The following is a 226,187-nucleotide window of genomic DNA, read 5'->3' as shown; positions in this document are numbered from 1 at the left end:
GGCGGTGTACACACCGTCCACCTTGGTCGCCTTCAAAACCACCTCGGCGCCGATTTCGGCACCCCGCAGCGCTGCCGCGGTGTCGGTGGTGAAGAAGGGATTGCCGGTACCGGCGGCGAACACCACCACCTTGCCCTCTTCCAGGTATTGCAGGGCCTTGGGGCGCACATAGGGCTCGACAACCTGCTCGATGGCGATCGCCGACATCACGCGCGCCGTCAGTCCCTGCTTGTCCATGGCGTCGGCCAATGCCAGCGCGTTCATGACCGTGGCCAGCATGCCCATGTAATCGGCGGTGGCGCGGTCCATGCCGACCGAGCCGCCAGCCACGCCGCGGAAGATGTTTCCGCCACCGATTACCACGGCCACCTGCACACCCATGCGGGTGACCTCAGCGATCTCCTCCACCATCCGGACGATGGTGGCACGGTTGATGCCGAAGGCATCGTCCCCCATGAGCGCCTCGCCAGACAACTTGAGCAAAATGCGCTTGTGGGCTGGTGCAGCGATGGACATGGGGACTTCTCCGTGGGGCAATGGAATGGCGGGTGAGGTGGCGAGGGGGTCTGCGATCAAGCGGCAGACTTGGCGGCTGCCACCTGGGCGGCCACTTCGGCAGCGAAGTCGTCCACCTTCTTCTCGATGCCTTCGCCGACCACATACAGCGTGAACGCCTTGACCGTGGTGTTGGCGCCCTTGAGCATCTGGCCCACGGACTGCTTGCCGTCGGCAGCCTTCACGAAGACCTGGTCGAACAGCGACACCTCCTTGAGGTACTTCTGCACGCCGCCTTCAATGCGCTTGCTGACGATTTCGTCGGACTGCACGGCCTTGCCCTCGGTTTCCGCCTTGGCCTTGTCTTCCGCGGCCTTGGCAGCGGCGACCGAGCGTTCCTTCTCGATCAGGTCGGCAGGCACGTCGGCGCTGGTCAGCGCGACGGGCTTCATGGCAGCGATGTGCATGGCCACGTCCTTGGCAGCGGTTTCGTCGCCTTCGAACTCGACCACCACGCCGATGCGGGTGCCGTGCAGGTAAGAGGCCAGCTTGTTGCCGGAGAAGTGCTTGAAGCGGCGGAACGACATGTTCTCGCCGATCTTGCCGATCAGGCCCTTGCGCACTTCTTCCAGGGTGGGGCCGAAGCCGTCCTGGCTGTAAGGCAGGGCACCCAGGGCTTCCACGTTGGCGGGATTGTGCTTGGCCACCAGTTCGGCAGCGGCCTTGGCCAGCGCGAGGAAGCTGTCGTTCTTGCTCACGAAGTCGGTTTCGCTGTTCACTTCGATCAGCCCGCCGGTCGTGCCGTCGATGTAGCTGGCGACCACGCCTTCCGCGGTGATGCGGGCAGCGGCCTTGCCGGCCTTGGTTCCCAGCTTCACGCGCAGCAGCTCTTCCGCCTTGGCCAGGTCGCCTTCGGCTTCCGTCAGGGCCTTCTTGCATTCCATCATGGGGGCATCGGTCTTTGCGCGCAGTTCGGCGACCATGCTTGCGGTAATTGCAGCCATCTTTTTCTCCAGTCTCAGTTCAGTTCGTTACAGCATTCGGGCTAAAAAAAAGGGGGCTAACCAGGAGCCCCGCTTTCATTCGCGACAGGTCGCGCGGCCGGGAATCAGGCAGCGGTTTCTTCCACTTCCACGAATTCGTCAGAGCCTTCGGCAGCCACGGCCTTGACCACGTCGTTCACGGCATTGGCACGGCCTTCGATGATCGCGTCGGCGATACCGCGGGCATACAGTGCCACGGCCTTGGCCGAGTCGTCGTTGCCGGGGATCACGTAGTCGATGCCTTCGGGGGAGTGGTTGGAGTCCACCACGCCGATCAGCGGAATGCCCAGCTTCTTGGCTTCAGCCACGGCGATCTTGTGGAAGCCCACGTCGATGATGAAGATGGCATCGGGCAGTGCATTCATTTCCTGGATGCCGCCGATGTCCTTTTCCAGCTTTTCCATTTCGCGGGTGAAGGTGAGCTGTTCCTTCTTGCTCATGGCGTCGAGGCCGCCTTCTTGCTGGGCCTTCATGTCCTTCAGGCGCTTGATGGAGGTCTTGACCGTCTTGAAGTTGGTCAGCATGCCGCCCAGCCAGCGCTGGTCGACATAGGGCACACCGGCGCGCTGCGCTTCGGTGGCGAGGATTTCGCGGGCTTGGCGCTTCGTGCCGACCATCAGGATGGTGCCGCGGTTGGCGGTGAGCTGCTTGGCGAACTTTTGGGCGTCCTGGAAGAGCGGGAGCGACTTTTCCAGGTTGATGATGTGGATCTTGTTGCGATGGCCGAAGATGTACGGGGCCATCTTGGGGTTCCAGAAACGGGTTTGGTGACCGAAGTGGACACCGGCTTCCAGCATTTCGCGCATGGTGACGGACATGAGAATTTCTCCGAAGGTTGGGTCTAAAATCCAGCCCCAATAACTGCCGGCTTGCAAGAAGAAGGCAGCACCTTGAAAGGGCTGGTTTGCGATTTGTCTTGCCAAGTTGTCGGCCACGCACTGCGCAGCCACCAGCAAAACCCAAAGATTCTAGCATGGCAGATTGACCGAGCCCAAACGGACCCTTGCGCCACCGGCGCGGCCGGCGCCGGCAGGGCCCGCCTGGAAACAGGCCCTTGGAAAACACAAAAACAGTAGCAGCCAGCGCAGTGTCCATTAGCGCTGGTGCCTGAAAGAGCTCAGAAACCAAATGCACATCGCCATCGTGGGCGCCGGGATCGTCGGCGTCACCACTGCTTACGAACTGACGTGCGACGGCCACGAGGTTTCGGTTTTCGAACAACGCAGCGCCGCGGCGGAGGAATCGAGCTTCGCCAATGCCGGCCTCTCCTCGCCCGCCCTCCTCATTCCCCTAACGGCCCCGGGCATCGGCGGCCCGCAAAGCACCCGGCTCTGGGGACGCCATGCGGCGGTGCGGCTCGCCAAGGGGGTGACGGCATCCGAGCTGCGATGGCTCTGGCGGTGGCGCAAGGCTGGCCGCTCGCCGGCCCTTCCGATGGCCCTTTCCGCACTGGAGCAACTGGGCCGCTACAGCCAGGCGCGCATGCGGTGGGTGTCGGAGCAGCTGCAGGTGGACGCGGAAACCGGCCGCGGCGCGCTGGTCCTGCTGCGCACGGTCGAAGACCTGGCGCACGTGCAGCCGGCCCTGCAACTGCTGCGGGACGCGGGCATGGTCATCCACGACGTGGATGCCGAGACCGCCCGCCAGATCGAGCCGGGCCTGTCCCCCGACACCCCCCTGATCGGCGCCCTGCACATTCCCGATGGCGAGTCCAGCAACTGCCGCCTCTTCGCCCAGATGCTGCGCTATGCCGCGCAGGAGCGCGGGGCGCAGTTCCATTTCAATGCCCAGGTCACCGGGCTGGATGCGGCGCCCGCGGGTCTGCGGATCGCCGGCGAGACGCTGCCGCGCCGGTTCGATGCCGTCGTCGTCTGCGCCGGCGTGGCGGCGGCGGCGCTGTTGCGCCCCTTGGGTGCCGAGCTGCCGATGGCCGCGCTCCACGGCTACTCGATCAGCGCCCCGGTGCGCGAAGACTCCCATGCCCCGCAAGGATCGGTCGTGGACCCGCTCCACCGGGTGACGATCACGCGCCAGGGCCAACGCGTGCGCATCGCGGGTGGCACCGAACTCGGCCGGGGCGATGGCGCGCACCATGCGCCCACGCTGCAAACGCTGTACCAGGCCATCTCCGGCTGGTTTCCCGGCGGGGTGCAGGTTTCATCCGGCCAGGTGCAGGTGTGGCGTGGTGCCCGCCCCACCCTGCCGGACGGTGCCCCGGTCGTGGGTCCGAGCGGCCTGCCGGGGGTGTGGGTCAACGCCGGCCACGGCGGATGTGGCTATGCTCTCGCCAGTGGCAGCGCGCGGGCCCTGGCCGACCTGATGGCCCAACGCGCGCCCGAGGTGGATCTGCAGCACTTCGCGCTGCGCCGCTTCTGAGCCGGACCCGACGCCATGTGCTCAGAGCCGCCCGCAGCAACAGCGCCGAAGCCCGCCCTTCGCCGGATCACGGCCGATCGGCCCCATCCCCTGTTCGACACGCCGGCCACCCGCCGGATCGAACAGGCCCTGGCAGCGCAATGCCCCCCACACACCCTGATGCAACGGGCCGGTTGGGCGGTGGCCCGGCTGGCCCAGGCCGTCGCCCCGCACGCACGCAATGCATGGGTGGTCTGCGGCGCGGGCAACAACGGCGGCGACGGCCTGGAAGCGGCGCTCCACCTGCACCGGGCGGGGCGCATCGCCACGGTGACCTGGCTGGGCAGGCCGGACACGGTGCCGCCCGATGCGCTCGCGTCCTATCGGCGCGCTGCGGCCGCGGGTGTCGTTTTTTCCGATGGCCCGCCGCCGGGCATGGGGCCCGATGACGTGTGCGTGGACGCGCTGCTGGGCATCGGCCTGGCGGGCAGCGGCAAGCCCCGTGCGGCCGACCCGCGCATCCAGCACCTGCTGGCCCAACTGCATGCCACGCCCGCCCCGGTGCTGTGCGTGGATACGCCCTCCGGCCTGTCGGGCGACACGGGCCAGTTCGCGGCCGGACTGGCGCCGCCGCCGGGCGCCGCAGCGTCGCCACGGCACACCCTGGCCCTGCTCACCTTGAAGCCCGGGCTGTTCACGGGGAACGGGCGCGACGCGGCCGGACAGGTCTGGTTCGACGACCTGGGCTGTGGCGCGACGGACGTGGCGCCCTGCGCCTGGCTGGCTGCAGCGCCACCGCCCGCCCACCGCGCGCATGCCAGCCACAAAGGCAGCTATGGCGATGTAGCGGTGGTGGGCGGAGAAGGGCTGCGGGCCCGGGGCATGGGCATGGCGGGCGCAGCGCTGTTGGCGGCATCGGCGGCGCTGCACGCGGGCGCCGGGCGGGTGATGGTGGCCCTGCTGGACGGGGGCGACCTGTCCCTCGACCCCATGCAGCCGGAATGCATGTTCCGGCGCTTCGACGCGCTGCACCTGGAGCAAGGCACCGTGGTCTGCGGATGCGGCGGGGGCGAGGCCATCCGGGCGGTGCTGCCGAAGGTCCTGGCCGAGGCGCGCCGCCTGGTGCTGGATGCGGATGCGCTCAATGCCGTGGCCGGCGACCCGTGCTTGGCGAAGGCGCTGCGCGATCGCGCGGCGCAGCCGGGCCGGCACACCGTGCTCACGCCCCACCCGCTGGAAGCGGCCCGGCTCCTGGCGGTGGACACGCCCGGCGTGCAGGCCGACCGGCTGGCCGCGGCCTCCCGGCTGGCGGAGCAATTCGGCTGCGCCGTGGTGCTCAAGGGCTCGGGCAGCGTGATCGCTGCCCCGGGGCAAACGCCCCGCATCAATCCGACCGGCAACGCACGCCTGGCAACGGGCGGCACGGGGGATGTGCTGGCGGGACTGGTGGGTGCGCGGCTGGCCCCGGCGTCCGACGTGCCGAACGCCGCCTTCGATGCGGCCATGGCAGCCTGCTGGATGCACGGCGAGGCGGCGGACCAATGGCCTGACGGCACCGCCTTGACGGCGTCGGCACTCGCCCGGCGGCTGACGCCCGGGTGAATTCCGCCCGAAACGGTTGATTTGCGTCAACGGATCGCAACCAACCGTAACTGTCGTCGCAACAGCCTTCCAAAAGGCGTTGTCTGACAGACCGGGCCAGAACGCAAGCGGTTTAATGCGTTCACCCCACCCGCCGTGCAGGCCCCCACCCCTCTTGAAGGACATCTGTCATGAAACGCAAAATCCACTCCGGAACCCGCGCTTTCGCAGCCTTTACGGTGACAGTGCTTCTCGCGGTGGCCGCCACCGCCATGACGCTGGTGCCGGACGAGGCGGTGCAGGCCGCCGACTCGCTGGTGAATCTGCCGGGGAACCTCGAACAGATTCTTCCCGCGGAATCGTTCCTCAACTGAGTCCGGCATCCCGGCACGGCGCGGACCGGGGCAGTCCCCTGGACCTCCGCGCCACCCCCTCCCCCTTGAGTTTCTGCATCAGCTGCATCAGCGCTTTTCAGCGCTGAGCCCCTGTTCCAACACCGACAACCGCCTGCGGGCGGCGGCAGCGGCGGGCCCATCGCCCCTTTGATCGGCACGCTGCGCCGCCAGGGTCAGCCAAGCCAGCAACGGCCGTCGCCACCCCTGCGCAGAGGCGGCCTCCACGGCGGAGTCGACCACCTGCGGCGTTTCCCGGCCGGTTTTCACCCACACCCCCGCGGCCACCAGGCGCGACAGCGGATCGGCCAGGCCGGCTTGCGCAGCCGGGCCGGCCGCCCAGGCGCTGCGCTGCGGCTCGGGCAGGTGGGCGGCGGCGGTGCTGTCGATGGTGCCGGCCAGATAATCGGCATAGGCCTGGTCCTGCGGCGCGGCGTCGGCGCGCAGGGCGTCGAAGGCCGTGCACGGCTCCACCACCAGACTGGCGACCTGGGCGGCGCAGCGCATGAGTTCCACGCGTGCCAGCAGGTCGGGCCGCCCCGTGCGGGCCACTTCCGCCCGGGCCCGGGCCCATTCCAGCTGCGCGATGCGGGGCTCGCCCGACAGGTATGCCTCGGTGGCCTTGCGGGCCGCGCCGTGGGCATTCATCTGCCATTCCGGCGTGGGCGGCTTGGCCGAGCAGGCCCAAAGGGCCAGGCAGGGGAGCAGCGCGGCGGCACGCAGCACCGATGTGCGCAGCGGGGAAGACAGCAGGGGTTTCATGGCAGCTTGAGTTCCGTGTCGCGCGCAAACGGCCACTTGCGCTGGATGTCGTTGACCAGGCCCTCCACCTTGCGCAGGTTGCTCTCCACTTCGGCCCGCAAGGTGCCCAGGTCCGTGGTGGCTTCGCGCGCGTTGGCGCCGATGGCCTGGGCTTCGGCCAGCACGGCATCGACCCTTTTCAGGCTCTGGCGCGTGTCGGCCAACAGGCCGTTGAGCTGCACCACCGTGGCCCGCACCTCGGGCACGAGCCCCGGGTCGCCCGCCGCTCCGAACACCTGCCGGTCGGCCTTGGCGGCCATGCCGTCGATGCGCGACAGCAGCTGGTTGGTGCGGTCCAGCGTGGCGGTGATCTTTTTGGCGTCCGCTTCACTGCCCATGAGCACGTTGAGCGCGCCGCCCGGCGCATTCAGCCGCTCGGTCAGCGTGCGCACGTTGGACAGCGTGCCGCCCAGCGCGGCATCCTGGGCCGTCATCGCCTGCAGGTTGGACAGCAGTTCGCGCGCCGAGGCCATGAGCTGCGGGATCTCGGCCGTGGCATCGCCGCGCAGCACCGGGCGCTCGGCGCCGTCGGCCAGCAGCGGGTCGGTGAGGATGCCGCTGTAGGCCTTGATGGTGGTGCCGCCCACGATGCCGCGCACCAGCGTGAAGACACTGGACTCGCGCAGCCAGTGCGCGTCCTTGCGCGGCACGTCGATCAGGATGCGCACGTTGCCGTCAGGCGACAGCTCGATGCCGCGCACGCGGCCGATCGGGAAGCCCGAAAACGTCATGTCCATGCCGACCACCACGCCCTCGGAGTCGTCAGCCGTGAGCACCAGGCGCTGCGTGGGCTCGAAGACGCCCCGCGCATACAGCAGGTAGAACGCCGAGCCCACGATGAGCGCCAGCGTGAACAGGAGCAGCGCCGCGGCCTTGCGCTCCAGGTTCGCCACCGGGCGCTGCGCTTCGAGCAGCGCCTCGCTGGCGGCATCGTCCGCTTCGTGGGAAGGGGGCCGCTCAGCCATGGCGCGCACCGCCGTGGGCCCGCGGGCCAAAAGCGCCCGCAGGGAAGGTGTCTGGGTCGGGCATGAAAACGTTTCCTCGGTGAGGCCACGGAGCGCAGCGCGGGCCATGGCCGGTGTCGTTCGTCATATGGGTCACGGAACGAGTTAGTAGTAATTGCCCAGCAGGGACGCGACTTCGATCAGCAGCAGCACGGCGAACATGCGCGCGAGCCCGCCCAGTTCGGAGCCATGGCGGCCCCGGCCGTCGCCGTTTTCGTAGAGCCCCGCCGCCATGGGAATGAGGGCCACGGCCAGGCTGAAGAACAGGGTCTTGAGCACGAACACCAGCGTGACGGCCGGCGTGAACACCTGGCCGAACATGCGCGTGTAGCTCGGCAGCCCTGCGGTGTTGAGCCCATACACCCCGAAATAGGCCATGGCGAGCGCGACCACGCACGACAGCGCCGCGAGCGTGATGCTGGCGTAGATGCCGGCCACCACCCGGGGCAGCAGCTCCACGCGGATCGGGTCGGCGCCGTGCCGGCGCAGGCTGTCCAGGCGGCCGGCCTGGCGCATGAGGGCGAGCTGGGTGCCGTTGGGGATGGTGGTGCGCATGGCGACGAAGAGCGCGGCGGTGAGCGGGATCAGCTCCAGCACCAGCACGCGGATGACCATCTCCAGCGCGTAGCGCGACAGGCCGTAGCTCAGCGCCGTGACGACGACGATGCGGGTGATGACCAGGCTGACCAGCGCCGCCAGCACCGTGAAGCCCAGCAGGATGGGCGCCGTGTCCTGGTACATGTGCCGCGCGAGCCGCCAGCGCGTGGCGCGCCCGTAGCTGGACGGCGAGAGCATGAGCACCAGCGCCACCGACCCGAGGTGCACGATGCGCCACCAGGCCACCGCCCAGCCCCGCGCGCCACGCCAGATGCGGTCGATCAGCGAGGGGGACGGCAGGCCGGCGATCATGCGGGCATCATAGTGGATGGGCCGACGGCGATGCGTAACAAAATTGGCCTCCAGCGCATATTCCACTAGGGCGTTCCGCTATCAATTTCATTGCAATGCGGGTGGTGACCGGGGGTGACGCGGCCTGGCGTCACACGTGCCGTTTGGCCATCGGCGCGGGCGGCGGCACGGTTTCGGCATCGGCGCGGGCGTGCAGCGCCTCGATCACGCGGCAGCGGCCGGCATCGGTGCCGTCGCAGCGGCCGCGCAGCGACAGCAGCTCTTCCTCCAGCGTGCGCAGCTCCTGCAGCCGGGTGCGCACATGCTGCAGGTGCTCGTCCAGGGTGTCGCAGGCCGCGTGGTCGGCCGCTGCGCCGCTGTGGTCCAGCGCCAGCAGGGTGCGCACCTCGTCCAGCGACATGTCCATGGCCCGGCACAGCCGGATGAAGCGCAGGCGGTGCACCTCGTCCGCGCTGTACAGGCGGTAGCGGTTATCGGCGCGGGCCTGCTGGGGCAGCAGGCCTTCCTTCTCGTAATAGCGGATGTTGGCGGCCGGCACGCCCGACAGGCGGGCGGCATCTCCGATACGGTGGCAGGGGCTTTGGGCAGACATGGCTTGACCTTCGAGCGGCTTCAAGGTTTTCAATCATGGCACGGCGGCATCGCGCGCGCCCCGACACACCAGGAAAACCATGACAAAACACAGCCACGACCTTTCCCCTGCCGGCCACGATGGCCATGGCCACGCGGGGCACGGCCACGGCCCGACGCCGGCCCCGGCCTCCGCCGCCGCCGCCCGGCCGGCCACCGCACCCCGCATCGACGTGTCCTGCTGCGGTGGCGGGTGCTCTAGCACCGCGCCCCAGGCCGGCGCGAAGGCGGCAGCCGCTCCGGCGGGCGAAGCGCACGGCGACCACGGCCATGCCTCCGAAGGCGACCACGACGGGCACGACCACGGCGCCCTGCCCGGCTGGGGCCGCCTCGCCGCCGCCCTGGTGGCGGCCACCGGCGCCGAGCTGCTGCACCTGCTGGGGCCGGACACCACGCCGTGGCGCGTGGCGGGCATGGGCGTCGCCGCGGCGGCCATCCTGCTGGCGGGGCTGGGCATCTACCGCAGCGGCCTGCGCTCGCTGATGCGGGGCCAGTTGGGCATCAGCGCGCTGATGGCGGTGGCCGTGACCGGCGCGTTCCTGATCGGCCAGTGGCCCGAAGCCGCCATGGTGATGGCGCTGTACGCCCTGGCCGAGCGCATCGAGGACCGCGCCGTGGGCCGCGCCCGCGACGCCATCGGCGCCCTGCTGGCGCTCAGCCCCGACCAGGCCGACGTGCGCGGCCCGGACGGCCAGTGGCGCACGGTGCCCGCCGCCGACGTGGCCGTGGACAGCACCGTGCGCATCCGCCCCGGGGGCCGCGTGCCGCTGGACGGCGTGGTGACCACCGGCCGCAGCGCGGTCGACGAATCCAGTGTGACGGGCGAGAGCCTGGCCGTGGACAAGGCCCCGGGCGATCCGGTATATGCCGGCACGCTCAATGCCCAGTCGGAACTGGAGTTCCGCGTGACGGCCGCGGCCGGCCAGACCACGCTGGACCGCATCATCCGCGCCGTGGAGCAGGCCCAGGGCGCCCGAGCGCCCACCCAGCGCTTCGTGGACCGCTTCGCCGCCGTGTACACGCCCGCGGTGTTCGCCATGGCCGTCGCCGTGGCCATCGGCGCCCCGCTGCTGTTCGGCTGGATCTGGCTGGATGCGATCTACCGCGCGCTGGTGCTGCTGGTGATCGCCTGCCCCTGCGCGCTGGTGCTGGCCACGCCCGTCACCGTGGTGAGCGGCCTGGCCGCCGGGGCCCGGCGCGGCATTCTCATCAAGGGCGGCAACTGGCTGGAGCTGGCCCGCGGCGTGCGCGCCGTGGCCTTCGACAAGACCGGCACCGTGACCGCCGGGCGCCCGGTGCTGGTGGGCCGCGATTCCTTCGGCAGCGATGGCGCCCAGGATGTGGCGGCGGCACTCGCCGGGCGCTCGGACCACCCCGTCTCGAAGGCCATCGCGGCCGGGCTGGGCACCCCCGCCGGCCTTCCCGAGGTGGAGGATTTCACCGCCCTGCCCGGGCGCGGCGTGCAGGCGCGCATCGCCGGCGCCACCTGGCTGCTGGGCAACCGCCGGCTGGCCCAGGAAAAGGGCCTGTGGACCGACGCCGTGGAGGCCGCCGCCGCCGCGCACGAGGCTCAGGGGCGCAGCGTCACGCTGCTGGCCGACGGCCAGGCCGTGCGGGCGCTGTTCGCCGTGGCCGACACGCTGCGCCCAAAGTCTGCGCAGGCCGTGGCGGACCTGCGCGCGCTGGGCATCGTGCCGGTGATGCTCACCGGCGACCACGCCGCAGCGGCCCAGGCCGCCGCGCGCGAGGCCGGCATCGACGAAGTGCAGGCGGGCCTGCTGCCCGAGCAGAAGCTGTCGGCCATCGCCGCGCTGCAGCAAAAGCACGGCATGACGGCCATGGCGGGTGACGGGATCAACGACGCGCCAGCCCTGGCCAAGGCCGACATCGGCTTCGCCATGGGCGGCGCCGGCACCGACGTGGCGATGGAGACGGCCGACGTGGTCATCATGAACGACGACCTGCGCCGCGTGGCCGAGACCGTGCGCCTGTCGCGCCGCACGCATGCCGTGCTGATGCAGAACATCGTGCTGGCACTGGGCATCAAGGCGGTGTTCTTCGGCCTGGCGCTGGCCGGGCACGCCACCATGTGGATGGCCGTGTTCGCGGACATGGGCGCCAGCTTGCTGGTGGTGGCGAACGGCCTGCGCATGCTGCGCAGCGAATCGCTATCAAAACAATAGCACCCGGCACAATCGAAACCCCGGCACAGGCCCGTTTTCGCTGGATTTCCTTGGCGCAGCCCGCCGGCCCGGGGAGGGGCCGGTCCGCGGCCTTCCCGGGCGGACGGCGCGCTGGCGGCACGGCCGGCCCGGATTTCGCTCTTTGAAGGTCGCGCTTCGCACATTCGCGTGCGGGCGCAGGCGCAGCGTGGGGTAATCATGGGTTCGACACCTCCTAGAATCCGCCCACCTTCTTCAACGGCGCCAGACCGCGAGCCCTTCAAGAGGCCCCGTTCCCCGGCCACGCCGCCCCCTCTTCCCGCATGAGCACCTCCGCCCCGCCCACCCCGACATCCCCGCCCACCATGGTTCCCCACACCGCCACCGAAGACACCGCCGCCCTGTTTACGGGCGTGCTGCTCATTTCGGTGGGCGTGGGCTTTTTCGGCAGCGCCGGCCTGCTCACGGGCGGCACGGCGGGGTTGGCCTTTCTGTTGCACTACGCGACCGACATGGGCTTCGGCAAGCTCTTCTTCCTGCTCAACCTGCCGTTCTACTGGCTGGCCTGGCGCAAGATGGGGCGCAGCTTCACCCTGAAGACCTTCGTGGCCGTGGTGCTGCTGTCGGTGCTGACCGAGGCCCAGCCGGGCCTGATGGAATTCGTCGCGCTGCAGCCGCTCTATGCCGCGGTGGCGGGCGGGCTCATCACGGGCACGGGCTTTCTGGTGCTGTTCCGCCACCGGTGCAGCCTGGGCGGCATGGGCATCCTGGCGCTGTACCTGCAGGACCGCTACGGCTGGCGCGCGGGCAAGGTCCAGATGGCGGTGGACTGCTGCATCGTGCTGCTGGCGCTGTTCACGGTGGACCCCATGCGCGTGCTCTGGTCCATTGCGGGCGCCGTGGCGCTCAACCTGGTCGTGGCGATGAACCACCGCCCGGGCCGCTACATGGCCATGTAGCCGGCGCAGGCTCCGCCCGGAACTCCCGCAACGCGGGGCTATCATTCCCGGCTATGCGCCGCGGCATGTTCCTCTTTCTCATCGTGCTCATGGCCCTTCGGGGCCTGGCGGGCAATGCCATGGCGGCCGGCATGCTGCCGGCGGTGGGCACGGTGGTGCATGCGGCCCATGCAGCGGCCGAACCGCGATCCGGCACGTCCCCGGCGCACACCCTGCACACCGCAGCGCCCTCCGATGCCGCGGCGCTGCCGCCCTGCCATGGCGAGGCCACCGCCCCGTCGGCCGGGGCCGCGCAGGCGCCCCACGGTGGCGCCGACGATGCGTCCCCCCATACCAGCCAACACGCCCATGACGGCGGTTGCTCGGCCTGCGGCATCTGCCACTCGGCCATGCTGACGCCCCCGCTGGCGGACCCCGCGCGCACCGCGCTGCCCCGCGCGCCCCTGCCCCTGGCAGAGCGCCGCTTTGCCAGCGCCCTGGCCGCGCAGGCCATCAAGCCACCCATTTCCTGAGCCCCGACGCCCGAAGTGCGTCCGCGACCCGCACCCGCCACCGGCGGCGCGCGGATCGGCGGCCGCTGGTTTCGCCCTTGCTCAGGAGATCGCCGTGCGCGCCCCCTCGTCCCTTTCCGTTCGTTCTTCGCTCCTGCGCGGTGCCCTGGCCGCCGCCGCGCTCTTGCCGCCATGGCCGGCCCTGGCCCAGGCCCCCGGGCCGGTAGCCGACCCGCTGGCACCTGCCGGTGCGCTGGTCCACCGCAGCGTATTCACCACTGCCGCGCCGCCCGTCGAAACCGGCACGGAGGCCTGGCGCGATGCGCAGGCCGCCGTGGCGGCCACGCCGCGCGGCCATGCCGACATCGTGGCGTGGGAAGCCCGCCAGGCCGCGCCCTCGGCGGCATCGGCAACGCCGACAGCAGGCCACGGTGCGCACCACCACCCACCCTCCGCCCGCCTGCCCGCACGGGGGACGTCATGACCGCGCCCCGCACCGCCGCCTGGGGCGCGCTGGCCGCCGCCCTGCTGCTGGCCGGCTGCGCCAGCGTGTCGCCCGACGGCCTGCGCAGCCAGGTGCAGACGCTGGCCGATGGCCGCAGCGCCGGCGTGGCCGCGCCCGCGCTGCCCTCCGCCGACCCCGCGGCGCGCGCGCGGGCCGACGCGGCCATCGTGCAGTGGCTGGCCGGGCCGCTCGCCGCCGACGACGCTGTGCGCATCGCCCTGCTGCGCAACCCGGGCCTGCAGGCGCGGCTGGCGGCCCTGGGCGTGGCCGATGCGCAGCGCGTGCAGGCCCTGACCCTGCCCAACCCCACGCTCACGCTGGGGCGCTTTCGCAGCGGGCACGAGCGCGAGATCGAGCGCACGCTGGGCCTGGGCCTGATCGACCTCGTCACCCTGCCCTGGCGCACGCGCTGGCAGGGCCAGCAGATGGAGCAGGCCACGCTGGACGCCGCGCAGGACGTGGTGCGCCTGGCCTTCGACACGCGGCGCGCCTGGCTGCGCGCCGTGGCGGCCGAGCAGGTGGCCGCCACGCAGGAGCGCATGCACGAGGCGGCCGACGCCGGTGCCGAACTGGCGCGCCGCATGGCCCGCGTCGGCAACTGGAGCCGGCTGCAGCAGGCCCGCGAACAGGCGCTGTGGGCCGACAGCGCCGCCCAGCTGGCCCGCGCGCGGCTGGACGCCGCCACCGAGCGCGAGCAGCTGTCGCGGCTGATGGGCTTGTGGGGACCGGCTGCGCACTACACGCTGCCCGACCGGCTGCCCAACCTGCCGGTAGAGCCCGAGGCCAGCGAAGGCATCGAGGCCCGGGCCCTGCGCGAACGGCTGGACGTGCGCGCCGCGCGGCTGGAGCTGGACCGCGTGGCCGACACCGAAGGCTTTGCCGGCGTGGCACCCTGGGCCGGCGGGATCGGCTTGGCCTACACCCGCAACACCACGACCGAGCAGGACACCGGCCACGCCGACGTCAAGCGCGGCTGGGAGGTGGAACTGGCCGTGCCCCTGTTCGACTGGGGCGGCGCCGCACGCTCCCAGGCCCGGGGCCGCACGCTGCAGAGCGCGGCGCAGCTGCAGGACGTGGCCCTGCGCGCCCGCAGCGAGGCGCGCACCGCCTGGCTGGGCTACCGCACCGCCTACGACCTAGCGCGCCAGCAGCGCGACGCGGTCGTGCCGCTGCGCCGCTTCATCAGCGAGGAAACCACCCTGCGCTACAACGGCATGCTCGCCAGCGTCTGGCAGATGCTCGCCGAGGCCCGCGCCAGCAGCCAGGCCGTGGCCAATGCGCTGCAGGCCCAGCGCGACTTCTGGCTCGCCGAGGCCGACCTGCAACGGGCCCTGGCCGGCACCTCGGGCGGTGCGTCCAGCGCCGTCGCATCCACCGCCCTGCCCGGTGCCGCCGCCGGCCGCGCCGCCAACCCCGAATCCCAAGGCCACTGACATGAAACGCCGCCACTTCTTCTCCGGCGCCGCCACTGCCGTGGCCGCCGCCTCCGTGGGCCGCGCCGCCCTGGCCGCGCTGCCCGAAATCCCCCAGCACGGATCGGCCGACACCGCCGTGCCGCCCGCGCCGCCCACTGGGCGCCCGTTCCGCCCCGTGGTCACCCTGAACGGCTGGAGCCTGCCCTGGCGCATGAACGCCGGCGTGAAGGAATTCCACCTGGTCGCCGAGCCCGTGGTGCGCGAGTTCGCACCCGGCTTCGTGGCCCACCTGTGGGGCTACAACGGGCAGAGCCCAGGGCCCACGATCGAGGTGGTCGAGGGCGACCGCGTGCGCATCTTCGTCACCAACCGCCTGCCCGAGCACACCAGCGTGCACTGGCACGGCCAGCGCCTGCCCAACGGGATGGACGGCGTCTCGGGCCTGAACCAGCCAGCGATTCCCGCGGGCAAGACTTTCGTGTACGAGTTCACCGCGCGGCGCCCGGGCACCTTCATGTACCACCCGCATGCCGACGAGATGACGCAGATGGCCATGGGGCTGATGGGCCTGTGGATCACCCATCCGCGGCTGGATGCGCGCGGGCGCCACCCGCTCATCGCCACGGCCGACCGCGACTACGCCTTCCTGCTCAACGCCTTCGCCGTGGAGGCCGGCACGCGCACGCCGCGCGTGAACGAGATGACCGACTTCAACATCTGGGCCTGGAACAGCCGCGTGTTCCCGGGCATCAGCCCGCTGGTCGCGCGGCGCGGCGAGCGGGTGCGGGTGCGCGTGGGCAACCTCACCATGACCAACCACCCCATCCACATCCACGGCCACGAATTCGAAGTGACCGGCACCGACGGCGGCGCGGTGCCCCCCGGCGCCCGCTGGCCCGAGGTGACCACCGACATCGCGGTGGGCCAGATGCGGCAGATCGAGTTCGTCGCCGACGAGCCCGGCGACTGGGCCGTGCACTGCCACAAGAGCCACCACACCATGGGCGCCATGGGCCACGACGTGCCCACCATGATCGGCGTGGACCACCGGGGGCTGGTGGCCAAGATCCAGAAGATCGTGCCCGACTACATGGTGATGGGCGAGCGCGGCATGGCCGACATGGGCGCCATGGAAATGCCGCTGCCCGAGAACACGCTGCCCATGATGACCGGGACCGGCCCCTACGGCCCGCTGGAGATGGGCGGCATGTTCAGCGTGCTCAAGGTGCGCGAGCACCTGGCCGCCGGCGACTGGCGCGACCCGGGCGACTACGTGCAGCCACCCGGCACCCAGGCCTGGGAATGGCAGGGCGCCGCGGCGGACCTGCCCCCCGCGCCGGCAGCCCCCGCCGCTTCCACAGCGCCGCAGGCCGGGGCCGCCACCGTGCGCAAACCGGGCCCCGGCGGCACCGGCCACGCCCATTGACCGGCCATGCAGGCAACCTCATATGCTATTAATTTAATAGCAATATACCCTAGAAGAATATGAACTGGAGCCGTTTTTTACTTGAAACCCGGGTGGACACCCCCACCCACCGAAAGGACCCTGCCATGCCCCTGACCCCTCCCGCCGCTGGCGCCGCCCGGCCCCCACTGGCCGCGCGCCGCCGCGCCCTGCACGGCATCGCCGCCTGGGGCGCTGCCGCCGCCCTGCCCTGGCCGGCCTTCGCGGCGGGCCCGCAACCCATTGCCATCGAAGTCTGGAAGGACCCCAGCTGCGGCTGCTGCCAGGACTGGGTGGACCACATGCAGGCCAACGGCTTTCGCGCCACGGTGCATGAGACCGGCAACGCCGCCGTGCGCAGCCGCCTGGGCCTGCCGCAAAAGCTGGGCTCGTGCCACACGGCACTCGTCGGCGGCTACCTGATCGAGGGCCATGTGCCGGCCGCGGACGTGCAGCGCCTGCTGCGCGAAAAGCCCAAGGCCCTGGGCTTGGCCGTGCCCGGCATGCCGGTGGGCTCGCCGGGCATGGACGGCGCGATCTACGGCGGGCGCAAGGACGCCTACGACGTGCTGCTGGTGGCACACGGCGGTGCCAGCACCCGCGTTTTCAGCCACTACCCGCCATCCAAGGATCCCGCATGACCCGCCGCCCCTCCACCCCGGGCCGTGCCGCCCTTTCCCCTTTCATCGCCTTCATCGCCTCCATCGCCTTCTTTGCCCTGGCGGGCGTGGCCCCCGCGCAAGCGTCATCGCACGGCCAGGCCGGGCACGATGGACATGCCGGCCACACCGCCGCGGCAGCCGCCCCGTCCGATGCGGCGTCCACCACGGACACCGCCACCGCGGTGGACGCCGAACTGTCCCAGGGCGAGGTCGTGCGCTGGGACCCGTCGGCCGCCCGGCTCACGCTGCGCCACGGCGAACTGAAGAACCTCGCCATGCCGCCCATGACCATGGTGTTCCGCCTGCAGGACCCGGCGCCGGACCTGCCGCTCGCGCCCGGCACGCCGGTGCGCTTCCATGCCGAGAGCCAGCGCGGAGCGCTCGTCATCACTCGCATCGAGGCGGCCCGCTGAAGGCCGCCGGCGCGGCGCCATAATCGCCGCCCATATGACCGCAGCAACCCGTTCGGCCAGCGACGCTGGCAGCATTACCCGCGTGGCGGGCATCGAGGTCGGCCACTACACCGACGCCCGCCGCCCCACGGGCTGCACTGCCATCCTCGCGCGCGAGGGCGCCGTAGGCGGCGTCGACGTGCGCGGCGCCGCGCCGGGCACGCGCGAAACCGACCTGCTCGCGCCCTCCAACCTGGTCGAGAAGGTGCATGCCGTCGTGCTCGCGGGCGGCAGCGCCTGGGGCCTGGAGGCCGCCACCGGCGCCGTGCGCTGGCTGGAGGAGCGCGGCGTGGGCCTGGACGTGGCCGTGGGCCGCCTGCCCATCGTGCCGGCGGCCGTGCTGTTCGACCTGCTGGTGGGCGACATGCGCATCCGCCCCGACGCCGCGGCCGGCTATGCCGCCTGCGCCGCCGCGTCGCGCGACGATCCGGCCGAAGGCAACGTGGGCGCGGGCACCGGGGCCGCGGTGGGCAAGCTCTTCGGCATCGGGCGCGCGATGAAGGGCGGCATCGGCACGGCCTCGGTGTCGCTGGACGGCATCACCGTGGGCGCGCTCATCGCCTGCAACGCCGTGGGCGACGTGATCGACCCGCACACCGCCCGGCCCGTGGCCGGCGCACGCTCGGAAGACGGCCAGCGGCTGATGGACACGCGGCGCGCGCTGCTGGGCGGCGTGCCGCCCGAGCCCGTGCTGCCCGGCACCAACACCACCATCGGCGTGATCGCCACCGACGCGGTGCTGACCAAGGCCCAGGCCCACCGCCTGGCGGTGTCGGGCCACGACGGGTTGGCGCGCAGCATCAACCCCGTACACACCCAATTGGACGGCGACACGCTATTCACCCTGGCCACCGGCGCCACGGGCCGCCACGCGGGCATGCTGGTGCTGACCACCATGGCGGCCGAGGCCGTGGCCCGCGCCACGCTGCGCGCCGTGCAGGCCGCGCAGTCCCTCACCACCCACGAAGGCCTGTACCTGCCGAGCGCGGCGGACCTCGGCCGATGAACGCCTTCGCCGCTCGCTCCCGCACCGTCACGCGACGGGTGCACACGGCGCTGCTGAACCTGCGCGACCTGATCCTGTCGGCCGGTCCGCTCGCCTTCCTGGCGGTGGGGCTGCTGGTGCTGGCCTACTGGTGGCTGCAGCCCGCGCCCCCGAAGCGTGTCACCCTGGCCACCGGGCCCGCGCAGAGCGCCTATGCGGACTTCGGCCAGCGCTACCAGAAGGCGCTGGCGGCCGACGGCATCGAGGTCGTCCTGCGCGAGACGGAAGGCTCGTCCGCCAACCTGCAGTTGCTGCGCAGCGGCGAGGCCGACCTGGCCTTCGTGCAGGGCGGCACCGGCGAACTGCGGCCCGAAGACGCCGACGCCCTGGAATCGCTGGGCAGCCTGTTCGTGGAACCGGTGTGGATCTTCTACCGCACCGAGGCCGCGCGCCGCGTGGTCAAAAGCGGCCGGCTCGACAGCCTGGCGCAGCTGCGCGGCCTGCGCGTGAACGTGGGCACCGCGGGCAGCGGCGTGCCCACGCTGATGGAAAAGCTGCTGGAGGCCAACCGCATGGAGCCCCGCGCGCTGCGGCTGTCCGAGCTGGGGCAGACGCCGGCCACGGTGGAATTCCTCGCGGGCCGGCTCGATGCGCTGGTGTTCGCCTCGGCGCCGCAGTCGCTCATGGTGCAGATGCTGCTGCAGACGCCGGGCGTGCGGCTCATGGACTTTCCGCAGCACGAGGCCTACGGGCGGCGCTTTCCGTTCCTCACGCCCGTCACGCTGCCCCGCGGCGTGGTGGACCTGGCCGGCAACGTGCCGCATGCCGATGTGCGGCTGGTGGCCTCCACCACGTCGCTGCTGGCGCGCGAGGGCACGCACCCGACGCTGCTGCAGCTGTTCGCGCAGAACGCGCAGTCCCTGCACGGCAGCGCCGGCTGGTTCAACCGGGCTCGCGAGTTTCCGAGCACCCGCCATAGCGAGCTGCCCATCGCCGCCGAGGGCGAGCGCGCCATCAACGAGCCCGCGCCGCTGCTGCAGCGCTACCTGCCCTTCTGGATGGCCAACCTGATCGAGCGCATGTGGCTGGTGCTGGGCATCCTGCTGGCCGCCATGCTGCCGATGTCGCGCGTGGTGCCGCCGCTCTACCAGTTCCGCGTGCGCTCGCGCGTGTTCCGCTGGTACGGTCGCCTGCGCGAGATCGAGGACGAAATGGACGCCGGACAATCCGCGCCCCAGGCGCTGCACGAGGCCCTGGACCGGCTGGAGGCGCAAGTGGAAAAGGTGAGCGTGCCGCTGTCGTATGCCGACGAGCTGTACGCGCTGCGCAACCACATCCAACTGGTGCGCAAGAAGCTGCGCGCGGCGCCGGGCGGCGCGCCGGCTAGCGCGGCCTGACGGGCTTGCCGGCGCCCTTGCCGCGCTGCGCGCGGCCGTGGGCAGCCGCCACCGCGGGCGGTGGGCCGGGCAGCACCCGCAACGCCCCTTCGGCCATCAGCTTGTCGCGCATGCGGCGCGTCATCGACTGCGTGCTGCCGTCGGCCGCGGTGAACAGGAACAGCGTGTGGTGCGGACTCGACCAGGTCAGTTGCGTGTGCACGGCGCGCTGGTTGGAGATCAGCTCGACCCAGCTGCCCAAAGGAAAGTCGTTGGTGGCCTCGGCGCCGCTGGCGGCGGCATCGCCGCCCTCGTCGGCCACGCCGGGTTCGTGCAGCGAGCCATAGAGCGATTCCGGCGGCACGATGGTCTCCATGCCGTCCGGCTCCTCGGCGGACGCACCGGCCGGCTGCAAGGCCAGGCTGGCGGCACGCTCCATCGCGGCCTGGTGCAGGCCGGCGATGCGCTCGAGCACGGCGCCTGCCATGGCCTCGGCATGGCCCACGCTGTCCAGGCCCTGGCGCACGGTGCCGAGCATGCGCGTGACGGTGCGGCCCAGCCGCTCGGGCTCGGCCGCAGCCACCTCGGGCTGGGCGATCCAGAACAGCTCGGGCACCAGGGCGAGGTAGCCGCCGGGGTCGCCATCGGCACTGCCGGGGTCGTCCATCTGCGCGAGCGCCACCACGTCGGCCCAGGGGCCGGCGGCGAAATCGAGAATGTCTCGGGGCACCTGGTCCGCCCCCGCCAGCGCGCGGATGTCGGCCGCGATGCGCTTGGACAGGGCCTCGCGCTGCTGCACGCGCAGGGCGGCCTGCCGCTCGGCCTCCTGGGCCTCGCGCAACTGGCGCTCCTGCGACGCCCAGGCCGATTCGAGCGCCGTCAGCACCGTGGCGAAGGTGTCGGCGTCCTGGCTTTCGCTGGTGGCCAGGTGGCTCACCGCCTCGTCCACGAGCCGCATGAAGCGGTCGAAACGGGGGTCGGCATCGGATTCGAAGTCCAGCGCGCGCTGCGTCAGCTCGTCCAGCAGACGGCGCGCGGGGTGCTTTTCGTCGGTGAAGAACCGCCGGTCGTGCCGCACCAGCTGCTTGATGGCGGGCCGCAGGTTCTGCACGGCCCGCTGGATGGGCGGGGGCAACCGCTGGTCCTGCGCGATGTTGTCCATCATGCGGCTCACCACCTCGGTGGCCGTGCGCGATGGCGAGGGCGGCGCGGGGGCGGCGACCGTCGCCGGGGCCGCGACGGCCGCAGCGCCGCTCCAGGCCCCCAGCGCCGCGGGCTGGCTGCCGGCCAGCCGGCCCACGAGGCGCTCCAGCTGGGCGATGTCTTCCATCGCCTCGGCGGCCGCCGCGGAGCTGGGCGCGAAGTAGTCCGAGCCCCCAGCGCCCATCTGCGAGCTGGCAGGGCCTCCGCCGCGGGCCTCGGTCCAGGCGGCCGGCTGTGAGGGCACGCCGCCGAACGCGGCGACGGGCGCCATGCCGTAGGCGAAGGCATCGCCGGAACTGGCGAGCATCTGGCGCAGCATGCCCACGGTCAGCAGGGCTTCCTCGGCCTCGGCGGCGAGCGGCATGCCCAGCGAGGCCGGGCCGCCACCCACGCCCATACCACCGGGCATGCCGTACTGGCTGGGGTATGCGCTGGGATGAGGCGCGCCGTAGCTGCTCACGGGGCCGCCGTAGCCGCCGCCGTGGCTGCTGGGATACGCGCCGCCGTAGCCGGTGGCACGCCCCGCTGATTGGCCCGCCTGCCCCGCCACCGCGTAGCCCACCGGGGCGATGCCGTTGTCGCGAAGGCTCTGGGCGGCGGTTTTGTAGACGGAGACGAGTTCGTCGCCCAGCACCTTGCGCATGTGGGCCATCCACACCTGGCGGACCTCGGCGGACACGCCCGTTTCGCCCACCACCTGCTGCAGGGCGCGGATGTAGTTCTCGGGGCGCAGGGGATTGCGCTCGGGCTGCACGCGCTGCAGGCCCTGCGCGGAGCTGACCAGGGTGTTGAGCTCGGCCAGCGTGGCCTCGGTGGCGTGCACCGCGATCTGCTGGGCCCGCGACAGCTCGACCTGGGCCAGCACCTCGGACTCGTCCATGAGCGACAGCTCGCCGAAGTCCATGCCCGTTTCGTCGCCCGGACGGGCGCGCGGGTTGGAGGGGCCCTCGGCGAACACCTCCAGCAAGGCCATGGGGTAGGCCTTGGCCAGGGCGTCCTCGTGCTGCTTGATCAGCCGCAGCGCATCGGCCAGCAGCGTGCGCTGCTGGATGTTGCGCTCGGTGGACTCATCGCTGGCCAGCGCCCCCTGGGTCACGCTGGTCAGCCGTCCCATCAACGCCTCGCCCTGCCGCACCGCGTTGACGACGCAGGCACGAAAGACCGTTCTGGACCGGGACGCGGGCAGGGACATGGTGGCGGGCGAGGAAAAGCGGCAGCAGCGACGATCCTAACGGGTTGTTGCTTACTTGAGTGCCTTGTAACGCATGCGCTTGGGCTTTGCGCCCTCTTCGCCCAGGCGTTTTTTCTTGTCGGCTTCGTATTCCTGATAGTTTCCGTCAAAGAACACCCACTGGCTGTCGCCTTCCGCGGCCAGGATGTGCGTGGCGATCCGGTCCAGGAACCAGCGGTCATGGCTGATCACCAGCACGGTGCCGGCGTATTCCAGCAGCGCGTCTTCCAGGGCGCGGAGGGTTTCCACGTCCAGGTCGTTGGAGGGCTCGTCCAGCAGCAGGACGTTGCCGCCCGCGATCAGCGTCTTGGCCAGGTGCAGGCGCCCACGTTCGCCGCCCGAGAGGCTGCCGACCTTCTTTTGCTGGTCCGAGCCGTTGAAGTTGAAGCGGCCCGCATAGGCGCGGCTGGCCATCTGGAACTTGCCGACGTTCAGGATGTCCAGGCCGCCGGAGATGTCTTCCCACACGGTCTTGTCGTTGCCCAGCTCGTCGCGGTGCTGGTCCACGAACGCCATCTTGACGGTGGAGCCCACCACCACCTGGCCGCTGTCCGGCTGCTCGCGGCCGGCCAGCAGCTTGAACAGCGTGGACTTGCCGGCGCCGTTGGGGCCGATGATGCCCACGATGGCGCCCGGGGGAACGCTGAAGCTCAGGTCGTCGATCAGCACGCGGTCGCCGAAGGACTTGCTGACGTTATGGAACTCGAACACCTGCTGGCCCAGGCGCTCGGCCACGGGGATGAAGATTTCCTGCGTTTCGTTGCGGCGCTGGTATTCGAAATCGCTCAGCTCCTCGAAGCGGGCCAGGCGCGACTTGCTCTTGGCCTGGCGGGCCTTGGGGTTCTGGCGCGACCATTCCAGCTCTTTCTTCAGGGCCTTCGCGTGGGCCTCTTCGCTCTTTTGCTCCTGCGCCAGGCGGTCGCCCTTTTGCTCCAGCCAGGTGCTGTAGTTGCCCTTCCATGGAATGCCGCGGCCGCGGTCCAGTTCCAGGATCCATTCGGCGGCGTTGTCGAGGAAGTAGCGATCGTGGGTGATGGCCACGACGGTGCCGGAAAAGCGCTTGAGGAACACTTCCAGCCACTCGACCGACTCGGCATCCAAGTGGTTGGTGGGCTCGTCGAGCAGCAGCATGTCGGGCTTGGACAGCAGCAGGCGGCACAGGGCCACGCGGCGCTTTTCGCCACCGGACAGCAGGCCAATCTTGGCGTCCCAGGCGGGCAGGCGCAGGGCGTCGGCGGCGATCTCCAGCTGGTGCTCGGAGTCGGTGCCGGCCGTGGCGATGATCGCCTCCAGCTGGGCCTGCTCGGCCGCCAGGGCGTCGAAGTCGGCGTCTTCGGCGCCGTAGGCCACATAGACCTCCTCCAGGCGCGCCTTGGCCGCGAACACCGCGCCCATCGACTCTTCCACGCTCTCGCGCACGGTGTGCTCGGGATTGAGCTTGGGCTCCTGCTCCAGGTAGCCGATGGTCAGGCCCGGCATCGGAATGGCTTCGCCTTCGATTTCCTTGTCCACGCCGGCCATGATCTTGAGCAGCGTGGATTTGCCCGAGCCGTTCAGGCCGAGCACGCCAATCTTGGCGCCTGGGAAGAACGACAGGGAGATGTCTTTCAAGATCTGCCGCTTCGGCGGCACGGTCTTGCTGACGCGGTTCATCGAATACACGTATTGGGCCATTGGCTTTCTTTCCTTAAATGGGGGCTGCGCTGCCGGGGGTGCACGAGCGGCCGGGGAGGCCTGCCGGAAAAGCGCGTTCAGGCGGATTATCGGATGCTTTGGCGCCGGCGCTTTCGGCAACCCCGCAACGCGGTGCCCGCGCGCGACAGTTTGCCCCAGGGGCGGCCCGCCCGCGCCGCCTGCGTAAAGCCCCGGCCGCCGGCGGGCATCTCGTGCCACAATAGCGCCCAGCCACCGGCTCCAGTGATCGGTGGCCTCAGCAACCTGCTGGGGACGACGAAGCCGCCATGCGGTGTTCTGGCTCCCATTCGTGAATCCCATCTGCCTTGACTGGCCGCAGCCCCGACATGGGTCCTGCGACAGGCCGATGCCCCCAGCGCCCGGACAGGGCGTTTCCTTGAATGAACTTTGACGAACTGAATCTGGCCCCAGCCATTCTGAAGGCCGTGCACGAACAGGGTTACGAAACCCCGACCCCCATCCAGGCACAGGCCATCCCTGCCGTGCTCGAGGGCCACGATCTGCTCGCCGGCGCACAGACCGGCACCGGCAAGACCGCCGCCTTCACCCTGCCCATGCTGCACCGCCTCTCGCAAGGCACGGCCCCCAAGAGCAAGTTCGGCGGCAAGGGCGTTCGCGCCCTGGTGCTCACGCCCACGCGCGAACTCGCCGCCCAGGTCGAGGAATCCGTGCGCGACTACGGCAAGTACGTCGACATCTCGTCCACCGTCGTCTTCGGCGGCGTGGGCATGAACCCGCAGATCGACCGCATCAAGCGCGGCGTGGACGTGCTGGTCGCCACCCCCGGCCGCCTGCTGGACCTGCAGCAGCAGGGCTTCCTGGACCTGTCCACGGTCGAGATCCTGGTGCTGGACGAAGCCGACCGCATGCTGGACATGGGTTTCATCCACGACGTGAAGAAGATTCTCGCCCTGGTGCCCAAGGACAAGCAGAGCCTGCTGTTCTCCGCCACGTTCAGCGACGAGATCCGCGAGCTGGCCAACACGCTGCTCAAGAACCCGCAGAGCATCCAGGTCACGCCGCGCAACACCACGGTGCAGCGCATCACGCAGGTGATCCACCCCGTGGGCCGCGGCAAGAAGAAGCAGGTGCTGCTGCACATCATCCAGGAGCACGACTGGAGCCAGGTGCTGGTGTTCACCCGCACCAAGTTCGGCGCCAACAACGTGGCCGAGTTCCTCACCAAGAACGGCGTCAACGCCATGGCGCTGCACGGCAACAAGAGCCAGAGCGCCCGCACGCAGGCCCTGGCCGGCTTCAAGAGCGGCGACATCCGTGCGCTGGTGGCCACCGACATCGCGGCCCGCGGCATCGACATCGATGAGCTGCCGCACGTCGTCAACTACGAAATCCCCAACGTGTCGGAAGACTACGTGCACCGCATCGGCCGCACCGGCCGCGCGGGCGCCAGCGGCCAGGCCGTGAGCCTGGTCTGCATGGACGAAGAGGGTTTCATGATGGAGATCGAGCGCTTCACCAAGCAGGATATCCCGGTCCAGATCCTCGACGGCTTCGGCCCCGAGCCTGGCGAGAAGGCCGAGCCCATCGCCATGGGCCGCCAGACCATCTGGGGCGGCGCGGGCAAGCCCCCGAGCCGCGAAGTCATGCATGCCGCCGCCAAGGCCGCCCGCAGTGAAATGATGGACCGCATCCGCACCAACAAGGCCACGCAGGGCGGTGGCGGCGGCGACCGGAGCGGCAAGCCCGCAGGCGGCGGCGCACGCTCCGGCGGCGGCCCCCGCGCCGCGGCCGGCGAAGGCGGCGGCAACGGCGCTCCCCGCGGGCGCGGCGGAAACGGTCCGCGTGCCGGCGGCCCTGGCGGCAATCCCCGCGGTCCCGGCGCGCAGGCGGCCGGACGTGGCGGCCGCGGCCCCGGCGGCGGCAATGCCGGTGCTGGCGGCTACGGCGGTGGCAACGGCGGCGGTGGTGGCGGTGGCAACCGCTTCGACGACGGCCAGCCACGCCGTGAGAACGCGCACCTGGGTACCCAGACGGGCGGCCATCTCGGCGCCCCCCGCCATGCCGGTGCCGGCGGCGGCCAGCCCGACCCCATGCGCACGAGCGTGGACAGCATGGCCGGCTCCGGCCGCCGCGGTGGCGGTGGCTACCGCAGCGGTGGCGGCGGTGGTGGTGGCGGCTACGGCGGTGGCGGCAACCGCGGTAATTCCGGTGGCGGCTCGCGTGGCGGCCCCCGGGGTGGTGGCGGTGGCGGCTACGGCCGCTGAAGCACCGGCCCCGCCCGTGCACGGCCGCAGCCGGCCCGCGCCCCGATCCTGAGGAACGCATGCGCCCTGCCGATCCCGCGCGGCCCATGGACACCTTGCTGGTGTCCACCTGCAATACCCTGAACCTCGCCCTGCCCGGGCGGGTGTTCTATCCCAACCAGGACGCCTACACCCAGGCCGAATTCGAACGCAAGGTCGATTGGCTCGGCGGGCGCCTGCGCGCGCTGAATGCCGATGTGCTGGCCGTGCAGGAGGTGTGGGACGAACAGGCGCTGCAGACGGCCATCGGCCGCAGCGGCCTGCGCTACGACTTCGTGAGCGTGCCCGGCGCCGAGAACACCGGCGCCTCGCACGGCGCCCAGGGCACGCCGCGCGTGGGCATCGCCACGCGGCTGCGGCGTCGAATCGCTGCGCTCGATAGCGGAGTTTCCGCCCGCGCTGGCGGTCGATGTTCCGGGCCTGGGAACGCACCACCGGTTCGAACGCCCGCCGCTGCTGGCCACCCTGCGCATGAAGCACGGCCAGACGGTGAACGTGGTCACGGCGCACCTCAAATCCAAACGCCCCAAGTTCCTGCTCGACGCCCTCGGGCAGCCGCTGGAGGACCGCGACGACCGCAAGGTCGCGGCCCTGGCTTCGCTGCGCCCCCTCATCATGCGCGGCGTGGAGGCGGCGGCGCTGCGCTGCCTGGTCGTGGACCTGCTGCAGCGCACCGACGTGCCGCTGGTGCTGCTGGGCGACTTCAACGACACGCCCGACAGCGTGACCACGCAGCTCATCTGCGCGACCACCGAAGTCGCCTACGACCGCAGCGCGCGCGACGTGGCCCTGTACAACGCCTACGAAGTGCAGGGCGACGCCGCCCTGAAAAAGGACGTGGCCTACTCGCACATCCACCAAGGCATGCCCGCGGTGCTGGACCAGATCCTGGTCAGCGAGGAGTTCGTGCCCAACGCCCGGTCGGGCGCGAACACCGGCGACGTGCGGCGGGTCGATTACTTCAACGACCACCTGCACGAGGGGCGCGACCGCACGCGCTCCGACCACGGCTTCGTCCGCGCCTTGCTGCGCCTGCCGATGCCCGCCCCCGCGCCCACGAGGCCCACGCCCCCCGCCGTGCCACCTGCGGCCTGACCGGCGCCCGCCGCGCGCAGCCCGGCCGCGCCGCCGCGGGCCCTGCGCGAAAACCCGGCAGAGCCGCGTGTTTGGCCGACAGGCCCGGTCTGCAACGCCGGGTAACATCGGCGCAGCCCCATCGCAGCCCCCATTGCAGCCCCCTTGGCCGGACCCACAGACCATGAAACAGCCCATTCCCCACCGACGTGCCCTTTCATCGCCTCCCCTGGCCAGCCCTGCCGGCGCGGAGCCTTGGAAAGCGCGCACCTTGTGGACTTGCAGCACGGTCCTCGCCTCGGCCCTGCTGGCGGCATGCAGCAGCACCCCGCTGCCGCCCTGGCCCTCCTCCGCGCCGCCCCAGGCCACGGTGCCCGCGGCGCCCCGCCCTCAGACCGCGCGCGTGGTGCCGCCGCCACTGGGCACGCAGCGCGCCGAGGTCGTCACCTCGCCGGTGCTGTCCACCCCCATCATTCCCAGCGCGGAGCCCGCGCCCGGCGCCACGCCGCCCGCTGCGGCCGCGCCACCGGCCGACCTGCCCTACAGCGCGGCGGTCGCCGCCCGCTTCCCCGCGCCGGCCGTGCACTACGACACCCCCGGCCTGGCCGACGGGCGCCGTGCCTTCACCACCAATGCCGAGGCCGCCCAGTGGCTGCGGCAGCTCGCCGCCACCCCGCAGGGCGCCACCAAGGCCACGGTGCTGGACCTGGGCATGTCCCAGCGCGGCACGCCCCTGCAGGCCCTGGTGCTCACGCACGCGCCCAACACCGACGTGGCCAGCCTGGATGCGAGCGGCAAGCCCACGGTGCTGCTCATCGGGCAGCAGCACGGCGACGAGCCCGCCGGCGGCGAAGCCCTGCTGGTGATGGCGCGCGAACTCTCGCAGGGCCTGCTGGAGCCGCTGCTGGACCGCATCAACGTGGTCGTGGTGCCGCGCGCCAACCCGGACGGCGCCGAGGCCGGCACCCGCGCCACGGCCAACGGCACGGACATGAACCGCGACCACCTGCTGCTGAACACGCCCGAGGCCCAGGCCCTGGCGCGGCTCACGCGGGACTACCGTCCCATCGCCGTGCTCGATGCGCACGAATACACCGTCGCCGGCCGCTTCCTGGAGAAGTTCGGCGCCATCCAGAAGTACGACGCGCTGCTGCAGTACGCCACCACAGCCAACGTGCCCGAGTTCCTCACCAAGGCGGCGCGCGAGTGGTACCACCAGCCCATGGCAGCCGCGCTGCAGGGCCAGGGCTTGACCAGCGAGTGGTACTACACCACCTCCACCGATCCGCAGGACCGCCGCGTGTCGATGGGCGGCACGCAGCCCGACACGGGCCGCAACGTGAACGGCCTCAAGAACGCGGTCAGCCTGCTGGTGGAAACGCGCGGCGTGGGCATCGGGCGCCTGGACATCCAACGTCGCGTGCACGCCCAGGTGACCGCGCTGTCCAGCGCGCTGCGCAGCACGGCCGAGCGGGCCGGCAACCTGGAGCAGGTGCGCTCGTTCGTGGTGCGCGACACCGCGGCGCAGGCCTGCCGCGGCCAGGTCGCCATCGAGGCGGGGCCGACCGCCACGCAGCGCGACCTCGTCATGCTCGACCCCGCGACGGGCGCGGACCGCACCGTGCGCGTGGACTGGAACTCGTCGCTCGAATTGCGCACCGTTGCATCGCGCCCCCGGCCCTGCGGCTACTGGCTCTCGCCCACGGCGGGCCAGGCGGCCGAGCGGCTCAAGCTGCTCGGGCTGCAGGTCATGCGCGTGGCCGAGCCGGGTTCGCTCCTGAGCGACAGCTACCAGGAAACCGGCCGCGAGGAGGGCGTGCGCCAGGACGTGCGCGGCACCATCGCCGGCCAGCAGGACATCACCCGCGTGCGCGTGACCACCGTGCGCACCGCCATCGACGTGCCCGAAGGCAGCTACTACGTGCCGCTGAACCAGCCCCTGGCCAACCTGGCCGTCGCCGCGCTGGAGCCCGACACGCAGAACAGCTACTTCGCCAACCACCTGATCCCGGCGCTGGGCGACACGGCCCGGGTCATGGCCACGCCGTCGCTGGTGTTCGAAGAGGCCGACTGAAGCCGGGGAAAGACAGGCGCGGGGCCAGCGCCACGGCGCCGGCCAGCCTGCAGACGACCTGCCGGACAGACGGACCGACGGACAGACGGGATGGGGCGCGCCAATGCCCCTGCATATTGCTGCAAAAATAGTAGCAATATGCCCTAGTCAATCATGCCTTGGAGCCCGATTCGGCTCAAACCGAAGCGTGCCGCTCCTCCAGCGCACCCGGCGCCGTCGCCTCGGCCTGGCGCTCGCCGGCGCGGCCCAGGACATGCGAGGTCATCGCCGCGGCCAGCGCCTCCTCGCCGAGGAACACCTTGGCCACGCCCTCTTCCTGCTCCAGTAGCCGAGCCTCGGCCTCGTTGTGGCTGCGGACCACGGTTTCGATCTCCGGGTTGAGCGTGCGCGCCGTCGCGATGATCTGGCGCACGTCCAGCGTGTTCGGCGTGGCGATCACCAGCATGTGCGCCCGGGCGATGTGCGCCTGGATCAGCACGGCCGGCTCCACCGCGTCGCCGTAGACCGCCGCCATGCCGCCGTTGCGCAACGTCTCCACCAGGTCGCGGTTCTGCTCGGCCACGACGAAGGGAATGTCGCTCTCCGACAGCGCCGCCGCGATGCGCCGCCCCACGCGGCCGTAGCCGACCAGCACCACCTGGCGCGCGAGGTACCGGCGGTGCGTGCTCAGGGGCAGCTCCGCCAGCGGGTCGTCGCGCTGCTCCAGCCGGCGCGCCAGGGCCGAGCGGGCGCGCAGCCACTCCTGCAGCGGGGCGATGGCATGGAACAGCAGCGGGTTGACCGCGATCGAGATGAGCGCACCGGCCAGCACCAGGCTGGCCCCTTCCGGCGGCAGCAGCCCCAGCGAGGCGCCCAGGCCCACCAGGATGAACGAGAACTCGCCGATCTGCGCGAGGCTGGCCGACACCGTGAGCGCCGTGTTCAGCGGGTAGCGGAAGGCCAGCACCAGGGCCGCCGCCGCGAGCGTCTTGCCCAAAATGATGATGGCCACCACGGCCAGCACCTGGAAGGGGCGCTCCACCAGCACCCACGGGTTGAACAGCATGCCCACGGACACGAAGAACAGCACCGCGAACGCATCGCGCAGCGGCAGCGACTCCTGGGCGGCGCGGTGGCTGAACTCCGACTCGCGCATCACCATGCCGGCGAAGAACGCCCCCAGCGCGAACGACACGCCGAAGAGCGCGGCGGAGCCGAAGGCGATGCCCACCGCCGCCGCCACCACGCACAGCGTGAACAGCTCGCGCGAGCCGGTGCGCGCCACCTGCCAGAGGATCCACGGGAACACCCGCCGCCCCACCACCAGCATCAGCGCGACGAAGCCGCCCACCTGCGCGATGGTCCAGCCCAGCGTCTTCCACAGCTCGCCCGTGCTGCCCGCCCCGGCAGTGCCGTTCAGCCACTGCGCCAGCGGTGGCAGCAGCACCAGGACCAGCACCATGGCCAGGTCCTCCACCACCAGCCACCCGACGGCGATGCGGCCGGTGTACGAATCCAGGATGCCCAGCGTCTCCAGCGCCCGCAAGAGCACCACCGTGCTGGCCACCGACAGGGCCAGGCCGAACACCAGTGCCCCGCCCACGCCCCAGCCCCACCACAGCGCCAGGCCCATGCCCAGCAGCGTGGCCACCGCCATCTGCACCAGCGCCCCGGGCACGGCGATCTTTCGCACCGCCAGCAGGTCGCCCAGCGAAAAATGCAGCCCCACGCCGAACATCAGCAGCATCACCCCGATCTCCGCCAACTGGCTGGCCATCTCGCCATCGGCCACGAAACCCGGGGTGAAGGGGCCGATCACCACGCCCGCGAGCAGATAGCCCACCAGGGCCGGCAGGCGGATCCGGGTCGCGATGAAGCCCAGCACGAGCGCCAGACCCAGCGCCGCGGCAATGGTGTTGATGAGTGAGAGGCTGTGCGGCATGGGGTGATTGGGGAGCGGGCGCACCCGATGGGCGCCTGCCCTTGCGTTATACCCGCAAGCCCCCGGTTGCCGCAAAACGCCAAGGGCCAAAAAGACCGGGGAGGCCCCGGCAGGCAGGTATCATTCACGCCTCGCACGGACCCGCCTGCCATCGTCCCGATGTGCCACACGGCGTCTGGCCCGTGCTGCAGGGCCTGAAGGCCCCGCGTCTTTTTTCTTTTTCCGTCTGCCCGTAGCTCAACCGGATAGAGCAATTGCCTTCTAAGCAATAGGTCGGGGGTTCGAGTCCCTCCGGGCAGGCCATTGATAGGCTTTCAGATGATCTCAGATAGCCTCATCATCAGCACATTCCCAAGGGTAGTCTGAGTGCCTTTTGTCTCGGGTCATCCCATTTGACCTCTGGACATACCACCAGTTTGCCGGTATTTTTGACGGTATCTCGACGCCTTGTCACACCAGATACCGTCAAACCGACTCCGACATGCCGCTGACCGACACCTTCGTGAAGACCATCAAGCCAACGCTAGGCAAGGCTGCAGGGTCAAAGCATGCCGATGGCTATGGGCTGTATCTGCACGTCAAGGACTCGGGCAAGTACTGGCGCATGGACTACCGCTTCGCCGGGAAGCGCAAGACGCTGGCGCTGGGCGTCTACCCCTCCGTCACGCTCGCCCAGGCCCGGAGGCGACGAGAGGAAGCACGCCAGCAGCTCGCAGACAGCATCGACCCTGGCGTCGTCAAGCAAGCCCAGAAAGTGGCACTGGCCACATCGGCTGAAAACACCTTTGAAGCCGTCGCACGGGAGTTTCACGGCGTCAAGAAGAGCGGATGGAGCGACACCTACGCCGAGAAGTGGCTGCGGCTCATGACAAAGGATCTGTTCCCGTCCGTGGGCCGCATGCTCCTGCCGGACATCACCGCGCCCATGTTGCTGGCACAGCTGCGGAGAGTGGAAAAACGCGGCGCAAAGGAGTCTGCCCACACCCTGCGCCAGACCGCCGGCCAGGTGTTTCGCTACGGCATCCAGACCGGGCGCTGCGAGCGCAACCCTGTTGCGGATCTGCAGGGCGCACTGCAACCCATCACCGTCAAACACATGGCCGCCGTGTTGGAACCCGCCAAGGCTGGTGAACTGCTCCGCGCCTTCGACACCTATGCAGGTCAGCCCACCACGAAGGCCGCACTGCAGTTGTCCGCCCTCCTCTTCCAACGCCCCGGCAACATACGGCAGATGGAGTGGGCGTGGATCAACTTTGACCGCGCCATGCTGGTGATCCCGTCCATGAGCATGAAGCGCACAAAGATGCAGAAGCTCAATGGCCGCCCGCACCTCGTGCCACTGGCGCCGCAAGCCCTGGAAGTTCTGCAGGCACTGCAGCCGCTCACTGGCCGCAGCAAATACGTATTCCCCAGCCTGCTGACGGGCGAGCGCCCCATGAGTGAGAACACGGTGAACACCGCCCTGCGCCGGCTTGGCTACACGGGGGATGAGATGACAGCCCATGGTTTCCGCGCAATGGCTCGAACCCTGTTGATCGAACAGCTCCCGGGCATGCATGCCGATGTGATCGAGGCCCAACTGGCCCACGGCAAGAGCGGTCCGCTGGGAGCGGCATACGACCGGGCCGAGTACATGGAGCAGCGGCGCCAGCTCATGCGCACCTGGGCGGACTACCTCGACACGCTGCGCAGGGGTGCCGATGTCATCCAATTCAAAAGCGGGGCGAAATAATGGCTGCATGGGCGATTTTCTGCGCGACCACTATGGGATAACCGATGCTCAAGCTGTATACCGTCCCTGAAGCGCTCGCTGAGCTGACAACCTCGACCGGCAGGCCGTGGACCGAATCAATGCTGTTTGATACGGCGTTGCGGCTCAACCTCACCCTGCGCGCGGCGCCGCCCCGATCTACCACTGTTTCACGGTGGCGATTCGTCATAGGTGAGGGATTGGTCACGAAAGCGCGCGGCCTTCCTTGGACCCTGGCCATGCTTTACCCGCAAAACATCGCAGAGGTTTGGCAGACCGGTGAGACAGAGGTTATGCACTCGGCTCAGCAGCCTATGGAAGAAGGTGATCTGCTGTGGTTCGAGACTGCGGTTGTGGTGCAGCGGCAGGACGTGCGTGTACCTGCTGTTGCAGTAGAGGCGATGCAGCAGTGCTTCGGGAAAGAGCCGGCAGCTACGCCTGCCAGAAGCGAGCAGAAGATGGGCCAGAGAGAGCGGAATGCTTACTTGCGACTGGTCGGCGCCATGTTGGAGTTACTGAAGAGCCCACGCCCCGGACGAGACGATGACACGTCGATCATTCGGGAACTGGTCGATAACTACGGTGACACGGACGGCATCAGCGAAAGCAGTCTGGCTCGCAAGTTCGCCGAGGCAAAGCGCTTGCTCCAAAGGTAGTTACGGACTGCAATTGCAGTCCAACTGACTGTAGTTGCGATGACCAATACAGTCTTAAGAAAGACAGTCACTCCATTCCCGCATTCGATTCAACGCGGGTCAAATGGAGCGATCAAATGGCATCACATGCCCAGTCTTACCGCCCCAAGCAAGCCGCTGAGCTGCTGGGCATCGGAACAGCAACCCTCTGGCGCTGGATCAAGTCCCGGCCCGACTTCCCACAGCCCATCCGCCTCTCGGCTCGCTGCACCGTCATTCCTGGCGATGCGCTGATTGCTTGGCGCGATTCCCAGGCCGGAAAGTGAGGCGCGACATGTCTTGCGTAATCTCACATCGTCGCTATACTCCATTCGTCACGTCAAAAAAAGGCGTGATCGGGATTGGTCTCCCGAAGAAGTCCTGCGACGAAAGCCGCAGTTTCCCCGCAGGGTCTGCGGCTTTGTCATTCGTGCCCCCATTTTTTGGCGGCTCGACAGGCGGGCGCAAGCCCGGCCGGTTCCGCAAGGACTTCCCGGTAGACCAACCTGTCGAGCTGCCGCCCCTGATTGGTCTCAGGAGCGACGGTTTTTGCAAACCGAAGTCCTTGGAGGCCACTCATGGCTGATACCGTCTGCACGCGCACGTCTGCGCAAACCACCACCTCTCACTCCGTCGTCCAGGGGCTTTCCCTGACAAACCCGCGCTGCGCTGAAGTCCTCAACGCTCTGCCCGGCATGCAGCAAGCCCCCGTGACGGAACGTGTCAGCACCTCCCTGATCGTGCTGACCCTGCGCCCCGATGGCGCGAAGTTCAACGGCAACCGCATCACCCGAGCCCAGGAAGCGGGCTTCGACTGGCTGAAAGACGATGCGACCTTCATCGGCTACGCCTCTCCCGATACCGGCCGCGAGATTGCCCGGTTCGTGACCAACAAGAGCGATGAGGCATTCGGCGCGCTGCGCGAGATTCAGCTTCGCATCGATCCTGCCGTGTGTGAGTGGCAATGGAATGCTGGCCAGATCCTGATGGGCAAGCTACAGCGTTACGCTGTGCTGGTGGGCGGGCACATCTGCGACGGCCTGGGCCAACGGATTGCCGATACCGAGCTGAGCAGCATCGCGGCGCACATCGATGCAGTCATGAAAAAGCGCCGCGATGCTGACCAGCGAGCGCGGACGGTGACGCTGCCCAGCGGCGAGCAGCGCGAGCTGTCCGAGCTGTCGTTTTCGTATGGCGTGGTGCGGGAGGCAGGCTCCAAGAAGAAGACCTGGCGTAGCGTGCTTTTCGACGTGCCGGCGCTGCCCTACTATGAAGGACGGGCGCTGGGTATGCAGATGGCGGGAGAGGTGGTGCAGTTCTACCGCAAGCACAGGACGGAGAAGCTGCGCCTTGATGTGATGCTCCACGAGGCACTGCAGCGCTGCAACGGGGGCTTCGGAAACTATGACAAAGCCACCCAGTCCAACGTGGCCGCCGGCTTCATCGACGCCCTCACGACGATGATCGAGCTGGGCGCGCGGCAGATGAATCCGAAGTGGCTGGAGGCGCAGATTGTGCAGAACCAGCAGCGGCATGAGACCTGGTGCCAGGAACGCGACGAGCGCAAGGCAGAGTTCGCCGAACGCATGCGTCAGGCCCGAGCCGCCAAGCGCGCAGCGCGGGAGGTGAACCATGGGGTTTGAACGCTCCCACCTGCCCGACCCGCAGGCTTTCTACGAGGAGCGGGGGCTCAAGCTGGAAGGCCGGGGCAAATGGCGCACTACCGCCTGCACGTTTCACGGCGGCAGCGATTCTATGCGCGTGAACCTCGACAGTGGGGCTTTCGTGTGCATGGCCGGCTGCGGCGCCCGTGGTGGCGACGTGCTGGCGTACCACATGGCCATGGCCGGCCTGGAGTTCATCCAGGCGGCCAAGGAGCTGGGCGCCTGGATCGAGGATGGCAAGCCTGCACCCACGGCGTCGGCGCCGTTCACCCCGCGCCAGGCGCTGGAGGTGCTGCTGCGCGAAGTCAACCTGGTCGCCACGGCTGCGGGCAACGTGGCGCAAGGGGTAGTGCTGTCGCAGGACGATCGTTCCCGGCTCATGCAGGCCGCAGGCCGCGTGCTTCGGATTGCGGAGGTGTATGCATGAACGCCCGAACCGAGGCGGCCTTCGCCGCCGTGGATGCCGACATTGAGCGGCACCCGCCCACGTTCCCACCGCTGGACGAGTGGCGAGAGGTCGCGCCGCCGATGTCGCCGGGCGCCCAGGTGGTGCTCACCTGCGGAAGCGATCTGCGGCCCGAGCCCATCCGCTGGCTGTGGCCGCTCTGGCTGGCACTCGGCAAGCTGCACATCCTGGCCGGTGCACCTGGCCAGGGGAAAACCACGCTGGCCCTGACCATGGCTGCCACGGTGACCATTGGCGGGCGCTGGCCCGACAAGAGCGCGTGCGAGGCCGGCAACATCCTGATCTGGAGCGGAGAGGATGACGCTGCCGACACACTGCTGCCCCGCCTGCTGGCGGCAGGGGCTGAGCCGGCCCGGTGCCACTTCATCGATGGCCTGCGCACCGAATCCGGTGAGGTGGTGCCGTTCGACCCCGCCCGCGACCTGCAGGGGCTGCTGCAGGAGATCGAGCGCATCGGCGGCATCCGCCTGCTGGTGATCGACCCGGTGGTGTCTGCCGTGACGGGCGACAGCCACAAGAACACCGAGGTGCGCCGAGCGCTGCAGCCGCTGGTGAACCTGGCCGCCGCCTGCGACTGCGCGGTGCTGGGCATCACCCACTTTGCCAAGGGCGGTCAAGGCACCGACCCGGCGCAGCGCGTGGTGGGCAGCGTCGCCTTCACCGCCGTTGCCCGCGTGGTGCTGGTGGCCGCCAAGGTGAAAGACGAGCAAGGGGAGGATGCCCGCATCCTGGCCCGTGGCAAGTCCAACATCGGCCCGGACAATGGCGGGTTCGCCTACCACCTGGAGCAGTGCGAGCCGCTGCCCGACATTCAGGCGTCGCGCATTGCGTGGGGCAAGGCGGTGGAAGGCAGCGCGCGGGATCTGCTGACCGACCCGAACGAAGAGCAGGACGGTGAAGCGCAGGACGTCGCCGGGTTTCTTCGGAGCCTGCTTGCCGATGGGCCGATGACCGCCAAGGCAATCTTCAAAGATGCTGACGGAGCCGGATATTCCCGCGATCAGATCAAGCGTGCCTCGATCAAGCTGGGCATTGAAAAGCGCAAGACAGGCATGGATGGGGGCTGGCAATGGGCGCTCTCCTCTGCCGAAGAGAGCACGAAGGGTGTGAAGGGAGCAAGTTTTGAAAACACGCACTCTTCGCACTCTTCTGCGCTCCCTTCGGGCGAAGGTGGCGCGAAGGTGGCAGAAGATTGCACGTTTCCAGAAACCGCCACCTTCGCCACCTTTGGGGGAAAACCGCCACCTTCGGGCGAAGAGCGCACGAAGGGCGCACGTTTTGAAAACGCGCTCCCTTCACACTCTTCACACCCTTCGGCGCTCCCTTCGGAAGAAGCTGACACATCCGCGCTGCGTCCCAGGGAGGTCCTATGACCGCTCAATCCATCCTCGCCGAGCTGCTGGCCTGCGGCATCGATCTGGAATGCACGCCTGACGGCACCACACTGACCGTGCCCGCTGGCGTGCTGACACCAGCCCAGCGCGCCCAGGTCTTGCAGCACAAGCCCGAGCTGATCCGCCTGGTGCTGGAGTCGTCCCAGCTCACATCCGACCTGATGCGCGCAGCCATGCACGTCTGCGACCGCTGGAAGGACTCCCCAGCCGCCCGCGAGCAGATGCGCCGCGACGTGCTGAGCACCCCCCTGCACCTGCGCGCCGACCTGCTGCAGCACCTGCGCGGCCAGTACCCCGGCAGCAACGCGTCCAACTCCAACCCAACTCCGAACTGAATCCATGAACACGAACCAATCCATCACACCCTGCAGCGCTGACTTCGGCCCCAAGTGCGCCGCCTTGCTGCGCGCGAACTCCGAAGTGCTCAGCGAGATGCTGCAAACCCTGCCTCAGGCCCGGCTCGATGCGCTTGATGCACTGCTCGCCGGCGGTGGCCGCATCGGTATCGAGACGGTCGTTGACCGCACCGGAGCCAACCGTATCAGCTTGATCGGCCTGGAGGCCGAAGGCGCCCGTCTCGTCCTGGCCACCGTTACGCAGCCGCACGCCCATGGCAGTCACTGATACCGATCTGAATGAGCGCATCGCACGCACCACCGCGTGCTTTCTGCGAGCCGCGGCCGATCGTGCGATGTTCATCACCGCCGACAGCCGCGTGAACGAAGCTGACGCCGGGGAGCTGATCGGCTATGCACCTGGCAGCCTGCGCAACATGCGGTCGGCAGGCGGCGGCCCGGCCTACTTCAATCGGCCACTGGGGGGCTATTCCAAGAGCTACCGGCTGGAAGATCTGGCCGCCTGGGTGGAGCGCTCGCGGGAAGAGACCCTGTAGCGCGATTCGCCTGCAGGTCGAACGTCGATACCGGCATTGACCCGCACCGGCCCGCACGCTGTCGGATTGGAGAAAGGGGGCTGTCCTCAGACCATTGGTCTTTCACTCAGAAAGACTACCAATGTCCCTCCGTCAAGATCTCCCCATCATCCCTCGCACCCTCCTGCAGTCCGGTGTGCATGCATCTGTCCGGGCCGCAATGCCCGACGCACCCCGTGCGGTTGTCGAAGCCATCGAGGCCGTGGGCGCTCAGGTGAAAGAGCACCGCAGCGGCATCGACAACCGGCTCGATGGTCTCCAAGCCAACCTCCAGCAAATGGAACAGGTGATGGCCAAGCTGGAGACGAACGGCGTGGGTCCGGGTTCGATGCGTCCCCCGCAGGCTGTCAGCGCTCAGGTGCTAGTGTCCTGTCCCGTTAATTCGCAGGCACGATAGCTGCATGGTTTCGGGCCATCCTTGAGGTGCCGCCATGCCCAATGCAACGACCCGAACAGAAATTGCGCTTAGTGAAGTGGAGCGCGCGGAACTGACGTCCATGGCGCGATCACGTTCGCTGCCAGCGGCGTTGTCGCTCAGGGCGCGCATCGTGCTGACTTGCGAAGGCACAGATAAAGCCAGCACCGCGGTTGCGCAGGCTCTGGGGATCAGTCGTAGCACTGTCACCAAGTGGCGCGGGCGCTATGCGCGCCATCGCATTGCAGGGCTTTACGACGAGTTGCGCCCGGGTCGCCCCCGCACGGTAGATGACGAGCGTGTTGCTGAGTTGATTACCAAGACGTTGCACACCAAGCCTGCTGATGGGGGTACCCACTGGAGCACCCGCACGCTGGCCGCCGATACGGGCATCAGCAAGAGCACGGTGGCGCGCTATCTGCAGACCTTCAACCTCAAGCCGCACCGGGCCGACAGCTTCAAGCTGTCGACCGATCCGCTGTTCATCGAGAAGCTGCGCGACGTTGTGGGGCTGTACCTGAACCCACCTGACAACGCGCTGGTGCTGTGCGTGGACGAGAAGAGCCAATGCCAAGCTTTGGAGCGTACGCAGCCGATGCTGCCAATGGGGTTTGGCTATGTCGAAGGTGTCACGCACGACTACGTGCGCCACGGCACCACCACCTTGTTCGCGGCCCTGAACGTGATGAATGGCCAAGTGATCGCGCAGTGCCGGCCCCGGCATCGTCATCAAGAGTTCCTTGCCTTCCTGCGCGCCATCGACAAGGCAGTGCCCGACGAACTGGATGTGCACTGCATAGCTGATAACTACGCCAGCCACAAGCATCCAAAGGTGCGCGCTTGGTTGGCCGAGCGGCCTCGCTGGCACATGCACTTCGTTCCGACCTATTCAAGCTGGCTCAATCAGGTCGAGCGCTTCTTCTCGATCATCACCACGCGGGCAATCCGCCGTGGCTCGTTCACCAGCGTGAAGGATCTGATCAACAAGATCGACACATTCATCGCGAATTACAACCAGTCCTGCCAGCCGTTTACTTGGACAGCTACAGCAGACTCCATCCTCGAAAAACTCGCCAGACTATGCGGGCGAATTAACGGGACAGGACACTAGCCGACAGCGACACGGACCTGGAGAACCTGCGCAGCGGCCGCACCAAGAGTGTGCGCATGTCCCTGCCAACGTTCCATGGTGGCCCCAACGCTGCGGCCATTACCTCCGGGAACATGCACCCCACTACTGATCGTGACACCGAGATCTACGGCGTGATGTACCGGCCCACGTCCGTGCGTGATCTGCTGGTGACCCGGCCCACGTCGGCCAGCGCCATCGAGTACCTGCGCGGCACGCGTACCGGCGTCGCGGCGATTCAGGCAGTCGAAGGGGACCAGAAAGCCGAGTTGGCCCTGAACTTCACGCTGGAATCCGCGGCCGTGAAGACCATTGCATGCTGGGTGCCGGCTTCGCGCCAAGCGCTGGACGACGCGACCATGCTGGGCGACTACATCGACCTCGAACTGCGCGACGCGCTCAAGCTGGCCGAGGACGCGCAGCTGCTCAAGGGCAACGGCACCGGCGCCAACATGCTGGGCCTGATGACCGTGGCCAGCGCCTACAACCGGGCCCAGGCTGGCGACACGCCCAACGACACCTTGCGCCGCGCTATCACCCAGGTGCAGCTGGCGCGGGGCGTAGCCTCTGGTATCGTCATCAACCCCCAGGGCCTGGAGCGGCTGGAGCTGGAGAAGGACAGCCAAGGGCGCTACCTGTTCACGTATGCGGTGACCGATGCCAACGGCGGTGCTACGGTTTGGCGTGTGCCTGCTGTTGTGACGGATGCCATGGGCCCGGCCGAGTTCATGGTAGGCGACTTCACCCGCGCCGCTCGCCTCTATGACCGCATGCAGGCCACCGTCGAGATTGCCACCCAGCACGCGGACTTTTTCACTCGCAACTTGGTGGCAATCTTGGCCGAGGAGCGCGTGGCCCTAACCGTCAACCGTCCTGATCTGCTGGTGATTGGAGCCTTCGCGGCACCTTGACCAGACCGCAGAGCCTCACACGCCCGCCCGGTGGCAACGCCTGGCGGGCTTTTTGTTGCTCGCGTGATGTTCGGACATTGCCGGGGGGGGGTGGGTCGAAAGTTGGGCGCCTTTCCCCCGGAAACCGACCTGTTCGTCAAATTTTCACGCCCGCGAAAAATGAAATTCAAAAATGGCCAATCCGGGGCATGGGGTCTCCTAATTTCAAGGAGACCCCGTTGCATCGGCAGTGCATGCCAGCGCTTGTGCCCGGTGCCACTTCATCGATGGCCTGCGCACCGAATCCGGTGAGGTGGTGCCGTTCGACCCCGCCCGCGACCTGCAGGGGCTGCTGCAGGAGATCGAGCGCATCGGCGGCATCCGCCTTTCGGCTTAATCAGATTTGAAATCTGGGCAAGGCGGTGCGCAGCCACTACAACGACGTGTCGATTATTCTCACGCTACATTGGGGCGCCAATGTTGGCGCGAAAGAGGCAATCATGACTACAACAGCACAACACGCAGCACAGAAGAAAGTCGAAGGCGGATTCGGCACCTGGATTAGTTGGGCAAATGACCGCCAAGAAAGATTCACGCAGCTCCTCATTGCAGCAGATCCATTGCTCAAGGAGTTCGGGGTTTCTTTTCCTGACCGGGGCGATGCGGGACGGCTAGACCGCATTGAAATGACTAGCCATCTCGGACCGATCACGCTCGACTTCGTGAAGGTCATGGAGGCCGATGGCGAACTAACCAGTGCAGTAGTTTTTAGCGACATCCCCGTCTGGCGGGGTGGAAATGAACGGCGACACCTATTTACTGCGGTTCTAGGCGCCAGTGGCAACTGGGCAGGTACTGACGGGGTGCCGCTCTATTCATCACACGGGCAGTTTGCTCCAGCTACCGCTCTTGATGCCGTGCGCCGCGCTCTGGCTGCGAAGCTGGCGCTGGACACTGTAGCCCTGACGCAGATCGGTGAGGTCGGCGGTAATTGATGGCCATTGGGGGGGCGGGGGAAAAGTTAAAAACCCGTTTCCCCGGATACCGCCCTGTTTCCCACGCGCAGAAAAAACCCGGCTGTATGAAAAGAATCAAATGCCGGAAATCAAAGACCGGCCGTCTACACGCACGAAAGCGCTACGACTTTAATAGCTGCCAGCGCTTTTTTATCAAGCGCTAGATCGCATTTCAATCGAATTTCGACATGACCGCTCGAGCGCCAGAGCAGACTTTGAATCCGTTTTGATTTCCGGGTGTCAGCAAAGCGAACGCTGCTGCTTGGCTGTACATCTATCTAATCGCAGCGATGTTCATGCCGCTCCGCTTGAGCAAGTGACTCCCGCTCGGCGGCTTCCCTGCCCCTGTTGATTGGCCTTCCACTACAGCGCGCGGAACGATCACACGATGCACAGCATTGATGTAGTGATGGATGCCCATTTGCAAAAGCTGCTCGCTCTGACAGATAGATCTGTGCCGACCGCCCGATCCTTTTCGCACACCGGTCAGCTCGGCGACCTCTTCAGGCGTGAGAAACGTGCTGGTGTTTGCGGACATGCGCAGAGCATACCGAGTACCAGCCGGTCCCCCGCTCTCGAAGCCACGCGAAGAGGCCGGGTAACACGGGCTCAGGCAGTTTTTGCTTTGTCGGTACTTTTGACGGTATTTCCTGATCTGCGGCGTTCAGCCCCCAGCTATGGCGGGGATTGCGGGGCCGAATGCGATCCCCTCCGGGGTCAGGGAAGAATCGACCACCCCGCTGCACGCGGATCGCGCTTGCGTTGTCGAACCCCCCTGGCTTCAGCCTTGGGCCTGGGTTTCGAAACGGCAGCTGTCGCCGTATTGGTATTCGGATGCAGCAGAGCGGAAGGCCTGCTGGCCGTCTCCGTCGATGGCGCCATCGCCTTGTTGCCACTGGAGGCCGAAGCCGCCGAATTCCCCCATCTGGGCGGAGGGGACGCTTTCGCCGAAACGCAGCGGCGAGGGAACAGCCGGGTTGGAAAACATGGGGAAACCCTCCAAAAACAGACCCGTCGTCTGGGGCTGCCATTGGGCGCCCGCACCGCAGAGCAGCGCGTCGGAAGGCCGGGCTGGCCGGCGTAGGCGCAATCCGACACCACCCGCCCCTTCCCCGCCGGCTGGCGGATCAACGGGGGCGGATAGCGGTCCGGTGGACGGGCTACTGCGGCGGGGACGGCCGTGCCGGTGCATCCGGCAGCGCGGCGCGGCGCGACTCCAGCCGCTCGACCAACTGGGCGGCCAGGAACTGCAGCATCTCCACCTGCCGGGCCTCCAGTTCCCGCGGCACCCGGTCGATCACGCACAGCGTTCCGAGCGCCTGCCCGGTCGAGGTGATGAGCGGCGCACCGGCATAGAACTTGATGTTGGGCTCGCCCGTCACCAGCGGGTTGTCGGCAAAGCGTTCGTCCCGCGAGGTATCGCTCACGATCATCACGCTTTCCGGCACCTGGATCGCGTGGGCGCAGAAGGAATGCGCGCGGGGCGTCTGCCGCGCTGCCAGCCCCACCTTGGCCTTGAACCACTGCCGGTCGGCATCCACCAGCGAAACGAGCGCGATGGGCGTCTGGCACAGGGCCGCCGCCAGCCGGGCGAACTCGTCGAAGGCCGCTTCCTCGTCGGTGTCCAGGATGCGCATGGATTCCAGTTCGGCCTGGCGCAGCAGTTCCGACTGCGCCGCATCCGCCGCGGCCGACGGGGGCAGTGCCGCGCGCACCTTGCGGCGGCGCGGCCGCGCGGCGTCCGCACCGCGGTGGATGCTGTCGTGCAGCACCTGGGCCAGTTCGTCCAGCGAGTAGGGCTTGGGCAGCAGCGTGAAGCCGTGGTCGGGGCTTTGCGCCAGCACGTAGCTGTAGCCGCTGGACAGCACGATGGGCAGGGCCGCGCCGTAGCGCTGGCGGATCTCGCGGCCCAGTTCGATGCCGCTCATGCCGGTCATGACCACGTCGGAGAACACCGCCACGAATCGGCCCGGACCGGCCTTCAAGGCCTCCAGCGCCTTCTCGCCGCTGGCCGTGACCACGGTGGTGTAGCCCAGTTCATGCAGGGTCTGCTCGACGGATGCCGAGACTTCCGCGTTGTCCTCCACCACCAGCACGCAGCCACCGTTGCCCAGGGCCAGCCGGTCGTCGCCCTCGGCGGCCTGCGCGTCGTAACCGGGGCGCGCGGCGCGCGGCAGGTACAGGGTGAAACGACTGCCCTCACCCAGCGTGCTTTCCACACGGATGTCGCCGCCGGACTGCTTGGCGAAGCCGAACACCTGCGACAGGCCCAGCCCCGTGCCGTGGCCTACGCCCTTGGTGGTGAAAAAGGGCTCGAAGATCTGCGTGAGGTGCTCGGGCGCGATGCCCGTGCCGCTGTCGATGATGGACACGGCCACGAATTTGCCCGGCACCGCGGGCTGCGACTGCAGCGCGGGAATCTCGGAGACGGCCCGCACCTCGATGGTGAGCTTTCCGCTGCCCTGCATGGCGTCGCGGGCATTGACGGCCAGGTTCACCAGGGCGGTGTCGAACTGGCTCGGGTCGGCGTGCACGAAGCAGGCCGTCTCCGCCAGATTCAGTTCGATCTCGATGCGCGCGCCCGCCAGGCTGGCGATCATGTCGCTGACCGCCCGGGTGTTGTGCCCGGCATCGAACACCGTCGGCTGCAGGGCCTGGCGCCGCGCGAAGGCCAGCAACTGGCCAGTGAGCTTGGTGGCCCGCGTCACCGCGTTGGAGATGGACTCCATGAAGCGGTGGCGCCGCTCGTCGGTGAGCTGCACGCGCCGCAGCAGGTCGATCGACGTGCGGATGACCGCCAGCACGTTGTTGAAATCGTGCGCAACCCCGCCGGTGAGCTGGCCGATGGCTTCGAGCTTTTGCGACTGGCGCAGCGCCTCTTCGGCCGTGCGCTCGCGCGTCACATCGCGCGCCACCGCATGGACCAGGCCCTCCTCGGGCACGGCGGTCCAGCTCAGCAGGCGGTAGCTGCCGTCTTCCTTGCGCCAGCGGTTCTCGAACACCAGCGTGGGCGCGCCGGCCTCCAGCTTGGCCAGTTCGGCGGCCATGCCCTCGGCATCTTCGGGGTGGATGAATTCCGCCACGGCGTGGCCGGCCATCTGGGGCTTTTCCCATCCCAGAAGGCGCGTGGCGGCGGGATTGACCGCAGCGATCACGCCCTGGAAGTCGCACACCAGCATGAGTTCGCGCGAAAGCGCCCACAGGCGGTTGCGGTCGCGCACGCTTTCGGCCTGCACGAGCTTTTGCTCGTGGATGTCGGTGCTGGTGCCGATCCACCGGCTGATGGCCCCGCCTCCCGTGCGCAGGGGCAGCGCCCGCACCAGGTGCCAGCGCATCTCGCCGTCCGCGCGGCGGATGCGGAATTCGGTTTCATACTGCTCGCCGGAGGCAACGCTCGCCTGCCAGAGTTGGGACACCGCCGGCAGGTCTTCGGGGTGCACGAGGCCCGTCCATCCGTCGCCATCCAGCGTGCCCGGTTCGGCCTGGCTGTATTCGTACACCCGGTCGTTGAACCAGTCCAGCTGGCCATCGCTCCGGGAGGTCCACACGTGGCTGGGCAGCGACTGGGCGAAGGTGCGGAACTCCGCCGCGCTGTCGGCCACCGCCTGCAGCGCCGCCTTGCGGTCGGTGATGTCCTGCACTACGCCCACCATGCGAACGATCGCACCGTCCGGGCTGCGCACGAATTCGGCCTTGCGGGCAATCCAGCGCAGGGCGCCATCGGTGGCGCGGCGGATGCGGTACTCCACATCCAGCGGGGCCGATTCGGCGTTGCGGGTTTCGCGGGCGGAACGCACCTCGGCGTCCTCGGGGATCACCAGCGCCTCCAGCGCCTTGGCGGGAATGGTCTCGGCCTCGGGCACACCGAAGATGCGATAGAACTCGCGCGTGCCGTACAGCAGGTCGGTGGCCAGTTCGAGGGAGAACGTGCCCACGCCGCCCGCCTTCTGCGCGCGGTGCAGGCGTTCTTCGGACTGGCGCAGCGCCTCAGCGGCGCGGTGCTGTTCAGTGCGGTCGCGCAACACCTTCACGAAGCCGATCGGCGTGCCGTCACCATCGCGGATCGGCGTCATCTCGCCGTTGGCCCAGAAGCGCTCGCCGGATTTGCGCACATGCCAGCGCTCGTCGGTGCCCACGCCCCGCGTGAGCGCGGCCTGCATCTCCATCTCCATGCGGTGCGCGGCGCGGTCTTCGGGGGTGAAGATCCGGGCGGCGTCGTGGCCCAGCATTTCGGATTCCGTCCAGCCGAGCACGCGGCGGGCACCTTCGTTCCACCGCGTGACCTGGCCCTGCAGGTCGAAAGCGATGATCGCGTAGTCGATGGCGCTGTCCAGGATCTGGCGGTTGCGGATGTCGGTATCCGGCAAGGGTGCCGATGGCGCGGCGGCCTCGCTCCACTGCGCGATCGCGGCCTGCACGGACTGCGGCCAGTACGCTACGGGCCCCAGGGGGGTCAGGGACCAATCGAACTCGGCGATCGCTCGCGCGTCGGGGCGGCTACCCAGGGGATCGGCAGGGCCGGCGGCCGCTGGGCCGGGGACGGTGTGCATTGAGAAAAAACCTTTGAATCGCTCGCTCGTTGGGTGTCGATGTGCAGTCGGGCCCGGCCGTTGCCGGCGGTCTCCCGACCCTGCTCAGCCTGGCATCATGCCTTTTTTCCAAAAGGCCCGAGTGCCAACCGGGCCGCAGCGCCGGGGCTCAGCCCGGCCCGCCGAACCGCTCGCGGTAGGCCTGCGGGGTGATCCCCAGGCGGCGCAGGAACAGCCGGCGCAGCGGCTCGTTCGACCGGAAACCCACCCGCGCCGCCACGGTTTTGAGCGGCAGGCCGTTCTCTTCCTCCAGCAGCCGGCGGGCGCCTTCGAGCCGGGCCGTCTCGATGAAGTCCGACGGGCTTTGCCCGCATTCCTGCAGGAACACGCGGCGGAAGTTGCGCTCGCTCATGGCCGCCCGCGAGGCGAGCTGCTGCAGCGGCAGGGGCTCGGCCAGGTGCGACAGCACCCAAGCCTGCACCTCGCGGATGCCCGGGTGGCGCGTGCCCTGGCTGGCCAGGTGCATGCTGAACTGCGATTGCCCGCCGGGGCGCTTCAAGTACATCACCAGATCGCGCGCCACCTCCAGCGCCAGCGTACGGCCGAAGTCCTCCTCCACCAGGGCCAGCGCCAGGTCGATGCCGGCGGTGACCCCGGCCGAGGTCCACAGGTTGCCGCTGCGCACGTAGATCGCGTCGGCATCCACGCGCACGGCAGGGAAACGGCGCTGCAGCAGATCGGCCACGCTCCAGTGCGTGGCCGCCTGCGCGCCATCCAGCAGGCCAGCCGCCCCCAGGAAGAAGCTGCCCGAGCATAGCGCCACCATGTGCCGCACCCGCGGCGCGGTGGCCGCCGCCCAGGCCACCACGCCGGGGGATGCGGCCAGCGCCGTCTCGATGTCGCGGGACCCCACCACCAGCGCGATGTGCGGGTCCGGCCCCTGCCCCAACTGGCGCGTGGCCCGCAGCGACATGGCCGTGTCGGAAGGCACGTCGCCCAGCCCTTCAGCCGCCACCGACACCGCATAGCCCGGTGGCTGGCCGCGCCGCGCCAGGTGCACGTTGGCATAGTCGAACACCGACATGGGGCCGATCGCCTCCAGGGCCTTGAAGCCGGGGTAGACGACGATATCGACGGTGTAGGGAGCGGACATGGACGGGGCGGAAACCAAGGGATGGACAGACGGCGGGCGGCACGACCCGCTCCAGCGGCCAAGATGCCCGGCACGGCGGCCAAACACGGCCGGGCGCAGCGCCCCGGGTGGCCGAGCCGGCCAAACGCTTTTACGCTCGCGGCACCGGCATGCAGGACCGTCCGGGCGCAGCCCGGGCCGGGCCGGCGCAGCGATTGTCGCCGGACGATCCGGCCATGAAACGCGGCGGCCCCGCCGCATCTGCTAGAAAGACTGCTGCAGCCGCCCGACGTGCCGCCGCGCCCGCCGACCCACGGCGGCGCCGCGCCGCCCCCTTGCGAGCCACCGAACCACCACTGACAGGAGCCCCATCCCATGAAAACCCAAGCCGCCGTCGCCTGGAAGGCCGGAGAACCCCTCACCATCGAAACCGTGGACCTGCAGGGCCCGAAATTCGGCGAGGTGCTGGTCGAAATCAAGGCCACCGGCATTTGCCATACCGACTACTACACCCTCTCGGGCGCCGACCCGGAAGGGATCTTCCCCGCCATCCTGGGCCACGAAGGCGCGGGCATCGTGGTGGACGTGGGGCCGGGCGTGACCACCCTCAAGAAGGGCGACCACGTGATCCCGCTGTACACGCCCGAATGCCGCCAGTGCAAGTTCTGCCTGTCGCGCAAGACCAACCTGTGCCAGTTGATCCGCGGCACGCAGGGCAAGGGGCTGATGCCGGACGCCACCAGCCGCTTCAGCATCGACGGCCAGCCCATCTTCCACTACATGGGCACGAGCACGTTCAGCAACTACACCGTGGCCCCCGAGATCTCGCTGGCCAAGATCCGCGAGGACGCCCCGTTCGACAAGGTCTGCTACATCGGCTGCGGCGTGACCACCGGCATTGGCGCGGTGCTGTTCACCGCCAAGGTGGAGGCCGGCGCGAACGTGGTGGTGTTCGGCCTGGGCGGCATCGGCCTGAACGTGATCCAGGGCGCCAAGATGGTGGGCGCGGACAAGATCATCGGCGTGGACATCAACCCCGCCCGCCAGGAGATGGCGCGCCAGTTCGGCATGACGCACTTCATCAACCCCAACGAGGTCGAGAACGTGGTGGACGCCATCGTGCAGCTGACCGACGGGGGCGCGGACTATTCGTTCGAATGCATCGGCAACACCAAGGTGATGCGCCAGGCGCTGGAGTGCACGCACAAGGGCTGGGGCCGCAGCATCATCATCGGTGTGGCCGAGGCCGGCGCCGAGATCAGCACGCGCCCCTTCCAGCTCGTGACGGGCCGCAAGTGGGAAGGCTCGGCCTTCGGCGGCGCCCGGGGCCGCACCGACGTGCCCAAGATCGTGGACTGGTACATGGAGGGCAAGATCGACATCGACAGCCTGATCACCCACACCATGCCCTTGGCCGACATCAACCACGGGTTCGACCTGATGAAGCGCGGCGAGTCGATCCGCGGCGTGGTCATCTACTGACCGCCCCGCGGCAGACCCCGATGGTGCCCGCCATGGACCGCCTGGAACCCCTGCGCCGGATCGAGGCCGGCGTGCTCGACGTCGCGTATTTCGAGACGGGCCCCGCCGCGGGGCCGCCCGTCGTGCTGCTGCACGGCTTTCCCTACGACATCCATGCGTATGCCGAGGTCGCGCCGCGGCTGGCTGCGCAGGGATGCCGGGTGGTGGTGCCGTTCCTGCGGGGCTACGGTCCCACGCGGTTCCTGAGCGCGGCCACGCCGCGCTCGGGCGAGCAGGCAGCATTGGGCGCGGACCTGCTGGCGCTGCTCGATGCGCTGGCGATCGAGCGCGCGGTGCTGGCGGGCTACGACTGGGGCGGGCGGGCGGCCTGCGTGGTCGCGGCGCTGTGGCCCGAGCGGTGCGCCGGGCTGGTCTCGCTCAACAGCTACAACATCCAGGACATCGGCCGGGCCATGGTGCCCGACACGCCGGCCAACGAACAGCGCCTGTGGTACCAGTACTACTTTCACAGCGCACGGGGCGCGGCCGGCCTGGCGAACGACCGGCGGGCCCTCGCCCGCCTGCTGTGGCAGTCGTGGTCGCCGACCTGGGCGTTCGACGAGGCCACCTTCGAGCGCAGCGCCGCCGCGTTCGACAACCCCGATTTCGTGGACGTGGTGATCCATTCGTACCGCCACCGCTTCGGTCTGGTCTCGGGTGATCCGGCGTACGCCGGGATCGAATCGCGCCTGGCGGCGCAGCCGGCCATCTGCGTGCCGGCCATCACCTTCGACGGCGTGGACGACGGGGTTCGCCCGCCGGCCGACGCCTCGGCCCATGCCGCGAAATTCAGCGGCCTGCGCACGCACCGCTGGGTGTCGCCGGCCACAACCTGCCGCAGGAGGCCCCCGAAGCCTTCGCCGATGCGGTGCTCGAACTGGTCCGTGCCACGCCTTCTTCTTCACTTCCCACGCCATGACCCATCCCTTCCAGACCCTGTCGGAACACCGCAGCTTCGGCGGCACGCAGCGCTTTTTCCAACACGACTCCACCGAGATCGGCCTGCCGATGAAGTTTTCGGTGTACCTGCCGCCGCAGGCCGCCCACGGCCCGGTGCCCGCGGTGCTGTACCTGGCGGGGCTGACGTGCAACGAAGAGACCTTCATGGTCAAGGCCGGCGCGCAGCGCCGGGCCTCGGAGCTGGGCCTGGCACTGATCGCGCCCGACACCAGCCCCCGCGGCGGCGCGGTGGAGGCCCTGCCGGACGCCACCGCCCGCTGGGATTTCGGCGTCGGCGCGGGCTTTTACCTCGATGCGACCCAAGCGCCCTGGCGCACGCACTGGCGCATGGAAAGCTACCTGGTGCAGGAGCTGCTGCCCCTGCTGGGCCGGCACCTGCCGATCGACCTGGACCGCCTGGGCGTCTTCGGCCACTCGATGGGCGGCCATGGCGCGCTGACGCTGGCGCTGCGCCACCCCGGCCGCTTCCGGTCGCTCTCGGCCCTGGCGCCGATCTGCGCGCCCACGCAGTGCCCCTGGGGCGAGCGGGCGTTCACGGGCTATCTGGGCGCGGACCGCACGGCGTGGGGCGAACACGACGCCACGGTGCTCATGGAAAACCAGCCGCTGGCCCCCTACCCGGCCGGCATCCTGATCGACCAGGGGCTGGGCGACAAATTTCTCGCCGAGCAGCTCCATCCGGAGCGCTTCGAAGCCGCATGCCAGGCCATCGGCCAGCCCCTCACCCTGCGCCGCCACGGGGGGTACGACCACGGCTACTACTTCATCCAGACCTTCATCGAAGGCCATCTGGCACACCACGCCGGGCAGTTGGAATAGGCCGGCGGGCCCACCTACCCGTTTTGTAACTCCACGGGTAAGCCCTTAATTTGCTCTTAAGGCTGGCGCTCAAGAATGCGCGATGGCTCACATTCTGCAGCCGCAGTTGCGGCTTATTACAAAGACGAGCAAGGGAGCGTTGGGACATGCGGGGCTGGACCCCCGCAACGCCCTGCATCCGGCTTGGATCATCACCATCATCAGCCTCTGGCTGGCCACGGCCTGCAACGTGCCTTTGTGGCGGGCGCTTTTGCAATTGCCCAATGCCCACAGCCTGCGCGGCTGGGCGTTCCTGATGGCATTCGTCTTGGCAGTGGCCGCCGCCAATGCCGCGGTCATCGGCTTTCTCGCCTGGGGTCGCCTTCTCAAGCCCATGCTGGCCGTGGGTATCTTGCTGGCCGCTCTTGGTTCTTACTTCATGACGGCCTACGGCATCGTGATCGACACCGGCATGATCACCAACGTGCTGCAGACCGATCCGCGCGAGGCGGCCGACCTGCTCGACTGGCGCCTGCCGCTCACGATCGTGGCGCTGGCAGGGCCGCCCCTGTGGTGGCTGGCGCGCACCCGCGTGAAACCGCTCGGCTTTGCCCGGCAGATCTTGTTCCATGGCCTGCTGCTGCTGGGCTCGCTGGCCCTGGCCGCGGGCTTGGTCTTCGCCGTGTTCCAGGATTTTTCCTCTGCCATGCGCAACCACACGCAACTGCGCTATCTGGTCAACCCCCTGAATAGCATCTATGCCGTGGGCAATGCCGCTGCGCGCCCCCTGCGCCGGGATGCCGGCCCGCTGATGCCGCTGGGGCGCGATGCCAGGCTGGGGGCGTCCTATGCCGGCCAAGGCAAACCGCCGCTGCTGGTGCTGGTGCTGGGCGAGACCGGGCGCAGTGGCAATTTCGGCCTCAACGGCTACGGCCGCCCGACGACGCCCGAGCTGTCCGCCCGCAACGACCTCGTCAGCGCCCGCAACGCCTGGTCCTGCGGCACCAGCACGGCGGCATCCGTGCCCTGCATGTTCTCCAACCTGGGGCGCACCGCCTACGAAGCTAGCCACATCCGCTCCGAGGGGCTGCTGGACGTGCTGCAGCATGCCGGCCTGGCCGTGCTGTGGGTGGACAACCAGTCGGGCTGCAAGGGCGTGTGCGACCGCGTAGCCGAGGCCAGCACCTCGGCCAAGCCCGACGACCCCCAGTGGTGCGCCGACGGCAAGGAATGCCTGGACGATGTGATGCTCAAGGGCCTGGACGCCCGCATCGCGGCGCTGCCGGCCGAGCAGCGGGCCCGCGGGACCGTGGTGGTGCTGCACCAGATGGGCAGCCACGGCCCGGCGTATTTCAAGCGGTCGCTGCCTTCGCAAAAGCCCTTCCAGCCCGAATGCCGGACCTCTGCGCTGCAGGAATGCCAGCGCCAGGAAGTGGTCAACGCGTACGACAACAGCATCGTGTCCACCGACCATTTCCTCAACGCCACCATCCAGTGGCTGGCCGCGCAGTCGGGCACCGCACAGACCGCGATGATGTACGTGGCCGACCACGGTGAGTCGCTGGGCGAGAACAACATCTACCTGCACGGCATGCCCTACGCCATCGCACCCGATGTGCAAAAGCACGTGCCGTGGATCACCTGGCTGTCGCCCGCCATGCAATCGCGCACCCGCACGGCCACCGCCTGCCTGCAAAAGGACCTGGGCGAGCGGCGCCTGTCGCACGACCACTACTTTCACTCCATCCTCGGGCTGATGGACGTGCAGACCAGCGTTTACGAGGCATCGAAGGACATGTTCGCCACCTGCCGGGGCGCTGCCGCCGCGGGCTGAACGCCGCCCCCCCCGGCGACAATCGCGCCCATGAACCTGCGGTTTGTCGAAGCCTTCCACTGGGCCGCCTCGCTCAAGAGCATCACGCGGGCGGCCGAAAAGCTGCACATCACGCAATCCGCCCTGTCCAGCCGCATCGCCGCGCTGGAGGAGGAACTGGGCGTGATCCTGCTGGACCGGCGCGAGCGCCTGTTCCGCCTCACTGCCGCCGGGCAGCGATTTCAGTTGCTGGCCGTCCGCCTTCTGGAGTTGCAGCGGCAGGTGAAGGAAGAACTGGGCACCAGCCCGCACGCGCCGATGGCGCTGCGCATCGGGGCCATCGAATCGGTCGTGCACAGCTGGCTCACCGGCTGGCTGCAGGAGATGCGCAAGACCCGCCCCGACTTCGAGCTGGAGCTGACCGTGGAAACCTCACCCGTGCTGGTGGACCAGGTGCGGCGCGGGGCGCAGGACCTGGTGTTCACCTCCCTGCCCGCCACCGACACCGGGGTCCGCACGCGGACCATGCCGCCGCTGGAGCTGGTGTTCGTCGGGCACCGCACCCTGCACTCCGCGGGTCGGTACGACCTGCAGCGGCTGGCGCAGCACGACCTCATCACCTTCCAAAAGGGCTCGCACCCGCACCAGAGCCTGCTGCAGCTTTTCCAGGAATCGGGCGTGGCCGTGCCACGCATGCACGCCATCTCGTCGATTTCGGCCATGCTGCAGCTCGTGGAAGCGGGATTCGGCATCGCGGTGCTGCCGCGCGCCGTGACGCAGCGGCTGTCGCACCGCATGCCGCTGCACATCTTGCGGGCTTCGTGCGCGCTCACCGCCCTGCCCATCCACGCCAGCTACCGCGAAGACCCCGGATCGGGAATCACCGAATCGGTGCTGGAATCGGCCCAGGCGTACGTGGCCCAAACCCAGACTGCCCGAAAAAAGCGCACGCCGCGCTGACCGCACCGTCGCAGTGCACGCGCCCCCGGGAAAGCCCGGATGGCATTGGCATGCTTTTCGCAATATTGAAAATTCAGTGGTCGCCATCGATTTTTTCGATGACGTGAACGCAAAATTTTGCGTTGGATTCGCCGCCGTGCGGCTTTCAGAATCCGCGGCATTGCCACCACCGCAAGCCCCGCATTCCAGGGCTTTCACGACGATGCCATCCCCTGTTCTTTCCCCCGGCCCAGGCGCCGCCGCCGGGCTGACCGCCCGGTCCACCGCCCGCGACGTGCGCGCGGCCGCCCGCGCCGGGCACCTGTCGGACCACACGAGCGGCCTGGCCAGCGACTACGTGCAGGTCAACCTGGCCATCCTGCCCCAGGCGCTGGCCACCGAGTTCCAACGCTATTGCGAGCCCGGCTCGCCCGCCCTGCCCGCGCTGGGCGCGGACATCGACATCCGCACCGACCTGCCCCGCTATGCCGTGTGGCGCGACGGCGTGCAGGTGGACGCGCCCACCGACCTCTTCGCCCACTGGCGCGATGACCTCGTGACCTTCGCCATCGGCTGCTCGTTCTCGTTCGAGCACGCGCTGCTGGCGGACGGCATTCGCCTGCGGCACGTGGACCAGGGCCGCAACGTGTCCATGTACCGCACCGACCGCGCCACCGAGCCCAGCGGCGCGTTCCGCGGGCCGCTGGTCGTTTCCATGCGCCCCATGGCGGCCGCGGACGCGATCCGTGCCATCCAGATCACCTCGCGCATGCCGCAGGTGCACGGCGCCCCCGTGCATCTGGGCGACCCGGCGCTCATCGGCATCCACGACCTGTCCCGGCCCGACTACGGCGAGGCCGTGAGCGTGCAGCCGCACGAGCTGCCGGTGTTCTGGGCCTGCGGCGTGACGCCCCAGGCCGCCATCGCGGCAGCCCGCCCCGCCTTCTGCATCACCCACGCGCCGGGGCACATGCTGGTCACCGATCTGCTCAACCGCGATCTGGTGACCGCCTGACGCCGCCCTTCCTGTCCCACCCCTTCCAAGAAAGACTTCGCACCATGTGGCTCCGGCACACCTCCCCCACCGAGCGGCGCACCCTGGCCGCCACTTTCGCAGGCTATGGCGTCGATGGCTTCGACTACATGATCTACACCTTCCTCATCCCCACGCTGCTGGCCGCGTGGAACATGTCCAAGGCGGAGGCCGGCTACATCGCCACCGGTGCGCTGCTCACCTCCGCCATCGGGGGCTGGGCGGCCGGGGTGCTGGCCGACCGCTACGGCCGCGTGCGGGTGCTGCAGTGGACGGTGCTGTGGTTCACGCTGTTCACCTTCTTGAGCGGCTTCACCGAATCGTTCGGCCAACTGTTCTTCACCCGGGCCATGCAGGGCTTCGGCTTCGGCGGGGAGTGGGCCGTGGGCTCGGTGCTGATCGCGGAGACCATGTCGGCCAAGCACCGCGGCAAGGCGGCCGGGCTGGTGCAAAGCAGCTGGGCCGTGGGCTGGGCCGCTTCGGCGCTGGCGTTCTGGGGCGTGTATTCGATGCTGCCGCCGGAGATCGCCTGGAAGGTGCTGTTCTGGATCGGCATCGTGCCCGCCGTGCTCATCATCTACATCCGCCGCAACATCCAGGAGCCGCCGGTGTACCTGGCGGCCCAGGCCCGTGCCCGCGCCGCCGGCACGCAGGGCAGCTTCCTGCGCATCTTCCACCCCTCGCTGCTGCGCGCCAGCCTGCTGGCCACCGGCATGCAGGGCGCCTACTACTCGGTCACCACCTGGCTGCCGACCTTCCTCAAGACCGAGCGGCACCTGTCCGTGCTGGGCACCAGCACCTACCTGCTGGTGCTCATTGCCGGCTCGTTCTTGGGCTACCTCGCCAGCGCGTGGCTGTCGGACGTGATCGGCCGGCGCCGCTGCTTCATCCTGTTCGCGGCGATGGGCATGGCGCTGGTGCTGGCCTACACGCAGATCCCGATCACGGACGCCTGGATGCTGGTGCTGGGCTTTCCGCTGGGGTTCTTTTTGTCAGGCATCTTCTCGGGGATGGGCGCATTTTTGTCAGAACTGTTCCCCAGCGACGTGCGGGGCTCGGGCCAGGGGTTCTGCTACAACTTCGGCCGCGCCATCGGCGCCATCTGCCCGGCGCTGGTGGGCACGCTGAGCAACACGCTGCCGCTGGGGCAGACCATCGGCTGGATCACCGCCATCTGCTACGGGCTGGTGATCGTGGCGGCGCTCGCCCTGCCCGAAACGCTGGGCCGGGAGCTGGGCGCCGAGGCCGCGCCCATCCACTGAGCCGGCATTGCGCGGTGCGGAAACGTGCAAAAAGGGAGCCCCGTTTTCGCCGGGTGGCAGGCCGCGGGGTGCGGATCGAGCACGTAACTTGCATATGTATCAAAGCGTTGCGAACACCCGACAGAAAGGGGTAGCCCGACTGCCAGAGAAGGGGTGTTCACGGCCATACTGCGACCCATCCCAATGCCTTCCGTACGCCCTCCTGAAAGGACCCCTTCCATGAAAAAACTGACCTTGCGGCAAAAGCTCTGGCTCCCGCTGGTCCTCGCGTTGCTGGGGCTGCTGGCACTGACCTTCGTGAACGCGTGGCAGACCCGGCAGATCCAGTACCAGGCCCGGCAATCGGCCCTCTCCGACATCACCGACATGGCGCTGACCGTGGCCAGCGATTACGAAAAGCAGGCCCAGGCCGGCAAGATGAGCCAGGAGGAAGCCCGCAGCGCCGCCTTGGCGCGCATCGCCTCGCAGCGCTACGGCAAGGACGGCTACGTCACCGTCATCGGCTCCGACTCGATCATGGCGATGCACCCGATCAAGCCCGAGCTGAACGGCAAGAACATGATCGCCTTCAAGGATGCCAAGGGCAACCTGCTCTACGTGAACATCGCCGCCGCCGGAGCGCAGGGCCGCGGGTTCCTCGAATACTGGTGGCCGCGCCCGGGCAGCGACGCCCCCAGCCCCAAGATCGGCTACGTTGTGCGCTTCAAGCCCTGGAACTGGGACCTGGTGGCCGGCGACTACGTCGACGACATCGAGCAGGCCTACCGCGCCTCGCTGTACCGCGCGATCGGCTTGCTGGCCCTGCTGGGGCTGGTGATCTCGGCCCTCACCGGGCTGGTGGTGCGCGACATCGAACGCTCCGTGGGCGGCGAGCCGCGCGCCGCCGCCGGCGCCGCGATGCGCATGGCCGACGGCGACCTGCAGGCGGAAATCCCGCTGCGCGCCCGCGACGAGCAAAGCCTGATGTACGCCATCGGCTTCATGCGCGACCGGCTCGCCAGCATCCTGCATCGCATCCAGCAGGCCACCAGCACCATCGACCATGCGGCCAGCGAGATCGCCCAGGGCAACGGCGACCTGTCGCGCCGCACCGAGCAGCAGGCCTCTTCGCTGCAGCAGACCGCCTCCAGCATGGAAGAGCTGACCGCCACCGTGCGCCAGAACGCAGACAACGCCCGCCAGGCCGCGCAGTACGTCTCCAGCACGGCCCAGACCGCCGTGCAGGGCGGCCAGGTGGTCAACCAGGTGGTCGAGACCATGCGCTCCATCAGCGCCAGTTCGCGCAAGATCAACGAGATCATCGGCGTGATCGACGGCATCGCCTTCCAGACCAACATCCTGGCGCTGAACGCGGCGGTGGAAGCCGCCCGCGCCGGCGAGCAGGGCCGCGGCTTCGCCGTGGTGGCCTCCGAAGTGCGCGGGCTGGCCCAGCGCAGCGCGGCCGCCGCCAAGGAAATCAAGACCCTCATCAGCGAATCGGTCAACGAGGTCCACACCGGCTCCGAGCTGGTCGAGAAAGCCGGCAAGACCATGGGCGAAGTGGTCGAGTCCGTGCACCGCATCTCGGGCCTGATGGAAGGCATCGCCTCGGCCAACGTGGAGCAGACGGCCGGCATCGAAGAGGTGAACCGCGCCGTCTCGCAGATGGACGAGATGACGCAGCAGAACGCCGCCATGGTGGAAGAAGCCAGTGCCGCCACCTCGGCCATGGCCTCGCAGGTGGCCGTGCTGCGCGAGGCGCTGGCCGTGTTCCAGCTGGGCGAGGCCGCAGCGCTCGCGGCCGAGCACCACCCCACGCCGGCCCCGGCGCCCAAGGTCTCGCCACGGCCTTCCACCCGCCTGCTGCGCGCCTGACCAGGCCTGCAGCGTGGGCTGGCCGGCACGGTGCCGGCGGCCCGCGGGAGGCGATGGTTCTGGGGGTGTGCGCCCTAGCACCCTAGCGTGAACGGGCACCGCAGGGGCTCTAACTCTGAGCCGGAACCGCAGGCGCGCTAATTCTGAGCCGGCACCGCACGCGCCGGACGGCGAAGCAGCAGCCAGCCGAACAGCGGCGCCGTGATGTACATCAGCACCGAGTAGATGGCCGCGGGCAGCGCCAGCGTGTAGCTGCCCAGCACGCTCAGGGCGATGAAGATGGCCAGCGTCGAGTTGTGGATGCCGATCTCGTAGCTCACCGCGGTGGCCAGCGGCTTGTCCAGCCCGGCCGCGCGGCTCAGGTAGTAGCCGGCCAGCAGGCTCGCCAGATTGAACACCAGCACCGCCGGCCCGATCTCGGCGAAGGTACTGGCGATCGAACTCCACTCCTTGGCGATCGACAGGATGGACACCACCGCCAGCACCAGCGCGCTGAAGACCTTCACCGGCTTTTCCATGCGCGCCGCGAAGGCCGGCCAGCGGGCCGCCGCGGCCATGCCCAGCCCCACCGGCACCAGCACGATGGCGATCACCTCCAGGAGCTTGCCGGTCTGGATCGGCACCACCTGCCCGCTCTGGGCGAAGTGGGCGATGGCCGCGTTGGCGATGATCGGCAGCGTGACGATGGACAGCAGCGTGTTCACCGCCGTCAGCGAGATGTTCATCGCCACGTTGCCGCCGAACAGGTGAGAAAACAGGTTGGCCGAGATGCCGCCCGGCGACGCGGCCAGCAGCATCAGGCCGATGGCGAACATGGGCGACAACCCGAAGGCGCGGATGATCGCGTAGCACAGGATCGGCAGGCCGATCACCTGCAGGCCGAGCGCGATGCCCACGGCCTTGGGACTGTGCAGCAAACGCCGGAAGTCGGCCACCCGCAGGGTGAGGCCGAGCCCGAACATGACGAGGGCCAGCGCGCCGAACAGAAAGCGCGTGACGATGAGGGTGCTGTCCATCGGGGCCGCCGCGCTCAGTCGCGGTAGCCCGGGTCGATGCGGTCGAGCTTGCGGATCAGCGCGGGCCAGACGAACTGCCCGCCCAGGCCGCCCGTCTGCACCTTCATCGCATGGCCCACCCCCTGCACGATCTGCGGGTGCACCCGCGTCAGCTCCCCTCCGCCCGACTGCGCGGCGATCTGGATCTGGCAGGTGGATTCGAACGTGTACATGGCCAGGAACGCATCCGCCACCGTCTTGCCGCAGGTGAGCAGGCCGTGGTTGCGCAGCATGAGGAAGTTGGCATGGCCCAGGTCGGCCTGCAGGCGGGTCTTCTCGTCGTCGCGGATCGCCACGCCTTCGTAGTCGTGGTAGGCCAGCGAGGTCAGCACGAAGGTCGACTGCTGGCTGATGGGCAGCACGCCGTCCTTTTGCGCGCTCACGGCGATGCCGGCCCGCGTGTGGGTGTGCAGCACGCACTGGATGTCGTCGCGTGCCGCATGCACCGCGCTGTGGATCACGAAGCCCGCCGGGTTCACCGGGTGGGGCGAGTCGATCACCTTGTTGCATTGCGCATCCACCTTGACCAGGCTGGACGCCGTGATCTCGTCGAACATCAGGCCGTAGGGGTTGATGAGAAAGTGGTGCTCCGGCCCCGGCACCCGCGCGCTGATGTGGGTGAACACCAGGTCGCTCCAGCCGTGCAGGGCCACCAGGCGGTAGCAGGCGGCCAGATCGACGCGCAACTGCCACTCTTCGGCAGACACGAGTTGCCGGACTTCGGACGGGGTGATCGCATTCATGAAAATTCCTTGGGTTGGGTGCATGGGACAGAGGGCGCCGGCAGCCGTCAGGCGGCGGCCGGCTGCGGCGGCTGCAGCGCCGCCTTGTAGAAGCTCTGGCGCGGCTGGGCCAGCACGCGCCGCAGCATCGGCATGAACGTGTCGAGCGGCAGCGTCTCGGCGTGCGGGTCGAACGCCGGGTTGTCGTAGCGCTCGCAAAAATCGGCCGTCTGCTGGTAGTGCGGGTGCCCCGCGAACTGGTCGCGCAGGTGGCGGTCCAGCCCGATGTGGTGAAAGAAATAATGGCCCTGGAAGATGCCGTGGTGCTTGACCATCCAGTGGTTGGCCTCGCTCACGAACGGCTGCAGGATGGCGGCCGCGATGTCGGGGTGGTTGAACGATCCCAGCGTGTCGCCGATGTCGTGCAGCAGCCCGCACACCACGTACTCCTCGTCCCGGCCGTCACGCAGCGCGCGGGTGGCCGTCTGCAGCGAGTGCGTGTAGCGGTCCACCGGAAAGCCGCCGTAGTCGCCTTCCAAGATGCGCAGGTGCGCCGCCACCCGGTCTGCCAGGCCGCGCGAGAACTGCATGAATTCGCCGCCAATCGTCTGCCAGTCCTCGCGCGTGCTGTCCTGCATGCGCACGAAGGTCGCCTTTTTTGGGGTCTGCATCGTGTTGTCTCCGTGGGGGAACCGGGCCACTGTAGGCGCGCCCTGCCCCGCCAACTGTCCAATAATTGACAGTTCGACCCCTTGGTTTACCCGCCCGCGCCGCACCGCACACCGCACTGCATGCCCTACACGCCCCCGCTGTCGCCCGCCCACCGCCGCGCCCTGGAAGGCAATCCCTGGTTCGCCGCCCTGCCCGCCGCGCAGCGCGGCGCACTGCTGGGGGCGGCGGAGCGGGTGCACCTGCAGCGCGGCGCCATGCCGTTTCGCCAGGGCGACCCGGTGGGCGCGGCCGGCAGCGGGTTCTACGGCCTGCTGGCCGGCACCCTGAAGATCTCCACGCTGCGCGACGATGGCCGCGAAGCCATCCTGGTGCTGCTGGAGCCGGGCAACTGGTTCGGCGAGATCACGCTCATCGACGGCTCGCCGCGCACGCATGACGCCACCGCGCTCACCGGGGTGGACCTGCTGGTGGTGCCGCCCGCCGCCTTCGCCGCGCAGATGGCCGACCCCGTGTTCGCCAACGCCATGGCCACCCTGCTCGCCTCGCGGGTGCGGGGCCTGTACAGCATGATGGAAGACGCCACCCTGCGCGGGCTGCGCGTGCGCGTGGTGCACCGCCTGCTGGCCCTGGCGCGCGGCGACGCCACCCAGTCCGCCACCCTGCGGCCTAGCGTGGCCGTGCCGCAGGAGGCTTTGCCCATGATGCTCGGCGTGACGCGGCAGACCCTGTCGAAAGAGCTCAACGCCCTGGCGCAGGAAGGGCTGATCGGCCTGCGCTACCGGCGCATCGAACTGCTGCAACTGGAAGCGCTGCAGCGCGTGGGCGGCGCGAACTGAACGGGCCCGTGCCCACCGTGCTCGCCCGGCGGCGCGGTGCCGTCAACCGCTGAACACCGCCGTGCGCCGCTGCTGCCCCGCAGGGCGCAGTGCCATGCGCTCGGCCAGCGCCTGGATGCCTGCCTCCCCCTTCGCCAGGGCCGCCCGGCTGGTGTGCACCGAATACATGCCCGTTACCAGATCGTGCGGATGCGGCTCGGCGGACCCGATCACGAACACCGCGCTGCGCTCCTGCGAGGCCTGCAGTTCGATCGTGCCGGATGCGCCGAACACCGCCATCTCGCCCGTGGCCACCGCGTTGGGACCGACCAGTTGGCCGTGGCTGACCGCCAGCCAGGCCGCATCGTGCCCCTGGGGTGGCGCATACGTCCAAGCCTGGCCGGGCTGCAGCGTGACGAGCAGGTAGTGAACGCCCTCCGGCGCCCGCACCGGGCTGCGAAGGCCGGCATATTCGCCAAGGATCACCGTGACCGGGCCGGTGGCGGGCATGGCCCTGGCCTCGATGTACTGGCTGTCCACCGGGCCGTTTTCCAGTTCGGGCGGCAGGGCCAGCCACAGCTGGAAACCCGCGATGCGCGGCGAGTCCCCGGGTGAAAGTTCCTTGCCATGCCACACGCCGCCCCCGGCGCGCATCCACTCCACGCCGCCGTAGGCCAGTTCCCCCTCGCCCGATGCCGCGTCGTCGAAGCGAAAGTCGCCTTCGGTCACCACCGTGACGGTGGCCAGTCCCGAGTGCGGGTGAATGGGCATGCCACCGGCAAACGACGATTCGCCCTGGAACAGATCCAGAAACACGAAAGGCTTGAGCACCTGGCCCAGGTCGCCAGGGCTCATCAGCCGGGTGATGGGGCCGTGTCCACGGCCACGGGTGCGCCGCACGATGGTTCGTTGGGCGGTGGGGGAAAGCAAGGCGGACATGGTGGGTGCTCCTGAAAAGACGGGCCGGAAAAATCTGCGCCGGTGCCACATCCGATTTGCCGTGGCGCCGCTACCCATCCAATGTAGAGACGCGCCCTCCATCTGCAAAGCCTATTTGATTGAATATGATCCATCTTCTTTAGCGATGGATTGAGGACATCACCATGCTCGATGGCGTCTCACTGGACCACCTGCGCATCTTCGTTGCCGCGGTGGAAACCGGCAGCTTCTCGGCAGCCGGCCGCCGCGTCGGCCGGGCGCAATCGGTCGTCAGCCAAGCCATCGCCGGGCTGGAGGCGCAACTCGGCGTCACGCTGTTCACCAGGGCGGCGCGCCTGCCCGCCCTCACTCCGGAAGGCAAGGCACTGGCCGGCCGCGCCCGCGACATCGTTCGCGCGGCCGACACGCTCAAGGCAGAGGCACGCTCGATGGCCGCCGGCCTGGAGCCCGAACTGTCGGTCGTGGTCGATGTCATGTTCCCCATGGCGGCCCTGACCGACGCCATCGGCGCCTTTGCCGTCGCCTTTCCCGGCACCACGCTGCAACTGCAGGTGGAGGCACTCGGCGCCGCGGCCCAATGGGTGCTGGACGGGCGCTGCCGCGTGGGTGTGATGGGTTCGCTGCCCGTCATTCCGCCGGAGTTCGAACAGGTGCCGCTCATGGGCGTGCCCATGGTCACTGTAGCGGCCCCGGGATCGCCGCTGGCACGGCAGCCGGGCCGGCTGACGCGCCAGCAGCTGAAAGGCCATGTCCAGCTCGTCCTCACCGACCGCTCGCCCCTCACCGCCGGCCGCGACTTCGGCGTGCTGGGCGACACCGTGTGGCGCCTGGCGGACATCGGTGCCAAGCACGCCTTCCTGCGCGCCGGTCTCGGCTGGGGGCACATGCCCCGGCCCATGGTGGAAGACGACCTGCGCGACGGGCGGCTGGTGCGCATCCAGGTGGAGACCGGCGTGCAGGGCGATCCCATGCTCGAGATGAAAGCGGTCTATCGGCGCGACGCGCTGCCCGGGCCTGCGGGCCGATGGCTGATCGAGCGGCTGCGGCGATACCCGGATTGCGGCGAGGCGCGCGCGACCCCGGCGGCTTGAGGACGGCGCGGTGCGGTGCGCCCTCTCACCAGCACCGAACGGTCCGCCGCCTAACCGTCGACCGGATCGAGCGGCGTCTCCAGCGTGAGCTGGTAGAGCGCCGCATCCAGCCACCGGCCGAACTTGAACCCCACCTGCGGCATCGTGCCCGTGTGGACGAACCCCAATTGCCGGTGCAGCCGGATGCTCCCCTCGTTGGCCGCGTCGATGCAGCCCACCATCGCGTGCAGGCCTTCGGCCCGGGCCCGCTCCACCAGCGTTCGCATCAGCAGCGCGCCCAGCCCGCGCCCCCGGCAGTCCTTGTGCACGTAGACGCTGTGCTCCACCGTGTACTTGTAGGCCGGAAACGCCCTGAAAGTGCCCCACGAGGCAAAACCCATCAACGCGCCTTGCGCGTCGACCGCTCCCACCACGGGAAAGCCGTTCGCGCGCTTCGTGGCGAACCAGGCAGACATCGCCGATGGCGGGCGTGCCGCATAGTCGTAGAGGGCCGTCGAATGAGCGATGGCCTCGTTCAGAATGTCGAGAATTGCGCCCGCATGGGCGGCCTCGTCGCAGTCGATCAGTCGAACCTCGGGGATGGGGGTGTGATTCATGGGGAACATGCCGAACGGCGGAAGGGTTTCAGGGCTTTGGAACAACCGGCGGCATCGGCAGAGCGCCCTGCGAAAGCGGCCCGCCGGCCCTGTTGCCTTTCATGCCACCATCGCCTCGTCCAGTAAAGTGGAATATGTTTCCATCTTAATGGAATCTGCGCACCATCCTGCACCAGAACCGAAACCGCGGACCCGGCTTCTTCGCCGGTGCAGCCGCCTGAAGGAGCCCGCACATGCCCATCGCCCCTGCTTCCGACCCCACTCCCACACCCGCTTGCGCCACACCCGGCACATCCGTTTTGTTCTGGCGCGGAACGGCCAATGCCAACCTGGAGCGGCTGGCGCTGCACGTCGCGCACGACGGCATCACCGCATCGTCCACGGTGATCGGCCTGGAGGGCGGCGGCTTCCAGCTCACCCATCGCTGGCGGATCACACCCGACTGGCACACGCAGTCGGTCGAGGTCGAGCGCTGGAACGCCAACGGCCACCGGCGGTTGGCGCTCGAACGCAACGGCAGCGGCTGGACCGTCGACGGCAAGCCGCGCACCGATCTGGACGGCGCCGAAGAACCCGACCTGTCCGCGACCCCTTTCTGCAACACCTTCCCGATCCTGCGCACGCCGCTGTCCACCGGCAAAAGCCTCCGCCTGGAAACCGCCTTCATCGACGCACTGGAGTGGACCGTCACGCGGTCGCGGCAGCGGTACGACCGGCTCGGACCGAGGCAGCTGCGCTATGTGGACCTGGGCCTTTTCAGGGGATTCGAAGCCCTCCTGACGGTGGACGCCAACGGTTTCGTCGAGCGCTATGAAGGCCTCTTCGAACGCATCCGACCGGCCTCCTGACCCTGGTGCAGCGCGGGCTGCCGCGCCGGGCGGCGGCGCCTTCAGGCACCCGTGCGGGCCAGGGGGAGCACCACCGTGAACTCACTTCCCAGGCCCAGTCCCTGGCTCTCGGCCACCACCTCGCACCACCTCGCCCCCGTGGGCCAGCACGATCTTGCGCACGATCGCCAGTCCCAGGCCCAGCCCGCCTTCCGCATTCGAGGCGGCGCCCGGCGCCTGGACGAACGGCTCGAACAAGTCGGCCACGGAGCCTGGAGGCAGGCCCACGCCGTTGTCCCGGATCGCCACCGCCACCTGGCGCTCGCCGCGCCATTGCACCTGCAGGGCGATCTCGCCACCGGGATCGGTGTACTTGGCGGCGTTGGTCAACAGATTGGCGAACACCTGGACCAGCCGCAGCGCATCGCCAGTGACCACCACGGGCGCATCGCCCAGATCGGCGTCGAGCCGGTGGCCCTTCTTGGCCACCAGCGGCGCGCTCTGCTCGAGCGCCTGTCGCAGCACCTGCTGCAGATCCACCGGCACCTTCGGCGGCGGGCTTGCGCGCATCAGCCCAGACAGGTCGAGCAGGTCGTCCGCCATGCGCGTGAGTTGCGCCACCTGGCGGCCAATCATCTCGCTGGCCCGCAGCACCCGTTTTTCATCGCCGGGCGAGCGCTGCAGCACCGCCTGCGCGGAATGGATGGCGGACAGCGGGTTGCGGATCTCATGGCCGAGGATGGCCATGGCGTTGTCCTTGGCACGGTTGCTGGCTTTGAGTTGCTGCATCTTTTCCGCCAGCGCCACGCGCGAGCGCCGCAGTTGCCCGCCCATCAGACCGATGCCCAGGCCGATCGCCAGGAAAAGCAGAAGCCGGGCCACGTTCTCTGGCTGCAGCACCTCGCGCAAACCAGCGCCGCGCTCGATGAACAGGTACGTGCCCACCGACGTGCCCAGCACCGTGGCCAGCAGTGCCGGGCCGAACCCTCCATAGATCGCGGCCACCACGATCGGCACCGTCAAAATGAGGTACGGCCCCTGCTGCCCCAGCACCGGATTGAGCAGGTAGCGCAACAGCAGCGCTGCCGCCACGGCGGCGACGGCGGTCAGATAGTGACGATTCATGCGCGCGATGATGCCAGGGCCTTGGCCCCTCTTTGCCGTGCCGCGGGCGCTCTGCGGGTTCTGCCACAAAATCGGTCTACCAACCCCTGCCCGCACCATGTCCGTCCACGAAACCCTGAAGGCCTGGGCCTGGCGCATCAAGCGAGACGGCGTCACGCTCTGGTTCGCCTGCAAAAGCCCCGCCACACCGTGGTATGCGAAAGCGCTGGGCGTGGTCGTCGTGGCCTATGCGCTCAGCCCCATCGACCTGATCCCGGACTTCATTCCGGTACTGGGCTACCTGGACGACGTCATCGTGCTGCCGGCGCTGATCTGGCTCACCGTGAAACTGCTGCCCGCGCCCGTGCTGATGTCGTGCCGAAGCCAGGCAGACGAATGGATGCGAACGGAGGGCCGCAAGCCCCGCAGCCGAGCGGGTGTGGTCTTGGTTCTCGTGGTTTGGCTGGGGGCTGGAGCCTTGGGCTACCTGCTGCTTCGGGACAGGTGGTAGCGCCCCGGCCGTTTGCCTGCACTGCGCAGACCCTGCGCGTGGGCCTTCGCATGCAGCGCATTGAAAGAATTTTTCCGCAGAGACCGCACCGGCCGACGCTACAGGTCTCGCGCCATCACTTCACGGGCAACCTTCTGATGTGGGGGAAGCTCAGCCCATAGTTGCCCGCGACGCCCGGCGCAACGCCAGGATTGGTCAGCTTGATGAACGATGCACCGATGATCGGAATGCCATTGCTGTCCGAAGTCGTCAGGCCCGCCCAGCCTTCCCGAAACCCACCGCTCAGCCGCCTGCGGTTGACTTCGGAGGACAGTACGTACGAGTCGCTGAAAGCGAATACGGAAACCGCGCCGCAGCTTTCATACTTCTCGTTGGGGAAGTTTGGGTTGTAGCGGGCAGTGACGGTCGCCTCGCGATCGGCCATCCACAGGTCCCACGTGCCGTGCATGCTGCAGATGCTCTGGCCGACTTCCGTATTGCCCGAATGGAAATACTGCAAAGTCGTGCGCAAGGGAGGCACCACGGAATACACCCGCTGGTCCGCGGGGTCCGGTTGGCTGTAGTCCTTGCCCACGCTGTACCGCTTGGTGGGGGTTGCCACGACCCAATCCGTGCGGGCCGAAATCGAAGCATCGAGAACCACCTGATTCCTGAATCCGGCCACCGTCAGCAGCCGGGAAAGGTCGGCCGCCGTCGTGGCAGCGTTGGGCGCTGTTGCACAAATCGAATTGCAGACGGCATGACCCCAACCCCAGACGGACCTATGCCACAGCAGTCACCGACACGGTGTGAGGACGGCCGATCTGACTGAACCGATTGAGCAAGGCCACGCGGACATGCAGCTCCACAACCTGGCGGTCGAACGTGCGCGCGATCACCCGTTCGCCCAGTCGCTTGAAGCAGTGCATCTTCGTCTCCACAAGGCTGCGCCGGTGGTAGCCGCTCCACTTCTTCCAAATGCCGCGACCCAGGCGCTGGCACGCCCGAATGGCCTCATTACGATGCGCCGAGCCCGGACTCGACTTCTTCCAATGGCTGGCGTTCTTGCGGGGCGGGATCACCGCCATCGCGTGCCGCTCGGCAATGGCGTCCAGGCAGGCGCGCGTGTCGTAGGCGCCATCGGCACTGACGCTTTCGATGGATTCGTCAGTGGGAATCTGAGCCAGCAACCCGGGCAACATCGGCGCATCCCCAATGGCGTTGCTGGTCACCTCGATGGCGCGTATTTCCAGCGTCTGCGCGTCGATGCTCAGATGGACCTTGCGCCATTCGCGCCGGTATTCAGCACCATGCTTCTTGCGTTTCCACTCTCCTTCGCCCAGGAACTTGATGCCGGTGCTGTCCACCAGCAACTGCAGCGGCGAGTTGGTTCGCTGGTAGCTCAGTTCGACCTGCAAGGTCTTTTGGCGCCGGCAAACAGTGCTGAAGTCAGGTACCGGCCAGTCCAGCTTTGCCAGCCGCAGCAGGCTCTGCACCATGCCCAGCGCCTGTCGCAAGGGCTGGCCGAACAGGCACTTGATGCTCAGGCAGAACTGGATTGCTGCGTCCGAGAAGGTTCGGCTGCGTCCACGCCTGCCGGTCGGCGTGCCAAACCACATCGTCAACGAGCCTCGCGCTTTCAGCGCCGCGTTGTACGCCTTCCAGTTCGTCGTGCGGTACTTGCTCCGCTGCCTGTTCTTCGTCTCTGTCACGCAGTCAGTCTACGGGCATCAGCATCGCGATTTGTGCAACAAAGCCAGCCCAGCCCGCCCTGGCACACATACTTCGTGTGCAGGTAATCCTCCAGCCCGTGCGTCGATCCCTCGCGCCCGTAGCCCGACTCCTTCACACCCCCGAACGGCGCGGCCTCCGCCGCCAGCGCCCCTTCGTTGATCCCCACGATCCCCGTCTCCAGGGCTTCCGCCACGCGCCAGATGCGGCGCACGTCCTGGCTGTAGAAGTACGCTGCCAGCCCGAACGGCGTGTCGTTGGCGGCGGCGATCACCTCTTGTTCGTTGTCAAAGCGCGTGAGCGGTGCCACCGGCCCGAAGGTCTCCTCGCAGGCGCAGGCCATGGTCGCATCGGCGTTCTCCAGCACCGTGGGGGCGTAGTAGGTGGCGCCCAGGTCGGTCAGGCGCTGGCCACCGGTAAGCACCTTCGCGCCCTTGGCCACGGCGTCCTGCACGTGCCGCTCTATCTTCTCCACCGCCCGGGCATTGATCATCGGCCCGATCTGCGAGGCCGGGTTGCTTGCCGGCCCCACCTTCAAGGCCGCCACGCGGGCGGTGAGCTTTTGCGCGAACTCGGCATGCACCTTGCCGTGCACGAACACCCGGTTGGGGCACACGCAGGTCTGGCCGCCGTTTCTGAACTTGGCGGCCATGAAGCCGTCCACGGCGGCGTCCACGTCGGCATCCTCGAAGACGATGAAGGGGGCGTTGCCGCCCAGCTCCAGCGAGAGCTTCTTGAGCGTGTCGGCGCTGCGGCGCGCCAGGTGCTTGCCCACGGGCGTGGAGCCGGTGAAGGTGATCTTGCGCACGCGCGCATCGTCGAGCCACACGTCCACCACCTCGGGCGTCTTCTCGCGCGAGGCGGTGACGATGTTCAGCACGCCCGGCGGCACCCCGGCCTCGTGGGCCAGCAGCACCAGGGCGAGGGACGTGAGGGGCGTGTCCTCGGCGGGCTTGCAGACCACGGTGCAGCCGGCCGCCAGGGCCGGGGCGATCTTGCGGGCGATCATCGCGGCGGGAAAGTTCCACGGGGTGATGGCAGCCACCACACCCACGGGCTCCTTCAGGGCGAACATGCGCCGGCCGGGCACGGGGGCGGGAATGACTTCGCCGTTCATGCGCGTGGCCTGTTCGCCGAACCATTCGATGTAGCTGGCGGCATAGGCCACCTCGCCCTTGCCTTCGGCCAGGGGCTTGCCCTGCTCCAGCGAGATCAAGGCGCCCAGGTCGTCCTGGTGGGCCAGTACCCGATCGTTCCAGCGTTTGATGATGGCCGCGCGCTGCTTGGCGGGCACCTGGCGCCAGGCGGGAAAAGCGGCATGGGCGGCTTCCAGCGCGGCCCGGGCCTCGGGGGCGCCGGAGTCGGGCACTTCGGTGATGGTGGTACCGGTGGCCGGGTCGGTCACGGGCAGCAGCGCGCCGGGGCCGGGGTGCCACTGGCCGGCGATGAAGTTGGCGCTGCGGATCAGGTCGGGGCGGTGGAGGGTCAGGGGCATGGCAGGGAAGGAAGGGGGTTTGAATGAAATCGGGCTCCAGTGCAAATAACACTAGGGCATCGTGCTACAAATTCAATAGCAAAAGGAATGGCAGGGCCGATGGGCTAGCGCCTGGCGATGCACGCGGCGATGGCCTCGCCCACCTGGGTGGTGTTGGCCGTGCCCCCTAAGTCGGGCGTCTTCGGCCCGGTTTTGATGACCTCTTCGATCGCCGCCACGATGGCATCGTGCGCCTGCCGCCCTGCGCCCTGGCCTTGCGTCAAGAAGTCCAGCATCAGCGCACCCGACCAGATCATGGCGATGGGGTTGGCGATGTTTTGGCCGTAGATGTCCGGCGCCGAGCCATGCACGGGCTCGAACAGGCTGGGGAAGGTGCGCTCGGGGTTCAGGTTGGCCGAAGGCGCCAGGCCGATGGTGCCGGTGGTGGCGGGCCCCAGGTCGCTGAGGATGTCGCCGAACAGGTTGGTGGCGGCCACCACGTCGAAGCGCCCGGGCTGCAGCACGAAGCGCGCGGTGAGGATGTCGATGTGCTGCTTATCCAGCGTGACCTCGGGGTACCCCTTGGCGATGTCGTCGGCGCGGGCGTCCCACCAGGGCATGCTGATGGCGATGCCGTTGCTCTTGGTGGCGAGGGTCACGTGCTTCTTGGCGCGGCTCTGCGCCAGGTCGAAGGCGAACTTCAAGAGGCGGTTGGCGCCGTGGCGCGAGTAGACCGATTCCTGGATGACGATCTCGCGGTCGGTGCCCTCGTACATGATGCCGCCCAGCGACGTGTATTCGCCCTCGGTGTTCTCGCGCACGACGAAGTAGTCGATGTCGCCGGGCTTCCTGCCGGCCAGGGGACACGGCACGCCTTCGAAGAGGCGCACGGGGCGCAGGTTGATGTACTGGTCGAACTCGCGGCGGAACTTGAGCAGCGAGCCCCACAGGGACACATGGTCGGGCACGGTGGCGGGCCAGCCGACGGCGCCGAAGAAGATGGCGTCCACGCCGGCGAGTTGGGCCTTCCAGTCGTCGGGCATCATTTTTCCGTGAGCGGCGTAGTAGTCGCAGCTGGCCCAGTCGATGGTGCGGCATTCCAGTTCGAAGCCGAAGCGCTCGGCCGCGGTCTGGATGGCCCGCAGGCCCTCGGGCATGACTTCCTTGCCGATGCCGTCGCCGGGGATCACGGCGATGCGGAAGATGGGGTGCATGGGGTGTCTCCGGTAGGGGTCGCCTGTTTGTCAGGCCGCTGCGGCCAGCACGGCCGGTGCGCCGGCCCTCTCCTCCAGCCAGCCCTGGCGCAGCTCGGGCACCGAGCGCGCCAGCAGTTCGTAATACGGGTGGTGCGGCCCGCGGTCGTAGTCGGCGCGCGCCACCTGCGCGAGTTTGCGGCCGTGCTGCATGACGACGATCTCGTCGCACACGGAGCGCACGGTGTGCAGATCGTGGCTGATGAAGAGGTACGAAACGCCCAGCTCGCGCCGCAGCTCGGCCATCAGGTCGAGCACGGCGGCGCCCACCACGGTGTCGAGGGCGGAGGTCACTTCGTCGCACAGGATCAGGTCGGGGTCGGCCGCGAGCGCGCGGGCCAGGTTGACCCGCTGCTTCTGCCCGCCCGACAGGCCGCCGGGCAGGCGATCCGCCACGCTGTGCGGCAGCTTGACCAGGTCGAGCAGCTCGCGGATGCGCCGCTGCAGCGCCTCGCCCTTGAGCCCCTTGTAGAACTGCAGCGGCCGGGCCAGGATGCGCTCGATGGTGTGCGAGGGGTTGAGCGCCGTGTCGGCCATCTGGAACACGATCTGAATGCGGCGCAGCTCTTCCTTGGTGCGGGCGCCCAGCGTGGTCTTGAGCTCCGAGTTGCCGAACAGCATGGTGCCGTGCCAGGGCTGGATGAGCCCGGCGATGGCGCGCGCCAGCGTGGTCTTGCCCGAGCCCGACTCGCCGATGACGCCGATGGCCTGGCCGCGGTAGAGCTTGAAGTTGATGTCCTCCAGGATGAGCGCGGCGGGGCGGCCGGTGGCGTCCACCGGGCCGTAGCCGGCGGACAGGTCGCGCACATCGAGCAGCAACTCGCCCTCGCCCCGGCAGTGCTCGGCCACGCGCGGCGTGGGGCGCGCGGCGGCCAGCAGGCACCGGGTGTATTGGTTGGCCGGGGCGGCGAGGATGTGCGCGGTGGTGTCCACCTCCTGCATCCGGCCGTTGCGCAGCACGAGGATGTGGTCGGCCATCTGCGCCACCACGGCGAGGTCGTGGCTCACGTAGACGGCGGTGGCGCGGCGTTCGCGCACCACGCGGCGAAAGGCGAGCAGCACTTCGATCTGCGTGGTCACGTCCAGCGCGGTGGTGGGCTCGTCGAGGATGACGAGGTCGGGGTCGGTGATGAGCGCCATGGCGGCCATCAGCCGCTGCAGTTGCCCGCCCGAGACCTGGTGCGGGTAGCGGTCGCCGATGGTGTCCGGGTCGGGCAGCGCGAGTTCACGGAACAGCTGCACCGCCTTGGCCTCGGCCTCGGCGCGCTTCATTGTGCCGTGGATGCGGGTGGGCTCGACCACCTGGTCCATGATGGTGCGCGACGGGTTGAACGACGCGGCGGCGCTCTGCGCGATGTAGGCCACGGTGCGCCCGCGCAGCGCGCGCTGCGCGGCAGGCGCCAGGTGCAGCACGTCGACGTCGCCGATGCGCACGCTGCCGCCGGAGATGGTGCAGCCGTGCCGTGCGTAGCCCATCAGCGCGAGCGCCGTGGTGGTCTTGCCCGAGCCGGATTCGCCGATGAGCGCCAGCACTTCTCCGGGCGCGATGGTGAAGCTCAGCGCATCGACCAGCGTCTGGTCGCCCGCGGTGATGCTCAGGTCTTGGACGACAACGGATGCTCCCATGTTCAACGCCCTCCGCGTTCACGGGCCGTACGGCCCGGCAGGTTGTCGATGACGAGATTGACCGCGATGGTCAGGCTGGCGATGGCCAGCGCCGGTGCGATGACCGAGGCGCCAGCGTCGGGCAGCGCGCCGATGTTCTCGCGCACCAGCGATCCCCAGTCGGCCGCGGGCGGCTGGATGCCCAGGCCCAGGAAGCTCAGGCCGGCGAGCAGCAGCACCACGTAGACGAAACGCAGCCCCAGGTCGGCCAGCATGGGGCCGACGATGTTGGGCAGGATCTCGCGCAGCATGATGTAGAGCGTGCCCTCGCCCCGGGTGCGCGCCACGGTGACATAGTCGAGCGCATTGATGTTGACGGCCAGCGACCGCGCGATGCGGTAGGCCCCCGGGATGTAGATGACCGCCGCCGTGGCCACCAGCATGGCGACGGACGAGCCGAAGCCGGCCACCAGGATCAGCGCGAACATCTTGCTGGGAATGGCGGTGAGCGTGTCCAGCACGCGGCTCAGAATGGTGTCCACCTTGCCGCCCATGGCGGCGGCGAACAGCGCCAGGGCCGTGCCCGTGCCGCTGGCCAGCAGGGTGGCCAGCAAGGCCACGCCCACGGTGTAGCGCGCACCGTCGATCACGCGCGCCAGCATGTCGCGGCCCAGGTAGTCGGTGCCCAGCCAGTGTTGGGCGCTGATGGGCGCGAACACGTCGGAGCCGCCGCCCGCCTGCAGCGAGCCCGGCAGCAGCACGGGACCGGCCAGGGCGGCCAGCATCCAGCACAGCAGCACCGCCAGCCCGATCAGGCCGGAGATGCCGAAGCCCGAGAGCCAGCGGCGCACCGCGTGGCGCGGCGTGGCGGGCGGGCCGGAAGGGTGGGTCAGGGAATCCATGGGTCGGCCCTTCGGTATGGTCAGCGGTGGCGCAGGCGCGGGTTGGCGAGGATGCCGCACACGTCGGCCGCCGTCACCAGGATCAGGTAGCCCGCGCAGAAGATCATGGCGCAGGTCTGCACCAGCGGCATGTCGCGCTGGGTCACGCCATCGACCATGAGCTTGGCGATGCCGGGATAGTTGAAGATGGTCTCGATGATGATGACGCCGCCCAGCAGGTATGACAGCGACAGCGCCACCGCGTTGGCGATCGGCCCGATGGCATTGGGCAGCGCGTGGGCCATGACCATGCGCAGGGGCGAGGCCCCCTTCAGGCGCACCATCTCGATGTAGGGCGCCTCCAGCTGGTCGATGACGGCGGCGCGGCTCATGCGCATCATCTGCGCGACGATCACGCAGCACAGGCTGAGCACGGGCATGGCGAAGGCCCGCAGCATCTGCCCCACCGATTCGATGTCGCTCACGTAGGACAGCGCGGGCAGCCATTTGAGCTTGACGGCGAACACCAGCACCGCCAGCGTGGCCACCAGGAACTCGGGCACGGACACCACGGCCACCGCCGCCGACGAGGCCAGGCGGTCGAACCACGAGCCGCGCCACACGGCCGAGGCGATGCCCAGGGTGAGCGCGATGGGCACCGAGAACAGCGCGGTCACGGCCGCCAGCAGCAGCGAATTGGGCAGGCGGCTGGCCACCAGCTCGCCCACCGGCATCTGCGTGGTGACCGACTGGCCCAGGTCGCCGCGCACGATGCCGCCCAGCCAGCGCAGGTAGCGCAGCGGGGCCGGCACGTCCAGCCCCATCTGGGCGCGCAGCGCGGCGAGGGCCTCGACCGTGGCGTCCTGCCCCAGCTGCTCCTGCGCGGCGTCGCCCGGCAGCACGGCGGTGATCGAGAAAACGATCACCGAGACCGCCAGCAGGGACAGCAGCGCCAGCAGGATCCGCTGGACCAGGAGCTTGAGAATCACACGGTTCATGGCGCGGCGGCTTCCAGTGCTCGGTGCGTGCGGGGCGTCAGGCTTCGAGCCAGACGTGCTCGGCGAAAGAGTAGCCCATCAGGCCGCCCAGCGGAATCGGGGACAAGCCCTTGAGCTTGGTGGAATGTCCGTCGATGCTGGCCAGGAACAGCGGAATGCCGATGCCCGCGTCCTGGTGGATCATGGTCTGCATGTCGGCGTACATCTGGCGGCGTTTGGCCAGATCGGTCTCGGCGCGCGAGGCCAGCAGCAGCTGGTCGAACTGCGGGCTCTTCCAGCGCGACTCGTTCCAGGCCGCGTCGGACTTGAAGAACTGCGTCAGGATGGTGTCGGCGCTGGGGCGCGGGTTCACGTTGCCAAAGCCCACCGGACTGTTGAGCCAGTGGTTGGACCAGTAGCCGTCGGCCGGCATGCGCTTGATGTCCAGGTCCAGGCCGATGCGCTGGCCCGATTGCTGCAGCAGCAGCGCGGTCTCGGTCGAGTACATGGCGGCCGGCGAGGTGACCACCGGCACCTTGCCCGTCACGCCCGACTTCTGCAGGTGGAACTTGGCCTTGTCCAGATCGAACGTGCGCTGCGGCAGGTCCTTGAAGTAGAACCGGTTGGTCGGGTCGATGGGCTGGTCGTTGGCGATGACGGCGTAGTCGAGCGCGATGCTCTTTTTCATCTGCTCGCGGTCGAACAGGTACTTCATCGCCAGGATGAAGTCGGGGTTGGCGCCCGGGCCCATGTCCTTGCGCAGGATGAGGTCAGAGTACTGGCCCGACTGCGTGGTGAAGATGGCGTAGCCGGGCGTGCCCTTGACCCGCGCCACGGCGCGCGGGTTGACCGAGGCCACCAGGTCCATGCCGCCCGACAGCAGCGCGTTCACGCGGGCGCTCTCGTCGCCGATGCCCACGAACTCGATCTCGTCCAGGTAGGGCTTGCCGGGCTTCCAGTAGGCGTCGTTGCGCACCATCAGCGACCGCACGCCGGGCTTGAACTCTTTGAGCTTGTAGGGGCCGGTGCCGATGCCGGCGTTGAAGTCGGTGGTGCCTTCCTTGACGATGTGGAAGTGGAAGGTGCCCAGGATGACCGGCAGGTCGGCGTTGGGCGCGGTCAGCTCGATGGTCACCTCGTTCGGACCCGAGGCCTTGACGGTCTCGATCTGGTCGGCCAGCACCTTGGCCTTGGAGGCCGTGGCCGGGTCCTTGTGGCGCAGGATGGAGAACACCACGTCGGCCGGCGACAGGGCCTTGCCGTCATGGAAGGTGACGCCCTTGCGCAGGGTGAACACCCAGGTCTTGGCGTCCTGCGTGGCGGACGATTCGGCCAGCGCGGGCTGCGGCGTGAGCGAGCCGTCCAGCACGAACAGGCCGTTGTAGAGCATGGTGCCGCGCGAGTAGTCGGTCTGGTTGGACTGCTTGGCCGGGTCCAGCGTGTCGGTGGCCGCGGCCGTGGCGCCGGCCACGCGGATGCGGCCGCCGCGGCGGGGCGTCTGCGCATGCGCGGTGACCGCCATGCCCGCCAGGCCGCCGGCCAGCGTGGCCTGCATGCCGCCCGCCATCAGCATGGCGAGCACGTCGCGGCGCGTGGCGCCCCGCCGCAGCGAGTCCATCACGCGAAGGCTTTCTTGGGGACCGACGAGGGTGTCGAACGGGGTGCGGCTGTCGCTCATGGTGATGCTCCTGTGACGGGTGGCAGTGGGGGGAACGGGGATCTTGGAATGGTGCGAATCAAGGGAAGGTGGCAGGCGCCCGCTGGGACGTCAGGCCAGCCGGTCCTTCAGGCGGTAGTACAGCCCCACCGCCGGCAGGAACCACGGCGGGCCGAAGTGGCCGGGCACGGCGGGCCAGTCGCGGCCGCGCCAGGGATTGGCCTCAGCATCGCCGGCCATCACGGCGGCCATGCGCTCGCCCATGTGCACCGACATCTGCGTGCCGTGGCCGCTGTAGCCCATGGAATAGAACAGGCCGTCGCGCTCGCCGGCGTGCGGCAGGCGGTCCTGCGTCATGTCCACCAGGCCGCCCCAGCAGTGGTCGATGCGCACGCGGCCCAGTTGCGGGAAGGTTTCCGCCAGGCCGGCGCGCAGGATCTCGCCGCTGGCGGCATCCTGCTGCGGGCTGGAGATGGCAAAGCGCGCCCGGCCGCCGAACACCAGCCGGTGGTCGGCCGTGAGGCGGAAGTAGTGGTGGATGTTGGCGATGGTGACGTAGGTGCGCCGCTCGGCCAGCAGGGCCTGCGCGCGCGCTGCGCCCAGCGGCTCCGTCACCACGATGAAGCTGCCGATGGGCACGATGCGCCGGCGCAGCCAGCCGAACGTGCCGTAGCCGCCGTGGCGCGAGGCGCCGGTGGCCAGCAGCACCTGGCTGGCCTGCACCGCGCCGCGCGCGGTGTGCAGCCGGTGCACCTGGCCCTGCACGCGCTCGATGCGGTCCACGCAGGTGCCGGTGTGGATCTGCGCGCCCTGGCGTTGGGCGGCCAGGGCCAGCCCTTGAGCGAACCGCCCCATGTGCATCTGCGCGCTGCGCCGGTACAGCAGCCCGCCTTCGAAACGGTCGCTCTGCACCTCGGCGCGCACCCGGGCGGCGTCGAGGATCTCCACGTCGGTATCCACCCCGTCGGCGATGAGCCGCTCGGCACTGCGCCGCAGCGCCTCCAGGTGGTGGGGCCGGGTGGCGAGCTTGAGCTTGCCGTGGCGCAGGAAATCGCAGTCGATGGCCTCGTCCCGCACGATGCGGGCGACGGTGTCCACCGCGGCGTCGTAGGCGTGGTACCAGGCCCGGGCCTGCGCCACGCCGACCTTGGCGGCCACCTCGGCATAGTCCACCGCCAGGCCGTTGTTGACGTGGCCGCCGTTGCGGCCCGATGCTTCGGGCGCCACGCTGGCGCCCGCCTCCAGCACCGCCACGCTCGCGCCGCGCCGGGCCAGGGCCAGGGCGGCCGACAGGCCGGTGAAGCCCGCGCCGACGATGGCGACATCGACCTGCCGCGGCAGATCGTGCGGCGCCAGCGCCAGCGGCGGGACCGAATCGTTCCAGTAGGACTCGAGCTTCATGGCAAGGGGCGTGCGGGCTGTGGGAAGGAAGGTAAAAAACCGCTCAGAGGCCGACGACGCCCGGCAGGCCGCCGATGTCTTCGATCTGCACGTAGTGGTAGGCCGGGTTGCCCGGGCCGTGGCCGCGGTTCACGAACACCTTGTTCTTGATGCCGATGTCGTCGGCCGACATCAGGTCGTAGCGCAGGCTGGAGGACACGTGCAGCACGTCCTGCGGGCCGCAGCCCAGCGAGTCGAGCATGTATTCGAACGCCTTCAGGCGCGGCTTGTAGGCCTGGGCCTGCTGCGCGGTGTACACGCGGTGGAACGGCGCGCCGAGCATGGCGACGTTCTTCTGGATCTGGTCGTCGGAGGCGTTGGACAGGATCACCAGCGGGATCTCCTTGGCGACCTTGGCCAGGCCGGCGGGCACGTCGGCATGCGGGTCCCAGGTGGGAACGGCGTCGTAGAACTTCTGGCCGTCGGCGTCCAGGTACTGGATCTTCCACTGCTTGCACAGGCGGCGCACGGCGTTCTTGAGCACCACTTCGTAGGGCTTCCAGTCGCCCAGCACTTCGTCGAAGCGGTAGGCGCTGAAGTCGGCGATGAACTGCTCCATGCGCTCGGCCGGAATGCGGTCGGCGAAGAGTTCACGCGTCATCTCGCCCATGCGAAAGCGGGTGAGCGTGCCGTAGCAGTCGAAGGTCACGTACTTGGGACGGAAGGTCATGGTCTCGGAATCCTCGGGTTGGGCCGGTCACCGACCGGGGCGGTTCGCAGCGCCTTATCTGGCGTTTGCGACAGTGTCATTACGAAGTGATTGAAGCACGCGGTTTCGCGGGTGTCATAGGGAAATGCAGGGGTGCGGCGCGCGAAAGCTGCGGTTTGCCGGGGGCCTTGCGGCATGCCATGCGGTCTGCACCGCCGGCGTGCGGCAACGCACCGTTAGTGCGCTGCAGCAAAGTCGATGAGCACGCTTTTGAAGCGCAGGTTGGCCTCCACGGCCTGGCGGCCCAGGTCCTTGCCGATGCCCGACTGGTGGTAGCCGCCGGTGGGAATGACGAAGTCCGCGCTGCGCCCGTAGCGGTTGATCCAGACCGTGCCCGCGCTGATGCCGCGCATGGCGCGCAGCGCGCGGCCGATGTCGGCGGTGTGCACGCCGGCCGCCAGGCCGTAGTGCGCGTGCGCGGCCAGGGCCAGGCCCTCTTCCTCGGTGTCGAAGGTCTGCACCGTGAGCACGGGGCCGAAGATCTCTTCCTGCACGGCGGGGCTGTCGGCCGCCACGCCTTCGAGCAGCGTGGGCTGGAAGTACGCTCCGCCCGCCGCACCGGCCGCCACGCCGCCGGCCACGTCGTCGAACAGCCCCCCGCCGCAGCGCAATTGGGCGCCCGCGTCGCGCGCGCGCTCCACGATGTCCAGGATGCGTGCGGCCTGTGGCGCCGAGATGATGGGTGGCAGCGTGGCGGTGTCGTCCCAGGTGGCGCCGGGCCGCAGCGCGGCGAACCGCGCGCCGATGCGCTCCACCAGTTCCGGCGCGATGCCGCGCTGCACGATGAGCCGCGAGCCCGCCACGCACACCTGGCCCGCGTTGCCGGTGATGGCACCGGCGATGAGGCCGGCCAGCCGGTCGACATCGGGCGCGTCGTCGAAGACGAGCTGCGGGCTCTTTCCGCCCAGCTCCAGCGTGACGGGCTTGGGGCCCTGCAGCGCACAGGTGGCCATGATGGCGGCGCCCGTGCGCGTCGATCCGGTGAAGGTCATCTTGGCGATCCGGGGGTGCCGCGTGAGCGCATCGCCGGTGGTGCGGCCATCGCCCTGCACCACATTGAAGAGCCCGGGCGGCACGCCCGCCTCCACCGCCAGCTGGGCCAGCCGCACGGCGGAAAACGGCGTCATCTCGGACGGCTTGAGCACCACCGCATTGCCTGCGGCCAGCGCGGCGCCGACCTTCCACGACATCATCACCAGCGGAAAATTCCACGGTGTGATGGCGCCCACCACGCCATAGGGCTCGGCCACCACCATGCCCAGGTGGTCGTGCCGCGTGGCGGCCACCTCGCCGCCGAGCTTGTCGGCATATTCGGCGAAAAAGCGCAACCCTTCGGCGGTGAAGGGCACGTCCCACGCAGCGGCATCGCGCACCGGGCGGGTGGAGCACACGGCCTCCAGCGGCGCCAGTTGCGGGCCGTCGGCTTCGATCATGTCAGCCCAGCGGCGCAGCACGCGGGCGCGCTCCCGCGGGGCGCGCCGTGCCCAGTCCGTGGTGCGCCAGGCCTGCCACGCATCCTGCACCGCGGCGTCCACGGTGGCTGCATCGGCCAGCGGCAGGTCGGCATGCCATTGGCCGTCGGAGGGGCGCAGCACGGCGATGCGGCCGGCATCGGGCACGAGGCGCCCGCCGATGAAGTGGCCGGCAGGAACGGCGATGGACCGGGGATCGAAAAGCAGCATGGAACGGGGGCGCGCAAGGGGCTGCGCGCAGTTGGAAAAAGGTGCTTCGATGCTAGGCAGGAAGGTCCAGCATTTGTGCCCGTAACGCCCCGCGTCACCGCAGCGAATTGCAAAACGCACGCGCCCGGCAGACGAAGCTTGCAAGTTGCGGGCAAACCCGAATTCGGGGTGGTGCGGCCTGCCGATGTCGTCCAAGATAGACGCCCAATCCCTTCGCAACGAGGACGCCGCCCATGCTCTCCACCGCCCTGCCCGCCACCCCTGCCACCGCCGAGGACGGCGTGCTGCTGCGCCCCATGACGCCCGACGACCTGCCGCAGGCGCAGGCGCTGTCGGCCGAACTGCGCTGGCCGCACCGGCTGGCCGACTGGGAGCAGGTGTTCGCGCATTCCGATGGCCTCGTGGCCGAGCGCGACGGGCAGACCATCGCCACCGCCCAGCGCTGGAAGTGGGGCGATCGGCACGCCACCATCGGGCTGGTGCTCGTCACCCCGGCCTGCCAGGGCCGCCGCATCGGCCACCGCCTGATGACCACGCTGCTCGACGGCCTGGACGGCCACACGGTGCTGCTGCACGCCACCGCCGAGGGGCGCGGCCTGTACGAGCGCCTGGGCTTCGTGCGCACGGGCGAGGTGCGCCAGCACCAGGGCGTGGCCCGGCCCACGCCGCTGATCGCCCTGCCCCCCGGCTGGCGCCTGCGCCCCTCCGGCCTGAACGAGGCGGCCGCATTGCACCGGCTCGACGCCCAGGCGCGCGGCATGCCGCGCGATGCGCTCATCGACGACCTGCTGGCCCGCAGCGATGCCTGCGTGGTGCTGGACCACGACGGCGAGCAGCGCGGCTTCGCGCTGCTGCGGCGCTTCGGCCGCGGGCACGCCATCGGCCCCGTCGTGGCGCCGGATGCGGAAAGCGCCAAGGCGCTGATCGCCCACCTGGCCGGCATGAACGCCGGCCACTTCACGCGCATCGACATCGATTTCGACAGCGGCCTGGCCGAGTGGCTGGAGAGCATCGGCCTGCTGCGCGTGGACGCGCCCACCACCATGGTGCGCGGCGGCACCCTGCCCACCGCATCGGACGCCCCGCACGGTGCCCCGCGGCTGTTCGCCCTGGTCACCCAGGCGCTGGGCTGAGCCCACCCCTTCGACGATCCACCCTGCCGGGCCTTGCCGTGACCTCCACCACCTTTCTCTACAAATCCGACCCCGTGCGCGGTCGCCAGTGGGCCGGCGTGTTCCGCGACCGCGCGCCCGAGATCGACTTTCGCATCTGGCCCGACATCGGCGACCCGGACCAGGTGCGCTTTCTCGCGGCCTGGGAGCCGCCGCAGGACCTGGCCACGCGCTTTCCGCAGCTGCAAGTGCTGTTTTCATCGGGCGCGGGCGTGGACCAGTTCGACTTCGCCGCGCTGCCGCCCGAGTTGCCCGTGGTGCGCATGGTGGAGCCCGGCATCGTGCAGGGCATGGTGGAGTACGTGACGCACGCCGTGCTGGGCCTGCACCGCGACATGCCCCAGTACCGCCGCCAGCAGCAGCAAGGCGAATGGCGCGTGCTGCCGGTGCGCCCGGCCAGCGAACGCCGGGTGGGCGTGCTGGGCCTGGGCTCGCTCGGGCAGGCGGTGCTGGCCCAGTTGCGGGGCCTGGGCTTCGACTGCGCGGGCTGGAGCCGCTCGCGCCACCAGTTCGCCGGCGTGCACTGCTACGCGGACCGGCATGAACTGCCGGCCTTCCTGGCGCGCACCGACATCCTGGTGTGCCTGCTGCCGCTGACCGATGCCACGCGGGGCTTTCTGAACAAGGACCTGTTCGCGCAACTGCCGGCCGGTGCCGGGCTGGTGCACGTGGGGCGCGGGCCGCAATTGATCGACACCGACCTGCTGGCCGCGCTGGCCGTGGGGCAGATCGGCGAGGCGGTGCTCGACGTGACCGACCCCGAGCCCCTGCCGCCGTCGCATGCCTTCTGGCGGCACCCGCGCGTGCAGCTCACCCCGCACATCGCGAGCATGACCCAGCCCCTGAGCGCCGCCAACGTGGTGGTCGACAACCTGCGCCGGTTCGAGGCGGGCGAGCCCATGGTGGGGCTGGTGGACCGCTCGCGCGGCTACTGACGCATGGCGGCCGGCAGCCAGCGCCCCGGGGGCACCGCACGATCTGCTGCCACCGCGCCAACAACCGCAGCGTGCTGCGCGAAACCCCGCCAAAGCAGCACCACGCGCAGCGGCCCCTGGCCTAACCTTGGGGCCATCGACAGACGCCTCACCACCGCCACCGAACCCCTGGCCCGCGACCGGACCCCGCCATGACCCAACTCACCGACCTGCCCCAGCTCGCCTCGCTCGATGCCATCGACCGCGCGCATTTGATCCACCCCGTCTCGCCCTGGCGAGCGCACGAGCGTCGCGGCCCGACCGTGCTGTCCTCGGGCCAGGGGGCATGGCTCACCGATGCCAAGGGCAACGAGCTGCTGGACGCCTTCGCCGGCCTGTGGTGCGTGAACGTGGGCTACGGCCAGGAGAGCGTGGTGCAGGCCGCCACCGAGCAGATGCGCCGCCTGCCCTACGCCACGGGCTACTTCCACTTCAGCAGCGAGCCGGCCATTCTTCTGGCCGAAAAACTGGTGCAGATCACGCCAAAATCGCTGAACCACGTGTACTTCACGCTGGGCGGCTCCGAAGCGGTGGATGCGGCCGTGCGCTTCATCGTGCAGTACCACAATGCCATCGGCCAGCCGGCCAAGAAGCACTTCATCGCGCTGGAGCGCGGCTACCACGGCTCGTCGTCCACGGGTGCCGGGCTCACCGCCCTGCCCGCCTTCCACCGCGGGTTCGACCTGCCGCTGCCGACGCAGCACTACATTCCCTCGCCCAACCCCTACCGCGCCGCGGACCCGTCGGACGGCCCGGCCATCATCGCGGCTTCGGTGGCGGCGCTGCGGGCCAAGGTGGCCGAGCTGGGCGCCGACAACGTGGCGGCCTTCTTCTGCGAGCCCATCCAGGGATCGGGCGGGGTGATCGTGCCGCCCCAGGGCTGGCTCAAGGCCATGCGGGAGGCCACGCGCGAGCTGGGCATCCTGATGGTGGTGGACGAGGTCATCACCGGCTTCGGCCGCACCGGCCCGCTGTTCGCCTGCGAGGCCGAAGGCGTGTCCCCCGACATCCTCACGCTGGCCAAGGGCCTGACGGCCGGCTACGTGCCCATGGGGGCGACGGTGATCTCGGACGCGCTCTACGCCGGCATCGCCGACGGTGCACCCGAGGGCGCGCCCATCGGCCACGGCGCCACCTACTCCGCCCACCCGGTGAGCGCGGCGGTGGCGCTGGAAGTGCTGCGGCTGTACGAGGAAGGCGGCATTCTCGCCAACGGCCAGCGCGGCGCGGCGCCTTTCGCGGCCGGGCTGGATGCCTTGCTGGCGCACCCGCTGGTGGGCGACTCGCGCCACCGCGGCCTGCTGGGCGCGCTGGAGCTGGTGAGCGACAAGGCGACCCGGCGCGGGTTCGATCCGGCGCTGGGCCTGTCCGAACGCATCGCGGCCACGGCGTACCGCAACGGCATCGTGTTCCGCGCCTTCGGCGACAACATTCTTGGCTTTGCGCCCGCACTCACCTACACCGAGGACGAGTTCGCCGAAATGTTCAAGCGCCTGCGAAAGACGCTGGACGACGTGCTGGACGCGCCCGACGTGCGCGCCGCGCTCAAGGGCTGAAACCAGCGGCAACACCAACACAGCGACTGCGCGCCGCCGCAGAATCGAAGCCTCCTTCACGCCCCGATGCCGCCATGATGAACGAAGCCTTCAAGATCGACCGCCTGGACCTGCGCATCCTCGCGCAGCTGCAGAAGAACGGGCGCATGACCAACGTGGACCTGGCAGACGCGGTGGGCCTGTCGCCCAGCCCCTGCCTGATCCGCGTCAAGCGCCTGGAGCAGGCGGGCTACATCGCCGGCTACGGCGCGCACCTGCGCCTGGAAAAGCTGGGTGACACGCTCACCGTGTTCACCGAGGTCACGCTCACCGACCACCGCCGCGAAGACTTCACGCGCTTCGAGGCTGCGATCCGCGAGGTGGACGAGGTGCTCGAATGCCACTTGGTGAGCGGCGGCTACGACTACCTGCTGCGCTTTCTGACGCGCGGCGTGAACCATTACCAGGAGGTGATCGAGGACCTGCTCGAACGCAACCTCGGCATCTCCAAGTACTTCAGCTACATCGTCATCAAGACGCCGTTCATCAAGACGCACTGTCCCATCGAGCGGCTTTTCCCCCACCAGCGCTGACTTCCCTCCAGACGCCCATGCCCGATACCGCCCACCGCCCGCCGGCCCGCTTCGTGCGGCTGGCCGAGACCGATCGCCCCCCGATCGCCCTGACGATCGATGGCCTGCCTGCCGCCGCGCTCGCTGGCGACACCCTGCTGGTGGCACTGCTGCAACACGGCCGGCGGGTGCGCGACAGCGAGTTCGGCGACGGCCCGCGCGCGGGCTTTTGCCTCATGGGTGCCTGCCAGGACTGCTGGGTGTGGACACCTTCGGGCGGGCGGCTGCGCGCCTGCTCCACCCAGGCCGAAGCCGGCATGGAGGTGCTCACCCACCCGCCCGCGGCGCAATGGCCGGTGACGCCGGACCTGCGCGAATCGCTGGCGCGCCATGCGCAAGGGGACGCGGCATGAGCGCCCCCACCGCCACCCCAATCACCCCCCCTACCGGCTCGCCCCGCATCGTGGTGGTCGGCACCGGCCCGGCCGGCGTGCGCGCCGCCCAGGCGCTGGTGCAGGCCGGCCTGCGCCCCACCGTGATCGATGAAAGCCGGCGCGACGGCGGGCAGATCTACCGCCGCCAGCCCGAAGGCTTCAAGCGGCCCTACGCCAAGCTATACGGGAGCGAGGCCGGCAAGGCCCAGGCGCTGCACCGCGACTTCGACGCCCTGCGCGCATCGGTCGATTACCGGCCCGACACCCTGGCCTGGAACGTGACCGCCGGCGAACTGCACGTGGTGCATGCCGGCGAGCCACAGACGCTGCCGTTCGACGCGCTGCTGGTGTGCTCCGGCGCCACCGACCGCCTCATGCCCGTGCCCGGCTGGCACCGCGCCGGCTGCTACAGCCTGGGCGCCTCGCAGATCGCGCTGAAGGCCCAGGCCTGCGCCATCGGCTCGCAGGTCGTCTTTCTGGGCAGCGGGCCGCTGCTGTACCTGGTGGCCTCGCAGTACGTGCAGGCCAGCGCGCGCGTGGCGGCGGTGCTCGACACCGCGCCCGCATCCAAGCCCTGGGCCGCCATCGCGGGCCTGCTGGCGCGGCCCACGCTCGCGCTGCGCGGCCTGGGGCTGATCCGCGGCCTGCGGGCGGCAGGCGTGCCGGTGCTGCAGGGTGTGGCGCCACTGTCCATCGACGGCGACGACCGCCTGGGTGTGCAGGCCGTGGCCGTGCGCGACGCACAGGGCCAGGAACGACGCTTCGAATGCGATGCCGTGGGCCTGGGCTGGCACCTGCGGGCCGAGACGCAACTGGCCGATCTGGCACGCTGCGCGTTCGCCTTCGAACCCGTGAGCCGCCAGTGGCTTCCCAGCATCGACGCGGACGGCCGCAGCAGCACACCCGGCGTGTACCTGGCGGGCGACGGCGTGCGCATCCTGGGGGCCGACGGGGCCGAGGCCGCGGGCCGCCTGACCGCCCTGGCGGCGCTGGCCGACCTGAAGCATCCCGCCGGCAGCGCCCGCTACGGCCAGGAGGCGCCCGCGCTGCGCCGCACGCTGGGCCAGATGGACCGCTTTCGCCAGGGGCTGGCGCGGGCCTTTCCCTGGCCGCATGCGCAGGCCGCGGCACTGCCCGATGCGGCCGTGGTGTGCCGCTGCGAGGCCGTCACCGCGGGCGAACTGCGCCGCTGCGTGAGCGAGATGGACAGCCAGGAAGTGAACCGCGCCAAGGCCTTCAGCCGCGTCGGCATGGGGCGCTGCCAGGGGCGCTTTTGCGGCCATGCCGCGGCGGAGATCGTCGCGAGTGCCTGCCACGTTCCCGTGGAACAGGTGGGCCGCCTGCGGTCGCAGGCACCGGTCAAGCCTTTGATGATGAACACGCGCGAGGTGCAGGCATGAACCACGGCAGCCAGAACACCACGACGCACGACACCGACGTGCTGGTGCTGGGCGGTGGCCTGATGGGCACCACCACGGCCTTCTTCCTGCGCCAGCACGGCCTGTCCGTCACGCTGCTGGAGCGCGAACTGGTGGGCCGCCAGGCCAGCGGCACCAATTTCGGCAACGTGCGCCGCCAGGGGCGCGAGCTGCACCAGATGCCGCTGGCCAACCGCGCGCGCGCCGTATGGGGCCGCATCCGGTCGTTGCTGGGCGAAGACGCCGAGTTCGTGCCCTACGGCCACCTGCGCGTGTGCTACACCGAAAAGCAGGCCGCGGTGCTCGAAAAGCACGCGCACGACGTCAAGCCCCTGGGGCTGGATCTGCAGCTGTTCACCGCCGAGCAGTTGCGCCAGCGCTGGGGCATCTTCGCGCCCGGCGTGGTGGCGGGGTCCTACTCGCCCCAGGACGGCCACGCCAACCCCCGCCTGGCCGGCCCGGCCTTCGCCCGCGCGGCGCGGCGTGCGGGCGCGAACATCGTCGAGCATGCCGAGGTGATGCAGGTGGAGCGCGACGCCAACGGTTTCGTCGCCCACACGGCCGATGGCCGGCGCTTTCGCGCCCCGCAGATGCTGGTGGCCTGCGGCGCGTGGTCCAACCGCATGGCCGAGCAGTTCGGCGAGCCCGTGCCGATAGAGGCCCGCGGCCCGCAGATGGGCGTGACCGAGCCCCTGCCCTACGCGCTCGGGCCGTCCATCGGCCTGTCGTCCCCCATCGAGACCGAAGGCCTGTACTTCCGGCAGATTGCGCGCGGCAACATCGTCTTCGGCGGCGGCCTGAAAGGGCCCGCGCATGCCGACCGCATCCGCGCCTACGTGAAGCCCGACAACGTGCTGCGCCAGTTGCGCGAGCTGCGCCGCTTCGTGCCGGCGTTCGAGCACGTGCAGCTGATCCGCGTGTGGAGCGGCATCGAGGGCTACACCCCTGACTGGCAGCCGGTGATGGGGCCGAGCGCCAAGGTGGCGGGACTGCACTACGCCTTCGGCTTCAACGGCGAGGGCTTCGCCATCAGCCCCGGCGTGGGCGAGACCATGGCCGAACTGATCGCCACGGGCCAGACGTCGATTCCGCTGGCGCCCTACTTCATCGGCCGGTTCGCGGCATCGCAGCCGGCGCAGCAGGCGGCCTGACAGGCCCGCATCACGCCCGTGGCCGGCCGGCCAGGGGCGCATGCCGCTCCATGAGGCCGGCCACCCACTCGATGAACACGCGCAGCCGCGGGCTGACGTGCCGGTGCGGCGCATACGCGATGTACAGCGGCATCGGGTCCAGGCGCCAGTCCTGGAACAGCCGCACCAGTTCGCCCCGCTCCAGGGGCTCGCGCGCCAGGTAGTCCGGCAGCCACAGCACGCCCAGGCCCGCCACGCCGGCCGCCAGGTACGCGTTGCCGTCGTCCACCGAGAACACATGGCAGCCCCGCACGGCCAGGCGTTCGCCCTCGCGGTGCATGGCGTACGGCAAAGCCTTGCCGGTGCGCGCCCAGAGAAAGCCCACCGTGCGGTGGTGAGAGTTCTCCAGCTCGTTCGGGTGCAGCGGCGTACCCGCGCGCTCAAGGTAGCCGGGCGCAGCATACACGCCCAGCTGCAGGTCGCCCACGCGCCGCGCGACCAGGGACGGATCGGTGGGCTCCCCCCCGCGCACCACGCAGTCCACGTTCTCGCCGATCAGGTCCACGATGCGGTCGCTCACGCCCATGTCGATCTGGATGTCCGGGTACCGGGCGTGGAAGGCCGGCAGCGCCGGTACCAGGATGGCGCGGGCCAGCGGGCTGGGCACGTCCACCCGCAGGCGGCCCCGGGGCAGCGCGGAGGCGCTGGACAGGCTGCCCTCGGCATCGTCCATGTCGGCCAGCAGGCGCACCACGCGTTCGTAATAGGCCGCGCCATCGGCCGTGACGTTGACCTTGCGGGTCGTGCGGTTCAGCAGCTTCACGCGCAGCCGCGCCTCCAGCTGCTGGACGAGCTGGGTCACGGTGGTCTTGCTCATGTGCAGGGTCTCCGCCGCCTTGGTGAAGCTGCCGGCCTCCACCACGCGGGCGAAGGCCTGCATTGCATCGAAACGGTCCATGGGCGCTGTGCTTTCGGTGGCGGTGGCGGTGGGATTGTTTGGAGTCTACAAACAGTGATGGGTGGACTGGGCCCTTTATCCCCCGCACGCCGCTGCCTACAGTGCCTTCATCGCCAACCACCGGGCGGCTTCGCCCCGATAAACCTTTGATGAACTCCACCAGCACGCCCCAACGCGACGTCGTCTTCCCCGCCGGGCGCCGCGCGCTCTACGACCGCAACCGCTATTCGCCAGCAGTCCGCTCCAACGGCTTCCTGTTCGTGTCGGGCCAGGTCGGCAGCCGCGAGGATGGATCGCCCGAGCCCGACCTGCCGGCGCAGGTGCGGCTGGCGTTCGACCACCTGAACGCCATCCTGCAAGCGGCCGGCTGCACCTTCGACGACGTGGTGGATGTCACGGTCTTCCTCGTCGATCCCGAATCGACGTTCGAGACGGTGTGGGCCATCGTGCCGGAATACTGGGGCAACGCGCCCCACCCCACGCTGACCGGCGTGGGTGTGACCTGGCTCTACGGCTTCCAGTTCGAAATCAAGGTGATCGCGAAGCTGCCCGCGCCGATCGGCGACGGACCTGCACGCCCCTGAACGCAGGCGCCGGTAAAGGCTTTACGCCGCCAGCACCACGAACACCTTGCGCAGCGTTTGCGTCACATGCCACTCGCCCGTCGTGTTCGACGGGAAGAACAGCGTGTCTCCGGCTCGAATGGATTGCGGCTCGCCGCCCGTGGGCGTGAAGGTGCAGGCCCCGGCCAGGATGTGCATGACCTCGGCATTGGCCAGTTGGCGCTCGAAGCAGCCGGGCGTGCATTCCCACAGGCCCGAGCGGTTCTCGCCCGCGCCCTGCAGATCGACGTCGATGCCGCTGAACTCGCACGGCGGCAGGGTCAAAGGACGGGCGGGCGTGCCCTGGTGTTCGAAGCCGCCGAGGGTGGCGGACTGGCGCAGCACGGTGATGCTCATGGGATGGTCCCTTGGGTCGATGAAGTGGATGGAAGGAATCAAAGTGCGGCGCCTGGGCGATGCCAGGCTTCAAGCCCGCATCAGGCCGGCGCCAGGGCGCGCGCCGCCACCTCGCAGAACCAGCGCACGCCCAGCGGCAGCGCGTCGTCGTTGAAGTCGTAGCACGGGTGGTGCAGCGCGCGCTCCCCGTCGGGTCCGGGCTCGGCGCGGCCCTGGCCGAGCCACAGGTAGGCGCCCGGGCGGCGCTGCAGCATGAAGGCGAAGTCTTCCGAGGTGAAGGCCGCGCGCGGTGCCACGCCGGCCTGCAGGCCGATGGCGCGTGCGGCTTGCAGTGCCAGATCCGCCTCGGCCGGGGTGTTCGCCGTCGCGGGGTAGTAGCGAAGGTAGGTCACCTCCACCTGCGTGCCGCTGGCCAGGGCAATGCCCTCGGCGGTGGCGCGCAGCGCGGCCTCGATGCGGTCTTGCGATGCGGCGTCGAAGCTGCGCACCGTGCCGGTGATCTGCACCTCGGCCGGCAGCACGTTGTGGCTGTGCCCGCCCTCGATGCGCGTGACCGACAGCACGGCCGACTCGCCGGGGTCGATGCGGCGCGCCACGATGGTGTTGAGCTGCGCCACCAGCTGGCTCGCGGCCAGGATGGCATCGGGCGTGTGGTGCGGCTGCGCGGCATGGCCGCCGCGCCCGCGCACGGCGATATCGAAGCGGTCGGCCGCGGCCATGATGGGCCCGGGCCGGGTCTGGGCATGGCCCAGCGGCAGGTCGGGCCAGTTGTGCAGCGCGTAGACGCTGTCGCACGGAAAGCGCTCGAACAGGCCATCCTCGATCATCTTGCGCGCGCCGCCTTTGCCTTCCTCGGCGGGCTGGAAGATGAAGTGCACGGTGCCATCGAACCCGCGCGTGCGCGCCAGTTGGCGCGCCGCGCCGATCAGCATGCTGGTGTGGCCGTCGTGACCGCAGCCGTGGTGCGCGCCCGGGTGGCGGCTGGCATGCGACGCCGTGCCCAATTCCACCATGGGCAGCGCATCCATGTCGGCGCGCAGGCCCACGCTGCGGGGCCCGCTGCCGCAGCGCAGCGTGCCGACCACGCCGGTGCCGCCGATGCCTTCGTGCACCTCCAGGCCGAGCAGCCGCAGCGCCTGCGCCACGATGCCGGCCGTGCGCCGCTCCTGAAAGGCCAGCTCGGGGTGCGCATGCAGGTCGCGCCGCAGCGTGACGAGTTCGGGCAGCAGGTCGGCCACCGGCCGGGCGATGCGCTCCAGGCCCTCCAGCGCCGGCAAGCGCTCGTGGCCGTCCAGGCTCATTGCCCCGCCTCCACCGCGTCGGCCAGCTGGGCCAGCGTGTGGAAGTGGTAGTCCGGCACGGTGTGCTCGGATTCGATGGTGCCGCCCGAGTCCTTCATGCCGTGCCGCCGTTCGATCCAGCAGGTGGCGATGCCCAGCCGCTTGGAGATGCCGATGTCGTGGTACTGGCTCTGCGCCACGTGCAGGTTGTCGGCCTGCCGGTAGCCCCAGGCGCCCTCGTAGCGGCCGCGGGCATAGGCGAAGTAGCGCGCGTCGGGCTTCTCGCACAAGGCGTCGTCGCAGCTCAGCAGCAGGTCGAAGGGCGAGCCCAGCGCTTTCTGGAAGTGCTCCAGCGCCCAGGTCTGGGCGTTCGTCATGGTCACGAGCTTGAAATGCCCGCGCAGGCGCTGGAGCGCCTGCACCGAGTCGGGGAACGCCGGCCAGTCGGCCACCGAGTCGCGCAAGCCGCGCGCCAGCGCCTCGCTGTCGGGCAGGCCCAGCGACGGCGCGATCGCATGCCAGCAGCGCTCCAGGTCGTCGGGATAGGTCCAGGTGTCGCCGCTCTTGCGCGCGGCGCGGTAGGCCGCGAGGAACGCCTCGTCGCTCACGGCGCTGCCGGGCACGGCCCGGCGCAGATAGGCGAGCATGCCGCCCTCGAAATCGATGAGGGTGCCGACCACGTCGAAGGTCAGCACTTTGAAATCACGCAAGGCCATGGGTCGCACTCCAGACAGCAGGAAATGGCGGAAAGCCGGCCACCGCAGGAAACGGCAGCGGCCACAGAACATTCACGGCCGAGCTTAGAACCGCGGCCGCCCCGCGTGGCACTGAAGCGGGGGCCGGCGACAGCAGCAAGTTGCGTTGTCCGGCGCATTGCGAAAGATTGTTTGCAGCCCCCCCGGCCGCGCGATCCTCCGCGGGCCCAGAACAGGCTGCTCAGCCCCCCGCCAGGCCGGGCCGGGTTTGGGAGAGGTCCGGCTCCATGCGCTGGCGGTTCAGGCCCAGGCAGCGGCATTCATCGGCTTGGCTCCAGGGCGGCGCCATCGACCACCGGCTCAGGAGGGTGGCGTTCGGCGTGCCACTGAACGCATGCCGCTGCACGGCAGCGAATGGCGTTCTGGCTGCGCGGGCGCGCAGTTTTCGGCGAGCGCGCAGCGCTGGTGCACGCACCCGCACTCATCCGCAGGCGGCGCGGGCCGTGGTGGCCAGCATCAGGCTGCGTTGCATCAGGATCGTGTCCACATTGCGGCCGACTTGCTCGAACACGCCGACGCGCCGGAATCCGGAGCGCTCATGCAGACGGATGGAGCCGGCGGTTTCACCGTCGTCCACGATCACCGCCACCATCTGGCGCAATCCCAAGGATTCGCAGGCTTGCACGAGCGCATCGATCAGGGCCTGCCCCACCCCCTGGCCGTGGCATCCGCTGCGCACGTAGATGGAGGTCTCTACCGTGCGGCTGTATCCAAGGCGCGGGCGATACCGGCTCGCATACGCATAGCCGACCACTTCGCCGCCTCTGAGCGCCACCAGCCACGGCAGCCCTTCGCGGCGCAGCGCATCGTGGCGGCGGTGCATCTCGGCCAGCGTGGGAACCTGTTCTTCCATGGTGCAGATGGCGGTCTGCACATAGTGGCCGTAGATGTCGCGCAGCGCTGGGACATGGGACGAAGCGGCCTCGACGATGACGGTGGTGGTGGGTGCGCAAGGCATGACGGGTGGGATGTGGATGGCATTCATGGCATGCATGGTGGAGCCTCTGACACAATAAGAGAAGTTGTTACACACTCTTCACTGCATAATAAAAATTATGGCCCTACCCTTCACCTTCGATCAGCTGCAGGCGTTCATTCTGGTGCTGGACACTGGCAGCTTCTCGGTCGCGGCCGAGCAGCTCGGCGTGACCCAGCCCGCCGTGAGTGCACAGGTGCGCGAACTCGAGCGCAAAGCCGGCCTGCGCCTGATCGAGCGGGTGGGCAGAACGGTTGCCCCCACTGCCGCCGGCACGACACTGGCCGGGCACGCGCGTGGGCTGCTGGACGCCGGCATGCAGGCCGCCGCCGCGGTGTCCAGCCATGCCGACGGCGTTCAGGGCACCGTGCGGATGGGCACCGGCGCGACGGCCTGCCTGCATCTGCTGCCTGCGCTGCTGCGGCAGATCCGCTCGTCGCACCCGGCCCTGCACGTCGTCGTCACCACGGGAAACACCGACGACATCGTTCGCCGCGTGGAGCTGAATGCGCTCGATCTCGGGCTGGTGACCCTGCCGGTCGCCAGCCGTGCGCTCACGGTATCCACCGCGCTGACAGACGCGTTCGTGGCCGTCAGCGCCGTGCAGGCACCGGCACTGCCCAGAACCGTCACGCCCAAAAATCTGGCAGACATGCCGCTCATCCTGTTCGAGCCTGGCACCAACACGCGCCAGCGGACCGAAGCGTGGCTCTTGGCCGGCGGCGTACGCGCCCGGCCCACCATGGAATTGGGCAGCATCGAAGCGATCAAGCAGATGGTGGCCGCCGGGTTGGGATACAGCATCCTGCCCGCCATGGCCCTGCGCGATGCGGACCGCACGGCCCTGCAGGTGCGCCCGCTGCGGCCCGCGCTGTCGCGCGAGCTGGGAATCATCATGCGGCAGGACAAGCCGCTGATGCGCGGCATGCAGGTGCTGGTGGCCGCGCTGCTGGCCAGCGCTGCGCAGGCTTGAGCCGACGGCGTGTGCGGCGCAGCTTCAGGCCCGGGCCAGTGCCAGATCAGTGAGCGCTGTGTGCTCTGCACGTGCCGTCCTGGGCCACCGAGGCCACAAAGTCGGCGAAATCACGGGCCGGCTTGGCTGGACTGCTACATGGCCAACGACACCGAAGCCGCCGGCGTCTTCACCCCTGCCTACGTGAAGGTCTTGCTGGAAACGGACTGAAAGAGCAGCGACACCCCAAGGCAGCGCTGTCGATCTCCATACTGACCGAAGCCCAGCTCAGGCACGCCTGGGCCACCTGGTTCAACGCACAACGGGACCGGCACGACGCCACGGATCGAGACACCCGATTCGCACTGGTCAGGTTCGCGACGGACGGCATCTGGCTGTCTGCGCTCTCCGACATCGACATGCCCGACAGGCTGGAGCTGCGCGACCGTCTGCTCGAAGCGGCAAAGCCTTGAGGCTTGGGCTCGCCGGGCAGCCGCCCGCATCCATTTCCTTCAGCGTGCGCGGAGGCAACTCTAAAAAAGAACGCCCTGCCCCCGTGCCAGTGCCGGCCGGTACTGCGACAGGTCGAGCTCCACGCGCTGGCGGTTCAGGCCCAGGCGCCGGCACGCGGTGGCGAACCGCTGGCGCACCAGGTCGGCCCACAGCCCCGTGCCCTTCATGCGCGTGGCGAAGTCGCTCTGGTAGCTCTTGCCCGCCGCGCGGGCCTCGGCGCTCAGGCCGTGCAGGTCCTGGATGCGGGCCATCACGCGCGCCGCGCGCTGCGGGTAGTGCAGCGCCAGCCACTCGCGCATGAGCGGCGCCACCTCCCAGGGCAGGCGCACCACGGTGTAGAAGGCGGTCGTGGCGCCGGCGTCACGCGCGGCCTCCAGCACCTGTTCCATGTCTTCGGTGATGAACGGGATCTGCGGCGCCACGCTCACGCCCACGGGCACGCCAGCCTCGGCCAGCGCGCGGATGGTGCGCAGGCGCCGGTGCGGCGCGGCGGCGCGCGGCTCCAGGCGGCGGGCGAGCGCGGCGTCCAGCGTGGTGATGGTCACGTAGGCGGCGGCCAGACGGTCGCGCGCCAGGGGGGCGAGCAGGTCGAGGTCGCGCTCCACCCCGCTCGACTTGGTGATGACCGAAAACGGGTAGCGGGCCTCGCCCAGCACTTCGATCAGCCCGCGCGTCAGGCGCAGCTCGCGCTCCACAGGCTGGTAGCAGTCGGTGGCCGATCCGATGTTGAGCAGCTGCGGCACGTGCCCGGGCCGGGCCAGTTCGCCGCGCAGCACCTCGGCGATGTTGTGCTTGGCGATGATCTGCGTCTCGAAGTCCAGCCCCGGCGACAGGTTCAGGTAGCTGTGCGTGGGCCGCGCGTAGCAGTAGATGCAGCCGTGCTCGCACCCGCGGTAGGGGTTGACCGAGTGCTCGAAGAAGATGTCCGGCGAGTCGTTGGCGCAGATGGCGCTGCGCGCGGTCTCCCGCACCACGCGCGTGGCCTGGGGCTCAGCGGCGTCCGGCCCTTCGCCGGGCTCAGCCCAACCATCGTCGAAGGCGTCGCGCGCATCGCGCAGGAAACGGTGCGGGATCCGCGTCGCGGCGCCCCGCCCCTTGATGGCGTGCAGTGGGATTTGGAATTCGGACATGGACGGCGCCTTGGCTGCGGGCTGGGCCAGGGGCGGCGCCGGTTCGACGCCTGCCTGCGGCCAGCCAAAGACTGTATATAAACACAGATATTAGCGCCGTTCGCTGGGGATGTCTCCCGCCCCTTCGCCGGGCGCCGTTCGCCCCGATGCCGTGGGCCTGCACTGGCCCGGGCTACCGCCTGCGGTCAGGCGGCCAGGGAGAGGCGGCGCAGCAGGCCGCGCAGGTGCATGCGCTGCAATTGCACATCCAGCGCCTGCAGCGCGCGGCCTTCCTCGGTGAAGCCCGTGATCCGGGCGCAGACCGGGCCGCCCTCCTCCTCCACGGCGGTGGTGCCCGTCAGCAGGCCAGCGGCGCGCAGCAGCTCGAAATGCTGGATTTCCTCGGGGTCGGAGGTGGTGAACGGCAGGGGCTGTTCCGCCACCTTGCCCAGGAACACGACGTTCATATGCGCACTTTCTTCACAGGGCTGGCGCGCGCACCGGCCGGAACTCGGGGATCGAATCCGTGGCGCCAAGGCTGCCGCCCTCAGGGAAGGCACACGGTAGGCGACAACGCGGTGCAGCACAAGCACGGCCGGACAGGAGGTCACGGTGCTGCCCTCGGCAACGGTTTCGGTATTTTTGGCCTCCAGCACAATCAACACTAGGGCATATCGCTATTAATTTAATAGCAAAATGGAAAGAAGCCGCACCCGGTGCCCTCTCGCTGCGCCCATCCCGTGGCCCCTGCGTTGCGGGCCCGCCACCCCCGGCGTCGTGCCGATGCGCCGTTCGGCGCGCCGTGGCTCAGTCGGCCGCCACGGGCGGGGCGGCCGACGGCCCCGGGCCGGTGAGCGCCATCAGCACATCGGCATACCAGGCGCAGTTCAGGCCCAGCGATTCGTCCTGCACCAAGTCGCGGGTGCTCATGTCCATGCGGGTCGAGTGCACGCCCAGCAGCTGCCACGGCAGCGGCGCCGGTCCGGTGCCCACGCGCCGGCGCAGCACCGGGGCGCCGCTGCTGCCGCGGTGGGTGCGGGCATCGGTCAGGAAATAGCCCTGCTGCTGGAACCGCACGCCGTAGGCCGAGGCCACCGAGGCAGAGCGCACCACGGGCAGGCGGTGCACCGTGTCGTGAAACCCCAGCGGAAACCCGATCACGACCAGCGCATCGCCGACCTGGGGTGGATCGCCCGCGGCCTGCAGGTGGCTGGCGTCGAACGCCTCGAAGACGCAGCCCTCGGGCAGGCGGGCGGTGTCGATCTCGATCGCGGCCACGTCCACCTCGCCCCCGCTGTCCACCGCCTGGCGCCACAGGCCCAGGCCGTCGCGGTACAGCGGCAGCGAGAACACGGCGACGCGCGTGAGGTCCTGCGGATGCAGGTGCAGGTCGATTTCGATGCGGTCCGGAAAATGGGCGCTGGGCGCGTCGGCCAGCACGTGCCGGCTCGTCACCAGGAAAAGCCGACCGTCGCGCCGAAAGAAGAACCCGCTCGCGCCCGTCAGCGAGCGCGGCCCGTCGAACGTGCTGATGCGCGTGCTGGTGAGCAGCACGGATTCGGTGGCCGGGGCCTGGGACTGCGCCACGGGTCCGGACTCGGACTCGGACTCGGCCAGCGGCGCCGGCGTGCCAGGCAGCGCGGCGATCACGCCGTGCATGCGGGCGGCGTCGCGCTCGAAGGTGGACAGCACATGGTCGGAGATGGGGGCGTGGAGCATCACGGTCCGGGCCGCTTCGACGTGCGCGTCGAACGACCGGGCCAGCGTGCCCTGCGCTCCGGACGGCAGGGCATCGAGCAGGGCCGGCAGCAGCGCGTCGATGGCGATGAGGCTGCCCTTGAGTTCGCAGATGCGCTCGGTGACGTCTTGCAGGTTTTTCATGGGGATGCGCCTTCCAAAAAAAGAAAACGCGGCCAGGGCCGCGTTTCGGGAGAAGGTACGGCCGGGGTGGACACCGCCCGGGCCTGGCGCCTTATTCGACGGCGCGGATGTTGGACGCCTGCGGTCCCTTTTCGCCTTGCGTCACCTCGAACTGCACGCGCTGGCTTTCCGCCAGGGTCTTGAAGCCGCTGCCACCCTGGATTTCGCGGAAGTGGGCAAACAGGTCCTTGCTGCCGTCATCGGGGGCGATGAAGCCGAAGCCCTTGCCATCGTTGAACCATTTCACGGTGCCGGTTTGTGTCGTCATATCGATTCCTTTTCAAGTTGCCGCGGCGCGAACGTGCCTGCGGCGCAGAGACGCCAAGAAAATCATCGATGGGATATTCGACAACATCCACCGGCAGGGCGCCGGCGGGCAACTGGGGAGCGACCTAGGGAGTGACGGTCTTGCACATGTCTACGCGACCCATGGTACACCCGTTCCCGCAACCGCCCTGGTGCGCGCGGCGCTCACGGCAAAAGCCGCTCGTACTCGCGCTGCACGAGCCGGTGGCATTCGCAGCTGCGGCGCAGCAGTCCGTCGATGTCCAGCACGGTGATGCGGCCACGGCGGTAGCGGATCAATCCGGCCTGCTGCAGGTGCCCCGCCGCTTCCGTCACCCCTTCGCGGCGAACGCCCAGCATGTGGGCGATGAGCTCCTGGGTCACCACGACGTCCGGGCCCTCCAGGCGATCGAGGCTGGTCAGCAGCCAGCGGCACAGTTGCTGGTCCAGCGAGTGGTGGCGATTGCACACGGCCGTCTGCGCGATCTGCGCCAAAAGCGCCTGTGCGTAGCGCAGCAGCTGCCGCTGCCACGCGGCGGACCGCTGCAGCACGTCCAGCAGCGCATGGGCCGGCACGCGCCAGCCGCGGCCTGCGCACTGCACCACGGCGCGGTGGGGCATCGATTCGCCGCCCAGCACGATGCACGCGCCGACCATGCCCTCGAAGCCGACCACGGCGACCCCTGCGCAGCCGCCGTCTTCCAGGCGGTGCAGCAGCGAGACGATGGCGGTGGTGGGAAACACCGCATGGCCCACGCGTTCGCCCGGCTCGCCGAGCACCAGGCCCACGCCGAGGCTCACGGATTCGAGGTCGGGGTGCAGGCGCTGCCATTCGGCGTCGCCCAGTGCGGCGAGCAGGCGGTTGCGCCGGGGTTCTTCACGGTGAGGCATCGCATTCTCCAGAAAGCCGGATGCATCAGCGATGGAACAGCCACCGGCAACGATTCGCCCGGTTCAGTATAGGGCGCGGCCCGGGCGCGGCCTGTGTGTGCCAGCGCACAGACAGGCGGGCGATCCGGCCATAGCCTCGCAGGCCAAGCGGCGCCAAGTCTTTCGCCGCCCTCTTTGGCCGCCCTTTAGCTTTCCTTGCGCGCTCCACCCCATGCCCGCGCCGGTGCACCCACCGCCCGGCGGCATGCGATCACCCCCCACCTTTTCGGAGTTCCCCATGTCACAGCCTCCCTTTTTCCACGAAGCCTCGGGAACGGTGCGCTTCTGGGTCGAGGTCCAGTCGCAATGGATCGGTGCCAGTGTCGGCAAGGATGCCCTGCACTACCGCTACAGCCCCGGCACCGCGGACGAGGACCCGATGGACACCTACCGCAGCCACGCCCCCGAGATCGAGGCCGCGGTGCGCCGCCGGGTGGACCAGGGCGCCATCGAGCCCGTGATGCTGCGCGAGTTCGACCTGCGCGCGCCCTAGAGCGGCCGGCCGCGCACCCGCGCCCCCTTCGCCCCGCCTTCCGTTGCCCGATCCGCCGTTCAGTCGCCTGGGCGCACCACCGCCCACTGCCCACCGAAAGGCACCATGACCCCCTTCCTCCAACGCCTCTTTTTTCGCGGCAACGATGCATCGCTGTGGTCCGGCTCGGCGCCGGTGCGCGGCGAACTGTTCGGGCTGGAGCGCCTGGAGCAGCACGCCCAGAGCCTGGCCGCCGCGCAAGCCGTCAGCGCCAGGCCCCCGGCCGTCGCCCCGCTGCGTCGGCGCCTGGACGACAACGCCCGGGTGCTGCTGGCCGCCTACCGCGCCAGCGCGGCCGAGCTGGAGGCGGGCCGGCGGGTCGTGCCCGCCGCAGAGTGGCTGCTGGACAACTACCACCTCGTCGAAAAGCAGGTGCGCGACATCCGGGGCGACCTGCCGGCCGACTACTACCGGCAACTGCCCAAGCTCGCATCGGGCCCGTTCGCGGGCTATCCCCGGGTGCTGGGCCTGACCTGGGCTTTCGTGGCGCACACCGACAGCCACGTGGATGCGGGCACGTTGCGGGCCTTCCTGAAGGCCTACCAGCGCGTGCAGCCGCTGACCATCGGCGAGCTGTGGGCGGTGGCGATCACGCTGCGCATCGTGCTGATCGAGAACCTGCGCCGGCTGGTGGACCAGATGACCGTGGGCCGCGCCGCGCGGGCCGACGCCGACCGGCTCGCCACGCACCTGATGGCCCTGGGCTCCGCTCGCTCGGCGCTGGACGAAGACATCGCCGCGCGGTCACCCCTGGCGCTGTCCGAACTGTTCGCCGCCCAGCTCGCCAAGCGGCTGCGCGACCACGACCCGCGGACCATGCCGGCGCTGGGCTGGCTGCAGGAGCGCCTGCAGCAGCAGGGCACCACCATTGACGAAGTGGTGTCGCATGCCCAGCAGCGCCAGGGCGCCTCCAACGTCACCGTGCGCAACGTGATCACCAGCCTGCGGCTCATGTCCGACATCGACTGGGCCGACCTGTTCGAAAGCGTGAGCCTGGTGGACGAGCGGCTGCGCGAAGGCAGCCACTTCGCCGCGATGGACTTTCCCACGCGCAACCTCTACCGCGACGCCATCGAGCAATTGGCGCGCCGGTCCCGCCATTCGGAGCTGGATATCGCCGAGCACGCACTGGCCGCCGCGAAGGCCGCTGCCAGCGCCCCAGGTGCAGAGCGCGGCGACGGCGCCGACGACCCCGGCTACCACCTCATTTCCGGAGGCCGCAGGGCGCTCGAGCAGGACATCGGCTTCCACGCGCCGCTGCACTGGCGACTGGCGCGCCTGCGGGGCGAGCACAGCCTGCGCGGCTACGTGGGCGCCATCGCGCTGACCACGGGCGCGCTGTGCGCCGCGGGCTGGCTCGTGCTGCCCGTGGGCGCGGGCGCGTGGCTGACCGCACTGTGGCTGCTGGGCCTGCTGCTGCCCGCCTCCGAGGTGGCCACCAGCCTGGTGCACCGGCTGGTGGCCTGGCGCCTGGGCGCGGCGCCCCTGCCCGGGCTGGAGCTGGCCGGGGGCATTCCGGCCTCGATGCGCACCCTGGTGGCCATGCCCACGCTGTTCACCAGCGCGGCGGACCTGCTGGAGCAGATCGAGCGGCTGGAGGTGCACTACCTGGCGGGCGGCGAGGGCGACATCGCCTTCGCGCTGGTGGCCGATGGCGTGGATGCGCCCACGCAGGACCTGCCCTCCGACGCCCCCCTCATCGCACTGGCCGAGCAGGCCATCGCGGCGCTGAACCTGCGCCACGGCCCCGCGCCGCAGGGGCCGCGATTCCTGCTGCTGCACCGCCGCCGCCTGTTCAATGCGGCGGAGAACACCTGGATGGGGTGGGAGCGCAAGCGGGGCAAGCTCCATGAGCTGAACCAGCTGCTGCGCGGCGCGGCGGACACCAGCTTCGTGCCCACCCCGGCCGTGCCACAGGGCGTGCGCTACGTGATCACACTGGACGCCGACACGCGGCTGCCGCGCGACGCGGCGCTGCGCTTGGTGGGCAAAATGGCCCATCCGCTCAACCGCCCCCGGTTCGACCCGGTGTCGCAACGCGTCGTGGGCGGCTACGCCATCTTGCAGCCGCGCATCACGCCGTCGCTGCCCACCGGCAGCCAGGGCTCGTTCTACCAGCGGATCTCCTCCAGCCCGGGCGGCATGGACCCGTATGCGATGGCCATCTCGGACGTCTACCAGGACCTCTTCGGCGAAGGCTCGTACACCGGCAAGGGCATCTACGACGTGGACGCCTTCGAGGCATCGCTGCAGGGCCGGGTGCCGGACAACACCCTGCTGAGCCACGATCTCTTCGAAGGCACTTTCGCGCGCGCCGGCCTGGCCTCCGACATCGAACTGATCGAGGAAGCCCCGGCCCGCTACGACGTGGCCGCGCGGCGCCAGCACCGCTGGACCCGGGGCGACTGGCAGCTGCTGCCCTGGATCGCCGGCCACTGGACCGGGCCCCAGGCCGTGTCCGCCGTGGGGCGCTGGAAGATGATCGACAACCTGCGCCGCTCGCTGCTGGCGCCATCGTCGCTGCTGGCGCTGACCATGGCCTGGGCGATGCCCACGGCACCCGCCGCCGTCGCCATGCTGCTGGTGCTGCTGGTACTGGCCATTCCTTCCTGCCTGCCGTTGCTCTCCAGCGCCTGGTCGCACCGGCCGGGCGTGCGGCTGCGCAGCCAATGGCGGGTGCTGGCCGCCGATGCGCGGATGGCCTGCGCCCAGACCGTCCTGGCCTGGAGCCTGCTGGCGGACCAGGCCTGGCGCATGGGCGATGCCCTGGTGCACACGCTGGCCCGAATGTTGGCCACCCGCCGCCACCTGCTGGAATGGACGACCGCGGCGCAGTCCGGCCAGCGGCCCCGGCCGGGCGTCGTTGGCTTTTACCGCCAGATGGCCCCGGGCATGGCGCTGGGCCTGGCCGTGGCGGGGGCCGCCACCGCGCTCGCGCCATCGCACTGGGCCGCCACGCTGGCGCTCCTGCTGCCGATGCTGTCGCTGTGGCTGGCGGCGCCCGCCCTCGCCGCCTGGGCCAGCCGGCCGCCGGGCACGGCCCCGCTGCTGGCACTGCAACCGGCGCAGGCCCTGGTGCTGCGCCGGATCGCGCGCCGCACCTGGCGATACTTCGAGACCTTCGTGACACCGGCGGACCACATGCTGCCGCCCGACAACTTCCAGGAAACGCCCCGGCCCGTGGTGGCGCGCCGCACCTCGCCGACCAACATCGGCCTGTACCTGCTGGCGACGGCCGCGGCGCGCGATTTCGGCTGGGCCGGCACGCTGGAGACAGTGGCGCGCCTGGAGGCGACGTTCGCCACGCTACAGCAGCTGCAGCGCTTTCGGGGCCACTTCTTCAACTGGTATGGCACGGCGGACCTGCGCGCGCTCGATCCGCCCTACGTGTCGTCGGTGGACAGCGGCAACCTCGCCGGTCACCTGATCGCCCTGGCCAACACCTGCGACGAGTGGCGGGCCCAGGGCGGCCCCTGCACGGAAGTCCGCATGGGCATCGGCGACGCGCTGCAGCTGGCGCGTGCGGGCCTGCCGGGCCTGGTCAGCGCGCGCGGCGTGCCCCTGGCGCAGCGCATGGGCGAGCTGCTGGACGGCATGGCCGCCCTGATCGATGGCCCCCTGCCCCTGCGAGAGCTGGCGCCCGCGCTGGGCCGTCTGGCCGACAAGGCGGCCGGCGCGGCGAAGCCGGCAGGCTCGGTGGACGACGATCCGGGCGTGGACGAAATGCTGTTCTGGACCCGTGAGATCGCCCGCGTGGCCGCGGCGCACGCCGACGATGCCCTGGCGCCCACCCCGGCGCCGGCCCTGGCCCAGCGGCTGCAGGCACTGGCCGGCACGGCGCGTGAGATGGCCCTGGCCATGGATTTCGCGTTCCTGATGCACCCGGAGCGCAAGCTGCTGTCCATCGGCTACGCCCTGGCGGAGCAGCGCCTGGACGAAAACTGCTACGACCTGCTCGGGTCCGAGGCCCGGCTGGCGAGCCTCTTCGCCATCGCCAAGGGCGACGCACCCACCCGCCACTGGTTCCGCCTGGGGCGTGCTGCCACGCCGCTTGCGGGCAGCTCGGCGCTGATCTCCTGGTCCGGCTCGATGTTCGAATACCTGATGCCCTCGCTGGTCATGCAGGCGCCCGCGGGCAGCCTGCTGGAGCAGACGAACCGCCTGGTGGTGCAGCGGCAGATCGCGTACGGGCAGGCGCTCGGCATTCCGTGGGGCATCTCGGAGTCCGCCTACAACGCGCGCGACCGGGAGTTCACTTACCAGTACTCCAACTTCGGCGTGCCGGGCCTGGGCCTCAAGCGCGGACTCGGTGACAACCGCGTCATCGCGCCGTACGCCACCGGCCTGGCCGCCATGGTGGAGCCGCGCGCGGCGCTGCTGAACTACGAGCGCCTGGCCGCTCTGGGCGCGTTGGGCCACCATGGCTTCTACGAAGCGCTGGATTTCACGCCCACCCGCCTGCCCGAGGGGCAGCCGGTGGCCATCGTGCGCAACTACATGGCCCACCACCAGGGCATGACCATCGTGGCCCTGCTCAACGTGCTGAAGGACGGCCGCATGCGGGAGCGCTTTCACCGCGAGCCCATGATCCAGTCCAGCGAGCTGCTGCTGCAGGAGCGCACGCCGCGCAACGTGGCGGTGGACCGGCCGCGCGCCGAAGAGGTCAAGGCCTCGCTGGACGGCGGCGTGGGCCAGCCGCCCACCGTGCGCCGACTGGTTGCCGGAGCGCCGGGGCCGGTCACGCACCTGCTGTCCAACGGCAGCTACACGGTCATGCTCACGGCCGCCGGTGCGGGCTACAGCCGCTGGCGCGGGGTGGCGGTGACCCGCTGGCGCGAGGACGCCACGCGGGATTCGCACGGCAGTTTCATCTACCTGCGCGATGTGCAAAGCGCCCAGCTCTGGTCGCCCACCACCCAGCCCCTGGGGGCCAGCCACCACCACGGCGACGTGCTGTTCGGCGAGGACCACGCCACGTTCTCGCACCACGACAAGGGCCTGCTCACCACGTTGGACGTGCTGGTGTCCGGCGAAACCGACGGCGAGGTGCGCCGCATCTCGCTGGCCAACAGCGGGCGCCGGGCGCGCGAGATCGATGTGACCTCCTATGCCGAGGTGGTGCTGGCGCCGCAGGCCGCGGACGACGCGCATCCCGCGTTCTCCAAGCTCTTCGTGCTGACCGAGTACCTGCCGGAATTCGGCGCGCTGATCGCCACGCGCCGGCCGCGCACGCCGCACGAGCCGCAGGCATGGGCCGGGCATTTCGCGGTGCTGGAGGGCGAGATCACCGCGGCGCCCCAGTACGGCTCCGACCGCGCGGGCTTTCTGGGCCGGGGACGCGACCCCGCCACCGCCGCCGCCGTGCTGCAGGACCTGCCGCTGCCGGGCGCCGTGGGCACGGTGCTGGACCCGGTGTTCGCCCTGCGCCAGCGGGTGCGCGTGGCACCGGGCGGGCTGGCGCGCATCGCCTTCTGGACGGTGGTGGCATCGACCCGCGCGGGGCTGCTGGACCTGATCGATCAGCACCACGAGCGCAGCGCCTTCGACCGCGCCGCCACGCTGTCGTGGACGCAGGCCCAGGTGCAACTGCGCCACCTGGGGGTGGACGGCGAGGAAGCCGCCGACTTCCAGCGCCTGGCCGCCCCGTTGCTGTATGCCGACCGCCGGTTCCGCGCCCATCCCGAGACCCTGCTGCAGGGCGCCGGGCCGCAGTCGGGGCTGTGGCCGCACGCGGTCTCCGGCGACCTGCCCATCGTGGTGCTGCGCATCGACGACATCGAGGACATGCCGCAGGTGCGGCAATTGCTCACGGCCCACGAATACTGGCGCATGAAGCAGCTGAGCGTGGACCTGGTCATCCTCAACGAACGCGCGTCTTCCTACGTGCAGGACCTGCAGGTGGCCATCGAGACCGCGGTGCGCAGCAGCCAGGCGCGCCCGGCCATGGCGTCGGGCCTAGCGCAGGGCGCGGTCCATGTCCTGCGGGCCGACCTGCTCGGGGTCCAGGGGCGCGCGCTGCTGCAGTCGGCGGCGCGCCTGGAGCTCGTCGCGCGCCAGGGCCAGGTCGCCGACCGCCTTGCCCGCATGGCGCCACCCGCCCCGGGCGTGGGACCGGCCCCCGCCAGGCCGGCCGGGGCGCCGCCCTCCTCTCCGGCGGTGGACACACCCACGGCCACGGCCGCCTCCGCGGACCTGGAATTCTTCAACGGCCTGGGCGGATTCGCCCTGGACGGGCGGGAGTATGTGGTGCGGTTGGGCCCGGGCCAGGCCACCCCGGCGCCCTGGATCAACGTCATCGCCAACCCGGGGTTCGGGTTCCAGGTGTCCGAGCGCGGCAGCACCTGCACCTGGTGCACCAACAGCCGCGAGAACCAGCTGACCCCGTGGTCCAACGACCCGGTGAGCGATCCGTCCGGAGAAGCGATCTACGTGCACGACGAAGCCACGGGCGAAGCGTGGACCGCCACGGCACAGCCCTTGGGCGACGATGGCGTGTACGAAGCGCGCCACGGCCACGGCTACAGCAGGTTCGCGCACGCAGCGCGCGGCCTGGGGCTGGAGCTGCTGCAGTACGTGCCCGGCGAGGACCCCATCAAAATCTCACGACTCACGCTGCGCAACACCTCGGGCAAGGCCCGGCGCCTGACCGTCACGGCCTACGCCGAATGGGTGCTGGGCACCTCGCGCGGCGCGTCGGCGCCGTTCATCGTGACTGCGGTGGATGCCGGCAGCGGCGCCCTGCTCGCCCACAAGCCCTGGGACATGGCCTTTCCCGGCCGGGTGGCCTTCGCGGACCTGCGCGGGCAGCAGACGGCGTGGACGGCCGACCGCACGGAGTTCCTGGGCCGCCACGGCGGGCCCGGGGCACCCGCCGCGTTCGCCAGCAACGACCCGCTGTCGGGCCGCACGGGCGCCGGGCTCGACCCGTGCGCGGCGCTGCAGTGCATGGTCGAACTGGCCCCAGGGGCTTCGGTGGAGGTCGTGTCCCTGCTGGGGCAAGGCGACTCGCTGCAGGCCACGCAGGCGCTCATCGCCCGCTACCGCACCTGCGATCTCGATGCCGTGCTGGCGCAGGTGACCGCAGGCTGGCAGCAGACGCTGGGCGCGGTGCAGGTGCGCACGCCCGACCGGGCCATGGACATCCTGCTCAACGGCTGGCTGCTCTACCAGACCATCGCCTGCCGGCTCTGGGCCCGGGCGGCCTTCTATCAGGCCAGCGGCGCCTACGGGTTCCGCGACCAGTTGCAGGACGGGATGGCGCTGCGCTTCACCCACCCGGAGCAGACCCGCGCGCACCTGCTGCGCGCCGCCGGCCGCCAGTTCCCGGAAGGCGACGTGCAGCACTGGTGGCTGCCGCACTCCGGCCAGGGCGTGCGCACCCGCATCTCGGACGACCGCGCCTGGCTGGCCTATGCGGCGGCGGAGTACGTCGCCACATCGGGCGATCGCGCCGTGCTGGACGAAGCCGTGCCCTTCCTCGAAGGCCCGGCGCTGCAGCCTGGCGAACACGATGCGTTCTTCCAGCCCATGCCGTCCGGACAGTCGGCCTCGCTGTTCGAGCACTGCGCCCGCGCGCTGGACCAGTGCATGGCGCTCACGGGCCGGCAGGGGTTGCCGCTCATCGGCACCGGCGACTGGAACGACGGCATGAACCGCGTGGGCGCCGAAGGACAAGGCGAAAGCGTGTGGCTGGGCTGGCTGCTGATCCGCACCGTCGCCCTCTTCGCGCCGCTGGCCGAAGATCGGGACGACGGCCGGGCCGCGCTCTGGCGCGCGCACGCGGAATCGGTGCGTGCCGCCATCGAGGCGGTGGCATGGGACGGCGCCTGGTACCGCCGCGCCACCTTCGACGATGGCACCTGGCTGGGCTCGCAGGACAGCGGGGAGTGCCGCATCGACGCCATCGCCCAGGCCTGGGCCGTGCTGTCGGGGGCCGCCGACCCGGCGCGGGCCTCCCAGGCCATGGATTCGCTGGAGCGGCACCTGATCCGCCAGGACGACGGGCTCGCGCTGCTGCTGGCCCCCCCGTTCGACCAGATGCCGCGCGACCCGGGGTACATCAAGGGCTACCCGCCCGGCCTGCGCGAGAACGGCGGCCAGTACAGCCACGCCGCCATGTGGTCCATCCTCGCATTCGCCCAGCAGGGCGATGGCGACCGGGCCGCCGCGCTGTTCCGGCTGGTGAACCCCATCCTGCACGCCAGCACGCCCGAGCAGGTCGCCCGCTACCGGGTCGAACCCTACGTGGTCGCGGCCGACGTCTATGCCGTGCCCCCGCATGCCGGGCGCGGCGGCTGGACCTGGTACACCGGCTCGGCCGCCTGGATGTACCGCGCGGGCATCGAAGGCATCCTGGGGCTGCGCCGCGAAGGCACGGCGCTGCGCGTGCGGCCCTGCATCCCTCCGGACTGGCCGGGGTTCGAGGCGACGGTCACCATCGGCACCAGCCACTGCGCGATCCGCATCACCCGTGCCCCGGGTGCCGGCGGCCCACCGCAGGCCTGGCTGGACGGTGTCTCCGTGCCCTGCGAAGACAGCGGCGTGCGCGTGCCGCTCGACGGGGGCGGGCACGATTTGCTGCTGACGCTCTGATCGCGGTGCGCCCCGTGCACCGAAGAAAGCCGCCCATACTGTATTTAAATACAGACACTCAGTACACTCTGGCCCACCATGGATTTCGCTCTGTGGCACAGTCGGAGGGCACGCCTGCAGGCAACCCGCCCGGCACTGCGCAGTGAACGCCCCCCAACCATGAACACCGCTTCTCCCCATGATCCGGAGCCCCCGCTTCCGCCCGACACCGCCCTGACGCAGGCGTCCGATCCCGCGTCCGCCGCGGCCCTGCAGCGCCGCGTCGAGTGCGCACCGGAGTGGTTCTGCGCCTTCCTGGCGGGCAGCAACCGGGAGAAGAACCGCTTCCTCAAGGAGCTGGCCACCATGAAGGGGTCGGTGACATGGCTGGTGCAGCAGCGCCGCCAGGGGCTGTGGACGGCCGAGGAGCGCGACCGGCTGCGCAGCGTGATGCGCTCGGCCTCGTCGGTCAGCCCTTACCTGCTGGTGTGGGTGGTGCCCGGCTCCATGCTCATCCTGCCGTTCATGGCCTGGTTCATCGACTGGCGCCGCCGCGGGCGCGAGGTGGCGAAGGACCCCGCCTGAGCGTCATCCCGGCCTGGCATGGCGGGGCCCCGAGCCTGAACGCACGGGCCCACCGCCGGGCCTGATCAGCCGAAGCGCCCGGCCGCGAACGCCACCACCACGCCGGTGCCCACGAGCCCGGCCTGCCAGCGCAGCGCCACCGTACACGACGGCACGTGGCGCTCCACCCGCCAGTACAGCAGGCGCCCCGCGGCCAGCGACAGGCCGAAGGCGGTGGCCATGCCCAGCAGGTTCATCGCGGCGGAGTCCGGCCAGGCCTGCTGGAACGCGGCATTCACCAGCAGGCACACGGGAAAGTGCACGAGGAACACCGAATAAGACATGCGCCCCAGCCGCTCCAGGGGATGGGGCACGGCACTGGATGCCCCGGCGGGCCAGCGCGCCGACAGCCAGGGCTGCCCCCAGCGCAGCCACAGCACCAGCACCAGCGCAGCCACCCAGGCCACCGCGATGCGTTCGCGGAACTCCACCGCCAGCGCCACCACCCCCAGCGCGGCGATGGCCAGCAGCCCCGCCCGCGCACGGGGCGCACGCACGGCCCAGCACGCCAGCATGCCCAGGCCGTACGAGCCGAAGAAGTAGCACGCCCACATGTCCAGGCCCGGCTCGCGGTTGAGCCACAGCAGGGACAGCGCCGTACCGCCCAGCACCAGCGCCTTGCCCAGGCGCTCCGCCTGCGGCCGGTCCGCCCCCGGCCAGCGGCGCGCGGCCGAGAACAGCAGCGCCGCCAGCGCGAAGAGCTGAAAGTCGATGCCCACGTACCAGACGCCGGCGGACAGGGCTTCCTCTCCCACGATGTCCTGGATCATCAGCGCGTTCGCCACGAGCTGGGCCGGGCTGGGTTCGCCCGGCACCGAGGGATGGTCCAGGAAGGGCCGCACCGCGGCGGCGGCCAGCACGGCCAGCACCAGCGCGACGGCATAGGGCACGGCCAGGCGCACGAACCGCCGGCCGATCTGCTCGGAGGCGCTTTCGAACCGCGCCAGGCCGGTGGGTGCCAGGCTGGCGGCCGCCAGATAGCCGCCCAGGACCAGGAACACCTGCACCGCCATCCGCCCGTGCTGGGACAGCCAAGCCATCACCTCGGGCATCAGCGGCAATGCGGCGTCGGACATGGGGCCGTAGAAGGCCAGGTGGTGCGCGACGATGGTCGCGCAGGCCAGGCCCTTGACCGTATCGATCAAGGAACTGCGGGAGGCGGAGGACATACGGGGAACGGGAGCGGGAGGAATCATGGAGCGGGCGGCACGCCAAGGCGGCTGCGGGCCCGCAAAAAAGCGCTCCCTGCACTGCCATGCGGCAGCGCAGGGAGCGCGGGGGTCGAAAAGTATAGCTTCCCGGGCGCTGGCCGCCCGGCCCGGCTCAGACCACCGCCAAGCGGCCTCGCGCGGCTTGGTACTCCCGGCGCAGGCGCGCCACCAGATCGGCCGCGCTCGCCACCTCGGTGATGGCGCCGATGCCCTGGCCGCAGCCCCAGATGTCCTTCCACGCCTTCTTGGCGTCGCCACCGAAATTCATCTGGCTCGGATCGGATTCGGGCAGGTGGTCGGGGTCGAGCCCGGCCGCGCGCACCGAGGGCGCCAGGTAGTTGCCGTGCACGCCCGTGAACAGATTGCTGTAGACGATGTCGTCGGAATTGCCGTCCACGATGGCCTGCTTGTAGGCCTCCTGCGCCCGCGCCTCGTGCGTGGCGATGAAGGCCGAGCCGATGTAGGCGAAATCGGCGCCCATGGCCTGCGCGGCCAGCACGGCGCCGCCCGAGGCGATCGCGCCGGACAGCGCCAGGGGGCCGTCGAACCACTGGCGGATCTCCTGGATCAGCGCGAACGGGCTCTTGACCCCCGCGTGCCCGCCCGCGCCCGCCGCCACCGCGATGAGGCCGTCGGCGCCCTTCTCGATCGCCTTGTGCGCGAACTTGTTGTTGATGATGTCGTGCAGCACGATGCCGCCCCAGCCGTGAACGGCCTGGTTCACGTCCTCGCGCGCGCCCAGGCTGGTGATGACGATCGGCACCTTGTACTTGGCGCAGACCTGCATGTCGTGCTCCAGGCGATCGTTGCTCTTGTGCACGATCTGGTTGATGGCGAACGGGGCCGAGGGCCGGTCGGGGTGCGCCCGGTCGTGGGCCGCCAGCGACTCGGTGATCTCGGCCAGCCAGTCGTCCAGCTGCTCGGCGGGGCGGGCGTTGAGCGCGGGCATGGAGCCCACGATGCCCGCCTTGCACTGTGCGATCACCAGTTGGGGGTTGCTGATGATGAACAGCGGCGACCCGATCACGGGCAGCGAGAGTTTCTGAAGCGCCGGTGGCAACTGGGACATGGACGGTCTCCGGAGTGGGGGTTGATGACCAAAAACGGCCCTAGACCATATGGATCTACGGCATATTGCTATAAATTAAATAGCAATCGAAGCACTTTGGAAGGGATCAGAAAGCCTCGGGTGCCAGCGCGGTGACGCTGTCGGCGCCCTCCACGATGGCATCGCGCAGGCCGCCGGCCTTGACCAGGATGTGGTCCGCGTAGAACTGCGCGGTGGCGATCTTGGCGCGCAGGAAGGCTTCGTCCCGTCCCTCGGGCAACAGCCGCTCGGCCGCCAGCAGCGCGCGGCCCATCTGCCAGCCCGCCACCAGGTTGCCGGCCAGCATCAGGTACGGCACGCTGCCCGCGTAGGCGGCATTGGGCCGGGCCTTGGCGCTGGCGGCGATGAAATCCACCACCTCCAGGAACGCCGCGCGGGCCTGGGACAGGCGACGGGCCACCGCGCGGGCCGCGGGCGTGCCGCTGGCATCCAGTTCGCCCTCGGTCGCCTGGATCTGCGCGGCGATGGCCTTGGCCGTCTGGCCGCCGTCGCGCGCCGTCTTGCGGCCCACGAGGTCGTTGGCCTGGATGGCGGTGGTGCCTTCGTAGATGGTGAGGATCTTGGCGTCGCGGTAATGCTGCGCGGCGCCGGTCTCCTCGATGAAGCCCATGCCGCCGTGCACCTGCACGCCCAGGCTGGTGACCTCCAGGCTCATTTCGGTGCTGTAGCCCTTGACCAGCGGCACCATGAATTCGTAGAACGCCGTGTTCTGCCGGCGCGTCTCGGCATCGGGATGGTGGTGCGAGGCGTCGTAGGCGGCCGCGGCCACGGTGGCAATGGCGCGGCAGCCCTCGGTACAGGCGCGCATTGTCATGAGCATGCGGCGCACGTCGGGGTGGTGGATGATGGTGGCGCTGGCCTTCACGCTGCCATCCACGGGCCGGCTCTGCACGCGGTCCTTCGCATAGGCCACGGCCTGCTGGTAGGCGCGCTCGGCCACCGCGATGCCCTGCACGCCCACGGCATAGCGGGCCGCGTTCATCATGATGAACATGTATTCGAGGCCGCGGTTTTCCTCGCCCACGAGATAGCCCACGGCGCCTCCGTGGTCGCCGAACTGCAGCACGGCGGTGGGCGATGCCTTGATGCCCAGCTTGTGCTCGATGGACACGCAATGCGCGTCGTTGCGCGCGCCCAGGCTGCCGTCGGCGTTCACCAAGAACTTCGGCACTACGAAGAGGCTGATGCCCTTCACGCCCTCGGGCGCGCCCTGCACGCGCGCCAGCACGAGGTGCACGATGTTGGCGGCCATGTCGTGTTCGCCGTAGGTGATGAAGATCTTGGTGCCGAACACCTTGTAGGTGCCGTCCCCCTGGGGTTCGGCGCGCGTGCGCACCAGTGCCAGGTCCGAGCCGGCCTGGGGCTCGGTGAGGTTCATGGTGCCGGTCCACTCGCCGGTCACCAGCTTTTCGAGGTAGGTGGCCTTGAGGGCGTCGCTGCCGGCCGTCAGCAGCGCCTCGATGGCGCCGTCGGTCAGCAGCGGGCACAGAGCGAAGCTCAGGTTGGCGCTGTTGCACATCTCGATGCACGCGGCGCCGATGGTCTTGGGCAGCCCCTGGCCGCCGAAGTCGGCCGGGTGCTGCAGGCCCTGCCAGCCGCCCTCGGCGTACTGGCGAAAGGCCTCCTTGAACCCCGGCGTGGTCGTGACCACCCCGTCCTTCCAGGACGACGGGTTGCGGTCCCCTGCGACGTTCAATGGCGCCACCACGCCCTCGTTGAAGCGGGCGCATTCCTGCAGCACCGCCTGGGCGGTGTCGAGGCCGGCATCCTCGAAGCCGGGCAGCTGCGCCACCTGCTCGATGTTCGCAAGGTGCTCGATCGCGAACAGCATGTCCTTGACGGGGGCGGTGTAACTCATGGAAGAAGTCTCCGGGGGCGAAAAAGGTCGGAAAAAAAGGCATCGCAAGCGATGCCTTCCAGAGAGCGCGGCCGCGCGGTCAGAGCGCCTTGACCAGTTCCGGCACGGCCGTGAACAGGTCGGCCTCCAGGCCGTAGTCGGCCACGCTGAAGATCGGCGCCTCGGGGTCCTTGTTGATCGCCACGATCACCTTGGAGTCCTTCATGCCCGCCAGATGCTGGATCGCGCCCGAGATGCCGGCCGCGATGTACAGCTGCGGCGCCACGATCTTGCCCGTCTGGCCCACCTGCAGGTCGTTGGGTGCGTAGCCCGCATCCACCGCGGCGCGGCTGGCGCCGATGGCCGCGCCCAGCTTGTCGGCCAGGGGCGTCATGACTTCGGTGAACTTCTCGCTGCTGCCCAGCGCGCGGCCGCCCGATACGATGATCTTGGCGGCGGTGAGTTCGGGACGGTCGCTCTTGGTCACTTCGCGGCCCACGAAGCTGCTCTTGCCGGAATCGGCAGCGGCATCCTGTTTCTCGACGGCGGCGGACCCACCGGTGGCGGCTGCGGCATCGAAACCGGTGGTGCGCACGGTGATGACCTTGGTCGCATCGCCGCTCTGCACCGTGGCGATGGCGTTGCCGGCGTAGATGGGACGCTCAAAGGTGTCGGGGCTGTCCACCTTGGTGATGTCGCTGATCTGGGCGACGTCGAGCTTGGCGGCCACGCGGGGAGCCACGTTCTTGCCGCCGGCGGTGGCGGGGAACAGAATGTGGCTGTAGCTGGCGGCGATGGCGAGCACCTGCGCGGCGACGTTCTCGGCCAGGCCGTCCTTGAGGCTCGCGCCATCGGCCAGGATGACCTTGCTGACGCCGGCGATCTGCGCGGCGGCCTGGGCGGCGGCATCGGCGCCGTTGCCCGCCACCAGCACGTGCACGTCGCCACCGCAGGCCACGGCGGCCGTCACGGTGTTCAGGGTGGAGGGCTTGATGCTGGCGTTGTCGTGTTCAGCAATTACGAGGGCTGTCATGTTCAGATCACCTTTGCTTCGTTCTTGAGCTTGTCCACCAGGGCGGCCACGTCGGGCACCTTGATGCCGGCGCCGCGCTTCGGCGGTTCGGAGACCTTCAGGGTCTTCAGGCGGGGCTTCACGTCCACACCGAGGTCTTCGGGCTTGACGGTATCGAGCTGCTTTTTCTTGGCCTTCATGATGTTGGGCAAGGTGACGTAGCGCGGCTCGTTCAGGCGCAGGTCGGTGGTGACCACGGCCGGCAGCGTGAGGGAGATGGTCTCCAGACCGCCATCGACTTCGCGTGTGACGTTGACCTTGTCGCCGCTCACTTCCACCTTGGAGGCGAAGGTGGCCTGCGGCAGGTCGGCGAGCGCGGCGAGCATCTGCCCGGTCTGGTTGGCATCGTCGTCGATGGCCTGCTTGCCCAGGATGATGAGTTGGGGCTGCTCCTTGTCCACCAGCGCCTTCAGGATCTTGGCCACGGCCAGGGGCTGCAGCTCTTCGGTGGTCTCCACCAGGATGGCACGGTCGGCACCGATGGCCATGGCGGTGCGCAGCGTTTCCTGGCACTGCGCGACGCCGCAGGAGACGGCGATGACTTCGGTCACCACGCCCTTTTCCTTCAGGCGCACGGCCTCCTCGACGGCGATTTCGTCAAAGGGGTTCATGCTCATCTTCACGTTCGCGATGTCCACACCCGTGTTGTCCGACTTCACTCGGACCTTCACGTTGTAGTCCACCACGCGCTTGACAGGGACCAAAACCTTCATTGCTGCGGCTCCTAGAGTTGTTGATTAATTGACGTTTACGTAAACCGAAACATTCTATTCCGCACCCCTGGCGCATACCCCTGCGCGAGGCAGTGGGATGGCGCCCATCCACAAAAAGAACGATCGTGCTTTTTTGAGAATTATAGGCCAGCGGCGCCGGCCTCCGGGCGCTGCGGTGCGGGCACTGGCACTTCGGCGACAGCGCCGGCCGATGCCGGGGGCACGGCGTCGCCCCGGATCTGCACCACCCGCTGCGGGTAGGGAATGTCGATGCCCGCCCCGCGAAGCCCGTCCAGGATGGCGATGTTGATGGCCGAGCGCAGGTTGACCGAGCCGGCGGAGGGATCGCTGATCCAGAAGTTCAGGCTGAACTCCAGCCCGTCGGGCGCGAAGTTGACCAGGTAGGCCACGGGCTGCGGCTCTTTCAGCACGCGCGCCTGCGCGGCGGCGGCCTCGCACAGGATCTGCTGCACCTGCGCCACCTCGCTGTCGTAGCCGACGACGATGTTGGTGGTGACGTTGAACTTGCGATCGGCGTCGGAGAGGTTCTCCACCCGCTGGGTGATGAGGGTTTCGTTCGGCACGATGGACTCGCGGCCGTTGCCCGCGCGGATGAGGGTGTAGCGCGTCTTGATGTCGGTGATGCGGCCCTCGAAGCCATCGACCCGCACGTTGTCGCCGATGCGCAGCGAGCGCTCCAGCAGGATGACGAAGCCGCTCACGTAGTTGGAGGCGAGCTTTTGCAGCCCGAACCCCAGGCCCACGCCCACCGCGCCGCCCAGCACCGACAGCGCGGTCAGGTCCACGCCCACGGCCGACAGGGCGAACAGCATGCCGATCATCAGCAGCACCGCGCGCGTGGCGTTCACCGCCACCTTGCGCATGGACAGGTCGTTGACGGCATTGCTCAGCACGCGGCGCTCGAACGTGGACGACACCCACAGCGCCAGCACCATCACCAGCCCCGCCGACAGCACGCCCTGCAGCAGCATGAGCAAGCTGACCTGCGACTTGCCGAAGCTGATGTTGATGTCGGCCAGTTCCTGGCGCACCAGCGGCAGCAGCCCCACGATCCACAGCACGGCCACGCCCCAGGCCACCCACGAGACGATGCGCTCGACCAGCCGCATGGCCGCCGAGCGCGGGAACGCGGCGGTCAGCACCCGCGCGAAGAAGCGGATCAGCACCAGCGAGGTCAGCACCGGCACCGCCACGCGCAGCAGGAACACCGGCTGGTAATGCTCCACGCCCACGCGCGCCGCGTACACCAGCGCCAGCGAGAGCAACGGGAACATCAGCCCATCGACGGTGCGCCGCCCGAACCACACCGAATCGGCCGGCTGCTGGCGCCCCACCGCGCGGCTGGCCAGGTAGGCCAGGGCGATGCAGGCCGCGAGCACGGCGATCTCCAGCCAGGTGCTGGAGTTGTTGAAGTCGCGCGACAGGGTGTCGAAGATTTCCATCGGCAGTCAGAAGAAGCAGCAGAAGCAGAAGAAGGCGCCACCCGCGGCGGCGCCGGGATGGAAAGAGAGGCAGGGATCGAGAACCGGGGACGGCGGCATGGCCAGCGGGCTCAGCGCGCCGGCTTCCAGGCCGGCGTGCGTTTTTCGGCGAAGGCGCGCGCGCCCTCCTGCGCCGCCGCGTCCATCATGTTGGTGGCCATGGCCTGGCCCGCGAGCTGGTAGGCCGCCTCCACGCCCAGTTCGCGCTGCTGGTAGACCAGGGCCTTGCCCATGGCGACCGCGGCGCGGGGCTTTTCCACGATGGACTGCACGAGCCGTTCGACCTCGGCATCGAGTTGCGCCTGCGGCACCACGCGGTTCACCAGCCCTTGCGCCTGCGCGGTGCGCGCATCGATGAAGTCGCCCGTCAGCAGCATTTCCATGGCGCGCTTGAGCGGCACGTTGCGCAGCAGCGGCACGCTGGGCGTGGCGCAGAACAGGCCGTAGTGGATGCCACTGGTGGCGAACGTGGCGTTGTCCGCCGCCACCGCCAGGTCGCACTGCGCCACCAGCTGGCAGCCGGCCGCCGTGGCCATGCCCTGCACGCGGGCGATCACCGGCACGGGCAGCTGCTGGATGGCGAGCATCATGCGGCTGCACTGGGCGAAGAGCTTCTGGTACCAGGCCTTGTCGGGGTGGGCGGCCATGTCCTTCAGGTTGTGGCCGGCGCAAAAGGCCTTGCCACTGGCGGCCAGCACCACCACCCGCGCGGTGTCGTCGCGGGCCACGTCGGCCAGCGCCTGCTGCAGCGCGGCGAGCATGCCGTCGCCCAGCGCGTTGAAGCGCGCGGGGTCGTCCAGCGTGAGAGTGACGACGCCGCGCGCATCGCGCGAAACGGCCAGGGGGTTCAGTGGGGCGGAAGGGGTCGTCATGCGATGGGGCGGCTGAGGCAGAAGGTCAGAGGTCGGCCAGCACGCGCACGTGGGCTTCCACGCTGCGCGCCAGGGCGTCCATCATGTAGCCGCCCTCCAGGCACGAGACGATGCGGCCCTTGGAATGGCGGCGGGCCACGTCCTTCACGCGCTGGGTGATCCAGGTGTAGTCCTGCTCGGTCAGGCCGAGCTGGCCCATGTCGTCCTCGCGGTGGCCGTCGAAGCCGGCACTCACGAAGATCATCTCGGGCTTGAAGGCCTCCAGCCGCGGAATCCACAGCATCTCGATCAGTTCGCGGATGTCCATGCCGCGCGTGTAGGCGGCCACGGGCACGTTGAGCATGTTGGGCGCCGGATCGCGGTCGCCGCTGTAGGGATAGAACGGATGCTGGAAGATGCCCACCATCAGCACGCGGTCGTCGCCGGCCAGGATGTCCTCGGTGCCGTTGCCGTGGTGCACGTCGAAATCCACCACCGCCACGCGGCGCAGGCCGTGGCGCTTGAGCGCGTAGCGCGCGGCGATGGCCACGTTGTTGAAGAAGCAAAACCCCATGGCCTTGTCGCGCGTGGCGTGGTGGCCCGGCGGGCGCACGCAGCAGAAGGCGTTCTCCAGTTCGCCCGCCATCACCGCATCGGTGGCGGCCAGGGCCGCGCCGGCGGCGCGCAGCGCGGCGTTCCAGGTGTGGGTGTTGATGGAGGTGTCGGGGTCGATCTGCGCATGCGCCGGGCCGCCGGCGAGCAGCTCTTCGGCCAGGCGCTCGGACATGCCGCGCAGGGCGTCCACATGGCGGCGGTCGTGCGCCAGCTCGATGTCGGCCAGCGACGCCTCGGGGGCCTGGATGCGTTCCAGCGCGTCGGCCACGCCGGTGGCGAGCAGTCGGTCCTCGATGGCATCCAGCCGCGCCGGGCATTCGGGATGCCCCGGGCCCATCTCGTGCTTCCAGCATTCGCGATGGGTGAAATAGCCTGTCATGCCCACAGTCATTCCCGTAGCCTCGTTCTTTTTCGGATAACGTCGCACCATGCAAGCACAGCACAAAATCAAGTCGCTTCTGGACCAGCTTAACACGGTGATCGTGGGCAAAAGCGCCCAGGTCCAGGACTGCGTGGCCTGCCTTCTGGCCGGCGGCCACCTGCTGATCGAGGACGTTCCCGGCGTCGGCAAGACCACGCTGGCCCACGCGCTGGCGCGCACCTTCGGGCTGCAGTTCTCGCGCGTGCAGTTCACCGCCGACCTGATGCCGAGCGACCTCACCGGCGTCTCGGTGTACGAGCGCGGCAAGGAGTCGTTCGTGTTCCACCCAGGCCCCGTGTTCGCGCAGGTGCTGCTGGCCGACGAGATCAACCGCGCCAGCCCCAAGACCCAGAGCGCCCTGCTCGAAGCCATGGAAGAAAAGCAGGTCTCGGTGGAGGGCGAAACCCGCGCCCTGCCCCATCCGTTCTTCGTGATCGCCACGCAGAACCCGCACGATCAGTTGGGCACCTTCGCGCTGCCCGAATCGCAGCTTGACCGTTTTCTGATGCGCATCTCCATCGGCTACCCGGACCGCGCGGCTGAACGCCTGCTGCTGGCCGGGGCCGACCGGCGCGACATGGTGGACAGCATGCTGCCCCTGCTCTCGGGCGACGAGCTGGCCCAGCTGCAGCAGCAGGTGCTGGCCGTGCACACGGCCGACCCGCTCTTGAACTACGTGCAGGACCTGATGGCCGCCACCCGCTCGGGCCGGTGGTTCCTGCAGGGCCTGTCGCCCCGCGCCGGCATCGCGCTGGTGCGCGCGGCCAAGGCGCAGGCGCTGATCTCGGGGCGCGACTACGTGGCCCCGGACGACGTGCAGGCCGTGCTGCCCCAGACCGTCGCCCACCGCCTGGTACCCGTGGGCGATGCCGGGCGCGGCGCCGTGGAGCAGGTGCGGGCCATGGTGGATGCCGTGCCGCTGCCCTGAATCCGCCCTCCGCCGCCGGCCCCCCCCCATAGAACCCCCTGCTCCCCCGATCCCAACCACACCGCCCCGCCATGCCGGCCGCCGCCCCGCCCCCGCTCACCCCGCCGCTGCCGCCGCACGCCCCGCGCGCGACCCTCTGGCCGCTGTCCGCCCTGCAGCGGCGCTGGCAGCGCTGGTGGCAGTCGCGCATCAAGCGCACCGACACCGTCACGCTCACCCAGCGCAATGTGTACATCCTGCCCACGGGCGCGGGCTGGATGCTGGCGCTCACGCTGCTGGTGCTGCTGGTGGCGTCCATCAACTTCCAGCTCAACCTGGGCTACCTGCTCACCTTCCTGCTGGCCGGCAGCGCGGTGGTGGGCATCCACATCTGCCACGGCACGCTGCGCGGCCTCACCCTGCACCTGGTGGCGCCGGAGCCGCAGTTCCTGGGCACCAGCACCGCGCTGGAGGTGAAGCTGAGCCACACGCGGCGCACCGCGCGCCACGGCATCGCGGTGGCGGTGCACGGCGCGGGCACGGACACCAAATGGGTCTGGACCGACGTGCCCGCCGAAGGCTCGGCCAGCGTGCAGGTGGCCTACCAGCCGCTGCGGCGCGGGCTGCACGACGCGCCCACGCTCACGGCCGAGACACGTTTTCCGCTGGGCACCTTCCGTGTCTGGACCCTCTGGCGGCCCGCGGCGCAGGTGCTGGTGTATCCCCAGCCCGAGGTGCCGCCCCCACCGCTGCCCGCGGGCGAGCCGCGCTCGGGCGGCGCGGGCAGCACGCCCACGCAGGGCATCGGCGAGTTCGACGGCGTGCGGGCCTACCGCCGTGGCGACCCGCTCAAGCTGGTGGTCTGGAAGAAGGCCGCCAAGTCGCTGGCCACCGGCACCGACGACCTGGTGAGCCGCGACGCCCAGCAGGCCCAGCGGCAGGAGCTATGGCTTGACCCGGCCGTCACCGGCCTGAGCGACCCCGAAGCGCGCCTGTCGCGCCTGGCCGCCTGGGTGCTGCAGGCCGACCGGCTGGGCGTGGAATACGGGCTGCGCCTGCCCGGCGGCGAGATCGCCCAGGACAGCGGCGCCGCCCACCGCCGCCGTTGCCTGGAGGCGCTGGCCCTGTGCTGAGCACCGCCCACCTTTCATGATCAAAATGCCATCCAGCGCAATCAACACTAGGGCATATCGCTACAAAAATAGTAGCAATTCCTTGCCGATGCCGTCCGGCCGCCTGCCGGTGGCGCGGAGCGCCCGCCCATGAGCCTGCGCCAGACGCTCGCCACCCTGCCGCGCGACACCCGCGACACCCTGTTCCTCATCGTCGTCATCGCCTGGGTGATCGCGCCGCAGACCGCCAACCTGCCCGTGTGGACCACGGCGCTCGCCGCCCTGGTGCTGGCGTGGCGCGGCTGGCTGGCGCTGGAAGGCCGGCCGCTGCCGGGCCGCTGGGCCACCGGCGGGCTGCTGGTGGTGTCGGTGGCGCTCACGCTGGCGTCGCACCGCACGATCGTGGGGCGCGATGCGGGCGTCACGCTCATCGTGATGCTGCTGGCGCTCAAGACGCTGGAGCTGCGCGCGCGGCGCGACGCCATGGTCATCTTCTTCCTGGGCTTCTTCACGATGCTCAGCAACTTCTTCTTCTCGCAGTCGCTGCTCACGGCGACCGCCATGCTGGTCGCGCTGCTGGGGCTGCTCACCGCCCTGGTCAACGCCCACATGCCCGTCGGCCGCCCGCCGCTGGCGCAATCCATGCGCACGGCCGGCAAGATGGCGCTGCTGGGCGCGCCCATCATGCTGGCGCTGTTCCTGCTGTTCCCGCGCATGGCGCCCCTGTGGGGCATGCCCAACGACAACCCCTCGGGCCGCAGCGGGCTGTCGGGCGAGATGGAGATCGGCAACGTCGCCTCGCTGGCGCTGGACGACAGCGTGGCGATGCGCGTGCAGTTCGACACGCCGGGCGGCGAGGCGCCGCCGCAGAGCCAGCTTTACTTTCGCGGCCCGGTGCTCACCGCCTTCAACGGCCGGCAGTGGTTCGCCCTCGGGCAGTCCGGCGCGCCGTCCTCGGCCTTTCGCCCGCCCGCGCCCGCGCGGCTGCAGACCGAGGGCGAGCCCCTGCGCTACGCCGTCACGCTGGAGCCGCTGCGGCGCCCCTGGCTGCTCACCCTGGACGTGGCCCGCGACCGGCCCGAGCTGCCCGAGGGCCTGTCGGCCTTCATGACGCAGGAACTGCAGTGGGTGGTCAACCGGCCGGTCAACGAGGTCATGCGCTACCGCGCCGAAAGCTATCCCCGCTTCACCCACGGCCCGGCGCAGCGCACCGGGCAGATGCGCTCCTACGTGGAGCTGCCCGACGGCTTCGACCCGCGCACCCGCGCCCTGGCGCAGGAGATGCTGGCCGACCCGCGCCTGGCCGCCGGCGGGCCGCCCGCCCTGATCGACGCCGCCCTCGCCCGGCTGCGCACCGGCGGCTACAACTACACGCTGGAGCCCGGCGTGTACGGCCAGCACACGGCCGACGCCTTCTGGTTCGACATCAAGGAAGGCTTTTGCGAACACATTGCCTCGGCGTTCGTCGTGCTGATGCGGGCGATGGACATTCCCGCGCGCATCGTCACCGGCTACCAGGGCGGCGAACGCAACGGGGTCGACGGCTACTGGACCGTGCGCCAGAGCGATGCACACGCCTGGGCCGAGGTCTGGCTCGAAGGCCGCGGCTGGGTGAGCGTGGACCCGACCGGCGCCGTCTCGCCCGGCCGCATCGGCGCCTTCCAGCGCCTGCAGGCCCCGCGCGGCGTGTTCGGCAACGCCATGGACACCATGATCAGCCCCGGCATGGTGCAGCAGATGCGCGCCGTGTGGGAGGCCGTCAACAACGGCTGGAACCAGTGGGTGCTCAACTACACCCAGGGCCGCCAGCTCGACATGCTGAAAGCCCTGGGCATCGAATCGCCCAGCTGGGAAGACCTGGCCCGGGCCCTGGGCGGGCTGGCCGCGCTGGCCGCGCTCGTGGGCGCCGGCTGGACGCTGTGGGAACGCAGCCAGCACGACCCCTGGCTGCGCCTGCTGGCCCATGCCCGCGACCGGCTCGCCCGCGCCGGCCTGCCCTTGCCCGCCACCCTGCCGCCGCGCGCCATGGCCGAGCGGGCCCGGGCGCAGTTCGGCGACGCCGCCAGCGCACCCATCGCCGACTGGCTGCTGCGCCTGGAACACACCCGCTACGCCCCCGAACCGGCCACCGCCCTGGCCGACCTGCGGCGCGACCTGCGCCGCCTGCCCTGGCCGGCGCGCCAGCCGCCGACCCCTTGACCGCCCCATGCCCTCCTTCGCCTTCCTTCGCCACGCCCTGCTGCTGATCGCCGCCGCCCTCCTGTCCCCGGGTGCCATCGCCCAAAAGCCCGTCAAGAAAAACCCGCCCCGGGCCCCGGCCGCGGCCCCGCAGCCGGCGATCTTCTACGACCAGCGCGCGGACGCCATGCAGTTCGCCGACGACATCGCCGCGCGCCGCGACCTGGACCGCGAATGGGTGCGCCAGGCCATCGGCCAGGCGCGCTTTTTGAGCCAGGTGCCGCGCCTCATGCTGCCGCCGCCGGCCGGCACGCCCAAGAACTGGCGCGTGTACCGCAGCCGCTTCGTCGAGCCCGTGCGCATCCGCGCGGGCGTGCGCTTCTGGCACGACAACGCCGACACCCTGGCCCGCGCGGAGCGCGAATACGGCGTGCCGGCGGAAATGATCGTCGGCATCATCGGCGTGGAAACCATCTACGGCCAGCAGATGGGCAACTTCCGCGTCATCGACGCGCTGGCCACCCTGTCGTTCGACTTTCCCATGGCCCACCCGCGCGCGGCCGAGCGCGTGGCGTTCTTCCGGGGCGAGCTGGAGCAGTTCCTGAGCCTCATGCAGCGCACCAACGCCGACCCGCTGGAGCCGCGCGGCAGCTACGCCGGCGCCATGGGCCTGGGCCAGTTCATGCCCTCCAGCTGGGCGCGATACGCGGTGGACTTCGACGGCGACGGCCGCATCGACCTCTTCAACAGCCCCGCCGACGCCATCGGCTCGGTCGCCAACTACTTCAAGGGCCACGGCTGGACCACCGGCATGCCCACGCACTACGCGGTCGAGTTCGACCCGGCGCGGCTGCGCCTCGAAGACCTGCTGGCCCCCGACATCCTGCCCACCTTCACCGTCGCCCGCATGGCCGAACTGGGCGCACTGGTGCAGGGCGACGGCGCCACCCACCGCGGCCCACTGGCCCTGGTGGAACTGCAGAACGGCGTGGCATCGCCCGTCTTCTACGCGGGCACCGAGAACTTCTATGCGGTCACGCGCTACAACTGGTCGAGCTATTACGCCATGGCCGTGATCGAGCTGGGGCGCGAGGTGAACGCGGCGCGGTAGCAAAACCCGGCGGAACAAAAAAGCGAGCGTTCCCCGCTTCGGGGCCCACAATGGACCGCATGCAACGCCGTCAATTCCTGCGCCTGGGATCGGCCGCCAGCCTGGCTGGCGCCCTGTCCTCCACCGCCGCCGCCTCCTACGCCGCCACCGAGCCGGGCACCGTGCTGCTGATGCGGCATGCGCAGACCGACCCCGGCACGGGCGATCCACCCGGCTTCGCCCTGGGCCAATGCAGCACGCAACGCAACCTCAGCGCCGAAGGGCGCGCGCAGGCCCAGCGCATCGGGGCACTGCTGAAGCAGCAAGGCCTGGCGCCCCAGCGGGTGCGCTCCAGCGCCTGGTGCCGATGCCAGGACACCGCCATGCTGGCCTTCGGCCAGATGGAGCCTTGGGAAGCGTTGAATTCGTTCTTCGAGGGGGGCGACACGCAAGGCGCGCAGACCGCGGCGCTGCGAAAAGCGCTGGCGGCAGTGCCTGCGGGTCAGGTCGAGGTGTGGGTGACGCACCAGGTCAACATCACGGCGTTGACGGGGATCTACCCGGCGTCGGGCGAGGTGCTGGTGTTGCGGCGGGGGATGGGGTGTGGATGGAGCGCCGATGGTGCTGCGGCGGATCAAGGGCTAGCGGCCCACCCAACCCCGCGATCCAGCCTCGGGCCGCCCTGATCCCCGCAGGGAATCACGGCCGCACCATCTTGCAGCTCTGCGGCTGCTCCGCCTTCTCCGCGGCGATCTGGCGCACCACGCGAAACCCATAGCCCGAACCCTCCACATCGAACGGCACGCCGGGCGCGCCCTGCCGGTCCATCACGCCCACGGCCAGGGGCTGCTGGAACTGGTGGTCGGCCGCGCGCATGGTGCCGGCCTGGCCGTTCAGCTGCACCTTCGCGGTTTCCATGGCGCGGGCGACGGCGGTGGCGTCGGTGCTGCCGGCGCGTTCGATGGACTGGGCGAGGGTCTCCACCATGAGCTGCATGCGCATGTGCACGTAGTCGTCGGCGGGCTGCGGAAAGCGCTGGCGGAAGGAGCGGTAGAAGGCCTCGCTCTGCGCGCCCGGCACGTTGGGCAGCCAGTCGGCCACGGCCACGACCTTGCCCACGCCGGCATCGCCGAGCGCGGCGGGCGCGCCCAGGGCGTTGCCGTAGAAGGTGTAGAACATGCCGTCGTAGCCGACCTCGCGCGCGGCCTTGACGAGCAGGGTGAGGTCGTTGCCCCAGTTGCCTGTGACGACAGCCTGGGCGCCGCTGGCCTTGATCTTGACGGCGTAGGGGGCGAAGTCCTTCACCCGGCCGACGGGGTGCAGCTCGTCGCCCACCACGGCGACGTCGGGGCGCTGGGCAGCCAGCTGCTTCCTGGCCTCGCGCAGCACGGCCTGGCCGAAGCTGTAGTCCTGCCCGATGAGGTACACGCTTTTCAGGGCCTTGTCCTCGCGGATCACGTCCATGAGCGCGGCCATGCGCATGTCGGCGTGGGCGTCGAAGCGAAAGTGCCAGAAACTGCACTTTTCGTTGGTGAGGATGGGATCGACGGCCGAGTAGTTGAGGAACAGCACGCGCTTGCCCGGCTCGCGCTCGTTGTGCTTGTTGATGGCCTCGATCAGGACCGCGGCGGTGGCCGACGAGTTGCCCTGCAGGATGACGCGCGCGCCGTCGTCGATGGCCGCGCGCAGGGCGGACAGGGCCTCTTCGTTCTGGCCCTTGCTGTCGTAGCGCTCGATCACCAGGGGCCGGGCACCGCCGGCCGCGGTGGGCAGGCGCACGCCACCGCGCGCGTTCACGCGCTCGGTGGCCCACAGCACGTTGCGGAACACCGCCTCGCCGGTGTTGGCGAAGGGGCCGGACATGCTTTCGATGAGCGCGACCTGGATCGGCGCGCCGGTGGCTGCGGCTGCCTTGCGCGGTGCGCTGGCGGACGTGGCCTGGGCCGCCGCAGCGGCGGCCGGGGCGGCCTGCGCGGTGCTGGCCGCGATGAAAGCCAGGGGAGCGAGCGTGGCGGCGGCCACGGCCAGGGCGCGCGCGCGGCGCGCGGCGAGCGGGAAGGAATGGGTCATGCGAGCGGTCCTGTGGGCCGCGCTGCCGGCAGGGCAGCCGCCCGGGATGGGAAAGGCGCGCAGTGTATCGGAGCGGCCGGGCGCGGATGGCGCCCGGCGCTGCGCGATCACCGCCGCCCGTCCTTCAGGCCGCCCGCCCGGCCCGGCCCGCGAAACGGCATCGCACGGGGCCCCGTTGGCATCGCGTGGCAGGCACCGCGCTCCCGGCGGTGCCGGCGTTCAGTTCGCCGGCGTGGAGGCCGGTGCCGAAGCGGGCGCCGCAGCCGGTTCGGCCGCTGGCGTTTCCACCCCCGCGTTCGCGGCGGGCGGCATCGGAAAGCCGGTGACGGCCGGCTGGCGGGGAACCGGCGTGGGGATGGTGACGGGCATGGGCAGGATCTCGTGCACCTCGCCGGATTCGCGGGCCTCCTTCTTCGCGGTTTCGTTGGCGACGGTGGGCGGCACGGCGGGCGATGCCTGCCCCACCTGCTCGCGCGCGGCGGGCACGAAGCGGTCGAACAGCTGGAAGAAGCGGTCGTAGAAGCGCGGGTCGGTCACGGTTTCGCTGCCCACCTTCACGAGCGTGTCGTCGCTGGCGGAAAACGGCAGCGACACCGAGCCCAGCGCGCCCACGCCGAGCGAGGCGGAGTTGTTGATCTTCTTGATGACGTAGCGGTCCTGCAGGGCGCTGGCGAAGGCGGCGGTGCGGGTCTTGTCACCGCCCTCGGTGGCGCAGACGACGCGCATCTCGACCTCGTAATGGATGTCGCTGGACGGCTGGAAGTACTTGCGCCCGGCCACCACTTCGGCGCTGGCGGTGCTCACCAGGTAGCCCTGGCTCAGGAGGGCGCGGCGGGCGCCTTCGCACACGCGCGCCTGCGGTGCATTGATGTGGCGGGTGTGCATGCTGGCGCTGTCGAAGTCGTCCGGGTCGAAGCGCGGCGTGCGGTCCAGGCCGGGGACCGAGCTGGAAGCGCAACCGGCCAGGGTGGCGACGAGCGCGGCGGACAGCGCGAGCACCCGGACGGTGCGGGAATGGCGCGAAGGCATGGGGCTTGAAGGTGATGGACGAAGAGTAGGCATGGCGATTCCCTGATCAGCGTGCATTGTGAAGGCTGCGAAAGACGCGTCCGGACAAAGGGATGTAACCCCGCGCAACCGGCGCGGGGGCGGCTGCACATGGGATGCGCCAGCGCCGCGCGGGTTCCGGCAGCGCAACCCGTGCGCGGCGGCCCCTTGTAAAAACGGCAGGCATCCCCAGGCCGATTCCATGCGCGTGCAGCGCCGATTCGCGTGATCAAAAAGCCCTTGAAATGCAGCGCGCCACACACATTTGTGGACCATGCGGCGAACGACCCGGGAGCCGCGAAGACACTGTTTTTTCCAGGAGTTTTTCCATGATTTTCGCCCCCGTGATCCGCCGCGCCGCTTTCAACGCCCCCCGCTCCGCCGACGTGGCCCTGCAGCGCTTTTTGAACCATACCCTGTCGGCCCCGGCGGCTGCCGGCTACACCGTGCAGCAGGACGAAAAGACCGTGACCCTGCAGATGGATCTGCCAGGTCTCTCACGCGACCAGTTGCAACTGACCATCGACGGCAACCAGGTGCGCCTGGCCAGCGTGGAGGGTGCGCCGCGCCAGGTGCAGCGCGCCTGGGAACTGCCCGCGGACATCGACGTCGCCGCGAGTTCGGCCAAGCTCGAAAACGGCGTGCTGACGCTGGTGCTGGGCAAGGTGGTGCCGGAAAGCCGCGCCACGCAATTGACCATCGCCTGACGCCGGCCCGCCGAGGCAGGCAGAACGCGAAGCGCCCTGGCCGAAACGCCAGGGCGCTTTTTCGTGCCCCCCCCCCCCGCGTCTCCACGAAAAAACCGATGCTTCACGGCTGAGCGGGCTGCGAACGGGCTAATCGCCCGTACCGATGCGCCGGCCGAAACTCTTGCGGTAGTGGCTTGGACTCACGCCGACGATCCGCTGGAACTGCAGCCTGAAGTTCGCGGCAGAACCCAGGCCCACCTGGCTGACAATTTGCTCCACCGAGAGACGGCTGCGTTCCAGCAGTTCTTGCGCCCTCTGCACGCGCATCCGGGACAGCCACTGCGCGGGCGACTCTCCGAACTGCTCACTGAACCGCCTGTGCAGCGTCCGGGTGCTGCTGCACGCCTGCTGGGCCAGGGACGTGAGGGTCATTGGCCGATGAAGGTTTGCCAGGGCCCAACGGACCAGGGGCTGCAGGCTTTTGTCGGTGGCCTGTGCCGGCGGTGGAATGAACTGCGCTTGCCCCCCTTCGCGCTGCAACGGCACCACGGACAGCCGAGCCACGTGCGCAGCGACGGCGGCGCCAAAGTCTGCACGGATCATGTGCAGACAGAGGTCCAGGCCCGCAGCGGCCCCTGCAGAGGTGAGTATCTGTCCGTTGTCGACGAACAGCACCGACGGATCGACGTCGATCGCGGGATACCGGTGGGCCAGTGCCGGTGCGGCCACCCAATGGGTGGTCGCCCGCAGCCCATCCAGCAAACCCGCTTCCGCGAGAACGAAGGCGCCGGAGCAGATGGAAGCGATGCGAGCGCCTCTCTGGGACGCCCGGCGCAGCGCTTGCGAGGCGGCAAGAGACAGGGGTGGCGAAGGCAGCAGGATGCCCGGCACGATGATGGTGTCAGCCGTCTCGAGCGGTTCCAGGCCGTGCCTGATGCGTATGGCGAAGGGGCCTGCATCGAGTTCCTGCTGCTCCGCGCATACCGCGATCTGGTAGCAGGGCGCGCCAGAAGCATTCGTCGCAAATCGAAAGGACTCGCAGGCGGTCGCCAGATCGAACGACAAGACGCCCGGAAGCGCGAGACATGCAATGCGATGGGGTCTTTGAAGCGGAGGTCTCGTTGAGGTCATGCGGGAGGGGGCACCAGAGCCGTGCAGCGCAATCCGGGGGCGCTGTCTCAAAACCATCGAATACTGGCATTCTTGCCACTGTCCCAGTGTAGGGGTTCCAGCAAGAATGGGGCAATGACGCATCACGATCCAGCCCCTGGCTCTTCTGCCCGCCCGGATGGGCCCGCTCACGGTTTCGCAGCGCTGCGCACCTGGTGCGTCCTGGAAGCGACAACGTTGTTGGCACTGCTTTTTGTCGCGGTGCCGTTGAAGCACCTGGGGGGCTTTCCAATGGCCGTCTCAGTGATGGGGCCGATACACGGGTTGGCGTTCCTGGCGCTGGGATGGGCGGTGGTGCGAACAGTGGCAGGCGGAGGCCTTTCAAAGCAGGCCGCGGGGAAGCTGATGCTCGCTGCCTGCCTGCCCTTTGGAGGGCTTTACAGCCGGTGGGTTCTTCGATGACGTACCTGTGGATCAAAGGCCTGCACGTCGGCGCGGCCCTCATCTTCGTGGGAGGCCTGCTGCTACTTTCCGTGGTGGCATCGCGATGGCCAGCGGCCGGCAGCGTGCTTCTGCCGCATGAAAAGCGCCTGGGTATGGCGGTGCTTCAATGGGACCGGCGCGTCACCACGCCGTCCATGGCGCTGGTGTGGGTGCTGGGCCTCGGCCTCGCGGCAGGGGGTGGCTGGATCGGACAAGCCTGGCTCTTCGGCAAGATGGCGCTGGTCATCGCCCTTTCAGCGATTCACGGGGTGCTGTCGGCAACGCTTCGCCGGCGCCTGCAAAGCGACACCGGGCCCCAGCCGTCGCTGTTTCGACACGGGCCCACGGCAGTCGCCGCGCTTTCAGCGGCCATCGCCGTGCTGGTGACGGTGAAGCCGTAGCCGGGGTTCGCTCGCCCGGTGGCAGAGCGTCCCCGCGCCTGCTCGCGGGCTGCGGCCAGCGGCGCAGCCGCTTCGAGCGACAACGGTGCATCTAGCTGGCAATGCGTCAGTTCGCCGGCGCCATCGTCTGCCAGCGGTTGCTCTGCGGTCTGGCCGCCAGTTTCGGCCGCCGCTCCTTATTGCAGCGTATCGAGCGGCCAGCGCGGCTTGACGTCGAAGGCGTAGTCGCGGTTGGCCTGCTGGCGGCCGGCCTGCAGGCGCATGGCGGCGGCCATGGCGATCATGGCGCCGTTGTCGGTGCACAGGTGCAGCTCGGGGTAGTGCACGCGCACCTGGGTGCGGGCGCAGATGGCGTTGAGCTGCTCGCGCAGGTGCCGGTTGGCGCCCACGCCGCCCGCCACCACCACGCGGCGCAACCCGGTCTGCTGCAGCGCCGTGGCGGTCTTGCGCACCAGCACGTCCACGATGGCGGCCTGCGTGCTGGCGGCCAGGTCGGCCTTGCGCGCTTCGAGGTCGTCGCCCAGCTTCTTGGCCTGGGTGAGCACGGCGGTCTTGAGGCCGGCGAACGAGAAATCGAGATTGCCGCTGTGCAGCAGCGGGCGCGGCAGCTTGAAGGCGGCCGGGTCGCCCTGCTCGGCCAGCCGCGACAGCGCGGGCCCGCCGGGGTAGCCCAGGCCCATCAGCTTGGCGGATTTGTCGAAGGCCTCGCCGGCGGCGTCGTCGATGGTCTCGCCCAGCATTTCGTAGCGGCCCACGCCGTCCACGCGCATCAGCTGCGTGTGGCCGCCCGAGACCAGCAGCGCGATGAAGGGAAATTCCGGCGGGTCCGCGCTGAGGAACGGCGACAGCAGGTGCCCTTCGAGGTGATGCACGCCCAGCACGGGCTTGTCGAGTGCAGCGCCCAGGGCGCAGGCCACGCCGGCGCCCACGAGCAGCGCGCCGGCCAGTCCCGGGCCGCGCGTGTAGGCCACCACATCCACGTCGGCCAGGCGCCGGCCGGATTCGGCGAGCACGGTTTCGGTCAGGGGCAGCACGCGGCGGATGTGGTCGCGGCTGGCCAGCTCGGGCACCACGCCACCATAGGCCTGGTGCATTTCGATCTGGCTGTGCAGGGCATGGGCGAGCAGCGTGGGCACGCCGTCGCCGGTGGGCGACTGCACCAGCGCCACACCGGTTTCGTCGCAGGAGGATTCGATTCCGAGGATCAACAGACTCATGCGCCCGAGTGTAGGACCTGGGGCCTGCCCCTCCCCTCCCCGTGGACTGGCGAGGCCCCGGACGCCATGGTGGCGCCGGGCGGCGGTCCGCTCACCAGCGGTCGGAGCGCATGCGCAGTTCCCAGTTGCCGGCGCGCAGGCTGTACACGCCCACGGCGCCGTAGCGCTGTTCGCCCTTGTCGTCCCAGGTCATCGTGCCGGTGACGGGCGCGTAGCCGTTGATGGCGCGCAGGGCCTTGGTGATCTCCTTCGGATCGGCGGACTTGGCCTGCTTGATGGCGGCCGACAGCACGTAGGTGGCGTCGTAGCTGTAGTGGCCGCCGTAGGCGGGCGGCTTCTTGAACGCGGTGTTGTAGCGGTCCAGGAACTGGCGGCCGGTGATGAACTCGCGCACCTCCAGCACGGGCGAGGTGGCATAGATGGCCGTGACCATCCCCATGCCCTTGACCATGTCGGCGGTCTTGATGGTGTCGCTGCCCAGCACGGACAGCTGGGTGTAGTTGATCTTCTGCAGCGCCTGCAGCAGCGCCAGCACCTGGAAGTCGTTGAGCGTGGTGACGATCACGCCCACCTTCGCCGTCTGGATGCGGCGGGCCACCTCGTCGAAATCCGTGGTCTTGTCGTCGAACGACTGGCGCACGGTGACCTCCTTCTTCTCCGTCGCCAGCTGCTTGGCCGCGCCATCGGCCAGGTCCTTGCCGTAGGGCGTGCCGTCGTCCAGCACTGCGTAGCTGGCGGTGCTGAGCTGCGTGGCCGCGAACGAGCCCATGGCGCGGGCCTGCAGGTTGTCATTGGCCACCAGGCGCAAGGTGGTCTGCAGGCCCAGTTCGGTGAAGCGCGGGTTGGTGGAGATGGCCAGCTGCGCGATGCCCTTTTCGGCATAGATGGGCGCCGCCGCGATGCTGACGCCCGAATTGAGGTTGCCGATGACCGCCACCACGCCGGACTCCACCAGCTGCTGCGCGGCTTTCTTGCCGGAGTCGGCGTCGGCCCGGTCGTCCTGCGCGACCACTTCCAGGGTGACGGTCTTGCCATCGACCGTGAAGCCGGACTTGTTGAGCTCCTGCACCGCCAGCGTCACGCCGTTGAGCATGTCCTGCCCCACCTCGCCTTGCGGACCCGACAGCGGCTGGGCCACGCCGATCTTTATGGTGTCCGGCACCTTGCTGCACCCTGCCCCCAACGTGGCGGCCAGCGCCGCGATCGCCAGCAGCGCGGCACGTCTGCTTCCTTGTGTGCTCATAGACCCAGCTCCAATCCATTCAGTGGTTTACATGTATCCGGATGTATATAAGACCGAAGGGTCTTACGCTATCGGGTAACCCCTGCTCCATAGCAAGTTACATTCATTAGCAATTTCCATCCCAGGCCGAAAGCGGTGCTAATGCACCCGCACAGTGCGCTTTCGGGCCTCCGCCGCGATCCATTGGGTTTGCACCGCGGCGGCGCACCAGGATGGGCGTATTTATTGCTTAAGCTTGGGGCATGACCGACTCTCTGCGCATCGTGGTGGTGGCCCCCGACCTGGCGGTGGGTGCCGAGGACGACGAGCACGCCCAGCTGCAGGCCGAGCGCTCGCGGGCGCTGCGCATCGGCCTGCTGGAAAACAACTTCAACCTGGTGGCCACGCTGCCGGCCGACGTGTTCCTGAGCGAGCGGCTCGCGCAGCTGCAGCCCGACCTGGTGATCGTGGACGCCGAAAGCGACGCCCGCGATGCGCTGGAGCACGTGGTAATGGCCACCCGCGATGCGCCCCGCGCCATCGTGATGTTCACCAACGACGACGACCCCTCCCACGTGCGGCAGGCGGTGGCCGCGGGCGTGTCGGCCTACATCGTGGCCGGGCTGTCGCCCCAGCGCATCCGCCCCATCCTGGACGTGGCGATGGCGCGCTTCCAGCACGAGCAGGCCCTGCGCGCCGAACTGGCCGATGCGCGCAGCGAGCTGAAGGACCGCAAGACCATCGACCGCGCCAAGGGCCTGCTGATGCAGCGCCAGGGCCTGACCGAACAGGCCGCCTACGACAAGCTGCGCAAGAGCGCGATGGACAAGGGCATGAAGCTGGTCGAGGTGGCCCAGCGCATGCTGGACGTGGCGGACCTGCTGGGCTGACCGGCGCGGCCGGCGGCGCTGCACAAGGGCAGTGCGGCACTGCACCATCGCGCGGCTTCCGTGCCTGGCCCTGCACGCGCCGCGGCCCGCATTGGCCCGCTTCGGCGCAGGGCCACGCGGCGCCCGGCGCCGGACGGCTCGAGCCCAAAAGGCCTCCAGCGCAATCAACACTAGGGCATATCGCTACAAAAACAATAGCAAACATCCCGTATGGTCCGCTCTGGCACAAGGCTTGCAATGACGGAGGCAAGACCAACGTTGGTCGATTGCCAGGCCCCACCCAATGGCGGGTGCGACCTGGCAGAACCCGGACAAAGGCGTCCCCACCGCTCGCGGCGCTGCCCCCAAGGCAGCCTGCGGGCGTGTGAGGACGCCTTTTTTGTTTTTCCACGTTGCCAGCCAAGCCAAGGGATGCCTTCCATGACCGACCTGTCCAAAACCAGTCTCCACCGCCGCACCGTGCTGCAGGCCGCCGCCGTGGGGGCCGTCGGCGTGAGCCCCGCGCTGCGCTCCATAGTGCATGCAGCCGGCTCCGACGCGCCGGAAAAGAAGGAAGTCAAGATCGGCTTCATCCCCCTCACCGACTGCGCCAGCGTGGTGATGGCCTCGGTGCTGGGCATCGACCAGAAGTACGGTGTGAAGATCGTGCCTTCCAAGGAAGCGAGCTGGGCCGGCGTGCGCGACAAGCTGGCCAACGGCGAGCTGGACTTCGCCCACGTGCTGTACGGCCTGGTGTACGGCGTGCACTTAGGTGTCGGCGGCCCCAAGAAGGACATGGCCGTGCTCATGACCCTGAACAACAACGGCCAGGCCATCACGCTGAGCAAGAAGCTCGCCGATGCCGGCGCGGTGGACGGCGCGGGCCTGGCCCAGCTCATGGCCAAGGAAAAGCGCGAATACACCTTCGCGCAGACCTTCCCCACCGGCACGCACGCCATGTGGCTGTACTACTGGCTGGCCGCCAACGGCATCGACCCGCTCAAGGGGGCCAAGGTCATCACCGTGCCGCCGCCGCAGATGGTGGCCAACATGCGCGTGGGCAACATGGACGGCTTCTGCGTGGGCGAGCCCTGGAACCACCGCGCCATCATGGACGGCATCGGCATCACCGCCACCACCACGCAGGACATCTGGAAGGACCACCCCGAGAAGGTGCTGGGCACCACGTCGGAGTTCGTGCAGAAGTACCCCAACACCGCGCGCGCCGTGACGGCCGCCATCCTGGAGGCCGGCCGCTGGATCGACGAGGGCCTCGCCAACAAGAACAAGATGGCCGAAACCATCGCCGGCAAGGCCTACGTGAACACCAGCGTGGACGCCATCAACCAGCGCATCCTGGGCCGCTACCAGAACGGCCTGGGCAAGACCTGGGACGACCCCAACTACATGAAGTTCTACAACGACGGCGCGGTGAACTTCCCCTACCTGTCCGACGGCATGTGGTTCCTCACGCAGCACAAGCGCTGGGGCCTGCTCAAGGACCACCCGGACTACCTGGCCGTCGCCAAGTCGATCAACCGCACCGAGCTGTACAAGCAGGCCGCCACCGCCGCCAAGGCGCCCCTGCCCAAGAGCGACATGCGTTCCAGCAAATTGATGGACGGCGTCGTCTGGGACGGCAAGGACCCGGCCAAGTACGCCGACAGCTTCAAGATCAAGGCCTGACCCCGGGCCCCGCCCGAGCCGCCCGCCCCCAGCCCCCGCCAGGAGAACCCACCATGGTCAGCGCCGTCTTCCACGCCCCGCCGGAGCCCACCCCAGCCGCGGCCCCGTCTGCTATGCAAACGATAGCAACACCGGCAATCAAAACGCCGGCATCGGGGCAAAAACCCTTGCAATCCGCCCCGCCCAGCCCGCCGCGGGCGCCCCGCGACTGGGCGGCCGCCTCGCGCACCTTCTGGCTCGCGGTACTGCCGCCGGCCTGCGGCCTGGGCCTCTTGATCGGGCTGTGGGCCGTGGTGTCCTCCACCACCGGGCAGAGCATTCCAGGCCCGCTGGAGACCTGGAAGCAGGCGCTGGAAGTCTTCAGCAACCCCTTCTACCGCAACGGCCCCAACGACCAGGGCGTGGGCTGGAACGTGCTCGCCTCGCTGGAGCGCGTGGCGGTCGGCTTCGGGCTGGCGGCGCTGGTGGGCATTCCCGCGGGCTTCGTGATCGGGCGGTTCAACTTCCTCTCGCGCATGTTCAACCCGCTCATCAGCCTGCTGCGGCCCGTGTCGCCGCTGGCGTGGCTGCCCATCGGCCTGCTGGTGTTCAAGGGCGCCAACCCGGCCGCCATCTGGACCATCTTCATCTGCTCGATCTGGCCCATGATCATCAACACCGCGGTGGGCGTGCAGCGCGTGCCGCAGGACTACATGAACGTGGCCCGCGTGCTCAACCTCTCCGAGTGGAAGATCGCCACCACCATCCTGTTTCCCGCCGTGCTGCCGTACATGCTGACCGGCGTGCGCCTGGCCGTGGGCACCGCCTGGCTCGTGATCGTGGCGGCCGAGATGCTGACCGGCGGCGTGGGCATCGGGTTCTGGGTGTGGGACGAGTGGAACAACCTGAACGTCAAGAACATCATCATCGCGATCTTCGTGATCGGCATCGTCGGGCTGCTGCTCGAATACGCCCTGGTCAAGCTGGCCACGGCATTCACGTTCGAAGAGGTGAAGGCATGAACAACCCCGCGAAATTCATCGAAGTCCAGGGCGTCGCCCAGACCTTCAAGACCGCCAAGGGGCTGTTCCCGGCGCTGCGCGATATCGACCTGTCCATCGCCAAGGGCGAGTTCGTGGCCCTCATCGGGCACTCGGGCTGCGGCAAGTCCACCTTGCTCAACCTGATCGCCGGGCTCACGGTGCCCACGGCCGGCGCGCTGCTGTGCGCCAACAAGGAGATCAAGGGCCCCGGCCCCGAGCGCGCGGTGGTGTTCCAGAACCACTCCCTGCTGCCCTGGCTGACCTGCGAAGGCAACGTGCACCTGGCGGTCGAGCGCGTGTTCGGCAAGCGGGAACCGAAGGCCCAGCTCAAGGCCCGCACCGAGGCCGCGCTGGCCATGGTGGGCCTCACGCACGCGGCGCAAAAGCGCCCCGGCGAGATCTCGGGCGGCATGAAGCAGCGCGTGGGCATCGCCCGGGCGCTGTCGATGGAGCCCCAGGTGCTGCTGATGGACGAGCCCTTCGGTGCGCTCGACGCCCTCACCCGTGCCAAGTTGCAGGACGAGCTGCTGGAGATCGTGGCGCGCACGCAGAGCACCGTGGTCATGGTCACCCACGACGTGGACGAGGCCGTGCTGCTGTCCGACAAGATCGTGATGATGACCAACGGCCCGGCCGCCACCATCGGCGAGGTGCTGGCGGTGGACATCCCGCGCCCGCGCAACCGCGTGGCCCTGGCCGAAGACCCGCGCTACCTGCGCAGCCGCAAGGCCGTGATCGATTTCCTGTACACGCGCCAGGCGCATGTGGAGAAGGCGGCCTGAACCAGGGCCGGCGAATGGTTCCAGGCCGCAGCGGTGGCTGCACGGCGCAACGCCGCGCTGCCCGAGGCACACCCGCGCCTGCCGCCATGGCGGGCGCAGCGGGCGCGCCCTGAACGGCGGGGGCTGCGGGCGCCGCGGTCCGCACGAAGGCTTCACGGCCCTGTCATCCCGGTTTAGTCCAAACCCGATAGCCTGTGAGAGAAAGCTGGCGTGCCCGGATTGACCTGAGGCGACGATCTTCCGAAAAATAGGCACCGCACGGCTTTTGCAAGACAGGCAAAAGACGCGTGGCTTCGGCGCACCCGGCTGCAGTGGGGGAGCGTCGCCCAGCAGAAGAATTCGTTTGTCCACCCAAAGAGAGGGGGTTCCCGATGCGCAAGCCGTTCAACCACCAACGATGGGAATGGAATGGGTCCGGATAAGCGGCGACCGCCACCGTTCGCCCCATCCGGCGTCGGCCCGATCCGCGTGGCCGCCGCTGCCATTCCAGCATTTCTCATCGTTCCATCATGACCCAAGACATTCAATCGTCCGTTCGGCGCTCAGCCACCACCCAGAACACCGAGGCCTACTACCAGCAACTCCTGGGCAGGATTGCCGAGAATCCCGGCGTCCTGATTCCAGCCAATGCCGACACGCAGGCGTTGATGCCCTTCAACGGCTACTACCCGCTCGCCAATGCCGTGGGGGCTTTTTTCGCCGTGGACACCAACATGGTGGTCCACCCACAGGCCGCCGCACCGTTTTTCGACCTGACGCTGATCGTCTCGCTGGACGGCAAGACGGCCACCCGCTATGCGTTCACCGGCACCTTCGACGGCACCACCCTCAGCCAGACCTGGGAGACGGGCGGGCTGTCCATCCAGCTGACATTCACCCGGCCGCAGGGCGGCTTCGGCCCGGTCGCCTCCTGTTCGGGCACCATCGCCCTGCCCGGGCAAGCGGCGGTGCCGGTGGTGGGCAGCACCTACAACAACCCCATTCCGGCCTCCCTGTTCGCAGGGGACTACTTCGATGAGGACAGTGGCAGCAAGGTGGCGCACATCGGGGCAGACAACCAGCTGCAGTACGACGGAGGCACCAACACTGGCACGCTGGCCCCGGTGACGACGTACCTGTACAACCTGAACATGTACTTCTTCACCTTCATGCAAGGCAGCGCCAAGGTCAACCTCATCATGGGCACGGCGGCCGAGCAAGGTTTCGCCTGCAACAACATGATCTCGGGGACCGGTGGCTCGCTGGTGTCCCGGTCCCTGGTCACCATTCCCAAGGCCCAGAAGCCCGCGCTGGAACTGTACGACCTCAGCGGTTGCCAACTGGCCGATTTCAGCGGCTACTACACCATCCAGGGCACGGCGGCCCAGCCCCTGCAGCCAACGGCCTTCGTGTCCATCCAGTCCCAGTACGCCACGGTGCTGCCCGACACCGGGTGGGACCTGAATTTCGTGATGATCAGCGTGTCGCTGGACGGCGTGACCTCGCAGGGGTATTACTTCAACCCCTTCACCATGTCCTTCAAAGGGGGCACGCTGAGCATGCCGGACCAGGGCATCAAGCTGCAGCTGACGCGGGGCTATAGCGCGGGCAACGGAGCGCTGGCGTCGCTGAGCGGAACGATCGGCGGCCAGGCCATCACCGGCTCGACGCTGTTCAACCCGGTGCCGCTGTCCGCCTTCCAGGGCGCGCCCATGACGAACAGCCAGTCCGACACGCTCACCGTCAACAACGACAACGAGGTCCACTACAACGGCACCGACATGGACAGCATCATCTACGTGCCGCTGATGTACATCCTGGCCTACCCCGCCAGCAATCCGACGGTGGTGATGTCCTTCGGCACGGACGGCACCCACGGCAATGCCTGCATCGTGACCACCCAGGCCAACACCGCCGACCGGAAAACCACCTCGGTCTGGGGGATTCCTTCGTAGCCTGCCCAAGGCCCGGCGCGCGCCCGGACAAGCACCGGGCCGCGCTGGCCGCGCGCGCTGGCGCCCCACGGGCCACCCGTGGGGCTATTTTTCGGGCTGCGGCCCGGCGCCGGTTTCCGCCCGGGCCGCATCGGGCAGCCAGCCCCGCACCACCCCGTTCGTCCAGCCGAACCCGTCCTGCAGCGGGTATTCGCCGCCATCGCCGCCGGTGGAGGGGCTGTCGCCGGATTCGCACAGCGAGTATTTTTCGACCAGCTTGCCCTCGTGGTCGTACACGTCCTGCACGGTTTTGAGCCAGCGCGTGCGGATGTCGTCCGACAGCTGGCGGCAGCTCTCGTCGGCCGTGCCGTAGGCGGCGAAGCCTTCCACCGCCATCCACTGCAGCGGCGCCCAGCCGTTGGGGCGGTCCCACTGCTCGCCGCTGGCGGTCTCCGAGGTGGACAGGCCGCCCCGCACCAGCAGGCGCCGGCGCACGGTGGCGGCCAGCGCATGGGCCTGCTCGGGCGTGGCCGTGCCGGTGAAAAGCGGCACCACGGTGGCGGCATTGAGCGCCGGGCGCGGCGTGCCGGCCTGCCAGTCGTGGTCGAGGAAGGCGCCGGCCTCGGCGTTCCACAGCACGCGGGACATGGCCTCGGTACGCTGGCGGGCCCGGTGGTCGAACGCGTCGGCCGTGGCCGTGTCGCCCGCCGCGCGGCTCAGGCGGGCGATGGTGGTCTCGGCCTTGTGCAGCAGCGCGTTCAGGTCCACCGGCAGGATGCGCGTGGTGCCGATGGTGGACAGGGTCTGCGTGCGGCAGGTGCCGCAGGCGCCGTCGTCCAGCCAGCGCGCGCTGAAGTCCCAGCCCGACTCGGCGGCGGCGCGCAGGTCGCGGTACACCTCGTTCGCGGGGCGCTGGCATTGGGCGGCGGTCTCCACGTCCTCGCGCCACGATTCCTCGCGCGGCGTGTCGCGGTCGTCCCAGTAGCGGTTGAGCACGGCGCCGTCCGGCAGCGCCACCACGCGGCGGTGGGCGCTGCCCGGGGCCAGGGTGTCCGCGCCCTCCATCCAGAAGTCGTATTCGCGCCGCATCTGCGGCAGGTACTGCGCGGCGCCGTGCCCCGCGCACGATTCGCACAGCTCGGCCATCAACGAGAACACCGGCGGCTGCGAGCGGCTCAGGTAGTAGGTGCGGGTGCCGTTGGGCACGTGGCCGTAGGTGTCGATGAGGTAGGCGAAGTTGTCCGTCATCGTGTGCAGCAGGTGCCGCCGGCCGCTGCGCACCAGGCCCAGCATGGTGAAGTACGAATCCCAGTAATACATCTCCACGAACCGGCCGCCCGGCACCACGTAGGCGTGCGGCAGCGCCAGCAGCGAGCCGCGCGGGGGGTGGTGGGCCGGGTGACGGGTGAGCTCGTCCCACAGCGCATCGATGTGCGCCGCCATGGTCAGCCCGGGTTCGACCGTGGGGCCGTCGCAGGCGCGGGTCTGGGGCTTGAAATGCCGGTGCACGAAGGCATGCAGGTCGAAGTCCGGCGCCTGGCACTGCGCGCGGTAGGCCGCGAGGATGGTCTCGGGCGGCTGACGCGGGGCGCAGTCCACGAAGGTCTTGGAGTCTTCGAAGATGCGCTGGCGCTGCACTTCGATGAAAAGCTCTTCATAGCGGTCCGCGGGCGTGTGGGTATCGGCCGGCGGCGCAAGCGCGGCCGCGGCGCGCCGCGAGGCGCTGTGCGCACGGTGGGTGGACGAATCGCCGCCCGGCAAGGACGGCGGTGGAGCGGCGGGAGACTCGGTGCAGGACGGCAAGGCAGACATTCGGGTTCCAGGCGAAGGGACCAAAGAGAAGGGTCGGCGGGGGATGGCCCTATTGAACGACGGCTGAGCCGACCGCGCCGGCCCGCGGCCCCGGCAAATGCGCAGGACAAGACGCCGAATCGGCGTCGGTGCCGCAGGGCATGCCGGCGCGCTTCGGGTCGCGCCTAGCGCCTGGGCGCCGCGCCCCGCAGGAAAAAGTCGACGGCCCGCACCACCCGCGCGTGGATGTCGGCGACGGAGACGGCCGGCGGGTCCTGCTGGTACAGGCGCGGCCCGGTTTCCGCGGTGAGCAGCGCCATGAACTGCATCGCCATGACCTGGGGATCGCCCTCGCACACCTCGCCGTGCGCCATGGCGGCGCCCATGAAACGGGTGAGCGCATCGATGCACTGGCGCGGGCCGGCGCCGTCGAACAGCTCGCCGATGTTGGAGCGGCCCGCGTCCGCCAGCACCATGCGATACACCGAGAGTGCGCGGCGGTCGTTCAGCATCACCTGCAGCGCCTCGTCCCCGAACCGGTTCAGCGTGGGCCGCATCGGCGGGCGCGTTTCCAGCGCTGCCAGCAGGTGGGAGGTGGCGTCGGCCAGGTGAGAGGTCGCCAGCGACTGCACCACGGCGACGAACAGCGGCTCCTTGGACGGGAAATAGCCGTAGAGGGTGGCCTTGGAGCCCCCGAGCCGCTTGGCCAGCTCGTTCATCGACGCCGCCTCGTACCCCACCTCTTCGAACAATTTGGCCGCCGCTTCCACGATGGCATCCCGCCGCGCCTGGGTCCTGACCCGCATTCGCATCTCCAAAAGTGAACTAACTTGTACTCTTTACTTGACAGGGCTCCCTTGGGCAAATCATACTATACCGTACATGCATGTTCAGTTATAGCCCAATCCCCTGGCCCCGCGGCCCGGGGCTGGACCCCTTTTCGCCCCTTTCTTTTGGAGAAGCTCCCATGCATGCCACCCCTTTTCTGCGCCCCGCGGCGCTCCTGCCCCTGCTGTGCGTTGCCGCCCTGGCCGGCTGCGCCAGCACGCAGCCCATCGCCTACACCGGGCTGCAGTCCGCGCCCCAGCTGCGGCCCAACCTGGACGACGACACCGGCCGCATTCCCTACCGCGTGGCATCGCACCGCGACTGGAGCCAGTACACCAAGGTGATCCTCGACCCCATCGTGATCTACGGCGGGCCCGACCACCAGTTCGAGGACGTGCCCGAGGCCCAGCGGCGCCAGCTGGCCGGCGACATGCGCCGGCAGTTCACCGCGCGGCTGGCCACGCGCTTTCAGATCGTGGCCCAGCCCGCCCCCGCCACGCTGCGCCTGCGCGTGACGCTCACCGGCGCCAGGCTCACCACACGGGGCCTGAGCACCTTCACGCGCTTCGACATCGGCGGCGGGCCCTACAACCTGGTGCAGGGCATCCGCGGCAAGGAAGGCACCTTCACCGGCTCGGTCAGCTATGCCGTGGAGATCTTCGATGCGGTGTCGAACCAGTTGCTCGACGCCTTCGTCACCAAGCAATACCCGAACGCGCTGAACATCGGCGCGACCTTCGGCACCCTGGATGCGGCGCAGGCCGGCATCGAAAAGGGCGCGCAGGAACTCACCGCCCAGTTCCAGTGACCGCCGCCATGATCCCCTCCCACCCCGCCCCCCTGCCCGCCTGCCCGCCTGCCCGCCTGCCCGCCGCGGCCCCGAGAATTGCCATGCCCCTGATTGCCTTCGTTCGCGCCGCGTGCGTGTCTTCGCTACTCGCCGCCGCCCTGCCCGGCCATGCGGAACTGTTCACCTCCATGGCCTCCAGTGCGGGGTCGGCGGCTTCGAGCGGCGGCGGGGGCCGCGACCGGCGCCTGGCCGAGGGCGAGTACCGCGTGATCGGCGTGGAGCAGGTGCCCGGCCGGCCCGACGCCACGGGCCTCAGGCTGCGCGCGACCGAGACCGGCGCCGCGCGCGAGTTCGTGCTGAACCTGCCGCGCCAGGCGCAGGGCGCGCGGCCGCTCGCCGCCAGCGACCTGTTGCAGGCGCGCGAGCGGCCCTACGGCTTCGAGTTCGCGCGCGGCGACACCCGCGAAGCCTTCTTCCTGGTGCTGAACGACGACTGGTACGAGGAGATGGACTCCCGGCCGCTCGCCCTGTGATGCGGCGCGCCACCTTGCCATCCGGCGTGCGGCCCCGGCGCGCGCTGGCGCGCTGGACCGGGATCGCCGCCATCGGCCTCGCCGCGCTGGGGGCGGAGGTTCCGGCCCACGCCGGCACCTGGGGCCTGTGCGATGCCGCCGCGTCGCTGAGCGCCACCGATCAGGACCGGATCCTGCGCTTTGCCGCGGTGGTCAAGCAGGTGCTCGACGCCTCGGGCCAGCGCGTGGCGCTGATCTCGCGCTCGGGCCTGGACCTGGGCCGCTTCGGGGTGCGCTACTCGCACGCCGGCCTGGCGCTGCGGCCGCAGCCGGACCGCCCGTGGGCGGTGCGCCAGCTGTACTACACCTGCGAGGAGTCGCGGCCCCGGCTGTTCGACCAGGGCATCCCGGGCTTCCTGATGGGCCGGGACGATCCGTCGCGGGGTTACGTTGCCATCGTGCTGCTGCCCGCGCTGCCCGCCGACGCGCTGGAGCGCACGGCCCAGGATAAGCGCGCCGCGCTGGCCCTGCTGGCGGTCGACTACAGCGCCAATGCGTACCCGTTCAGCACGCGCTACCAGAACTGCAACCAGTGGGTGGCGGAGATGATGGCCAGCGCCTGGGCGCCGGCCGGCGACGCTCCCCCGACGCGCGAGCGCGCGCAGGCGTGGCTGCGCTCGGAGGGCTACCGGCCCGAGCCGATCGGGCTGGGATCGCACGGCGTGGTGTTCGCCGCGCATTTCGCGCCGCTGGTGCATGTGGACGACCACCCGCGGGACGATCTCTACGCGCTGCGCATGCGGGTGAGCCTGCCGGCCTCGCTGGAGGCCTTCGTGCACGATCGCATGCCGGGCGCCGAGCGCATCGAGCTATGCCACGACCGCCGCCAGATCGTGGTGCGCCGCGGCTGGCAGGCGCTGGGCCCGGGGTGCGAGGCCGGGCCGCAGGACGAGGTGATCGCCCTCGATCCCTAGAGGGCGGTTTGCGCGGCGCGCGGCGGCCTCAGTTGCGCTGGCCGCCGGTGATGTACTGCTCCATCTGCTCGATGATGAACTGCTGCTCGGACATGATGTTCTTCACCAGGTCACCGATGGAGATCAGGCCCACGAGCCGGTTGGCATCGTCCACCACCGGCAAGTGGCGCAGCCGGTTGTCGGTCATGAGCTGCATGCACTGCTCGCTGCTCTGGTGCGGCCGCACGAAGCGCACGGCCCGGGTCATCACGTCGCTCACCTGGGTGGCGCCGGAGGTGCGGCCCAGCAGGGCCACCTTGCGGGCGTAGTCGCGCTCGGTCACGATGCCGGCGATCTGCTCGCCCTCCATCACCAGGAGCGCGCCGATGCCCTTGTCGGCCATGAGCCGCAGCGCATCGAGCATCGAATCGGAGGGCCCGATGGTGTGGACCTGGGCATGGGGCTTGGACTTGAGGATGTCGGCGACTGCGGTCATGGGGCCTCCCGGAGTGAAGTGGCATGGATGACCGCAGTTTCCGCCCAACGGCGGGGTGCGCGCAACAGGGGTTTGCGAAGCCGTCCGGGGCGGCGATGCAGTTGGTTGCAAACCCGCGCGCCGCCGGTCGCCGGGCCCTAGTGTCCTGTCCCGTTAATTCGCCCGCATAGTCTGGCGAGTTTTTCGAGGATGGAGTCTGCTGTAGCTGTCCAAGTAAACGGCTGGCAGGACTGGTTGTAATTCGCGATGAATGTGTCGATCTTGTTGATCAGATCCTTCACGCTGGTGAACGAGCCACGGCGGATTGCCCGCGTGGTGATGATCGAGAAGAAGCGCTCGACCTGATTGAGCCAGCTTGAATAGGTCGGAACGAAGTGCATGTGCCAGCGAGGCCGCTCGGCCAACCAAGCGCGCACCTTTGGATGCTTGTGGCTGGCGTAGTTATCAGCTATGCAGTGCACATCCAGTTCGTCGGGCACTGCCTTGTCGATGGCGCGCAGGAAGGCAAGGAACTCTTGATGACGATGCCGGGGCCGGCACTGCGCGATCACTTGGCCATTCATCACGTTCAGGGCCGCGAACAAGGTGGTGGTGCCGTGGCGCACGTAGTCGTGCGTGACACCTTCGACATAGCCAAACCCCATTGGCAGCATCGGCTGCGTACGCTCCAAAGCTTGGCATTGGCTCTTCTCGTCCACGCACAGCACCAGCGCGTTGTCAGGTGGGTTCAGGTACAGCCCCACAACGTCGCGCAGCTTCTCGATGAACAGCGGATCGGTCGACAGCTTGAAGCTGTCGGCCCGGTGCGGCTTGAGGTTGAAGGTCTGCAGATAGCGCGCCACCGTGCTCTTGCTGATGCCCGTATCGGCGGCCAGCGTGCGGGTGCTCCAGTGGGTACCCCCATCAGCAGGCTTGGTGTGCAACGTCTTGGTAATCAACTCAGCAACACGCTCGTCATCTACCGTGCGGGGGCGACCCGGGCGCAACTCGTCGTAAAGCCCTGCAATGCGATGGCGCGCATAGCGCCCGCGCCACTTGGTGACAGTGCTACGACTGATCCCCAGAGCCTGCGCAACCGCGGTGCTGGCTTTATCTGTGCCTTCGCAAGTCAGCACGATGCGCGCCCTGAGCGACAACGCCGCTGGCAGCGAACGTGATCGCGCCATGGACGTCAGTTCCGCGCGCTCCACTTCACTAAGCGCAATTTCTGTTCGGGTCGTTGCATTGGGCATGGCGGCACCTCAAGGATGGCCCGAAACCATGCAGCTATCGTGCCTGCGAATTAACGGGACAGGACACTAGCACCGCGCTTGCGTTTTCAGCTCAGCGTCGCCCGCCGAACAGGCCGCCGCCGAGCTTGACCAGGTCCGACAGGCCGACCTGGCCGTCGCCGTCCTGATCGAGCAGGCTGCCCAGCGCGCCTCCACCCAGGCCGCCCAGGCCACCCGACTGCTGGGCGCGGTCGCGCTCGTGGCCGAGGGTGCGGCCCAGGCTGCCAGCATCCAGCCCACCGGCCTGCACGCGCTGCGCCAGGAACGACATCACGATGGGCGCGAGCAACTGCAGCAGTTGCCCCGCGTTGGCGCCCAGGCCCGTGGCCTGGCCCAGCCCGGCCTCGGCCTGCGGGCGCTGGCTGCCGAACACGTGGCCCAGGATGTCGGCGCCCTGCCCGCTGGCGGCACCGCCGCCGCCGAGCAGCGACCCCAGGAGCCCGCCCAGGTCCAGCCCGCCCGCGCCGCCGGCGGCCGGCTGGTGGTCGCGCTGCAGGGCACCCAGCAGGGCCTCCGCGCCCTGTGGCTGCGCGGCGTTGCGGCCCAGCGCGCCCAGCAGCAGGGGCAGTGCGGTCGCCACCGCGGAACGGGTCTGCGTGGCGTCGGTGCCCAGTTGGCTGGACAGCTGCTGGAGCGGGGCCCCTTGCAACTGGGCCATCAGTTCATCGGACAGGGAGGGGGTGGACGGGTTCATGGGCGGCTCCTTCATCAACATTCGGTGCGGGTGGCAGCGCGTGGCGTTGCCGTGGGCGTAGCGGCCGGACATCGGCCCCGGGCCCCATGCTATCCGGCCGGGCGCGCCCATGGCCGCCGCCTTTGGCTTTAAGCCCCCCGCGCGGCGATCAGCGATGGGCCGGGGCGCGCCGCCTTGCGCAGGGCCACGGCATCGGACGCCACGGCGCCGCGCGGGCCGCCGTGCACACGGAACACCTGCACCGCGTCCGACACGGTCTGCGCCTGGGACTGCAGCTCCAGCGCCAGGGCGGCGTTCTCCTCCACCAGCGCCGCGTTCTGCTGGGTGATGCCGTCCAGGTGGGAGACCGCGCTGTTCACCTGCGAGATGCCGGCCTGCTGCTCGTTGGCCGCGCTGTGGATCTGACCGATGAGGGCGCCCACGCGGCGCACCAGGTCCAGCGACTCCTGCATGGTCTTTTGCGCGCTCTCGGTGCGCTGGCGGCCCTCGCCCACCTTCTCGGCCGACTGGTCGATGAGCTGGCGGATCTCGCGCGCGGCGGTCAGCGTGCGCTGCGAGAGGCTGCGCACCTCGCCGGCCACCACCGCGAAGCCCCGGCCCTGCTCGCCCGCCCGCGCCGCCTCCACCGCCGCGTTCAGCGCGAGGATGTTGGTCTGGAAGGCGATGGAGTCGATGAGCTGCGTGATCTCGCCGATGCGGCCCGAGGCAGCCTGGATCTGCTGCATGGTGGCGGCCACGCCGTCCACCGCGCCGCTGGTGCGCTCGGCCACGCCCGTGGCCTGCCGCGCCAGGTCGGCCGCCTGGCGGGCCGATTCGGCCGTCTGCTGCACGGTGCCGGTGATCTCCTCCATCGAGGCGGCCGTCTCCTGCAGGTTGCTGGCCTGCGTCTCGGTGCGGCCGGACAGCTCCTGGTTGCCCTGGGCGATGGCGCGGCTGGACACGCGCATCTTCTCGGTCTCCTGCAGCGCATCGCGCACGATGGACTGCAGGTTCACGTTGAGCTGGCTCAGCGCCTTCTGCAGGTCGCCCACGCCGTCGGAGCGGGTCACGCGCATGCGCTCGGTCAGGTCGCCGGCCGCCATGCGGTTGGCGGCGCGCACCATGTCCGACAGCGGCAGCACGGCCACGCGGCGCACCTGGGCGAAGGCGACCATCGCCACGCCGGCCACGGCAGCCCAGGCGGCGGCCGAGAAGAGGCCCTGCGCTTCATCCACGAGCCCCGCCAGGAAGGCGGCCAACAGCACGGCCAAAAACGCCATGGCCACCTGGCCACCCACGCCGATGCGGGTCCACTCCGCGACGCGGCCCAGGGCGGTCAGGCGTGCCAGCCGGCCCGCGCGCAGCACGTGCACCGGGCGGCCGGCCTCGGCCTCGGTGCGCATGCGGGCATACAGCGCGTCGGCGGCCTGCACCTGCTCGCGGGTGGCCTCGGTGCGCACCGACAGGTAGCCCACGGGGCGGTCGCCTTCCATCAGCGGGGTGACGTTGGCCATCACCCAGTAGAAGTCGCCGTTCTTGCGCCGGTTCTTCACCGCGGCCGACCAGGGCCGGCCCTGGCCGATGGTGTCCCACATGTCGCGGAACGCCTCCTCGGGCATGTCGGGGTGGCGGATCAGGTTGTGGGGCTGGCCCAGCAGGGCCTCGCGCTCGTAGCCGCTCACCTCGATGAACATCGGGTTGCAGTACAGGATGCGCCCTTTGAGGTCGGTGGTGGACACCAGGGTTTCGCCGGAAGGAAACGGGTATTCCTGCGTGCTGACCGGAAGATTTCTTCGCATGGGAAGCCTTTCTGGGGAAGAAGCTTTTGTCTCGTACGGACGGTGCGGCACGGCGCCGCGGGCCCCTGCGGGGATGCAGTGCGGCCGATGGTAGGTGGCACATCCCGGCTTGTGGAAACCTTTCGGCCGGGGCTTGATCTGAGTCAAGAGCCCGGGGACGCCGCGAACGCGGACCGTCGTTTCCCGACCACCCATTTGCTATTAATCTAATAGCTATCAAGGCAATGAAAACACCGGCATGCGGGCGATTTGGCCCTCGAAACGCCGTTCCGCCCCGCAGAAACCCTTCGGATCGACGGCCCGGCCGGCCGGCGGCCCGCCAGCGCGGCCACACACTCCCGGGGCCAGCGCCCGAGGGGCCCGCCACCGCCTGCGAGGGGCGCGCGCGGCCCGCAGGCGGCATGAAGGTTGCAAGGTCCGGACACGAGGCCCGCCGGAGGGCTTTCCAGCCTGCTACAGCTTCACACGATCTTTTCAATTGACCGTCAGAATGCTCGCCACAACGAAAGCCGTGCCCTGTCCATGAATTGCCCACGCCCCGCCACACGCTCGCTGCCCTCCACGCCCGCTGCCATGGCCCCACGGCCCTCCTCCTTGACTTCTTCCTGCATGACCGCTGTTCCCGATGCCCTGCGCCGGGCCGGCGCTGCCGTGTTGGCGGCCGCCTTCGTGGTGGCCGGGTGTTCGGACAAGGCGGCCAAGCAGCCCGCGCCGCGCGCCCCGGTGGAAGCCGGTGTGGTCACGATCCAGCCCGAGCGGCAGTCGATCACCACCGAGCTGCCCGGGCGCACCAGCGCCTTCCTGGTCGCCGAGATCCGGCCGCAGGTGGGCGGCATCGTGCAAAAGCGGCTCTTCACCGAAGGGGCGGACGTGAAGGCCGGCCAGGTGCTGTACCAGCTGGACGCCTCGCCCTTCGAGGTGGCGCTGGCGAGCGCCGAAGCGTCGCTGGGCAAGGCCCAGGCCACCGTAGGCACGGCGGAGACCAACGCGCGTCGCAATGCCGAACTGGTCAAGATCGATGCGATCAGCCGGCAGGTGTATGACGACAGCCAGGCGGTGCTGGTGCAGGCCCGCTCGGACCTGGCCGTGAACCGCGCGGCGGTCGAGAACGCCCGCATCAACCTGGGCTATACCCGCATCAAGGCGCCCATCTCGGGCCGCACCACCACCTCGGCGGTGACGCCGGGCGCGCTGGTCACCGCCAACCAGACCACGGCGCTCACCACCATCTCGCAGATCGACCCGCTCTACGTGGACGTGACCCAGTCCAGCACCGACGTGCTGCGCCTGAAGACCGACCTGGCCAAGGGCCGCTTCCAGCGCGCGGGCGAAGGCCAGGCGCGCGTGGCGCTCAAGCTGGAGGACGGCAGCACCTACGCCCAGGCCGGCCGGCTGCAGTTCAGCGGCGTGACGGTGAACCCCGCCACCGGCGCGGTCACCCTGCGCGCGGTGTTCCCCAACCCGGACGGCCTGCTGATGCCGGGCATGTACGTGCGCGCAGTGCTGGAGACGGGCGTGAACGAGCAGGCCCTGCTCGTGCCCCAGCAGGGCGTGACGCGCGACACCGCCGGCAACGCCAGCGTGCTGCTGGTCAATGCCGAGAACAAGGTCGAGCGCCGCAAGATCCAGGTCGAGGCCGCCGTGGGCAACCGCTGGCAGGCCGTGGGCGGCCTGGCCGCCGGCGACCGCGTGGTGGTGGACGGGCTGCAGCGCGTGAAGGTGGGCGACACGGTCAAGCCGGTGGAGGTGGCGGCCAAGGCGGCGGCAGCCCCGGCAGGCGGCGCGTCCTCTGCGGCACCGGCCGCATCGGCGGCGGCACCCACGGCTTCCAGCGCTGCGGCCCCGGCCGCCCGCTGAAGGACCGCCCGCCATGGCACAGTTCTTCATCAACCGGCCCATCTTCGCGTGGGTCATCGCCATCGTCATCATGCTGGCGGGGGCCATGTCCATCAAGACATTGCCGCTGGAGCAGTACCCCAACATCGCGCCGCCGCGCGTGTCCATCAGCGCCACCTACACCGGCGCCTCGGCCAAGACGGTGGAGGAATCGGTCACACAGGTGATCGAGCAGCAGCTCAAGGGCCTCGACAACCTGATCTACATGGGCTCGACCAGCGATGCCTCGGGCGGCTCGCGCACCACGCTCACCTTCAATGCCGGCACCAACATCGACGTGGCGCAGGTGCAGGTGCAAAACAAGCTGCAGCAGGCCATGTCGCGCCTGCCGCCCGCGGTGCAGAGCCGGGGCGTCACCGTCACCAAGGGCGGCAACGACTACCTGATGATCGTCACCTTCACCTCGCCCGACCCGAGCGTGACGCAGGTGGACATCGGCGACTACATCTCCAGCAACCTGGTGGACGTCATCAGCCGCATCGACGGCGTGGGCGACGTGGCCACGCTGGGCACGCCCTACGCCATGCGCGTGTGGATGGACCCGGCCAAGCTCGAGAAGTACGCGCTCATGCCGTCCGACATCGGCAACGCCATCAACGCCCAGAACGCCCAGGTCTCCGCCGGCCAGCTGGGCGCCCTGCCCGCCGTGGGCGAGCAGCAGCTCAACGCCACCATCACCGCGCGCAGCAAGCTGCAGTCGCGGGAAGAGTTCGAGAACATCGTTCTCAAGTCCACGGTGGACGGCGCCATCGTGCGCCTGAAAGACGTGGCCCGCATCGAACTGGGCGCCGAGAACCTCACCATCACCTCGCGCCTGAACGGCCAGCCCGGCGCCGGCATGGGCGTGGTGCTGGCCGACAGCGCCAACGCCATGGCGGTGGCCAACGCGGTGAACGCCAAGATCGCCGAGCTGCAGCCGTTCTTTCCGTACCAGCTCAAGCCCTTCACCAGCTACGACACCACGCCCTTCGTGAGCGCCTCCATCGAAGAGGTGGTCAATGCGCTGGTCGAGGCCATGCTGCTCGTGGTGCTGGTGATGTACATCTTCCTGCAGAACTTCCGCGCCACGCTGATCCCGGCGATCGCGGTGCCCGTGGTGCTGCTGGGTACCTTCGGCGTGCTGTCGGTGGCGGGCTACTCGATCAACACGCTGACCATGTTCGGCATGGTCCTGGCCATCGGCCTGCTGGTGGACGACGCCATCGTGGTGGTGGAGAACGTCGAGCGCGTGATGAGCGAGGAGGGCCTGCCCCCGAAGGAGGCCACGCGCAAGTCCATGGCCGAGATCACGCCCGCGCTGGTGGGCATCGCGCTCACGCTGTCGGCGGTGTTCATCCCCATGGCGTTCTTCGGCGGCTCCACCGGGGTGATCTACCGGCAGTTCTCCATCACCATCGTCTCGGCCATGGTGCTGTCGGTGCTGGTGGCGCTCACGCTCACGCCGGCGCTGTGCGCCACGCTGCTCAAGCCCATCCCCCAGGGCCAGCACAGCCCGCACGGCGCGCCGCGGCGGGGCGTGCTGGGCTGGGTGGATCGCTTCTTCACCGGTTTCAACCGCCGCTTCGACCGCACCGCCGACGGCTACCAGCGCGGCGTGGGTCGCATCGTGCGCCGCGGCGGGCGGATGATGCTGGTCTATGCGCTCATCGTGGGCGGCATGGCCGTGCTGTTCATGCGCCTGCCCACCTCGTTCCTGCCCAACGAGGACCAGGGCGCCGTGCAGGTGCAGATCACCCTGCCCCCGGGCGCCTCCAACACCCGCCTGCAGGTGGTGATGGCCGAGGTGCAGAAGTACTTCGCCGCGCAGCCCGACGTGGTGAGCTTCAACTCCATCACCGGCTCCAACGGCGACCAGAGCTCGGCGCGCGGCTTCGTGCGCCTGAAAGACTGGAGCGAGCGCCCCCTGGCCTCGCAAAGCGCCGACGCCATCGCCCGCAAGGCCACGCGCGATCTGTCCAAGATCCGCGACGCGCGCATCTTCGTTGTGCTGCCGCCGGCCGTGCGCGGCCTGGGCGCCAATGCGGGCTTCAACTTCCAGCTCAAGGACCTGAACGGGCTGGGCCACGACGCGCTCGTGGCCGCGCGCGACAAGGTGCTGCAGCTGGCCGGCCAGCGGCCCGAACTGTCCAACACCCGCAGCAACAACCTGGACGATACGCCGCAGCTGGGCGTGGCCATCGACGACGCCAAGGCCGGCGCCCTGGGCCTGGCCACCACCGACGTCAACAACACGCTGGGCAGCGCCATCGGCGGCACCTACGTGAACGACTTCCTGAACAAGGGCCGGGTCAAGCGCGTGTACATGCAGGGCGATGCGCCCTACCGCATGCTGCCCCAGGACATCGCGCCCTGGACGGTGCGCAACAGCCAGGGCCTCATGGTGCCGTTCTCGGCGTTCTCCAGCACCAGCTGGACCTACGGCTCGCCCCAGCTGCAGCGCTACAACGGCAGCCCCAGCTACGAATTCGTGGGCGACGCGGCCACGGGGGTCAGCTCCGGCGCGGCCATGGACGCGGTGGAAACCATCATGAAGGAGATGCCGCCCGGCATCGGCTACGAATGGACGGGCGCCTCCTACCAGGAACGGCTGTCGGGCTCGCAGGCGCCGCTGCTGTATGCCGTCTCCATCCTGTTCGTGTTCCTGTGCCTGGCGGCGCTGTACGAAAGCTGGTCGGTGCCGTTCTCGGTGATCCTGGTGGTGCCGCTCGGCATCGTGGGCGCGCTGCTGGGCATCGGCATCCGCGGGCTGTCCAACGACGTGTATTTCCAGGTCGGGCTGCTCACCACCGTGGGGCTGTCGTCCAAGAACGCCATCCTGATCGTGGAGTTCGCCACCCAGCTGCAGGCCCAGGGCAAGAGCGTGATCGACGCCACGCTGGAGGCCGTGCGCCTGCGGCTGCGCCCGATCCTCATGACCTCGCTGGCCTTCGGCTTCGGCGTGCTGCCGCTGGCCATCGGCACGGGCGCCGGCGCGGGCGGGCGGCAGGCCATCGGCACCGCGGTGCTGGGCGGCATGATCTCCGCCACCGTGCTGGGCATCTTCTTCGTGCCCGTGTTCTTCGTTCTCATCCGCGGCTTCTTCGCCGACCGGGCCGCCAAGGCCGGCGGCCATCCCACCGGAGCCCCCGCATGACGCCGCGCCAAGCCCTCGCCCACCCCGCCCTCCGCCCGCTGGCCTGGGCGGTGGCCGCCACCGTGGCGCTGGCCGCGCTGCCCGGCTGCACCAACCTGGCGCCGCCTTACCAGGCGCCCGCGCTGCCCGTGCCGGCGGCCCTGGGCACGGGCTCCGTGCCGGTGACCGTGACCGCTCCCGCCCCCCTGGGGGACGGGTCCGCCACGGCGGTCCCGGCCGATCCGCTGGACCGCCCCCTGGAATGGGCCGAATTCTTGCAGGAGCCCCGCCTGCGCGCCCTGGCCGAGATGGCCGTGGCCAACAACCGCGACCTGCGCGTGGCCGTGCTGGCCATCGAGCGGGCACGGGCGCAGTACGGCGTCTCGCGCGCCGACCTGTTCCCCGGCGTGAACGCCACGGGCGCGGGCAGCCGCAGCCGCACGGCCGACGACCTGACCACCGCGGGCCGCTCCAACATCACCGGCCAATACAGCGCGCAGCTCGGCTTTGCCAGCTACGAGATCGACTTCTTCGGCCGCGTGCGCAACCTGAACGACGCTGCGCTCCAGGAGTTCTTCCGCGCCGCCGAAAACCGCCGCAGTGTGCAGCTGAGCCTGGTGGCCGAGGCGGTGAACGCCTGGCTCACCCTCGATGCCGACGGCCGCCGCCTGCAACTGGCGCGCGACACGCTGCGCACGCGCCAGCAGTCGCTGGACCTCACGCAGCGCAGCCATGCGCTGGGTGCCACTTCGGGCCTGACCCTGGCGCAGACGCAGACCACGGTGGACACCGCGCGCGCCGACGTCGCCACCTACACCGCCCAGGTCGCGCGCGACCGCAACGCGCTCGCGCTGCTGGTGGGCGCCACCGTGCCCGACGACCTGCTGCCGCCCGTGGCCCTGGCCGCCGCGGCGAATGCCGCGCCCGCCACGGTGCCGCCCGCCAAGGCAACGGCAACGGCCGACGGCACCTCGCGCAGCAGCGCCCCCCGCAACACCAGCACCGCCATCGTGCCTGCCACGCCCGCCGCCGCTTTGCTGGCCGTGCCCGCCGACCTGCCCTCCGGCGTGCTGCTGCGCCGGCCCGACGTGCGCGCGGCCGAGCGCACGCTGCAGGGCAGCTACGCCAGCATCGGCGCGGCGCGCGCGGCGTTCTTTCCGTCCATCACGCTCACCGGCTCCATCGGCACGGCCAGCAATGCGCTGTCGGGCCTGTTCGACGGCGGCAACGGCACCTGGAGCTTCGCGCCGCAGATCCGCCTCCCGATCTTCGACGCCGGCCGCAACAACGCCAACCTGCGCGTGGCCGAAGTGACGCGCGACACGGCCCTGGCCCAGTACGAAAAATCCATCCAGACCGCGTTCCGCGAAGTGTCCGACGCGCTGGCCGACCGCGCCACGCTGGACGAGCGCCTGGCCGCCCAGCGCTCGCTGCTGGACGCCACCCAGCGCGCGCTGGACCTGTCGGACGCGCGCTACCGGCTGGGGGCCGACAGCTTCCTCACGGTGCTGGACGCGCAGCGCTCGCTGTACGCCGCGCAGCAGACGCAGATCACCCTGCTGCTGGCCGAGCAGACCAACCGGGTCACGCTGTACAAGGTGCTGGGGGGCGGCTGGGCCGCCAATGGGGCGGGGGTGGCGGACGACCCGCTGCGCTGAGGGGCTGCGGCCCAGGGGCTCAGTCCGCCGGCACCAACTCGACGGCGGCGTGTTCTTCCAGCCACTCCGCGACCGGCAGACCGGCCTCGTCGGCCACGCCCTGGTTCCAGAACTGCGAGGCGCACAGCACCTCCACGTCCAGGCCCTCCAGCGTGCTGCGCGCCAGCACCGCGCCGATGTAGGCGCTGCGCGCCCGCTCGACGATGCCCCAGACCAGCGTGGTCTCGGCGGCACATTGCAGGCCGATCAGGAACGCCTCCTTGCGCGCGCCGTCCGCGGTTTTCTCCACCATCCAGGGCAACTGCTCGGCCAGCAGCTCGTCCTGCAGCAGCACGTTCAGCAGATCGCGCGCCGGCTCGGCCCCCAGCGGGACGACCACGAAACGCTCGGTTTCGAATTTCGGGGCCTGGGTGGGCAGCAGCTCGACGCTGGCTTTCATCTCTTGGTAAGACATCGTTTTAAACCTCCGTGGACACCGAGCCTAGGCCCGCGCCCTCGCGGGCCGGGCCAGGCGTCCGAAGGAAGGTGGCCGCAGCCGAAGGCCATCGGCCCGGGGCGGCGCTCTCCTCGCCGCCCCGATACGCACCAACGATGGCTAACCGGCGAGCGCCGGATAGTCCGTATAGCCCTGGGCCCCAGGCGTATAGAACGTGGCCGGATCGGGCGCGTTCAGCGGCGCGTCCTGGCGCATCCGTTCGACCAGGTCCGGATTGGCGATGAATGCACGGCCGAAAGCGGTGAGGTCGGCCAGGCCGCCCTCCAGCGCGCGCTCCGCACCGGTCTTGTCCAGCCCGCCGGCCAGGATGAACGGGCCGTCGAACGCCGCCCTCAGGTCGGCCTTGAGCTGGGCGGGAACCGGTGGCGTTCTCATGGCCGAGTGGTCCAGCACGTGGACGTACAGGAGGCCGAGCGCGGACAGCGCCTTCACCAGGGCCAGGTACTGCCCGTCCACGCCGTCGAAGGCGCCGGCGCTGTTGACCACTCCATGCGGCGACAGGCGGATGCCCACGCGTTCGGCGCCGATTTCCTTGGCGGTGGCCCGCGCCACTTCGAGCACCAGCCGGTTGCGCCCCTCGGCGGTGGCGCCATAGCCATCCGTGCGGCGGTTGATGTTGGAATTCAGGAACTGCTCCAGGAGATACCCATTGGCCGCGTGCAGTTCGATGCCGTCGAAACCGGCTTCGATGGCCAGGCGCGCGGCCGTGGCGTATTCGCCGATCACGGCCTGGATGTCGGCCTCGGTCATGGCGCGCGGTGGCGTGTGCGGCTGGCTGCCTTGCGAATCGGTGTACATCTCGCCGGGGCACGCCTCGGCCGACGCGCTGACCACTTCAGCGCCGGCGGGCAAGTTGGCCTGGTGGGCCACGCGGCCCGTGTGCATCAGTTGCACGACGATCTTGCCGCCTTGGGCATGCACGGCGCTGGTCACCCGCTTCCAGCCTTGCACGTGGCCATCGTTGAACAGGCCGGGAATCCGGGCATAGCCCAGGCCGTTGGGCGACGGCGAAGTGCCTTCCGTGACGATGAGGCCGGCCGTCGCGCGCTGCGCGTAGTAGGTCGCCATGAGCGGATTGGGCGTGTTGTGGTCCACCGCGCGGCTGCGGGTGAGCGGCGACATCACCACGCGGTTGGCCAGGGGGATGTTGCGCAAGGAAAAGGGTTCGAAAAGCATCGGGGCTGTCCTTGGAAAAAGCAGGGCGAAAGCGACGGAGGAAAAGGCCATCGGCGTGCGGAGAACCGCGTGCGATGGGCTGTGGGGTCCATGGGCTGGCGTCAAACGACGCTGTAGCGAGGGGCCGGCGTTCCCATCTGGCTGCCGGCGAACAGCTCGGCGCGGGCCGACTCGTAGCGGTCCCACAGGCCGGTGTCGGCAACGGACGGCCAGGTGACCGTTTCGCCCTGGTCCAGCCCGGCGAGCGCGGCGTCGACCAGGTGCTCGGTGGTCATCACGGTGTCTTGGTTGAGTGCCGCCAGCGGCACGCCCGACAGGTCCCAGATTTCGGTGGCGGTCGATGCGGGCAAGACCAGTTGGACCTGCACCCCCGTGTCGGCCAGTTCCTGCTGCAGGCCTCTGCTGTATTGCAGGACGAAAGCCTTGGTGCCGCTGTAGACCGCGCTGACCGGCAGCGCATGGATGCCCAGCACGGAGGCGATGTTGATGATCACGCCCTGCTTCCTGGCGATGAAGGGGGGCAGCACCGCCTGGGTCAGCCGCGTCAGGGCGGTGATGTTGAGGTCGATCTGGGACACCGCGTCGTCGGCAGACCGCTGGGCGACGGGCCCCAGGCGGGCGATTCCCGCGTTGTTCACCAGGATGTGCAGGCGTTCGTGGGTGGACAGGAGGGCTTCGATGCGCGCCAGGTCCTCGGCCTTGCCGAGGTCCGCCACCACCGGCTCGGCTTTCACGCCATGGGCCTCGGCGATCCGGGCGCTGAGGGCTTGCAGGCGGTCGGCACGCCGGGCCACCAGAATAAGATCGTATCCACGCGCAGCGAGGCGATCGGCATAGACCGCACCGATGCCGGAAGAAGCCCCGGTGATCAATGCGACTTTGTTGGAATGGGGACGGGTCATCGGGTGTTCTCCAATAAAATTGAGGGCTCAATTAAATAAGTTGAGGGCTCAAATGTAGAACAGGACAGCGATGCACTTCGAATAGTGCAGCACTCAACCATTTGGAAAATATGGGAATGACGAACCACCCCGTCGGTGCGGCTGCGGATGCCGACTGCGCCTTGAATCAGGCGATCGCGGAGGTCACCGCCGCGACCGGTGTGCAGGTCTGCACGAACACGTCGGTGCGCCTGGCGGCGCGCAGATTGGGGCAGCTGTACGACGACGCCCTCGCGCCCCTGAACATCAAGGCGACGCAGCTGGCGCTGATCGTCGAGATCGGCAAGTTCCAGAGTGCCGATGGGCAGGGGCCGACCCTGCAGGACCTGGCGAACCGGCTGGCCATTCAACTATCGGCGCTGACCCATGCCCTCAGGCCCCTGGTGCGCGACGGCATTGCCGAATTGCGGCAGGACGCCCAGGACCGGCGCACCAAGCACGCCGTGCTCACCGCGCGCGGCAAGCAACTGCTGGCGCAAGCGATCGGGCGCTGGGCCGCCGCCAACGAGCGGGTCGAGGCCGTCCTGGGCCCGGCCTCGGCCGCGAGCCTGCGGGCGCTGGCCGATCAGGTGGCGTCGGATGCGTTCATGGTGGCCTATCAGGCAGAGAACCCTATACAGGAACCGCTATCCACTTGAAGCGCTCCGCAGATGCGGGCAGCATGACAGTTCGCACTACAAGGTAAAGGCGACTAACGATGTCGCTTTACCACTGGTGTCTGGACAAGGGCCGCCTCACCTACCGGAGCGAACTGAGCAATCGAGTACATGAATCGGCGCTGTTGCACAAATCGAATTGCAGACGGCATGACCCCAACCCCAGACGGACCTATGCCACAGCAGTCACCGACACGGTGTGAGGACGGCCGATCTGACTGAACCGATTGAGCAAGGCCACGCGGACATGCAGCTCCACAACCTGGCGGTCGAACGTGCGCGCGATCACCCGTTCGCCCAGTCGCTTGAAGCAGTGCATCTTCGTCTCCACAAGGCTGCGCCGGTGGTAGCCGCTCCACTTCTTCCAAATGCCGCGACCCAGGCGCTGGCACGCCCGAATGGCCTCATTACGATGCGCCGAGCCCGGACTCGACTTCTTCCAATGGCTGGCGTTCTTGCGGGGCGGGATCACCGCCATCGCGTGCCGCTCGGCAATGGCGTCCAGGCAGGCGCGCGTGTCGTAGGCGCCATCGGCACTGACGCTTTCGATGGATTCGTCAGTGGGAATCTGAGCCAGCAACCCGGGCAACATCGGCGCATCCCCAATGGCGTTGCTGGTCACCTCGATGGCGCGTATTTCCAGCGTCTGCGCGTCGATGCCCAGATGGACCTTGCGCCATTCGCGCCGGTATTCAGCACCATGCTTCTTGCGTTTCCACTCTCCTTCGCCCAGGAACTTGATGCCGGTGCTGTCCACCAGCAACTGCAGCGGCGAGTTGGTTCGCTGGTAGCTCAGTTCGACCTGCAAGGTCTTTTGGCGCCGGCAAACAGTGCTGAAGTCAGGTACCGGCCAGTCCAGCTTTGCCAGCCGCAGCAGGCTCTGCACCATGCCCAGCGCCTGTCGCAAGGGCTGGCCGAACAGGCACTTGATGCTCAGGCAGAACTGGATTGCTGCGTCCGAGAAGGTTCGGCTGCGTCCACGCCTGCCGGTCGGCGTGCCAAACCACATCGTCAACGAGCCTCGCGCTTTCAGCGCCGCGTTGTACGCCTTCCAGTTCGTCGTGCGGTACTTGCTCCGCTGCCTGTTCTTCGTCTCTGTCACGCAGTCAGTCTACGGGCATCAGCATCGCGATTTGTGCAACAAAGCCCACAAGGGAGAGAACCCAGCAAGATCGGCAATCAACTGAACTGCACAAAGATAAGCAGCAGCGCGTTTCAGTCTGTCGTGATCCGGAGCGCTTTTATACCTAGCGGTGCGGTGCTCTTCGTTGTGCTCCAGTACCAAGCGATCGCACGCCATTTCATAAACTGCCTGCCGCGTCTCCGGCCACTGATTGTTTGGACCAATTGCCTTGGCGAGCATGCCCAGGGTCTGCGGGTTGAGCAGCAGATCGGTCAGTCCATGTTGCGCAGCAGATGTGATGAAGGCATGCGGATCGCCAATACTGTGATTTTTACGAAGGATGGCCTCCACATCTAAGGCTGTCAACGGCTGAAGAGTCAACACCTGGATCTCTTCTGCTGCAGGCAGTAGAGCCTGTAACTTGGCCGCATCGGGATTTCCGAACCAATCGGCAGCACGACACGAGAGGCGAAAGCTATGGCACCCAAACTGGCGCAGCTTGTTGCGGATGCTGTCCAGTGGCACCCGGCCTGCGACGGTACTACCTGCACGCGTTTCGTCCAAGCCGTCGATGAAGACAGGCAACATCGAGTTCTTCAGTTCAGGGTGATCATCAAGCGCCAGAAAATCACCGGCGTTGATGAAATGACCTCCGACAGCTTCGGCTTGCTGTCTGAACGCTTCTGTTTTTCCCATGCCGGGATCACCGAGCAATACGTAAGCCATCAGGGCCCGCGCGTCGTTCAGGGACATCGGCTCTGCAATTCGCTCATCGTTCGTGTCAGTTTGGCGCACGCATGTACGCAGGACCAGCAGCATCTGAACCTCGCTTCTTTTCTCTATTTGGCGTCCCTCAGCGACGCTCAATGGTAGTACTGAGGTAGGGCTAGAGCCCAATTCCGCCACGCACCGGCCTGGGCGCCATGCACCAAGGCGGGTCGCCCCCCGCCCTGCCCTCGCCTCCGTGCAGGCCACGCCACACCGCCTGATGCTATTAAATCAATAGCATAATGCCCTAGTGGAATATGCGCCAGGGCCCGATTTCCCCTCAACCCCTCCGATCCCACCCAGACCTGGCACGCGCATTGCAACAGCGTCCCCGTGACCAATGCCGGTCACATGGCTGGCCCCTTCCAATGGCGGAAACGGGGCGGTCAGGACGAAGGCGTCCCCACAGGCAGTGCAGGCTTCAACCGCCCGCGCCCTGTGCGGACGCCTTTTTTGTTTTTTGGTTTCGGCTTCGTCTGCCGGCAGGCGCTGTTCATTCGTTTTTGCAGCGCCGCGGCAGGCACCCATTGGGGGTCACGATGAAAAAATCCAGGCTGGTGATGGTGGGCAATGGCATGGCCGGGGTGCGCACGCTCGAAGAGCTGCTCAAGATCGCTCCGGACCTCTACGACATCACGGTGTTCGGCGCCGAGCCGCACCCCAACTACAACCGCATCCTGCTGTCGCCCGTGCTGGCGGGCGAGCAGACCATCGACGAGATCATCCTCAACGACTGGTCCTGGTACGAGGAGCACGGCATCCACCTGCACACGGGCTTCACCGTGAACGAGGTGGACCGCGTGCGCCGCGTGGTGCATGCCACCAACGCGGCGGGCGAGGCCATCAGCGCCGAGTACGACCGGCTCATCCTCGCCACCGGCTCCAACCCCTTCATCCTGCCGATTCCGGGCAAGGACTTGCAAGGCGTGCTGGCCTACCGCGACATCGCCGACACGCAGGCCATGATCGACGCCGCCGCCACCTACAAGCATGCGGTGGTCATCGGCGGCGGGCTGCTGGGCCTGGAGGCCGCCAACGGCCTCATGAAGCGCGGCATGCAGGTGAGCGTGGTGCACGTGGGCGACTGGCTCATGGAGCGCCAGCTGGACGACGTGGCGGGCAAGATGCTGCAAAAGTCCCTGGCCGAGCGCGGCATGCAGTTCCTGATGAAGGCGCAGACGCAGGAGCTGGTGGGCGGCCAGGACGGCCGCGTCACCGCCGTGCGGTTCAAGGACGGCACCGAGGTGCCCGCCGACCTGGTGGTGATGGCCGTGGGCATCCGCCCGAACACGCAGCTGGCCGAAAAGATGCGCCTGCACGTCCACCGCGGCATCGTGGTGAGCGACACGCTGCAGACCACCACCGACGCGCGCATCTACGCCGTGGGCGAATGCGCCGCGCACCGGGGCATCGCCTACGGGCTGGTGGCGCCGCTGTTCGAGCAGGGCAAGGTGCTGGCCAACCACCTGGCGGAGTTCGGCATCGGGCGCTACCAGGGCTCGCTCACCTCCACCAAGCTCAAGGTGACGGGCATCGACCTGTTCAGCGCGGGCGACTTCCAGGGCGGCGAAGGCACCGAGGAAATCGTGATGAGCGACCCCTTCGGCGGCGTGTACAAAAAACTCGTCATCAAGGACGACAAGCTCGTGGGCGCGTGCCTCTACGGCGACACGGTGGACGGCAGCTGGTACTTCAAGCTGCTGCGCGACGGCCGCACGGTGGGCGACATCCGCGACAAGCTGATGTTCGGCGAGAGCAACATCGGCGACGCCGGCCACCAGGGCCACAGCAAGGCCGCCGCCATGGCCGACACCGACGAGGTGTGCGGCTGCAACGGCGTGACCAAGGGCGCGATCTGCAAGGCCATCAAGGACAAGGGCCTGTTCACGCTGGACGACGTGAAAAAGCACACCAAGGCCAGCGCCAGCTGCGGCTCGTGCACGGGCCTGGTGGAGCAGATCATCATGTTCACGGCCGGCGGCGACTACTCCGCCACGCCCAAGACCAAGGCCGTGTGCGGCTGCACCGACCACGGCCACCAGGCGGTGCGCGACGCGATCCGCGCCAACAAGCTGCTGTCCATCGGCGACGTGTTCGCCTTCCTGGAATGGAAGACGCCCAACGGCTGCGCCACCTGCCGCCCGGCCGTCAACTACTACCTCATCAGCACCTGGCCGAAGGAGGCCAAGGACGACCCGCAAAGCCGCGCCATCAACGAGCGCAGCCACGCCAACATCCAGAAGGACGGCACGTACAGCGTGATCCCGCGCATGTGGGGCGGAGAGACCACGGCCAGCGAGCTGCGCCGCATCGCCGACGTGGTGGACAAATACCAGATCCCCACCGTGAAGGTGACCGGCGGCCAGCGCATCGACCTGCTGGGCGTGAAGAAGGAAGACCTGCAGGCCGTGTGGAAGGACATCGGCATGCCCAGCGGCCACGCCTACGCCAAGGCCCTGCGCACGGTCAAGACCTGCGTGGGCAGCGAGTGGTGCCGCATGGGCACGCAGGACAGCACGCAGATGGGCAAGGACCTGGAGCGCGCGATGTGGCGCATGTACGCCCCGCACAAGGTCAAGTTCGCCGTGAGCGGCTGCCCGCGCAACTGCGCCGAGAGCGGCATCAAGGACGTGGGCATCATCGGCGTGGACAGCGGCTGGGAGATGTACATCGCCGGCAACGGCGGCATCAAGACCGAGGTGGCGCACTTCTTCACCAAGCTCAAGACCGCGGCCGAGGTGCTGGAGTACACCGGGGCTTTTTGCGAGCTGTACCGCCAGGAAGGCTGGTACCTGGAGCGCACGGTGCACTACGTGAACCGCGTGGGCCTCGATCACGTGAAAAAACGCATCCTCGAAGACCACGAAGGCCGCCGCGCGCTGTGGGAGCAGCTGCAGTTCGCGCTGGATGGCGAGCCCGACCCGTGGTTCGACTTCCAGGAAGCCCGCGTGGACACGCGGCAGTTCGCCGCCATCGCGCCGTGACCGAAGGGGGCCCGTCCATGCGCCGCCGCCGACTCCTGCTCGCCACCGCCCTGGGAGGCTGCGCGTTCGCCGCCCGCGCCGAGGTGGCCGACCTGAACGACGCCATCAACCAGGCCGGCCGCCAGCGCATGCTGAGCCAGCGCATGGGCAAGGCCTGGCTCGCGCTGGTGCACGGCGTGGAGACCGCCAACGCCCAGCAGGTGCTGGACAAATCCCTGGCGCTGTTCAAGCGTCAGCTGGCCGCGCTGAAAGCCTATGCCCCCACGCCCGCCATCCGCGCCACCTACGGCGAACTGGAGGCGGCTTGGGGCCTCTACAAGGCCACGCTGACCGGCACCGCCCCGGCCCGCGACGCCGCGCCCGCCGTGCTGCAGGCCGACGCCCGCGTGCTGGCCCTGGCCCAGCAGGGCACGCAGCAGTACGAGGCCGCGCAATCCAGGCCCGCCGGCCACCTCGTCAACCTGGCCGGTCGCCAGCGCATGCTGACCCAGCGCATGGCCAAGTGCTACCTGGCCGCCGCGCTGCCCGTGGACGCGGCCGCGGCCCAGGCCGAGATCGCCAAGGCGCGCAGCGAATTCGCCACCGCCATGGCCGCCCTGCGCACCGCGCCGCAGGCCACGCCGCGCATCCAGCAGGAGCTGCAGCTGGCCGACGGACAGTGGGTGTTCTTCGACGCGGCGCTGCAGCGGCTGCAGGGCGGGGGCACCTCGGCCAAGCAGCTGGGCGAGGTGTTCGTGGCCAGCGAGAACCTGCTGGTGGTGATGGACCGGGTGACCGGGCTGTATGCCGCTGCGTGAGCGAGCGAGTGAGCGAGTGAGCGCGCCAATGAGCGAGTTTGTTGTTTTTTCTAACGATTCCCGAGGTACCGCGATGAGCGACTGGAAATACATCTGCCGTGTGGACGACATTCCCGTGCTGGGCTCGCGCCGCGTGGCGCGGCCGCAGGGCCTGGACGTGGCCGTGTTCCGCAACGGGGCGGACGAGGTGTTCGCGCTGCTGGACCGGTGTCCGCACAAGGGGGGGCCCCTGTCGCAGGGGATCGTGTTCGGGACGAGCGTGGCGTGTCCGCTGCACAACTGGACGATCGGGTTGTGCGATGGGCAGGCTTCGGCGCCGGACGAGGGGTGTACGCCGAAGTTTGCGGTGAAGGTGGAGGGGGGGGAGGTGTTTTTGGATGCTGTTGAGTTGGCGGGGCATGCGGTGGAGTTGGTGCGGCCTGTGGCGGGGCCTACCAGGCGTTTAGTTGCTGGTTCGGGGGCTTGAGGTTGTGGGTGTGGCTTGTTTTGGCGCTGGTGGTGGCTTTTCTTTCCGGGGCCGGGGTGTGCGCCCGGCGGCGCACTCACTTTCTTTTGCTTCGCCAAAAGAAAGTAAGCAAAGAAAAGGCGACCCTGCTGGCTGCGTCCCTGCGCTTCGCTCCGGGCAACCTGCGGTGCTCGTGCGCGGGGTGCGCCGTGGAACTCGCTTCGCGCTGCGCGCTGCGCTCGGACAACCACGGCGAGTCAGTTCACGAAGCAGGTGTGTCCTACGGCACACCTGCCCACCCCGCGCCCTGCGCTCCTCGGCGCATCCAGAAGGGAACCCGCCAGACGGGCCATCGCTGCGCTCGGCCAAGCGTGCGCGGCGCAACGCGCTCGCGCACCGGAGGCCGAGCGAAGCAATAGCCCGTGTGGGCAGTTCGGCTGTCGGGTTCCCTTCTGGCCGTGCCGAGGAGCGCAGCGGCTGGCGGAAAAAGGGCCGCGCGCTGTTTGAGCGCAACGCAGTGGAGCGAGTTTGCGCGGACCCCGCCAGCCGCGAGCACCGCAGGTTGCCCCGGAGCGCAGCGCAGGGGACACGGACAGTAGGGTCGCCTTTTCTTTGCTTACTTTCTTTTGGCGAAGCAAAAGAAAGTGAGTGCGCCGCCGGGCGCACACCCCGGCCCCGGAACGTAACCAATCAGCAACCAACAAAAAATCAGCGCGTGCCCAGCAACACAAGCAGCAACACAACCATAAATTAACCAAAAATCACGCCATGACCCAAACCAAATCCACCTGCCCCTACTGCGGCGTAGGCTGCGGCGTGATCATCGAATCCACAGGCCCCCAGATCACCGGCGTGAGAGGCGACCCCACCCACCCCGCCAACTTCGGCCGCCTGTGCACCAAGGGCTCCACCCTCCACCTCACCGCCGCCAGCCCCGTCACCCTCCAGACAAGACTGCTCACCCCCCAGCACCGCCCCCAGCGCGGCGACAAACCCCAGCCCATCGCCTGGGAAGCAGCCCTCGACACCGCCGCACAAAAATTCGCCGACACCATCGCCCGACACGGCCCCGACGCCGTCGGCTTCTACGTCTCCGGCCAGCTCCTCACCGAGGACTACTACGTCTTCAACAAGCTCGCCAAGGGCCTGGTCGGCACCAACAACATCGACACCAACTCGCGCCTTTGCATGAGCAGCGCCGTGGCCGGCTACAAAACCACGCTCGGCGCCGACGCACCGCCCACCTGCTACGACGACGTGCAGCACGCGCAGTGCCTCTTCATCGTGGGCAGCAACACCGCGTGGGCGCACCCCATCCTGTTTCGCCGCATCGAGGACGCCAAGGCCGCCAACCCGGGCATGAAGATCATCGTGGCCGACCCGCGCCGCACCGAGACCGCCGGGCTGGCCGACCTGTTCCTGCCCATCCAGCCGGGCAGCGACGTCATGCTGTTCCACGGCATGCTGCACCTCATGCTGTGGGAAGGCTGGGTGGACAGCGCCTACATCGCCACGCACACCACCGGCTTCGACGCGCTCAAGGCCCTGGTGCGCGACTGCACGCCCGCCCGCGTGGCCGAGGTGTGCGGCATCAGCGAAGCGGATCTGGCCACCGCCGCGCGCTGGTTCGCCGGGGTGGGTGATGGTGCCGGTGCCGCGCGCCAGCCCACGCTCAGCCTCTACTGCCAGGGCCTGAACCAGAGCGCCAGCGGCACGGCCAAGAACGCCGCCCTCGTCAACCTGCACTTGGCCACGGGCCAGATCGGCCGGCCGGGCGCGGGGCCGTTCTCGCTCACCGGGCAGCCCAACGCCATGGGCGGGCGCGAGGTGGGCGGCCTGGCCAATTTGCTGTCGGCCCACCGCGACCTCGCCGACCCCCGGCACCGCGCCGAGGTGGCCGCGCTGTGGGGCGTGCCCGAGGTGCCGGGCACGCCCGGCAAGACCGCGGTGGAGATGTTCCAGGCCGCGGCCGACGGCGAGATCCGGGCGCTGTGGATCGCCTGCACCAACCCGGCGCAAAGCCTGCCCGACCAGGCCACCGTGCGCCGCGCGCTGGAGCGCGCCGAGTTCGTGGTGGTGCAGGAGGCCTTCGCCACCACCGCCACGTCGCAGTACGCCGACCTGCTGCTGCCCGCCACCACCTGGGGCGAGAAGACCGGCACCGTCACCAACAGCGAACGCCGCATCTCCCGCGTGCGCCCCGCCGTGCCCGCGCCCGGCGACACGCGCCACGACTGGGCCATCGGCGTGCAGTTCGCCCGTCGGCTGGAGGCGCGGCTGCGTCCGGGGCGGCCCACGCTGTTTCCGTATGCCACCGGGGACGGCGAGGCCGAGCGAGGCGCCGAGGCCGTGTGGAACGAGCACCGCGAGACCACGCGCGGACGCGACCTGGACATCACCGGCCTCTCATGGGCCTTGCTCGATGCCCACGGCCCCCAGCAGTGGCCGTGCCCGGCAGGCGCTGCGGACGCTGCGGACGCCGATGCCGATCCTTCGGCCGCGCCCCGCCCGCTGGGCAAGGCGCGCCTGTACGAAGACGGCATCTTCCCCACCGCCGACGGCCGCGCGCGCTTCGCCGCCCACGCCTGGCAGCCCGTGGCCGAGCCGCGCCAGGCGCGCTACCCCTTCAGCCTCACCACCGGCCGCCTGCGCGACCAGTGGCACGGCATGAGCCGCACCGGCACGCTGGGCCGCCTGTTCGGCCACGTGGCCGAGCCCAGCGTGCAGATGCACCCGCAGGACATGGCGCGCCGACAACTGGCCGACGGCGACCTGGTGCAGGTCGCCAGCGCGCGGGGCGCCATCGTCGTGCCGGTGCAGGGCAGCACCGACGTGGGCCTGTCGCAGGCCTTCATCGCCATGCATTGGGGCAGCGAATACCTGAGCGGGCAGTCGCCCGACGGCACGCCGCTGGCGGGCGTGAACGCGCTCACCACGCCGGCCTTCTGCCCCACATCCAAGCAGCCCGAACTCAAGCACACCGCCGTCAAGATCCTGAAGGCCGAGCTGCCCTGGCGGCTGCTGGCCATGGCCTGGCTGCCGGCGGACGGCACCCTGGCCGTGCGCGAGGCGCTGGCCGCGCTGATGCCCGCCCTGCCCTTCGCCACCTGCGTGCCCTTCAGCAACAACGCGCCGCTGGCCGGCCCGCAGCGCGAGCGCCACGGCGTGCTGCTGCGCGCCGCCGGCCACGGGCCCGCGCCCGATGCGCTGATCGAACGCATCGAGGCCCTGCTGGGCCTGGCCACCGCCGAAACCCTGCGCTACGCCGACCGCCGCCAGGGCCAGCGCCGCGCGCTGCGGCTGGAGCGCCAGGGCGGCGACACCCTGCTGGCCGGCCTGCTGCTGGCGGGCGACACCCGGGCCGAGGCGTGGCTGAAGACCCTGCTGCAGGAAGAGCGGCCCGCGCAAGGCTATGGCCGCCTGCTGCTCGTGCCCGGCGCCCAGGCGCCCGCCGGTGTGCAGGCCGTGCCGTCGCGCGGCAAGCCGGTGTGCAGCTGCCTGAACGTGACCGACACCGCCATCGCCGCGCACCTGGCGGAGTGCCACGGCACCGAGGCCGAGCGGCTGGGCCAGTTGCAGGGCGCGCTGCGCTGCGGCACCCAGTGCGGCTCGTGCGTGCCCGAACTCAAGCGCCTGGTGCGCGCCACCGCGCCGCTGGCCCCGCCCGCGCCCGAGGCGCCGGCCACGGCCGCCCCCGCCATATAACCAGAAGTTGGCAGAAGTGGGAGAGAATCCGGTCCCCTCCGATCCGCCAGAAAAACCCCACGCCATGGGCATCAGCCACTATCTCAAGGACCTCGGCCGCGGCGCGCGCGGCGCGCGCGCCATCGGCCGCGAACAGGCCGCCGACCTGTTCGGCCAGGTGCTGGACGGCCAGGTCACCGATTTGGAGATCGGCGCCTTTTGCATCGCCATGCGCATCAAGGGCGAGACCGCCGAGGAGATGTGCGGTTTTCTCGACGCCACCCACGCCCGCCTGGCCCGCCTGCCCGCCAGCGACCGGCCCGTGGTCGTGCTGCCCAGCTACAACGGCGCACGCAAGCTGCCCGTGCTCACCCCGCTGCTGGCGCTGCTGCTGGCGCGCGAGGGCTTGCCCGTGCTGCTGCATGGCATGCGCACCGAGGCGCGGCGCATTCTGGCCTCGGATGTGCTCGATGCCTTGGGAATACCTGCCCTGGATGCTCCTGAAAAGATAGCAAACGGCACGGTCGCGCACATCGGCACCGGCCTGCTGCACCCGGGCCTTGCGCGCCTGCTGGCCGCGCGCGAAATGATCGGCCTGCGCAACCCGGGCCACAGCGTCGTCAAGCTGATGAACCCGTGCGCCGGGCCGTCGCTGGTCGTCACCGCCTACACCCACCCCGAGTACCAGGAGATGCTGCACGCCACCTTCGGCACGCTGGGCATGAACGCTCTGCTCTCGCGCGGGCTGGAGGGCGAAGTGGCCGCCGATCCGCGCCGAACGCCCCGTTACGACGCCTTCGTCGCCGGCGCGCACCATCTGTGGGAAGAGCAGCAGCCCGGCACCGCCAGCGAGGTGCCCGGCCTGCCCCTGGACATCGACGTGGACACGACCGCCCGCTACACGCGGCAGGTGCTCGACGGCGCGCTGCCGGTGCCCGCACCGCTGTCCCGCCAGGTGGAACACATCTTGCGTCTTGCGGGCCAGATCCCCTTGGAGACAAACCCATGACCCATCCCACCCCTCCCGCCTACGAAGGCGTCGCCCCTGGCCGCTGCACGCTGGTCGGCGCCGGACCGGGCGATCCGGAACTGCTCACCATCAAGGCGCTGAAGGCCATCCAGGCGGCCACGGTGCTGCTGGTGGACGACCTCGTGAGCGACGAGATCGTGGCGATGGCCCCGCCCGGCGCGCGCGTCGTCCACGTGGGCAAGCGCGGCGGCTGCAAGAGCACGCCGCAGGCCTTCATCGAAAAGCTCATGGTCATGGCCGTGAACGAGGGCGAGAACGTGGTGCGCCTCAAGGGCGGCGATCCCTTCATCTTCGGGCGCGGCGGCGAGGAGGTCGAGCACCTGCGCGCGGCCGGCATCGACGTGCAGGTGGTCAACGGCATCACCGCGGGCCTGGCCGGCATGACGCTCCTGGGCACGCCCCTCACCCACCGCGAACACGCGCACGGCGTGGTATTCGTCACCGGCCACGCCAAGCCCGGCGACAGCGGCACCGACTGGCGCCAGCTGGCCGCCACGGCACGCGATGCGCGCCTCACCCTGGTCATCTACATGGGCGTGAGCAGCGCAGCGCACATCCAGCAGGAGCTGCTCACCGGCCTGCCCGCCAGCACGCCCGTGGTCGTCATCCAGCACGTGAGCCTGCCCCGGCAGCGCCACGCGCTCACCACCCTGGGCGAACTGCACGCCACCATCGAGCGCGAGCGGCTCGCCAGCCCCTCGGTCATCGTGGTGGGTGATGTGGTGCGCGGCGTGGCGGCGGCCCAGGACGGCCCTCGCAGCGCGGACCCCGTGCCCTCCGCGCGGCGCAACGCGGCCGGGGGCTGAACGCGGCGCCTTCCGCGCGCGGCGCCAGGGACGATCACGCGCCCCGGACGAGCCGCACCTCCACCGCCATCCCGCACGCCTGGAAGTGCCGCGCCACCTGCTCCATCTGCGAGGCGCCGCGGTCGGGGTGCCGGGAGTAGCGGCCCGACTGGTTGGTGATAAAGAACGTCTCGCGGCCGGCATCCCACAGCAACTCGCCCGAGATGCGGGTCTGCTTGCCCCACCAGTGGCCCGTGGCTTCGTCCCGGGTTCCCGCGACCAGCGCGGGGTGTCCGATCCGGCGCTCCTTGCCGGCGGGCTCGGACGACGGCGCATCGACCCGCGCGTGCGGTCCCAGGTGCAGCGTTGCGCCCATGCCGACCGACCACAGGACGGGCGTGCCATCCCGGATCGCCTGCAGGTCCAGCACCTGCGCCAGCCGCACGCCGCGCGGGTTGCCCAGCGGGACGGACACGCGCTGCGGATGCAGGGCCTCCTCCCAGGCATGGATCTGCGGCACGCCGTTCTTCACCCGGGCCGACTGCAAGGTGCCCCAATCGCGGTCGAGCCCGCGCGACGTGGCCTCGCCGACCAGTTGCGCAAACGGCAAGGGAGCGTCGGACTGCGCGCCACGGCCCTCGGGCGGTAGCGAATGCGCCCGCTGCGGCGGTGCCGCACGCTCCAGCAGGCGTGGCGGCGGTGACGGTGGCACGGCCGCGAGATCGATCCTGCGCCGTTTCGCGCCCGAAGCGCTGGTCTCGGCGCCGCTGATCCGCACCCTGGTGTCCGGCGGAAACCCCTCGGGCGGCTCCTCGCTGCGCGCACGGCGCGGCACCTGGGCGGCCACGGCGTGCGCCGCCGGCATGCCCGTCGTATTGGGCGCACTGGGCGCTGCCGGGGCCGGCGCGCTGGCGCGGGGCCTGGCCCGGTCGGTCGTTGTCATGGCTCACTCCCTGTTTCGGTCCGCCCCGATGGCGGGCGGCGGGAGCATGGTGAATGCCGGGGCGGCCGGGCGCCGCCACGGTGCGAAGCCTTGCATGCCCTGGCGCAGGGCCGTGGGGCCTCCTGCCGGCTTACTGCCGGCCTCAGCGGGCCGCCGGCCCCGCGGCCGCCAGCCGCACCTGCTCGAAGCGCTCGGCCTGCTCCTTGCGCACCGCCTTGCGCAGCAGCGCGGCCTCCCAGCGGCGGCGCTCGTCGGCGGTGGAGGGCGACAGGGGCGGCACGGCGACGGGCTTGCGGTCCTCGTCCACGGCCACCATGGTGAAGAAGCAGCTGTTCACGTGGCGCACCACCTGCGTGCGGATGTTCTCGGCCACGACCTTGATCCCCACCTCCATCGACGAGTTGCCGGTGTAGTTCACGCAGGCCAGGAAAGTGACCAGTTCGCCCACGTGGATGGGCTGCAGGAAGGTGACCTGGTCCACGCTGAGCGTGACGGCGTAGCAGCCCGAGTAGCGCGTGGCACAGGCATAGGCCACCTGGTCCAGCAGCCGCAGCACCGCGCCGCCGTGCACGTTGCCCGAAAAATTGGCCATGTCGGGGGACATCAGCACCGTCATGCTGAGCTGATTGGCCGGGAGGTTGATCGTCATGGCGCGCGATTCTAAAAGCGCGCAGGGCCGCGGCACGGGCCCGGCGCGGCGCTTTCGGGGCCGGTGATGCGGCTTCGCTACACTCGCGCCCGGCGTTCCCGCCCGGAGAAAAAATGCTCGACAAACTCAACGAACTCACCGCCAGCCACGGCGAACTGCGCACCGGCCGCGGCATGGTCTCGGGCGTGATCGCCCTGTCGCTGGCCATCCTGTGCATGCTCGGCGTGCTGGCCTTCCACTTTCCCCAATACCTCACCACGCCGGAGCTGCGCAAGAGCTACAACGTGGACGTGATCCGCATGATCATGCTGGCCGCGCTGGTGGCCGCGGGCGGCATCTCCCTGGTCAACATGCTGTTCAACCGCTCGCGCTGGCTGTCGGCGGCGGCCTTCCTGCTGGTGGTGTCCACCGCGCTGCTGGGCGGGCACAAGGTGCCGGTGAACGACTTCGCGGACAACACGCCCTACATCGGGCTGGACTGGTTCATCCTGGACCTGCTGGGCAGCGCGCTGATCTTCATCTTCATCGAGAAGCTGTTTGCGCTGCGGCGCGACCAGCCGGTGTTCCGCGCCGAGTGGCAGACCGATTTCCACCACTTCATCGTGAACCACATGGTGGTGGGCTTCGTGCTGCTGGCCACCAACCTGATGGTGCACCAATTCTTCGGCTGGGCGGCGAGCGACGGTATCCGCGGCTGGGTGCAGGGGCTGAACTTCTGGGTGGCGCTGTTCCTGATCGTGCTGGTGGCCGACCTGGTGCAGTACGCGACGCACCGGGCCTACCACGAGGTGCCGGTGCTGTGGCGACTGCACGCGGTGCACCACAGCGTGAAGAGCATGGACTGGATGGCCGGCTCGCGCCAGCACATCCTGGAGCTGCTGATCACCCGCACGCTGGTGCTTGCGCCGATCTACGTGCTGGGTTTTTCCAAGGAGGTGATCGACGCGTACATCGTGATCGTGGGCTTCCAGGCGGTGTTCAACCATGCCAACGTGAGCGTGCGGCTGGGGCCGCTGCGCTACCTGATCGTCACGCCCAACTTCCACCACTGGCACCACAGCCAGGACCAGGAGGCGCTGGACAGGAACTATGCCGCGCACTTCGCCTTCATCGACTACGCCTTCGGCACGGCGGTCAAGAGCACCAAGCTCTGGCCCGAGCACTACGGCGTGCTGGGCGACTACGTGCCCAACGGCTTCATGAAGCAGCTGAAATTCCCGTTCACGTGGAAGGGCTAGTGGCGTCCATGACCACGGCAGGCACCGCGCGGCGCTTCGACGCCGTCGTCATCGGCGCCGGCGCGGCGGGCCTGTTCTGCGCCGCGCAGGCGGGGCAGCGCGGCCTCTCGGTGCTGCTGATCGACCACGCCGAGAAGGTGGCCGAGAAGATCCGCATCTCGGGCGGCGGTCGCTGCAACTTCACCAACCGCGACCTGGACCCGGCCGCGCCGCACAAGCACTTCGTGGGGCAGAACCCGCAGTTCTGCCGCTCGGCGCTGTCGCGCTACACGCCGGCCGACTTCATCGCGCTGATGGACCGGCACGGCATCGCCCACCACGAAAAGCACAAGGGCCAGCTGTTCGCCGACCGCTCGGCGGAGGACATCATCCAGATGCTGCTGTCCGAATGCGCCGCGGGTGGCGTGGAGCGCTGGCAGCCATGCCGGATCAAGCATGTGGTGTTTTCGGCCCCTGGCACAGATTCCACTAGGGGGTACTGCTATCAAATCGATACCGATCGCGGGACGGTCGAGGCGCGCAGCGTGGTCGTGGCCACGGGCGGCCTGTCCATCCCGAAGATCGGGGCCACCGACTTCGGCTACCGGATCGCCCAGCAGTTCGGCATTGCGCTGGTGGAGCGTCGCCCGGGGCTGGTGCCGCTGACGTTCGATGGCGATGCCTGGGCGCCCTACGCCCAGCTGGCGGGGCTGGCGCTGCCGGTGGAGATTTCCACCGGCGCCAAAAAGGCGCGCATGACCTTCCACGAAGACCTGCTGTTCACCCACCGGGGCCTGTCGGGCCCGGCGGTGCTGCAGATCTCCAGCTACTGGCAGGAGGGCCTGCCGCTGTCCATCCACCTCGCGCCGGGCACCGACCTGCCCGCCCTGCTGGCGCAGGCCAAGGCCCGGTCGAGAAGGCTCGTCGCCAACGAACTGGCCGCGCTGGTGCCCAGCCGGCTGGCCGACACCTGGGTGCAGCAGGATGCGGACTGGCAGCGGCCCATCAACGAGGCCTCGGATAAGGCACTGGCGCGCCTGGCCGAGCGGCTGTCGCGCTGGGAGCTGGTGCCCACGGGCACCGAGGGCTACAAAAAGGCCGAGGTGACGCTGGGCGGCGTGGACACGCGCGCGCTGTCGCAGCAGACCATGGAGGCCAAGGCCCAGCCGGGGCTGTACTTCATCGGCGAGGTGGTCGATGTGACCGGCTGGCTGGGGGGCTACAACTTCCAGTGGGCCTGGGCCAGCGCGCACGCCTGCGCGCAGGCGCTGCCGGGCGGCTGAGCCCCGCCGGCACGGGCACCGGCGGCAGTCCGGGCCCCGGCAAGAGGCCAGGGCCTGCGGTCATGCACGCCCGATGGACGGCGGAATTTCGCTCGGTTCGCGCACCGGCGTCTGGTTGCGGTCCGCGCGAAACTGCGCGGAGCGTTCGTACGCCAGCTTGCGGGCGCGCATCACATTGCCCAGGGGCTGGTGGTCCGCCAGACCGCGCCAGGGACTGAAGAAGAGCCCGTCTTCCGACACGGCGGCCACGGCCTCGCTCCACGCGGTCTGCGGCTGCGCCACCAGCCGGGCCACGGTGATGTAGGGGCTCTGTTCCTGCGGCCACTCCACGGACGCGTCTTCGACCGGCATCGACTCCAGGTCGGTGCACAGCTGCACCCGCAGGTCCCACTGCGCGGGGTGCACCGCCATGAAGCGGACCACCTCCTCGCGCAGGCCATCGGGCCGGCCGTCGAGATCGACCTTCTGGTCCACCAGCGCCTTCAAGGCGTCCGATGCCGGCGCCAGCGACAGCTTGGCGATGTACTGGCCGTGCCGCAAGGCCGCGCCCGAGAAGAAGGTGGCGCCCAGCACGTGCGTCGGGGCATGGCCGCCCAGCGAGATCAGCTTGCCGCTCTTGCCGCCGAAGGCCTCGACGACCCTTTCCGCCACCTGCAGGGTGGCCGACAGCGCTTTCTTGGCCCCCTGCGCCACATCGGTCGTGGCCGCCAGGGGCTTGAGGTTGCTCAGGAATTTCCGGGCCGTGGGCGCAGCGAAGACCGGGCTGTCCGCAAAGACGAAATTCTGGGTGGTGTCGGACTCCGAACCCGGGAGCCGCTCGCCCTCGACTCCGAGGACCTTCAAGCCCAGGCCCCGGGGCAGGGACACCTTGTCGTCCAGCACGTCGCCCGGGTTGGTGGAGAACCGCAGGATCGCGTCGTACGTGCCGGGCCGTGCGAACAGCCCCTGGGCGAGCGGCTCGGGCAAGTCCGGCAGCACCGTCAATTGCGCCCGCAGCACGCCGTGCGCCTTGGCATGGACGCTGCGGCGCGCGTGGCCGCTGTGCTCGAACGTCGTCTCGCGGATCTTGGCGAGCGTCTGGTCCAGGTCGGCGAACACCTGCGGCTCGTCGGGATCGGCCTGCTCGACGGCGGGGTGGTAGCGTACGGGCGACTGGCTGGCGGGGTCTTGGCGCATGGCGGGTCCTTGGCAGTGAGAGGGTGGGGGCGGGCGCATCAGCCTGGGAACAGGCGGACGGGAATGGACTTGGCGGCGGGCACGTGGCTTTCCCTGGCGTGGTGGTCCAGGGGCATCAACGGGTTGAGTTCGGGGTAGTAGCCCGCCACGGCACCGCGCGGCAGGTCGTAGGCCAGGACGGTCAGTCCGGCCACCTCGCGGCGGACGTCGTCCTGGCGCCATTGCGTGCGCGCCGTCACCCGGGCGCCGGCCTGCAGGCCGAGCCGTTCGATGTCGTGGGCATTCATCAACAGCACCTGGCGCGTGCCCTCGATCCGGCGAAAGCGGTCGTTCAGGCTGTAGATGGTGGTGTTGAACTGGTCGTCGCTGCGGATCGTGAAAAGGCGCAGCACCTCGCCGTCCACGGGCGTGGGAACCTGGTCCGGATCGGCCTGCAGGCCGCCGGGCGCGACGAAGGCGGCCCTGCCGCTGTCGGTCTCCCACACCCGATGGCGGGCCGCGATGGGCCGCGCGAAGCCGCCCGGGACCGCCAACCGGCGGTTGAAGTCATGGAAGATCTTGGGAAAGGTCAGCGCGATGGCGTCCCGCACGCGGGCGTAGTCGTCGGTCCACCCGGACCATGGAACGCGGGCGTTCGGCGCGAGGGTGGCCTGCGCGATGCCCGCCACGATCGACAGCTCGGAGCGCAGCGTCGCGGCCGCCGGCTCGGCCACGCCACGGGAGGGGTGCATGAAACCCGTCGAATCCTCGGTCGACACCGTTTGCTCGCCGCCGGCCTGCCGGTCGATCTCCACCCGGCCCAGGCACGGCAGCAGGTAGGCCACCTCGCCATGCATCACGTGGCTGCGGTTGAGCTTGGTCGCGATCTGAACGGTCAGCCGCATCCCGCGCCACGCGCCCTCGATGAGCGCCGTCTCGGGCACCGCGCGCACGAAATTGCCGCCGAGGCCGAGGAACGCCCGCACCGAACCGTCCAGGATGCCCCGACAGGCGGCGACGGTATCCAGGCCTTTCTTGCGCGGCGGCTCGAACTGGAACTGCGAGGCCAGCTGGTCCAGCGGGGCGAGTTCCGGCTTCTCGGTGATGCCCACCGTGCGCTGCCCCTGCACGTTGGAATGCCCGCGCACCGGGCACAGCCCGGCGCCGGGCTTGCCCACGTTGCCGCGCAGCAGCAGCAGGTTTGCGAGCATCTGCACGTTCAGCACGCCCTCGCGGTGCTGCGTGAGCCCCATGCCGTAGATGCCGATGACGCGTTCGGCCGCAAGGTAGGTGCGTGCGGCCTCCTCCAGCGCCGGGCGGGACAGGCCGGAGTCGCTTTCGATGTCGGCCCACGAGGCGGCGCTCATCGCCTGCGCGAGTTCGTCGTAGCCCTGCGTGTGCTCGGCGACGAACCGGGCATCGATGGCGCGGGGGCCGCCCGACGCCAGCGCGGCATCGTCCGCCTCGATCACGAACTTGCACAGGCCGGTCAGCGCGGCGATGTCGCCCCCGGGCCGGACCTGCAGGTACTGCGTGCTGATGGCGGTGCTGCCCGGCGTGAGCATGTCCACCGGCGACTGGGGGTTGTTGAACGCCACCAGGCCGCTCTCGCGCAGCGGATTGAAGGTCACGATGGGCACGCCGCGGCGCCGCGCGTCCTGCAGGGAATGCAGCATGCGCGGGCTGGACACGCCGACGTTCTGGCCGAAGAAGAAGATGGCGTCGCACTGGTCGAAGTCGTCCAGGTCCACCGTGCCCACCGGCGAACCGATGGACTTCTTGAGGCCGACCGATGTGCTCTCGTGGCACATGTTCGAGCTGTCGGGCAGGTTGTTGGTCCCATACAGCCGGGCGAAGAGTTGCCACAGGTACGACGTCTCCAGCGACGCCCGGCCCGACGCGTAGAACACCACCGCATCGGGCTGCAGCGCTTTCAGCTCCCGGCCGATGCCGTCGAAGGCCTCCTGCCAGGAGACCTCGACATACCGGTCCCGGCCGGCGTCGTAGCGCAGAGGAACCGTCAGCCGCCCGCCCGCCTCCAGCGCGTGGTCGGTCCAGCCGGCGAGTTCCGCCAAGGCGTGGGAATCGAAGAAGGCGGCGTCCAGGCGCCGGTCCGTCAGCTCCCACGACGTCGCCTTCGCGCCGTTCTCGCAGAACTCGGCGGGATGCGGGTGCAGCGGCTTGGCCCAGGCACAACTGGAGCAGGTGAAACCGTCGTGCTTGTTCTGCAGGGCCAGCGCCTTGATCACCGTGACGCCCGGGCGATCCCGCAGCAGGGTGCCGGCGACCGCTCTGACGGAGCCCCAGCCACCGGACGGCGGGGGATCCTGCTCTGCATTGGGTGATGCGCTGCTGGCTGGCGTGGCCAGGTCTTGGGCGGGGGGCGACGGCTTATCAGACATGGACCGCTTTCGACGCGGGCCTGTGGCGGTGCGGGGCAGCGGCCCGCTCCAGGAAGCCAGGGCGGGCGCGCAGCGGATGGCGGTGTCGGAATCGATCGATCGAAGGGGGTGGCATGCGGGGCTCGGCGGGCAATGGGGCGTGGCCCCCGATTACGCGGCTGGGGGCCGTGCAGGCCCTGTCGGATGGAGCGCCTAATGGCCATGCGCGTTGGCCGACAGCGGGCCGGTGGATTCTTCGCCGACGCGCCGGCGCAGCGGGCCGAGCGGCTGCCGCTGCAGGCCAGGAAGGGCCAGGGCCCGATCGGGCCTCGTCGTTTCAGGCGCCGGGCGATGCCGCTTGCACCACGCCGCTCCAGCGCGCGGTGCCCAGCCAGCCCTGCAGGGCGGCGGCCCCGGGCGGGGTGATGGCGAGCGCGCGCGAGCCTTCGCGGCGCACCAGCCAGCCCTGCTCCAGGCAGTGCGCGCACACCAGCGCGCCCAGGCGCCCGGCCAGGTGCGGGCGCCGCTCGCTCCAGTCCAGGCACGGGCGGCACAGCGGGCGCGGACCCCGCTGCGGCGGGCCGGCGGACGGGCCCGCCAGGTCCAGCCCCAGGCGCCCCAGCACGGCGGCGGCCCGGTCGGTCACCTGCCCGCTCGCCTCGGTGTCGAACACGATCGCGCCCTCTTGCAGCAGATGCTCGGCCACCGCCACCCCCAGCCGCCCGGCGATGTGGTCGTAGCAGGTGCGCGCCCTGCGCAGCGCCGCATCGCGCGGGCCCACCGCCACCGGGCGCGCCGGCGGGGCCTGGCCCGCGGCCAGCTGCATCAGCCCCTCCAGCAGCCGCGCCACCTCGGCCGAGGCGAGGCGGTGGTAGCGGTGGCGGCCCTGGCTCTGCACCGACAGCAGGCGCGCCTGCACCAGCAGGGCCAGGTGGCGGCTGGCGGTGGCCGGCGTGATGCGCGCCGCATCGGCCAGCTCGCGCGCGGTGAGCGCGCGCCCGTCCATCAGCGCCAGCAGCATGCCGGTGCGCGCCGGCTCGCCGACGAGCGCGGCGATGTGCGCGATCTGGTTGGTGTTCATGCCGGCCAGTGTGCCGCAGGTGCCGGCCGCGATGCTTCGTTCCACGGCGAAGCATCGACCCCGCGGAACGCGGCCCAATGTCAGCCTTGCCGTGCGATGCGGCGCCCCGCCGGCCCTCCGCCTTCGCCTCCCCAACCTTCTGCTCAAGGAACCCTCCATGGCCCTCACCTGCTTCATCCGTTACCGGCTCGACCCCTTCCAGATCGACGCGTTCCGCGAGTACGCCGCGCACTGGGGCCACATCATCCCGCGCTGCGGCGGCCATTTGCTGGGCTATTTCGTGCCCAGCGAGGGCACCAACGACGAGGCCTGGGGCCTGATCGCGTTCGACAGCCTGGCCGCTTACGAGGCCTACCGCGCACGGCTGCGGACCGATCCGCAAGGCTGCGCCAACTTCGAGCGGGCGCAGCGCCAGCGCTTCATCCTGCGCGAGCAGCGCACCTTCGCCGAGGTGGTGGAGGGCACGTTCCAGCGCCCCGCCCTGCCGCCGCACCCGCCGCTGTCGCTGCTGTCGCTGCTGGGATCCGCAGGAGAGCCGCCCGCCGCAGGGGCCACCGCATGATCGCCGTCATCTTCGAGGTCGTGCCCAGTGCCGCAGGCCGCCAGCCCTACCTGGACACCGCCGCCGCGCTGCGCTGCGAGCTGGAGCGCATGGACGGCTTCGTCTCCATCGAGCGGTTCGAGAGCCTCAGCCAGCCGGGCAAGCTGCTGTCGCTGTCGTTCTGGCGCGACGAGGCCGCCGTGGCGCAGTGGCGCCAGTGCGAGAGCCACCGCCATGCGCAGGCCGCCGGCCGCGCAGGCGTGTTCGCCGACTACCGCCTGCGCGTGGCGGCGGTGCTGCGCGATTACGGGCTGCACGACCGCGCGCAGGCGCCGGCCGATTCGCGCGCGATTCACGACGGCAGCAACGCCAGCCGGGGCCGCTCACCCCCATAGCCCCGCACCCATGCCTCCAGCGCCGGCACGGGCAGCGCCTGGCTGAAGTGGTAGCCCTGCAGTTCGTCGCAGTCGAGCAAGCCCAGGGCCTGCGCCGTGGCCAGGTCCTCCACGCCCTCGGCCACCACCTTCAGGCCCAGGGTGTGGCCCAGCGCGATGACGGCGCGGGTGATGGCCATGTCGGCCCCGTCGGTCAACATGTCTCGGATGAAGGACTTGTCCACCTTGAGCTTGTCGATGTCGAAGCGCTTGAGGTAGGCCAGGCTGGAATAGCCGGTGCCGAAGTCGTCGATGGACAGCTGAACGCCCAGGGCCTTGAGCGCGGCCAGCTGCTGCTGGGTGGCCTCTGCGTTCTCCATCAGCTGCGATTCGGTCAGCTCCAGCTCCAGCCACCGGGGCGGCATGCCGCAGCGCGCCAGCAGGGTGCGGATGTCGGGCACCAGCGCCGGGTCGGCCAGTTGCGCGGCCGAGAGGTTGACCGACACCGGCAGCCCCCCCAGGGCCAGGGGCGGCCGCACCCGGCGGGCGTCCTGGACGGAGGCGGCGGCAGTGCCGGAGGGCACCGCGGGGGCACCGGCGGGCATCGCGGCAGCGCCCGGCCCGGCCTGCCAGCGGGCCCACTGCAGGCAGGCCTGCTCCAGCACCCATCCGCCGATGGCGCGGATCAGGCCGGCCTCTTCCGCGATGGGGATGAACTCGCCCGGCAGCACCTGGCCGAGCACCGGGTGGTTCCAGCGCACCAACGCCTCCACGCCCGTGAGGCGGCCCGAGCGCGTGTCCACGCGCGGCTGGTAGTGCAGCTCCAGTTCGTGGCGCTCCAGCGCGCGGCGCAGCATCTGCTCCATGGCCTGGCGGGCCTGCACGCGCCGGTCGGTCTCCAGCGAATACAGGCGCGCCATGTCGCGGCCGGTGGTCTTGGCCTCGTACATGGCGGCGTCGGCACGGCGCATCAGTTCGTCCAGCCCCGTGCCGTCGTCGGGGTACACGGCGATGCCCACGCTGCACGACACGTTCAGCTCGTGCCCCTGCACCGGGTGGCTCTGGCGGATGAGCGGGATCAACCGGCGCTCCACGGCCTGCAGCACGTCGTCCGGGCCTTCCACGTCGCGCATCACGATCACGAACTCGTCACCGCCCAGGCGGCTCACGGTGTCGTGCGTGCGCACGGCCTGCAGCAGCCGCGCCGCCACCGAGCGCAAAAGCCCGTCGCCGATGTGGTGGCCCAGCGTGTCGTTGATGGACTTGAAGCGGTCCAGGTCGATGAACAGCACCGCCACGCGCTCGCCCGTGATGGCGGCATGCGCGATGGCCGCCTGCAGCCGCTGCACGCACAGCGAACGGTTGGGCAGCTCGGTGAGCACGTCGTGGTGGGCCAGGAACTGGATGCGCTCCTCGTTGCGCTTGCGGTCGGTGATGTCGATGGCGATGCCGATGTGGTTGGCCACGGCGCCGCCCTTGCCGCCCTCGCGCACCGCCGACACCATCAGCCAGGCCGGGTAGGTCTCGCCCGAGCGGCGCCGGAACCGCACCTCGCCCTGCCAGGACTCCTTGTCCAGCAGCGTGCGGGCGATGCGCGCGCCCAGCGGCGGCTCGCCCGGGTCCTCCAGCAGGAAGCCCAGGTTCTCGCCGATCACCTCGTAGAAGTCGTAATGCGTGCTGCGGCAGAACGCCTTGTTCACGCTCAGGATCTTCTGGTCCGCAGCCATGATGATGATGCCCTCGGACGAGGCCTCGAACACCTTGGCCCACAGCTCCAGCCGCTGCTCCATCACCTTGAGCACGTTGATGGGCGTGAAGGCGGTCAGCATGGCATCGCGCCCCTGGAAGTGCAGGCGCCGCGCCGACAGCACGGCCCACAGCGGCTCGGCGCTGCCTTTCCAGCGCACCTCGAACTCGTCCACCACGCCCTGGTCGGCCAGCCGCTGGAAAAAGCGTGCGCGCACACCCGGGTCCATGCCCGTGCGCCAGGGGTCTAGCGTGGTGCCGTTCAGCCAAAGGCCGGCCGGGGCGTTGGCGTGCAGCACCTCGTGCTCGGGCACGGAGGTGACCACCATCGGAATGGGCAGCGCCTCCACCAGCTCGCGCTGGGCCTCGGCGGCGCGCGCGCTGGCGGCCAGCTCCTGCTGCAGCACGCGCTCGCGGTCGAGCTGCGCCAGCATGCCGTTGAAGGCCGTCACCAGCCGGCCGATCTCGTCGCGGCTGGTCCAGTGCGCGCGCAGGGTGTGGTCGCCGCTGCGGCGCACTTCGTCGGCCACACGAGCCAACTGCTGCAGGGGCTTGGCGATCTGCCGCGCCACCAGCGTGACCAGGCTCAGGATGCAGCCCAGCAGCAGCACGGCCGTGCCCAGGTGCAGCCACATGCGCGCAAAGAGGTCGTCCACCCGGGCGTAGAGCAGGCGGTCCAGCTGCGCCGTGCCCTGCACCCACGCCGTCTGCAGCGCGCCCAGCAGCGCACGCTGGCGCGCGGGTAGCTCGGCCGCGGCGGTGCGCCCCTCGCCCTGGGCGATGCCCTGCAGCAGCGCCTGCAGGTCGTTGCCGGCCTGGCGCAAGGCCGCGCGCTGCGCGTCCAGCGCCGCCCTCAGCGCGGGCGAGCCAGCGATGAAGGCCTGGTCGTAGTCGGCATCGATGCCCAGCATCACCGCATCGAGCCGGCCCGCCAGCGTGAGCAGTTCGGCCGCGCGGTGGTCGCCCTGGCGGGCGCCGGGCGCATTCAGGAAGGCCGCCGTGTCGTGCGTGACCTGCAGCAGCTCCGGAAAGCGCAGCAGGATCAGCGACATCACGTAGTAGCTGTCCAGGTCGGGATCGAGGATCAGGTTGGACTGGTTGCCCACGGTCGTGAGCAGCTCGCGCCCCTGCCGCAGCAAGGGCCCGCGCACCGGCTCGCCGGCCGCCCCCATTGCGCCCACCGCTCCACGCCCCGCCGGGTCGCCGGTGGCCGACTGGCGCAGCAGCGCCTCGAAGCGCGCGGCCGGCTCGCCGGTCTTGAGTGCGCCGTCGTGATCGCTGCGCACCGCGGCCAGGCGGTCCATCAGCAGGATGCCCGCGATGCCGTCGCCCTCCATGAACGCCCCCATCAGCCCGTCGCGCACCACCGAGGCATAGGCGGTGCCCACGATCTCCTTGCGCGCGAAATCGATGGCCAGGAATTTCTCGTGGATCAGGATTCCCGAGACGTAGATCACGGCCGTCAGGTCCAGCAGGTAGATGAGCATGAGCTTGCGGCCCACACTGAGCCGGCCCAGCCAGCCCGATACGCGGTGCATGATTGCCATGGTGTCGTGCTTGGGGCCCCGCGCGGGGAAAGACCGGCGCGGGGCGGTTGCGGGAACGAACGGGGGGATGAATCGAATCAGCGCCACCGGGCCCCATGCAAATTCCAAGCCATACGCCCGGTGACAACGCGATCGGACCGCACCCATCGACAGAGCAGATTACAGGGCTATAATCTTCGGCTTTGCTGGCAATACCCCGTCGGCCAATACTAGTTACAGACGGGGGACCCGCTACACACGGCATTCAGGCCCGATCTCCTGGATACCCTCTGTGGGCACATTTTGGAAACCATTAGCTAATGACCACCATCCGCGTAAAAGAAAACGAACCCTTTGACGTCGCCCTGCGCCGCTTCAAGCGCACCATCGAAAAGCTCGGCCTGCTGACCGACCTGCGCGCCCGTGAGTTCTACGAGAAGCCCACCGCCGAGCGCAAGCGCAAGAAGGCCGCCGCCGTCAAGCGCCACTACAAGCGCGTTCGCAGCATGCAGCTGCCCAAGAAGCTGTACTAAGCTCTGACAGAGCCGGCCTCACCGCCGCAAAACCCGCGCTAGGGACGCCAAGCGCGGGTTTTTTCGTTTGGGGCACAGCGCGCCACCCCACCCACCCCTGATTTGAACGGAGAACACCATGAGCCTCAAAGAACAGATCACCGAAGACATGAAGACCGCCATGCGCGCCAAGGACGTCGAGCGCCTGGGCACCATCCGCCTGCTGCAGGCGGCGATCAAGCAAAAGGAAGTCGACGAGCGCATCACGCTGGACGACGCTGCCGTCGTCGCCATCCTGGACAAGCTCATCAAGCAGCGCAAGGACTCCATCACCGCCTTCGAAGGCGCGGGCCGCCAGGACCTGGCCGACAAGGAAAAGTCTGAAACGGCCGTGCTGCAGGCCTACCTGCCCGCGCGCATGTCCGCCGAGGAAACCCTGGCCGCCGTGAAAGCCATCGTGGCCGAACTGGGTGCCGCGGGCCCCGGCGACATGGGCAAGGTCATGGGCGTGGTGAAGACGCGGCTGGCCGGCAAGGCCGACATGGGCCAGGTCTCCGCCGCCGTGAAGGCCGCGCTGGCCGGCTGATCCGGCACCCGGGACGCGTGCAATGCGCGTCCTTGCAAAGCCGGGTGACGGCGCACCGCACCCGGCTGCCCCTCCCTCTCAATCCCCGGCACCGTCCACCGCACCGCTGCGTTCAGCATCACCGCTGGCCGCCCACTCCTGGCGGAAGTGCTCCTGCAGAAACTCCACGCATACGCGCACCTTGGCCGACAGATGGAGCCGCGTGGGATACACCGCCCACACATTCGCCTCCTGCCGCCACTCGGGCAGCACCGGCACCAGATGCCCTGCGCGCAACTGCGGCCCCACGTCCCACAGCGAGCGCAGCGTGATGCCGCGGCCGTGCACGGCCCACTGCACCACCATTTCCCCGTGGTTGGCCGACAGTGGGCCGCGCACCTTCACCGACTCTTCCACGCCGCCGCTGCGCAGGCGCCACACGCCGAACGGGTGGTCACGCTCCTTGATGACGAGGCAGTCGTGGCTGGACAGCTCCGCCAGCGTGCGCGGCATACCATGGCGCGCCAGATAGGCGGGCGCCGCGCACAGCACCCGGTGGTTGTCCGCCAGCCGCCGCGCGATCAGGTGCGGCGCGATCTCGTCGCCCACGCGCACGTCCAGGTCGAACCCCTCGCCCGCCACGTCCACCAGCCGGTCGAACACCTCCAGCCGCACCTGCAGGGCCGGATGGCGCTCCACCAACCGCGACAACGCCGGCGCCACCACGCGCCGCCCGAAGCCGAAACTGCAGCTCACCCGCAGCAGGCCGCGGGGCTCGCGCCGCGTGACCGCCACCTCCTGCAGCAGCTGGTCCACATCGTCCAGGATGCGCTGCGCCCAGTGGAAGACGCGCTCGCCCTCCTCCGTCACCACCACGCGGCGCGTGGTGCGGTGCAGCAGCTTGACGGCCAAATCCTCCTCCAGCAGTCGGATGCGCTTGCTCACATAGGCGGGCGAGGTGCCCAGCTCGGTCGCGGCCTCGCGGAAGCTCGATTTGCGCACCACCACGGTGAACACGCGCAGGTCGTCGTTGGAAGGAATTTTATGCACGAAGTGTGAAGAATGAGACCACAGGCGGCGGATTGTATTTTGCGCGGCACTGCCGAACAATGCCCCCATCCGGCACCTGCCGCTCTGCTTTTTTCCACAAGGACCCCCATGCAAAAAACCAAGTACCAGATCGCCGTGATCCCCGGCGACGGCATCGGCAAGGAAGTCATGCCCGAGGGCCTGCGGGCCATCCAGACCGCGGCCGAGCGCTTCGGCTTCGAACTGGAATGCCGCACCATCGACTGGGCCAGCTGCGACTACTACGCCGCTCACGGAAAAATGATGCCCGACGACTGGAAGGCCCAACTCGCCGGCGTGGACGCCATCTTCTTCGGCGCCGTCGGCTGGCCCGCCACCGTGCCCGACCATGTGTCCCTGTGGGGCTCGCTGCTCAAGTTCCGCCGCGAGTTCGACCAGTACATCAACCTGCGCCCCGTGCGCCTCTTCGAAGGCGTGCCGTGTCCCCTGGCCGGCAGGAAGCCCGGCGACATCGACTACTTCGTCGTGCGCGAGAACACCGAGGGCGAATACACGTCGCTGGGCGGCATCATGTACGAGGGCACCGACCGCGAGATCGTCATCCAGGAATCGGTCTACTCGCGCCACGGCGCCAACCGCCTCTTGAAGTTCGCCTTCGACCTGGCGCAGAGCCGCGCCAAGAAGCACGTGACCCTCGCCACCAAGAGCAACGGCATCGCCATCAGCATGCCCTGGTGGGACGCCCGCGCCGACGACATCGCCAAGGGGTACCCCGAGGTCACGCTGGATAAGCAGCACATCGACATCCTCACCGCGCGCTTCGTGCTGCAGCCCGGGCGCTTCGACGTGGTGGCCGCCACCAACCTGTTCGGCGACATCCTCAGCGACCTGGGGCCCGCCACCACCGGCACCATCGGCCTGGCGCCTTCGGCCAACCTGAACCCCGAGCGCACCTTCCCCAGCCTGTTCGAGCCCGTGCATGGCTCGGCGCCGGACATCTACGGCCAAAACATCGCCAACCCCATCGCCATGATCTGGTCGGGTGCGCTGATGCTGGACTTCTTGACGCAAGGCCAGGGCGCAGGGCGGCAGGCGCACGATGCCATCGTGGCGGCGATCGAAGAGGTCATCAAAACCGGGCCGAAGACGCCCGACTTAGGGGGCACGGCCAACACCACCCAGGTGGGCGAGGCCATCGCGGCACGAATCGCCCGGGGCTGATCCACCCACAGCGAGCATTGAAGGCGGCGCTGGCAGCGACTCCTTCAACGCGGGTCCGGCGCTCCCTTCGATGCTGGCAGGTGCGTGCGATGGCCAAGGTCGAGACTGTCCAGTCGCGCATGGACGGGTTCCATGGCGGCGTACGGCAGGATGCGATAGGGCTCCCGCGCAAGCCCATGGCCCGCACCATCCCCCCGCGCCGGCTCCGGCAGGTAGAGAAGGTGGTCATCGCATCTCGGCAGCAGGCGGTCATAGGCCCTCTTGACCACGCCGTAGCATTCGCAGGCCCGCCGTTCCAACCCGACCCGGTCCATGACCTCGATGCGGCCCCGGGCGTAGCGGATCAGGCCGGCCTTCTGCAACTTCATGGCGGCTTCGGTCACGCCTTCGCGCCGCACGCCGAGCATGGTGGCGATCAGTTCCTGCGTCATGAACAGCCAGTTGCCCTGGGTCCGGTCCATGCTCAGCAGGAGCCAGCGGCACAGTTGCTGGTCCAGCACATGGTGCCGGTTGCACGCGGCCGTGTGCGACATCTGCGACATGAGCGCCTGGATGTAGCGCAGCAGCAGATGCAGGACAGGTGGGCGGTTCACTTCTTCGCGAAAGAACTCGCTGCGCATGCGCAATGCCTTGCCCGCGTTCAGTACCACGGCCCGGATGGCGCCCGAAACGCCGCCCATGATGACCGAGATGCCCACCACGCCCTCGTTGCCGACGACCGCCAGCTGCGCGGACGAGCCGTCTTCCATCACGTGCAACTTGGAGACGATGGCCGTGGTGGGAAAGTAGACGTGGCTGGTCGTCACGTTCTCCTCGGACAGCACCTTGCCCAGAGGCAGGTCCACCATCTCCAGGAAAGGCAGCCACCGCTGCAGATCGACATCATCCAGCGCCGCCACAAGCGTGTTGCGTGACACCTCGGGGATACTTAATTGCATGCGCATGGTGGGGCGTGATGAGAGTGGAAATGTCAAATCAATATAGGTAAACCTTTTCAACTTCTCTGTTCGATAGCGAACACATAAAACCCGCCCGTGCAGGCCCGCACACCAAAGAGAGCGTTTCGCGGCGGGCACACGCAGTGGAACCACAGGCCCACCGCTGGCCGCCGGACACCGCCACAGGGCCAAGCACTGGCACCGAAGCCTTGTTCAGGGGGTGGGTCCGGCTAGAGCATGGTCAGCCAATGCACATGGTTGGCCGCCAGCATCATTTGGCGCTTTTCCTCTTCGAGGTCTGCAATCTGCGCGAGAGCCTGTGCCAGTGCAGCCTGCAAATGCTCCAGGGAACCCGGCGCCTGGCCTTCGGGCGGCACGGTGGCTTGGGATGCGATGGTGTGGTGGTCCATGGCGGGGGCCTTTCGTCTCGAACATGTTTTCAGCCGTTTTAGCGGCTTTGGATCGCACCATCCGTTCGCCAGCGTACCCAGGCCGGCGTCGTCGATGTACGGCAGCGAACAGAACCGCCGCAACCCCTCCTGCCCAATGGCCGCTCATCACCACGAAAGGGCGGGATCATGTCCATCTTCAGAGCCTTCTTCCACCATGCCGCCAGCACCCGGCAACGCGGGCATGCGGGGCGCCTCGTGTGTGCGGGTCTCCTTGTGCTGCTTTCCGCATGCGGCGGCGGCGATGATGGCAGCGGCGAATCGGCAGCCAGCACGGCCGCCGCCGGCACCCAGTCCTCCACCCCGGCCGCTGCGGGCGACCGCTGGCTGCCCCAGGTCAAGGCGGTGCAATTGCCATCCTCCACGCAGCCCCCCGCCACCGAAATGGCGGCCGATGCGGTGGCCGCGCAGCCAGCAACGCAACGGGCAGCGGTGGCTACGGTGGCTACGGTGGTCGCTCCCTTCAACAACGGGGTGGAAGACCCGGGCCTGCTGATGCTGCTGTTGCCCGACGACCAGCCCGCGACCGATCCGCGCGTGACGGCCTGGTTGGATGCCGCATCGGAGACGGGCACGCGCATCGCCGTGGTCACCGACGCGCAGTTCCTGGCCATGGCCCCGGCCAAGGCGCTCAAGTACGCCGGGCTCGTGCTGCCCGACCAGCTGCACGTGATCGCCACGGATGCATTGCTGGCCTCCGTGCGCAGCTATGTGACGGCAGGCGGGCGGGCACTGCTGACCTACGACTTCGGCGCCCTGACGCTCAATGCCAACAACCAGCCCGTCTATCCCATTCCGAAATCGCGGCTGAGCGATCTGGCGGGGGTGGACTATGTGCTGTACGACGCGCTGCTGGGCCAGATGGTGGGACTGGGCCCGGTGACGGCCATGCGCAGCACCATGCGCGAGCTGCTCGTGCCCCCGGGAAAGTCGCTGCCCTACAACCTGGTGCAATCGTCGGCCACCGCCTCCGAAGCCTCCGCGGTCGCACCCGGCACGGGCCAGGCCCCGACGGGAAGCAACGGCCTCCTGGGAGCGGCGCGCCTGGCCGTGGGCGAGGCGCTTTATCTGCCCACCAGTCCCGGCGACCCGGGCGGGGTCAAGGGGTTCGATCCGCAGCAGTTCCAGTCCCTGCCTTCCTACTCCGTGCAGGACCGGCAACGCTCGGCGGCGGGACAGGTGCGCGCTCGGTCGGTGACCGTGGATTTCGGCAAGGCATTCAAAGGCCGGCAGCCGGCGGCCGCCACCCGCGTGCAGCCCGCCGGCCTGGCACGGCATCCGCTGACGGTGGCATCGGCGGAGGCATCGCAGGCCAGTGCCTCGCTCGCCGGTGAATCGCTGCAGGCGGCGGAAGTGGACACGCTGGACGCGTACAACGGCTACCTGCTGGGCCACCTGATTTATCCGACCTACGTGACCACCGGCACCTACGCCGGAACACCGCTGGCGCTGTCCCCGTCGTTCGGACTCGTGGCGGGCATTCAGACGACCGGCACAGGCAAGGTGCTGTTCGTGAACATGCCCCTGACCTATCTGAAGGGGCGCACCGACGCATTGCCGATGCACGGCTTTCTGCGCTACTTCATGGAACACCTCGTACAAGGAGCCCACCTGTCGGCCATGCCCAACGGGGTGGCCGGAATGACGCTGGACTGGCATCTGGACTCGATGGCCGCGCAGCAGCCTTCGCTGCATCTGGAGGCTGCCGGCGTCTTCAACACGCACAAGTTCTCCATGGAGATGACGGCGGGGCCCGACACCATCGTGCCGGGCGACGGCCTGGGCTGGAACCTGAACAACAACACGGTGGCGCAGCAGTTGCTTAGTCGGCTGGACGCGAAAGGCCATGCGATCGGATCGCACGGCGGGTGGATCCACGACGACTACGGCCTCAACGCCACGGAGAACAACGCTGCGGAGTTCCAGCCGTATCTGGTGCAGAACAGGAGCGCAGTGGACACCGTCGTGGGCCGCCCGGCGCGCGGCTACTCGGCCCCCCAGGGCAACAATCCGCCATGGGCCATGACCTGGCTGGAGCAGCAAGGCGTGGTGGCGGCCTACTTCGGCGGCCACACCGGGCTGGGCGCCACGCGCCAGTACCGAGACGGCGTGCTGCTCAACCCGGCGCTGTGGGTGTTCCCGGTCACGCCCCAGGGCACGTATGCCACGTTCGAGGAATGGCAGGACTACAACGTGCCCAAGGCCGAGGTGAACGCTTGGTACCAGGCCATGGTGGACTTCTCGGTCAACTACAACACCAGCCGCATGGTGTACGCACACCCGCCCGGCGCGAACGACTGGATCGACGTCGTGAAGGGTCTGCTGGCCTATGGGCAGACGAAGGGCGCGAAGTTCAGGTGGTACACCATGCCACGCCTGGCCGATTTCATGGCAACGCGCAACCAGGTGGGCTGGACCCAGACCCTGCTGGCGAACGGCACGACGACGCGCTTCACGGCGACGCACCCCACCACGATGGCCGAGATGGTGTGGATGCTGCCCAAGGCCCGCTACCTGCGGCCCACCATCGTCACCGCGGGGTCGGTGACCGTCTCGGACGGCGGTACGGTCTGGCTGGTCACGGGCAAGCCGGTGACGCAGGCCCAGTTCCAGGCGCAGCGCAACCCCGCGTTCATTCCTTGAACCCCCACTGACGCTGTGCCGGGCAAGCGCTGCGCTATGTGGGTCAGCGAACAGACCGCTCGCCAAACCGCACGCACCATCGCCCGTGCCGTTCAGAAAGAGATCGGGCCGATGGAGCATGGGGCTCCCGCCACTCCACTGCAGCGTGCCCGCCGGCACTGCGCCCCCTCCGGGATGCCTGGCTTTTTCCTCTTTCCTCTCCACCCCCACCACCGCAAAGGATCGAGCCATGCAGGACATTCTCATCGTCTCGGGCACGCGCCCCGAGATCATCAAGCTGGCACCCCTGTACCACGCACTGCGGTCGCTCAGCTGGGCCCACGTGCATTGGCTGCACACGGGCCAGCACGATGAAATGGCCATCCAGATGCTGGACTGCTTCACCATCCGGCCGGACATCGTGCTCCACCGCGAAGGCAGCACCCTGCAGGAATTCAGCGCCGGCTGCCGCCGCCAGATCGACGGGGTGCTGCAGGCGAAAGACTATGCGCTGGTCATCGTGCAGGGCGATACCGAGTCCGCTTTCATCGGCGCGCTGGCGGGCTTCTATCGTGGCCTGCCCGTGGCCCACGTGGAGGCGGGGTTGCGCACCTACAACCTGGCGCGGCCCTTTCCCGAAGAAGGGCTGCGCCAGATGATCAGCCGGCTCGCGCAGTTCCACTTTCCGCCCACCTCGCGCTCGCGCACCGCGCTGCGGTCGGAGGGCATCCCCGACGAACGCATCCACGTGACGGGCAACACCGTGGTGGATGCGCAGCACTGGACCTGCACCCACCACGGGGTGCGGCGTCGCACCACCGGTCGGGGGCACCTGCTGGTCACCTTCCACCGACGCGAGAGCTGGGGCGAAGGCGTGCGCGGCATCTGCCGGGCCATCGCCGATCTGGCGCGGCAGAACCCCGGGCTGCAGGTGCTGTTTCCGGTGCACAAGAACCCCGTGGTGCGCGAGCCGGTGCAGGCGCTGCTGGGCGGCATCGCCAACATCCAGCTGAGCGATCCGCTCGATTACATGGACATGCAGCAGGCGCTCGCCGATGCCTGGCTGCTGCTCACGGACTCGGGTGGACTGCAGGAAGAAGCCCCGACCTTCGGCGTGCCCGTGCTGGTGCTGCGTGACGAAACCGAGCGGCCCGAGGCCGTGCAGGCCGGTTGCGCGCTGCTCATCGGTCCGTCGTACGACGCCATCGTCTCGCACGTCACGCGGCTGCTGGGCGACCCCCACGCGCACCGGCAGATGGCGCAGGTGCACAGCCCCTTCGGCGACGGCCAGGCCTGCCAGCGCATCGTCTCCGTGCTGGCGAGCCACCTGGTGCCCGCCGCACCCATGCCCTTGCCCCTGGCGGCCTGACACCATGCATCCGCTCGGACTTCTTCCCGCCTTCTCGGCGCAGCCGGTCGCCGCCGTGATGGCCTATCTGCTGATGTTCGTGGTGCTGTTCATGGTGCTGTACGGCATCAGGCACTTCGCGTTCACCATGAGCCGGCTCGTCGGCACGCAGCGCCACCCCTATCTGGACATCGCGGTGGCTCAGTGGCCCATGATCACCGTGTTCATTGCCGCGCACAACGAAGAGAAGGTCATCGCCGGCTGCATCGAGGCGCTGCTCAAGACCGACTACCCCGCCGACCGCATGATGATCATTCCGGTGAACGATCGCTCCAGCGATGCGACGGCGCAGATCATCAACGGCTACGACGAACGGTTCCCGTCCCGGCTGGCCCCCTTTCACCGCACCAGCGGCAAGCCGGGCAAGTCGGCGGCGCTCAAGGACGCACTGCGCTTTGCCGAGGGCGACATCGCCATCATCTTCGATGCCGACTACGTGCCCGGGCGCGGGCTGCTCAAGCAACTGGTGGCGCCCTTCTTCGATCCGGAAGTGGGTGCGGTGATGGGCCGCGTGGTGCCCGTCAACAGCGGCGCGAACCTGCTGACCCGGCTGCTGGACCTGGAGCGCTCGGCCGGCTACCAGGTCGACCAGCAGGCGCGGATGAACATGAACCTGATGCCGCAGTACGGCGGCACCGTGGGGGGCGTGCGCATGTCGGCCGTGGAGGCCGTGGGCGGCTGGCACGACGACACGCTGGCCGAGGACACCGACATCACCTTCCGGCTCATGTTCAACGGCTGGAAGACCGTGTACACCAACCGCTCGGAGTGCTACGAGGAAGTGCCCGAGGAATGGCCCGTGCGCATCAAGCAGGTCAAGCGCTGGGCCAAGGGGCACAACCAGGTGCTGGCGCGGCACTGGTGGAAATTCGTCACCAGCCCCTACCTCACGCTGGGCCAGCGCGTGGACGGAATGCTGCTGCTGTTCGTCTTCGTGATCCCGCTCATCATGCTGGCCGGCTGGTGCCTGGCGCTGGGGCTGTACTTCCTCAATGCAGGGTCGCTGCTGTCGCAATTGATCCCCGTGTTCGCGCTGATGGTCTACGGCACGCTGGGCAACTTCGCCGCGTTCTTCGAGATCGTCATCGCGGTGCTGATCGATGGCAACCGCCGGCGCCTGCGGCTGCTGCCATTGAACATGCTGGGCTTCATGGTGAGCCTGTTCGCCATCTCCGGCGCCGTGTGGAGCCTGCTTCTGGACGCTCTCTTCAAGCGCGAGATGGTGTGGGACAAGACGGCGCGTTACCGCAACGAGGTCAAAAATGCCTGAATACCCTTCCATGCTGCTGGCCTTCGCGACGGCCTGCGCCGCGCTGTTCTTGCTGCCTTTCGTGCCCGCCATCCGCGAATGGCGCCGCCCGACCGACAGCGCGGCCCTGCTGGTTCCACCCGACCATGCGGCCGACATCGACCACTTCGCCCGGCGGCTGCGCGCCGATGCGCAGGCCCGGCTCGGCCACGGCGAGTCCACGGGGTACGAGTCCTTCGACCTGATCCCGCCCGACGCCGCGCCTGCGGCATGGGCCAGCGCCCGGGCCCGCCTGCTGGCGTGCGGCGATGTGACGACGCCCGCGGCCATCGTCGCGCTGCAGCCCGTGTTCGTGGAAGGCAGCATGCACGTGGGTGCCGGCAGCGCGTTCTCCAGCCTCTATGCCACGCGCGACCTGGAGTTGGGTAACGGCAGCAAGATCACCGATTGGGCGCATGCCGACGGAGAGCTGCGCCTGGGCCCCGGCAGCACGGCCCTGCGGCGCGTGTCCGCGGGCGCGGCGGTGAAGCTGGCCGCCCCCTGCTGGTTCGAGCGGCTCCATGCGCCCGTGGTGCGGCTGGGAGGCCCGGGCACGGGTCAGCCCTCCACGGCCCCGCCCACCCCCACGCCGCCGGCCCAGCAGACGGCCAGCTATGCCACGCTGGCGCACGCCATCCAGCGCACCCCGCAGCTGTACATGGTGCGGGGTGACTGCACGCTGGCGGAGCACTCCATCTACCGTGGCTCCCTGGTGGTGACGGGGTTCCTCACCATCAGCCCCTTCACCACCGTGGTCGGCGACATCAAGGCGCGCGGCGGCATCACGCTGGGAGAAGGGGCCGTCGTGCACGGCGCCATCACCTGCGAGCAGTCCGCGTACCTGCTGCCCGGTGCGCTAGCGCTGGGGCCGGTGGTGTGCGAAGGCGATGTGATGCTCGGTGCGCGCACCGTTGTCGGGCTGCCCGATGCGTTGACGACCGTGAGCGGGCGCTGCATCGTGGCGGAGGAAGGCGCGGTCGTGCACGGCACGCTCTGGGCCCACGAGATCGGCATGGTGAAGCAGGCATGAACACCCGCCTCTCCCGCGCCCTGCAAGCCCTGGCCGCCATCGCGGCCATGGCGTTGCCCCTGCCCTTCGCCAACGCCGCGGGCACCGCCAGCAGGGCGGGCGCTGCCACGCTACTGGACCTGCAGGCGTACGGCGGCGACAGCGGCGCCATCACCATCCTGCATGGCGGCGCGGCCAGCGACCCCTACTTCACGCTGCAGGCGCTGCTGCTCGCGCACGACAACGGCCTGGACATCCAGGGCCCGGCCGTCCGGTTCGCGGACTGGCTGGTGCCGCAGCAAAAACCCGACGGCACGTTCGACCGCTTCTGCCGCGATGACGGCGGCGGGTGGAAGGCCTGCAAGACCGCCGATGCCGACGACTCGCTGCTGGCGATGTGGCTCAGGCTGCTGCAGGCCATGCCGGCGCACGTGAAAGCCTCGCCCGCCTTGCGCAAGAGCCAGACCACCAGCCGGGCGGCGCTGGCCCACCTCTACCAGCCCTCGCGCGGGATCTACATGGTGTCGCCGGTGTACCTGCACGGCCTGTTCATGGACAACCTGGAGGTCTGGTCGCTGCGCGTGCGCGAGCCCCTGAGCGCGCCGGGCGCCGAGCCGTCCGAGCGGCTGGCGCAGGCCATCCACGACACGTTCTGGGACCCGGTGAACCGCCGTTTCCTGGTGTCCACGCAGATGGAGCAGCGCGCGCAACCGGCGGCCTTCTACCCGGACCACGTGGCCCAGCTGTTTCCGCTGATGGTGGGCTTTCCCCTCCTGCCGGACTCGGCCGACGCCCATTACCGCGACTGGATGCGCCGGCACCGAAGCGAGTGGCTGGCCCAGGGCCAAACCGACTACCCGTGGGGAATCATCGCCGTGCTGGCGCTGCGCCGCAACGACCCGGACACCGCCCGCTGCTGGGTGCGCCACAGCGCCCCGCTGCGGCATTCGGCCCGCTGGGCGGTCACCGACGAAGTGTCCTTCCAGATCCTGGCCAGCAAGGGTGTGGTCGCCGCCCCTCCCGCGACCGCCTGCCGCTAGCCGACCCGCCCCCCCCATTGGAGCCCCCCGCATGCAACGCCACCCGGCCCTTCACTTTCTCTGGCTGCTTGCCCTGTGCGCGCCCGCGCCCGGCCTGGCCCAGGCACCCGCCACAGGACAGGACCTGGTCATCCCCGCGCCGCCCGCACCCGTCGAAGAGCGCACCCGCAGCCTGCAGCTCAGCGCGGGGACGCAGCACCTGAGCGGCCCCTACGGCAACTGGCGCGACATGACGCTCACCGGCGGATGGGGCCTGCCCGGCCATGTGCTGCAGGGCGAGCTGTCTTCGCACCGGCGCTTCGGCGTGGGCGGCACCTACCTGGGCGTGGGAGATACATACCGTTTCGACGAAGACTGGTACGGCTCGGTGACCCTCGGCGCTGGCGACGGCGCGTTCTACCTGCCCAAGTACCGCGTGGACGCCACGCTGAACCGCAAATTCCTGGCCGACCGCCGGCTGGTGGGCACCCTGGGCGCGGGCTACTACAGGGCGCCGGACGGTCACTCCGACCGCAGCGTGCTGCTGGGGGCCACCTACTACTTCGAGGCGCCCTGGATCGTCGAGGGCGGCGTGCGCTTCAACGAAAGCGCCCCGGGCAGCGTGAACACGCGCCAGCACTTCGTGGCCCTGACCTGGGGCCGCGCCAAGGCCGACCTGGTGACCGCGCGGGTCGGCTGGGGGGGCGAAGGCTATCTGGCCACCGGCCCCGCCACGCAGCTGGTCAACTTCACCAGCCGCGAGGCCAGCATCGCCTGGCGACACTGGATCGGCCAGAACACCGGCCTGCTGCTGGCCGTGAACCGCTACAGCAACCCGCTGTACCGGCGGGCGGGCGCCACCGTCGGCCTGTTCCACGATTTCTGAGCAGAGACGCCATGACACCAACCACCCCCATCCCGGCCGATGCCGCGCATCCGCACGGCCGCGCCTTCGCCGCCACCTTCGAGGCCTTGCGCGAAACCGGCAGGCAGGTGCACAGCCGCCCGCACCGCTCCATGACCCCCCTGAAGGTGACGCCCTTCCTGCTGATCCAGGCCATCGTGCTGCCCGCGGCGCTGTGTGCGCTGTTGGTGTGGGGGCGGCGCGACCTGTTCGACTTCTGGCGGGACGTCATCGTGTTCTGGTCGCAGGCCCTGGACATTCCTTTGCGGCGATTGCTGATCGACGGCCGCGTGGGCTCGGACGGCATGGCGCTCACCGCGGGCGCGAGCGACCGCCCCCTGCCCGGCATGGCCGGCATGGCGGCCGCGGCGGGCATGGTGGTGGTGCTGCTCTTGGCCTCGCTGCGGATGCGCAAAGCCAGCCTGCCCCTCAAGTACCCGATGCGCATCATCGGCGTGGTGCAGGCGTTCGCGCTGGCCTACTTCTGGTTCATCCCGCAGCATTTTCCGTACACGATTTCCCGGCACAGCGAAGAGCTGATGTTCATCGGCTACGTGATGATGGTCGCCACGCCGGTGATGCTGGGCGCCGGCTACTACATCCTGAACGAAAGCCTGCTGTCGAAGGTGGGCAACACCCTGGCGATCCTGGCGTTCTTCGCGTTGCTCATCCCCCACCAGGTGATGGCGCAGGCGTTCCTCATGCACCATCTGTCGGTGCTCTACATGCCGGTGCTGTACATCTGCTTCGGCGCCGTGTTCGATGCGCTCGTGTTCGTGGCGCTGTACTCCTGGGTCATGAGCGACGTATCGCCGAACGCCATGCGCTGAGAGAAAGGACAGCGCAACCGCCGCTTGCGGAATGACCGGCCCTGCGGCGCAGCCCCGGAACGAACCGCTCAGAGGCTGTGCGAGGGCGGCAACAGCCGGTCGTACTCGCGCTTGACCACGGCGTAGCACTCGCACGAGCGCTGCTCCAGCGCAGGCCGGTCCAGCACCTCGATGCGCCCGCGCGTGTAGCGGATCAGCCCAGCCTTCTGCAGCTTCATGGCCGCTTCCGTCACGCCTTCGCGCCGCACGCCCAGCATGCCCGCGATCAGCTCCTGCGTCATGACGAGCGTGCTGCCCTCCAGCCGGTCCAGGCTGAGCAGCAGCCAACGGCACAGTTGCTGGTCCAGCATGTGGTGGCGATTGCAGACCGCGGTCTGCGACATCTGCGTGATGAGTGCCTGGATGTAGCGCAGCAGCAGCGGCAGGATGGCCGGATTGGCCACGTCGCCGCGGATGCGATCGGCCCGGATGCGAAAGGCCCGGCCGGCGCTCTGCACCACGGCCCGGCTCAGGATCGACCCGCCCCCCATGAAGAGGGAAATGCCCACCACGCCTTCCCGCCCCACGACGGCGATCTCCGCGGAGGAGCCGTCTTCCATCACATACAGCAGCGACACGATGGCGGTGGACGGAAAGTAGATGTGCCGCACCGCCGCGCCGGACTCGTACAGCACCTGCCCCAGCGGAAGCTCCAGCACATCGATGAGGGGTAGCCAGCGCTGCAAATCGTCTGCGGCCATCGCATGCAGTATTCCGTTGCTGGAGACGTCGTCAGGTTGCAGTGGAACGCGGGACATAGGTGTGGCTTGTTCGCTTGAGTGTTTCAAAAAGTATATGAACAACGCGGAATGACTTATGTGCGGTAGCGAACATAAGGGAGCTTGTTGCGAAAAGGCATTCACGGGACATCTACGCCAAAATATCGCCAACACATTGCCAAGGTTCGGTTGGGCGCGCTGATGCTGGACTTTTTGACATAAAGCCAGGGGAAGGACTGCAGGACTCTAGATGCCATCTTGCCGACGAGTGAAGTGATCAAAAATGGGGTGGAGACACCGGGCTTGGGCTTTGTTGCACAAATCGCGATGCTGATGCCCGTAGACTGACTGCGTGACAGAGACGAAGAACAGGCAGCGGAGCAAGTACCGCACGACGAACTGGAAGGCGTACAACGCGGCGCTGAAAGCGCGAGGCTCGTTGACGATGTGGCTAGATGAGGGCATGCAGTGGTTTGGCACGCCGACCGGCAGGCGTGGACGCAGCCGAACCTTCTCGGACGCAGCAATCCAGTTCTGCCTGAGCATCAAGTGCCTGTTCGGCCAGCCCTTGCGACAGGCGCTGGGCATGGTGCAGAGCCTGCTGCGGCTGGCAAAGCTGGACTGGCCGGTACCTGACTTCAGCACTGTTTGCCGGCGCCAAAAGACCTTGCAGGTCGAACTGAGCTACCAGCGAACCAACTCGCCGCTGCAGTTGCTGGTGGACAGCACCGGCATCAAGTTCCTGGGCGAAGGAGAGTGAAAACGCAAGAAGCATGGTGCTGAATACCGGCGCGAATGGCGCAAGGTCCATCTGAGCATCGACGCGCAGACGCTGGAAATACGCGCCATCGAGGTGACCAGCAACGCCATTGGGGATGCGCCGATGTTGCCCGGGTTGCTGGCTCAGATTCCCACTGACGAATCCATCGAAAGCGTCAGTGCCGATGGCGCCTACGACACGCGCGCCTGCCTGGACGCCATTGCCGAGCGGCACGCGATGGCGGTGATCCCGCCCCGCAAGAACGCCAGCCATTGGAAGAAGTCGAGTCCGGGCTCGGCGCATCGTAATGAGGCCATTCGGGCGTGCCAGCGCCTGGGTCGCGGCATTTGGAAGAAGTGGAGCGGCTACCACCGGCGCAGCCTTGTGGAGACGAAGATGCACTGCTTCAAGCGACTGGGCGAACGGGTGATCGCGCGCACGTTCGACCGCCAGGTTGTGGAGCTGCATGTCCGCGTGGCCTTGCTCAATCGGTTCAGTCAGATCGGCCGTCCTCACACCGTGTCGGTGACTGCTGTGGCATAGGTCCGTCTGGGGTTGGGGTCATGCCGTCTGCAATTCGATTTGTGCAACAGCGCCGAAAAATCCTATTGGGCACCGTGCTCACCCTGGCGGCCGGCACATCGTTCGGTGCCACGGTCAACATCAACAGCACCGGCAACTACGCCAGCCTGCAGAACTACACGAACTGCACCACGACGCCCGCGAGCCTATGCGCCAACTTCCTGACCACGAACAACGTGACCGGCACGTTCACGACGGCCGGCAACCTGCCGGCCAACGCCAGCAACCTGGAGATCGGCTCGACCGTCACCTCCTACAGCTTCTCCACCGGGCTCGATACCGTCGCCTCGACCGATGCCAATGCGCGCCTGAACACGCTGCGCATCTCCACCGACGCCTCCGGCAACATCACGAACGTGAATCTGATGCAGGCCGTGCTGTGGCTGACGGGCACGGCGCCCCACACCACGGCGGACCGTTTCACGGCCGCAGTGATCGCCAGCAACGCAGGCACCGCCACCCACAATTCCGGCTGCCAGACCGTGGGCACGGGCAACAGCGGGGTCACCAACACCTGCCTCGTCTCCACCGTGACCGACACCTCCCGCAGCACGGCCAACGCCTCGCCCGTGAGCTTCTCCATGGCGGCCGCCGCGGTGACGGCATCGCCGATTCCCACCGTATCCGAATGGGGCCTAATGTTGATGGCCTCGCTGCTCGGCATGTTCGGCATCGCCCGCCTGCGCCGCCAGCGCTGATCGGTTTTCGCTCAGCCCAACAAAAAACCCGCCGCTGGCGGGTTTTTTGTTGGGGCAGGTGCTTTCGGCATCGCTGCGTGCTGCATCAGCTGCCCGCCACCTTCATGCGGTTCACGAGGATCGAGCCCACGGTCTTGGCGCCGTAGTTGTAGGCATCGGCGCCCACGGCTTCGATGCCTTTCAGCATGTCCTTCAGGTTGCCGGCGATGGTGATCTCATGCACCGGGTAGGCGATCTGGCCGTTCTCCACCCAGAAGCCGCTGGCGCCGCGCGAGTAGTCGCCCGTCACGTAGTTCACGCCCTGCCCCATCAGCTCGATCACGAACAGGCCGGTGCCCAGCTTTTTCAGCATGGCGTCGAGGTCGTCGCCCGCGCGGGTGCGGCGCGAGGTGAGCGTGAGGTTGTGCGAGCCGCCCGAGTTGCCGGTGGTCTTCATGCCCAGCTTGCGCGCCGAGTAGCTGGACAGGAAGTAGCCCTCCACGCGGCCGGCATCCACCACCTTGCGGGGCGCCACGCGCACGCCTTCGTCGTCGAAGGGCGAACTGCCCTTGCCGCGAAGAATGAAGGGGTCTTCCAGGATGTCGATGTGCTTGGGCAGCACCGGCTTGCCCAGCGAGTCGAGCAAGAAGGTGCTCTTGCGGTACAGCGCGCCGCCGCTCACGGCCTGCACGAAGCCGCCCAGCAGGCCGGCCGCCAGGGGCGACTCGAACAGCACGGGGCACTGCGTGGTGGGGATCTTGCGGCTGCCCAGGCGGCTCAGGGCGCGTTCGGCGGCGTAGCGGCCCACCTGGGCCGGCGCGGCCAGCTCGCGCGCATCGCGCATGGAGCTGTACCAAGCATCGCGCTGCATGTCGGCATTCTTGCCGGGCAGCGCGGCGATGGGCGCCACCGACAGGCTGTGGCGCGAGCTGGCATAGCCGCCGCGAAAGCCGCGCGTGTGGGCGCTGAAGAAGTGGCTCTGCTGGGCCGACACGCCCGCGCCTTCGCTGTTGGTGATGCGGCGGCTGGTCTGCAGCGCGGCGGCTTCGCATTCCATGGCGATGCGCGCGGCCTCCTCGCTGGTGATGGCCCAGGGGTGGAACAGCTCCAGCTCGCGGTGCGAGTCCTCGGGGGCGATGTCGGCCTCGTCCGGCAGGCCGGCCACCGGGTCTTCGGCGGTGAAGCGGGCGATGTCGTAGGCGGCCTGCACCGTCTGCTCGATGGCGGCGTTGGAAAAATCCGAGGTGCTGGCGTTGCCGCGCCGGTGGCCGATGTAGACCGTCACGCCCAGCGACTTGTCGCGGTTGCGCTCGACGTTCTCCAGCTCACCCTTGCGCACGCTGACCGACAGGCCGCAGCCCTCGGAGGCCTCGGCGCCGGCGTCGGTGGCGCCCAGCTTCTTGGCGTGCGCCAGGGCTCGGTCCACGAGGTCTTCGAAAAACGGGCGGGTGTAGCTGAAACCGCTGTCGGGTGTCTTCGGGGCGGCGCCGGCGGCGCGTGGGCTGGGTGTATTCATATCGGCGGCTATGATACTTGCCGCCTTCGGCGCCAAGGTGCCGAAGCCTGTATGGGCACACGCGTGCCCCTCCCATTGCCCCCACCATGTCACGCAAACCCAAAAAAGGCTACTACGTGCGAGGCCAGTTCGTTGCCGAAGGCAGCGAGCTGGACATCGAACTGAAAGCCGAGCTCAAAGGCACGCACGAAGCGAGCCGGACCGACCTGAAGCGCGAGAGCGATGCGCTGCAGAAGCTCGGCGAAGACCTGCTCACGCTGCGCGCCGACCTGATGGAACGCCTGCAGCTGCCCGAGAAGCTGCGCGACGCGCTGGCCGAGGCCAGGCGCATCACCAACTTCGAGGGCAAGCGCCGCCAGATGCAGTACGTCGGCAAGATCATGCGCCAGCTCGATCCCACCGCCGTGGCCGCCGCCCAGGCCGCGCTGGACGAGCAGCACAACGGCTCGGCCGCCGAAAAGCTCGCGCTGCACGCCTCCGAGCGCTGGCGCGACCGGCTGATCGCCGACGACGCCGCGCTGCCCGAATGGCTGGAGCGCTTTCCGCGCACCGACACGCAGCAGATCCGCGCGCTCATCCGCCAGGCGCGCAAGGATGCGCAGCCCGAGGGCAAGGTCGCGAACGTGCAGGTGTCCGAGGGCCTGGCCCCACGCAAGGGCCGCGCCTACCGCGAGCTGTTCCAGCTGGTGCGCGAGCAGATGGAAGACGCGGCCACCCACGCCCGCCACGAAGAGACCGGCCGCGATGCCTGACGCCGTGGCACCTGCCGCAACCGGCGGCTTCGAGCCGGTGCGCATCGGCATCGTCTCCATCAGCGACCGGGCCAGCACCGGCGTCTACGAGGACAAGGGCCTGCCCGCACTGCAGGACTGGCTGGCCCGCGCGCTGCGCAACCCCATCGCCTTCGAGCCCCGGCTGATCCCCGACGACCAGGCCACCATCAGCGCCACGCTGATCGAGCTGGCCGACACCGCCGGCTGCAGCCTCGTGCTGACCACCGGCGGCACGGGCCCCGCCCTGCGCGACGTCACGCCCGAGGCCACGCTGGCCGTGGCCCACAAGGAGATGCCGGGCTTCGGCGAGCAGATGCGCCAGATCGGCCTGCGCTTCGTGCCCACGGCCATCCTCTCGCGCCAAGTGGCGGTGGTGCGCGGCAGCACGCTCATCGTCAACCTGCCTGGCCAGCCCAAGGCGATTGCGGAAACGCTGGAGGGCCTGCGGGGCGAGGACGGCAGCCAGATCGTGCCGGGCATCTTCGCCGCGGTGCCCTACTGCATCGATTTGATCGGCGGGCCGTACCTGGAAACGCACGACGCGGTGTGCAAGGCGTTCCGGCCGAAATCGGCCGTGCGGCGCTGATGCTATATTTTTTATAGCATAACGCCCTAGTATTTATTGCGTTGCAGGCCTTTTTGGCTTGCACACCGAAGCCGGGGCCGCCACCGGCCACTGACCACCGCGCCGGCTACTTCCCCACCAGCTCGTTGAGCTTGTCCGCCTGGAACTGCTCCTCGCGCGCCGCGTCGCAGGGCACGCAGTCCTTGGCCGGTGCCTGCGGGTTGGCCGAAAGCTTTTCGATGGCCTGCCACAGCAGCGCGATCTGGTGCTCCTGCGACGAGGCGTTGTCGATCAGGCCGCGCATGGCCTGCGAGAGCGGGTCGTCTTCCTGCGTGATGCCGTAGGCGGTGAACGGGCGCGAGGCCTGCGGCTCGGTCACGTCGGCGCTCTGGCCGGCCTTGGAGGGAATGATGCGGGCCGGGATGCCCACGGCCGTGGCGCCTGGCGGCACGGGCTTGATGACCACCGCGTTGCTGCCGATCTTGGCGCCGTCCCCCACCTCGAAGCCGCCCAGCACCTTGGCGCCGGCGCTCACCACCACGTCCTTGCCCAGCGTCGGGTGGCGCTTGGCGCCCTTGTAGAGCGATGTGCCGCCCAGGGTCACGCCCTGGTAGATGGTGCAGCCGTCGCCGATTTCGGCGGTTTCGCCGACCACCACGCCCATGGCATGGTCGAAGAAGACGCGCTCGCCGATCTTGGCGCCCGGGTGGATCTCGATGCCGGTCATCCAGCGCGCGAAATGCGAAATGAAGCGCCCCAGCCACGGCAGGCCGTGGCGCCAGCACCAGTGCGCCGGCCGGTGCAGCCAGATCGCGTGCAGTCCGGGGTAGCAGGTGACCACCTCCCAGGTGCTGCGCGCGGCGGGGTCGCGGTCGAGGATGCACTGGACGTCGGAGCGCAGGCGGGCAAACATGGGGTGGTGGGGCGTGGGGGCGCAGCGGAAAAAGAGCCGCCGAGTCTAGCGCTTTGCCTGCGCGGCGCCGGTCATGGCTTTGGCGACACCGCGCAGGATGTGGATTTCCTCGGGCGTGAGTTGCGCGCGGTTGAACAACTGGTTCAGGCGCGGCATGAGCTTCTTGGGCGCGGCGGGGTCGAGAAAGCCGATGTCCACCAGCGCGCGCTCCCAGTGCGCCAGCATGCCGGCCACCTGCGCGGCATCGGCCCGCTCGGTGACGGGTGCGGCCGTGCCTTCCTGCGGCAGCGCGGCGGTGGAGAACCCGCCGAGCGCCAGGCGCCATTCGTAGGCGACGACCTGGATGGCCGCGCCCAGGTTGAGCGAGCCGAAGGTGGGGTTGGTGGGAATCGACAGCGCCACGTGGCAGCGGTACACGTCGTCGTTGGCCATGCCGAAGCGCTCGCTGCCGAACAGGAAGGCCACGCCGGCCTCGGCGGTGGACGTTGGAGCCGAATCGGGCTCCAGCGCATGTTCTTCTAGGGCATATTGCTCACTTTTCAATAGCAACTCGAAATGCTCGCGCGGCGAGCGCGTCGGCGGGCCGAAGTCGCGCGGGGTCATGGCGGTGGCGCACAGGTGGCTCATGCCGTCCAGGGCCTCGTCCAGCGTGGCGACGATGCGCGCGTTCTCCAGCACGTCCAAGGCGCCGCTGGCGCGCTGGATGGTTTCCTCGCGGCGCAGCACGTTGGCCCAGCGCGGGGCGACGAGCACCAGGTCGCCGAAGCCCATGGTCTTCATGGCGCGGGCGGCGGCGCCGACGTTGCCGGCATGGCTGGTGTGGAGGAGGATGAAACGGGTCTTCATGGCGCGCGGTCGGTGAAAAAAGGCAGTACGGGTAAAATCGCGCGCTCATTGTCGCCGTCCGCATCGCCGGGGCGCCATTCCCCGTTCCTGAACCGCCAGGCCGCCCTTGCCGCGCGCCCGGCCCACGCCACAATCCAATGTCGACCAATCTGCACCCCATGCTCAACGTGGCCATCAAGGCCGCACGCGCCGCCGGCGCCATCATCAACCGCGCGGCCCTGGACGTGGAATCCGTGCGGATCTCGCAAAAGCAGATCAACGATTTCGTGACCGAGGTGGACCACGCGAGCGAAAAGGCTATCATCGAGACGCTGCTCACCGCCTACCCCGGCCACGGCATCCTGGCCGAGGAATCGGGCAGCGAGTACAGCGCGAAGGATTCGGAGTTCGTCTGGATCATCGACCCGCTGGACGGCACCACCAACTTCATCCACGGCTTTCCGGTCTATTGCGTGAGCATCGCGCTGGCCGTGCGCGGCAAGGTCGAGCAGGCCGTGATCTACGACCCGACCCGCAACGACCTCTTCACCGCCACCAAGGGCCGCGGCGCCTACCTGAACGAGCGCCGCATCCGCGTCTCCAAGCGCACGCAGCTCAAGGAATGCCTGATCTCCACCGGCTTTCCGTTCCGCCCGGGCGACAACTTCAAGAACTACCTGAACATCATGGCCGACGTAATGCAGCGCACCGCCGGCCTGCGCCGCCCGGGCGCCGCCGCGCTGGACCTGGCCTACGTGGCCGCGGGCTACACCGAAGCGTTCTTCGAGACCGGCCTGTCGATCTGGGACGTGGCGGCCGGCTCGCTGCTGGTGACCGAGGCCGGCGGCCTGGTCGGCAACTTCACGGGCGAGGCGGACTTCCTGGAGCAGCGCGAATGCCTGGCCGGCGCACCGCGCATCTACGGCCAGCTGGTGCCCATCCTGAGCAAATACAGCCAGTTCGCCAGCGCCGGTGACAAGGCGGCCGTGCGCCAGGCGGCGGCCAACCTCTCGCTGCCCACGGACGGCCTGGACGACGTGGTGCCGGCCACCCCGGCCGAGGACGGCGAAGCCGCCACCGGCGCCCGCTGACCGACAGCGCCCGCGCGAAGGGATTGCCGCTGCGGCCCGTGGGTCGCGCGGCAGTCCCTTTTTTCTTTTCCGCCGGCCTGCGGCCTTCGGCGGCTATTGCGGGTCGGGATACTTGACCGCGATGTCGCGGAAGTCGTCGGCCAGTTCCACGAAGGCGTCCACCATGTCGGGGTCGAAATGCGCGCCGCGGCCCCGCACGATGGTGGCGCAGGCCTGTTCATGCGAGTACGCGGGCTTGTAGATGCGCTTGCTGATGAGCGCGTCGTACACGTCGGCCACGGCCATGAGCCGGGCCGAGACGGGAATGGCATCGCCCGCCAGGCCCTCCGGGTAGCCGGTGCCGTCCCACTTTTCCTGGTGGCTGTAGGCGATCTCTTTCGACACGCTCAGGAACGCCACGCGCATGCCCAGGCGCCGCTCGGCGTCTTCGATGGCGTTGCGGCCCAGCGTGGTGTGCGTCTTCATGACCTCGAACTCTTCCACGGTGAGTTTGCCGGGCTTGAGCAGGATACGGTCGGGAATGCCGATCTTGCCGATGTCGTGCAGCGGCGCCGACTTGTACAGCAGCTCGATCATGCGTTCGGTCAGCGCCTGCTCGAAGCGCGGGTGCGTGCGCAGATGCTCGGCCAGGGCCTTCACGTACAGCTGCGTGCGCCGGATGTGGTTGCCCGTTTCGTTGTCGCGCGTTTCGGCCAGCGAGGTCATGGCCATGATGGTCACGTCCTGGATGGCCTGCACCTCCAGCGTGCGCATGGCCACCTCGCGCTCGAGATACGCGCTCTTGTCGCGCAGGAAATCGGCGGTGGCCTTCAGCGCCAGGTGCGTGTGCACGCGTGCCAGCAGGATGGGCGGGCTGATGGGCTTGGTGATGTAGTCCACCGCGCCGGCCGCCAGGCCCGTGCGCTCATCGTCGGACGTGGAGCGCGCGGTGAGGAAGATGATGGGAATGTCGCGCGACTGCGGGTGTGCCTTGAGCTGGCGGCAGACCTCGTAGCCGTCGATGCCGGGCATCATGATGTCCAGCAGGATCAGATCGGGCGGCGGGGCCGACTGCGCGATGCGCAGGGCCTTCTCGCCCTGGTTGGCGACCTTGACGTGGTAGTGGTCGCGCAGCAGCGTCCCCATGAGCGTGAGGTTGTCGGGCGTGTCGTCCACCACCAGCACGGTGGCGATGGGCTTTTCGACAAAAGGGGACTCGTCGGCATAGAAATGGGGAATGTCCATGGGGTGGTCCTGTCATGCGGGCCCGCCTGGAGAAGGCTCGGACCCGTCGAGGTCCGATTGCGCCGCAGCATGCAGCGTGTCCAAGGCCCGCTCAAACTCGAAACTCCGGGTATCCGATTCCAGCGCGACGAACGCCGCGCCCAACGCACTTTCCAGCAGCGGCCTATTTTGCTGCAGATGCTCCACCGCGGCCGGATCGTCGGCCTGCAGCAGCACCTGCAGCCGCTGCAGGGCCGGGCGCAGTGCCAGCGGCGCCGGCTGGCCCGGCACGGCGTCGGCCGGCGCGGGCGCCGCGGGCTGCGCTGCCGCGGCCCAGGCATCCAGCCCCTGAAGCAGTTCGCCCGCGCGCCGGTCCACGCCGTCGCAAAGGCGCTGCAGCGCGGCGCTGCGCTGGCCGCTGCGCAGGGCCTGTTCCAGGGCCTCTGCCTCGCTGGACAGCGGCTGCGCGCCGATGTTGGCCGCCACCGAGCGCAGGGTGTGCGCCAGCCGCTCGGCCTGCTCCCAGTCCTGCGCCTGCACCGCCGCCGAAAGGTCGCGCGCCACGTGGCGCTGGCCCTCCGCGAAACGGCGCAGCATGTCGGCATACAGCGCCGGCCGGCCCAGCGCGCGCTGCAGCCCGAGCACCGTGTCCAGCCCTGGCACCCCGCCGGGCAGCGGCGCCGGCCCCGCCATGCCGGTGGCCGCCGGGGCCGGCGCGGCGGGGCCCGGCATTGCCGCGCCTTCCCCGGCCGCACCGCCCGCCCCGTCCAGCCGCACGCCGAGCCCTGGGCGTGGACGGATCCACCGCGCCAGGGCGCGCCAGAGCACCGCCGGCTCGATGGGCTTGGGGACGTGGTCGTCCATGCCGGCGGCAAAGCAGCGCTGGCGGTCGGATTCCATGGCGTTCGCGGTCATGGCGATGATCGGCAGGCTGGAGTGGCGCGGGTCGGCTCGCAGGGCGCGTGTGGCGGTCTCGCCGTCCATCACGGGCATCTGCATGTCCATCAGCACGGCGTCGTAGTCCTGGCGCCCGATGCAATCGAGCGCCGCCTGCCCATGGGGCGCCACGTCCACCACGAAGCCGGCGTCGCGCAGCAGTTCCAGGGCCACCAACTGGTTGAGTTCGTTGTCCTCCACCAACAGGACGTGGGCCCCGCGCACCGCCAGCGGCGGCTGGTCGCCCCCCGGCTGGGCCAGATGGGCCTGGGTGGGCATCCAGCCATGCTCCAGCGGCTGCACCAGCGTGTCGTACAGCACCGAGGCGCTCACCGGCTTGACCAGCACGGTCTCGATGCCCTGCGCACGGGCCGCCTGCATCACCTCCTCGCGCCCGTAGGCGGTGACCATCAGCATCTGCGGCACGCGGTCCATGCCGATCTCGCGGATGCGTCGGGCCAGCTCGATGCCGTCCATGCCCGGCATGTGCCAGTCGATCAGCAGCAGGCCGTAGGGACGCTGCTCGTCGATCCCCTGGCGCAGCGCGGCCAGCGCCTGCAGGCCGGACTCCACCTCGGTGGTCTCGAAGCCCATGGCCTGCAGCATGTCGGACAGCACGGTGGCCGCCGTCTGGTTGTCATCCACCACCAGCACGCGGCGCCCGCGCACGCCAGGCGGCGGCCGCAGCGCGGGCGCGGGCACGCCGCAGTCCAGCGGCAGCGTCACCCAGAAGGCCGAGCCCTTGCCGGGTTCGCTCTCCGCGCCCACCTCGCCGCCCATGAGTTCGGCCAGGTTCTTGCAGATGGCCAGGCCCAGGCCGGTGCCGCCATAGCGCCGCGTGGTGGACGCATCGGCCTGCTGGAAGCTCTGGAACAGCCGCCCCATCTGCTCGGGCGTCATGCCGATGCCGGTGTCGCGCACCTCGAAGCGCAGCAGCACGCGCTGGGCTGCGCGCTCCAGCACGCGCACCAGGATGTGGATCTCGCCACGCTCGGTGAACTTGATGGCGTTGTTGGCGAAGTTGATGAGGATCTGCCCCAGCCGCAACGCATCGCCCACCAGGTGCGCGGGCACGTCGGCCGCCGCATCGAGCACCAGCTCCAGCCCCTTCACGCCGGCCTTGTAGCCCACCACGTCCGCCACGCCCTCCAGCATGCGATCCAGCACGAAGGGCTGCTTCTCGACGATGAGCTTGCCGGCCTCGATCTTGGAGAAATCCAGGATGTCGTTGATGACGCCCAGCAGGTGCTGGCCGGCCTGCTGGATCTTGGAGACATAGCCGCTCTGGCGCGGCGTGAGGCCCGATTTGAGCGCCAGGTGCGACATCCCGATGATGGCGTTCATCGGCGTGCGGATCTCGTGGCTCATGTTGGCCAGGAAATTGGACTTGAGCGCGGTGGTCTCCTCCGCCATCTCCTTGGCGCGGCGCAGTTCGCGCTCGGCGCGCTGGCGGTCGGTGATGTCCACGAACGTGCCGATGGCGCCGCCCGCCGTGCCATCGGGCCGCTGGAATCCATGCAGCCAGAACAGCGTGTGGTGGATCTCGCCGTCGGCATACGGCAGGTCCACCTCCTTGTGCACCGACTGCGCGCCACTCAGCGCGAACTGCGCATCGGAGTCGAAGGCGGCGCGCTCGGCCTCGGGAAGGTAGTGCAGGTCCAGCACGGTGCGGCCGATGAGGTCGTCGCGCCGCACGCCGAAGGCGCGCTCGTAGGCGTGGTTGAAGCCCACGTAGCGCCCTTCCGCGTCCTTGTAGAACAACGGCACCGGGATCGCGTCGATGAGCGCCTGCTGGAACACCAGTTGCTCGGCCACCTGCGCCTCCAGCAGCTTCTGGTCGTTCACGTCCACCTGCACGCCGATGAGGCGCCGCGCGCGGCCTTCTTCGTCGCGGATGATGCGCGCCGCGCACAGGAACCAGCGCACCTCACCATCGTGGCGCACCACGCGCCAGGAGTCCTGCAACTGGCCGTCGCTGCCGGCCAGGGCGCTGTCGATGCGCGCCTGGGCGCGGACCCGGTCATCGGGGTGCAGCCGGTCGAGCCAGTCCTGCAGGCTGCGCCCTTCGGGCTGCGGGGGCACGCCGTAGAGGGATTCGAGCTTGTCGCTCCACACCAGCCGGTCCGAGGCCAGGTCCAGGTCGAACACGCCGACCTTGCCGGCCTCCTGCGCCAGCGCCAGGCGGTCGTTGATCTCGCGCATGGCCTCTTCGGCCGCGCGGGCCTCGCTCACGTCCTCGATCACCCACAGGCACGAGTCGCTGAAGCCGTCCATGTCCAGGCCGCGGCCGGACACGCGGGCCTCGAACGCCGTGCCGTCCAGGCGCTGCAGCGTGCAGACCTCCCGCACCGCCTGCCCCGCCTCCAGCCGGGGGCCGGTGCGCTCCAGGAACACGCCGTGCCGCTGCGCGCCGCCGAACAGGCGAGACACGGGTTGGCCCAGCAGGTCGGCGACGGTGCCTTTCATGAGCTCGGCGAACGCCGGGTTGAACTGGCGGCACAGGCCGTCGCACACCAGCAGGATGGGCGGCGCGTTGTCGAAGATGGCGGTCTGCTGGGCCAGCAGGTCGTTGAGCAGGCGCTCGCGCCGCTGCAGCTCATGGTGGGCGGTGATGCGGTCGGTGACGTCTTCGTGCAGCCCGACGATGGCGATGCGCCGGCCGCGCTGGTCGAACACGGGCGAGAGCGTGGCCTCTTCATGGAACAGGGTGCCGTCCGCCCGGCGGTTGATGAATTCGCCCCGCCACGACTGGCCCGACAGCAATCGGGCCCACAGCTGCTGGTAGGTCTCCGGCGGCGTCTGGCCGCTGGAGATGACCGAGGGCTTTTTGCCGCGCACCTCCTGCAGCGAGCGCCCGCTGTTGCGCTCGTATTCGGTGTTGACCCAGTCGATGCGGCCCTGCGCATCGGTGATGACCACGGCCACGGGGCTGCTCTGCAGCGCCGCGCCCAGCACCTGGAACCGCTCCATCGCAGCCGCCATGCGGGCGCGGTGGCGCAGCATCTCCAGCATCATCCCGCCCATGAGCAGCAGCAGGGCGAAGGTGCCGCCGCCGATCAGCCAGCGCCGCGACGGGGCCAGCAGCGCGCTCACATCGTCCAGCGCGACGAGCTGCCAGGTGCCGTCGGGGTCCTTCCAGTCGAGCGGGTGCTTGTCGAGCGCGTAGGTCGTGCCGTCCACGACCACCTCGCGCGCATCGAGCCGGAACGGCAGCGCCGACGCCACGCCGTTGTCGAAGAGCTTGCCGAACTGCCGCTGATCGCGCACGGCATCGATGCGCGCCTGGGTGAGCGGGGGCGCCATGGCGTAGCGCCATTCGGGCCGGGTGGAAGAAAACACCACGCCTTTGGGCGACATCAGCAGCATGGGATAGCCGGAGCGGGCCATCTGCGCGTCGAACGCATCGAACGACACCTTGACCATCACCACGCCGATGATGGCGCTGGCCGGCGAATCGCCCTCGTACAGCGGCGCGGCGTAGTACAGGCCGCGCTCCTGCGTGTTGCTGCCCAGCGCCGGGTACACGTTCACCCCGCCCCGGATCGCCTGCTGGAAGTAAGGCCGGTAAGCCAGGTTGATGCCGGTGGACGGCGCGCCCGGCGTCTCGTGGGCGACCACGGTGCCATCGCGCGACATCACGTACACGCCGCTCATGAGGAACCGGCCGCGCACCACGGCCAGGCGGGCGAGCGCCTCGGGCGCATCGGGGGGCAGCTCGCCGGTCGCGACCTCTTTCAGCGCGGGCTCGCTGAGCCCCAGCAGCGTCACGGCACCGAGGATCGGGCTGCCCATGCTTTGGTTGAGCAGCGAATCGGCCGTGTGCGCCAGCTGGCGGCTGCGCTCCTCCCCCCGGCCCGCCGCGCGCACGTGCGCCACGGTTTCGACCACCAGCCATGCACCGAGCAGCGCCATGGCAACGACCAGCGCGGCACCGCGGCGCCACCGCCAGTCGCCCATGGCGTGGTCGTGCAAGCCGCCGATGCCGCCGGAGCGGGTGCTCACCGCCATGGGCCGGTACCCCATGCCGCTGGCCGGCCCCGGGGGCCGAAGGCGGTCGCGCAGGCGGCGCGCACGCTATGCATTCCTGGAGACACCATCACAGTCGCTTTGAACCTTCCATCACGGCAGGACACACACACTGGTCAGGACATGCCCGAGGGGCACGCGCCCTGCAGTATGTCAAAACGTAACAGTTCTTGGAACCTTTTACTTCCAAGCATTTTTTGGACAATCGGGATGTACCCGGCCCCGGCCCCCTGCGGACAGGGCACCGCCCGATAAAAAATCCGGGGGGTTTAACCGGCCCTGTTCATTTGCCATCTCGCCCGGCTGGCGAGCGGCAGCCCCGAAGCGGCCCGCCCTTCCCGCCGCCGTCTCTTTTCTTGCCACCCCATCCCAAGGAGCCCCCTCGACGATGCTGGATTTTCTGTCCCTCTCCCCCTGGCTCGCCACCTTGCTCGGCGCCAGCCTGGCCGCCATGGCCGGTGCCATGGCCCACCGCATCGCCGCGCTGCTCGCCCTGCGGGCCACGCGCGGGCTGCCCGTGCTGCAGACCGTCGTGCAGGCCTGCGTGCCCGCCATGCGCGTGCTGCTGCCCTTGTTCGCCACGCAACTGGTCTGGGTGGCCGCCGCCGATACGCTGCCCCACCTCGGCACGGTGCGGCACCTCACGGGGCTGGCGCTCATCGCGGTGACGGCCTGGGCGCTGATCGCCGCCATCGGCGGGGTGGCGGACGGGCTCATCGCCCGCTATCCGGCGAACGTGGAAGACAACCTGACGGCGCGCCGCGTCGCCACCCAGGCCCGGGTGCTGTCGCGCACTGCCATGACGGGCGTGGTGATGGCCGCCGTGTCGCTCATGCTCATGACCTTTCCCGGCGCCCGGCAGGTGGGCGCCAGCCTGCTGGCCTCGGCCGGCGTGGTCGGCATCGTGGCCGGTATCGCGGCACGGCCCGTGTTCAGCAACATCATCGCGGGCCTGCAGATCGCGCTGGCCCAGCCCATCCGCATCGACGACGTGCTGATCGTGCAGGGAGAATGGGGCCGCGTGGAGGAAATCACGGGCACCTACGTGGTGCTGGCCATCTGGGACGAGCGGCGGCTGATCATCCCGCTGCAGTGGTTCATCGAGAACCCTTTCCAGAACTGGACCCGCACCAGCTCGCAGATCCTGGGCACCGTGTTCCTTTTCGCGGACTACCGCCTGCCGCTGGACCCGCTGCGTGCCGAACTGGACCGCATCCTGAAGACGGCACCGGAGTGGGACCGGCGTGTGAGCGTGCTGCAGCTCACCGACGTGACCGAGCGCACCATCCAGATCCGCGTGCTGGTCTCGGCCCGATCGTCGGGCCTGGCGTTCGACCTGCGCTGCCGGGTCCGCGAGGCGCTGGTCACCTTCATCCAGCGCGAATACCCCGACTGCCTGCCGCAGGTGCGCGGCCCGCAGGAGGCCGCGCGTGCCGACGCATCGCTCGCTCCGTTGCCATGATGGCCACCCACAAACCCCTATTGCAGGAACCCCGTCGGTCAGACAGGGCCGGCGGCCGTGCCATGTCTTTTGACATAGCCGGTTCGAGCGCTTGCAGGTATAAAACGTGGTTACTAGAAAGACGAGCGGAATGACCCAAAGGGCGGCGGAAATACTGGTGGTGGACGATCATCCCGAGACAGCGGAGCTGGCAGCCATGGCCCTCCAACTGGATGGTTTTACCGCTGCGATTGCCAACAGCGGCGCGGACGCGCTGAACTACATCGAAAAGCACCAACCGGCCTGCGTGCTGCTGGATTTCGACATGCCGGGCATGGACGGGCTGGAACTGGCGCGGCGCGTGCGCGAAAAGCACAAGGACGACATCGTCCTGATCGCCCTGACCGGCTGGACGGACACCAACGACCGCGTCACCGAACTGCTGGCGGTGGTGGACCACCACTTTCTCAAGCCCGTCGACTGGCGGCGCCTCACGGGCATCCTGTCGCCGCTGCGCTGAACGCTTTCGCTGGGCGAAGGTCGCGGCTTCAAGGCGCCGCGCATTAGCCCCCTCCCCTGTCTTTACGACGCCTTCGTTCTCCGCCGCGCGGCCTGCCGCCTTCGGTTTCCCCGCGCTGCCACTCAGGCCTCTTTTCCCGGCCATTGCAGGCCTTCTCGACCCAAAGCGGCACGGCATTCGGACCTACCCGACACCGCAGCGCCCCCTAGCCCAGCGATTTCGCGCGGGCGGAGCCCACCCGAGGGAAAATCGGCGGACTCATCCCCGCGCGAAGCCACATGGCCGCAAGCGGGGGATGCTCCGAAGACGAACGGCGCGTGCGCCAACAAGATGGGTCGAACATGAAACTTGCCACCTGGAACATCAACTCCCTCTCCGTGCGCCTGCCCCAGGTGATCGCCTGGCTCGCCGACAACCCCGTTGACGCGCTGTGCCTGCAGGAACTGAAGCTGGTGGACGAAAAGTTTCCCCACGAAGCGTTGAAGGAGATCGGCTACCACGCGGTGGCCTTCGGTCAGAAAACCTACAACGGCGTCGCCATCCTGAGCCGCAGCCCGCTGCGCGACGTGGTGCGGAACATCCCCGCCCACGAAGACGCGCAGGCCCGCGTGATCGCCGCCACCCTGGACACCCCGGACGGCCCCCTGCGGCTGGTGAATGGCTATTTCGTCAACGGCCAGGCACCGGGATCGGAAAAATTCTCCTACAAGATGCTGTGGCTCGAAGCGCTGCACCGCTGGCTGCGCGAGGAATTGCAGGCGCACCCGCGCCTGGCCCTGCTGGGCGATTTCAACGTGGCCCCCGAAGACCGCGACTCGTTCGATCCGGTGGGCCTCAAGGACACCATCCACCACACCGTGGAGGAACGCGGCCACTTCCAGCAGCTGCTGCAACTGGGCTTGACCGACGCCTACCGCCTGTTCGACCAGCCCGAAAAGAGCTACTCGTGGTGGGACTACCGCATGCTGGGCTTTCAGAAGAACCGCGGCCTGCGCATCGACCACATCCTGGTGAGCGAAGCGCTGCGGGGGCGCGTGACGGCCTGCACCATCGACCGCGCGCCGCGCAAGAACCCGCAGCCCAGCGACCACGCGCCGGTCGTCGCCACGCTGGACTGACCACCGAAACCGCGCGGCTCCGCGGGCCGCCAGCGGTCAGCGACGGGCCGCGCCCGCCAGCCCCATTTCCACATCCGACGGCCTGCGGGCAGTGGGCCCCAGGCGCTCCTGCGCCCAGGCCATCACGTTGGGCGCCTGCTGCCAGCCGTCCTTGATTTTCCGGGCGGCGTAGGCGCCGCCCTGGGCCACATACGGGGCCCCGATTTCGATCAGCCCCGACATGAGTCCGAACAGCATGACCGACGAGGCCCGCTTGCCCGCCAGCATGCCGGCATCGGCCCGGTCGGGGGGCAGCGATGCCGGCGATCCTGCGAGGTCGATGCTGGCGTTGGCGGCGAAGAGCTCGGATGCGAACAGGCCCACCGTGGCCACCACCGCGACCGGCACGGGCGAGGTCACCAGGGATTTGGCGCCCTGCAGCGCCGACGGGCCCATGGCCTTGATCCTGTCGCCCCAGGAGGCCTGGGTCTTGTCGATGACCTCGGGCAGGTCGTCGCGCAGCAGCATGCGAGCGTCATACGGCACCGTCTGCGACAGCTTCATCACGTTCTTCGCCCCGGCGGCCAGCATGCCACCGAACCCATCGATGAAGGTCGCGTCGATGCGGTCCGCCCAGGCACGGTTCACGCTGTGGTCGCCCCGGTCCTCGATGGCCGCCTGGATGTAGGGCTCCACCGTCCTGGGCAGGTTCTTGGCCACGTTGAGCCCCGCCGAAACGCCCGCGTTCTTGACAATCTCTGCATGCGGATCCGGCCGCAGTGACGCCGGCAGCCGGGCATTCCCGCCGTAGTCGTTGTAGATACCGGGCTTGATGATGGCCCCGCCCACCACGCTGGTGAACACATCCACCGCGCCCACGCCGACGCCCACCGCCAGCCCCAGCAAGGAGGGGTTCTTGAGCAGCGCCAGCGGCAGCATCGCCACCAGCTTTTCGTTGGCCGCCGTCATGGCGGCCATGTAGCCCGCACCGTCGGCAAAGCCCATTCCGATAAAACTCAACGTCGCATCGTGCCGCCACGCCTGGCTCAGGAAATCGTGGAGCTTCTTCGGGGTGTCGATGCCTTTCGTGAAAAGCACTTCGGTGTTGCGCTCCAGCCGCGCGACCACGTCCGGCGCCTGCGCGGCGCCCGGGCCCAGGAGCGAGGCGATCGTGTCCTCAGCGGCGTCATGCAACGCCTCCTCCCGAGGGAGAGACGTTCGGGCGGAGAAATAGACCGAGGTCCGGTCGGACACGCTGTCGGACAGGTCGATCTCGACGAACGAAGCGGCCTCCAGGGAGGAGATGGATCCAGGCATGGCGGCATGCTCGCCCCCGGCCGGTCGCACCGACCCGGGTGGCCGCGGCAATGCGGCCCGGGGCGAAGGCGCGACGGCGTCGCCGTGCGGCCTGCCAGAGCGTGGAAAAAGCGGCTGGAGCCCGCCCGAAGACGCCGTGGTTTGCGCACGGGAGCGTTGCGGGGGCGCGGCCGTACTGGCGTTGGGCTCGCGCCGATCGGCACCAGGAAAGCTCTGCCCCCGTTCGGGACCCGGCCGCCGGGCAGATACCGGGCTGCTGTGGATTGCGTTCATGAAATCTCCCCCCTTTTGTTGTGAACGAAATGGTCCACCGGGTGAGCACACCACCGGTGAACCGCTCACTCTAGGGTTCGTCCACGGACCGTTGCAGGCCCCAAAGCGAAGCGCCGCAGCACGATGCGAACGGGATTTGCAGGATTGCTGGCAAACGCAAAAAAGCCCCGGAGTCCGGGGCTCTCGGGGCACAGGGTTGCAGCGAAATAACCACCGCCACGGCCACCGCAGTGGCGGTGACAGCGACAGCTCAGCTTTCGCGGAACCCGCTACGGACGCGTTATGCCGCAGCCTGGAAGCGATTGCGCAAGGCACGCACTTCGTCGTGGTTGCGCTGGGCGCCTTCGGCCTGGCGTTCCACCATGGCACGCACGTTGGCCGGCAGAGACGCCTTCAGCGCCTTGCGGTAACGGGCCACGGCCGCGTCCTCGCCGCGCTCGCACTCTTCCAGCACGGCCTTGTCGTCACGCGTGGACATCGCCGCCTTGACGGACACCCAGCCGCGATGCAGCGCACCGGACATCGAACCACCGCTGGATGGCTCGCCACCGTGGTTGCGGATTTCGCGTTCCAGTTCCGTGGCCGCAGCTGCACATTCGCTGGCATGGCGCAGGAAGATGCCCTTCAGTTCCGGCGAGTCGGCGTGCTCGGCCGAAGCCTTGAAGCCGTATTCGCCATCGCGGCAGGATTCCAGCAGGTCGTCCAGCACATCGACCACGTCGTCGTTGTCCACCAGGGCGGTGGTGTTGTCGTAGGTGTTGCCGTACGTGGAGTCGGAGGCCAAAGTGGTGCCGCGGCCTGCGCGCTCCCAGGCGGCGCGGGCAGCGGGACGGGCTTCTTCCCATTCCAGGCGGCTGGTCGAGCGTGCCGTGCCCCAGTCGCGGGCCAGGTTGGGTTCGACGGCTTCGAAGTCACCGTCGTAGCGGCCGACCGAGCTCCAGCCAAGTTCGTAGGCAGGACGGTATTCGTCATAGGCACGGCCCTTTACATAGTAGGGCTCGCGGTCGTAGCTTTCACGCCAGTAGGCGTCTTCCACGGTGGGGTTGACGGACTCGGCAGCCGCCTTGCCGGCCAGGCCGCCGACCACCGCACCCGCCACACCACCCACCGCGGCGCCGATCGGGCCGCCGAAGGCACCGGCCGCCGCTCCCGCCATCGCGCCACCAGCAGCGCCGACGCCGGTGCCCACGGGATGTGCGCCAGGCTCGTTGGTCAGAGGGTCGCGGTTTGCATCGTTGAAATCGGACATGAAGTAACTCCGGTTGGTTGAACAGTGCCTTCATTCTTCAAGGCATCCATTGCGCCGGAGGTCGGCCTGTGCACCGCACGCCTGTAGGACTCGTGCCTGCACGGGCCGGCGTGAAAACACTGGCCGGATCTTGCTCTATTGCTACAAAATCAATAGCTACATGCCGGCGCTTTCATTGCCGTGGAGGCCTTTTTGTCATGCATCTTCGGGTGCATCCAGGCCCAGCTCCTGGATCTTGCGCGTGATGGTGTTGCGACCGATTCCGAGGCGCTGCGCTGCCTCCATGCGCCGTCCGTGCGTGGCGGCCAGCGCCGTGCGGATGAGGCGCGACTCGAAGCGCCGCGACAGCGCATCCCAGACCTCGGTCTGCCCCCCGGACAACAGCTTGTGCGCCTCGGCTTCCAGCGCCTGCTCCCAACCCGGCGGGTCGGCGAGGATCACCTGCGACGCCCCGGCCGGCGGGATGGCCGCACCCAGGGCCGGCGCCGCAAACCCCCGGTCTTCCCGGGGCAGCGCCGCCGCAGGAATGGCCGGTGCGGTGCCTTGCGAAGCCGGGGCCGCCAGCGCGGACACCGGCGCTTCCCGGAGCGGCTCCGGCACGGCCGCCGCGACTTCCAGCGGCGTTGCCGCCACCGGCGCCTCCAGGACTTCGGGCGGCAGATCCTGCAGCGAGATCACCTGCGCTGGTGCCATCACGGTCAGCCAGTGGCAGATGTTCTCCAGTTGCCGCACGTTGCCTGGAAAGCCGAACTGACCCAGCCGGACGAGCGCGGCGTCGGAGATGCGCTTGGGTTCCACGCCCAGTTGCCGCGCGCTCTGCTGCAGGAAGTGCCGCGTCAGCATGGGCACGTCTTCATGGCGCTCGCGCAGCGCGGGCAGACGCAACCGGATGACGTTGAGGCGGTGGAAAAGGTCTTCGCGGAACACGCCGTCCTTCACCCGGCGTTCCAGGTCCTGGTGGGTCGCCGCGATCACCCGCACATGGGCCTTGACGCCGGCATGGCCGCCCACGCGGTAGAACTGGCCGTCGGACAGCACGCGCAGCAGCCGCGTCTGCAGGTCGAACGGCATGTCGCCGATTTCATCGAGGAACAGTGTGCCGCCCTCCGCCTGCTCGAAGCGCCCGCGCCGCTGCGTCTGCGCGCCGGTGAACGCGCCGCGCTCGTGGCCGAACAGTTCGCTTTCCAGCAGGTCTTTCGGGATGGCCGCGGTGTTGATGGCCACGAAGGGGCCGCCGGCCACGGGCGAATGCTTGTGCAGCGCGCGCGCCACCAGTTCCTTGCCCGAGCCCGATTCGCCGGTGATGAGCACCGTGACCTGGCTCTGGCTCAGTCGCCCGATGGCCCGGAACACGTCCTGCATGGCCGGGGCCTGTCCCAGCATTTCAGGGGTGGCGGTCTGGCGCTCTTCAGTGACTTCTTCGCGCTGGCTTTCTTCGACGGCGCGGCGGATCAGTTCCACCGCCTTGGGCAGGTCGAAGGGCTTGGGAAGGTATTCGAAAGCGCCACGCTGAAAAGCGGAGACCGCGCTGTCCAGATCGGAATACGCCGTCATGATGATGACGGGCAGGCCCGGCTGCTGTTCGCGCACTTTCTCCAGCAGCTGCAGGCCCGAGCCACCCGGCATACGGATGTCGCTCACCAGCACCTGCGGACCTTGCCGCTCGGGATCGCCGGGGGTGATTTCAGCCAGCGCTTCCAGCACCTCGCGCGGGTGGGTGAAGCTGCGCGTCGGCAAGCTCTCGCGTGCCAGCGCCTTCTCTAGGACGAAGCGGATCGAGGGGTCGTCATCTACTATCCAGATCGGCTTCATGTGTTGGTTCTACCTTGTTCCCATGGATTGCTTATCGGGACCTCAAGGCAAGGGAATGAGGATTCGGAAATCGGTGCGACCCGGCACGCTGTCGCATTCGATCAATCCGTGGTGCCGCTGCACAAAGGTTTGCGCCAGCGTCAGCCCCAACCCCGATCCCCCATCACGCCCCGTCACCAAAGGATAGAAAATCCGCTCCTTGATGGCTTCGGGCACGCCCGGTCCGTTGTCGATGACATGCAATTCCAGTGCCAGCCGATACCGCTGCCGGCCGAAGGTGACTTGGCGCGCCACGCGCGTGCTCAACGTGATGAGCGCGTCGCCCACGGCGATGCGTTCGGTCAGCACCTGAGCGGCGTTCTGCACGATGTTCAGCAGGGCCTGGATGAGTTGCGCGCGGTCGCCGCGGAACTCGGGAATCGAGGTGTCGTAGTCGCGCTGCACTCGCAGCCCCTGCGGGTACTCCACCAGCACCAGCGACCGCACACGCTCGCACACCTCGTGGATATTCACGTCGCCCACCAGGTGCGGATGGCGGTGCGGTGCCAGCAGGCGATCCACCAGGCTCTGCAGCCGGTCCGCCTCATGGATGATGACCTGGGTGTATTCGGTGAGCTCGGGATTGTCGAGCTCCATCTCCAGCAACTGCGCCGCGCCGCGAATGCCGCCCAGGGGGTTCTTGATCTCGTGCGCCAGGTTGCGGATCAACTCCTTGTTGGCGAGAGCCTGTTCGCGCAGGCGCTCTTCGCGGTCCTGCCGGGCCTGCGCCTCCAGAGGCCACATTTCGACCAGGATTTCGCCGGTGTGCTCTGCGACCGCCAGGTGCACGTGCACGGGCATCGCATCCTGCTGCTGGGCGCGGCGAAGCGCGGCCTCGAAGCGGAGCGCGGCGAAGTCCTGCCCACGCGCTCCGGCCAGGGCCGTCTGCAGCAGCGCCGGGTCGGAAAAATAGCCGCTGAAGTCGGAGCCTTCGAGCGTGCGCCGCGACAGCCCCAGCATGTTCTCCAGGGACGCATTGGCGAACAGCACGGCCCCGTCGGGTTGAAGCACAGCCACCAGCGTGGACACGAGGTCCAGCGCCTGGTAGCGCGCGGTATCGGGTTTGGAAGAAGCCACCACGCTCAGCGATTGGCCGCGGGCAGGCGGGCGAGTTCGCGCTTGATGCCGGCCACATCGCTGTCCGCGCGGGCGAGGCTGGCCTTCAGCTCGGCGGTGCGCTCCATCCACAGCTGGGGGTTGCGCAGTTCGAGGGCGGTGCGCTGGGGCTCGCCGTTGTTGTATTCCTTGGCGACCTCGGCCTGCCGTGCCTCGGCCTTGCGGAGTTCGGCTTCCAGGATGGCGCGCGCATCGGAGTCCCTTGCGCGCTGGTCGTTGGTGTCCACCCGGGGGGCGTTGGCGGGCGAGGTGCTGGCGCTCGGCGCGCTGCCACCCGAGGCCGCTGGCGCCCCGCCTGGCCGCGCGCCCTGCACGACCGTCACATTGCCGCCTTCGACCAGCTTGCAGCCACGTTCCTTGGCCTGGCTGGCATTGTTGGTGTATTCATTGCCGCAGCGGTAGATGCGATCCTGCGACCACGCGGCGGGAGCCACGGCGGCGATGGCCATCAGTGCGATGAGTGTTTTTTTCATTCAGGTTCCTCGCAAGGCATGCCGGCGGCATGCGGGAGATGCCAGGGGAGTATCTCCCAATCGCTGGGCCTCGCCAATCGGCGCCCCCGGTCCGGGGCGGTTATTCGCCCATGGACCACGGCGCTGGCAACGCCATGAAAAAAGGCGGCCGAAGCCGCCTTTTGGTGGTGTGTCCCGTGGCCGTAGCCCAGGGATCACAGCGAGTAGTACATGTCGTATTCCACGGGGTGGGGCGCCATGCGGAAACGCGTGACTTCGCCCATCTTCAGGTCGATGTAGGCGTCGAGCATGGAGTCGGAGAACACGCCACCCTTGGTGAGGAAGCCGCGGTCCTTGTCCAGATACTCCAGCGCCTGGTCGAGGCTGTGGCACACGGTCGGGACCAGCTTGTCTTCCTCAGGCGGCAGATGGTACAGATCCTTCGTGGCGGCTTCGCCGGGATGGATCTTGTTTTCCACGCCGTCCAGGCCGGCCATCATCAGGGCCGAGAAGCACAGGTACGGGTTGGCCGATGGATCAGGGAAGCGCGCCTCGATGCGGCGGCCCTTGGGGTTCGCCACGTAGGGAATGCGGATCGATGCCGAGCGGTTGCGGGCCGAGTAGGCCAGCTTCACCGGGGCTTCGAAGCCGGGCACCAAGCGCTTGTAGCTGTTGGTGCCAGGGTTGGTGATGGCATTCAGGGCACGTGCGTGCTTGATGATGCCGCCGATGTAGTAGAGGGCGAAGTCCGACAGGCCGGCATAGCCGTCGCCGGCGAACAGGTTCTTGCCGTCCTTCCAGATCGACTGGTGCACGTGCATGCCGGAGCCGTTGTCGCCCGCGTAGGGCTTGGGCATGAAGGTCGCGGTCTTGCCATAGGCATTGGCCACGTTCCAGACCACGTACTTCAGGACCTGGGTCCAGTCGGCGCGCTCGACCAGCGTGCTGAACTTAGTGCCGATCTCGTTCTGGCCTGCGCCCGCCACTTCGTGGTGGAACACTTCGACCGGAATGCCCAGGGATTCGAGGATCAGGGACATTTCAGCGCGCATGTCCTGCGTGCTGTCGACGGGGGGCACCGGGAAGTAGCCGCCCTTGACCGTGGGACGGTGGCCGCGGTTGCCGCCTTCGAGCTTGGCGCCGGAGTTCCAGGGCGCTTCGTATTCTTCGATCTCGAACATGACCTTGCCGGGCTCATTGGACCAGCGCACGCCGTCGAAGATGAAGAATTCAGGCTCAGGGCCGAAGAAGGCCGTGTCGCCCAGGCCGGAAGCCTTCAGGTAGGCCTCAGCGCGCTTGGCGATGGAGCGGGGGTCACGGTCGTAGGCCTTGCCATCGCCTGGCTCGATCACGTCGCATTGCAGGAACAGCGTGGTTTCCTCAAAGAACGGGTCGATGTTGGCGGTGTTGGGATCGGGCATGAGCTGCATGTCCGAAGCTTCGATGCCCTTCCAGCCCGCCACCGAAGAGCCGTCGAATGCGTGACCCGAAGAGAACTTGTCCTCATCGAAATGGGACACGGGCACAGTCACGTGCTGTTCCTTGCCGCGGGTATCGGTGAAGCGAAAGTCAACAAACTTGACCTCGTTCTCCTTCACCATCTTCATCACGTCTGCAACGGTCTTTGCCATCAGGTTCTCCAGGATTTAAGCGCTTGTTGAAAAAAACACCACGAAAGAAAAGCAGGTTACGTGCCAGCCAGGTGCTGCAATGCACTAAGGCGGAGCACGCCCTCTTCCAGATCTGCCACCCCACTCAATTTGCACCAATAAAGTGCAAGTCATGGAGTAAAACAGGGCTCTAAAGATTGCGCACCATTTCAGGGCCGCGGTTTGCACCAAATTCATGCAGCGCCGCCTGCAAAGCGGTCCAGGCAGCGGGCACCAACTCTGCGGGGCCTTTGACGCCGAGCTCAATGTGGCGCCCATGCACGGGATGGTCCACGCTTGGCAGGCTGAAAACACGTACCGACGCGTGCTGGCTTTCAATCCGCTCCATTAACGGCGTCAGAGCCGCCTCCATCGCGCCGTAGACCACGACGGAATGCTCGGTTTGGGGGGCGCGGTTGAACCACTGCGCACAGTGGCGGTCCAGCACCCACTCCACCATCGGCCATGCCATCACGGGAAAGCCCGGCACGAAGTGCACAGCACCGCCGGCACCGCCGTCGCATGAAAAACCAGGAATCTTGTTGTAGGGATTGGGAATGATGCGGGCCCCCTCGGGAAACACCCCCATGTTCAGTCGGTGCACATTGTCCGCACGGTCGGGCTCATAAGGCACGCCCTGCTCCGTCGCGACGTCCTGCATGCGCTCCCGAATCAACGACTCTGCCTCCGGATGCAACCGGAGCGGCACGTTCAGCGCGCGCGCAGCGCATTGGCGGGTGTGATCGTCGGGCGTGGCACCGATACCGCCGCAGGAAAACACCACATCCCCGGAAGCGAAGGCACGCTGCAGGGTCGCGGTAATGCAGCCTGGGTCGTCACCCACATAGTCGGCGTAGGCCAGCTGCAAACCGCGCGCTCCCAGCAGCTCGATCACCTTTGGCAGGTGCTTGTCGGCGCGCTTGCCGGACAGGATTTCGTCGCCAATGATGATGAGTCCGAAGGAAGGCGTCATGGTGCGGGGTTTGCGGGTGCAATGGGGGTAAGGATGGGAGTGGGTACAGCGCCAGCACCGCCGCCGGCAATACCGCCGGTTTGTTCGGCACGCAACTGTTGGAGCGCGTCCAGCGCGTAGTGAGTGAACCACAGGGAAGAGAAGGCGAACACCAGGGTATAGATCCAGACGGCCAACGGAATCAGGACTAAAAACGCCGCAGCGAACAACACCCCGGACGCCCAGACGATTCCAGGCGCTGCCCCCAGGTAGCCGCACAAGATGCCGATGGTCAGCAGGCGCATGCGGTGGCGCTTGAAAATGGCTTCACGCTCCTGTCGGCTCGCATGCTCGGCCAACGCGTCAAACGCCATGACGCGGTAGGTCAGCCAACCCCAGATCAGCGGTGGCAGCACCAGCACCAGCGGTGGAATGAGCCAGAGCGGAACGGACACCACCAGCGCCGCCATGGCGGCCATCGTCGCGCCGAGAGACCATGCCAGGCTGGCCACCATCGACGCGCCGCGCTTGCGCTCCAGCAATGGGAAACGGCGCTTGGCCACGACCGTCACGAGCGCAGGCGTCATGATCACTGCGACCACCAGCACCGAGAAGATCATGATCACCGGCGTCGAGAGAACCACCACGATCAAAGGAGCGATGGCGGCAGGTGCCTGCTCGATGCCCCAGGCCTGAAACCATCCCCAAACCATCGCCAGAATGTCCGATGACTCCAGTGCGGAGCGGACCGCCTGCACCGCAATGCCCCAGAAAAAATGACTGGCCACCCAGGCCAGCAGCAGCATGAGCAGCAACGGCAGCAGGGAAAGCGCAATCACGCGGGGGTGCAGGCAATAGGCGGCAGCGCGCCAGAAGGAATCGATCAGCAATGCCATGGCGCGAGCATAGCGTGGGCAGAAGTCCGACCGCTGGCTAGGCTTTGCCCAGGAGACGCAAAACACCTCGCCACTGCTGCGCCCAAAACCCCCGCCCATAGTTGCGAACACGGCCATCCGGCCCTGGCTGAACCTGATCCCGGACACCGGTCGGGTCGTATCGCAGTTCGAAATTGGCAGTTCGGAAGAGGATGTCCCACCAAGGCAGCAACACGCCGAAATTGCAGCCACCCAAGACCGTGACGGGTTTCTGGATGGGCTCGGCCTGGACATAGCGCTCCGCCATGCCCTTCGATGGAGACCGGACCGGGCGCATCGCCACCGATTCGTGCCCAATGCCGATCGCATGGTGCAGGCGGTGAAACCGGGGACTCACCCAGAGACGCTCCCCCCAGCGGCCGAACCACACACGCAAATTGGCGTGATGAAAGTTCTCGCTCAATTGGGTCAAGGCCACGATGGCCACGAATTGGCCAGGTGCCACACCGATCAGTTGCGCCACGGTGACCACGATCGCATCCCGAAGCAGGTCATCCAGAAGGTGGTTGCGGTTGTCGCTCCACATGGTCATCTGCCGCTGCGAATGGTGCAGCGAGTGCAGCCGCCACCACCATTCGAAGTGGTGTTGCCCGCGGTGAATCCAGTAGTCCAGGAAGTCAAACACTGCCAGATAAACCAGCAAGCTGACCCAAGGCAGGTCGGTCACGCCCGGCCATAGCGCATCCAGATGGAACGTGCTGATACCGTCCATGCGCAGCGCGCCGAAAAATGCGTCCCACAGCGGATCGACACTGAAGAAAAGTGCCAACCGAAACAGGCCGAGGCGGTGAATCAGTGTGTAGACAATGTCCGTCCGCACCGCGGCACGGTCGAGCAGGGGCTCTACGGGCCGCCAGCGCTGCAGCGGCGCAATGATTGCCAGCATCACCACCAGCTGCAGCAGTCCGACCAGCAGCCACCCGGTAGCGGCATAGCCATCCTCCAGCAGCCCCGCCATGCCCGTCGCGAACATCACAGGCTGAATGACCGACTCGAACAGCCATTGCTGTGCGGTATCAAAACCGTTCGTCAACCAATCCATCGCTCACAACTCCTGTCCTGTCCATCGACTGATCGGAATCAACGCTTGCCCTTCAGCCAATCGCGGTAATCGGGATGGTCATTCAGCGTTCTGAAGCAGAAACCGCGCTGCTTCAACCCGTCGATCAGCGGCTCCAACACCGTTGGAGCCCACGGGTCCTTTCGCGACCAGATGCCCAGATGGGCCAACAGAATGTCTCCGCTGCGAATATTGTCCAGTGCTTTCTTCAACAAGGCTGCATTGCTGAATTTTTCACTAGGCAGTTCATCGCCCAGGAAGCCTGCTGGCGACCAACCGACGTGCGCATAGCCGCAGGATTTGGCAACAGCCAGAAGGCGAGGCGATGTCTTTCCGCCAGGCGCCCGGAAAAGTGGAAGGGGCGCCGCCCCCGTCACTTCGCGCAAGCGATCGGAAGCCCTTCGTATTTCGCTGCAATACTGCTCAGCGCTGAGGGTCAAATCCTTGCCTGCCTGAGGGCCAGAAGAGGAACGCACATGGAATTGCGGCGCAGTCAGCGTGCCAGCATCGGCACGCCAATAGGTATGGTCCATCGTGTGAGAGGCAAACGCATGCCCTTCTGCCGCCCGTGCATGCCACCACGGAGCCCAGGCCGTTCCCAAACTGCCATCGCCCGTTTTTGTTTTTTCATTGGCTGCAAAAAAGGTCACAAGGACTTTTTTTCGTTTGAGCACATCAGCAACCAAGGGGGCAATTTCCATGTGCCCCGTATCGAAGGTCAGGTACAGCGGTTTTTGGCAATCGGCTGCTTCAGCCGCTTCCGCCGTACTTACGGCCCCAGATGCTATTAAAAAAATAGCATATAGACCCACGAAGGTCGAAGTGCGCAATGCCATTTTTTCCAGTTTTATCTGGGAGCGTGCTGCAGAGTCCAGACGCCGTGAGGGGATTTGCCCACATTGATTTTTTGAACGACCTTACGCTCTACCGTGTCGATGACCAACATCTTGCGGGCCCATCGGGCACTGACATAAATCCACCGGCCATCCGCAGAAACGTCCATGCAGTCTGGCCCACCGGGCGCAGGATAGGTATCGACGACTTGCCGTTTGACCATGTCGATCTTGCTGATCGTATTGGCGACCCGATTGCTGACATACACATGGCGTTTGTCACCCGCACCGCGAAACGCATGGGCACCGCTGCCGGTCTTGATCCTTTGGACGCTACGGGGCGCATTTTCAGACACGTCGAACACCTCGACACTGTCGCTGCCCGTCAAACCGATGAACAGGAGCTTATCGTCGGGGCTTCCGTAGATGTCGGCCGGCATGGCTCCCGTCTTGATCCGCCATTTGATCTTCTGGGTTGCGATGTCAATCGCAACGAGCTCATCACTGTCCTGCATCGTGGAGTAGACCGTTCGGCTCTGGCTATCCACCCACAGATGACTTGGGGTTTTGGCTGTCGCAACCCTTTGTACCAAAGTCAGGTCTTTGCCATCCCAACGATAAAAGTCCACGTGGTTCAAGCGATTGGCTGCGGTGATCAGCCATTTCATGTCGGGAGTGAACCGCAAATGGTAAGGATCAACAATGCCTCGCACCGTACGTTGCACCTGGGCGGTCTTGGGATCGATGAAAGTCAGCGTATCTGCCAACGCATTTGCCACCACGAGAGATTTCTCGTCCGGTGTCAGGTACATGTGATGCGGCTCTTTCCCCGTGGGAATCCGCGAGGTTTCCGTCCAGGTAGCCGGATCAATCACGCTGATATCCGCTTCAAGCGAGTTCAGCACGAACACAGGAGGGGGTGACGAAGGGGCCGCACTGATCACGGTCGCAGCAAAAAAAGCCCACCCCAACAACGCACCGCGGAAACATCCGCTAAATGAAAACTTCACAGCATGTACTTTCACAACACGCGGCAGTGTAGCCGGTGCAAGTACACCGTATCTGCCCAATCAGGTAACAACCCAGCACCTCATCAGCCACCGCAAGAGACCGCAAATTGAGGTCAGCAGCAGGCTAGTTCGTCAATGCTGAAAGATCCTCGTCATCAAGCCATTTCCACTGCCCTGGTGCCAGATCGGTTGGCAATGCCAGATTGCCGATACGCGACCTGTGCAGGGTCTCCACACGGTTCCCCACTGCAGCAAGCATGCGTTTGACCTGATGGTACTTACCCTCCGTCAAAGTGAGGCTTACACCGTGATCGGATGTCTGAACACAAGCAGCAGCTTTCACCGCAACAGGATCATCATCAAGTACGACGCCTTCAAGCAAGCGGGAAATTTGAACTGCGCTCACAGGGTGTTTCGTCGCCACTTCGTACACTTTAGGAACATGTTTTTTGGGAGAACTCATGCGATGAATGAATTGCCCGTCGTCGCTGAGTAACAGCAGTCCCGTCGTGTCTTGATCCAAACGCCCTACCGCTTGCACACCCTGTATTGCACTTTTACAAGGTCGTTGTCGCAACGGCACAGGCAGCAATGTATAGACACTTGGATAAGTGGAAGGCTTCTGAGAGCATTCGGTCCCAGATGGCTTGTGAAGCATCACATAGGCTTTGGCTTGGTACACCCACGTTTCCTCTTGAACCTGAAAACGTAATCCATCCGGCTTTACATCAACAGAGGAATCCGTGCAAATGCTGAATGAATCAGCTTTCGGGTCAAACAAGCACACTAAGCCTCGTTGGATCAACCCTGCACATACCCTTCGTGTTCCGAAACCCTGGGAATAAAGAATATCTTGTAATTGCATGTGACTACAACTGTATTGCTTGATTCAAAATTTTCATTCTCCAAAGCAAAGCGCCCCGACATCGTTGGATGTCGGGGCGATTTGGGCTGTAAGAGCCTGACGATGACCTACTTTCACACGGGAACCCGCACTATCATCGGCGCAAAGTCGTTTCACTGTCCTGTTCGGGATGGGAAGGAGTGGGACCAACTTGCTATGGTCATCAGGCATAACTTGGAGCCACCTTGATGTGATCAAGGCGGCGAATTCATAGAGTTTGGAATCAGCTTGTATTTTGACTGCGTCACTTGGCATAACAACTTGATCGAATGATGATCAAAGTTATAGGGTCAAGCCGCACGAGCAATTAGTATCAGTTAGCTTAACGCATTACTGCGCTTCCACACCTGACCTATCAACGTCCTGGTCTTGAACGACTCTTTAGGGGGCTCAAGGCCCCGGCAGATCTCATCTTGAAACGAGTTTCCCGCTTAGATGCTTTCAGCGGTTATCTCTTCCACACTTAGCTACTCGGCAATGCCACTGGCGTGACAACCGATACACCAGAGGTGTGTCCACTCCGGTCCTCTCGTACTAGGAGCAGGCTTCCTCAAATCTGCAGCGCCCACGGAAGATAGGGACCAAACTGTCTCACGACGTTTTAAACCCAGCTCACGTACCTCTTTAAATGGCGAACAGCCATACCCTTGGGACCGGCTACAGCCCCAGGATGAGATGAGCCGACATCGAGGTGCCAAACACCGCCGTCGATATGAACTCTTGGGCGGTATCAGCCTGTTATCCCCAGAGTACCTTTTATCCGTTGAGCGATGGCCCTTCCATACAGAACCACCGGATCACTATGTCCTGCTTTCGCATCTGCTCGACTTGTCAGTCTCGCAGTTAAGCACGCTTATGCCATTGCACTATTAGCACGATGTCCGACCGTACCTAGCGTACCTTCGAACTCCTCCGTTACGCTTTGGGAGGAGACCGCCCCAGTCAAACTGCCTACCATGCACTGTCCCCGATCCCGATAAGGGACCTAGGTTAGAACCTCAAACACACCAGGGTGGTATTTCAACGTTGGCTCCATGAGAACTAGCGTCCTCACTTCAAAGCCTCCCACCTATCCTACACAGATCTGTTCAAAGTCCAATACAAAGCTACAGTAAAGGTTCATGGGGTCTTTCCGTCTTTCCGCGGGGAGATTGCATCATCACAAACATTTCAACTTCGCTGAGTCTCAGGAGGAGACAGTGTGGCCATCGTTACGCCATTCGTGCAGGTCGGAACTTACCCGACAAGGAATTTCGCTACCTTAGGACCGTTATAGTTACGGCCGCCGTTTACTGGGACTTCAATCAAGAGCTTGCACCCCATCATTTAATCTTCCAGCACCGGGCAGGCGTCACACCCTATACGTCCACTTTCGTGTTTGCAGAGTGCTGTGTTTTTATTAAACAGTCGCAGCCACCGATTTTTTGCAACCCCTTTGGGCTCGCCTTGTACAGGTTCACCTACTTGGGGCATACCTTCTCCCGAAGTTACGGTATCAATTTGCCGAGTTCCTTCTCCTGAGTTCTCTCAAGCGCCTTAGAATACTCATCTCGCGCACCAGTGTCGGTTTGCGGTACGGTCGTGTGTAGCTGAAGCTTAGTGGCTTTTCCTGGAAGCAGGGTATCACTCACTTCGTCTGCAAGCAGACTCGTTATCACCCCTCATCTAAGCCTGGCGGATTTGCCTACCAGGCACGACTACAGGCTTGAACCAACATATCCAACAGTTGGCTGAGCTAACCTTCTCCGTCCCCACATCGCACTACACATCGGTACAGGAATATTGACCTGTTTCCCATCAGCTACGCAT

190 protein-coding genes, 1 tRNA gene, 2 rRNA genes and 4 pseudogenes (2 of these 197 running past the window's edge) are annotated in these 226,187 nt (G+C 68.8%); 104 read left to right on the top strand and 93 right to left on the bottom strand.

What is annotated here, in order from left to right:
- From pyrH to rpsB, 3 genes are all read right to left on the bottom strand, one after another.
- Positions 1-516: the 5' portion of a UMP kinase gene (gene pyrH / locus M5C96_RS08380; protein WP_272568484.1), read on the bottom strand. The gene continues 207 nt to the left of window position 1, outside the view; the window shows 516 of its 723 coding nt (coding positions 1-516); it begins with the start codon at positions 514-516; the stop codon falls past the left edge of the window.
- Between the two features lie 56 nt (positions 517-572).
- Positions 573-1,499 (bottom strand): translation elongation factor Ts, encoded by a 927-nt coding sequence (gene tsf, locus M5C96_RS08375; RefSeq protein WP_272568483.1) that lies wholly within the window; start codon positions 1,497-1,499, stop codon positions 573-575.
- A gap of 104 nt (positions 1,500-1,603) precedes the next feature.
- Complete coding sequence (gene rpsB, locus M5C96_RS08370) at positions 1,604-2,356, bottom strand: 30S ribosomal protein S2 (protein ID WP_272568482.1); 753 nt, start codon at positions 2,354-2,356, stop codon at positions 1,604-1,606.
- A gap of 310 nt (positions 2,357-2,666) precedes the next feature.
- Between rpsB and M5C96_RS08365 the strand changes: the two genes are divergently transcribed.
- The 3 genes from M5C96_RS08365 to M5C96_RS08355 all read left to right on the top strand — a co-directional run bounded on the left by M5C96_RS08365 (position 2,667) and on the right by M5C96_RS08355 (position 5,848).
- On the top strand, positions 2,667-3,914 hold the full coding sequence (locus M5C96_RS08365) for an FAD-dependent oxidoreductase (RefSeq protein ID WP_272568481.1): 1,248 nt from the start codon (positions 2,667-2,669) through the stop codon (positions 3,912-3,914).
- A gap of 15 nt (positions 3,915-3,929) precedes the next feature.
- Positions 3,930-5,495 carry an NAD(P)H-hydrate dehydratase gene (locus tag M5C96_RS08360; RefSeq protein ID WP_272568479.1) on the top strand — a complete coding sequence of 522 codons (1,566 nt, stop codon included), beginning with the start codon at positions 3,930-3,932 and terminating at the stop codon, positions 5,493-5,495.
- 170 nt (positions 5,496-5,665) lie between these two features.
- Positions 5,666-5,848 (top strand): hypothetical protein, encoded by a 183-nt coding sequence (locus M5C96_RS08355; RefSeq protein ID WP_272568478.1) that lies wholly within the window; start codon positions 5,666-5,668, stop codon positions 5,846-5,848.
- Between the two features lie 87 nt (positions 5,849-5,935).
- Here the strand turns inward: M5C96_RS08355 and M5C96_RS08350 are convergent, their stop codons facing one another.
- The 4 genes from M5C96_RS08350 to M5C96_RS08335 form a co-directional block, all read right to left on the bottom strand.
- Positions 5,936-6,628: a hypothetical protein gene (locus M5C96_RS08350; RefSeq protein WP_272568477.1), complete on the bottom strand. Its 693-nt coding sequence runs from the start codon at positions 6,626-6,628 to the stop codon at positions 5,936-5,938.
- Positions 6,625-7,632, bottom strand: coding sequence for an MlaD family protein (locus tag M5C96_RS08345; RefSeq protein WP_272568476.1), 1,008 nt, complete (start codon positions 7,630-7,632; stop codon positions 6,625-6,627). The genes M5C96_RS08350 and M5C96_RS08345 overlap by 4 nt, the downstream gene beginning before the upstream one ends.
- Positions 7,633-7,776: 144 nt before the next feature.
- Positions 7,777-8,580 carry an MlaE family ABC transporter permease gene (locus M5C96_RS08340; RefSeq protein WP_272568474.1) on the bottom strand — a complete coding sequence of 268 codons (804 nt, stop codon included), beginning with the start codon at positions 8,578-8,580 and terminating at the stop codon, positions 7,777-7,779.
- Between the two features lie 130 nt (positions 8,581-8,710).
- A complete protein-coding gene (locus M5C96_RS08335) occupies positions 8,711-9,172 on the bottom strand; it encodes a MerR family transcriptional regulator (protein ID WP_272568473.1) in 462 nt (153 codons plus the stop codon).
- 79 nt (positions 9,173-9,251) lie between these two features.
- On the opposite strand from M5C96_RS08335, the gene M5C96_RS08330 reads away from it, so the two are divergent.
- The 10 genes from M5C96_RS08330 (at position 9,252) to M5C96_RS08285 (ending at position 19,682) form a co-directional block, all read left to right on the top strand.
- Positions 9,252-11,393 (top strand): heavy metal translocating P-type ATPase, encoded by a 2,142-nt coding sequence (locus M5C96_RS08330; protein ID WP_272568471.1) that lies wholly within the window; start codon positions 9,252-9,254, stop codon positions 11,391-11,393.
- A gap of 344 nt (positions 11,394-11,737) precedes the next feature.
- Complete coding sequence (locus M5C96_RS08325) at positions 11,738-12,331, top strand: YitT family protein (protein ID WP_442867370.1); 594 nt, start codon at positions 11,738-11,740, stop codon at positions 12,329-12,331.
- 65 nt (positions 12,332-12,396) lie between these two features.
- Positions 12,397-12,843, top strand: a complete 447-nt coding sequence (locus M5C96_RS08320) for a hypothetical protein (RefSeq protein WP_272568468.1) — start codon at positions 12,397-12,399, stop codon at positions 12,841-12,843.
- A 94-nt stretch (positions 12,844-12,937) separates the two neighbouring features.
- A complete protein-coding gene (locus M5C96_RS08315) occupies positions 12,938-13,306 on the top strand; it encodes a hypothetical protein (RefSeq protein WP_272568467.1) in 369 nt (122 codons plus the stop codon).
- On the top strand, positions 13,303-14,760 hold the full coding sequence (locus M5C96_RS08310; protein WP_272568466.1) for a TolC family protein: 1,458 nt from the start codon (positions 13,303-13,305) through the stop codon (positions 14,758-14,760). Before M5C96_RS08315 ends, M5C96_RS08310 begins: the two co-directional genes overlap by 4 nt.
- 1 nt (position 14,761) lies before the next feature.
- Entirely contained in the window at positions 14,762-16,168 is a 1,407-nt protein-coding gene (locus tag M5C96_RS08305) for a copper oxidase (protein ID WP_272568465.1), read from the top strand.
- 125 nt (positions 16,169-16,293) lie between these two features.
- Positions 16,294-16,827 carry a DUF411 domain-containing protein gene (locus M5C96_RS08300; protein ID WP_272568464.1) on the top strand — a complete coding sequence of 178 codons (534 nt, stop codon included), beginning with the start codon at positions 16,294-16,296 and terminating at the stop codon, positions 16,825-16,827.
- Complete coding sequence (locus M5C96_RS08295) at positions 16,824-17,261, top strand: copper-binding protein (protein WP_272568463.1); 438 nt, start codon at positions 16,824-16,826, stop codon at positions 17,259-17,261. Before M5C96_RS08300 ends, M5C96_RS08295 begins: the two co-directional genes overlap by 4 nt.
- Before the next feature lie 34 nt (positions 17,262-17,295).
- A complete protein-coding gene (locus tag M5C96_RS08290; protein ID WP_272568462.1) occupies positions 17,296-18,306 on the top strand; it encodes a P1 family peptidase in 1,011 nt (336 codons plus the stop codon).
- Positions 18,303-19,682: a TAXI family TRAP transporter solute-binding subunit gene (locus M5C96_RS08285; protein ID WP_272568461.1), complete on the top strand. Its 1,380-nt coding sequence runs from the start codon at positions 18,303-18,305 to the stop codon at positions 19,680-19,682. The genes M5C96_RS08290 and M5C96_RS08285 overlap by 4 nt, the downstream gene beginning before the upstream one ends.
- On the opposite strand, the gene M5C96_RS08280 is transcribed toward M5C96_RS08285, so the two are convergent.
- Positions 19,669-22,056, bottom strand: coding sequence for a DUF1631 family protein (locus M5C96_RS08280; RefSeq protein WP_272568459.1), 2,388 nt, complete (start codon positions 22,054-22,056; stop codon positions 19,669-19,671). The two genes, M5C96_RS08285 and M5C96_RS08280, sit on opposite strands and share 14 nt — an antisense overlap.
- Before the next feature lie 51 nt (positions 22,057-22,107).
- On the bottom strand, positions 22,108-23,769 hold the full coding sequence (gene ettA, locus M5C96_RS08275; RefSeq protein WP_272568457.1) for an energy-dependent translational throttle protein EttA: 1,662 nt from the start codon (positions 23,767-23,769) through the stop codon (positions 22,108-22,110).
- Positions 23,770-24,170: 401 nt separating this feature from the next.
- On the opposite strand from ettA, the gene M5C96_RS08270 reads away from it, so the two are divergent.
- The 3 genes and pseudogenes from M5C96_RS08270 (at position 24,171) to M5C96_RS08260 (ending at position 29,202) form a co-directional block, all read left to right on the top strand.
- Positions 24,171-26,015: a DEAD/DEAH box helicase gene (locus M5C96_RS08270; RefSeq protein WP_272568454.1), complete on the top strand. Its 1,845-nt coding sequence runs from the start codon at positions 24,171-24,173 to the stop codon at positions 26,013-26,015.
- A gap of 59 nt (positions 26,016-26,074) precedes the next feature.
- Positions 26,075-27,149, top strand: a pseudogene (locus tag M5C96_RS08265) (endonuclease/exonuclease/phosphatase family protein).
- Positions 27,150-27,312: 163 nt separating this feature from the next.
- Positions 27,313-29,202: a M14 family metallopeptidase gene (locus M5C96_RS08260; protein WP_272568452.1), complete on the top strand. Its 1,890-nt coding sequence runs from the start codon at positions 27,313-27,315 to the stop codon at positions 29,200-29,202.
- A gap of 175 nt (positions 29,203-29,377) precedes the next feature.
- Here the strand turns inward: M5C96_RS08260 and ybaL are convergent, their stop codons facing one another.
- Positions 29,378-31,123: a YbaL family putative K(+) efflux transporter gene (gene ybaL, locus M5C96_RS08255; protein ID WP_272568451.1), complete on the bottom strand. Its 1,746-nt coding sequence runs from the start codon at positions 31,121-31,123 to the stop codon at positions 29,378-29,380.
- Between the two features lie 226 nt (positions 31,124-31,349).
- On the opposite strand from ybaL, the gene M5C96_RS08250 reads away from it, so the two are divergent.
- The 15 genes from M5C96_RS08250 (at position 31,350) to M5C96_RS08180 (ending at position 41,431) form a co-directional block, all read left to right on the top strand.
- Positions 31,350-31,426 (top strand) — tRNA-Arg (locus M5C96_RS08250).
- A 178-nt stretch (positions 31,427-31,604) separates the two neighbouring features.
- On the top strand, positions 31,605-32,855 hold the full coding sequence (locus tag M5C96_RS08245; protein WP_272568450.1) for a tyrosine-type recombinase/integrase: 1,251 nt from the start codon (positions 31,605-31,607) through the stop codon (positions 32,853-32,855).
- A gap of 44 nt (positions 32,856-32,899) precedes the next feature.
- Entirely contained in the window at positions 32,900-33,529 is a 630-nt protein-coding gene (locus M5C96_RS08240) for a hypothetical protein (protein ID WP_272568448.1), read from the top strand.
- Positions 33,530-33,645: 116 nt separating this feature from the next.
- Positions 33,646-33,834: a helix-turn-helix transcriptional regulator gene (locus M5C96_RS08235; protein WP_272568446.1), complete on the top strand. Its 189-nt coding sequence runs from the start codon at positions 33,646-33,648 to the stop codon at positions 33,832-33,834.
- A gap of 291 nt (positions 33,835-34,125) precedes the next feature.
- Positions 34,126-35,190 carry a hypothetical protein gene (locus tag M5C96_RS08230; protein ID WP_272568445.1) on the top strand — a complete coding sequence of 355 codons (1,065 nt, stop codon included), beginning with the start codon at positions 34,126-34,128 and terminating at the stop codon, positions 35,188-35,190.
- Complete coding sequence (locus M5C96_RS08225) at positions 35,180-35,638, top strand: CHC2 zinc finger domain-containing protein (RefSeq protein WP_272568444.1); 459 nt, start codon at positions 35,180-35,182, stop codon at positions 35,636-35,638. Before M5C96_RS08230 ends, M5C96_RS08225 begins: the two co-directional genes overlap by 11 nt.
- Entirely contained in the window at positions 35,635-37,050 is a 1,416-nt protein-coding gene (locus M5C96_RS08220; protein WP_272568443.1) for an AAA family ATPase, read from the top strand. The genes M5C96_RS08225 and M5C96_RS08220 overlap by 4 nt, the downstream gene beginning before the upstream one ends.
- Positions 37,047-37,406, top strand: a complete 360-nt coding sequence (locus M5C96_RS08215) for a hypothetical protein (RefSeq protein WP_272568442.1) — start codon at positions 37,047-37,049, stop codon at positions 37,404-37,406. The genes M5C96_RS08220 and M5C96_RS08215 overlap by 4 nt, the downstream gene beginning before the upstream one ends.
- A gap of 4 nt (positions 37,407-37,410) precedes the next feature.
- Positions 37,411-37,695, top strand: coding sequence for a hypothetical protein (locus M5C96_RS08210; RefSeq protein ID WP_272568440.1), 285 nt, complete (start codon positions 37,411-37,413; stop codon positions 37,693-37,695).
- Complete coding sequence (locus M5C96_RS08205; RefSeq protein WP_272568439.1) at positions 37,682-37,963, top strand: hypothetical protein; 282 nt, start codon at positions 37,682-37,684, stop codon at positions 37,961-37,963. Before M5C96_RS08210 ends, M5C96_RS08205 begins: the two co-directional genes overlap by 14 nt.
- Positions 37,964-38,162: 199 nt before the next feature.
- Positions 38,163-38,399 carry a hypothetical protein gene (locus tag M5C96_RS08200; RefSeq protein ID WP_272568437.1) on the top strand — a complete coding sequence of 79 codons (237 nt, stop codon included), beginning with the start codon at positions 38,163-38,165 and terminating at the stop codon, positions 38,397-38,399.
- Between the two features lie 34 nt (positions 38,400-38,433).
- On the top strand, positions 38,434-39,528 hold the full coding sequence (locus M5C96_RS08195; protein ID WP_272563777.1) for an IS630 family transposase: 1,095 nt from the start codon (positions 38,434-38,436) through the stop codon (positions 39,526-39,528).
- Between the two features lie 56 nt (positions 39,529-39,584).
- Positions 39,585-40,457 carry a phage major capsid protein gene (locus M5C96_RS08190; RefSeq protein WP_272568436.1) on the top strand — a complete coding sequence of 291 codons (873 nt, stop codon included), beginning with the start codon at positions 39,585-39,587 and terminating at the stop codon, positions 40,455-40,457.
- A gap of 229 nt (positions 40,458-40,686) precedes the next feature.
- Positions 40,687-40,833 carry a hypothetical protein gene (locus tag M5C96_RS08185; protein ID WP_272568434.1) on the top strand — a complete coding sequence of 49 codons (147 nt, stop codon included), beginning with the start codon at positions 40,687-40,689 and terminating at the stop codon, positions 40,831-40,833.
- 25 nt (positions 40,834-40,858) lie between these two features.
- Entirely contained in the window at positions 40,859-41,431 is a 573-nt protein-coding gene (locus tag M5C96_RS08180) for a hypothetical protein (protein WP_272568432.1), read from the top strand.
- Between the two features lie 802 nt (positions 41,432-42,233).
- Here the strand turns inward: M5C96_RS08180 and M5C96_RS08170 are convergent.
- The 3 genes from M5C96_RS08170 to M5C96_RS08160 form a co-directional block, all read right to left on the bottom strand.
- Complete coding sequence (locus tag M5C96_RS08170; RefSeq protein WP_272568429.1) at positions 42,234-42,440, bottom strand: hypothetical protein; 207 nt, start codon at positions 42,438-42,440, stop codon at positions 42,234-42,236.
- Positions 42,441-42,612: 172 nt separating this feature from the next.
- Complete coding sequence (locus M5C96_RS08165; RefSeq protein WP_272568428.1) at positions 42,613-46,002, bottom strand: PAS domain S-box protein; 3,390 nt, start codon at positions 46,000-46,002, stop codon at positions 42,613-42,615.
- Positions 46,003-46,150: 148 nt separating this feature from the next.
- Positions 46,151-47,134 (bottom strand): GlxA family transcriptional regulator, encoded by a 984-nt coding sequence (locus tag M5C96_RS08160; protein ID WP_272568427.1) that lies wholly within the window; start codon positions 47,132-47,134, stop codon positions 46,151-46,153.
- A 354-nt stretch (positions 47,135-47,488) separates the two neighbouring features.
- Here M5C96_RS08160 and M5C96_RS08155 point away from each other — a divergent pair, with 354 nt between their 5' ends.
- The 8 genes and pseudogenes from M5C96_RS08155 to M5C96_RS08120 all read left to right on the top strand — a co-directional run bounded on the left by M5C96_RS08155 (position 47,489) and on the right by M5C96_RS08120 (position 57,293).
- Positions 47,489-48,595, top strand: a complete 1,107-nt coding sequence (locus M5C96_RS08155; protein WP_092744641.1) for an S-(hydroxymethyl)glutathione dehydrogenase/class III alcohol dehydrogenase — start codon at positions 47,489-47,491, stop codon at positions 48,593-48,595.
- A gap of 32 nt (positions 48,596-48,627) precedes the next feature.
- Positions 48,628-49,553 (top strand): annotated as a pseudogene (locus tag M5C96_RS08150) (alpha/beta fold hydrolase).
- The gene (fghA, locus tag M5C96_RS08145) at positions 49,550-50,413 is read left to right on the top strand and encodes an S-formylglutathione hydrolase (RefSeq protein WP_272568425.1); all 864 of its coding nucleotides are present in this window, start codon (positions 49,550-49,552) and stop codon (positions 50,411-50,413) included. The pseudogene M5C96_RS08150 and the gene fghA overlap by 4 nt, the downstream one beginning before the upstream one ends.
- An 82-nt stretch (positions 50,414-50,495) precedes the next feature.
- Positions 50,496-52,226 carry a phosphoethanolamine transferase gene (locus M5C96_RS08140; protein ID WP_272568424.1) on the top strand — a complete coding sequence of 577 codons (1,731 nt, stop codon included), beginning with the start codon at positions 50,496-50,498 and terminating at the stop codon, positions 52,224-52,226.
- A 30-nt stretch (positions 52,227-52,256) separates the two neighbouring features.
- On the top strand, positions 52,257-53,165 hold the full coding sequence (locus M5C96_RS08135; protein WP_272568423.1) for a LysR family transcriptional regulator: 909 nt from the start codon (positions 52,257-52,259) through the stop codon (positions 53,163-53,165).
- Positions 53,166-53,367: 202 nt separating this feature from the next.
- The gene (locus M5C96_RS08130; protein WP_272568422.1) at positions 53,368-54,159 is read left to right on the top strand and encodes a putative hydro-lyase; all 792 of its coding nucleotides are present in this window, start codon (positions 53,368-53,370) and stop codon (positions 54,157-54,159) included.
- 44 nt (positions 54,160-54,203) lie between these two features.
- Complete coding sequence (locus tag M5C96_RS08125) at positions 54,204-55,439, top strand: MFS transporter (RefSeq protein ID WP_272568419.1); 1,236 nt, start codon at positions 54,204-54,206, stop codon at positions 55,437-55,439.
- A gap of 219 nt (positions 55,440-55,658) precedes the next feature.
- Positions 55,659-57,293: a methyl-accepting chemotaxis protein gene (locus M5C96_RS08120; RefSeq protein ID WP_272568417.1), complete on the top strand. Its 1,635-nt coding sequence runs from the start codon at positions 55,659-55,661 to the stop codon at positions 57,291-57,293.
- Positions 57,294-57,430: 137 nt separating this feature from the next.
- Here M5C96_RS08120 and M5C96_RS08115 read toward each other — a convergent pair whose 3' ends face one another.
- Genes M5C96_RS08115 through M5C96_RS08105 form a run of 3 tightly spaced genes read right to left on the bottom strand, consistent with a single transcriptional unit; the run spans position 57,431 to position 59,741 of the window.
- The gene (locus M5C96_RS08115; protein WP_272568416.1) at positions 57,431-58,309 is read right to left on the bottom strand and encodes a bile acid:sodium symporter family protein; all 879 of its coding nucleotides are present in this window, start codon (positions 58,307-58,309) and stop codon (positions 57,431-57,433) included.
- Positions 58,310-58,323: 14 nt separating this feature from the next.
- On the bottom strand, positions 58,324-59,091 hold the full coding sequence (locus M5C96_RS08110; RefSeq protein ID WP_272568415.1) for a class II aldolase/adducin family protein: 768 nt from the start codon (positions 59,089-59,091) through the stop codon (positions 58,324-58,326).
- Positions 59,092-59,138: 47 nt separating this feature from the next.
- On the bottom strand, positions 59,139-59,741 hold the full coding sequence (locus M5C96_RS08105; RefSeq protein ID WP_272568413.1) for an HD domain-containing protein: 603 nt from the start codon (positions 59,739-59,741) through the stop codon (positions 59,139-59,141).
- 120 nt (positions 59,742-59,861) lie between these two features.
- Between M5C96_RS08105 and M5C96_RS08100 the strand changes: the two genes are divergently transcribed.
- The gene (locus tag M5C96_RS08100) at positions 59,862-60,578 is read left to right on the top strand and encodes a Crp/Fnr family transcriptional regulator (protein WP_272568411.1); all 717 of its coding nucleotides are present in this window, start codon (positions 59,862-59,864) and stop codon (positions 60,576-60,578) included.
- A gap of 42 nt (positions 60,579-60,620) precedes the next feature.
- Here the strand turns inward: M5C96_RS08100 and M5C96_RS08095 are convergent, their stop codons facing one another.
- Positions 60,621-61,496 carry a pirin family protein gene (locus M5C96_RS08095; protein ID WP_272568410.1) on the bottom strand — a complete coding sequence of 292 codons (876 nt, stop codon included), beginning with the start codon at positions 61,494-61,496 and terminating at the stop codon, positions 60,621-60,623.
- 164 nt (positions 61,497-61,660) lie between these two features.
- Between M5C96_RS08095 and M5C96_RS08090 the strand changes: the two genes are divergently transcribed.
- Complete coding sequence (locus M5C96_RS08090; RefSeq protein ID WP_272568408.1) at positions 61,661-62,587, top strand: LysR family transcriptional regulator; 927 nt, start codon at positions 61,661-61,663, stop codon at positions 62,585-62,587.
- A gap of 50 nt (positions 62,588-62,637) precedes the next feature.
- On the opposite strand, the gene M5C96_RS08085 is transcribed toward M5C96_RS08090, so the two are convergent.
- A complete protein-coding gene (locus M5C96_RS08085) occupies positions 62,638-63,183 on the bottom strand; it encodes a GNAT family N-acetyltransferase (RefSeq protein WP_272568407.1) in 546 nt (181 codons plus the stop codon).
- A 233-nt stretch (positions 63,184-63,416) separates the two neighbouring features.
- Between M5C96_RS08085 and M5C96_RS08080 the strand changes: the two genes are divergently transcribed.
- Entirely contained in the window at positions 63,417-64,031 is a 615-nt protein-coding gene (locus M5C96_RS08080) for a putative glycolipid-binding domain-containing protein (protein ID WP_272568405.1), read from the top strand.
- A gap of 81 nt (positions 64,032-64,112) precedes the next feature.
- On the opposite strand, the gene M5C96_RS08075 is transcribed toward M5C96_RS08080, so the two are convergent.
- The gene (locus tag M5C96_RS08075) at positions 64,113-65,135 is read right to left on the bottom strand and encodes a sensor histidine kinase (protein WP_272568404.1); all 1,023 of its coding nucleotides are present in this window, start codon (positions 65,133-65,135) and stop codon (positions 64,113-64,115) included.
- A gap of 97 nt (positions 65,136-65,232) precedes the next feature.
- Between M5C96_RS08075 and M5C96_RS08070 the strand changes: the two genes are divergently transcribed.
- Positions 65,233-65,625, top strand: coding sequence for a YkvA family protein (locus M5C96_RS08070; RefSeq protein ID WP_272568402.1), 393 nt, complete (start codon positions 65,233-65,235; stop codon positions 65,623-65,625).
- 115 nt (positions 65,626-65,740) lie between these two features.
- Here the strand turns inward: M5C96_RS08070 and M5C96_RS08065 are convergent, their stop codons facing one another.
- The 11 genes from M5C96_RS08065 to M5C96_RS08015 all read right to left on the bottom strand — a co-directional run bounded on the left by M5C96_RS08065 (position 65,741) and on the right by M5C96_RS08015 (position 79,013).
- On the bottom strand, positions 65,741-66,226 hold the full coding sequence (locus M5C96_RS08065; RefSeq protein ID WP_272568401.1) for a hypothetical protein: 486 nt from the start codon (positions 66,224-66,226) through the stop codon (positions 65,741-65,743).
- Positions 66,227-66,386: 160 nt separating this feature from the next.
- Positions 66,387-67,316 carry an IS5 family transposase gene (locus tag M5C96_RS08060; RefSeq protein ID WP_272568399.1) on the bottom strand — a complete coding sequence of 310 codons (930 nt, stop codon included), beginning with the start codon at positions 67,314-67,316 and terminating at the stop codon, positions 66,387-66,389.
- Positions 67,313-68,830 (bottom strand): NAD-dependent succinate-semialdehyde dehydrogenase, encoded by a 1,518-nt coding sequence (locus tag M5C96_RS08055; RefSeq protein WP_272568397.1) that lies wholly within the window; start codon positions 68,828-68,830, stop codon positions 67,313-67,315. The genes M5C96_RS08060 and M5C96_RS08055 overlap by 4 nt, the downstream gene beginning before the upstream one ends.
- A 104-nt stretch (positions 68,831-68,934) precedes the next feature.
- On the bottom strand, positions 68,935-70,023 hold the full coding sequence (locus M5C96_RS08050; RefSeq protein WP_272568396.1) for a tartrate dehydrogenase: 1,089 nt from the start codon (positions 70,021-70,023) through the stop codon (positions 68,935-68,937).
- A gap of 30 nt (positions 70,024-70,053) precedes the next feature.
- Positions 70,054-71,688, bottom strand: coding sequence for an ABC transporter ATP-binding protein (locus M5C96_RS08045; RefSeq protein ID WP_272568395.1), 1,635 nt, complete (start codon positions 71,686-71,688; stop codon positions 70,054-70,056).
- A gap of 2 nt (positions 71,689-71,690) precedes the next feature.
- Complete coding sequence (locus M5C96_RS08040; RefSeq protein ID WP_272568394.1) at positions 71,691-72,569, bottom strand: ABC transporter permease; 879 nt, start codon at positions 72,567-72,569, stop codon at positions 71,691-71,693.
- Between the two features lie 20 nt (positions 72,570-72,589).
- The gene (locus M5C96_RS08035) at positions 72,590-73,546 is read right to left on the bottom strand and encodes an ABC transporter permease (RefSeq protein WP_272568392.1); all 957 of its coding nucleotides are present in this window, start codon (positions 73,544-73,546) and stop codon (positions 72,590-72,592) included.
- Positions 73,547-73,583: 37 nt separating this feature from the next.
- Complete coding sequence (locus M5C96_RS08030; RefSeq protein WP_272568391.1) at positions 73,584-75,203, bottom strand: ABC transporter substrate-binding protein; 1,620 nt, start codon at positions 75,201-75,203, stop codon at positions 73,584-73,586.
- A 90-nt stretch (positions 75,204-75,293) separates the two neighbouring features.
- Positions 75,294-76,583, bottom strand: a complete 1,290-nt coding sequence (locus tag M5C96_RS08025) for an NAD(P)/FAD-dependent oxidoreductase (protein ID WP_272568389.1) — start codon at positions 76,581-76,583, stop codon at positions 75,294-75,296.
- A 43-nt stretch (positions 76,584-76,626) separates the two neighbouring features.
- Positions 76,627-77,292 carry a haloacid dehalogenase type II gene (locus tag M5C96_RS08020; RefSeq protein WP_272568388.1) on the bottom strand — a complete coding sequence of 222 codons (666 nt, stop codon included), beginning with the start codon at positions 77,290-77,292 and terminating at the stop codon, positions 76,627-76,629.
- Between the two features lie 215 nt (positions 77,293-77,507).
- Entirely contained in the window at positions 77,508-79,013 is a 1,506-nt protein-coding gene (locus M5C96_RS08015; RefSeq protein ID WP_272568387.1) for an aldehyde dehydrogenase family protein, read from the bottom strand.
- A 233-nt stretch (positions 79,014-79,246) separates the two neighbouring features.
- On the opposite strand from M5C96_RS08015, the gene M5C96_RS08010 reads away from it, so the two are divergent.
- The 7 genes from M5C96_RS08010 to M5C96_RS07980 all read left to right on the top strand — a co-directional run bounded on the left by M5C96_RS08010 (position 79,247) and on the right by M5C96_RS07980 (position 86,269).
- Positions 79,247-80,146 carry a GNAT family N-acetyltransferase gene (locus tag M5C96_RS08010; RefSeq protein WP_272568386.1) on the top strand — a complete coding sequence of 300 codons (900 nt, stop codon included), beginning with the start codon at positions 79,247-79,249 and terminating at the stop codon, positions 80,144-80,146.
- A gap of 38 nt (positions 80,147-80,184) precedes the next feature.
- A complete protein-coding gene (locus M5C96_RS08005) occupies positions 80,185-81,120 on the top strand; it encodes a 2-hydroxyacid dehydrogenase (RefSeq protein WP_272568384.1) in 936 nt (311 codons plus the stop codon).
- A gap of 191 nt (positions 81,121-81,311) precedes the next feature.
- Positions 81,312-82,715: an aspartate aminotransferase family protein gene (locus M5C96_RS08000; protein ID WP_272568382.1), complete on the top strand. Its 1,404-nt coding sequence runs from the start codon at positions 81,312-81,314 to the stop codon at positions 82,713-82,715.
- A gap of 77 nt (positions 82,716-82,792) precedes the next feature.
- The gene (locus M5C96_RS07995) at positions 82,793-83,287 is read left to right on the top strand and encodes an Lrp/AsnC family transcriptional regulator (protein ID WP_272553201.1); all 495 of its coding nucleotides are present in this window, start codon (positions 82,793-82,795) and stop codon (positions 83,285-83,287) included.
- A gap of 17 nt (positions 83,288-83,304) precedes the next feature.
- Positions 83,305-83,679 (top strand): (2Fe-2S)-binding protein, encoded by a 375-nt coding sequence (locus tag M5C96_RS07990; protein WP_272568380.1) that lies wholly within the window; start codon positions 83,305-83,307, stop codon positions 83,677-83,679.
- On the top strand, positions 83,676-85,100 hold the full coding sequence (locus M5C96_RS07985; protein WP_272568379.1) for an FAD/NAD(P)-dependent oxidoreductase: 1,425 nt from the start codon (positions 83,676-83,678) through the stop codon (positions 85,098-85,100). The genes M5C96_RS07990 and M5C96_RS07985 overlap by 4 nt, the downstream gene beginning before the upstream one ends.
- Positions 85,097-86,269, top strand: coding sequence for an NAD(P)/FAD-dependent oxidoreductase (locus M5C96_RS07980; RefSeq protein ID WP_272568376.1), 1,173 nt, complete (start codon positions 85,097-85,099; stop codon positions 86,267-86,269). Before M5C96_RS07985 ends, M5C96_RS07980 begins: the two co-directional genes overlap by 4 nt.
- A 10-nt stretch (positions 86,270-86,279) precedes the next feature.
- Here M5C96_RS07980 and M5C96_RS07975 read toward each other — a convergent pair whose 3' ends face one another.
- Complete coding sequence (locus M5C96_RS07975) at positions 86,280-87,206, bottom strand: LysR family transcriptional regulator (protein ID WP_272568375.1); 927 nt, start codon at positions 87,204-87,206, stop codon at positions 86,280-86,282.
- A 149-nt stretch (positions 87,207-87,355) separates the two neighbouring features.
- Here M5C96_RS07975 and M5C96_RS07970 point away from each other — a divergent pair, with 149 nt between their 5' ends.
- Positions 87,356-87,790, top strand: a complete 435-nt coding sequence (locus tag M5C96_RS07970; RefSeq protein WP_272568374.1) for a RidA family protein — start codon at positions 87,356-87,358, stop codon at positions 87,788-87,790.
- Between the two features lie 21 nt (positions 87,791-87,811).
- On the opposite strand, the gene M5C96_RS07965 is transcribed toward M5C96_RS07970, so the two are convergent.
- From M5C96_RS07965 to M5C96_RS07950, 4 genes are all read right to left on the bottom strand, one after another.
- A complete protein-coding gene (locus M5C96_RS07965; protein WP_272568373.1) occupies positions 87,812-88,165 on the bottom strand; it encodes a cupin domain-containing protein in 354 nt (117 codons plus the stop codon).
- Positions 88,166-88,245: 80 nt separating this feature from the next.
- Positions 88,246-89,466 carry a M20 aminoacylase family protein gene (locus M5C96_RS07960; protein ID WP_272568372.1) on the bottom strand — a complete coding sequence of 407 codons (1,221 nt, stop codon included), beginning with the start codon at positions 89,464-89,466 and terminating at the stop codon, positions 88,246-88,248.
- Positions 89,463-90,161 (bottom strand): HAD-IA family hydrolase, encoded by a 699-nt coding sequence (locus M5C96_RS07955; protein ID WP_272568371.1) that lies wholly within the window; start codon positions 90,159-90,161, stop codon positions 89,463-89,465. The genes M5C96_RS07960 and M5C96_RS07955 overlap by 4 nt, the downstream gene beginning before the upstream one ends.
- Before the next feature lie 460 nt (positions 90,162-90,621).
- The gene (locus tag M5C96_RS07950) at positions 90,622-91,194 is read right to left on the bottom strand and encodes a GNAT family N-acetyltransferase (protein ID WP_272568369.1); all 573 of its coding nucleotides are present in this window, start codon (positions 91,192-91,194) and stop codon (positions 90,622-90,624) included.
- A 61-nt stretch (positions 91,195-91,255) separates the two neighbouring features.
- Between M5C96_RS07950 and M5C96_RS07945 the strand changes: the two genes are divergently transcribed.
- Both M5C96_RS07945 and M5C96_RS26905 read left to right on the top strand, forming a co-directional pair.
- Complete coding sequence (locus M5C96_RS07945; protein ID WP_272568366.1) at positions 91,256-92,149, top strand: LysR family transcriptional regulator; 894 nt, start codon at positions 91,256-91,258, stop codon at positions 92,147-92,149.
- 71 nt (positions 92,150-92,220) lie between these two features.
- Positions 92,221-92,601, top strand: coding sequence for a hypothetical protein (locus tag M5C96_RS26905; RefSeq protein WP_349816798.1), 381 nt, complete (start codon positions 92,221-92,223; stop codon positions 92,599-92,601).
- A 60-nt stretch (positions 92,602-92,661) separates the two neighbouring features.
- Here the strand turns inward: M5C96_RS26905 and M5C96_RS07940 are convergent, their stop codons facing one another.
- The 5 genes from M5C96_RS07940 to M5C96_RS07920 all read right to left on the bottom strand — a co-directional run bounded on the left by M5C96_RS07940 (position 92,662) and on the right by M5C96_RS07920 (position 96,846).
- Entirely contained in the window at positions 92,662-93,771 is a 1,110-nt protein-coding gene (locus tag M5C96_RS07940) for a PA0069 family radical SAM protein (protein WP_272568365.1), read from the bottom strand.
- 185 nt (positions 93,772-93,956) lie between these two features.
- On the bottom strand, positions 93,957-94,217 hold the full coding sequence (locus M5C96_RS07935) for a hypothetical protein (RefSeq protein WP_272568362.1): 261 nt from the start codon (positions 94,215-94,217) through the stop codon (positions 93,957-93,959).
- A 340-nt stretch (positions 94,218-94,557) separates the two neighbouring features.
- Positions 94,558-95,631, bottom strand: coding sequence for a S1 family peptidase (locus M5C96_RS07930; RefSeq protein WP_272568361.1), 1,074 nt, complete (start codon positions 95,629-95,631; stop codon positions 94,558-94,560).
- 91 nt (positions 95,632-95,722) lie between these two features.
- Positions 95,723-95,938, bottom strand: a complete 216-nt coding sequence (cspE, locus tag M5C96_RS07925) for a transcription antiterminator/RNA stability regulator CspE (RefSeq protein ID WP_272552015.1) — start codon at positions 95,936-95,938, stop codon at positions 95,723-95,725.
- A gap of 203 nt (positions 95,939-96,141) precedes the next feature.
- Positions 96,142-96,846, bottom strand: coding sequence for a Crp/Fnr family transcriptional regulator (locus tag M5C96_RS07920; RefSeq protein ID WP_272568359.1), 705 nt, complete (start codon positions 96,844-96,846; stop codon positions 96,142-96,144).
- Between the two features lie 277 nt (positions 96,847-97,123).
- On the opposite strand from M5C96_RS07920, the gene M5C96_RS07915 reads away from it, so the two are divergent.
- From M5C96_RS07915 to M5C96_RS07905, 3 genes are all read left to right on the top strand, one after another.
- Positions 97,124-97,378, top strand: coding sequence for a DUF1488 family protein (locus M5C96_RS07915; protein ID WP_272568357.1), 255 nt, complete (start codon positions 97,124-97,126; stop codon positions 97,376-97,378).
- A 105-nt stretch (positions 97,379-97,483) separates the two neighbouring features.
- Positions 97,484-106,009: a GH36-type glycosyl hydrolase domain-containing protein gene (locus M5C96_RS07910; RefSeq protein ID WP_272568356.1), complete on the top strand. Its 8,526-nt coding sequence runs from the start codon at positions 97,484-97,486 to the stop codon at positions 106,007-106,009.
- A 159-nt stretch (positions 106,010-106,168) separates the two neighbouring features.
- Positions 106,169-106,573 (top strand): hypothetical protein, encoded by a 405-nt coding sequence (locus M5C96_RS07905; RefSeq protein ID WP_272568355.1) that lies wholly within the window; start codon positions 106,169-106,171, stop codon positions 106,571-106,573.
- A 65-nt stretch (positions 106,574-106,638) separates the two neighbouring features.
- Here the strand turns inward: M5C96_RS07905 and M5C96_RS07900 are convergent, their stop codons facing one another.
- From M5C96_RS07900 to M5C96_RS07865, 8 genes are all read right to left on the bottom strand, one after another.
- Positions 106,639-107,781: an acyltransferase family protein gene (locus M5C96_RS07900; protein ID WP_272568353.1), complete on the bottom strand. Its 1,143-nt coding sequence runs from the start codon at positions 107,779-107,781 to the stop codon at positions 106,639-106,641.
- A 154-nt stretch (positions 107,782-107,935) separates the two neighbouring features.
- Positions 107,936-108,892, bottom strand: coding sequence for an NAD(P)H-dependent flavin oxidoreductase (locus tag M5C96_RS07895; protein WP_272568351.1), 957 nt, complete (start codon positions 108,890-108,892; stop codon positions 107,936-107,938).
- Between the two features lie 106 nt (positions 108,893-108,998).
- Positions 108,999-110,789, bottom strand: a complete 1,791-nt coding sequence (locus M5C96_RS07890; protein ID WP_272568350.1) for an acyl-CoA dehydrogenase — start codon at positions 110,787-110,789, stop codon at positions 108,999-109,001.
- 79 nt (positions 110,790-110,868) lie between these two features.
- Positions 110,869-111,801, bottom strand: a complete 933-nt coding sequence (locus M5C96_RS07885) for an electron transfer flavoprotein subunit alpha/FixB family protein (RefSeq protein WP_272568348.1) — start codon at positions 111,799-111,801, stop codon at positions 110,869-110,871.
- Positions 111,802-111,803: 2 nt separating this feature from the next.
- Entirely contained in the window at positions 111,804-112,553 is a 750-nt protein-coding gene (locus M5C96_RS07880) for an electron transfer flavoprotein subunit beta/FixA family protein (protein WP_272568347.1), read from the bottom strand.
- 140 nt (positions 112,554-112,693) lie between these two features.
- On the bottom strand, positions 112,694-114,016 hold the full coding sequence (locus tag M5C96_RS07875) for a mechanosensitive ion channel family protein (RefSeq protein WP_272568344.1): 1,323 nt from the start codon (positions 114,014-114,016) through the stop codon (positions 112,694-112,696).
- A gap of 110 nt (positions 114,017-114,126) precedes the next feature.
- On the bottom strand, positions 114,127-114,927 hold the full coding sequence (locus tag M5C96_RS07870; protein ID WP_272568342.1) for an enoyl-CoA hydratase: 801 nt from the start codon (positions 114,925-114,927) through the stop codon (positions 114,127-114,129).
- Between the two features lie 25 nt (positions 114,928-114,952).
- Positions 114,953-115,912: a histone deacetylase family protein gene (locus M5C96_RS07865; protein WP_272552001.1), complete on the bottom strand. Its 960-nt coding sequence runs from the start codon at positions 115,910-115,912 to the stop codon at positions 114,953-114,955.
- 37 nt (positions 115,913-115,949) lie between these two features.
- On the opposite strand from M5C96_RS07865, the gene M5C96_RS07860 reads away from it, so the two are divergent.
- The 5 genes from M5C96_RS07860 to M5C96_RS07840 all read left to right on the top strand — a co-directional run bounded on the left by M5C96_RS07860 (position 115,950) and on the right by M5C96_RS07840 (position 121,915).
- Positions 115,950-116,870 carry an AAA family ATPase gene (locus M5C96_RS07860; protein ID WP_272568340.1) on the top strand — a complete coding sequence of 307 codons (921 nt, stop codon included), beginning with the start codon at positions 115,950-115,952 and terminating at the stop codon, positions 116,868-116,870.
- Between the two features lie 71 nt (positions 116,871-116,941).
- Positions 116,942-117,982 carry a DUF58 domain-containing protein gene (locus M5C96_RS07855; RefSeq protein WP_272568339.1) on the top strand — a complete coding sequence of 347 codons (1,041 nt, stop codon included), beginning with the start codon at positions 116,942-116,944 and terminating at the stop codon, positions 117,980-117,982.
- A 129-nt stretch (positions 117,983-118,111) separates the two neighbouring features.
- Positions 118,112-120,160: a transglutaminase TgpA family protein gene (locus tag M5C96_RS07850; protein ID WP_272568338.1), complete on the top strand. Its 2,049-nt coding sequence runs from the start codon at positions 118,112-118,114 to the stop codon at positions 120,158-120,160.
- 7 nt (positions 120,161-120,167) lie between these two features.
- Entirely contained in the window at positions 120,168-121,250 is a 1,083-nt protein-coding gene (gene mltB / locus M5C96_RS07845) for a lytic murein transglycosylase B (RefSeq protein ID WP_272568337.1), read from the top strand.
- Between the two features lie 59 nt (positions 121,251-121,309).
- Positions 121,310-121,915, top strand: a complete 606-nt coding sequence (locus tag M5C96_RS07840) for a histidine phosphatase family protein (RefSeq protein ID WP_272568336.1) — start codon at positions 121,310-121,312, stop codon at positions 121,913-121,915.
- Positions 121,916-121,928: 13 nt separating this feature from the next.
- On the opposite strand, the gene M5C96_RS07835 is transcribed toward M5C96_RS07840, so the two are convergent.
- Entirely contained in the window at positions 121,929-123,299 is a 1,371-nt protein-coding gene (locus M5C96_RS07835; RefSeq protein WP_272568335.1) for a branched-chain amino acid ABC transporter substrate-binding protein, read from the bottom strand.
- 219 nt (positions 123,300-123,518) lie between these two features.
- Positions 123,519-124,328: a DUF2242 domain-containing protein gene (locus M5C96_RS07830; RefSeq protein ID WP_272568333.1), complete on the bottom strand. Its 810-nt coding sequence runs from the start codon at positions 124,326-124,328 to the stop codon at positions 123,519-123,521.
- A 347-nt stretch (positions 124,329-124,675) separates the two neighbouring features.
- Here M5C96_RS07830 and M5C96_RS07825 point away from each other — a divergent pair, with 347 nt between their 5' ends.
- Positions 124,676-125,053 carry an Hsp20/alpha crystallin family protein gene (locus M5C96_RS07825; protein WP_272568332.1) on the top strand — a complete coding sequence of 126 codons (378 nt, stop codon included), beginning with the start codon at positions 124,676-124,678 and terminating at the stop codon, positions 125,051-125,053.
- A gap of 129 nt (positions 125,054-125,182) precedes the next feature.
- Here M5C96_RS07825 and M5C96_RS07820 read toward each other — a convergent pair whose 3' ends face one another.
- Entirely contained in the window at positions 125,183-126,166 is a 984-nt protein-coding gene (locus tag M5C96_RS07820) for a GlxA family transcriptional regulator (protein ID WP_272568331.1), read from the bottom strand.
- Between the two features lie 114 nt (positions 126,167-126,280).
- Between M5C96_RS07820 and M5C96_RS07815 the strand changes: the two genes are divergently transcribed.
- Together M5C96_RS07815 and M5C96_RS07810 are read left to right on the top strand one after the other, a co-directional pair.
- On the top strand, positions 126,281-126,607 hold the full coding sequence (locus tag M5C96_RS07815; RefSeq protein ID WP_336297886.1) for a DUF3817 domain-containing protein: 327 nt from the start codon (positions 126,281-126,283) through the stop codon (positions 126,605-126,607).
- The gene (locus M5C96_RS07810) at positions 126,604-127,029 is read left to right on the top strand and encodes a CopD family protein (protein ID WP_272568330.1); all 426 of its coding nucleotides are present in this window, start codon (positions 126,604-126,606) and stop codon (positions 127,027-127,029) included. Before M5C96_RS07815 ends, M5C96_RS07810 begins: the two co-directional genes overlap by 4 nt.
- Before the next feature lie 176 nt (positions 127,030-127,205).
- Here M5C96_RS07810 and tsaD read toward each other — a convergent pair whose 3' ends face one another.
- The gene (gene tsaD / locus M5C96_RS07805) at positions 127,206-128,246 is read right to left on the bottom strand and encodes a tRNA (adenosine(37)-N6)-threonylcarbamoyltransferase complex transferase subunit TsaD (protein WP_272568329.1); all 1,041 of its coding nucleotides are present in this window, start codon (positions 128,244-128,246) and stop codon (positions 127,206-127,208) included.
- Between the two features lie 91 nt (positions 128,247-128,337).
- The gene (locus M5C96_RS07800) at positions 128,338-129,489 is read right to left on the bottom strand and encodes a branched-chain amino acid ABC transporter substrate-binding protein (protein WP_272568328.1); all 1,152 of its coding nucleotides are present in this window, start codon (positions 129,487-129,489) and stop codon (positions 128,338-128,340) included.
- A 242-nt stretch (positions 129,490-129,731) separates the two neighbouring features.
- On the opposite strand from M5C96_RS07800, the gene M5C96_RS07795 reads away from it, so the two are divergent.
- From M5C96_RS07795 to M5C96_RS07775, 5 genes are all read left to right on the top strand, one after another.
- Complete coding sequence (locus M5C96_RS07795; protein ID WP_272568327.1) at positions 129,732-130,358, top strand: ANTAR domain-containing response regulator; 627 nt, start codon at positions 129,732-129,734, stop codon at positions 130,356-130,358.
- A 420-nt stretch (positions 130,359-130,778) separates the two neighbouring features.
- Positions 130,779-132,023 carry a CmpA/NrtA family ABC transporter substrate-binding protein gene (locus M5C96_RS07790; RefSeq protein ID WP_272568326.1) on the top strand — a complete coding sequence of 415 codons (1,245 nt, stop codon included), beginning with the start codon at positions 130,779-130,781 and terminating at the stop codon, positions 132,021-132,023.
- A gap of 53 nt (positions 132,024-132,076) precedes the next feature.
- Positions 132,077-133,024: a nitrate ABC transporter permease gene (gene ntrB / locus M5C96_RS07785; RefSeq protein WP_272568323.1), complete on the top strand. Its 948-nt coding sequence runs from the start codon at positions 132,077-132,079 to the stop codon at positions 133,022-133,024.
- On the top strand, positions 133,021-133,827 hold the full coding sequence (locus M5C96_RS07780) for an ABC transporter ATP-binding protein (protein WP_272568321.1): 807 nt from the start codon (positions 133,021-133,023) through the stop codon (positions 133,825-133,827). Before ntrB ends, M5C96_RS07780 begins: the two co-directional genes overlap by 4 nt.
- Positions 133,828-134,336: 509 nt before the next feature.
- Positions 134,337-135,761 (top strand): hypothetical protein, encoded by a 1,425-nt coding sequence (locus M5C96_RS07775; RefSeq protein WP_272568320.1) that lies wholly within the window; start codon positions 134,337-134,339, stop codon positions 135,759-135,761.
- Between the two features lie 84 nt (positions 135,762-135,845).
- Here M5C96_RS07775 and treF read toward each other — a convergent pair whose 3' ends face one another.
- On the bottom strand, positions 135,846-137,552 hold the full coding sequence (treF, locus tag M5C96_RS07770) for an alpha,alpha-trehalase TreF (RefSeq protein WP_272568319.1): 1,707 nt from the start codon (positions 137,550-137,552) through the stop codon (positions 135,846-135,848).
- A gap of 164 nt (positions 137,553-137,716) precedes the next feature.
- Positions 137,717-138,337 (bottom strand): TetR/AcrR family transcriptional regulator, encoded by a 621-nt coding sequence (locus M5C96_RS07765; RefSeq protein ID WP_272568317.1) that lies wholly within the window; start codon positions 138,335-138,337, stop codon positions 137,717-137,719.
- A gap of 161 nt (positions 138,338-138,498) precedes the next feature.
- On the opposite strand from M5C96_RS07765, the gene M5C96_RS07760 reads away from it, so the two are divergent.
- The 3 genes from M5C96_RS07760 to M5C96_RS07750 all read left to right on the top strand — a co-directional run bounded on the left by M5C96_RS07760 (position 138,499) and on the right by M5C96_RS07750 (position 140,635).
- Entirely contained in the window at positions 138,499-139,167 is a 669-nt protein-coding gene (locus M5C96_RS07760) for a DUF3313 domain-containing protein (protein ID WP_272568316.1), read from the top strand.
- 83 nt (positions 139,168-139,250) lie between these two features.
- Entirely contained in the window at positions 139,251-139,682 is a 432-nt protein-coding gene (locus tag M5C96_RS07755; RefSeq protein WP_272568315.1) for a hypothetical protein, read from the top strand.
- Positions 139,682-140,635 (top strand): DUF2145 domain-containing protein, encoded by a 954-nt coding sequence (locus M5C96_RS07750; RefSeq protein ID WP_272568314.1) that lies wholly within the window; start codon positions 139,682-139,684, stop codon positions 140,633-140,635. The genes M5C96_RS07755 and M5C96_RS07750 overlap by 1 nt, the downstream gene beginning before the upstream one ends.
- 28 nt (positions 140,636-140,663) lie before the next feature.
- On the opposite strand, the gene M5C96_RS07745 is transcribed toward M5C96_RS07750, so the two are convergent.
- The 4 genes from M5C96_RS07745 to M5C96_RS07730 all read right to left on the bottom strand — a co-directional run bounded on the left by M5C96_RS07745 (position 140,664) and on the right by M5C96_RS07730 (position 144,853).
- Positions 140,664-141,110, bottom strand: coding sequence for a CBS domain-containing protein (locus M5C96_RS07745; protein ID WP_272568313.1), 447 nt, complete (start codon positions 141,108-141,110; stop codon positions 140,664-140,666).
- A 137-nt stretch (positions 141,111-141,247) separates the two neighbouring features.
- The gene (locus tag M5C96_RS07740) at positions 141,248-142,342 is read right to left on the bottom strand and encodes an IS630 family transposase (protein WP_272563777.1); all 1,095 of its coding nucleotides are present in this window, start codon (positions 142,340-142,342) and stop codon (positions 141,248-141,250) included.
- A 91-nt stretch (positions 142,343-142,433) separates the two neighbouring features.
- Positions 142,434-143,075, bottom strand: a complete 642-nt coding sequence (locus tag M5C96_RS07735; RefSeq protein ID WP_272568312.1) for a DUF937 domain-containing protein — start codon at positions 143,073-143,075, stop codon at positions 142,434-142,436.
- 128 nt (positions 143,076-143,203) lie between these two features.
- Complete coding sequence (locus M5C96_RS07730) at positions 143,204-144,853, bottom strand: methyl-accepting chemotaxis protein (RefSeq protein ID WP_272568310.1); 1,650 nt, start codon at positions 144,851-144,853, stop codon at positions 143,204-143,206.
- Positions 144,854-145,462: 609 nt separating this feature from the next.
- Between M5C96_RS07730 and M5C96_RS07725 the strand changes: the two genes are divergently transcribed.
- The 3 genes from M5C96_RS07725 to M5C96_RS07715 are packed head-to-tail and all read left to right on the top strand — an operon-like array spanning position 145,463 to position 151,519.
- Positions 145,463-146,710 carry an efflux RND transporter periplasmic adaptor subunit gene (locus tag M5C96_RS07725; protein ID WP_272568309.1) on the top strand — a complete coding sequence of 416 codons (1,248 nt, stop codon included), beginning with the start codon at positions 145,463-145,465 and terminating at the stop codon, positions 146,708-146,710.
- A 13-nt stretch (positions 146,711-146,723) separates the two neighbouring features.
- Complete coding sequence (locus tag M5C96_RS07720) at positions 146,724-149,882, top strand: efflux RND transporter permease subunit (RefSeq protein WP_272568307.1); 3,159 nt, start codon at positions 146,724-146,726, stop codon at positions 149,880-149,882.
- A complete protein-coding gene (locus tag M5C96_RS07715; RefSeq protein ID WP_272568306.1) occupies positions 149,879-151,519 on the top strand; it encodes an efflux transporter outer membrane subunit in 1,641 nt (546 codons plus the stop codon). The genes M5C96_RS07720 and M5C96_RS07715 overlap by 4 nt, the downstream gene beginning before the upstream one ends.
- A 19-nt stretch (positions 151,520-151,538) precedes the next feature.
- On the opposite strand, the gene M5C96_RS07710 is transcribed toward M5C96_RS07715, so the two are convergent.
- The 3 genes from M5C96_RS07710 to M5C96_RS07700 all read right to left on the bottom strand — a co-directional run bounded on the left by M5C96_RS07710 (position 151,539) and on the right by M5C96_RS07700 (position 154,093).
- Entirely contained in the window at positions 151,539-151,973 is a 435-nt protein-coding gene (locus tag M5C96_RS07710) for a GNAT family N-acetyltransferase (RefSeq protein ID WP_272568305.1), read from the bottom strand.
- A 141-nt stretch (positions 151,974-152,114) separates the two neighbouring features.
- Positions 152,115-153,191, bottom strand: coding sequence for an alkene reductase (locus tag M5C96_RS07705; RefSeq protein ID WP_272568303.1), 1,077 nt, complete (start codon positions 153,189-153,191; stop codon positions 152,115-152,117).
- A gap of 101 nt (positions 153,192-153,292) precedes the next feature.
- Positions 153,293-154,093, bottom strand: coding sequence for an SDR family NAD(P)-dependent oxidoreductase (locus M5C96_RS07700; protein WP_272568301.1), 801 nt, complete (start codon positions 154,091-154,093; stop codon positions 153,293-153,295).
- Between the two features lie 116 nt (positions 154,094-154,209).
- Here M5C96_RS07700 and M5C96_RS07695 point away from each other — a divergent pair, with 116 nt between their 5' ends.
- Positions 154,210-154,770 carry a MarR family winged helix-turn-helix transcriptional regulator gene (locus M5C96_RS07695; RefSeq protein ID WP_272568298.1) on the top strand — a complete coding sequence of 187 codons (561 nt, stop codon included), beginning with the start codon at positions 154,210-154,212 and terminating at the stop codon, positions 154,768-154,770.
- A 190-nt stretch (positions 154,771-154,960) separates the two neighbouring features.
- Here M5C96_RS07695 and M5C96_RS07690 read toward each other — a convergent pair whose 3' ends face one another.
- Together M5C96_RS07690 and M5C96_RS07685 are read right to left on the bottom strand one after the other, a co-directional pair.
- On the bottom strand, positions 154,961-155,890 hold the full coding sequence (locus tag M5C96_RS07690) for an IS5 family transposase (protein WP_272564134.1): 930 nt from the start codon (positions 155,888-155,890) through the stop codon (positions 154,961-154,963).
- Positions 155,891-155,908: 18 nt separating this feature from the next.
- Positions 155,909-156,730 (bottom strand): hypothetical protein, encoded by an 822-nt coding sequence (locus M5C96_RS07685; RefSeq protein WP_272568297.1) that lies wholly within the window; start codon positions 156,728-156,730, stop codon positions 155,909-155,911.
- Between the two features lie 488 nt (positions 156,731-157,218).
- On the opposite strand from M5C96_RS07685, the gene nirB reads away from it, so the two are divergent.
- The 6 genes from nirB (at position 157,219) to cobA (ending at position 166,425) form a co-directional block, all read left to right on the top strand.
- The gene (nirB, locus tag M5C96_RS07680) at positions 157,219-159,663 is read left to right on the top strand and encodes a nitrite reductase large subunit NirB (RefSeq protein ID WP_272568294.1); all 2,445 of its coding nucleotides are present in this window, start codon (positions 157,219-157,221) and stop codon (positions 159,661-159,663) included.
- A gap of 17 nt (positions 159,664-159,680) precedes the next feature.
- Positions 159,681-160,460 carry a type IV pili methyl-accepting chemotaxis transducer N-terminal domain-containing protein gene (locus tag M5C96_RS07675; protein ID WP_272568293.1) on the top strand — a complete coding sequence of 260 codons (780 nt, stop codon included), beginning with the start codon at positions 159,681-159,683 and terminating at the stop codon, positions 160,458-160,460.
- 73 nt (positions 160,461-160,533) lie between these two features.
- Positions 160,534-160,926 carry a nitrite reductase small subunit NirD gene (nirD, locus tag M5C96_RS07670; RefSeq protein ID WP_272569656.1) on the top strand — a complete coding sequence of 131 codons (393 nt, stop codon included), beginning with the start codon at positions 160,534-160,536 and terminating at the stop codon, positions 160,924-160,926.
- A 747-nt stretch (positions 160,927-161,673) separates the two neighbouring features.
- Positions 161,674-164,610, top strand: coding sequence for a nitrate reductase (locus tag M5C96_RS07665; RefSeq protein ID WP_272568292.1), 2,937 nt, complete (start codon positions 161,674-161,676; stop codon positions 164,608-164,610).
- A 64-nt stretch (positions 164,611-164,674) separates the two neighbouring features.
- Positions 164,675-165,598 (top strand): DNA-binding protein YbiB, encoded by a 924-nt coding sequence (ybiB, locus tag M5C96_RS07660; protein WP_272568291.1) that lies wholly within the window; start codon positions 164,675-164,677, stop codon positions 165,596-165,598.
- The gene (gene cobA / locus M5C96_RS07655) at positions 165,595-166,425 is read left to right on the top strand and encodes a uroporphyrinogen-III C-methyltransferase (RefSeq protein WP_272568289.1); all 831 of its coding nucleotides are present in this window, start codon (positions 165,595-165,597) and stop codon (positions 166,423-166,425) included. Before ybiB ends, cobA begins: the two co-directional genes overlap by 4 nt.
- A 34-nt stretch (positions 166,426-166,459) precedes the next feature.
- On the opposite strand, the gene M5C96_RS07650 is transcribed toward cobA, so the two are convergent.
- The gene (locus tag M5C96_RS07650) at positions 166,460-167,347 is read right to left on the bottom strand and encodes a hypothetical protein (RefSeq protein ID WP_272568287.1); all 888 of its coding nucleotides are present in this window, start codon (positions 167,345-167,347) and stop codon (positions 166,460-166,462) included.
- A gap of 142 nt (positions 167,348-167,489) precedes the next feature.
- Entirely contained in the window at positions 167,490-167,990 is a 501-nt protein-coding gene (locus M5C96_RS07645) for an acyl-CoA thioesterase (RefSeq protein ID WP_272569655.1), read from the bottom strand.
- A 119-nt stretch (positions 167,991-168,109) separates the two neighbouring features.
- Between M5C96_RS07645 and M5C96_RS07640 the strand changes: the two genes are divergently transcribed.
- Together M5C96_RS07640 and M5C96_RS07635 are read left to right on the top strand one after the other, a co-directional pair.
- The gene (locus M5C96_RS07640; RefSeq protein WP_272568286.1) at positions 168,110-169,234 is read left to right on the top strand and encodes a sterol desaturase family protein; all 1,125 of its coding nucleotides are present in this window, start codon (positions 168,110-168,112) and stop codon (positions 169,232-169,234) included.
- An 8-nt stretch (positions 169,235-169,242) separates the two neighbouring features.
- Positions 169,243-170,496, top strand: a complete 1,254-nt coding sequence (locus M5C96_RS07635; RefSeq protein WP_272568285.1) for an NAD(P)/FAD-dependent oxidoreductase — start codon at positions 169,243-169,245, stop codon at positions 170,494-170,496.
- 60 nt (positions 170,497-170,556) lie between these two features.
- Here M5C96_RS07635 and M5C96_RS07630 read toward each other — a convergent pair whose 3' ends face one another.
- The 3 genes from M5C96_RS07630 to M5C96_RS07620 form a co-directional block, all read right to left on the bottom strand.
- Positions 170,557-171,672, bottom strand: a complete 1,116-nt coding sequence (locus tag M5C96_RS07630) for a catalase family protein (protein WP_272568284.1) — start codon at positions 171,670-171,672, stop codon at positions 170,557-170,559.
- Positions 171,673-171,710: 38 nt separating this feature from the next.
- Positions 171,711-174,053 carry an FdhF/YdeP family oxidoreductase gene (locus M5C96_RS07625; RefSeq protein ID WP_272568282.1) on the bottom strand — a complete coding sequence of 781 codons (2,343 nt, stop codon included), beginning with the start codon at positions 174,051-174,053 and terminating at the stop codon, positions 171,711-171,713.
- Positions 174,054-174,369: 316 nt separating this feature from the next.
- The gene (locus tag M5C96_RS07620) at positions 174,370-175,113 is read right to left on the bottom strand and encodes an ArsR/SmtB family transcription factor (RefSeq protein ID WP_272569653.1); all 744 of its coding nucleotides are present in this window, start codon (positions 175,111-175,113) and stop codon (positions 174,370-174,372) included.
- A gap of 157 nt (positions 175,114-175,270) precedes the next feature.
- Between M5C96_RS07620 and M5C96_RS07615 the strand changes: the two genes are divergently transcribed.
- Positions 175,271-175,675, top strand: a complete 405-nt coding sequence (locus tag M5C96_RS07615) for an NIPSNAP family protein (protein ID WP_272568281.1) — start codon at positions 175,271-175,273, stop codon at positions 175,673-175,675.
- Positions 175,672-176,049 (top strand): antibiotic biosynthesis monooxygenase family protein, encoded by a 378-nt coding sequence (locus M5C96_RS07610; RefSeq protein WP_272568280.1) that lies wholly within the window; start codon positions 175,672-175,674, stop codon positions 176,047-176,049. Before M5C96_RS07615 ends, M5C96_RS07610 begins: the two co-directional genes overlap by 4 nt.
- Here the strand turns inward: M5C96_RS07610 and M5C96_RS07605 are convergent.
- On the bottom strand, positions 176,007-179,321 hold the full coding sequence (locus M5C96_RS07605) for an EAL domain-containing protein (RefSeq protein ID WP_272568279.1): 3,315 nt from the start codon (positions 179,319-179,321) through the stop codon (positions 176,007-176,009). The genes M5C96_RS07610 and M5C96_RS07605 overlap by 43 nt on opposite strands.
- Before the next feature lie 299 nt (positions 179,322-179,620).
- Between M5C96_RS07605 and rpsU the strand changes: the two genes are divergently transcribed.
- Positions 179,621-179,833, top strand: a complete 213-nt coding sequence (gene rpsU / locus M5C96_RS07600) for a 30S ribosomal protein S21 (RefSeq protein ID WP_007833691.1) — start codon at positions 179,621-179,623, stop codon at positions 179,831-179,833.
- Between the two features lie 118 nt (positions 179,834-179,951).
- The gene (locus M5C96_RS07595; RefSeq protein ID WP_272568278.1) at positions 179,952-180,398 is read left to right on the top strand and encodes a GatB/YqeY domain-containing protein; all 447 of its coding nucleotides are present in this window, start codon (positions 179,952-179,954) and stop codon (positions 180,396-180,398) included.
- Positions 180,399-180,476: 78 nt separating this feature from the next.
- Here the strand turns inward: M5C96_RS07595 and M5C96_RS07590 are convergent, their stop codons facing one another.
- Entirely contained in the window at positions 180,477-181,427 is a 951-nt protein-coding gene (locus tag M5C96_RS07590) for a LysR substrate-binding domain-containing protein (protein WP_272568276.1), read from the bottom strand.
- Between the two features lie 108 nt (positions 181,428-181,535).
- Here M5C96_RS07590 and M5C96_RS07585 point away from each other — a divergent pair, with 108 nt between their 5' ends.
- Complete coding sequence (locus M5C96_RS07585) at positions 181,536-182,627, top strand: tartrate dehydrogenase (protein WP_272568274.1); 1,092 nt, start codon at positions 181,536-181,538, stop codon at positions 182,625-182,627.
- A gap of 236 nt (positions 182,628-182,863) precedes the next feature.
- Here the strand turns inward: M5C96_RS07585 and M5C96_RS07580 are convergent.
- A pseudogene (locus M5C96_RS07580) lies at positions 182,864-183,565 on the bottom strand (Crp/Fnr family transcriptional regulator); the annotation flags it as partial.
- 230 nt (positions 183,566-183,795) lie between these two features.
- Positions 183,796-183,975: a hypothetical protein gene (locus tag M5C96_RS07575; RefSeq protein WP_272568272.1), complete on the bottom strand. Its 180-nt coding sequence runs from the start codon at positions 183,973-183,975 to the stop codon at positions 183,796-183,798.
- 168 nt (positions 183,976-184,143) lie between these two features.
- Here M5C96_RS07575 and M5C96_RS07570 point away from each other — a divergent pair, with 168 nt between their 5' ends.
- From M5C96_RS07570 to M5C96_RS07540, 7 genes are all read left to right on the top strand, one after another.
- The gene (locus M5C96_RS07570) at positions 184,144-186,657 is read left to right on the top strand and encodes a polysaccharide deacetylase family protein (protein WP_272568271.1); all 2,514 of its coding nucleotides are present in this window, start codon (positions 184,144-184,146) and stop codon (positions 186,655-186,657) included.
- Positions 186,658-186,886: 229 nt separating this feature from the next.
- On the top strand, positions 186,887-188,005 hold the full coding sequence (wecB, locus tag M5C96_RS07565) for a non-hydrolyzing UDP-N-acetylglucosamine 2-epimerase (protein WP_272568269.1): 1,119 nt from the start codon (positions 186,887-186,889) through the stop codon (positions 188,003-188,005).
- 4 nt (positions 188,006-188,009) lie between these two features.
- The gene (locus M5C96_RS07560; RefSeq protein WP_272568268.1) at positions 188,010-189,314 is read left to right on the top strand and encodes a glycosyltransferase family 2 protein; all 1,305 of its coding nucleotides are present in this window, start codon (positions 188,010-188,012) and stop codon (positions 189,312-189,314) included.
- A complete protein-coding gene (locus M5C96_RS07555) occupies positions 189,307-190,362 on the top strand; it encodes a polymer-forming cytoskeletal protein (RefSeq protein WP_272568267.1) in 1,056 nt (351 codons plus the stop codon). The genes M5C96_RS07560 and M5C96_RS07555 overlap by 8 nt, the downstream gene beginning before the upstream one ends.
- Entirely contained in the window at positions 190,359-191,381 is a 1,023-nt protein-coding gene (locus M5C96_RS07550; RefSeq protein WP_272568265.1) for a hypothetical protein, read from the top strand. Before M5C96_RS07555 ends, M5C96_RS07550 begins: the two co-directional genes overlap by 4 nt.
- Positions 191,382-191,412: 31 nt before the next feature.
- On the top strand, positions 191,413-192,246 hold the full coding sequence (locus M5C96_RS07545) for a YaiO family outer membrane beta-barrel protein (RefSeq protein WP_272568264.1): 834 nt from the start codon (positions 191,413-191,415) through the stop codon (positions 192,244-192,246).
- Between the two features lie 11 nt (positions 192,247-192,257).
- Positions 192,258-193,094: a hypothetical protein gene (locus tag M5C96_RS07540; RefSeq protein ID WP_272568262.1), complete on the top strand. Its 837-nt coding sequence runs from the start codon at positions 192,258-192,260 to the stop codon at positions 193,092-193,094.
- 68 nt (positions 193,095-193,162) lie between these two features.
- Here the strand turns inward: M5C96_RS07540 and M5C96_RS07535 are convergent, their stop codons facing one another.
- Positions 193,163-193,891: a Crp/Fnr family transcriptional regulator gene (locus tag M5C96_RS07535; RefSeq protein WP_442867369.1), complete on the bottom strand. Its 729-nt coding sequence runs from the start codon at positions 193,889-193,891 to the stop codon at positions 193,163-193,165.
- 313 nt (positions 193,892-194,204) lie between these two features.
- Between M5C96_RS07535 and M5C96_RS07530 the strand changes: the two are divergent.
- Positions 194,205-195,155, top strand: a pseudogene (locus tag M5C96_RS07530) (IS5 family transposase).
- Positions 195,156-195,229: 74 nt separating this feature from the next.
- Complete coding sequence (locus M5C96_RS07525; protein ID WP_284428156.1) at positions 195,230-195,892, top strand: IPTL-CTERM sorting domain-containing protein; 663 nt, start codon at positions 195,230-195,232, stop codon at positions 195,890-195,892.
- A gap of 85 nt (positions 195,893-195,977) precedes the next feature.
- On the opposite strand, the gene pmbA is transcribed toward M5C96_RS07525, so the two are convergent.
- Entirely contained in the window at positions 195,978-197,387 is a 1,410-nt protein-coding gene (gene pmbA / locus M5C96_RS07520) for a metalloprotease PmbA (protein WP_272568260.1), read from the bottom strand.
- A gap of 86 nt (positions 197,388-197,473) precedes the next feature.
- Here pmbA and yjgA point away from each other — a divergent pair, with 86 nt between their 5' ends.
- Positions 197,474-198,139 (top strand): ribosome biogenesis factor YjgA, encoded by a 666-nt coding sequence (gene yjgA / locus M5C96_RS07515; protein WP_272568258.1) that lies wholly within the window; start codon positions 197,474-197,476, stop codon positions 198,137-198,139.
- A 4-nt stretch (positions 198,140-198,143) separates the two neighbouring features.
- Positions 198,144-198,746: a molybdopterin adenylyltransferase gene (mog, locus tag M5C96_RS07510; protein ID WP_442867368.1), complete on the top strand. Its 603-nt coding sequence runs from the start codon at positions 198,144-198,146 to the stop codon at positions 198,744-198,746.
- 106 nt (positions 198,747-198,852) lie between these two features.
- On the opposite strand, the gene cysE is transcribed toward mog, so the two are convergent.
- Positions 198,853-199,638: a serine O-acetyltransferase gene (cysE, locus tag M5C96_RS07505; RefSeq protein WP_272568255.1), complete on the bottom strand. Its 786-nt coding sequence runs from the start codon at positions 199,636-199,638 to the stop codon at positions 198,853-198,855.
- A gap of 45 nt (positions 199,639-199,683) precedes the next feature.
- Positions 199,684-200,484: an RNA methyltransferase gene (locus M5C96_RS07500; protein WP_272568254.1), complete on the bottom strand. Its 801-nt coding sequence runs from the start codon at positions 200,482-200,484 to the stop codon at positions 199,684-199,686.
- A 137-nt stretch (positions 200,485-200,621) separates the two neighbouring features.
- Between M5C96_RS07500 and M5C96_RS07495 the strand changes: the two genes are divergently transcribed.
- Positions 200,622-201,554: an inositol monophosphatase family protein gene (locus tag M5C96_RS07495; protein ID WP_272568251.1), complete on the top strand. Its 933-nt coding sequence runs from the start codon at positions 200,622-200,624 to the stop codon at positions 201,552-201,554.
- 93 nt (positions 201,555-201,647) lie between these two features.
- Here M5C96_RS07495 and M5C96_RS07490 read toward each other — a convergent pair whose 3' ends face one another.
- Both M5C96_RS07490 and M5C96_RS07485 read right to left on the bottom strand, forming a co-directional pair.
- Positions 201,648-202,778: a response regulator gene (locus M5C96_RS07490; protein WP_272568250.1), complete on the bottom strand. Its 1,131-nt coding sequence runs from the start codon at positions 202,776-202,778 to the stop codon at positions 201,648-201,650.
- Between the two features lie 12 nt (positions 202,779-202,790).
- Positions 202,791-207,701, bottom strand: a complete 4,911-nt coding sequence (locus tag M5C96_RS07485) for a PAS domain S-box protein (protein WP_272568249.1) — start codon at positions 207,699-207,701, stop codon at positions 202,791-202,793.
- Between the two features lie 406 nt (positions 207,702-208,107).
- Here M5C96_RS07485 and M5C96_RS07480 point away from each other — a divergent pair, with 406 nt between their 5' ends.
- The 3 genes from M5C96_RS07480 (at position 208,108) to xth (ending at position 210,798) form a co-directional block, all read left to right on the top strand.
- Positions 208,108-209,181, top strand: coding sequence for a mechanosensitive ion channel family protein (locus M5C96_RS07480; RefSeq protein ID WP_442867367.1), 1,074 nt, complete (start codon positions 208,108-208,110; stop codon positions 209,179-209,181).
- 196 nt (positions 209,182-209,377) lie between these two features.
- Positions 209,378-209,680 (top strand): response regulator, encoded by a 303-nt coding sequence (locus M5C96_RS07475; protein WP_272568247.1) that lies wholly within the window; start codon positions 209,378-209,380, stop codon positions 209,678-209,680.
- 341 nt (positions 209,681-210,021) lie between these two features.
- Positions 210,022-210,798, top strand: a complete 777-nt coding sequence (gene xth, locus M5C96_RS07470; protein WP_272568246.1) for an exodeoxyribonuclease III — start codon at positions 210,022-210,024, stop codon at positions 210,796-210,798.
- A 36-nt stretch (positions 210,799-210,834) separates the two neighbouring features.
- On the opposite strand, the gene M5C96_RS07465 is transcribed toward xth, so the two are convergent.
- The 14 genes from M5C96_RS07465 to M5C96_RS07400 form a co-directional block, all read right to left on the bottom strand.
- Positions 210,835-212,094: a hypothetical protein gene (locus M5C96_RS07465; RefSeq protein ID WP_272568245.1), complete on the bottom strand. Its 1,260-nt coding sequence runs from the start codon at positions 212,092-212,094 to the stop codon at positions 210,835-210,837.
- Between the two features lie 553 nt (positions 212,095-212,647).
- Positions 212,648-213,616 (bottom strand): ferritin-like domain-containing protein, encoded by a 969-nt coding sequence (locus M5C96_RS07460; protein WP_272568244.1) that lies wholly within the window; start codon positions 213,614-213,616, stop codon positions 212,648-212,650.
- Between the two features lie 195 nt (positions 213,617-213,811).
- Entirely contained in the window at positions 213,812-215,428 is a 1,617-nt protein-coding gene (gene ntrC / locus M5C96_RS07455; protein ID WP_272568243.1) for a nitrogen regulation protein NR(I), read from the bottom strand.
- Positions 215,429-215,470: 42 nt separating this feature from the next.
- Positions 215,471-216,496, bottom strand: coding sequence for a nitrogen regulation protein NR(II) (glnL, locus tag M5C96_RS07450; protein WP_272569648.1), 1,026 nt, complete (start codon positions 216,494-216,496; stop codon positions 215,471-215,473).
- Between the two features lie 53 nt (positions 216,497-216,549).
- A complete protein-coding gene (locus M5C96_RS07445) occupies positions 216,550-217,056 on the bottom strand; it encodes a hypothetical protein (protein WP_272568242.1) in 507 nt (168 codons plus the stop codon).
- A 194-nt stretch (positions 217,057-217,250) separates the two neighbouring features.
- Entirely contained in the window at positions 217,251-218,666 is a 1,416-nt protein-coding gene (gene glnA / locus M5C96_RS07440) for a type I glutamate--ammonia ligase (RefSeq protein ID WP_272551879.1), read from the bottom strand.
- A gap of 169 nt (positions 218,667-218,835) precedes the next feature.
- Complete coding sequence (locus M5C96_RS07435; protein ID WP_272568241.1) at positions 218,836-219,657, bottom strand: competence/damage-inducible protein A; 822 nt, start codon at positions 219,655-219,657, stop codon at positions 218,836-218,838.
- Complete coding sequence (locus M5C96_RS07430) at positions 219,654-220,532, bottom strand: EI24 domain-containing protein (protein ID WP_272568240.1); 879 nt, start codon at positions 220,530-220,532, stop codon at positions 219,654-219,656. Before M5C96_RS07430 ends, M5C96_RS07435 begins: the two co-directional genes overlap by 4 nt.
- A 37-nt stretch (positions 220,533-220,569) precedes the next feature.
- The gene (locus tag M5C96_RS07425) at positions 220,570-221,613 is read right to left on the bottom strand and encodes a sterol desaturase family protein (protein WP_272568236.1); all 1,044 of its coding nucleotides are present in this window, start codon (positions 221,611-221,613) and stop codon (positions 220,570-220,572) included.
- 38 nt (positions 221,614-221,651) lie between these two features.
- A complete protein-coding gene (locus M5C96_RS07420) occupies positions 221,652-222,467 on the bottom strand; it encodes a polysaccharide deacetylase family protein (protein ID WP_272568235.1) in 816 nt (271 codons plus the stop codon).
- Between the two features lie 11 nt (positions 222,468-222,478).
- Positions 222,479-223,438: a YncE family protein gene (locus M5C96_RS07415; RefSeq protein WP_442867385.1), complete on the bottom strand. Its 960-nt coding sequence runs from the start codon at positions 223,436-223,438 to the stop codon at positions 222,479-222,481.
- A gap of 160 nt (positions 223,439-223,598) precedes the next feature.
- A complete protein-coding gene (locus M5C96_RS07410) occupies positions 223,599-224,339 on the bottom strand; it encodes a 16S rRNA pseudouridine(516) synthase (RefSeq protein ID WP_272568234.1) in 741 nt (246 codons plus the stop codon).
- A 94-nt stretch (positions 224,340-224,433) separates the two neighbouring features.
- Positions 224,434-224,546 (bottom strand): 5S ribosomal RNA (gene rrf / locus M5C96_RS07405).
- 118 nt (positions 224,547-224,664) lie between these two features.
- Positions 224,665-226,187, bottom strand: a 23S ribosomal RNA gene (locus M5C96_RS07400) (it continues 1,355 nt past the right edge of the window).

Origin of the sequence: Acidovorax sp. GBBC 1281 (assembly GCF_028473645.1) — a bacterium.
Taxonomy (GTDB): Bacteria; Pseudomonadota; Gammaproteobacteria; order Burkholderiales; family Burkholderiaceae_C; genus Paracidovorax.
Note: the sequence above shows the minus strand (reverse complement) of the source record. Positions and strands in the feature narration are given on the sequence as shown.

What these genes read in the sequence shown, in the direction of transcription:
- M5C96_RS08280 (WP_272568459.1), bottom strand. Translation starts at nt 22,056, where the DNA reads ATGTCCCTGCCCGCGTCCCGGTCCAGAACGGTCTTTCGTGCCTGCGTC.
- M5C96_RS07700 (WP_272568301.1), bottom strand. Translation starts at nt 154,093, where the DNA reads ATGACCCGTCCCCATTCCAACAAAGTCGCATTGATCACCGGGGCTTCT.
- M5C96_RS07675 (WP_272568293.1), top strand. Translation starts at nt 159,681, where the DNA reads ATGCGCCGCCGCCGACTCCTGCTCGCCACCGCCCTGGGAGGCTGCGCG.
- M5C96_RS07900 (WP_272568353.1), bottom strand. Translation starts at nt 107,781, where the DNA reads ATGTCCTCCGCCTCCCGCAGTTCCTTGATCGATACGGTCAAGGGCCTG.
- M5C96_RS07790 (WP_272568326.1), top strand. Translation starts at nt 130,779, where the DNA reads ATGACCGACCTGTCCAAAACCAGTCTCCACCGCCGCACCGTGCTGCAG.
- M5C96_RS07490 (WP_272568250.1), bottom strand. Translation starts at nt 202,778, where the DNA reads ATGGACATTCCCCATTTCTATGCCGACGAGTCCCCTTTTGTCGAAAAG.
- treF (WP_272568319.1), bottom strand. Translation starts at nt 137,552, where the DNA reads ATGTCTGCCTTGCCGTCCTGCACCGAGTCTCCCGCCGCTCCACCGCCG.
- M5C96_RS08080 (WP_272568405.1), top strand. Translation starts at nt 63,417, where the DNA reads ATGCCCATCGCCCCTGCTTCCGACCCCACTCCCACACCCGCTTGCGCC.
- M5C96_RS07760 (WP_272568316.1), top strand. Translation starts at nt 138,499, where the DNA reads ATGCATGCCACCCCTTTTCTGCGCCCCGCGGCGCTCCTGCCCCTGCTG.
- M5C96_RS07870 (WP_272568342.1), bottom strand. Translation starts at nt 114,927, where the DNA reads ATGACGACCCCTTCCGCCCCACTGAACCCCCTGGCCGTTTCGCGCGAT.
- M5C96_RS08285 (WP_272568461.1), top strand. Translation starts at nt 18,303, where the DNA reads ATGAACGCCTTCGCCGCTCGCTCCCGCACCGTCACGCGACGGGTGCAC.
- M5C96_RS08135 (WP_272568423.1), top strand. Translation starts at nt 52,257, where the DNA reads ATGAACCTGCGGTTTGTCGAAGCCTTCCACTGGGCCGCCTCGCTCAAG.
- M5C96_RS07550 (WP_272568265.1), top strand. Translation starts at nt 190,359, where the DNA reads ATGAACACCCGCCTCTCCCGCGCCCTGCAAGCCCTGGCCGCCATCGCG.
- M5C96_RS08075 (WP_272568404.1), bottom strand. Translation starts at nt 65,135, where the DNA reads ATGAATCGTCACTATCTGACCGCCGTCGCCGCCGTGGCGGCAGCGCTG.
- M5C96_RS07920 (WP_272568359.1), bottom strand. Translation starts at nt 96,846, where the DNA reads ATGCCTCACCGTGAAGAACCCCGGCGCAACCGCCTGCTCGCCGCACTG.
- M5C96_RS07765 (WP_272568317.1), bottom strand. Translation starts at nt 138,337, where the DNA reads ATGCGGGTCAGGACCCAGGCGCGGCGGGATGCCATCGTGGAAGCGGCG.
- M5C96_RS08245 (WP_272568450.1), top strand. Translation starts at nt 31,605, where the DNA reads ATGCCGCTGACCGACACCTTCGTGAAGACCATCAAGCCAACGCTAGGC.
- M5C96_RS07620 (WP_272569653.1), bottom strand. Translation starts at nt 175,113, where the DNA reads ATGAACACCAACCAGATCGCGCACATCGCCGCGCTCGTCGGCGAGCCG.
- M5C96_RS08225 (WP_272568444.1), top strand. Translation starts at nt 35,180, where the DNA reads ATGGGGTTTGAACGCTCCCACCTGCCCGACCCGCAGGCTTTCTACGAG.
- ettA (WP_272568457.1), bottom strand. Translation starts at nt 23,769, where the DNA reads ATGGCCCAATACGTGTATTCGATGAACCGCGTCAGCAAGACCGTGCCG.
- xth (WP_272568246.1), top strand. Translation starts at nt 210,022, where the DNA reads ATGAAACTTGCCACCTGGAACATCAACTCCCTCTCCGTGCGCCTGCCC.
- M5C96_RS08295 (WP_272568463.1), top strand. Translation starts at nt 16,824, where the DNA reads ATGACCCGCCGCCCCTCCACCCCGGGCCGTGCCGCCCTTTCCCCTTTC.
- M5C96_RS07615 (WP_272568281.1), top strand. Translation starts at nt 175,271, where the DNA reads ATGGCCCTCACCTGCTTCATCCGTTACCGGCTCGACCCCTTCCAGATC.
- tsf (WP_272568483.1), bottom strand. Translation starts at nt 1,499, where the DNA reads ATGGCTGCAATTACCGCAAGCATGGTCGCCGAACTGCGCGCAAAGACC.
- ybiB (WP_272568291.1), top strand. Translation starts at nt 164,675, where the DNA reads ATGGGCATCAGCCACTATCTCAAGGACCTCGGCCGCGGCGCGCGCGGC.
- M5C96_RS07865 (WP_272552001.1), bottom strand. Translation starts at nt 115,912, where the DNA reads ATGACTGTGGGCATGACAGGCTATTTCACCCATCGCGAATGCTGGAAG.
- M5C96_RS07465 (WP_272568245.1), bottom strand. Translation starts at nt 212,094, where the DNA reads ATGCCTGGATCCATCTCCTCCCTGGAGGCCGCTTCGTTCGTCGAGATC.
- M5C96_RS08345 (WP_272568476.1), bottom strand. Translation starts at nt 7,632, where the DNA reads ATGGCTGAGCGGCCCCCTTCCCACGAAGCGGACGATGCCGCCAGCGAG.
- M5C96_RS08310 (WP_272568466.1), top strand. Translation starts at nt 13,303, where the DNA reads ATGACCGCGCCCCGCACCGCCGCCTGGGGCGCGCTGGCCGCCGCCCTG.
- rpsU (WP_007833691.1), top strand. Translation starts at nt 179,621, where the DNA reads ATGACCACCATCCGCGTAAAAGAAAACGAACCCTTTGACGTCGCCCTG.
- M5C96_RS08000 (WP_272568382.1), top strand. Translation starts at nt 81,312, where the DNA reads ATGACCCAACTCACCGACCTGCCCCAGCTCGCCTCGCTCGATGCCATC.
- M5C96_RS07955 (WP_272568371.1), bottom strand. Translation starts at nt 90,161, where the DNA reads ATGGCCTTGCGTGATTTCAAAGTGCTGACCTTCGACGTGGTCGGCACC.
- M5C96_RS08195 (WP_272563777.1), top strand. Translation starts at nt 38,434, where the DNA reads ATGCCCAATGCAACGACCCGAACAGAAATTGCGCTTAGTGAAGTGGAG.
- ntrB (WP_272568323.1), top strand. Translation starts at nt 132,077, where the DNA reads ATGGTCAGCGCCGTCTTCCACGCCCCGCCGGAGCCCACCCCAGCCGCG.
- M5C96_RS07915 (WP_272568357.1), top strand. Translation starts at nt 97,124, where the DNA reads ATGTCACAGCCTCCCTTTTTCCACGAAGCCTCGGGAACGGTGCGCTTC.
- M5C96_RS07585 (WP_272568274.1), top strand. Translation starts at nt 181,536, where the DNA reads ATGCAAAAAACCAAGTACCAGATCGCCGTGATCCCCGGCGACGGCATC.
- M5C96_RS07880 (WP_272568347.1), bottom strand. Translation starts at nt 112,553, where the DNA reads ATGAAGGTTTTGGTCCCTGTCAAGCGCGTGGTGGACTACAACGTGAAG.
- M5C96_RS07625 (WP_272568282.1), bottom strand. Translation starts at nt 174,053, where the DNA reads ATGTCTGATAAGCCGTCGCCCCCCGCCCAAGACCTGGCCACGCCAGCC.
- M5C96_RS08300 (WP_272568464.1), top strand. Translation starts at nt 16,294, where the DNA reads ATGCCCCTGACCCCTCCCGCCGCTGGCGCCGCCCGGCCCCCACTGGCC.
- M5C96_RS07815 (WP_336297886.1), top strand. Translation starts at nt 126,281, where the DNA reads ATGACGCATCACGATCCAGCCCCTGGCTCTTCTGCCCGCCCGGATGGG.
- M5C96_RS07950 (WP_272568369.1), bottom strand. Translation starts at nt 91,194, where the DNA reads ATGCATGCCATGAATGCCATCCACATCCCACCCGTCATGCCTTGCGCA.
- M5C96_RS07935 (WP_272568362.1), bottom strand. Translation starts at nt 94,217, where the DNA reads ATGAACGTCGTGTTCCTGGGCAAGGTGGCGGAACAGCCCCTGCCGTTC.
- M5C96_RS08055 (WP_272568397.1), bottom strand. Translation starts at nt 68,830, where the DNA reads ATGCCCCTGACCCTCCACCGCCCCGACCTGATCCGCAGCGCCAACTTC.
- M5C96_RS08115 (WP_272568416.1), bottom strand. Translation starts at nt 58,309, where the DNA reads ATGGACAGCACCCTCATCGTCACGCGCTTTCTGTTCGGCGCGCTGGCC.
- M5C96_RS08170 (WP_272568429.1), bottom strand. Translation starts at nt 42,440, where the DNA reads ATGTTTTCCAACCCGGCTGTTCCCTCGCCGCTGCGTTTCGGCGAAAGC.
- yjgA (WP_272568258.1), top strand. Translation starts at nt 197,474, where the DNA reads ATGTCACGCAAACCCAAAAAAGGCTACTACGTGCGAGGCCAGTTCGTT.
- M5C96_RS07535 (WP_442867369.1), bottom strand. Translation starts at nt 193,891, where the DNA reads ATGTCCCGCGTTCCACTGCAACCTGACGACGTCTCCAGCAACGGAATA.
- M5C96_RS07640 (WP_272568286.1), top strand. Translation starts at nt 168,110, where the DNA reads ATGCTCGACAAACTCAACGAACTCACCGCCAGCCACGGCGAACTGCGC.
- glnA (WP_272551879.1), bottom strand. Translation starts at nt 218,666, where the DNA reads ATGGCAAAGACCGTTGCAGACGTGATGAAGATGGTGAAGGAGAACGAG.
- M5C96_RS07875 (WP_272568344.1), bottom strand. Translation starts at nt 114,016, where the DNA reads ATGGAAATCTTCGACACCCTGTCGCGCGACTTCAACAACTCCAGCACC.
- fghA (WP_272568425.1), top strand. Translation starts at nt 49,550, where the DNA reads ATGACCCATCCCTTCCAGACCCTGTCGGAACACCGCAGCTTCGGCGGC.
- M5C96_RS07795 (WP_272568327.1), top strand. Translation starts at nt 129,732, where the DNA reads ATGACCGACTCTCTGCGCATCGTGGTGGTGGCCCCCGACCTGGCGGTG.
- M5C96_RS08155 (WP_092744641.1), top strand. Translation starts at nt 47,489, where the DNA reads ATGAAAACCCAAGCCGCCGTCGCCTGGAAGGCCGGAGAACCCCTCACC.
- mltB (WP_272568337.1), top strand. Translation starts at nt 120,168, where the DNA reads ATGCCCTCCTTCGCCTTCCTTCGCCACGCCCTGCTGCTGATCGCCGCC.
- cobA (WP_272568289.1), top strand. Translation starts at nt 165,595, where the DNA reads ATGACCCATCCCACCCCTCCCGCCTACGAAGGCGTCGCCCCTGGCCGC.
- M5C96_RS08110 (WP_272568415.1), bottom strand. Translation starts at nt 59,091, where the DNA reads ATGAATGCGATCACCCCGTCCGAAGTCCGGCAACTCGTGTCTGCCGAA.
- M5C96_RS08200 (WP_272568437.1), top strand. Translation starts at nt 38,163, where the DNA reads ATGCCCGACGCACCCCGTGCGGTTGTCGAAGCCATCGAGGCCGTGGGC.
- M5C96_RS07485 (WP_272568249.1), bottom strand. Translation starts at nt 207,701, where the DNA reads ATGGCGGTGAGCACCCGCTCCGGCGGCATCGGCGGCTTGCACGACCAC.
- M5C96_RS07855 (WP_272568339.1), top strand. Translation starts at nt 116,942, where the DNA reads ATGCCGGCCGCCGCCCCGCCCCCGCTCACCCCGCCGCTGCCGCCGCAC.
- M5C96_RS07695 (WP_272568298.1), top strand. Translation starts at nt 154,210, where the DNA reads ATGACGAACCACCCCGTCGGTGCGGCTGCGGATGCCGACTGCGCCTTG.
- M5C96_RS08100 (WP_272568411.1), top strand. Translation starts at nt 59,862, where the DNA reads ATGCCCTACACGCCCCCGCTGTCGCCCGCCCACCGCCGCGCCCTGGAA.
- nirD (WP_272569656.1), top strand. Translation starts at nt 160,534, where the DNA reads ATGAGCGACTGGAAATACATCTGCCGTGTGGACGACATTCCCGTGCTG.
- M5C96_RS08325 (WP_442867370.1), top strand. Translation starts at nt 11,738, where the DNA reads ATGGTTCCCCACACCGCCACCGAAGACACCGCCGCCCTGTTTACGGGC.
- M5C96_RS07730 (WP_272568310.1), bottom strand. Translation starts at nt 144,853, where the DNA reads ATGCGAAGAAATCTTCCGGTCAGCACGCAGGAATACCCGTTTCCTTCC.
- M5C96_RS07715 (WP_272568306.1), top strand. Translation starts at nt 149,879, where the DNA reads ATGACGCCGCGCCAAGCCCTCGCCCACCCCGCCCTCCGCCCGCTGGCC.
- M5C96_RS08140 (WP_272568424.1), top strand. Translation starts at nt 50,496, where the DNA reads ATGGCTCACATTCTGCAGCCGCAGTTGCGGCTTATTACAAAGACGAGC.
- M5C96_RS08105 (WP_272568413.1), bottom strand. Translation starts at nt 59,741, where the DNA reads ATGCAGACCCCAAAAAAGGCGACCTTCGTGCGCATGCAGGACAGCACG.
- M5C96_RS08215 (WP_272568442.1), top strand. Translation starts at nt 37,047, where the DNA reads ATGACCGCTCAATCCATCCTCGCCGAGCTGCTGGCCTGCGGCATCGAT.
- M5C96_RS07610 (WP_272568280.1), top strand. Translation starts at nt 175,672, where the DNA reads ATGATCGCCGTCATCTTCGAGGTCGTGCCCAGTGCCGCAGGCCGCCAG.
- M5C96_RS08030 (WP_272568391.1), bottom strand. Translation starts at nt 75,203, where the DNA reads ATGAGCGACAGCCGCACCCCGTTCGACACCCTCGTCGGTCCCCAAGAA.
- M5C96_RS08190 (WP_272568436.1), top strand. Translation starts at nt 39,585, where the DNA reads ATGTCCCTGCCAACGTTCCATGGTGGCCCCAACGCTGCGGCCATTACC.
- M5C96_RS07435 (WP_272568241.1), bottom strand. Translation starts at nt 219,657, where the DNA reads ATGACGCCTTCCTTCGGACTCATCATCATTGGCGACGAAATCCTGTCC.
- ntrC (WP_272568243.1), bottom strand. Translation starts at nt 215,428, where the DNA reads ATGAAGCCGATCTGGATAGTAGATGACGACCCCTCGATCCGCTTCGTC.
- M5C96_RS07905 (WP_272568355.1), top strand. Translation starts at nt 106,169, where the DNA reads ATGAACACCGCTTCTCCCCATGATCCGGAGCCCCCGCTTCCGCCCGAC.
- M5C96_RS07475 (WP_272568247.1), top strand. Translation starts at nt 209,378, where the DNA reads ATGGCCCTCCAACTGGATGGTTTTACCGCTGCGATTGCCAACAGCGGC.
- M5C96_RS07605 (WP_272568279.1), bottom strand. Translation starts at nt 179,321, where the DNA reads ATGGCAATCATGCACCGCGTATCGGGCTGGCTGGGCCGGCTCAGTGTG.
- M5C96_RS08240 (WP_272568448.1), top strand. Translation starts at nt 32,900, where the DNA reads ATGCTCAAGCTGTATACCGTCCCTGAAGCGCTCGCTGAGCTGACAACC.
- M5C96_RS07480 (WP_442867367.1), top strand. Translation starts at nt 208,108, where the DNA reads ATGCTGGATTTTCTGTCCCTCTCCCCCTGGCTCGCCACCTTGCTCGGC.
- M5C96_RS08340 (WP_272568474.1), bottom strand. Translation starts at nt 8,580, where the DNA reads ATGATCGCCGGCCTGCCGTCCCCCTCGCTGATCGACCGCATCTGGCGT.
- M5C96_RS07445 (WP_272568242.1), bottom strand. Translation starts at nt 217,056, where the DNA reads ATGAAAAAAACACTCATCGCACTGATGGCCATCGCCGCCGTGGCTCCC.
- cspE (WP_272552015.1), bottom strand. Translation starts at nt 95,938, where the DNA reads ATGACGACACAAACCGGCACCGTGAAATGGTTCAACGATGGCAAGGGC.
- wecB (WP_272568269.1), top strand. Translation starts at nt 186,887, where the DNA reads ATGCAGGACATTCTCATCGTCTCGGGCACGCGCCCCGAGATCATCAAG.
- M5C96_RS08010 (WP_272568386.1), top strand. Translation starts at nt 79,247, where the DNA reads ATGCTCTCCACCGCCCTGCCCGCCACCCCTGCCACCGCCGAGGACGGC.
- M5C96_RS08360 (WP_272568479.1), top strand. Translation starts at nt 3,930, where the DNA reads ATGTGCTCAGAGCCGCCCGCAGCAACAGCGCCGAAGCCCGCCCTTCGC.
- M5C96_RS07895 (WP_272568351.1), bottom strand. Translation starts at nt 108,892, where the DNA reads ATGTCCCAGTTGCCACCGGCGCTTCAGAAACTCTCGCTGCCCGTGATC.
- M5C96_RS08130 (WP_272568422.1), top strand. Translation starts at nt 53,368, where the DNA reads ATGCCATCCCCTGTTCTTTCCCCCGGCCCAGGCGCCGCCGCCGGGCTG.
- cysE (WP_272568255.1), bottom strand. Translation starts at nt 199,638, where the DNA reads ATGTTTGCCCGCCTGCGCTCCGACGTCCAGTGCATCCTCGACCGCGAC.
- M5C96_RS07960 (WP_272568372.1), bottom strand. Translation starts at nt 89,466, where the DNA reads ATGAGCCTGGACGGCCACGAGCGCTTGCCGGCGCTGGAGGGCCTGGAG.
- M5C96_RS08210 (WP_272568440.1), top strand. Translation starts at nt 37,411, where the DNA reads ATGAACACGAACCAATCCATCACACCCTGCAGCGCTGACTTCGGCCCC.
- M5C96_RS07885 (WP_272568348.1), bottom strand. Translation starts at nt 111,801, where the DNA reads ATGACAGCCCTCGTAATTGCTGAACACGACAACGCCAGCATCAAGCCC.
- M5C96_RS07635 (WP_272568285.1), top strand. Translation starts at nt 169,243, where the DNA reads ATGACCACGGCAGGCACCGCGCGGCGCTTCGACGCCGTCGTCATCGGC.
- M5C96_RS07995 (WP_272553201.1), top strand. Translation starts at nt 82,793, where the DNA reads ATGAACGAAGCCTTCAAGATCGACCGCCTGGACCTGCGCATCCTCGCG.
- M5C96_RS08045 (WP_272568395.1), bottom strand. Translation starts at nt 71,688, where the DNA reads ATGGGAGCATCCGTTGTCGTCCAAGACCTGAGCATCACCGCGGGCGAC.
- M5C96_RS07540 (WP_272568262.1), top strand. Translation starts at nt 192,258, where the DNA reads ATGACACCAACCACCCCCATCCCGGCCGATGCCGCGCATCCGCACGGC.
- M5C96_RS07750 (WP_272568314.1), top strand. Translation starts at nt 139,682, where the DNA reads ATGCGGCGCGCCACCTTGCCATCCGGCGTGCGGCCCCGGCGCGCGCTG.
- M5C96_RS07940 (WP_272568365.1), bottom strand. Translation starts at nt 93,771, where the DNA reads ATGTCCGAATTCCAAATCCCACTGCACGCCATCAAGGGGCGGGGCGCC.
- M5C96_RS07555 (WP_272568267.1), top strand. Translation starts at nt 189,307, where the DNA reads ATGCCTGAATACCCTTCCATGCTGCTGGCCTTCGCGACGGCCTGCGCC.
- M5C96_RS07850 (WP_272568338.1), top strand. Translation starts at nt 118,112, where the DNA reads ATGAGCCTGCGCCAGACGCTCGCCACCCTGCCGCGCGACACCCGCGAC.
- M5C96_RS07665 (WP_272568292.1), top strand. Translation starts at nt 161,674, where the DNA reads ATGACCCAAACCAAATCCACCTGCCCCTACTGCGGCGTAGGCTGCGGC.
- M5C96_RS07410 (WP_272568234.1), bottom strand. Translation starts at nt 224,339, where the DNA reads ATGCAATTACAAGATATTCTTTATTCCCAGGGTTTCGGAACACGAAGG.
- M5C96_RS07495 (WP_272568251.1), top strand. Translation starts at nt 200,622, where the DNA reads ATGTCGACCAATCTGCACCCCATGCTCAACGTGGCCATCAAGGCCGCA.
- M5C96_RS07735 (WP_272568312.1), bottom strand. Translation starts at nt 143,075, where the DNA reads ATGAACCCGTCCACCCCCTCCCTGTCCGATGAACTGATGGCCCAGTTG.
- M5C96_RS07990 (WP_272568380.1), top strand. Translation starts at nt 83,305, where the DNA reads ATGCCCGATACCGCCCACCGCCCGCCGGCCCGCTTCGTGCGGCTGGCC.
- M5C96_RS08025 (WP_272568389.1), bottom strand. Translation starts at nt 76,583, where the DNA reads ATGAAGCTCGAGTCCTACTGGAACGATTCGGTCCCGCCGCTGGCGCTG.
- nirB (WP_272568294.1), top strand. Translation starts at nt 157,219, where the DNA reads ATGAAAAAATCCAGGCTGGTGATGGTGGGCAATGGCATGGCCGGGGTG.
- M5C96_RS08090 (WP_272568408.1), top strand. Translation starts at nt 61,661, where the DNA reads ATGCTCGATGGCGTCTCACTGGACCACCTGCGCATCTTCGTTGCCGCG.
- M5C96_RS07820 (WP_272568331.1), bottom strand. Translation starts at nt 126,166, where the DNA reads ATGACCTCAACGAGACCTCCGCTTCAAAGACCCCATCGCATTGCATGT.
- M5C96_RS07830 (WP_272568333.1), bottom strand. Translation starts at nt 124,328, where the DNA reads ATGCCTTCGCGCCATTCCCGCACCGTCCGGGTGCTCGCGCTGTCCGCC.
- M5C96_RS07420 (WP_272568235.1), bottom strand. Translation starts at nt 222,467, where the DNA reads ATGGCATTGCGCACTTCGACCTTCGTGGGTCTATATGCTATTTTTTTA.
- M5C96_RS07780 (WP_272568321.1), top strand. Translation starts at nt 133,021, where the DNA reads ATGAACAACCCCGCGAAATTCATCGAAGTCCAGGGCGTCGCCCAGACC.
- M5C96_RS07650 (WP_272568287.1), bottom strand. Translation starts at nt 167,347, where the DNA reads ATGACAACGACCGACCGGGCCAGGCCCCGCGCCAGCGCGCCGGCCCCG.
- M5C96_RS08335 (WP_272568473.1), bottom strand. Translation starts at nt 9,172, where the DNA reads ATGTCTGCCCAAAGCCCCTGCCACCGTATCGGAGATGCCGCCCGCCTG.
- M5C96_RS07825 (WP_272568332.1), top strand. Translation starts at nt 124,676, where the DNA reads ATGATTTTCGCCCCCGTGATCCGCCGCGCCGCTTTCAACGCCCCCCGC.
- M5C96_RS08095 (WP_272568410.1), bottom strand. Translation starts at nt 61,496, where the DNA reads ATGTCCGCCTTGCTTTCCCCCACCGCCCAACGAACCATCGTGCGGCGC.
- pmbA (WP_272568260.1), bottom strand. Translation starts at nt 197,387, where the DNA reads ATGAATACACCCAGCCCACGCGCCGCCGGCGCCGCCCCGAAGACACCC.
- M5C96_RS07720 (WP_272568307.1), top strand. Translation starts at nt 146,724, where the DNA reads ATGGCACAGTTCTTCATCAACCGGCCCATCTTCGCGTGGGTCATCGCC.
- M5C96_RS07710 (WP_272568305.1), bottom strand. Translation starts at nt 151,973, where the DNA reads ATGTCTTACCAAGAGATGAAAGCCAGCGTCGAGCTGCTGCCCACCCAG.
- tsaD (WP_272568329.1), bottom strand. Translation starts at nt 128,246, where the DNA reads ATGAGTCTGTTGATCCTCGGAATCGAATCCTCCTGCGACGAAACCGGT.
- M5C96_RS07965 (WP_272568373.1), bottom strand. Translation starts at nt 88,165, where the DNA reads ATGAGCATCACCGTGCTGCGCCAGTCCGCCACCCTCGGCGGCTTCGAA.
- M5C96_RS08235 (WP_272568446.1), top strand. Translation starts at nt 33,646, where the DNA reads ATGGCATCACATGCCCAGTCTTACCGCCCCAAGCAAGCCGCTGAGCTG.
- M5C96_RS07810 (WP_272568330.1), top strand. Translation starts at nt 126,604, where the DNA reads ATGACGTACCTGTGGATCAAAGGCCTGCACGTCGGCGCGGCCCTCATC.
- M5C96_RS07745 (WP_272568313.1), bottom strand. Translation starts at nt 141,110, where the DNA reads ATGACCGCAGTCGCCGACATCCTCAAGTCCAAGCCCCATGCCCAGGTC.
- M5C96_RS08035 (WP_272568392.1), bottom strand. Translation starts at nt 73,546, where the DNA reads ATGAACCGTGTGATTCTCAAGCTCCTGGTCCAGCGGATCCTGCTGGCG.
- M5C96_RS07840 (WP_272568336.1), top strand. Translation starts at nt 121,310, where the DNA reads ATGCAACGCCGTCAATTCCTGCGCCTGGGATCGGCCGCCAGCCTGGCT.
- M5C96_RS07460 (WP_272568244.1), bottom strand. Translation starts at nt 213,616, where the DNA reads ATGTCCGATTTCAACGATGCAAACCGCGACCCTCTGACCAACGAGCCT.
- M5C96_RS07575 (WP_272568272.1), bottom strand. Translation starts at nt 183,975, where the DNA reads ATGGACCACCACACCATCGCATCCCAAGCCACCGTGCCGCCCGAAGGC.
- M5C96_RS07835 (WP_272568335.1), bottom strand. Translation starts at nt 123,299, where the DNA reads ATGACCCATTCCTTCCCGCTCGCCGCGCGCCGCGCGCGCGCCCTGGCC.
- M5C96_RS07630 (WP_272568284.1), bottom strand. Translation starts at nt 171,672, where the DNA reads ATGCGCCAAGACCCCGCCAGCCAGTCGCCCGTACGCTACCACCCCGCC.
- M5C96_RS07430 (WP_272568240.1), bottom strand. Translation starts at nt 220,532, where the DNA reads ATGGCATTGCTGATCGATTCCTTCTGGCGCGCTGCCGCCTATTGCCTG.
- M5C96_RS08085 (WP_272568407.1), bottom strand. Translation starts at nt 63,183, where the DNA reads ATGAATCACACCCCCATCCCCGAGGTTCGACTGATCGACTGCGACGAG.
- M5C96_RS08305 (WP_272568465.1), top strand. Translation starts at nt 14,762, where the DNA reads ATGAAACGCCGCCACTTCTTCTCCGGCGCCGCCACTGCCGTGGCCGCC.
- M5C96_RS07980 (WP_272568376.1), top strand. Translation starts at nt 85,097, where the DNA reads ATGAACCACGGCAGCCAGAACACCACGACGCACGACACCGACGTGCTG.
- M5C96_RS07970 (WP_272568374.1), top strand. Translation starts at nt 87,356, where the DNA reads ATGAACTCCACCAGCACGCCCCAACGCGACGTCGTCTTCCCCGCCGGG.
- M5C96_RS08220 (WP_272568443.1), top strand. Translation starts at nt 35,635, where the DNA reads ATGAACGCCCGAACCGAGGCGGCCTTCGCCGCCGTGGATGCCGACATT.
- M5C96_RS08050 (WP_272568396.1), bottom strand. Translation starts at nt 70,023, where the DNA reads ATGCACCCCATCTTCCGCATCGCCGTGATCCCCGGCGACGGCATCGGC.
- M5C96_RS07595 (WP_272568278.1), top strand. Translation starts at nt 179,952, where the DNA reads ATGAGCCTCAAAGAACAGATCACCGAAGACATGAAGACCGCCATGCGC.
- M5C96_RS07975 (WP_272568375.1), bottom strand. Translation starts at nt 87,206, where the DNA reads ATGGACCGTTTCGATGCAATGCAGGCCTTCGCCCGCGTGGTGGAGGCC.
- M5C96_RS07500 (WP_272568254.1), bottom strand. Translation starts at nt 200,484, where the DNA reads ATGAAGACCCGTTTCATCCTCCTCCACACCAGCCATGCCGGCAACGTC.
- M5C96_RS07560 (WP_272568268.1), top strand. Translation starts at nt 188,010, where the DNA reads ATGCATCCGCTCGGACTTCTTCCCGCCTTCTCGGCGCAGCCGGTCGCC.
- M5C96_RS07755 (WP_272568315.1), top strand. Translation starts at nt 139,251, where the DNA reads ATGCCCCTGATTGCCTTCGTTCGCGCCGCGTGCGTGTCTTCGCTACTC.
- M5C96_RS08260 (WP_272568452.1), top strand. Translation starts at nt 27,313, where the DNA reads ATGAAACAGCCCATTCCCCACCGACGTGCCCTTTCATCGCCTCCCCTG.
- M5C96_RS07890 (WP_272568350.1), bottom strand. Translation starts at nt 110,789, where the DNA reads ATGAGTTACACCGCCCCCGTCAAGGACATGCTGTTCGCGATCGAGCAC.
- M5C96_RS08230 (WP_272568445.1), top strand. Translation starts at nt 34,126, where the DNA reads ATGGCTGATACCGTCTGCACGCGCACGTCTGCGCAAACCACCACCTCT.
- M5C96_RS07570 (WP_272568271.1), top strand. Translation starts at nt 184,144, where the DNA reads ATGTCCATCTTCAGAGCCTTCTTCCACCATGCCGCCAGCACCCGGCAA.
- M5C96_RS07725 (WP_272568309.1), top strand. Translation starts at nt 145,463, where the DNA reads ATGACCGCTGTTCCCGATGCCCTGCGCCGGGCCGGCGCTGCCGTGTTG.
- M5C96_RS08350 (WP_272568477.1), bottom strand. Translation starts at nt 6,628, where the DNA reads ATGAAACCCCTGCTGTCTTCCCCGCTGCGCACATCGGTGCTGCGTGCC.
- M5C96_RS07800 (WP_272568328.1), bottom strand. Translation starts at nt 129,489, where the DNA reads ATGAGCACACAAGGAAGCAGACGTGCCGCGCTGCTGGCGATCGCGGCG.
- rpsB (WP_272568482.1), bottom strand. Translation starts at nt 2,356, where the DNA reads ATGTCCGTCACCATGCGCGAAATGCTGGAAGCCGGTGTCCACTTCGGT.
- M5C96_RS08365 (WP_272568481.1), top strand. Translation starts at nt 2,667, where the DNA reads ATGCACATCGCCATCGTGGGCGCCGGGATCGTCGGCGTCACCACTGCT.
- M5C96_RS07910 (WP_272568356.1), top strand. Translation starts at nt 97,484, where the DNA reads ATGACCCCCTTCCTCCAACGCCTCTTTTTTCGCGGCAACGATGCATCG.
- M5C96_RS07985 (WP_272568379.1), top strand. Translation starts at nt 83,676, where the DNA reads ATGAGCGCCCCCACCGCCACCCCAATCACCCCCCCTACCGGCTCGCCC.
- M5C96_RS08270 (WP_272568454.1), top strand. Translation starts at nt 24,171, where the DNA reads ATGAACTTTGACGAACTGAATCTGGCCCCAGCCATTCTGAAGGCCGTG.
- M5C96_RS08020 (WP_272568388.1), bottom strand. Translation starts at nt 77,292, where the DNA reads ATGACCTTCCGTCCCAAGTACGTGACCTTCGACTGCTACGGCACGCTC.
- M5C96_RS08120 (WP_272568417.1), top strand. Translation starts at nt 55,659, where the DNA reads ATGAAAAAACTGACCTTGCGGCAAAAGCTCTGGCTCCCGCTGGTCCTC.
- M5C96_RS08205 (WP_272568439.1), top strand. Translation starts at nt 37,682, where the DNA reads ATGGCAGTCACTGATACCGATCTGAATGAGCGCATCGCACGCACCACC.
- M5C96_RS07860 (WP_272568340.1), top strand. Translation starts at nt 115,950, where the DNA reads ATGCAAGCACAGCACAAAATCAAGTCGCTTCTGGACCAGCTTAACACG.
- M5C96_RS08015 (WP_272568387.1), bottom strand. Translation starts at nt 79,013, where the DNA reads ATGCTGCTTTTCGATCCCCGGTCCATCGCCGTTCCTGCCGGCCACTTC.
- M5C96_RS07685 (WP_272568297.1), bottom strand. Translation starts at nt 156,730, where the DNA reads ATGCTGCTGGTCCTGCGTACATGCGTGCGCCAAACTGACACGAACGAT.
- M5C96_RS08330 (WP_272568471.1), top strand. Translation starts at nt 9,252, where the DNA reads ATGACAAAACACAGCCACGACCTTTCCCCTGCCGGCCACGATGGCCAT.
- M5C96_RS07705 (WP_272568303.1), bottom strand. Translation starts at nt 153,191, where the DNA reads ATGCTTTTCGAACCCTTTTCCTTGCGCAACATCCCCCTGGCCAACCGC.
- M5C96_RS08165 (WP_272568428.1), bottom strand. Translation starts at nt 46,002, where the DNA reads ATGCACACCGTCCCCGGCCCAGCGGCCGCCGGCCCTGCCGATCCCCTG.
- M5C96_RS07945 (WP_272568366.1), top strand. Translation starts at nt 91,256, where the DNA reads ATGGCCCTACCCTTCACCTTCGATCAGCTGCAGGCGTTCATTCTGGTG.
- M5C96_RS08355 (WP_272568478.1), top strand. Translation starts at nt 5,666, where the DNA reads ATGAAACGCAAAATCCACTCCGGAACCCGCGCTTTCGCAGCCTTTACG.
- M5C96_RS08125 (WP_272568419.1), top strand. Translation starts at nt 54,204, where the DNA reads ATGTGGCTCCGGCACACCTCCCCCACCGAGCGGCGCACCCTGGCCGCC.
- M5C96_RS07740 (WP_272563777.1), bottom strand. Translation starts at nt 142,342, where the DNA reads ATGCCCAATGCAACGACCCGAACAGAAATTGCGCTTAGTGAAGTGGAG.
- M5C96_RS08040 (WP_272568394.1), bottom strand. Translation starts at nt 72,569, where the DNA reads ATGGATTCCCTGACCCACCCTTCCGGCCCGCCCGCCACGCCGCGCCAC.
- M5C96_RS07930 (WP_272568361.1), bottom strand. Translation starts at nt 95,631, where the DNA reads ATGAAAAACCTGCAAGACGTCACCGAGCGCATCTGCGAACTCAAGGGC.
- M5C96_RS07775 (WP_272568320.1), top strand. Translation starts at nt 134,337, where the DNA reads ATGACCCAAGACATTCAATCGTCCGTTCGGCGCTCAGCCACCACCCAG.
- ybaL (WP_272568451.1), bottom strand. Translation starts at nt 31,123, where the DNA reads ATGCCGCACAGCCTCTCACTCATCAACACCATTGCCGCGGCGCTGGGT.
- M5C96_RS08070 (WP_272568402.1), top strand. Translation starts at nt 65,233, where the DNA reads ATGTCCGTCCACGAAACCCTGAAGGCCTGGGCCTGGCGCATCAAGCGA.
- M5C96_RS07425 (WP_272568236.1), bottom strand. Translation starts at nt 221,613, where the DNA reads ATGGATTGGTTGACGAACGGTTTTGATACCGCACAGCAATGGCTGTTC.
- M5C96_RS07545 (WP_272568264.1), top strand. Translation starts at nt 191,413, where the DNA reads ATGCAACGCCACCCGGCCCTTCACTTTCTCTGGCTGCTTGCCCTGTGC.
- M5C96_RS08320 (WP_272568468.1), top strand. Translation starts at nt 12,397, where the DNA reads ATGTTCCTCTTTCTCATCGTGCTCATGGCCCTTCGGGGCCTGGCGGGC.
- M5C96_RS08290 (WP_272568462.1), top strand. Translation starts at nt 17,296, where the DNA reads ATGACCGCAGCAACCCGTTCGGCCAGCGACGCTGGCAGCATTACCCGC.
- M5C96_RS08160 (WP_272568427.1), bottom strand. Translation starts at nt 47,134, where the DNA reads ATGTCCGCTCCCTACACCGTCGATATCGTCGTCTACCCCGGCTTCAAG.